Origin of the sequence: Rhodoferax saidenbachensis, assembly GCF_001955715.1 — a bacterium.
GTDB lineage: Bacteria > Pseudomonadota > Gammaproteobacteria > Burkholderiales > Burkholderiaceae_C > Allorhodoferax > Allorhodoferax saidenbachensis.
In genome coordinates, this window is sequence record NZ_CP019239.1 from 1,470,432 (window position 1) to 1,698,468 (window position 228,037).

General features: G+C 60.0%; 207 protein-coding genes, 5 tRNA genes, 1 other RNA gene and 3 pseudogenes (2 of these 216 only partly in view). 137 read left to right on the forward strand and 79 right to left on the reverse strand.

Translation table 11 applies throughout. The features are described from left to right. On the reverse strand, positions 1-1,533 hold the 5' portion of the coding sequence (locus tag RS694_RS07060; RefSeq protein ID WP_029705902.1) for an electron transfer flavoprotein-ubiquinone oxidoreductase. It extends 159 nt beyond the left edge of the window; only the first 1,533 of its 1,692 coding nucleotides appear in the window; the start codon lies at positions 1,531-1,533; its stop codon lies beyond the left edge, outside the window. A 102-nt stretch (positions 1,534-1,635) separates the two neighbouring features. Between RS694_RS07060 and RS694_RS07065 the strand changes: the two genes are divergently transcribed. Both RS694_RS07065 and RS694_RS07070 read left to right on the forward strand, forming a co-directional pair. Continuing rightward, positions 1,636-2,418 (forward strand): SDR family oxidoreductase, encoded by a 783-nt coding sequence (locus RS694_RS07065; protein ID WP_029705901.1) that lies wholly within the window; start codon positions 1,636-1,638, stop codon positions 2,416-2,418. Beyond that, positions 2,419-3,321 (forward strand): DMT family transporter, encoded by a 903-nt coding sequence (locus RS694_RS07070; protein ID WP_029705900.1) that lies wholly within the window; start codon positions 2,419-2,421, stop codon positions 3,319-3,321. Positions 3,322-3,487: 166 nt separating this feature from the next. On the opposite strand, the gene RS694_RS07075 is transcribed toward RS694_RS07070, so the two are convergent. Beyond that, on the reverse strand, positions 3,488-4,246 hold the full coding sequence (locus RS694_RS07075; protein ID WP_029705899.1) for a 3-hydroxyacyl-CoA dehydrogenase: 759 nt from the start codon (positions 4,244-4,246) through the stop codon (positions 3,488-3,490). Positions 4,247-4,383: 137 nt separating this feature from the next. Here RS694_RS07075 and RS694_RS07080 point away from each other — a divergent pair. From RS694_RS07080 to rimO, 3 genes are all read left to right on the forward strand, one after another. Further along, positions 4,384-4,460: transfer RNA gene (locus RS694_RS07080), tRNA-Val, on the forward strand. Positions 4,461-4,626: 166 nt separating this feature from the next. Next, entirely contained in the window at positions 4,627-5,073 is a 447-nt protein-coding gene (gene phaR / locus RS694_RS07085; RefSeq protein WP_029705898.1) for a polyhydroxyalkanoate synthesis repressor PhaR, read from the forward strand. 92 nt (positions 5,074-5,165) lie between these two features. Continuing rightward, positions 5,166-6,569 carry a 30S ribosomal protein S12 methylthiotransferase RimO gene (rimO, locus tag RS694_RS07090; protein ID WP_029705897.1) on the forward strand — a complete coding sequence of 468 codons (1,404 nt, stop codon included), beginning with the start codon at positions 5,166-5,168 and terminating at the stop codon, positions 6,567-6,569. 94 nt (positions 6,570-6,663) lie between these two features. Here rimO and RS694_RS07095 read toward each other — a convergent pair. Continuing rightward, positions 6,664-6,750: transfer RNA gene (locus RS694_RS07095), tRNA-Leu, on the reverse strand. A 269-nt stretch (positions 6,751-7,019) separates the two neighbouring features. Here RS694_RS07095 and rnr point away from each other — a divergent pair. Then, positions 7,020-9,281 (forward strand): ribonuclease R, encoded by a 2,262-nt coding sequence (gene rnr, locus RS694_RS07100; protein ID WP_051391672.1) that lies wholly within the window; start codon positions 7,020-7,022, stop codon positions 9,279-9,281. Positions 9,282-9,336: 55 nt separating this feature from the next. On the opposite strand, the gene RS694_RS07105 is transcribed toward rnr, so the two are convergent. The 4 genes from RS694_RS07105 to RS694_RS07120 form a co-directional block, all read right to left on the reverse strand. Further along, positions 9,337-10,797: a bifunctional ADP-dependent NAD(P)H-hydrate dehydratase/NAD(P)H-hydrate epimerase gene (locus RS694_RS07105; RefSeq protein ID WP_051391671.1), complete on the reverse strand. Its 1,461-nt coding sequence runs from the start codon at positions 10,795-10,797 to the stop codon at positions 9,337-9,339. Beyond that, complete coding sequence (locus RS694_RS07110; RefSeq protein WP_029705894.1) at positions 10,781-11,668, reverse strand: MBL fold metallo-hydrolase; 888 nt, start codon at positions 11,666-11,668, stop codon at positions 10,781-10,783. The genes RS694_RS07105 and RS694_RS07110 overlap by 17 nt, the downstream gene beginning before the upstream one ends. A gap of 10 nt (positions 11,669-11,678) precedes the next feature. Next, entirely contained in the window at positions 11,679-12,521 is an 843-nt protein-coding gene (locus tag RS694_RS07115) for an HDOD domain-containing protein (protein WP_029705893.1), read from the reverse strand. A gap of 62 nt (positions 12,522-12,583) precedes the next feature. Beyond that, positions 12,584-13,837, reverse strand: coding sequence for an FAD-dependent oxidoreductase (locus tag RS694_RS07120; RefSeq protein ID WP_029705892.1), 1,254 nt, complete (start codon positions 13,835-13,837; stop codon positions 12,584-12,586). A gap of 222 nt (positions 13,838-14,059) precedes the next feature. Here RS694_RS07120 and rpsB point away from each other — a divergent pair, with 222 nt between their 5' ends. The 21 genes from rpsB (at position 14,060) to RS694_RS07225 (ending at position 35,458) form a co-directional block, all read left to right on the forward strand. Beyond that, complete coding sequence (gene rpsB, locus RS694_RS07125; RefSeq protein WP_029705891.1) at positions 14,060-14,812, forward strand: 30S ribosomal protein S2; 753 nt, start codon at positions 14,060-14,062, stop codon at positions 14,810-14,812. Positions 14,813-14,898: 86 nt separating this feature from the next. Further along, positions 14,899-15,828 carry a translation elongation factor Ts gene (tsf, locus tag RS694_RS07130; RefSeq protein WP_029705890.1) on the forward strand — a complete coding sequence of 310 codons (930 nt, stop codon included), beginning with the start codon at positions 14,899-14,901 and terminating at the stop codon, positions 15,826-15,828. Positions 15,829-15,878: 50 nt separating this feature from the next. Next, the gene (gene pyrH / locus RS694_RS07135; RefSeq protein WP_029705889.1) at positions 15,879-16,601 is read left to right on the forward strand and encodes a UMP kinase; all 723 of its coding nucleotides are present in this window, start codon (positions 15,879-15,881) and stop codon (positions 16,599-16,601) included. Positions 16,602-16,651: 50 nt separating this feature from the next. After that, positions 16,652-17,212 (forward strand): ribosome recycling factor, encoded by a 561-nt coding sequence (frr, locus tag RS694_RS07140; RefSeq protein ID WP_029705888.1) that lies wholly within the window; start codon positions 16,652-16,654, stop codon positions 17,210-17,212. A gap of 5 nt (positions 17,213-17,217) precedes the next feature. Then, a complete protein-coding gene (gene uppS, locus RS694_RS07145) occupies positions 17,218-17,943 on the forward strand; it encodes a polyprenyl diphosphate synthase (RefSeq protein ID WP_029705887.1) in 726 nt (241 codons plus the stop codon). A 15-nt stretch (positions 17,944-17,958) separates the two neighbouring features. Further along, positions 17,959-18,804, forward strand: a complete 846-nt coding sequence (locus tag RS694_RS07150; protein WP_029705886.1) for a phosphatidate cytidylyltransferase — start codon at positions 17,959-17,961, stop codon at positions 18,802-18,804. Beyond that, entirely contained in the window at positions 18,801-20,000 is a 1,200-nt protein-coding gene (gene dxr / locus RS694_RS07155) for a 1-deoxy-D-xylulose-5-phosphate reductoisomerase (protein WP_029705885.1), read from the forward strand. Before RS694_RS07150 ends, dxr begins: the two co-directional genes overlap by 4 nt. A gap of 7 nt (positions 20,001-20,007) precedes the next feature. Further along, complete coding sequence (gene rseP, locus RS694_RS07160; RefSeq protein ID WP_029705884.1) at positions 20,008-21,372, forward strand: RIP metalloprotease RseP; 1,365 nt, start codon at positions 20,008-20,010, stop codon at positions 21,370-21,372. A 46-nt stretch (positions 21,373-21,418) separates the two neighbouring features. Further along, positions 21,419-23,731 carry an outer membrane protein assembly factor BamA gene (gene bamA, locus RS694_RS07165; RefSeq protein ID WP_051391670.1) on the forward strand — a complete coding sequence of 771 codons (2,313 nt, stop codon included), beginning with the start codon at positions 21,419-21,421 and terminating at the stop codon, positions 23,729-23,731. Then, the gene (locus tag RS694_RS07170) at positions 23,731-24,240 is read left to right on the forward strand and encodes an OmpH/Skp family outer membrane protein (protein ID WP_029705882.1); all 510 of its coding nucleotides are present in this window, start codon (positions 23,731-23,733) and stop codon (positions 24,238-24,240) included. The genes bamA and RS694_RS07170 overlap by 1 nt, the downstream gene beginning before the upstream one ends. 24 nt (positions 24,241-24,264) lie before the next feature. Then, the gene (gene lpxD, locus RS694_RS07175) at positions 24,265-25,239 is read left to right on the forward strand and encodes a UDP-3-O-(3-hydroxymyristoyl)glucosamine N-acyltransferase (protein WP_029705881.1); all 975 of its coding nucleotides are present in this window, start codon (positions 24,265-24,267) and stop codon (positions 25,237-25,239) included. Further along, positions 25,236-25,676, forward strand: coding sequence for a 3-hydroxyacyl-ACP dehydratase FabZ (gene fabZ / locus RS694_RS07180; RefSeq protein WP_029705880.1), 441 nt, complete (start codon positions 25,236-25,238; stop codon positions 25,674-25,676). The genes lpxD and fabZ overlap by 4 nt, the downstream gene beginning before the upstream one ends. Before the next feature lie 6 nt (positions 25,677-25,682). Continuing rightward, positions 25,683-26,486, forward strand: coding sequence for an acyl-ACP--UDP-N-acetylglucosamine O-acyltransferase (lpxA, locus tag RS694_RS07185; protein WP_029705879.1), 804 nt, complete (start codon positions 25,683-25,685; stop codon positions 26,484-26,486). Positions 26,487-26,495: 9 nt separating this feature from the next. Continuing rightward, positions 26,496-27,689: a lipid-A-disaccharide synthase gene (lpxB, locus tag RS694_RS07190; RefSeq protein WP_420805914.1), complete on the forward strand. Its 1,194-nt coding sequence runs from the start codon at positions 26,496-26,498 to the stop codon at positions 27,687-27,689. Continuing rightward, entirely contained in the window at positions 27,661-28,302 is a 642-nt protein-coding gene (gene rnhB / locus RS694_RS07195; RefSeq protein WP_029705877.1) for a ribonuclease HII, read from the forward strand. Before lpxB ends, rnhB begins: the two co-directional genes overlap by 29 nt. Beyond that, the gene (locus RS694_RS07200) at positions 28,299-29,069 is read left to right on the forward strand and encodes a TrmH family RNA methyltransferase (RefSeq protein WP_029705876.1); all 771 of its coding nucleotides are present in this window, start codon (positions 28,299-28,301) and stop codon (positions 29,067-29,069) included. The genes rnhB and RS694_RS07200 overlap by 4 nt, the downstream gene beginning before the upstream one ends. A 198-nt stretch (positions 29,070-29,267) precedes the next feature. Then, entirely contained in the window at positions 29,268-30,434 is a 1,167-nt protein-coding gene (gene carA / locus RS694_RS07205; RefSeq protein ID WP_029705875.1) for a glutamine-hydrolyzing carbamoyl-phosphate synthase small subunit, read from the forward strand. After that, entirely contained in the window at positions 30,431-31,087 is a 657-nt protein-coding gene (gene leuE / locus RS694_RS07210) for a leucine efflux protein LeuE (protein WP_029705874.1), read from the forward strand. Before carA ends, leuE begins: the two co-directional genes overlap by 4 nt. Before the next feature lie 25 nt (positions 31,088-31,112). After that, positions 31,113-34,367 (forward strand): carbamoyl-phosphate synthase large subunit, encoded by a 3,255-nt coding sequence (gene carB, locus RS694_RS07215; protein WP_029705873.1) that lies wholly within the window; start codon positions 31,113-31,115, stop codon positions 34,365-34,367. Between the two features lie 192 nt (positions 34,368-34,559). Next, on the forward strand, positions 34,560-35,036 hold the full coding sequence (greA, locus tag RS694_RS07220) for a transcription elongation factor GreA (protein WP_029705872.1): 477 nt from the start codon (positions 34,560-34,562) through the stop codon (positions 35,034-35,036). Continuing rightward, positions 35,036-35,458 carry a DUF4149 domain-containing protein gene (locus tag RS694_RS07225; RefSeq protein ID WP_029705871.1) on the forward strand — a complete coding sequence of 141 codons (423 nt, stop codon included), beginning with the start codon at positions 35,036-35,038 and terminating at the stop codon, positions 35,456-35,458. Before greA ends, RS694_RS07225 begins: the two co-directional genes overlap by 1 nt. Here the strand turns inward: RS694_RS07225 and RS694_RS07230 are convergent. Continuing rightward, positions 35,455-35,931 carry a YhbY family RNA-binding protein gene (locus RS694_RS07230; protein ID WP_029705870.1) on the reverse strand — a complete coding sequence of 159 codons (477 nt, stop codon included), beginning with the start codon at positions 35,929-35,931 and terminating at the stop codon, positions 35,455-35,457. The two genes, RS694_RS07225 and RS694_RS07230, sit on opposite strands and share 4 nt — an antisense overlap. Before the next feature lie 59 nt (positions 35,932-35,990). Here RS694_RS07230 and RS694_RS07235 point away from each other — a divergent pair, with 59 nt between their 5' ends. The 5 genes from RS694_RS07235 to RS694_RS07255 all read left to right on the forward strand — a co-directional run bounded on the left by RS694_RS07235 (position 35,991) and on the right by RS694_RS07255 (position 41,709). Then, positions 35,991-36,647, forward strand: a complete 657-nt coding sequence (locus RS694_RS07235; protein WP_029705869.1) for an RlmE family RNA methyltransferase — start codon at positions 35,991-35,993, stop codon at positions 36,645-36,647. A gap of 294 nt (positions 36,648-36,941) precedes the next feature. After that, complete coding sequence (ftsH, locus tag RS694_RS07240) at positions 36,942-38,870, forward strand: ATP-dependent zinc metalloprotease FtsH (protein WP_029705868.1); 1,929 nt, start codon at positions 36,942-36,944, stop codon at positions 38,868-38,870. A 96-nt stretch (positions 38,871-38,966) separates the two neighbouring features. After that, positions 38,967-39,836, forward strand: a complete 870-nt coding sequence (gene folP, locus RS694_RS07245) for a dihydropteroate synthase (RefSeq protein WP_029705867.1) — start codon at positions 38,967-38,969, stop codon at positions 39,834-39,836. Between the two features lie 38 nt (positions 39,837-39,874). Then, a complete protein-coding gene (gene glmM, locus RS694_RS07250; protein WP_029705866.1) occupies positions 39,875-41,206 on the forward strand; it encodes a phosphoglucosamine mutase in 1,332 nt (443 codons plus the stop codon). 2 nt (positions 41,207-41,208) lie between these two features. Further along, positions 41,209-41,709 (forward strand): GNAT family N-acetyltransferase, encoded by a 501-nt coding sequence (locus RS694_RS07255; protein ID WP_029705865.1) that lies wholly within the window; start codon positions 41,209-41,211, stop codon positions 41,707-41,709. A 57-nt stretch (positions 41,710-41,766) separates the two neighbouring features. Here RS694_RS07255 and arsA read toward each other — a convergent pair whose 3' ends face one another. The 5 genes from arsA to RS694_RS07280 all read right to left on the reverse strand — a co-directional run bounded on the left by arsA (position 41,767) and on the right by RS694_RS07280 (position 45,973). Beyond that, a complete protein-coding gene (arsA, locus tag RS694_RS07260) occupies positions 41,767-43,566 on the reverse strand; it encodes an arsenical pump-driving ATPase (RefSeq protein WP_037246410.1) in 1,800 nt (599 codons plus the stop codon). 215 nt (positions 43,567-43,781) lie between these two features. Further along, a complete protein-coding gene (gene arsH, locus RS694_RS07265) occupies positions 43,782-44,534 on the reverse strand; it encodes an arsenical resistance protein ArsH (protein ID WP_029705863.1) in 753 nt (250 codons plus the stop codon). Further along, a complete protein-coding gene (arsC, locus tag RS694_RS07270; RefSeq protein WP_029705862.1) occupies positions 44,512-44,934 on the reverse strand; it encodes an arsenate reductase (glutaredoxin) in 423 nt (140 codons plus the stop codon). Before arsC ends, arsH begins: the two co-directional genes overlap by 23 nt. After that, positions 44,931-45,617 carry an aquaporin gene (locus RS694_RS07275; protein ID WP_029705861.1) on the reverse strand — a complete coding sequence of 229 codons (687 nt, stop codon included), beginning with the start codon at positions 45,615-45,617 and terminating at the stop codon, positions 44,931-44,933. Before RS694_RS07275 ends, arsC begins: the two co-directional genes overlap by 4 nt. 11 nt (positions 45,618-45,628) lie before the next feature. Next, complete coding sequence (locus RS694_RS07280; protein WP_029705860.1) at positions 45,629-45,973, reverse strand: ArsR/SmtB family transcription factor; 345 nt, start codon at positions 45,971-45,973, stop codon at positions 45,629-45,631. Between the two features lie 110 nt (positions 45,974-46,083). Between RS694_RS07280 and RS694_RS07285 the strand changes: the two genes are divergently transcribed. Next, complete coding sequence (locus RS694_RS07285; protein ID WP_029705859.1) at positions 46,084-47,193, forward strand: patatin-like phospholipase family protein; 1,110 nt, start codon at positions 46,084-46,086, stop codon at positions 47,191-47,193. On the opposite strand, the gene RS694_RS20440 is transcribed toward RS694_RS07285, so the two are convergent. Then, the gene (locus RS694_RS20440; protein WP_156876170.1) at positions 47,157-47,303 is read right to left on the reverse strand and encodes a hypothetical protein; all 147 of its coding nucleotides are present in this window, start codon (positions 47,301-47,303) and stop codon (positions 47,157-47,159) included. The two genes, RS694_RS07285 and RS694_RS20440, sit on opposite strands and share 37 nt — an antisense overlap. Before the next feature lie 44 nt (positions 47,304-47,347). Beyond that, complete coding sequence (locus RS694_RS20995) at positions 47,348-47,476, reverse strand: hypothetical protein (RefSeq protein ID WP_276324421.1); 129 nt, start codon at positions 47,474-47,476, stop codon at positions 47,348-47,350. Positions 47,477-47,610: 134 nt separating this feature from the next. Between RS694_RS20995 and RS694_RS07290 the strand changes: the two genes are divergently transcribed. From RS694_RS07290 to RS694_RS07315, 6 genes are all read left to right on the forward strand, one after another. Continuing rightward, a complete protein-coding gene (locus RS694_RS07290) occupies positions 47,611-48,630 on the forward strand; it encodes a M14 family zinc carboxypeptidase (RefSeq protein ID WP_029705858.1) in 1,020 nt (339 codons plus the stop codon). 111 nt (positions 48,631-48,741) lie between these two features. After that, positions 48,742-49,557, forward strand: coding sequence for a GNAT family N-acetyltransferase (locus RS694_RS07295; protein WP_081708534.1), 816 nt, complete (start codon positions 48,742-48,744; stop codon positions 49,555-49,557). Beyond that, positions 49,557-50,417, forward strand: coding sequence for a UDP-2,3-diacylglucosamine diphosphatase (locus RS694_RS07300; RefSeq protein ID WP_037246406.1), 861 nt, complete (start codon positions 49,557-49,559; stop codon positions 50,415-50,417). The genes RS694_RS07295 and RS694_RS07300 overlap by 1 nt, the downstream gene beginning before the upstream one ends. Continuing rightward, positions 50,414-51,496, forward strand: coding sequence for a glycosyltransferase family 4 protein (locus tag RS694_RS07305; protein WP_029705855.1), 1,083 nt, complete (start codon positions 50,414-50,416; stop codon positions 51,494-51,496). The genes RS694_RS07300 and RS694_RS07305 overlap by 4 nt, the downstream gene beginning before the upstream one ends. A gap of 39 nt (positions 51,497-51,535) precedes the next feature. Beyond that, entirely contained in the window at positions 51,536-53,644 is a 2,109-nt protein-coding gene (ppk1, locus tag RS694_RS07310) for a polyphosphate kinase 1 (RefSeq protein ID WP_037246403.1), read from the forward strand. Positions 53,645-53,647: 3 nt separating this feature from the next. Beyond that, positions 53,648-54,109, forward strand: coding sequence for a SixA phosphatase family protein (locus RS694_RS07315; RefSeq protein ID WP_029705853.1), 462 nt, complete (start codon positions 53,648-53,650; stop codon positions 54,107-54,109). Positions 54,110-54,115: 6 nt separating this feature from the next. Here the strand turns inward: RS694_RS07315 and RS694_RS07320 are convergent, their stop codons facing one another. Then, positions 54,116-54,547: a hypothetical protein gene (locus RS694_RS07320; protein ID WP_029705852.1), complete on the reverse strand. Its 432-nt coding sequence runs from the start codon at positions 54,545-54,547 to the stop codon at positions 54,116-54,118. A 148-nt stretch (positions 54,548-54,695) separates the two neighbouring features. Between RS694_RS07320 and RS694_RS07325 the strand changes: the two genes are divergently transcribed. Beyond that, on the forward strand, positions 54,696-56,498 hold the full coding sequence (locus tag RS694_RS07325; RefSeq protein WP_037246401.1) for a GGDEF domain-containing protein: 1,803 nt from the start codon (positions 54,696-54,698) through the stop codon (positions 56,496-56,498). Positions 56,499-56,525: 27 nt separating this feature from the next. On the opposite strand, the gene RS694_RS07330 is transcribed toward RS694_RS07325, so the two are convergent. The 3 genes from RS694_RS07330 to RS694_RS07340 form a co-directional block, all read right to left on the reverse strand. Further along, a complete protein-coding gene (locus RS694_RS07330; RefSeq protein WP_029705850.1) occupies positions 56,526-58,034 on the reverse strand; it encodes a Ppx/GppA phosphatase family protein in 1,509 nt (502 codons plus the stop codon). A 70-nt stretch (positions 58,035-58,104) separates the two neighbouring features. Next, positions 58,105-59,250 (reverse strand): ABC transporter substrate-binding protein, encoded by a 1,146-nt coding sequence (locus tag RS694_RS07335; RefSeq protein WP_029705849.1) that lies wholly within the window; start codon positions 59,248-59,250, stop codon positions 58,105-58,107. A 131-nt stretch (positions 59,251-59,381) separates the two neighbouring features. Continuing rightward, positions 59,382-59,891, reverse strand: coding sequence for a fasciclin domain-containing protein (locus tag RS694_RS07340; RefSeq protein WP_051391668.1), 510 nt, complete (start codon positions 59,889-59,891; stop codon positions 59,382-59,384). Positions 59,892-60,075: 184 nt separating this feature from the next. On the opposite strand from RS694_RS07340, the gene pstS reads away from it, so the two are divergent. From pstS to phoR, 7 genes are all read left to right on the forward strand, one after another. After that, positions 60,076-61,122, forward strand: a complete 1,047-nt coding sequence (gene pstS / locus RS694_RS07345; protein ID WP_029705847.1) for a phosphate ABC transporter substrate-binding protein PstS — start codon at positions 60,076-60,078, stop codon at positions 61,120-61,122. A 39-nt stretch (positions 61,123-61,161) separates the two neighbouring features. Further along, on the forward strand, positions 61,162-62,193 hold the full coding sequence (gene pstC / locus RS694_RS07350; RefSeq protein ID WP_076069481.1) for a phosphate ABC transporter permease subunit PstC: 1,032 nt from the start codon (positions 61,162-61,164) through the stop codon (positions 62,191-62,193). Next, positions 62,190-63,053: a phosphate ABC transporter permease PstA gene (pstA, locus tag RS694_RS07355; protein ID WP_029705845.1), complete on the forward strand. Its 864-nt coding sequence runs from the start codon at positions 62,190-62,192 to the stop codon at positions 63,051-63,053. The genes pstC and pstA overlap by 4 nt, the downstream gene beginning before the upstream one ends. Before the next feature lie 37 nt (positions 63,054-63,090). Continuing rightward, entirely contained in the window at positions 63,091-63,891 is an 801-nt protein-coding gene (gene pstB, locus RS694_RS07360; protein ID WP_029705844.1) for a phosphate ABC transporter ATP-binding protein PstB, read from the forward strand. 17 nt (positions 63,892-63,908) lie between these two features. Continuing rightward, positions 63,909-64,610, forward strand: coding sequence for a phosphate signaling complex protein PhoU (phoU, locus tag RS694_RS07365; protein WP_029705843.1), 702 nt, complete (start codon positions 63,909-63,911; stop codon positions 64,608-64,610). Positions 64,611-64,695: 85 nt separating this feature from the next. Then, positions 64,696-65,421, forward strand: a complete 726-nt coding sequence (gene phoB / locus RS694_RS07370; RefSeq protein WP_029705842.1) for a phosphate regulon transcriptional regulator PhoB — start codon at positions 64,696-64,698, stop codon at positions 65,419-65,421. A 19-nt stretch (positions 65,422-65,440) separates the two neighbouring features. Next, the gene (phoR, locus tag RS694_RS07375) at positions 65,441-66,775 is read left to right on the forward strand and encodes a phosphate regulon sensor histidine kinase PhoR (RefSeq protein ID WP_037246398.1); all 1,335 of its coding nucleotides are present in this window, start codon (positions 65,441-65,443) and stop codon (positions 66,773-66,775) included. An 8-nt stretch (positions 66,776-66,783) separates the two neighbouring features. Here the strand turns inward: phoR and RS694_RS07380 are convergent, their stop codons facing one another. The 4 genes from RS694_RS07380 to trxA form a co-directional block, all read right to left on the reverse strand. Then, entirely contained in the window at positions 66,784-68,487 is a 1,704-nt protein-coding gene (locus RS694_RS07380; protein ID WP_029705840.1) for a membrane protein, read from the reverse strand. Between the two features lie 90 nt (positions 68,488-68,577). Next, entirely contained in the window at positions 68,578-68,847 is a 270-nt protein-coding gene (locus tag RS694_RS07385; protein ID WP_029705839.1) for a type B 50S ribosomal protein L31, read from the reverse strand. 196 nt (positions 68,848-69,043) lie between these two features. Continuing rightward, positions 69,044-70,306, reverse strand: coding sequence for a transcription termination factor Rho (gene rho, locus RS694_RS07390; RefSeq protein ID WP_029705838.1), 1,263 nt, complete (start codon positions 70,304-70,306; stop codon positions 69,044-69,046). A gap of 263 nt (positions 70,307-70,569) precedes the next feature. Then, positions 70,570-70,902, reverse strand: coding sequence for a thioredoxin TrxA (trxA, locus tag RS694_RS07395; protein ID WP_029705837.1), 333 nt, complete (start codon positions 70,900-70,902; stop codon positions 70,570-70,572). Positions 70,903-70,986: 84 nt separating this feature from the next. On the opposite strand from trxA, the gene RS694_RS07400 reads away from it, so the two are divergent. The 4 genes from RS694_RS07400 (at position 70,987) to RS694_RS07415 (ending at position 78,993) form a co-directional block, all read left to right on the forward strand. Then, positions 70,987-73,593, forward strand: a complete 2,607-nt coding sequence (locus tag RS694_RS07400) for a PD-(D/E)XK nuclease family protein (protein ID WP_241463837.1) — start codon at positions 70,987-70,989, stop codon at positions 73,591-73,593. 93 nt (positions 73,594-73,686) lie between these two features. After that, positions 73,687-77,031 carry a UvrD-helicase domain-containing protein gene (locus tag RS694_RS07405; protein WP_029705835.1) on the forward strand — a complete coding sequence of 1,115 codons (3,345 nt, stop codon included), beginning with the start codon at positions 73,687-73,689 and terminating at the stop codon, positions 77,029-77,031. Next, positions 77,028-78,320 (forward strand): TIGR03862 family flavoprotein, encoded by a 1,293-nt coding sequence (locus RS694_RS07410; protein ID WP_029705834.1) that lies wholly within the window; start codon positions 77,028-77,030, stop codon positions 78,318-78,320. The genes RS694_RS07405 and RS694_RS07410 overlap by 4 nt, the downstream gene beginning before the upstream one ends. 85 nt (positions 78,321-78,405) lie before the next feature. Next, complete coding sequence (locus RS694_RS07415) at positions 78,406-78,993, forward strand: hypothetical protein (RefSeq protein WP_037246388.1); 588 nt, start codon at positions 78,406-78,408, stop codon at positions 78,991-78,993. A 36-nt stretch (positions 78,994-79,029) separates the two neighbouring features. On the opposite strand, the gene ffs is transcribed toward RS694_RS07415, so the two are convergent. After that, positions 79,030-79,125: signal recognition particle sRNA small type (gene ffs, locus RS694_RS07420), an RNA gene on the reverse strand. Between the two features lie 29 nt (positions 79,126-79,154). Here ffs and RS694_RS07425 point away from each other — a divergent pair. The 5 genes from RS694_RS07425 (at position 79,155) to RS694_RS07445 (ending at position 84,305) form a co-directional block, all read left to right on the forward strand. After that, positions 79,155-80,558, forward strand: coding sequence for a tetratricopeptide repeat protein (locus RS694_RS07425; protein WP_244898411.1), 1,404 nt, complete (start codon positions 79,155-79,157; stop codon positions 80,556-80,558). A gap of 150 nt (positions 80,559-80,708) precedes the next feature. Beyond that, positions 80,709-82,664, forward strand: coding sequence for a DNA polymerase III subunit gamma/tau (gene dnaX, locus RS694_RS07430; protein ID WP_029705831.1), 1,956 nt, complete (start codon positions 80,709-80,711; stop codon positions 82,662-82,664). A 130-nt stretch (positions 82,665-82,794) separates the two neighbouring features. After that, complete coding sequence (locus RS694_RS07435; RefSeq protein ID WP_029705830.1) at positions 82,795-83,127, forward strand: YbaB/EbfC family nucleoid-associated protein; 333 nt, start codon at positions 82,795-82,797, stop codon at positions 83,125-83,127. A gap of 137 nt (positions 83,128-83,264) precedes the next feature. Beyond that, the gene (gene recR, locus RS694_RS07440) at positions 83,265-83,855 is read left to right on the forward strand and encodes a recombination mediator RecR (RefSeq protein WP_029705829.1); all 591 of its coding nucleotides are present in this window, start codon (positions 83,265-83,267) and stop codon (positions 83,853-83,855) included. Positions 83,856-83,891: 36 nt separating this feature from the next. Next, positions 83,892-84,305, forward strand: a complete 414-nt coding sequence (locus RS694_RS07445; protein ID WP_029705828.1) for an MAPEG family protein — start codon at positions 83,892-83,894, stop codon at positions 84,303-84,305. 10 nt (positions 84,306-84,315) lie between these two features. On the opposite strand, the gene RS694_RS07450 is transcribed toward RS694_RS07445, so the two are convergent. Further along, entirely contained in the window at positions 84,316-85,839 is a 1,524-nt protein-coding gene (locus RS694_RS07450; RefSeq protein ID WP_029705827.1) for a transglycosylase SLT domain-containing protein, read from the reverse strand. Beyond that, entirely contained in the window at positions 85,836-86,606 is a 771-nt protein-coding gene (gloB, locus tag RS694_RS07455; RefSeq protein WP_029705826.1) for a hydroxyacylglutathione hydrolase, read from the reverse strand. The genes RS694_RS07450 and gloB overlap by 4 nt, the downstream gene beginning before the upstream one ends. Between gloB and RS694_RS07460 the strand changes: the two genes are divergently transcribed. Together RS694_RS07460 and rnhA are read left to right on the forward strand one after the other, a co-directional pair. After that, positions 86,605-87,390, forward strand: a complete 786-nt coding sequence (locus RS694_RS07460) for a class I SAM-dependent methyltransferase (RefSeq protein WP_029705825.1) — start codon at positions 86,605-86,607, stop codon at positions 87,388-87,390. The genes gloB and RS694_RS07460 overlap by 2 nt on opposite strands. Before the next feature lie 2 nt (positions 87,391-87,392). Further along, entirely contained in the window at positions 87,393-87,845 is a 453-nt protein-coding gene (gene rnhA, locus RS694_RS07465; RefSeq protein ID WP_029705824.1) for a ribonuclease HI, read from the forward strand. A 15-nt stretch (positions 87,846-87,860) separates the two neighbouring features. On the opposite strand, the gene mobA is transcribed toward rnhA, so the two are convergent. Further along, positions 87,861-88,526, reverse strand: a complete 666-nt coding sequence (gene mobA, locus RS694_RS07470; protein ID WP_029705823.1) for a molybdenum cofactor guanylyltransferase MobA — start codon at positions 88,524-88,526, stop codon at positions 87,861-87,863. Next, positions 88,527-89,672 carry a GTP 3',8-cyclase MoaA gene (moaA, locus tag RS694_RS07475; protein WP_029705822.1) on the reverse strand — a complete coding sequence of 382 codons (1,146 nt, stop codon included), beginning with the start codon at positions 89,670-89,672 and terminating at the stop codon, positions 88,527-88,529. It abuts the gene before it with no gap. Positions 89,673-89,769: 97 nt separating this feature from the next. On the opposite strand from moaA, the gene RS694_RS07480 reads away from it, so the two are divergent. From RS694_RS07480 to RS694_RS07490, 3 genes are read left to right on the forward strand one after another with little or no spacing between them, the layout of a single operon-like run. After that, positions 89,770-91,731, forward strand: a complete 1,962-nt coding sequence (locus RS694_RS07480) for a TonB-dependent receptor plug domain-containing protein (protein WP_076069484.1) — start codon at positions 89,770-89,772, stop codon at positions 91,729-91,731. Between the two features lie 10 nt (positions 91,732-91,741). After that, the gene (locus RS694_RS07485; protein ID WP_037246384.1) at positions 91,742-92,677 is read left to right on the forward strand and encodes an ABC transporter substrate-binding protein; all 936 of its coding nucleotides are present in this window, start codon (positions 91,742-91,744) and stop codon (positions 92,675-92,677) included. Then, entirely contained in the window at positions 92,677-94,629 is a 1,953-nt protein-coding gene (locus RS694_RS07490; protein WP_029705819.1) for a hybrid sensor histidine kinase/response regulator, read from the forward strand. Before RS694_RS07485 ends, RS694_RS07490 begins: the two co-directional genes overlap by 1 nt. Here RS694_RS07490 and RS694_RS07495 read toward each other — a convergent pair. Continuing rightward, positions 94,626-95,264, reverse strand: coding sequence for a response regulator transcription factor (locus RS694_RS07495; protein WP_029705818.1), 639 nt, complete (start codon positions 95,262-95,264; stop codon positions 94,626-94,628). The two genes, RS694_RS07490 and RS694_RS07495, sit on opposite strands and share 4 nt — an antisense overlap. A gap of 81 nt (positions 95,265-95,345) precedes the next feature. After that, positions 95,346-97,409: a sodium-translocating pyrophosphatase gene (locus tag RS694_RS07500; RefSeq protein ID WP_029705817.1), complete on the reverse strand. Its 2,064-nt coding sequence runs from the start codon at positions 97,407-97,409 to the stop codon at positions 95,346-95,348. A gap of 232 nt (positions 97,410-97,641) precedes the next feature. Between RS694_RS07500 and ppa the strand changes: the two genes are divergently transcribed. Beyond that, positions 97,642-98,178: an inorganic diphosphatase gene (gene ppa / locus RS694_RS07505; RefSeq protein ID WP_029705816.1), complete on the forward strand. Its 537-nt coding sequence runs from the start codon at positions 97,642-97,644 to the stop codon at positions 98,176-98,178. Positions 98,179-98,322: 144 nt separating this feature from the next. Here ppa and RS694_RS07510 read toward each other — a convergent pair whose 3' ends face one another. After that, entirely contained in the window at positions 98,323-99,114 is a 792-nt protein-coding gene (locus RS694_RS07510) for an esterase/lipase family protein (RefSeq protein WP_029705815.1), read from the reverse strand. A gap of 245 nt (positions 99,115-99,359) precedes the next feature. Between RS694_RS07510 and RS694_RS07515 the strand changes: the two genes are divergently transcribed. Continuing rightward, positions 99,360-100,901: a methyl-accepting chemotaxis protein gene (locus RS694_RS07515; RefSeq protein ID WP_076069487.1), complete on the forward strand. Its 1,542-nt coding sequence runs from the start codon at positions 99,360-99,362 to the stop codon at positions 100,899-100,901. Positions 100,902-100,904: 3 nt separating this feature from the next. On the opposite strand, the gene RS694_RS07520 is transcribed toward RS694_RS07515, so the two are convergent. Beyond that, complete coding sequence (locus tag RS694_RS07520; RefSeq protein ID WP_029705813.1) at positions 100,905-102,173, reverse strand: GNAT family N-acetyltransferase; 1,269 nt, start codon at positions 102,171-102,173, stop codon at positions 100,905-100,907. A 62-nt stretch (positions 102,174-102,235) separates the two neighbouring features. Between RS694_RS07520 and RS694_RS07525 the strand changes: the two genes are divergently transcribed. Then, positions 102,236-103,912: an NAD+ synthase gene (locus tag RS694_RS07525; protein ID WP_029705812.1), complete on the forward strand. Its 1,677-nt coding sequence runs from the start codon at positions 102,236-102,238 to the stop codon at positions 103,910-103,912. A 57-nt stretch (positions 103,913-103,969) separates the two neighbouring features. Next, the gene (locus tag RS694_RS07530) at positions 103,970-104,308 is read left to right on the forward strand and encodes a P-II family nitrogen regulator (protein ID WP_029705811.1); all 339 of its coding nucleotides are present in this window, start codon (positions 103,970-103,972) and stop codon (positions 104,306-104,308) included. 27 nt (positions 104,309-104,335) lie between these two features. Here the strand turns inward: RS694_RS07530 and RS694_RS07535 are convergent, their stop codons facing one another. The 6 genes from RS694_RS07535 to RS694_RS07560 all read right to left on the reverse strand — a co-directional run bounded on the left by RS694_RS07535 (position 104,336) and on the right by RS694_RS07560 (position 107,643). Then, positions 104,336-104,923 carry an LOG family protein gene (locus tag RS694_RS07535; protein ID WP_029705810.1) on the reverse strand — a complete coding sequence of 196 codons (588 nt, stop codon included), beginning with the start codon at positions 104,921-104,923 and terminating at the stop codon, positions 104,336-104,338. After that, entirely contained in the window at positions 104,920-105,318 is a 399-nt protein-coding gene (locus RS694_RS07540) for a diacylglycerol kinase (protein WP_029705809.1), read from the reverse strand. Before RS694_RS07540 ends, RS694_RS07535 begins: the two co-directional genes overlap by 4 nt. An 11-nt stretch (positions 105,319-105,329) precedes the next feature. Next, positions 105,330-105,824 carry an RDD family protein gene (locus tag RS694_RS07545; protein WP_081708531.1) on the reverse strand — a complete coding sequence of 165 codons (495 nt, stop codon included), beginning with the start codon at positions 105,822-105,824 and terminating at the stop codon, positions 105,330-105,332. A 90-nt stretch (positions 105,825-105,914) separates the two neighbouring features. Continuing rightward, complete coding sequence (locus RS694_RS07550) at positions 105,915-106,619, reverse strand: DUF3106 domain-containing protein (RefSeq protein WP_076069489.1); 705 nt, start codon at positions 106,617-106,619, stop codon at positions 105,915-105,917. A gap of 26 nt (positions 106,620-106,645) precedes the next feature. After that, positions 106,646-107,080, reverse strand: coding sequence for a DUF3619 family protein (locus RS694_RS07555; RefSeq protein ID WP_029705806.1), 435 nt, complete (start codon positions 107,078-107,080; stop codon positions 106,646-106,648). Next, positions 107,077-107,643 (reverse strand): RNA polymerase sigma factor, encoded by a 567-nt coding sequence (locus RS694_RS07560; RefSeq protein ID WP_029705805.1) that lies wholly within the window; start codon positions 107,641-107,643, stop codon positions 107,077-107,079. The genes RS694_RS07555 and RS694_RS07560 overlap by 4 nt, the downstream gene beginning before the upstream one ends. A 291-nt stretch (positions 107,644-107,934) precedes the next feature. Here RS694_RS07560 and RS694_RS07565 point away from each other — a divergent pair, with 291 nt between their 5' ends. From RS694_RS07565 to RS694_RS07590, 6 genes are all read left to right on the forward strand, one after another. Beyond that, entirely contained in the window at positions 107,935-109,728 is a 1,794-nt protein-coding gene (locus tag RS694_RS07565) for an acetolactate synthase 3 catalytic subunit (protein WP_029705804.1), read from the forward strand. Between the two features lie 148 nt (positions 109,729-109,876). Further along, positions 109,877-110,368, forward strand: coding sequence for an acetolactate synthase small subunit (ilvN, locus tag RS694_RS07570; RefSeq protein WP_029705803.1), 492 nt, complete (start codon positions 109,877-109,879; stop codon positions 110,366-110,368). Between the two features lie 22 nt (positions 110,369-110,390). Further along, positions 110,391-111,407 carry a ketol-acid reductoisomerase gene (gene ilvC, locus RS694_RS07575; RefSeq protein WP_029705802.1) on the forward strand — a complete coding sequence of 339 codons (1,017 nt, stop codon included), beginning with the start codon at positions 110,391-110,393 and terminating at the stop codon, positions 111,405-111,407. A gap of 115 nt (positions 111,408-111,522) precedes the next feature. Then, positions 111,523-112,368, forward strand: a complete 846-nt coding sequence (gene pssA, locus RS694_RS07580) for a CDP-diacylglycerol--serine O-phosphatidyltransferase (RefSeq protein WP_029705801.1) — start codon at positions 111,523-111,525, stop codon at positions 112,366-112,368. Positions 112,369-112,389: 21 nt separating this feature from the next. Then, entirely contained in the window at positions 112,390-113,928 is a 1,539-nt protein-coding gene (locus RS694_RS07585) for a 2-isopropylmalate synthase (RefSeq protein WP_029705800.1), read from the forward strand. A gap of 176 nt (positions 113,929-114,104) precedes the next feature. Continuing rightward, positions 114,105-115,103 carry a serine hydrolase gene (locus tag RS694_RS07590; protein ID WP_241463835.1) on the forward strand — a complete coding sequence of 333 codons (999 nt, stop codon included), beginning with the start codon at positions 114,105-114,107 and terminating at the stop codon, positions 115,101-115,103. 21 nt (positions 115,104-115,124) lie between these two features. Here RS694_RS07590 and RS694_RS07595 read toward each other — a convergent pair whose 3' ends face one another. The 3 genes from RS694_RS07595 to aat are packed head-to-tail and all read right to left on the reverse strand — an operon-like array spanning position 115,125 to position 117,445. Next, entirely contained in the window at positions 115,125-115,913 is a 789-nt protein-coding gene (locus tag RS694_RS07595) for an IclR family transcriptional regulator (RefSeq protein ID WP_029705798.1), read from the reverse strand. Between the two features lie 22 nt (positions 115,914-115,935). Beyond that, positions 115,936-116,682 carry an arginyltransferase gene (locus RS694_RS07600; protein WP_029705797.1) on the reverse strand — a complete coding sequence of 249 codons (747 nt, stop codon included), beginning with the start codon at positions 116,680-116,682 and terminating at the stop codon, positions 115,936-115,938. A gap of 10 nt (positions 116,683-116,692) precedes the next feature. Continuing rightward, entirely contained in the window at positions 116,693-117,445 is a 753-nt protein-coding gene (gene aat, locus RS694_RS07605) for a leucyl/phenylalanyl-tRNA--protein transferase (protein WP_029705796.1), read from the reverse strand. An 86-nt stretch (positions 117,446-117,531) separates the two neighbouring features. Between aat and RS694_RS07610 the strand changes: the two genes are divergently transcribed. From RS694_RS07610 to RS694_RS07630, 5 genes are all read left to right on the forward strand, one after another. Then, positions 117,532-117,608: transfer RNA gene (locus RS694_RS07610), tRNA-Pro, on the forward strand. 179 nt (positions 117,609-117,787) lie between these two features. Further along, positions 117,788-118,378 carry a GbsR/MarR family transcriptional regulator gene (locus RS694_RS07615; protein WP_051391663.1) on the forward strand — a complete coding sequence of 197 codons (591 nt, stop codon included), beginning with the start codon at positions 117,788-117,790 and terminating at the stop codon, positions 118,376-118,378. Continuing rightward, on the forward strand, positions 118,365-119,699 hold the full coding sequence (locus RS694_RS07620; protein ID WP_051391662.1) for a cytochrome ubiquinol oxidase subunit I: 1,335 nt from the start codon (positions 118,365-118,367) through the stop codon (positions 119,697-119,699). The genes RS694_RS07615 and RS694_RS07620 overlap by 14 nt, the downstream gene beginning before the upstream one ends. Further along, the gene (locus RS694_RS07625; RefSeq protein ID WP_037246380.1) at positions 119,692-120,756 is read left to right on the forward strand and encodes a cytochrome d ubiquinol oxidase subunit II; all 1,065 of its coding nucleotides are present in this window, start codon (positions 119,692-119,694) and stop codon (positions 120,754-120,756) included. Before RS694_RS07620 ends, RS694_RS07625 begins: the two co-directional genes overlap by 8 nt. A gap of 164 nt (positions 120,757-120,920) precedes the next feature. After that, positions 120,921-120,994, forward strand: a tRNA-Arg gene (locus RS694_RS07630). Between the two features lie 313 nt (positions 120,995-121,307). On the opposite strand, the pseudogene RS694_RS20445 reads toward RS694_RS07630, so the two are convergent. Then, positions 121,308-121,412: pseudogene (locus tag RS694_RS20445) on the reverse strand (ATP-binding protein); the annotation flags it as partial. Further along, positions 121,412-121,669: pseudogene (locus tag RS694_RS20450) on the reverse strand (IS21 family transposase); the annotation flags it as partial. The pseudogenes RS694_RS20445 and RS694_RS20450, both read right to left, overlap by 1 nt. Positions 121,670-121,905: 236 nt before the next feature. On the opposite strand from RS694_RS20450, the gene RS694_RS21075 reads away from it, so the two are divergent. After that, entirely contained in the window at positions 121,906-122,136 is a 231-nt protein-coding gene (locus RS694_RS21075) for a helix-turn-helix domain-containing protein (RefSeq protein ID WP_076069492.1), read from the forward strand. A gap of 335 nt (positions 122,137-122,471) precedes the next feature. Here RS694_RS21075 and RS694_RS07645 read toward each other — a convergent pair whose 3' ends face one another. Together RS694_RS07645 and RS694_RS07650 are read right to left on the reverse strand one after the other, a co-directional pair. Beyond that, positions 122,472-123,203: a Crp/Fnr family transcriptional regulator gene (locus RS694_RS07645; protein WP_029705791.1), complete on the reverse strand. Its 732-nt coding sequence runs from the start codon at positions 123,201-123,203 to the stop codon at positions 122,472-122,474. A 146-nt stretch (positions 123,204-123,349) separates the two neighbouring features. Continuing rightward, a complete protein-coding gene (locus RS694_RS07650; protein WP_029705790.1) occupies positions 123,350-123,895 on the reverse strand; it encodes a ferritin-like domain-containing protein in 546 nt (181 codons plus the stop codon). 143 nt (positions 123,896-124,038) lie between these two features. Between RS694_RS07650 and RS694_RS07655 the strand changes: the two genes are divergently transcribed. Next, positions 124,039-124,692, forward strand: coding sequence for an SOS response-associated peptidase (locus RS694_RS07655; RefSeq protein WP_029705789.1), 654 nt, complete (start codon positions 124,039-124,041; stop codon positions 124,690-124,692). 183 nt (positions 124,693-124,875) lie between these two features. On the opposite strand, the gene RS694_RS07660 is transcribed toward RS694_RS07655, so the two are convergent. Continuing rightward, entirely contained in the window at positions 124,876-125,676 is an 801-nt protein-coding gene (locus tag RS694_RS07660) for a hypothetical protein (protein WP_029705788.1), read from the reverse strand. A gap of 23 nt (positions 125,677-125,699) precedes the next feature. Further along, positions 125,700-126,683: a sensor domain-containing diguanylate cyclase gene (locus RS694_RS07665; protein WP_081708529.1), complete on the reverse strand. Its 984-nt coding sequence runs from the start codon at positions 126,681-126,683 to the stop codon at positions 125,700-125,702. Positions 126,684-126,836: 153 nt separating this feature from the next. On the opposite strand from RS694_RS07665, the gene RS694_RS07670 reads away from it, so the two are divergent. Both RS694_RS07670 and RS694_RS07675 read left to right on the forward strand, forming a co-directional pair. Continuing rightward, positions 126,837-127,757: an AraC family transcriptional regulator gene (locus tag RS694_RS07670; protein WP_029705786.1), complete on the forward strand. Its 921-nt coding sequence runs from the start codon at positions 126,837-126,839 to the stop codon at positions 127,755-127,757. 68 nt (positions 127,758-127,825) lie between these two features. Further along, positions 127,826-128,278 carry a DUF4864 domain-containing protein gene (locus RS694_RS07675; RefSeq protein ID WP_161631551.1) on the forward strand — a complete coding sequence of 151 codons (453 nt, stop codon included), beginning with the start codon at positions 127,826-127,828 and terminating at the stop codon, positions 128,276-128,278. Between the two features lie 129 nt (positions 128,279-128,407). On the opposite strand, the gene murI is transcribed toward RS694_RS07675, so the two are convergent. Further along, positions 128,408-129,229, reverse strand: coding sequence for a glutamate racemase (gene murI, locus RS694_RS07680; RefSeq protein ID WP_029705784.1), 822 nt, complete (start codon positions 129,227-129,229; stop codon positions 128,408-128,410). Positions 129,230-129,233: 4 nt separating this feature from the next. Next, positions 129,234-130,784, reverse strand: a complete 1,551-nt coding sequence (locus RS694_RS07685) for a fumarate hydratase (RefSeq protein WP_029705783.1) — start codon at positions 130,782-130,784, stop codon at positions 129,234-129,236. A 112-nt stretch (positions 130,785-130,896) separates the two neighbouring features. Between RS694_RS07685 and fumC the strand changes: the two genes are divergently transcribed. The 3 genes from fumC to RS694_RS07700 all read left to right on the forward strand — a co-directional run bounded on the left by fumC (position 130,897) and on the right by RS694_RS07700 (position 138,776). Next, complete coding sequence (gene fumC / locus RS694_RS07690) at positions 130,897-132,312, forward strand: class II fumarate hydratase (protein ID WP_029705782.1); 1,416 nt, start codon at positions 130,897-130,899, stop codon at positions 132,310-132,312. A gap of 248 nt (positions 132,313-132,560) precedes the next feature. After that, on the forward strand, positions 132,561-134,558 hold the full coding sequence (gene acs / locus RS694_RS07695) for an acetate--CoA ligase (RefSeq protein ID WP_029705781.1): 1,998 nt from the start codon (positions 132,561-132,563) through the stop codon (positions 134,556-134,558). 324 nt (positions 134,559-134,882) lie between these two features. Next, positions 134,883-138,776 carry a response regulator gene (locus tag RS694_RS07700; RefSeq protein ID WP_051391660.1) on the forward strand — a complete coding sequence of 1,298 codons (3,894 nt, stop codon included), beginning with the start codon at positions 134,883-134,885 and terminating at the stop codon, positions 138,774-138,776. Between the two features lie 16 nt (positions 138,777-138,792). Here RS694_RS07700 and RS694_RS07705 read toward each other — a convergent pair whose 3' ends face one another. From RS694_RS07705 to RS694_RS07740, 8 genes are all read right to left on the reverse strand, one after another. Next, the gene (locus tag RS694_RS07705; RefSeq protein WP_029705779.1) at positions 138,793-139,488 is read right to left on the reverse strand and encodes a response regulator transcription factor; all 696 of its coding nucleotides are present in this window, start codon (positions 139,486-139,488) and stop codon (positions 138,793-138,795) included. A 137-nt stretch (positions 139,489-139,625) separates the two neighbouring features. Then, positions 139,626-140,603: a Csu type fimbrial protein gene (locus tag RS694_RS07710; RefSeq protein WP_051391659.1), complete on the reverse strand. Its 978-nt coding sequence runs from the start codon at positions 140,601-140,603 to the stop codon at positions 139,626-139,628. Continuing rightward, positions 140,600-142,924 carry a fimbria/pilus outer membrane usher protein gene (locus tag RS694_RS07715; protein WP_161631550.1) on the reverse strand — a complete coding sequence of 775 codons (2,325 nt, stop codon included), beginning with the start codon at positions 142,922-142,924 and terminating at the stop codon, positions 140,600-140,602. The genes RS694_RS07710 and RS694_RS07715 overlap by 4 nt, the downstream gene beginning before the upstream one ends. A 110-nt stretch (positions 142,925-143,034) precedes the next feature. After that, positions 143,035-143,742 carry a fimbrial biogenesis chaperone gene (locus tag RS694_RS07720; protein WP_051391657.1) on the reverse strand — a complete coding sequence of 236 codons (708 nt, stop codon included), beginning with the start codon at positions 143,740-143,742 and terminating at the stop codon, positions 143,035-143,037. A 118-nt stretch (positions 143,743-143,860) separates the two neighbouring features. Then, positions 143,861-144,388, reverse strand: coding sequence for a Csu type fimbrial protein (locus RS694_RS07725; protein WP_051391656.1), 528 nt, complete (start codon positions 144,386-144,388; stop codon positions 143,861-143,863). A 97-nt stretch (positions 144,389-144,485) separates the two neighbouring features. Continuing rightward, entirely contained in the window at positions 144,486-145,070 is a 585-nt protein-coding gene (locus RS694_RS07730) for a Csu type fimbrial protein (RefSeq protein ID WP_051391655.1), read from the reverse strand. A gap of 268 nt (positions 145,071-145,338) precedes the next feature. Then, positions 145,339-148,419 (reverse strand): response regulator, encoded by a 3,081-nt coding sequence (locus RS694_RS20595; protein WP_051391654.1) that lies wholly within the window; start codon positions 148,417-148,419, stop codon positions 145,339-145,341. Between the two features lie 300 nt (positions 148,420-148,719). Further along, on the reverse strand, positions 148,720-149,034 hold the full coding sequence (locus RS694_RS07740) for a c-type cytochrome (RefSeq protein WP_029705772.1): 315 nt from the start codon (positions 149,032-149,034) through the stop codon (positions 148,720-148,722). 103 nt (positions 149,035-149,137) lie between these two features. Between RS694_RS07740 and RS694_RS07745 the strand changes: the two genes are divergently transcribed. Beyond that, positions 149,138-149,383, forward strand: coding sequence for a TIGR04438 family Trp-rich protein (locus RS694_RS07745; protein WP_029705771.1), 246 nt, complete (start codon positions 149,138-149,140; stop codon positions 149,381-149,383). A gap of 27 nt (positions 149,384-149,410) precedes the next feature. Here RS694_RS07745 and ilvD read toward each other — a convergent pair whose 3' ends face one another. After that, a complete protein-coding gene (gene ilvD / locus RS694_RS07750; RefSeq protein ID WP_029705770.1) occupies positions 149,411-151,105 on the reverse strand; it encodes a dihydroxy-acid dehydratase in 1,695 nt (564 codons plus the stop codon). Positions 151,106-151,222: 117 nt separating this feature from the next. Here ilvD and RS694_RS07755 point away from each other — a divergent pair, with 117 nt between their 5' ends. From RS694_RS07755 to RS694_RS07785, 7 genes are all read left to right on the forward strand, one after another. Then, positions 151,223-152,176: a LysR family transcriptional regulator gene (locus RS694_RS07755; RefSeq protein ID WP_051391653.1), complete on the forward strand. Its 954-nt coding sequence runs from the start codon at positions 151,223-151,225 to the stop codon at positions 152,174-152,176. Next, positions 152,154-152,966: a prolipoprotein diacylglyceryl transferase gene (lgt, locus tag RS694_RS07760; protein WP_029705768.1), complete on the forward strand. Its 813-nt coding sequence runs from the start codon at positions 152,154-152,156 to the stop codon at positions 152,964-152,966. Before RS694_RS07755 ends, lgt begins: the two co-directional genes overlap by 23 nt. Before the next feature lie 134 nt (positions 152,967-153,100). Then, entirely contained in the window at positions 153,101-153,769 is a 669-nt protein-coding gene (locus RS694_RS07765; RefSeq protein ID WP_029705767.1) for a GntR family transcriptional regulator, read from the forward strand. Further along, entirely contained in the window at positions 153,766-155,265 is a 1,500-nt protein-coding gene (locus RS694_RS07770) for a malonyl-CoA decarboxylase domain-containing protein (protein WP_029705766.1), read from the forward strand. Before RS694_RS07765 ends, RS694_RS07770 begins: the two co-directional genes overlap by 4 nt. A gap of 42 nt (positions 155,266-155,307) precedes the next feature. Then, the gene (locus RS694_RS07775) at positions 155,308-156,315 is read left to right on the forward strand and encodes a Bug family tripartite tricarboxylate transporter substrate binding protein (protein ID WP_029705765.1); all 1,008 of its coding nucleotides are present in this window, start codon (positions 155,308-155,310) and stop codon (positions 156,313-156,315) included. A 25-nt stretch (positions 156,316-156,340) separates the two neighbouring features. Beyond that, positions 156,341-157,135 carry an enoyl-CoA hydratase/isomerase family protein gene (locus RS694_RS07780; RefSeq protein ID WP_152528751.1) on the forward strand — a complete coding sequence of 265 codons (795 nt, stop codon included), beginning with the start codon at positions 156,341-156,343 and terminating at the stop codon, positions 157,133-157,135. A gap of 108 nt (positions 157,136-157,243) precedes the next feature. Then, a complete protein-coding gene (locus RS694_RS07785; protein ID WP_029705763.1) occupies positions 157,244-158,776 on the forward strand; it encodes a malonate--CoA ligase in 1,533 nt (510 codons plus the stop codon). A gap of 23 nt (positions 158,777-158,799) precedes the next feature. Here the strand turns inward: RS694_RS07785 and RS694_RS07790 are convergent, their stop codons facing one another. Beyond that, entirely contained in the window at positions 158,800-159,243 is a 444-nt protein-coding gene (locus RS694_RS07790; protein ID WP_029705762.1) for a universal stress protein, read from the reverse strand. Positions 159,244-159,349: 106 nt separating this feature from the next. Here RS694_RS07790 and RS694_RS07795 point away from each other — a divergent pair, with 106 nt between their 5' ends. The 9 genes from RS694_RS07795 (at position 159,350) to RS694_RS07835 (ending at position 167,298) form a co-directional block, all read left to right on the forward strand. Beyond that, complete coding sequence (locus tag RS694_RS07795; RefSeq protein WP_051391652.1) at positions 159,350-161,725, forward strand: heavy metal translocating P-type ATPase; 2,376 nt, start codon at positions 159,350-159,352, stop codon at positions 161,723-161,725. 11 nt (positions 161,726-161,736) lie between these two features. Further along, positions 161,737-161,874 (forward strand): cbb3-type cytochrome oxidase assembly protein CcoS, encoded by a 138-nt coding sequence (gene ccoS / locus RS694_RS07800; RefSeq protein ID WP_029705760.1) that lies wholly within the window; start codon positions 161,737-161,739, stop codon positions 161,872-161,874. Positions 161,875-162,053: 179 nt separating this feature from the next. Beyond that, on the forward strand, positions 162,054-163,490 hold the full coding sequence (gene ccoN / locus RS694_RS07805; protein WP_029705759.1) for a cytochrome-c oxidase, cbb3-type subunit I: 1,437 nt from the start codon (positions 162,054-162,056) through the stop codon (positions 163,488-163,490). A gap of 12 nt (positions 163,491-163,502) precedes the next feature. Further along, positions 163,503-164,129 (forward strand): cytochrome-c oxidase, cbb3-type subunit II, encoded by a 627-nt coding sequence (ccoO, locus tag RS694_RS07810; protein ID WP_029705758.1) that lies wholly within the window; start codon positions 163,503-163,505, stop codon positions 164,127-164,129. A gap of 20 nt (positions 164,130-164,149) precedes the next feature. Beyond that, complete coding sequence (locus tag RS694_RS07815; RefSeq protein ID WP_029705757.1) at positions 164,150-164,287, forward strand: CcoQ/FixQ family Cbb3-type cytochrome c oxidase assembly chaperone; 138 nt, start codon at positions 164,150-164,152, stop codon at positions 164,285-164,287. 20 nt (positions 164,288-164,307) lie between these two features. Next, positions 164,308-165,219: a cytochrome-c oxidase, cbb3-type subunit III gene (gene ccoP, locus RS694_RS07820; RefSeq protein WP_029705756.1), complete on the forward strand. Its 912-nt coding sequence runs from the start codon at positions 164,308-164,310 to the stop codon at positions 165,217-165,219. A gap of 69 nt (positions 165,220-165,288) precedes the next feature. Continuing rightward, entirely contained in the window at positions 165,289-166,710 is a 1,422-nt protein-coding gene (gene ccoG / locus RS694_RS07825; RefSeq protein ID WP_420852655.1) for a cytochrome c oxidase accessory protein CcoG, read from the forward strand. Positions 166,711-166,719: 9 nt separating this feature from the next. Beyond that, the gene (locus RS694_RS07830) at positions 166,720-166,998 is read left to right on the forward strand and encodes a FixH family protein (protein WP_029705754.1); all 279 of its coding nucleotides are present in this window, start codon (positions 166,720-166,722) and stop codon (positions 166,996-166,998) included. A 36-nt stretch (positions 166,999-167,034) separates the two neighbouring features. Continuing rightward, positions 167,035-167,298 (forward strand): hypothetical protein, encoded by a 264-nt coding sequence (locus RS694_RS07835; RefSeq protein WP_029705753.1) that lies wholly within the window; start codon positions 167,035-167,037, stop codon positions 167,296-167,298. A 6-nt stretch (positions 167,299-167,304) separates the two neighbouring features. Here RS694_RS07835 and fnr read toward each other — a convergent pair whose 3' ends face one another. Next, positions 167,305-168,024 carry a fumarate/nitrate reduction transcriptional regulator Fnr gene (fnr, locus tag RS694_RS07840; protein ID WP_029705752.1) on the reverse strand — a complete coding sequence of 240 codons (720 nt, stop codon included), beginning with the start codon at positions 168,022-168,024 and terminating at the stop codon, positions 167,305-167,307. Between the two features lie 196 nt (positions 168,025-168,220). On the opposite strand from fnr, the gene hemN reads away from it, so the two are divergent. The 3 genes from hemN to RS694_RS07855 are packed head-to-tail and all read left to right on the forward strand — an operon-like array spanning position 168,221 to position 171,419. Continuing rightward, a complete protein-coding gene (hemN, locus tag RS694_RS07845) occupies positions 168,221-169,615 on the forward strand; it encodes an oxygen-independent coproporphyrinogen III oxidase (protein WP_029705751.1) in 1,395 nt (464 codons plus the stop codon). Positions 169,616-169,624: 9 nt separating this feature from the next. After that, entirely contained in the window at positions 169,625-170,314 is a 690-nt protein-coding gene (locus tag RS694_RS07850; protein ID WP_029705750.1) for a sulfite exporter TauE/SafE family protein, read from the forward strand. A gap of 34 nt (positions 170,315-170,348) precedes the next feature. Beyond that, positions 170,349-171,419 (forward strand): sensor domain-containing diguanylate cyclase, encoded by a 1,071-nt coding sequence (locus RS694_RS07855; protein ID WP_029705749.1) that lies wholly within the window; start codon positions 170,349-170,351, stop codon positions 171,417-171,419. A gap of 92 nt (positions 171,420-171,511) precedes the next feature. On the opposite strand, the gene RS694_RS07860 is transcribed toward RS694_RS07855, so the two are convergent. Next, on the reverse strand, positions 171,512-171,955 hold the full coding sequence (locus RS694_RS07860; RefSeq protein ID WP_029705748.1) for a universal stress protein: 444 nt from the start codon (positions 171,953-171,955) through the stop codon (positions 171,512-171,514). A 201-nt stretch (positions 171,956-172,156) separates the two neighbouring features. On the opposite strand from RS694_RS07860, the gene RS694_RS07865 reads away from it, so the two are divergent. From RS694_RS07865 to RS694_RS07880, 4 genes are all read left to right on the forward strand, one after another. Next, a complete protein-coding gene (locus RS694_RS07865; RefSeq protein ID WP_076069496.1) occupies positions 172,157-173,137 on the forward strand; it encodes a DUF2806 domain-containing protein in 981 nt (326 codons plus the stop codon). A gap of 119 nt (positions 173,138-173,256) precedes the next feature. Then, positions 173,257-174,240: a tRNA dihydrouridine(20/20a) synthase DusA gene (gene dusA / locus RS694_RS07870; RefSeq protein ID WP_029705747.1), complete on the forward strand. Its 984-nt coding sequence runs from the start codon at positions 173,257-173,259 to the stop codon at positions 174,238-174,240. Continuing rightward, positions 174,227-175,150, forward strand: a complete 924-nt coding sequence (locus RS694_RS07875; protein WP_029705746.1) for a DMT family transporter — start codon at positions 174,227-174,229, stop codon at positions 175,148-175,150. The genes dusA and RS694_RS07875 overlap by 14 nt, the downstream gene beginning before the upstream one ends. A gap of 240 nt (positions 175,151-175,390) precedes the next feature. Next, complete coding sequence (locus tag RS694_RS07880; RefSeq protein ID WP_241463833.1) at positions 175,391-176,209, forward strand: alpha/beta fold hydrolase; 819 nt, start codon at positions 175,391-175,393, stop codon at positions 176,207-176,209. Positions 176,210-176,292: 83 nt separating this feature from the next. Here the strand turns inward: RS694_RS07880 and RS694_RS07885 are convergent, their stop codons facing one another. Both RS694_RS07885 and RS694_RS07890 read right to left on the reverse strand, forming a co-directional pair. Continuing rightward, entirely contained in the window at positions 176,293-178,032 is a 1,740-nt protein-coding gene (locus RS694_RS07885; RefSeq protein WP_076069497.1) for a methyl-accepting chemotaxis protein, read from the reverse strand. 22 nt (positions 178,033-178,054) lie between these two features. Next, positions 178,055-178,579, reverse strand: coding sequence for a chemotaxis protein CheW (locus tag RS694_RS07890; RefSeq protein ID WP_161631548.1), 525 nt, complete (start codon positions 178,577-178,579; stop codon positions 178,055-178,057). 205 nt (positions 178,580-178,784) lie between these two features. Here RS694_RS07890 and RS694_RS07895 point away from each other — a divergent pair, with 205 nt between their 5' ends. The 3 genes from RS694_RS07895 to RS694_RS07905 all read left to right on the forward strand — a co-directional run bounded on the left by RS694_RS07895 (position 178,785) and on the right by RS694_RS07905 (position 180,569). Beyond that, the gene (locus RS694_RS07895) at positions 178,785-179,171 is read left to right on the forward strand and encodes a DUF488 domain-containing protein (RefSeq protein WP_029705742.1); all 387 of its coding nucleotides are present in this window, start codon (positions 178,785-178,787) and stop codon (positions 179,169-179,171) included. A gap of 269 nt (positions 179,172-179,440) precedes the next feature. After that, on the forward strand, positions 179,441-180,232 hold the full coding sequence (locus tag RS694_RS07900; RefSeq protein WP_029705741.1) for a bestrophin-like domain: 792 nt from the start codon (positions 179,441-179,443) through the stop codon (positions 180,230-180,232). 10 nt (positions 180,233-180,242) lie between these two features. Continuing rightward, entirely contained in the window at positions 180,243-180,569 is a 327-nt protein-coding gene (locus RS694_RS07905) for a hypothetical protein (protein WP_029705740.1), read from the forward strand. An 89-nt stretch (positions 180,570-180,658) separates the two neighbouring features. Here RS694_RS07905 and RS694_RS07910 read toward each other — a convergent pair whose 3' ends face one another. Further along, positions 180,659-180,868 (reverse strand): hypothetical protein, encoded by a 210-nt coding sequence (locus tag RS694_RS07910; RefSeq protein ID WP_029705739.1) that lies wholly within the window; start codon positions 180,866-180,868, stop codon positions 180,659-180,661. Between the two features lie 41 nt (positions 180,869-180,909). Next, positions 180,910-181,818, reverse strand: coding sequence for a LysR family transcriptional regulator (locus tag RS694_RS07915; RefSeq protein WP_076069500.1), 909 nt, complete (start codon positions 181,816-181,818; stop codon positions 180,910-180,912). Positions 181,819-181,954: 136 nt separating this feature from the next. Here RS694_RS07915 and RS694_RS07920 point away from each other — a divergent pair, with 136 nt between their 5' ends. After that, complete coding sequence (locus RS694_RS07920) at positions 181,955-182,704, forward strand: SDR family oxidoreductase (RefSeq protein ID WP_029708687.1); 750 nt, start codon at positions 181,955-181,957, stop codon at positions 182,702-182,704. Positions 182,705-182,720: 16 nt separating this feature from the next. Here the strand turns inward: RS694_RS07920 and RS694_RS07925 are convergent, their stop codons facing one another. Further along, a complete protein-coding gene (locus RS694_RS07925; protein WP_029708688.1) occupies positions 182,721-183,473 on the reverse strand; it encodes an SDR family oxidoreductase in 753 nt (250 codons plus the stop codon). Positions 183,474-184,132: 659 nt separating this feature from the next. On the opposite strand from RS694_RS07925, the gene RS694_RS07930 reads away from it, so the two are divergent. The 7 genes from RS694_RS07930 to RS694_RS21000 all read left to right on the forward strand — a co-directional run bounded on the left by RS694_RS07930 (position 184,133) and on the right by RS694_RS21000 (position 191,424). Next, entirely contained in the window at positions 184,133-184,750 is a 618-nt protein-coding gene (locus tag RS694_RS07930) for a class I SAM-dependent methyltransferase (protein ID WP_029708689.1), read from the forward strand. Between the two features lie 31 nt (positions 184,751-184,781). After that, positions 184,782-185,678 (forward strand): LysR family transcriptional regulator, encoded by an 897-nt coding sequence (locus tag RS694_RS07935; protein WP_029708690.1) that lies wholly within the window; start codon positions 184,782-184,784, stop codon positions 185,676-185,678. 122 nt (positions 185,679-185,800) lie between these two features. Next, positions 185,801-186,775 (forward strand): Bug family tripartite tricarboxylate transporter substrate binding protein, encoded by a 975-nt coding sequence (locus RS694_RS07940; RefSeq protein ID WP_029708691.1) that lies wholly within the window; start codon positions 185,801-185,803, stop codon positions 186,773-186,775. Beyond that, on the forward strand, positions 186,772-187,749 hold the full coding sequence (locus RS694_RS07945) for a M14 family metallopeptidase (RefSeq protein ID WP_029708692.1): 978 nt from the start codon (positions 186,772-186,774) through the stop codon (positions 187,747-187,749). Before RS694_RS07940 ends, RS694_RS07945 begins: the two co-directional genes overlap by 4 nt. 94 nt (positions 187,750-187,843) lie before the next feature. After that, positions 187,844-188,332, forward strand: a complete 489-nt coding sequence (locus RS694_RS07950; RefSeq protein WP_029708693.1) for a tripartite tricarboxylate transporter TctB family protein — start codon at positions 187,844-187,846, stop codon at positions 188,330-188,332. Between the two features lie 11 nt (positions 188,333-188,343). Then, entirely contained in the window at positions 188,344-189,855 is a 1,512-nt protein-coding gene (locus tag RS694_RS07955; protein ID WP_029708694.1) for a tripartite tricarboxylate transporter permease, read from the forward strand. Positions 189,856-189,966: 111 nt separating this feature from the next. Further along, the gene (locus RS694_RS21000) at positions 189,967-191,424 is read left to right on the forward strand and encodes a methyl-accepting chemotaxis protein (protein ID WP_029708695.1); all 1,458 of its coding nucleotides are present in this window, start codon (positions 189,967-189,969) and stop codon (positions 191,422-191,424) included. A 728-nt stretch (positions 191,425-192,152) separates the two neighbouring features. Here the strand turns inward: RS694_RS21000 and RS694_RS07965 are convergent. Continuing rightward, positions 192,153-192,374 carry a hypothetical protein gene (locus tag RS694_RS07965; RefSeq protein ID WP_029708696.1) on the reverse strand — a complete coding sequence of 74 codons (222 nt, stop codon included), beginning with the start codon at positions 192,372-192,374 and terminating at the stop codon, positions 192,153-192,155. Between the two features lie 217 nt (positions 192,375-192,591). On the opposite strand from RS694_RS07965, the gene RS694_RS20460 reads away from it, so the two are divergent. After that, positions 192,592-192,816 carry a hypothetical protein gene (locus RS694_RS20460; RefSeq protein ID WP_152528862.1) on the forward strand — a complete coding sequence of 75 codons (225 nt, stop codon included), beginning with the start codon at positions 192,592-192,594 and terminating at the stop codon, positions 192,814-192,816. 731 nt (positions 192,817-193,547) lie between these two features. Here the strand turns inward: RS694_RS20460 and RS694_RS07970 are convergent. Continuing rightward, entirely contained in the window at positions 193,548-195,158 is a 1,611-nt protein-coding gene (locus tag RS694_RS07970) for an EAL domain-containing protein (RefSeq protein ID WP_051391998.1), read from the reverse strand. Between the two features lie 49 nt (positions 195,159-195,207). Further along, positions 195,208-195,759 (reverse strand): hypothetical protein, encoded by a 552-nt coding sequence (locus tag RS694_RS07975; RefSeq protein ID WP_029708698.1) that lies wholly within the window; start codon positions 195,757-195,759, stop codon positions 195,208-195,210. Between the two features lie 222 nt (positions 195,760-195,981). Here RS694_RS07975 and RS694_RS07980 point away from each other — a divergent pair, with 222 nt between their 5' ends. The 10 genes from RS694_RS07980 to RS694_RS08025 all read left to right on the forward strand — a co-directional run bounded on the left by RS694_RS07980 (position 195,982) and on the right by RS694_RS08025 (position 205,607). Further along, positions 195,982-198,360 (forward strand): ATP-binding protein, encoded by a 2,379-nt coding sequence (locus RS694_RS07980; protein WP_037247811.1) that lies wholly within the window; start codon positions 195,982-195,984, stop codon positions 198,358-198,360. A gap of 17 nt (positions 198,361-198,377) precedes the next feature. Then, positions 198,378-199,097, forward strand: coding sequence for a methyl-accepting chemotaxis protein (locus RS694_RS21005; RefSeq protein WP_029708700.1), 720 nt, complete (start codon positions 198,378-198,380; stop codon positions 199,095-199,097). Positions 199,098-199,107: 10 nt separating this feature from the next. Further along, positions 199,108-199,671 carry a hypothetical protein gene (locus RS694_RS07990; RefSeq protein WP_029708701.1) on the forward strand — a complete coding sequence of 188 codons (564 nt, stop codon included), beginning with the start codon at positions 199,108-199,110 and terminating at the stop codon, positions 199,669-199,671. Positions 199,672-199,706: 35 nt separating this feature from the next. Then, positions 199,707-200,678, forward strand: a complete 972-nt coding sequence (locus RS694_RS07995) for a chemotaxis protein CheX (protein WP_029708702.1) — start codon at positions 199,707-199,709, stop codon at positions 200,676-200,678. Positions 200,679-200,695: 17 nt separating this feature from the next. Further along, positions 200,696-201,064, forward strand: coding sequence for a response regulator (locus RS694_RS08000; RefSeq protein WP_029708703.1), 369 nt, complete (start codon positions 200,696-200,698; stop codon positions 201,062-201,064). Between the two features lie 92 nt (positions 201,065-201,156). Next, entirely contained in the window at positions 201,157-202,251 is a 1,095-nt protein-coding gene (locus tag RS694_RS08005) for a GGDEF domain-containing protein (RefSeq protein WP_029708704.1), read from the forward strand. Continuing rightward, positions 202,248-202,904 carry a chalcone isomerase family protein gene (locus tag RS694_RS08010; protein ID WP_152528863.1) on the forward strand — a complete coding sequence of 219 codons (657 nt, stop codon included), beginning with the start codon at positions 202,248-202,250 and terminating at the stop codon, positions 202,902-202,904. Before RS694_RS08005 ends, RS694_RS08010 begins: the two co-directional genes overlap by 4 nt. A gap of 80 nt (positions 202,905-202,984) precedes the next feature. Further along, positions 202,985-203,899, forward strand: a complete 915-nt coding sequence (ppk2, locus tag RS694_RS08015; protein WP_152528864.1) for a polyphosphate kinase 2 — start codon at positions 202,985-202,987, stop codon at positions 203,897-203,899. A gap of 446 nt (positions 203,900-204,345) precedes the next feature. Continuing rightward, on the forward strand, positions 204,346-204,561 hold the full coding sequence (locus RS694_RS08020) for a hypothetical protein (RefSeq protein ID WP_029708707.1): 216 nt from the start codon (positions 204,346-204,348) through the stop codon (positions 204,559-204,561). Between the two features lie 584 nt (positions 204,562-205,145). Then, the gene (locus RS694_RS08025) at positions 205,146-205,607 is read left to right on the forward strand and encodes a YHS domain-containing (seleno)protein (RefSeq protein WP_029708708.1); all 462 of its coding nucleotides are present in this window, start codon (positions 205,146-205,148) and stop codon (positions 205,605-205,607) included. A gap of 39 nt (positions 205,608-205,646) precedes the next feature. On the opposite strand, the pseudogene RS694_RS21080 reads toward RS694_RS08025, so the two are convergent. Then, positions 205,647-205,775: pseudogene (locus tag RS694_RS21080) on the reverse strand (GNAT family N-acetyltransferase); the annotation flags it as partial. Between the two features lie 153 nt (positions 205,776-205,928). On the opposite strand from RS694_RS21080, the gene RS694_RS08035 reads away from it, so the two are divergent. Then, the gene (locus tag RS694_RS08035; RefSeq protein ID WP_037247857.1) at positions 205,929-206,507 is read left to right on the forward strand and encodes a TVP38/TMEM64 family protein; all 579 of its coding nucleotides are present in this window, start codon (positions 205,929-205,931) and stop codon (positions 206,505-206,507) included. A 630-nt stretch (positions 206,508-207,137) separates the two neighbouring features. Beyond that, on the forward strand, positions 207,138-207,896 hold the full coding sequence (locus RS694_RS08040) for a DUF1223 domain-containing protein (RefSeq protein WP_029708710.1): 759 nt from the start codon (positions 207,138-207,140) through the stop codon (positions 207,894-207,896). Positions 207,897-208,262: 366 nt separating this feature from the next. On the opposite strand, the gene RS694_RS08045 is transcribed toward RS694_RS08040, so the two are convergent. Then, positions 208,263-209,252, reverse strand: coding sequence for a hypothetical protein (locus RS694_RS08045; RefSeq protein WP_029708711.1), 990 nt, complete (start codon positions 209,250-209,252; stop codon positions 208,263-208,265). 20 nt (positions 209,253-209,272) lie between these two features. Between RS694_RS08045 and RS694_RS08050 the strand changes: the two genes are divergently transcribed. Continuing rightward, positions 209,273-210,361: a DMT family transporter gene (locus tag RS694_RS08050; RefSeq protein WP_029708712.1), complete on the forward strand. Its 1,089-nt coding sequence runs from the start codon at positions 209,273-209,275 to the stop codon at positions 210,359-210,361. A 157-nt stretch (positions 210,362-210,518) separates the two neighbouring features. On the opposite strand, the gene map is transcribed toward RS694_RS08050, so the two are convergent. From map to hemH, 3 genes are all read right to left on the reverse strand, one after another. Continuing rightward, on the reverse strand, positions 210,519-211,310 hold the full coding sequence (map, locus tag RS694_RS08055; RefSeq protein WP_029708713.1) for a type I methionyl aminopeptidase: 792 nt from the start codon (positions 211,308-211,310) through the stop codon (positions 210,519-210,521). Then, positions 211,310-211,564 (reverse strand): ParD-like family protein, encoded by a 255-nt coding sequence (locus tag RS694_RS08060; protein WP_029708714.1) that lies wholly within the window; start codon positions 211,562-211,564, stop codon positions 211,310-211,312. The genes map and RS694_RS08060 overlap by 1 nt, the downstream gene beginning before the upstream one ends. Before the next feature lie 96 nt (positions 211,565-211,660). After that, positions 211,661-212,752 carry a ferrochelatase gene (gene hemH, locus RS694_RS08065; RefSeq protein WP_029708715.1) on the reverse strand — a complete coding sequence of 364 codons (1,092 nt, stop codon included), beginning with the start codon at positions 212,750-212,752 and terminating at the stop codon, positions 211,661-211,663. A 69-nt stretch (positions 212,753-212,821) separates the two neighbouring features. Between hemH and RS694_RS08070 the strand changes: the two genes are divergently transcribed. Then, the gene (locus RS694_RS08070; protein WP_029708716.1) at positions 212,822-213,517 is read left to right on the forward strand and encodes an HAD family hydrolase; all 696 of its coding nucleotides are present in this window, start codon (positions 212,822-212,824) and stop codon (positions 213,515-213,517) included. Positions 213,518-213,647: 130 nt separating this feature from the next. On the opposite strand, the gene RS694_RS08075 is transcribed toward RS694_RS08070, so the two are convergent. From RS694_RS08075 to hpnC, 5 genes are all read right to left on the reverse strand, one after another. Further along, a complete protein-coding gene (locus RS694_RS08075; protein ID WP_276324437.1) occupies positions 213,648-216,056 on the reverse strand; it encodes a penicillin acylase family protein in 2,409 nt (802 codons plus the stop codon). Between the two features lie 173 nt (positions 216,057-216,229). Next, on the reverse strand, positions 216,230-218,626 hold the full coding sequence (locus RS694_RS08080) for a penicillin acylase family protein (RefSeq protein WP_076069503.1): 2,397 nt from the start codon (positions 218,624-218,626) through the stop codon (positions 216,230-216,232). Then, a complete protein-coding gene (gene hpnE, locus RS694_RS08085) occupies positions 218,623-219,945 on the reverse strand; it encodes a hydroxysqualene dehydroxylase HpnE (protein WP_029708719.1) in 1,323 nt (440 codons plus the stop codon). Before hpnE ends, RS694_RS08080 begins: the two co-directional genes overlap by 4 nt. A gap of 109 nt (positions 219,946-220,054) precedes the next feature. Further along, positions 220,055-220,894 carry a presqualene diphosphate synthase HpnD gene (gene hpnD / locus RS694_RS08090; RefSeq protein WP_029708720.1) on the reverse strand — a complete coding sequence of 280 codons (840 nt, stop codon included), beginning with the start codon at positions 220,892-220,894 and terminating at the stop codon, positions 220,055-220,057. A 304-nt stretch (positions 220,895-221,198) separates the two neighbouring features. Next, complete coding sequence (gene hpnC / locus RS694_RS08095) at positions 221,199-222,044, reverse strand: squalene synthase HpnC (protein ID WP_029708721.1); 846 nt, start codon at positions 222,042-222,044, stop codon at positions 221,199-221,201. A 182-nt stretch (positions 222,045-222,226) separates the two neighbouring features. On the opposite strand from hpnC, the gene RS694_RS08100 reads away from it, so the two are divergent. The 4 genes from RS694_RS08100 to tig form a co-directional block, all read left to right on the forward strand. Further along, entirely contained in the window at positions 222,227-223,399 is a 1,173-nt protein-coding gene (locus RS694_RS08100) for an efflux RND transporter periplasmic adaptor subunit (protein WP_029708722.1), read from the forward strand. 7 nt (positions 223,400-223,406) lie between these two features. After that, positions 223,407-226,562, forward strand: a complete 3,156-nt coding sequence (locus RS694_RS08105; protein WP_029708723.1) for an efflux RND transporter permease subunit — start codon at positions 223,407-223,409, stop codon at positions 226,560-226,562. Positions 226,563-226,796: 234 nt separating this feature from the next. Beyond that, positions 226,797-226,883 (forward strand) — tRNA-Leu (locus RS694_RS08110). A gap of 24 nt (positions 226,884-226,907) precedes the next feature. Then, positions 226,908-228,037, forward strand: partial view of a trigger factor gene (gene tig, locus RS694_RS08115; RefSeq protein ID WP_029708724.1) — the 5' portion only. Its footprint extends 181 nt past the window's final position; only the first 1,130 of its 1,311 coding nucleotides appear in the window; its start codon is at positions 226,908-226,910; its stop codon lies off the right edge, out of view.

Genomic DNA, 228,037 nt, shown 5'->3' on the forward strand with positions numbered 1-228,037 from the left:
GCCAGCGGGGCAGTAGCGCGCTTCCGGGCCAGCGTACTTGGCGAGGTTGATGGCCACGGGCACCGAAGCGTCTTTCAGCGTCAGGTGGGCCGGTTGCTGCTCTTCGTGGTTGGTGTTGCTGATGAACACGCTGGAGAGTTTGTCAAACGTGAGCTTGCCATCGGGCTTGGGGTAGACGATGGGCTTGCACTCGGCTGCGGGCTTGAGGTACGCGTAGTCGGGCTTGGTGCGGCGCAGCGTCCAGGGGATGTGGCCGCGCAGCACGAACTGCTCAAAGCCGTTCATCAGCGTGGCCACGGTTAGGCCGTACTTGAACCAGTTCTTGAAGTTGCGGTCTTTGTTGAGCTCGGTGTGCAGCCAGCTCTTCTCAAACGCTTCGGGGTAGGCGCTCAGTTCGTCGTGCTGGCGGCCGGCCACAACCGCGTCGTAGGCGGCTTCGGCGGCCTGCATGCCGGTCTTGATGGCGGCGTGGCTGCCCTTGATACGGCCCACGTTCAGGTAACCCGCGTTACAGCCGATCAGTGCGCCACCGGGGAACACGGTTTTGGGCAGGGCGTTGATGCCGCTGGCGTTGATGGCGCGTGCGCCGTAGCCCAAGCGTTTGGCGTTGACTTCACCCTTGGCGTTTTCAAAGTAGTAACGCACGTTGGGGTGGGTCTTCCAGCGCTGGAATTCTTCAAACGGGCTGAGGTACGGGTTGGAGTAACCCAGGCCGGTGACAAAACCGATGGCGACCTTATTGCCTTCGAGGTGGTACAGGAATGCGCCGCCATAGGTGTCGGACTCCATGGGCCAACCGGCGGTGTGCATGACAAAACCGGGTTGGTGGCGCGACGGGTCGATCTCCCATACTTCTTTGATGCCGATGCCCCAGCTTTGCGGGTCGCGGCCTTCGTCGAGCTTGAACTTGGAAATGAGTTGTTTGCCCAGGTGACCACGTGCGCCTTCGGCAAACACGGTGTACTTGCCCAGCAGCTCCATGCCGAGCTGGAAGCTCTCCATGGGTTCGCCGTCTTTGCCAATACCCAGATTGCCAGTGGCCACGCCTTTGACCGAACCGTCGTCGTTGTAGAGCACTTCGGCAGCACTGAAGCCGGGGAAAATTTCCACGCCCAGGGCTTCTGCCTGTTCGGCCATCCACTTGGTGACGGAGCCCAGGCTCACGATGTAGTTGCCGTCGTTGTGTGCGAAGGGGGGCAGGAACACGTTGGGCACGCGGAAGCCAGACTTTTCACCGAGGAACACATAGGCGTCATCGGTGACGGGCTGGTTCAGCGGGGCGCCGAGTTCTTTCCAGTTGGGAATCAGTTCGGTCAGGGCCTTGGGGTCCATGATGGCGCCCGAGAGGATGTGTGCGCCGGGCTCGGAGCCCTTCTCCAACACAACGACGGAGACGTCGGTGCCCTTCTCTGCGGCCAGTTGTTTGAGGCGGATGGCCGTTGCCAGGCCACCGGGGCCACCGCCCACGACGACGACGTCGTATTCCATGGATTCACGGGGGCCGAACTGGGCCAGAATTTCCTGGTTTGTCATGGGGAGTCTCGCTTAATAATGGGGTGCAGTTAGCGGCTGATTTTATTCGCTGAATGAAAGAAATCGAACGGTCGTTCTTTTTGATAAGTAGAGGCACTCTAAATGGCTTACAGCATCGATCTTTCTGGCCGTGTGGCTTTTATCACTGGCGCCAGCAGTGGTCTGGGGGCGCAGTTTGCACGCACGCTGGCTTCTGCAGGCGCAGCGGTGATTTTGGCGAGTCGCCGAGTGGACAGGCTGAAGGACCTGCGCGCGACGATTGAAGGTGAAGGCGGTGACGCGCATGTGATTGAACTGGATGTGCTGGACCATGACTCCATCAAGTCCGCCGTGGCCCACGCCGAGACCGAAGTGGGCTCCATCGACATCCTGGTCAACAACTCGGGCGTGAGTACCACGCAGCGCATTCAGGATGTGTCACCCGACGACTACGACTACATGTTTGACACCAACGTCAAAGGCGCATTCTTCGTGGCGCAAGAGGTCGGCAAACGCATGCTGGCCCGCGCCAAGGGCGCCGCGCCCGGCAACTACACGGGCGGGCGCATCATCAACATCGCATCGATGGCGGGGCTGCGCGTGCTGCCGCAGATCGGCGTGTACTGCATGAGCAAGGCGGCTGTGGTGCAGATGACCAAGGCCATGGCGCTGGAGTGGGGCAAATACGGTATCAACGTGAACGCCATTTGCCCGGGTTACATCGACACTGAAATCAACCACCGCCACTGGAAGACCGACGCCGGGCAAAAACTGGTGCAGATGCTGCCGCGCAAACGTGTGGGCCACCCCAAGGATCTGGATGCGCTGCTGGTCATGCTGTGCTCCGACCAGAGCCATTTCATCAATGGCGCAGTGATTGCGGCGGACGATGGATTTGGTGTTTAAGTGTTAGGTGGGATATTGGCCGGCCTGGGGGCCGGGGCCCTGTGGGGTCTGGTGTTCATCGCGCCGCAGTTGGCGCCGGGTCTGTCTGCGGTGGACCTGGTGGCCGGGCGTTATCTCTTTTACGGACTCACCTCGCTGCTGGTGATGGCGGTGCAGATGCGTTCGCGCCCGTTGCCCACCTGGCGCCAGGCTGGAGCCGCCGCAGGCCTGAGCGTGCTGGGCTTCTCTGGTTATTACCTGCTGCTGGTGCTGGCCATTCGTGATGCGGGGCCTGCACTGCCCACGCTGATGGTGGGCACCATTCCGCTGTGGGTGATGTTGCTGGGCAAACCCGAGCATCTGCAATGGCGGCAATTGCTGCCGGGCCTGCTGTTGACCGCGTTGGGGCTGGTGCTGATGGTGGAAGTCCCGCACGCCGCAGACGGGCAGGACGGCGGCGCGCAGGCCTGGACCTACTGGCGCGGTGTGGCCTACGCCGTCGCCGCGATGCTGAGCTGGACGTTCTTTGCGGTGCTGAATTCGGCGTGGCTCAAGACCCACCGCGACATTTCCACCACCGACTGGGCCAACTGGATGGGGGTGGCCGCCGGGGTTGCCGCGCTGGTGCTATGGGCTGCGGTAGGTTCAGAGCCAAAAGTGCTGCTAGCCCAGGCGGATATTGCGCAAGCAGCTATGGTTTGTATAGCAATTGGTGTCGGCTCAGGTTGGCTGGCCACGGTATTGTGGAACCGCGCCAGCCGCCGTTTGAGCGCCAGCCTGTGCGGTCAGCTCATCGTGAGCGAAACATTGTTTGGGCTCGCGTTCGCCTTCGCCGTGCTGGGCCAGCGCTTCACATTGGCGCAGATCGTGGCCAGTGTGTTGTTTGTGCTCGGTATCCTGGCGTCCATCCGAGCGCACAGATAGCCCCCACGCTTCGCCGCGACTCCTTGAAAGGAGTGCGTATTTATTCCCGTTCGGGCTGAGCCTGTCGAAGCCCCCTACAAGTGTTTGATTTGTAGGGGTGGCGTTTCGCCCATTCGACAAGCTCAGGACAGGCCAAGCTCAACGCGAACGGAATTTATTGGTGGGTTTAACGCGGTGCCAAGCGAATAGCGCCGTCCAGGCGGATCACTTCACCGTTGAGCATGTCGTTCTCAAAAATGTGCGTGGCCAGTTTGGCGTAGTCCAGCGGTGTACCCAGGCGCGAAGGGAAGGGCACAGCGGCGGCCAGCGAGTCTTGTACTTCTTGCGACATGCCAAACATCATGGGCGTGCCGAAGATACCGGGAGCGATGGTCATGTTGCGAATGCCGCTGCGGGCCAGATCACGCGCGATAGGCAGGGTCATGCCGACAATGCCGCCTTTGGACGCGCTGTAAGCGGCCTGGCCGATCTGGCCGTCGTAGGCCGCCACCGATGCGGTGGAAATCATCACGCCGCGCTCGCCGGTGGATTCAGGTTCGTTGGCCGACATGGCTTCGGCAGCCAGGCGGATCATGTTGAAGCTGCCCACCAGATTCACGGTGATGCACTTGGTAAATACGCCCAGATTGTGTGCACCGTTCTTGCCCACTGTTTTTTCCGCGGGCGCGATGCCAGCGCAGTTCACCAGGCCCATGAGCTTGCCCATGGAAACCGCCTTGGCGACCACGGCCTGGCCGTCGGCTTCATTGCTGACGTCGCACTTGACGAAAGCACCACCAATTTCCTTGGCGATGGCCTCACCCTTTTCGACCTGCATGTCGGCAATGACAACCTTGCCGCCCTTGGCGGTCAGCATGCGTGCCGTGCCTTCGCCCAAGCCCGATGCGCCACCGGTCACGATAAATACTTTGCCTGCGATGTCCATGAATAACTCCTAGAGTGAGGGTTGATTGACGTTTACGTTAACGTCAATTATGGCGTATGCGTGCGATGAATTGATCAAGCTTGTCGGTCGATGGCGGAGGGTGCTTCTTATGCTGCTATAATTTGAGGCTTCGATTTAGGCGCATAGCTCAGCTGGTTAGAGCACCACCTTGACATGGTGGGGGTCGTTGGTTCGAGTCCAATTGCGCCTACCAAATTCAAAGCCCTGTTTTCTTCTGGAAAACAGGGCTTTCTGTTTTTCGGGCCTGCCTGCGCCTGACGCCTAGGGTAAACCTAGGTTTTGGGTGGCTGGTCTCTACCTAGAATGTGCTGCACTGCAATACATTTTCGGCTTCTTCAGGGGGGCCGGTTCCGCTCGCTATGCAAAACAAAACATCCAAAGATGGCAAGCGCTCCCAGCGCATCATCAAGAAGTATCCCAATCGGCGCCTGTACGACACCGATACGTCCAGCTACATCACCCTGACAGAAATCAAGCAGTTGGTGATGGACAGCGAAGCGTTCGCCGTGCTGGACGCGAAAACCAGCGAAGACCTCACGCGCAGCATCCTTTTGCAGATCATTCTGGAAGAGGAAGCCAATGGCTCGCCCATGTTCACAGCCCCCGTGCTCTCCAACATCATTCGTTTCTATGGTCACGCCATGCAGGGGATGATGGGCGGGTACCTGGAGAAAAACATGCAGGCCCTGATGGACATGCAGGTTCCCATGCAGGGTGTCATGGGCAACAACATGTTCCAGCAAATGCAGGAGCAGATGCAGAAGCAAACCGAGCAGTTTTTGGGTACCTTTGGCCTTAAGCGCTGAGTTGGCTCTGTTTTCACCTCGTTCGCTCTCGGAAAATGCGGGTGAGCAGCCCCTAGGTTGGGCTCCCGGGGGAATGCTGGGACAATAGGGGTATGAGCGAAGTACTTTCCCCCCAAGCCCCCGTAAATGCCATCCCCAAAGTGGGCTTTGTCAGCCTGGGTTGTCCCAAGGCATTGACCGATTCTGAATTGATCCTCACGCAGCTGAGCGCTGAGGGTTACCAGACGTCCAAAACCTTCGAAGGTGCCGATCTGGTGATCGTGAACACATGCGGCTTCATTGACGATGCCGTCAAGGAGAGCCTGGACACGATTGGCGAAGCGCTGGCCGCCAACGGCCGCGTGATCGTGACCGGTTGCCTGGGCGCCAAAACCGGTGAAGACGGTGGCAACATGGTGCGCCAGATGCACCCCAAGGTGCTGGCCGTCACCGGCCCACACGCCACGCAGGAAGTCATGGATGCGGTGCATCTGAACCTGCCCAAGCCGCATGACCCGTTTACCGATTTGATCCCTGGCGCTTTTGGCGTAGCGGGCATCAAGCTGACGCCACGCCACTATGCGTATCTGAAGATTAGCGAAGGCTGTAACCACCGATGTACTTTCTGCATCATCCCCAGCATGCGTGGCGATCTGGTGTCGCGCCCGATTGGCGATGTGTTGAGTGAGGCAAAAGCCCTGTTTGAAGGCGGCGTGAAGGAACTGCTGGTGATCAGCCAGGACACGTCCGCCTACGGCGTGGATGTGAAATACCGCACGGGCTTCTGGGACGGCAAACCGGTCAAGACCCGCATGCTGGAGCTGGTGCAGACGCTGGGTGAAATTGCCGAGCCCTACGGCGCCTGGGTGCGCATGCACTATGTGTATCCGTATCCGAGTGTGGACGGCATCCTGCCGCTGATGGCGACTGGCAAGGTGTTGCCGTACTTAGACGTGCCTTTGCAGCACAGCCACCCCGATGTGTTGCGCCGCATGAAGCGCCCTGCGAGTGGCGAGAAAAATCTGGACCGCATCCAGCAATGGCGCGAGGCCTGCCCGGAGCTGGTGATTCGCAGCACCTTTATTGCCGGCTTCCCCGGAGAAACCGAAGAAGAGTTCCAGCACCTGCTGGATTTCATCCGCGAAGCACAGATTGACCGTGCCGGTTGTTTTGCCTACAGCCCCGTCAATGGCGCCGCCGCCAATGAATTGCCGGGCATGTTGCCCGCTGAACTGCGTGAAGAGCGTCGTGCACGGTTCATGGCGGTGGCGGAAGAAGTGTCGATACAGCGCCTGCAGCGCCGTGTCGGCTCCACCATGCAAGTGCTGGTGGATTCCGCGCCGGGCATGGGCAAGAAGGGGGGCGTGGGCCGCAGTTATGCCGATGCGCCCGAGATTGATGGTGTGGTGCGGCTGCTGCCGCCCGAGAAGATCAGCAAGACACTGAAAGTGGGCGAGTTCACCAAAGCACGCATTGTGAGTGTGCAGGGGCACGACCTGATCGCGCTGCCGATCTAAATGCAAGAGGGAAGGGGGATGCTGCGCATTCCCCAAAAGGGAATTTCAGGCAAAGAAAAAGGCCTGTGACTTGCGTCACAGGCCTTATCTGTTGTGGTGCCCAGGAGAAGACTCGAACTTCCACGGTCTTGCAACCGCTAGCACCTGAAGCTAGTGCGTCTACCAATTTCGCCACCTGGGCAAGTCTCAAATTATAGCACTGGTCTGAATGCTCTTTTGGCGGGCCTCGCAACTTTTTTGCTACCGATGCAAAATCGGTCTATAGACAGTGGGGCTGATGGCTGCACGGCGGGTGCTTCCACAAAACAACATTGCAGTTCGTTGGCTTCGGCGTGCTGTCAAATTCGCAACATTTCTAGCGCATACTTATAAGCGTCTATCCAACTCAGCCGTCACGGCACCTCGGGAAAGAGAGAGGGTTTTATCAAAAACATTAGCCATTCCAGCGGACTGCTGGACGAAGTTGAAGGCGTCGTGCAAGGCCACCGCGACGGGCACGGTTTCGTAGCCCGCGACGACGGTGCCCCCGACATCTATTTACCCCCCAATGAAATGCGCGCGGTGCTGCACAAGGACCGCGTCAAGGTACGCATTGTGCGCAGCGACCGCAAGGGCCGACCCGAGGGCCGCGTTGCCGAGATCATTGAGCGTTCCACGCAACCCATCATTGGGCGGCTGCTGCAGGAAAGCGGCGTATGGCTGGTTGCGCCCGAAGACAAGCGCTACGGCCAGGATGTGCTCATCCCTAAGGGGGCTACCAGCGTTGCGAAAGCAGGGCAGGTGGTGGTGGTGGAACTGGTGGAGCCGCCAGCCTTGTTTGGCCAGCCCGTGGGGCGCATCAAGGAAGTGCTGGGTGAGGTAGACGATCCCGGCATGGAGATTGAAATTGCCGTGCGCAAGTACAGCGTGCCGCACGAGTTCTCGGAAGCCTGTGTGGCCCTGGCGCGCACGCTGCCGGACAAAGTGCGGCCCGAGGACCGCAGCCACCGTGTGGATTTGACCGATGTGCCCTTGGTCACCATTGATGGTGAAGATGCGCGCGATTTTGACGATGCTGTGTATTGCGAACCGGCCACCAAAGGCCGCGGCAAGTCTGCCGTCAAAGGCTGGCGCCTGCTGGTGGCCATTGCCGATGTAAGCCACTATGTGGAAACCGGATCGGCCATCGACGTCGATGCCTACGACCGTGCCACCAGTGTGTATTTCCCGCGCCGGGTGATTCCCATGCTGCCGGAAAAACTCTCCAACGGCCTGTGTTCGCTGAACCCGGAAGTCGAACGCCTGTGCATGGTGTGCGACATGTTTGTTACGGCGGATGGCGAGGTCGAGGCGTACCAGTTTTACCCGGCGCTGATGTGGAGTCACGCACGGTTCACCTATACCGAGGTGGCCGCAATCCTGGGCAACACCCGTGGGCCGGAGGCGCAAAAACGCAAGGAACGTGTGGGTGACCTGCTGAATCTGCATGGTGTGTTCCAGGCCTTGCTGAAGTCACGCCAGAAGCGTGGCGCGGTGGACTTTGAAACCACTGAGACGCAGATCATTTGCGACGAGAACGGGCGTATTGAAAAGATCGTGCCCCGCACCCGCAATGTGGCCCACCGCGTGATTGAAGAGGCCATGCTGGCGGCCAACGTGTGCAGTGCAGACTTCATTGCCCAGAGCAAACATTTTGGCCTGTTCCGTGTGCACGAAGGGCCAACGCCCGAGAAGAAGGAAATCCTGCGCAACTACCTGAAGGCCAGTGGCGTGGGCATGACGATCAGCGACGATCCCGCGCCGGGTGAGTTCCAGGCCATTGCCAACGCCACCAAGGATCGCCCGGACGCGCAGCAAATCCACTCGATGTTGTTGCGCTCCATGCAGCAGGCGATTTACACGCCCATCAACAGCGGCCACTTTGGCTTGGCGTACGACGCGTATACCCACTTCACCAGCCCAATCCGGCGTTATCCGGATTTGCTGGTACACCGGGTGATCAAGGCGATTCTGGCCAAGACGCGTTACCAGTTGCCCACGTTGCCGACACCGGGTGAAGCCCATGCCAAGCTGGCGCGCCGGCTGGAAAAAGGTCTGGCGTCCAAGGTGGGCGAGCCGGGCATCAAGCCCAAAAAGACCAATGCCGAAGGCATGGCCTGGGCGGCAGCCGGCTTGCATTGCAGTGCCAATGAGCGCCGTGCCGACGAAGCCAGCCGTGACGTGGAAGCCTGGCTCAAGTGCAAGTACATGCGCGAGCATCTGGGTGAGGAATACGGCGGTGTGGTCACCTCGGCCACGACGTTTGGCTTGTTTGTCACGTTGGACGCCATGTATGTGGAAGGCCTGGTACACATCACCGAGTTGGGCGGTGAATACTTCCGCTTTGACGAGGCGCGCCAGGAACTGCGCGGTGAACGCACCGGCATCCGTTACGCCATCGGTACGCGGGTGAGGATTCAGGTGAGCCGTGTGGACCTGGACGGTCGCAAGATCGATTTCCGTCTGGTGCAGGAGGGGCAAAGCTTGCAACCGAGGCCTGGCCCTGACAAAGGGCCACAGCGCGAAGGCAAGGTCCGCGGCGAGTTTGCGGACCGAGCCGATGCGGAGATGCCCGGCAACACCAGCTACAAAAGCAAGGTGCGCCAGCACACCAGTGCCAAACCGGCACGTAACGCCAAGGCCGAACCCAAGACCAGTTCCGCGCCGAAGAAAGCAGCCAAAAAGCGACGCTAATTGCTATAAAAATAGCAGCTGCTTGCGCATATTCTGCGAGGGTTAGAGGCCATTTTCATATGTATTTGGCCAAGGCGGCGGCTGTCAGAGTGTGGGGCTGCTGCCAGTGGTCTGCCGCCTGCCCGTGGCGGTAGACGCCCAGGCAGGCGGCCTTCCAACCCGAGTGGCCTTGCGCCATCAGGCTGCCCACCAAGCCTGCCAATACATCGCCTGTGCCCGCCGTGGCCAGGCATGCATTGCCGGTGGGGTTGATGCGGGGGATTTGCCCCGGCGCGGCAATCACGCTGCCGGAGCCTTTTAAGACGACGGTGCAGCCAAACCGGTTCGCCAATACCTGCGCGCTGGCCAGGCGATCAGCTTGCACAGCGGCTGTTGTGGTGTCTAAAAGGCGGGCTGCTTCCAGAGGGTGGGGCGTCAGCACGGTGCTGCCGGGTTGGCGGCTTGCTACCAGCCCAATCCAGGCGGGCTGCGCTGCCAGTGCGTTCAGCGCATCGGCATCCAGCACCAGTTGCCTGGCGTGTTGGATCAGCTGCGGCAGGTGTGCGGCAATCTCTGCACCACCGCCGCAGCCCGCGACGATAGCCATGGTGCCCAAGTCCCACTGCGCCAGAGGCTTCACCATCAGCTCTGGCTGAAAAGCCAAGGCCAAGCCCGCCTGCGTAGCGTCCAACAGCCCCAGGTAGACCCGGCCCGCACCCGCATGCAAGGCCGCACTGGCCGCCAACAGGGCCGCACCCGCCATACCTGCTGTGCCACCTAGCACCGCGACATCGCCGAACGAACCTTTGTGGGACGCGTGGGCACGCGCGCTTGTTGCGCCGGGTGCATTGACCCAGGCATCGGGTGCGGTGGGTGGTGCAACGTCTAGCGTGTTGAGCCAGAGGTCGCCACAAGCATCGCGCCCCTGTGCGGTGAGCAGTCCTGGTTTGAGCGTGAGAAAGGACAAGGTGACATCTGCGTGCACGCATTCTCCCGGGGTATGCCCGGTGTCGGCTTGCAGCCCGCTGGGCAAGTCTGCGGCCACCACCAGGCCTGAGCCGGCGCGAATGGCGCGGATGTGTTGCAGCGTGGCGCCCGTTGGGGCTTGCCGCAGACCGATGCCTAACAGGGCGTCTATGCAGACATCCCATTGCGCCGGTGGTGCATCCGCCACCACAACGCCAGCTTGGCGGGCGCGCTCCAATGACTGGGCCGCATCGGCAGGCAAGTCAGTGGGGCCATCCAGTAACGTGACGATGGTTGTCTTGCCCCATTGCTGCAAGTGCATGGCGGCCTCCAGACCATCGCCACCGTTGTTGCCACGTCCACAGGCCACCCAAAAGGTGCGGGCGTGCGGCGCGTGGGCCAGAGTGAGTTGGGCAAGCGCCAAGCCGGCGCGTTGCATTAACGTGTGAGTCACCAGGCTGCTGGCAGCCTGGGTTTCAAGCAGCCGGGTGTGCTGTACGGTGCACAGCGGGTAGGCGTGGGATGCCACCGGGCCCAGGGGCCCTAGCACCTGCTCAGAATTCGTAGACATCACCTTCGCGGGCCAGGCGGATGTCCATGTCTTTGGTGAGTGCAGCGTTGGTGCTCAGTGCTTCGGCAAAGGCGGCTTCCAATGCATCGTCGCTGCGCGTGGGCTCATGGTGCGTGCAAAACAGCAGCTTGGCGCCTGCGCCATGTGCGCTGGCGATGCTGCTGCTGAAAGTGCCGTGGCCCCAGCCCTTTTTAGCGGGGTATTCTGCGTCGGTGTAGGAGCTGTCGGCAATGTAGACGTCCACGCCGCGGATGGCGTCCTGGATAGACTGTTCTTTCTCTTCCATGAACATTTGGTACTCGTCGTAGGCCTCGTCACCGGGCTCGTAGATGTTGTACGGAGGCTCATGGTCACCCGTAAAAAATACGGACTTGCCATTGCATTCAATGCGGTAGCCAAAGTTGATCACCGGATGGTTCAGCAGGCAGGGCGTCACCGTGGCAGAGCCTACCTGCACCGGCTGGTCCGGCATCAGGGTTACATATTCGATGCGGGCTTTCATCTCCGCCTCGCGCACGGGGAAGTAGCTGTACTGCAGTTGCACCGCCATCACCTGCTCAATGCCTTTGCCCGACACCGGGTCAAAACATCCATGCAGGCGCAAGGTATTGCCCGGAATGAAGTTGGGGATGAAGAAGGGCAGCCCCTGGATATGGTCCCAGTGCGAGTGGGTAATAAGTACATTGGCAGTGACGGGCAGCTCAGCCAGCAGGGTCTGGGACAGGGGAAAGATGCCGGTTCCTGCGTCCAGGATGATGAGTTCGTTGTTGTCGGTACGAATCTCAATGCAGGTGGTGTTGCCGCCGTACCGCACGGTTTTCGGGCCTGGAGAGGCTATCGATCCGCGTACGCCCCAAAATTTGACTTTCATGGAAGCCTCTCTAGAGTTTCGCGAAAATTTTGGCTTCTTCGAACAGGGGCGTCAAATCGCCCATGGCAGCAATCACCTGGTCCAGCGTGCCACCCAGTCGCTTCTGCACAGACGCAGGAAACTCGTCAATGCAGGGGTTGCCGCCAAAGCCGAACTCCAGTTTCTTGCTGATTTGGTTGGCCCCAAAAACACAGGCAATCATGTCGGTGTCCTTGAAGTCGGCAATGTGCTGGTGCCGGATGGTTTCAATCAAGCGGGGAGCAAAACGCCATTTCTCAACCAGCATGGCACCGACAACCACGTGGTCTGCACCAATCGTCTGCTGCAATGCCATATGCAGGGATGTCCCGGTGTTTTTGCTGATCAGCAAGGCGGCCTTGAACTCCTCCGGCATGAACTGGGCAAACACCACTTTGCCGAAGTCATGCAGCAGACCGGCAATGAAGCAATCCATAGGGTCTGCATCGTCTACCTTGCTTGCCAATTGCTTGGCCAGTGCTGCCGTGGCCAGTGAATGCAGCAAGTACTGCTGTACATCAAACTCAGCCGCATTGTCCTTGGGCAGCATGCCGATGGCTGCAATGCTCAGGGCCAGATTCTTGATGGTGTTGAACCCCAGGTACACCACGGAATGGCCAATGGACGTGATTTGTTTGGGCAGACTGTAGTACGCCGAATTGACGACCTTGAGTATCTTGACCGTGACCACCGGGTCCTTGTCAATCACGTCCACCAGATCCTTGGGGGTGCTGTTGACATCGCGGGTGAGTTCCAGAATTCGCTGCACGCTTTTGGGAAAGGCGGGCATGCCCTCAACGGCAGCGGCGAGTTTTTGAGAAATTTCTGGGCTCATACGCTTTGGGGACTACGGTAGTTGCATTGTGTCAGTACATGGCGCGTCGGAGAAGCTCTTTTTCAGGTCGCAAATCGTGCCGGGTTCAGGCGCGTGAGATCAATATCCGGTTGCTTGCGCTGTATCACGTCGGCGAGGACTCTGGCGGATCCGCAAGACATTCCCCAGCCGTTCGCGCCATGTCCCACATTCAGCCAGATTCCGGGAATCTGCGAAGCACCAATGAGAGGGAGTCCGTCCGTTGCAAGCGTTCTGGTGCCTTTCCAGACCTGGGTTCCCGAGGGATAACGCGCCGCACCGGGAAAGTACTGCTGCAGGGCGCGGTACAGGCTTTCCACTGTCTTGGTATTTTTGCTTCCCGCGTTGTCGCCCATCTCGGCGCCTCCGGACACGCGGATGCGGTTTCCCAATCGGGAGATGGAAATGCGCTTCTGCAGGTCCAGTACGGCGCTTCGCGGGGCGTTCAGTGGCTCACCGATAGCTGCGCTGATGGTGTATCCATAGGCGGAAATCAGGGGGAGTTTGACGCCTATTGGTGAGAGCAGTTTGTGCGAGAGTTGCCCGGCACACACCACGATACCGTCAAATGCCTGTGCCGCCACGCCGTCACGGGTACGTAGCGCGATATGCAGCGTCGCATCGATGGCTGTGACCTCGGTGTCGAAATGAAATTTCACGCCCAACTTCGTTGCTTCTGCCTTGAGGAGTAACGCAAATTGGCGGCAATTGCCGACTTCATCGTTTGGAAAATAAACCGCGGAATCGATGGGGGCTGATGCGCTGAGCGCAGGTTCGATTTTCCGGGCTTCTTCCGCGCTGAGGTCCTTGGCTGCTACGCCGGTTTCTTTGAGGTGCGTGAGCAGAGGTTGGATGGACTTGCGGTCGGCTTCCGAGTGGATCAACACCAGCTGGCCATCGCTGCGTTCGTATTCCAGCGAAGCACCCGCCGAAATTTCATGAATGCGCGCCTGGCTGTAGGTGATCAGGTTTTGCGTGCTTGCGAAGTTGGCCAAAAAGTCATCGTTCTTCAGCGAACGATTCCATTTCCATCGCCATTTGAGATCGCGGATGGTCGGCATGCCACGTATGTCCAGCCGACTTTGCCGCCTGAGTATCTGCATCATGGAAGTGGAGGGCCAAGCCGGGCTGGACAGCGGTATCAATTGGCTCGGCGCAATCAGCCCTGCATTGGCGAAACTGGCTTCTTCGGCCGCCATGGTGTTTTGCTCAAAAACACTGACCTCATGTCCGTCGTTTGCCAGCTCGTAAGCGGTAGTGATGCCGACAATCCCGGCACCTATGACAGCAATTTTCATGAAAATCTTGTGCCGTCGCTGAAAGTTAGCTTCCCGGGCCGGGCCGGGGAAGCGCAGAAATCACTCGCCATGCTATAATCTTTGGGTTTTGCTGACGGTGCATCCGGCTGCAATTCAAATCGCAAACCAGTCCCGCCAAGGTGTTGTCCGATCAGGAAATTCTAACTTCCTGCCCGGCAATGTACGGACTGGATTTAAGACCTAACCTTACTGGAGTAATTCATGGCTGTAACAATGCGCGAAATGCTGGAAGCCGGCGTCCATTTCGGACACCAAACCCGCTTCTGGAACCCCAAGATGGCTCCGTTCATCTTTGGCCATCGCAACAAAATTCACATCATCAACCTGGAAAAATCCCTGCCGATGTTCCAGGACGCGGCCAAGTTTGTCCGTCAGCTGTCCGCCAAGCGCGGCACCATCCTGATGGTGGGTACCAAGCGCCAAGCGCGCGAAACCGTGGCTGCCGAAGCGCAACGCGCTGGTGTTCCCTTCGTTGACCAACGCTGGTTGGGCGGCATGTTGACCAATTTCAAGACGGTCAAGACATCCATCAAGCGTTTGAAGGATATGAAGGTTCAGCAAGAAGCTGGCCTGGACGCCATGAGCAAGAAAGAACAGCTGATGTTCGCTCGCGAACTGGAAAAGCTGGAAAAAGACATCGGCGGTATCCAGGATATGGCTACTTTGCCTGACGCGATTTTCGTGATCGACGTGGGCTACCACAAGATCGCCATTGCCGAAGCCAAGAAGCTGGGCATTCCTCTGATCGGCGTGGTGGACTCCAACCACTCCCCCGAAGGTATCGATTACGTGATCCCTGGCAACGATGACTCCTCCAAGGCTGTCACTTTGTATGCCCGCGGCATTGCGGACGCCATTCTCGAAGGCCGTGCAAACGCCGTTGACGATGTGGTCAAGGCGGTTGCCGCTGAGAGCAACGATGAGTTTGTCGAGGTGAGCGAAGCTTCTGCCTGAAGTTTGCTGCACCCGAAAAAGGGGGCTTCGTTGCCCCTTTTTTTTAGCCCTTATTTAAACTGTTGAACTGATTTCGGAGAATACAAATGACTGCAATTACCGCAAGCATGGTGGCTGAACTGCGTGGCAAGACCGATGCCCCCATGATGGAATGCAAGAAGGCGCTGACAGAAGCGACTGGCGATATGGCCAAAGCTGAAGAGTTGCTCCGCGTCAAGCTGGGCAGCAAGGCCGGCAAGGCCGCAGCCCGTGTGACCGCGGAAGGCGTTATCACCACTGCCTTTGAAGGCAATGCTGGTGCAGTGCTGGAAACCAATTGCGAAACAGATTTCGTGACCAAGAACGACAGTTTCATGGCTTTGGCCAATGCTGCCGCCGCACTGGTTGCCAAGCACAATCCGGCCGATGTGGCTGCCCTGAGCGTTCTGGCCTACGAGCAAGACGGCTTTGGCCCGACACTGGAAGACGTGCGCAAGGGTCTGATCGGCAAGATCGGCGAGAACATGACATTCCGCCGCTTCAAGCGTTACGCTGGTACTAACAAGCTGGCGTCTTACCTGCACGGGACCCGCATCGGTGTTGTTGTTGAATTCACCGGTGATGAAGTCGCTGCCAAAGACGTGGCAATGCACGTGGCCGCGATGAAACCCGTATCGCTGACCAGTGCTGAGGTGCCAGCCGAACTGATCGAGCGTGAGCGTTCGGTTGCGACCGCTAAGGCTGCTGAAGATGCTGCCGTGGCCACCGCTGCAGGCAAACCCGTGCAATCTGCAGAAATCGTTGCCAAGCGCATCGAAGGCGGCGTTCAGAAGTACCTGAAAGAAGTCTCCTTGGTCGACCAGGTCTTCGTCAAGGCCGCTGATGGCAAACAAACCGTTGGCGCGATGCTGAAGGAGAAGGCCACTGACTTGAAGAGTTTCACGCTGTACGTGGTGGGTGAAGGCATTGAGAAGAAGGTTGACGACTTTGCAGCTGAAGTGGCTGCGCAGATTGCAGCTGCCAAGCAAACGGCCTGATTTCCAGCTTGCGCACCAGTCCACTAATCCATCACCCTCAGGAGCCCTCCATGCACAATGAAAAGCCCGCATACAAGCGAATTTTGCTGAAATTGTCTGGTGAGGCCCTGATGGGGGACGATCAATTTGGCATCAACCGCGACACCATCGTGCGGATGGTGGACGAAATCGCTGAAGTCACGCGCTTGGGCGTTGAGGTCGCCGTGGTCATCGGCGGCGGAAATATCTTCCGTGGTGTGGCGGGCGGTTCGGTCGGCATGGACCGCGCCACCGCCGATTACATGGGTATGCTGGCTACGGTGATGAACGCGTTGGCGTTGGGTGACACCATGAACAAGGCCGGATTGACGGCACGTGTCATGTCGGCCATTGGAATTGAGCAGGTCGTGGAGCCTTATGTGCGTCCCAAGGCCTTGCAGTATCTGGAAGAGGGCAAGGTTGTCATCTTTGCTGCGGGTACCGGTAACCCATTTTTCACAACTGACACGGCTGCAGCTTTGCGTGGTGCAGAAATCGGTGCGGAAATTGTGCTCAAGGCGACCAAGGTGGATGGCGTGTACTCTGCTGATCCCAAGAAGGATCCAAGTGCGACACGCTACTCCAAGATTACTTTTGATGCCGCCATGAACCAGAATCTGGGCATCATGGATGCTGCAGCATTCGCCTTGTGCCGCGACCAGAAGTTGCCCATCAAGGTATTTTCCATCTTCAAGCATGGCGCGCTCAAGCGTGTGGTCATGGGTGAAGACGAAGGTACGTTGGTACACGTTTAATGGGCAATTCGGCGAAGGCATGCCGACTTTGATCATGCGAGGAGGAAATCATGGCAATTGATGAAATCAAGACAAATCTTCAGAGCAAGATGGACCAGTCCATCGCTGCATTCCAGAACAATCTGACCAAAATCCGCACGGGCCGCGCCAATCCGGCTTTGCTGGATTCCATCCAGGTGGACTATTACGGCTCCATGTTGCCCATCAGCCAGGTGGCCAATCTCTCCCTGTTGGATTCCAGAACCATCAGCATCCAGCCCTGGGAAAAAGGCATGGGTGCAAAAATTGAAAAGGCCATTCGCGAGAGCGATCTGGGCTTAAATCCGGCCAGCATGGGTGACCTCATCCGCGTCCCTATGCCCATCATGACCGAAGAGCGTCGTCGTGAATTGACCAAGGTGGTGCGCGGAGAGGGCGAGAATGCCAAAGTGGCCATTCGCAATTTGCGCCGCGATGCCAATGAGGCCGTGAAAAAGCTGGTGAAAGACAAGTTGGCGTCTGAAGATGAGCAGAAACGCTCGGAAGCCGATATCCAGAAGGTTACCGACAAACATATCGGTGACGTGGATCGCCTGGTTGCCGCCAAAGAACAGGACATCATGGCGGTATAGCCGTTATGTCAGTCTCTATCGCTGTACCGCGCCACATCGCCATCGTGATGGATGGCAATGGACGTTGGGCATCGAAGCGATTTCTCCCCCGTATAGCCGGCCACAAGCAAGGTGTTGATGCACTGAAGCGGATGGTGCGCGCCTGTGCGCAGCGCCATATTGAGGTGCTGACCGTATTTGCCTTCTCTTCGGAAAACTGGAATCGCCCTGCTGATGAAGTTTCGGGTTTGATGGAGCTGTTGGCATTGGCCTTATCGCGTGAAGTGTCGCAACTGAAGCGGGATGGTGTGCAACTGCATTTTGTCGGCTCGCGTGAAGGATTGTCCGAGCGTGTTCGCAAAGGATTCGAAGAAGCGGAAGCCACAACCTCGGCGAATACGCGACTGGTGCTCAACGTATGTTTCAATTACGGCGGGCGCTGGGACATCGCAGACGCTGCGCAGCGGCTGGCCGCCTTGGGTGAGCGAATCTCCGAAGAGAGCCTGTCTCGGGCGATGGCCATGGCCCACTGCTCGGACCCCGATTTGGTGATCCGTACCGGTGGCGAAATGCGCATCAGCAACTTCCTGCTTTGGCAGTTAGCCTATTCCGAGCTCTACTTCAGTGAGTTGCTATGGCCTGACTTTGATGAGGCTGCGCTGGACGCAGCCCTCGCGGCGTATGCTTCACGGGAGCGCCGCTTTGGCAAAACGTCGGACCAGTTGGCTGACGGTTCGAGCGTTTCTGTCTAACCCTGGGTTTTCGATATGTTGAAGCAAAGAGTGATTACCGCGCTTGTGCTGCTGGGCATCCTTTTGCCAGCTGTCTTTTACCCACAGCCCGCCGCATTTGCGGTTGTGGCGCTGGTGTTGATTGCGGCTGGCGCATGGGAGTGGGCGCGCCTAAATCAGTATGGGGCTACTGTGGCCGTATCTATCGGCGTGTTGTGTGCCGCGATGTGTGCAGCCTCCTGGTACGGTGGTGTGTTGTACATGCAACTGAAACTGGTTTGGATAATTGCTGGCAGTGCATGGGTTTTGCTGGGGGCCTGGCTGTTGCGAGGCGGCAGCGGTACATGGCTTCGTGTGCCACGGGCGGTACGCCTCGTCGGTGGTGTTGTTGCATTGTGGGTTGCATGGCTCGCGGTCATCCAGGCGCGGATGGTGGGAATCAATTTTTTGTTCTCTGTCCTCGTGCTTGTCTGGATTGCAGATATTTTTGCCTACTTCGCTGGTCGGGCCATGGGCGGCCGGTTTTTCGTCAATAAGCTAGCGCCTTCCATTAGTCCCGGGAAAACCTGGGAGGGTGTATGCGGCGGCATGGTCGGTGTTGTGGTCTGTGCCTTTGTCTGGCGCGGATTGGAGGGCGCAGATATGGCGGGGCAAATCAGTTTGTATGGACGGCTGAGTTTGGTGTCCACGGTTTTTATGGTCTTGGCGGTGCTATTCCTAGCATCGATGAGTGTTGTCGGGGACTTGGTGGAATCACTCTTTAAGCGCAGCGCGGGCGTTAAAGACAGCAGCAATTTGCTGCCTGGGCACGGCGGAGTGCTCGATCGTGTGGATGCCTTGCTCCCGATCCTGCCACTTTCCATGATGTTGGCGACCTTATGAAGGGTGCCAAAAGCCGCGTAGTCGTACTCGGATCAACAGGATCCATTGGCGTCAACACGCTCAATGTGATTGACCTGCATCCGGAGATGTTTGAGGTTTTTGCGTTGACCGCCGCGACCAGCGTGGATGCCATGACGGCGCAGTGCGTCAAGTATCGACCGCGTTTCGCGGTCATGGCCAGTGAGGCGCATGGATTGCAGTTGGAGTCCGCTTGTCGCAGCCTTGGGCTTGCTACCAACGTGTTATGGGGAGCAAGCAACATCGCCATGGTGGCAGCGCATGAGTTGACCGACGTGGTGATGGCCGCGATTGTGGGTGCGGCTGGCCTGGAGTCCTGTCTTGCAGCCGCACACGCGGGGAAACGGCTGCTATTGGCCAACAAAGAGGCGCTGGTCGTTGGCGGACAGTTGTTTATGGATGCTGTCACCAAAGGAGGCGCGACCTTGTTGCCTATTGACAGCGAACATTCCGCTATTTTTCAGTCCTTGCCGGAAGATGCAGGTACCTGGGACGCGCGCGTTGACAAGATCATCCTGACCGCCTCGGGCGGGCCTTTTCGCACCCGTGCCCCGTCGACATTAAAAGATGTGACACCACAGGAAGCCTGCGCGCACCCCAACTGGGTGATGGGGCGAAAAATTTCTGTGGACTCTGCCACCATGATGAACAAGGCCTTGGAGGTCATTGAGGCTCGGTTTCTTTTTGGCTTGCATCCCGAAAAAATCCAGGTTCTGATCCACCCGCAGAGTGTGATTCACTCCATGGTGCAATACATAGACCATTCTGTGGTCGCGCAGTTGGGTACGCCTGACATGCGGGGGCCCATTGCCTATGGTTTGTCGTGGCCGGACCGCGTGCAATCGGGGGCCTCGGCCCTGGATTTTTCGACCTTGGCAGCCCTTACTTTTGAAACTTTTGACAGTGCAGAGCATCAGCTCCGTTTTCCCGGTTTGGGTTTGGCATGGGAGGTCTTGAATGCTGCGCCTGGGAGTCCTGCGGTACTGAACGCCGCGAATGAAATAGCGGTAGCGGCTTTTCTGGATGGGCGAATTCGTTATGACCAGATCCATCGTGTGAATGTTGAAACGCTGGGTGCGGTGTCTGCGCAGCCGCCGGCTTCACTGGAAGACTTGTTGGCGCTGGATCAGAATTCGCGTCGTGTGGCCGATAGCCTGATACAGCGGCTCACCAAGTAAGGCCAATATGCTGACCATCACCGCCTTTATTGTTGCCATAGGCATTCTCGTCGCGGTGCATGAGGCCGGGCACTACGCCATGGCAGTGGCCTGTGGCGTGAAAGTATTGCGGTTTTCTGTAGGTTTTGGTCCCCGTGTGTGGGGATGGAAGTCCGCGCATTCGGGTACCGAATTCGTCCTCAGCCTGCTGCCTCTGGGGGGCTACGTCAAGATGCTTGATGAGCGTGAGGCCGAAGTCCCTGCCGATGAAAAACACCGGGCCTTCAATACACAACCCCTGCGCAGTCGTGCGTTGATTGTTGCTGCGGGACCTGTGGCGAATCTCCTGCTGGCAATCTTGCTGTATGCGGGGGTGCACTGGGTGGGCTTGATGCAACCGCAACCTATCGTCGCACCTCCTGTGGCTGGGTCTGTTGCTGCCCAGGCTGGATTTTCAGGTGGAGAACGCATTTTGCGCGTTGGTTTCAATGCGGCGGGTGCAGATAGCGTCGTTCTTTCATTTGACGATTTTCGCTGGTGGCTGACACGGGCCGCCCTGGCGCATCGCAATCTGCAGGTGGAATTCACACGCTCGGGGAGTGCGGTGGTGGAGACGGCGGTACTCGAGCTGGAAGACCTCGATACCCGCCACGCAGATGCCCAGTTGTTTCGCAGTATCGGGTTTCTAGGCCCCCAGTCTCTGGCCCAGTTGGGAAGCGTAAGCCCTGATGGTGCGGCCATGCTGGCCGGATTGCAGTCTGGCGATGTTGTGTTGCGTGTGGACCAGACGGTCATTGTTGATGCCAGCCAACTCCGTGAATTGATACGAAATTCTGGAAAAGCCGATGTTGTGCATGCCCAGCAATGGCTGGTGGAGCGTGATGGCCTTGTGCGTACCGTGCAGGTGACTCCCAAAGTTGTGACGGAAAGCGATGTCGCCATTGGGCGCGTCGGTGCCATGATCGGTGCACCTCCCCGTTCGGTCGTGGTGCGTTATGGTCTTTGGGATGGAATGGCCAAGGCGTTTCTGCGGACTTGGGAAATATCCGGTTTGACGATCAACATGATGTGGCAAATCCTCACAGGTGAGGCATCTCTGAAAAACCTGAGTGGCCCTGTCACCATTGCTGACTACGCCGGGAAATCCGCATCCATGGGAGTGACGCCGTTTCTGCTCTTCCTGGCACTCATCAGCATCAGCTTGGGCGTCTTGAACTTGCTTCCTCTGCCGGTGCTGGATGGCGGGCACCTGATGTATTATCTTTGGGAGGCTATGACCGGCAAGCCCGTGTCCGATTCCTGGATGGAAGGGCTGCAGCGTGCGGGCTTGGCAATGCTTCTCGTCATGATGTCCGTCGCAGTCTATAACGATGTAGCGCGATTATTGGGCTGACCGTCCGGTTCGTACTGAATATTCCAGAACATTTCAATTGGCAAACATGCAACTTCAATCCAAATTTTTGCGCAAGACTTTGTTGGCGGTTGCCGTAGGCTTGGCCATGCAGTCCGCTTTGGCGATCGAGCCTTTCCCAGTTCGCGACATTCGCGTGGAAGGCCTGCAGCGGGTAGAGGCCGGGACCGTGTTTGCTTCCATGCCGGTGCGTGTGGGAGACACCTATAGCGACGACAAGGCCGCAGCCTCCATTCGCGCCTTGTTTGCGTTGGGACTCTTCAAGGATGTGCGCATTGAAGTGAACGCAGACGTTCTGGTTGTGATTGTCGAAGAACGTCCGTCCATCGCGGATGTCGACTTTTCTGGAACCAAGGAGTTTGACAAGGATGTTCTGAAGAAGGCCCTGCGTGACATTGGCCTGGCCGAGGGCCGTCCCTTTGACAAAGCACTGGTAGACCGGGCCGAGCAGGAGTTGAAGAACCAATACATCAGCCGCAGCATGTACGCCGCAGAGGTAGTGACAACTGTCACCCCAATCGAGCGCAACCGTGTGAATCTGAGCTTCTCCGTGATTGAGGGTGATACTGCCAAGATCAGTGAAATCCGGATCGTTGGTAACAAGGCATTTTCAGAGTCGGCGCTGCGTGGGCAGTTTGACCAGGATACTGGGAGCTGGCTGAGCTGGTACACCAAGTCCAACCGCTACTCCCGCACCAAACTCAATGCAGATATTGAGTCCTTGCGTTCTTATTATTTGACGCGAGGTTATCTTGAGTTTCGCGTGGACTCTACCCAGGTCGCCATTTCACCCAATAAGCAGGATGTGAGCATCACCATCAACGTGACCGAAGGTGAGCGCTTCGTGGTGTCAAAGATCCAGTTGCAGGGAAATTACTTGGGTAAGGAAGAAGAGTTTCAGTCACTCATCGCTATCAAGGCCGGCGAGGCATATAACGTCGATCAGGTGACGCAGACCACCAAAGCCTTTACGGATTATTTTGGAAACTTTGGGTACGCGTTTGCACGGACCCAGGTGCGTACGGAAATAGACCGCACAACCAATCGGGTAGACATCATTCTGCAGGCAGACCCCTCGCGCCGTGCGTATGTCCGACGGATCAACGTTGCAGGCAATGACCGGACCCGTGACGAAGTGATTCGCCGGGAATTCCGGCAGTTGGAAGCCGCTTGGTATGACGGTGAGAAGATTCGCCAGTCGCGCAACCGCGTAGACCGTTTGGGCTACTTCAAGGAAGTCTCACTGGAAACCCAGGAAGTTGCAGATGCGCCGGACCAAGTGGATTTGACGGTCAAAGTGGAGGAAAAACCCACAGGCAGCATCAGTTTGGGGGCGGGTCTGTCAAGCTCGGATGGTTTGGGGCTGCAATTCGGCTTCAAGCAGGAAAATGCGTTTGGATCAGGCAGTTCTCTCGGGATGGAAATAAACACCAGCAAGTACAACCGCACGCTTGTCTTAAGCACGACCAATCCGTACATCACGGAAGACGGGGTGTCACGTACCATCGATGTGTACCAGCGGACCTCGAAGCCCTACACCGACATTGATAGTTATTCTCTGGAAACAGCCGGCGCGAGCGTGCGGTTTGGCGTGCCCATCACGGACTCCGATACGATTTTCCTGGGCGGTGGGGTAGACCGGACGACGATCGTGACTGGAAGCTATTTGCCTGCGGTCTACCAGACCTTTGCCAATGAATATGGCTACACCGTGAATGCGTACCCTTTGACGGTGGGGTGGTCCCGTGATACACGAGACAGCGCGTTGGTGCCCAGCACGGGCAAAGTCATGCGTACCTCCGGTGAATGGAGTGTGGCAGGTGATCTGCGTTATGTACGGGGCACTGCCCAGTACCAACAATTCTTCCCGCTTTCCAAAAAGACCACCTTGGCATTCAACGGTGAAATTGCCTTGGGCGCTGGTACGACGAGCATGTCTTACCCAGTCTTCAAGAACTTTTACGCGGGTGGCCTGGGTTCTGTGCGCGGCTTTGAACAAGGCAGCTTGACAACGGCTGCACAGAGGGCAGCAGATCAAGCGACCACGGATGCACTGGCCACCGGCGGCGCCAAAAAGATCAACTTCAATGCAGAAATACTGACGCCTTTGCCGGGTGGCGGCAATGACCGTACCTTGCGCATGTACGGGTTTTTTGATGCAGGCGGCATTTACGGAACGAATGAATCCATTCAATTGGGTGACTTGCGCACCTCGGTGGGCATTGGGATCAGCTGGATCTCTCCGGTCGGGCCTTTACGGCTCGCATTTGCAAAACCGATCAACAAATTTGAAAACGATAAAATCCAGACCATGCAATTTCAAATTGGGACCTCTTTCTAATGAATACACTTAAAAGCAATTGGTTGCTGGGTCTCGTGCTGGCGGTTTCTGCCGCGGGCGCCGTGGCCCAAGACTCCAGAGTCGGCTACATCAATACCCAGCGCATCACCGCAGAATCGGCGCCAGCCAAAGCGGCGCAAGTCAAACTGGAGCAGGAGTTTTCCAAGCGCCAGAAAGACCTTGCGGATCTGCAACTTTCGCTGAAGTCTTACAGCGAAAAGTTTGAGCGTGACGCGCCTACTTTGACCGAGAGCCAGCGTGCGACTCGCCAGAAGGAATTTGCCGAGCAAAGCCGCGATTTCCAGCGCAAGCAGCGCGAATTCCAGGAAGACCTGAACGGTCGTCGCAATGAAGAGCTGCAGCAAGTGCTGGACAAGGCCAACAAGGCGGTCAAGCAAGTGGCTGAGGCTGAAAAATATGACTTGGTCATTCAGGAAGCCGTGTACAGCAATACCAAGCACGACATCACCGAAAAGGTTCTGAAGATCCTTAACGCTGGCGCCAAGTAAGTTTTGGGCGCTGGGGGCCAAGCTATGTCGGTTGACTTGGCCGCGGTGGTGCAGGCATTGGGTGGGGAGTTGCATGGCATTTCCACCACCACAATCAGCGGCTTGGCATCACTGGAAACAGCCGGGCCAAGCGAGCTGAGTTTTCTCAGCAATCCCCGCTACCGTCAACAATTATTGTCTTCCCGGGCGGGTTGCGTCATTGTTGCGCCGGACATGGAGGCCACCGCCAAGGAGCGCGGCGCCTGCATCGTTGCCGACCAGCCTTATCTGTACTTTGCGCGGCTGACACAGTGGTGGAAGGCGCAAACACGTCCCCAGGTAGACGCTGGCATTCATCCTAGTGCAGTGATTGATCCGACCGCAGAAATTCATCCTTCGGCAAGGATCGGTGCACTGTGTGTTGTGGAGCGTGGGGCACACATTGGCGCCAACACCGTGCTCAAAGCACGTGTCACGGTGGGGGAAGACTGTGTTGTCGGTGAGCGTTGCATGGTTCATTCTGGCGTGGTCATCGGTGCCGACGGTTTCGGTTTTGCGCCCAATGGCGATGCCTGGGAGAAAATTGAACAACTGGGTGCCGTGCGCATCGGCAACGATGTGGAGATTGGTGCCAACACCTGTATCGACCGGGGTGCCCTGCAGGACACGGTGATTGAAGATGGGGTCAAGCTGGACAACCTGATCCAGATTGGCCACAACGTGCGTATTGGGCGCAACACCGCCATGGCGGGTTGTGTGGGCGTAGCGGGCAGTGCCACCATTGGCGCGAACTGCACCGTGGGCGGTGGCGCCATTATTTTGGGACACCTTACTGTCGGTCCGAACGTGAATATCTCCGCGGCGACCGTGGTCAGCAAGTCCATTCTGAAGCCCGGTCATTACACTGGCGTGTTTCCCATCGATGACAACGCATCGTGGGAGCGCAATGCCGCTACGCTCAAGCAACTGCATAGCTTGCGCGACCGCATCAAAACATTGGAAAAAGAGACACAAAAATGATGGACATCCACCAAATTCTCAAGCAACTGCCACACCGCTACCCGTTCTTGCTGGTGGACCGCGTGATTTCCCTGGAAAAAGGCAAATCCATTCAGGCACTGAAAAACGTCACGATCAACGAGCCCTTTTTTAATGGCCACTTCCCGCACCGTCCGGTCATGCCGGGTGTGCTGATGCTCGAAGCCCTGGCCCAAGCCGCCGCCTTGTTGGCTTTTGACACGCTGGGTGTCACGCCCGACGATAAGACGGTGTACTACTTTGCCGGCATTGATGGTGCGCGTTTCAAGCGCCCCGTGGAGCCAGGGGATCAGCTGATCATGGACGTGACGCTGGATCGCATGAAGGCCGGTATTTTCAAATTTAAGGGCACCGTGCGCGTGGATGGCAATGTGGCGTGTGAAGCCGAGTTGATGTGCACTATGCGCACGATTGCCTAAGGCAGGATGGCACACGTGAGTCTGATTCACCCCACCGCCATCGTTGATCCTGCAGCCGAGCTGGACAGTTCGGTTTCAGTGGGGCCTTACACCGTCATTGGCCCCCATGTGAAGATTGCCGCGGGCACCACGGTTGGGCCGCATTGCGTCATTGAAGGTCACACCACGATTGGCAGCGACAACCGCATCTTCCAATTCAATTCGCTGGGTGCGATTCCGCAGGATAAAAAGTATGCGGGTGAGCCTTGCGAGCTGATCATTGGTGATCGCAATACCATCCGCGAGTTCTGCACCTTCAACATCGGTTCGCCGGGTGATATTGCCAAGACCGTTGTCGGCAATGACAACTGGATCATGGCCTATGTGCACCTGGCGCATGACTGCGTCGTGGGCAACAACACCATTTTTGCCAACAACGCGCAACTCGCCGGCCACGTGCGTGTGGACGACTGGGTGATTCTGGGCGGTTTTACTGTCGTCCACCAGTTTGTGCGCATTGGTGCACACGCGATGACGGCGATGTGTTCGCTGTTGTTCGCCGATGTGCCGCCTTACGTCATGTGCCAGGGCCAACCGGCTGCTGCGCGCTCCATGAACTTTGAAGGCCTGCGTCGCCGTGGCTTTGGCCCGGAGCGTATTGCGGGCGTCAAGGCCATGCACAAAGCGCTGTACCGTGATGACCTCACGCTCGAGCAGGCGCGTTCGCGTATGACCGAGCTGGCGACCAGCCAGCCCGAAACCGCTGCCGATGTGGCCATGATGCAGTCCTTCCTGGACAATGTCTCGCCCCAGCGCGGCATCGTTCGTTAAGGGCCGGTCATGCACACTGCGCTGCCCGGTCAAGCGGCTCCAGCGCCGCAGCCCAGCCCCACGGTCGCAATGGTGGCCGGTGAGGCCTCTGGCGATTTGCTGGCCGGTTTGTTGCTGTTGGGCATGCGCAGGCGCTGGCCTGCGCTGCAGAGCGGCGGCATAGGCGGGCCCAACATGGTGCATCAGGGTTTTGAGGCATGGTGGCCCCACCACAAGCTGTCTGTCCACGGATTTGGTTGGGAACTGGTGCGCCGCTACCGCGAAATCATTGGTATCCGCAGCCAGTTGCTGAAGCGTCTGGGCGAGAAACGTCCAGATATCTTCATTGGCGTAGATGCCCCCGACTTCAATCTGGACCTGGAACGCAATCTGCGCGGGCAGGGCATCAAGACCGTGCACTTCGTTTGTCCCTCGGTATGGGCCTGGCGGCCCGAGCGGCTGGAGAAAATCCGCGCCAGCGTGGACCATGTGTTGTGCATCTTTCCCTTCGAGCCTGAACTGCTGGCGCGCCACGGCATTGCGGCTACCTATGTGGGGCATCCGTTGGCCAATGTGATTCCCATCGAACCCGACCGCGCCGCCGCACGCGCTGCGCTGGGTCTGGGGGCGCATGACAAGGTCGTGGCGCTTTTGCCGGGCAGTCGCCAGTCCGAGATATCCCACCTGGCTTTGCGCTTCTTTCGGGCTGCAGCCCTTATCAGACGTGCACAACCAGCTATCAAATTCATAGTGCCCGCAGTGCCGGGGCTCAAGAGCCAGATCGAAGCGATTGCGCAGAAGGCTGGCCTGCAGGGTGATTTGCAGATCCTCAACGGGCAATCACACATTGCGCTGGCGGCTTGTGACGTCACCCTCATTGCCAGCGGCACTGCCACGCTGGAAGCTGCGCTGTACAAGCGCCCCATGGTCATTGCGTACCACATGGGTTGGCTCTCCTGGCAGATCATGCAGCGCAAGAAACTGCAACCCTGGGTGGGCCTGCCCAACATCCTGTGTCAGGACTTTGTGGTGCCCGAACTGCTGCAGGACGCTGCCACACCCGAAGCCTTGGCCCGTGAGGTGCTGGCCTGGATCGATGCCAAAGACTTTGCGCCTGCGAAAATACAGGCCCTGCAACAAAAATTCACCACACTGCACCGCACGCTGCAGCGCGACACCGCAACCCTGGCCACCGATGCGATCCAAAAAGTCCTACAAGGTTGAGCTGCTGTTGGCCCAGCAAGCCGCCTTCTCCTTTGACGCGCCCGGCCTGATTGCTGGGGTGGACGAGGCTGGGCGTGGCCCGCTGGCGGGGCCGGTGGTCGCCGCGGCGGTCATCCTGGACGATTTGAACCCTATCAAGGGCCTCAACGATTCCAAGAAACTCACGGCCAGGCAAAGGGAAAAGCTGTTTGATGAAATTCGCGCCAAAGCCCTGTGCTGTTCCATCGCACAGGCCACGGTGGAGGAGATTGACGAAATCAACATCCTGCAGGCCACGCTGCTGGCCATGCGCCGTGCGGTGGAGGGGTTGCGGCTCAAGCCGGCCAAAGTGCTGGTAGATGGCAACCGCCTGCCGGTGTTGGACGTACTGGCCGAGGCCATTGTGGGCGGGGATGCGCTGGTGCCGTCCATCTCCGCCGCCTCCATCCTTGCCAAAGTCACCCGCGACCGCTGGTGCGCTGAGCTGGACACGCAGTACCCGCAGTACGGCTTTGCCGGCCACAAGGGCTATGGCACGGCGGAGCATCTGGCTGCGCTGAAGGCACATGGCGCTTGCCCGCAACACCGCAAGACCTTTCGCCCGGTGACCGAGGTACTCGGGATGTTGGCATGAGCACACCCACTGCAGTCACATCGCGCGACAACCCTTTGCTCAAGGAGCTGCGCAAGACGGCCCATGACAACACCGCCTACCGCAAGGCCGGGCGTTTCTGGATTGAAGGCGACCACTTGTGCAGCGCAGCCCTGCAGCGCGGTGTTAAGCCCGCCATCGCTGTATTTTCAGAGTCTTTTTTGCCTCTAGCCCCTGTGGCATATGCGCAAGCAGCTATCAAAAGCATAGTAATTCCGGACGCGCTGTTCCACGAACTGAGCGGTCTGGAGTCGCCCGCCAAGGTGGGTTTTGTACTGGAATTGCCAGCAAATGCGGTACTGCAGCCACTGGCAGCCAGCGTCATCCTGGACCGGGTGCAGGATGCTGGCAATGTCGGATCCATCCTGCGCAGCGCGGGCGCTTTTGGTTTTCGGCAGGTGATTGCCCTGAGCGGTACTGCGGCGTTGTGGAGCCCCAAGGTGCTGCGCGCCGGCATGGGTGCGCATTTCGGGCTGCATCTGATCGAAGGCGCCTCGCTACAAGACCTGACCGCTTTGCAAGTCCCCATTGTGGTCACCAGCTCGCACCGAGGGGAACTGATCCAGAACCTCCAGCTTCCTCAACCCTGCGCCTGGGCTATGGGCCATGAAGGGCAGGGCGTTTGTCAGGAACTGATGGACCGTGCCAGCCATTTCGCCCGCATTGGGCAGCCGGGCGGAGAAGAGTCCCTGAATGTGGCCGCCGCCGCCGCGATTTGCCTGCACGCGAGTAGTTTGGGCAAGCTTTAGGTCCGAAAAATAGCGCCCCGAAGGCAGCTATCCAAATAGCGGCGGAGCGTGGGGCACCATGTGCTCGGCTATAATGGGCGGCTTTCCAGAAAACAGCCGTCCCAAGCGCCTTTTAAGCAATATCCCCTCTACAGAGCACCCGCCAAGAGCCATTCTTGAGCGCGTTTGGGCGTACCCGTAACCCATTCGGAGAAACCAGTGCTTTTGTCTCTCAAGGGAACCACCCCACCCGCCATCCTGGCGCTCGCAGACGGCACGGTCTATATCGGCAATTCCATCGGGGCCCCCGGCTCCACAGTCGGCGAAGTCGTGTTCAACACGTCCATGACCGGCTACCAGGAAATCCTCACGGATCCCAGCTATTGCCAGCAGATCGTCACGCTCACCTATCCCCACATCGGCAACTACGGCATCAACGCGGAAGACGTTGAATCGAACAAGGTTCACGCCGCAGGTCTGATCATCAAGGACCTGCCACTGGTGGCGTCTAACTTCCGATCCACACAGACGCTGACCGAATACTTGGTCGCCGAAGGTACGGTTGCGATTGCCAATATCGACACCCGCCAACTGACCCGTCAGTTGCGCACCCAGGGCGCGCAAAACGGCTGCATTCTGGCGCTGGCTTCCGGTGAGGCCGTGACGAAGGAAGCGATTGCCAAGGCGGTTGCGGCCGCGCAAGGCGCGCCTTCCATGTCCGGTTTGGACTTGGCCAAGGTGGTGTCGTCCAGCGAGAGCTACGCCTGGACCGAGTCCGAGTGGAAGCTTGGCTCCGGCTACGGCCAGCAAACCGCACCCAAGTTCCATGTGGTCGCCTACGACTTCGGCGTCAAGAAAAATATTCTGCGCATGTTGGCCGAGCGCGGCTGCAAGGTCACTGTGGTGCCTGCGCAAACGTCTGCTGCAGAAGTGCTGAAGCACAAGCCCAATGGCATCTTCCTGTCCAACGGTCCTGGCGATCCAGAGCCTTGTGACTATGCGATTACTGCAGTCAAAGAACTGATCGAAACCGGTACGCCGACTTTCGGCATTTGCCTGGGCCACCAGATCATGGCGCTGGCCTCTGGCGCCAAGACCTTCAAGATGAAGTTCGGTCACCATGGAGCCAACCATCCGGTGAAAGACCTGGATAACGGCCGCGTATCGATCACCAGCCAGAACCACGGTTTTGCGGTGGATGAAACGTCCTTGCCTGCCAATCTGCGCGCCACACACATCAGCTTGTTTGACAACACGCTGCAGGGCCTGGAGCGCACCGACAAGCCTGCGTTCTGTTTCCAGGGCCACCCCGAAGCATCGCCCGGCCCGCATGACATCGGCTACCTGTTCGACCGTTTCATCAAGGAAATGGAAACACGCGCATGAGCTTTTACGGCGTTACCGACATCTGGACTTACGTGATTGGCGCGTTGGGCATCATTTTGTTGCCCGGCCCCAACTCGTTGTTCGTACTGTCGGTCGCCACGGCGCGCGGTGTGAAGGCCGGGTACCAGGGCGCCTTGGGCGTGTTTGTGGGTGACACCATTTTGCTCATTTGCACAGCTTTGGGCGCTGCCGGATTGCTGCGCAGCAACCCGGCGTTGTTTATGGTGGTGAAGTATGCCGGTGCGGCTTACCTCACTTGGGTTGGCCTCCATCTGGTGTGGTCTGCGATCCAGAAGTGGCGCAGTACCGAAGCCCCCGTGGCGGCAGTGGCCGAGACGCCCGCCCATCTGGCGCACCCGTTCAAGCGCGCGCTGGTGATCAGCCTGTTGAACCCGAAGGCGATTTTGTTTTTGCTGTCGTTCTTTGTGCAGTTCATTGATCCGACGTACGAGACACCGGCCGTGCCGTTTCTGATTTTGAGCGCCATCGTGATGGCCTTCAGCGCGCTGTATTTGTCGGCGCTGATATTTGCCGGCGCGCGCCTCGCGCAGGCCTTTAGCCAGCGCAAGCGTTTGTCGGCCAGCCTGTCCAGCAGCGTGGGCGCGTTGTTTATGTGGTTCGGCGCCAAGTTGGCGACCGCAAGCCTGAATTGAGATTAAGAAGAGTAGAGAAGTAGAAATGCCAAAACGTACCGATATAAAAAGCATACTGATCATTGGCGCCGGCCCCATCATCATTGGCCAGGCCTGCGAGTTCGACTACTCCGGCGTGCAGGCCTGCAAGGCGCTGCGCGAAGAGGGCTACAAGGTCATTCTGATCAACAGCAACCCCGCGACCATCATGACTGACCCCGCCACGGCGGACGTCACCTACATCGAACCCATCACCTGGCAGACGGTGGAGAAGATCATCGCCAAGGAACGCCCCGATGCGATCCTGCCGACCATGGGTGGCCAGACCGCGCTGAACTGCGCGCTGGACCTGTGGCACAACGGCGTGCTGGACAAATACAAGGTGGAGCTGATTGGCGCCACGCCCGAAGCCATCGACAAGGCCGAAGACCGTTTGAAGTTCAAGGACGCGATGACCAAGATCGGTCTGGGCTCCGCGCGCTCGGGCATTGCGCACAGCATGGAAGAAGCCTGGGGCGTGCAAAAGACGCTGGGCTTCCCTACGGTCATTCGCCCCAGCTTCACGCTGGGCGGTACCGGTGGCGGCATTGCCTACAACGCAGAAGAATTCGAGACTATCTGCAAGCGCGGCCTGGAAGCCTCGCCCACCAACGAGCTGCTGATTGAAGAGTCGCTGCTCGGCTGGAAAGAGTATGAGATGGAAGTGGTACGCGACAAGGCGGACAACTGCATCATCGTTTGCTCCATTGAAAATCTGGACCCGATGGGCGTGCACACCGGTGACTCGATCACCGTGGCCCCGGCGCAGACGCTGACCGACAAGGAATACCAGATCTTGCGTAACGCGTCTCTGGCGGTGCTGCGCGAAATCGGCGTGGATACCGGGGGCTCCAACGTGCAATTCTCGATCAACCCGGTCGATGGCCGAATGGTGGTCATCGAGATGAATCCCCGCGTGTCGCGTTCTTCCGCGCTGGCTTCCAAGGCGACTGGTTTTCCGATTGCCAAAGTCGCGGCCAAGCTGGCGGTTGGCTTCACGCTGGACGAGTTGCGCAACGACATCACTGGTGGCGCGACGCCGGCTTCGTTCGAGCCCAGCATCGACTACGTGGTCACCAAGATCCCGCGTTTCGCATTCGAGAAATTCCCAGCAGCCGATAGCCGCCTGACCACACAGATGAAGTCTGTGGGCGAGGTGATGGCCATGGGCCGTACCTTCCAGGAATCGTTCCAGAAAGCCCTGCGCGGCCTCGAAGTCGGCGTGGACGGTATGAACGAGAAAACGCAGGACCGCGAAGTTCTCGAAAAAGAACTGGGCGAGCCCGGCCCCGAGCGCATTTGGTATGTGGGCGACGCCTTTGCGCAAGGCATGAGCGTGGATGAAGTGTTCGCGCTGACCAAGATCGACCCGTGGTTTCTCGTGCAGATCGAACAGATCGTCAAGCTGGAACTGGAAATCGAAAACCTGCCGCAGCCTGCGACTGGCAGCGCGCTGGACAACATCGACGCGGCCACTCTGCGCGCCCTGAAGCAAAAGGGTTTCTCGGACCGCCGCCTGGCCAAGCAATTCAAAACCACCGACACCGCCGTGCGCAACAAGCGCCGTGCCCTTGGTGTGCGCCCGGTCTACAAGCGTGTGGACACTTGCGCTGCAGAGTTCGCCACCAACACCGCGTACCTGTATTCGACCTACGAAGCCGAAGGCTCCGAGTGCGAAGCGGCGCCTACCAACAAGAAAAAGATCATGGTGCTGGGCGGTGGCCCGAACCGCATCGGCCAGGGCATTGAGTTCGATTACTGCTGCGTGCACGCCGCATTGGCGATGCGCGAAGACGGCTACGAGACCATCATGGTCAACTGCAACCCGGAGACCGTCTCTACCGACTACGACACCTCGGATCGCCTGTACTTCGAGCCGCTGACGCTGGAAGACGTGCTCGAAATCGTTGACAAGGAAAAACCGGTCGGCGTGATCGTGCAATACGGCGGCCAGACGCCTTTGAAGCTTGCGCTGGATCTCGAAGCGAATGGCGTGCCCATCATCGGCACATCGCCCGACATGATTGACGCCGCCGAAGACCGCGAGCGTTTCCAGAAACTGCTGCACGAACTGAAGCTTCGCCAACCACCGAACGCGACAGCGCGTACTGAACCTGAAGCGCTGGAAAAAGCGGCTGCCCTAGGCTATCCGCTGGTGGTGCGCCCCAGCTATGTGCTGGGCGGCCGTGCGATGGAAATCGTCCACGAGCAGCGCGACCTGGAGCGCTACATGCGCGAAGCGGTCAAGGTGAGCCACGATTCGCCGGTGCTCTTGGACCGCTTTCTGAACGACGCGATTGAGTGCGATGTCGATTGCATCCGCGACTCCGCGGGCGTGACCTTTATCGGTGGCGTGATGGAGCACATCGAACAAGCGGGCGTGCACAGCGGAGATTCCGCTTGCTCACTGCCGCCCTACAGCCTGAGCGCTGCGACGGTTACCGAAATCAAACGCCAGACCTCGGCGATGGCGCAAGCTCTGAACGTGGTCGGCTTGATGAACGTGCAGTTCGCGATCCAGACCGTGGATGGTCAGGACGTGATCTATGTATTAGAAGTGAACCCGCGCGCAAGCCGCACCGTGCCGTTTGTCTCCAAAGCTACTGGCATCCAGCTGGCCAAGGTCGCAGCGCGCTGCATGGCCGGCCAGACGCTGGCCAGCCAGGGTATTGGCAAGGAAGTCACTCCGCCGTACTTCAGCGTCAAGGAAGCCGTGTTCCCGTTTGTCAAGTTCCCGGGCGTGGACACCATCCTCGGCCCCGAGATGAAGTCCACCGGCGAAGTGATGGGCGTGGGTAAGACTTTCGGCGAAGCTTTTGTGAAATCGCAACTGGGCGCAGGCGCCAAGCTGCCGCGTTCGGGCAAGGCGTTTATCTCGGTCAAGCAAAGTGACAAGCCGCGTGCCGTAGAAGTGGCCCGCAAGCTCGCAGCGCAGGGCTTTGAACTGGTGGCCACCAAGGGCACGGCAGCCGCCATCAGCGCGGCGGGTGTGTCCTGCGCCGTGGTCAACAAGGTCACGGAAGGGCGCCCGCACATCGTGGACATGATCAAGAACGAGGAAATCGCCATGGTGGTCAACACCGTGGAAGAGCGCCGCAACGCGATTGCCGACTCGCGCCAGATCCGCACGTCGGCCCTGTTGGCCCGTGTCACCACCTACACCACCATTGCCGGTGCGGAGGCTGCGGTCGAGGGCATGAAGTACCTGGACCACCTCGATGTGATCTCGGTGCAGGAGATGCATGCCCAATTGCACGCTTAAGTGACGCGCCCGGCTTTACCGCCGGGCCGCCCCGAGGGAAACGAAGCTCTTTGGAGGCAATGCAGCACACGAAGTAACAAGCGTGGGGCTCCGAGAACCTTGGCATAATCTGCTTTTACTGCTTGGACAGTGCCGCGCGCAAGCGCCGCACTGTCCTTGTACTTTGAGGCCCGACAAAACACTATTGAGACCATGGCAACCTTTCCCATCACCAAACGCGGCGCAGAACTGCTCAAGGCCGAGCTGCACAAACTCAAGACCGTGGAGCGCCCCGGAGTGATCCAGGCGATTTCTGAAGCACGTGCACAGGGCGATCTGAGTGAAAACGCCGACTACGACGCGGCCAAAGAGCGCCAGGGCTTTATCGAAGGCCGCATCCAGGAAATTGAAGGCAAGATGTCCATCGCCCAGGTGATCGACCCCTCCGGCATTCAGGCCGATGGCCGTGTGGTGTTTGGTGCCACGGTAGAGCTGGAAGAGGAAGAGTCGGGCGACCGTGTGAAATACCAGATCGTCGGCGAAGACGAAGCCGATCTCAAGCACGGCCTCATCAACATCAGCTCTCCGATTGCCCGTGCCCTGATCGGCAAGGAGCAGGGCGACACCGCCGTGGTGCTGGCCCCCGGCGGCGAGAAAGTCTACGAAGTCGTCGCGGTTCACTACATCTGATGCGTACGCTACCGCTGTGGCTGGCAGCCGCCTGGGCGGGCAGCCTGACCACGCTGGGTTTCTTGGTGGTGCCCATGCTGTTTGTGCATTTGCCCACACCGGCTATCGCAGGCGGCATGGCGGCGAAACTCTTCAGCCTGCAAACCGGCGTTTCCACGGCATGTGCCTTGGGTCTGCTGCTGGTTTTTAGGTCAAATAGGCCTCTAGCCCCCGTGGATACTGCGCGAGCAGCTACACTTTTTGTAGTGGCTGGGGCCTTGTTGGCGCTCTTGGTGGAGTTTGGTGTGTCGCCCCACATCGTGGCGCGTGACAACCTGGCCCTGTGGCACCGGGTAGGCAGTGCCATGTATGTACTGCAGTGGGTGTGCGCGCTGGTGGTTTTTGGAAAACTCGCTGCAGCGCGCAGTGCGACGTCGACTTAAGTCTGGCTGCGTTTCTTGACGCTGACCGGTGGCTTCGGTTTGGCCCGCTTGACGTTCCCACCCGGCGTGAGGCGCTGGTTGCCCAACACACGCAGGGTTTTGACTTCGGGGCGTTGACCGGCGCGTTTGCTGTACTTCAACACCTTGAAGTCGCGCGGGCCGGGCATGCGGTTTTCGTCGACTGTTTTTTCCTTTTCCACCTTGGGGCGCCACAACACCAGCAGTTTGCCAATGTGCTGAATGGGGGCCGCGTTCAGGTCGTTGGCCAGGGTCTGGAACATTTCTTCCCGGGCGACACGGTCATCGGAGAAGACGCGTACCTTGATCAGGCCATGGGCGTTGAGGGCTGCGTCGATCTCGTTTTTGACGTTGGCAGTGAGGCCATCGCCACCCACCATGACGACGGGGTCCAGGTGGTGGGCGTCAGCGCGATGGTCTTTGCGCTGGGCGGGAGTCAGTTGAATTAAGGGCATATGGGTATTATCCCTGCAACGGTAACGGGGTGGTAGAGCTGCCCCCTCAGAAAGTAGTCATGTCTTCCATCAAGAAAAGCGGCACCAAGGTCAACAAGGCTTGGCTGCACGACCACATCAACGACCCTTACGTCAAATTGGCGGGCAGGGAAGGCTACCGCGCACGGGCGGCCTACAAACTCAAGGAAATTGACGAAACCCTGCACCTGATCAAACCCGGTCAGCTGGTGGTGGACTTGGGTTGCACCCCCGGCGCCTGGAGCCAGTACCTGCGCCGGCGCATGTCGCCCAACGGTGCCGCAGTGGGCGAAATGAACGGCACCATCATTGGGCTGGACCTGTTGCCCATGGACCCTATCGAGGGCGTGACCTTCATCCAGGGTGACTTTCGGGAGGCGGAGGTTCTGACCCAGCTCGAAGCCGCTTTGGCCGGCCGGCAGGCCGATGTGGTGGTGTCGGACATGGCACCCAACCTCTCTGGCATATCGTCCGCCGATGCGGCCCGTATCGAGTATTTGGTGGAACTGGCCATTGAATTTGCCCAAAACCACATGAAACCCCAGGGCGCGCTGGTGGCCAAGGTGTTCCATGGCGGCAGTTACAACGACGTGGTGAAACGCTTCAAGGAGGCGTTTCAAACGGTTAAGCCGCTCAAACCCAAGGCGTCGCGTGACCGCTCCTCTGAGACATTTTTGGTGGGTCTTGGCTTGCGATAGCCCCCACGCTCCGCCCATGCACGGCCCTTCGGCCGTGCCGGGCGTATTGCCACAATGTGAGCGCATCTGCGACAGCAGATGCGTGAGCGGGTCGCTGCCCCCCGAGGGGGCTAACCCGCCTTGGGGCGGCCCAGCGGCGGCTTGCCCGCTCTGGACAGGCCTGCTGCGCGTCGGCTTAAACCTTGTAGTTTCTGTGGATGAAAGCCCTAAAAAGCGCCTCCCTGTGTCTTGAAACGCCTAAAATGGGGCCCAAGTACGCATCGCATGTCTTAGTGCGTCCTCTTGGAGCTTCGCTTGAATAATCAGTGGTTTTCGAAAATTGCAGTGTGGTTGGTGATTGCCTTGGTGCTTTTCACCGTGTTCAAGCAATTCGATTCGCGCAGCGCGGGCAGCACGGGCTTGGTCGGCTATTCCGATTTCCTGGAGCAGGTGCGCAGCAAGCAGATCAAGAGCGCCATCATCCAGGAAGGCCAGGGCGGCACCGAGATTCTGGCCGTTACCACCGATGACCGCAAAGTCCGCACCACCGCCACTTACCTGGACCGTGGTCTGGTCGGCGACCTGATAGCCAACAACGTCAAGTTCGACGTCAAACCCCGCGAAGAAGGCTCCTTGCTCATGACCTTGCTGGTCAGCTGGGGCCCCATGCTGCTGTTGATCGGCGTGTGGGTGTACTTCATGCGCCAGATGCAGGGCGGCGGCAAGGGCGGCGCGTTCAGCTTTGGCAAGAGTAAGGCCCGTTTGCTCGACGAAAACACCAACACCGTGACCTTTGCCGACGTGGCCGGTTGCGACGAGGCCAAGGAAGAAGTCAAGGAAGTCGTGGACTTCCTGAAAGACCCCTCCAAGTTCCAGAAACTCGGCGGCCGTATTCCGCGTGGTTTGTTGCTGGTCGGCCCTCCTGGTACGGGTAAAACACTGCTGGCCAAGTCCATTGCGGGCGAAGCCAAGGTACCTTTCTTCAGCATCTCGGGTTCTGATTTCGTGGAAATGTTTGTCGGCGTGGGTGCATCCCGCGTGCGCGACATGTTCGAAAACGCCAAGAAAAACGCCCCTTGCATCATCTTCATCGATGAAATCGACGCCGTCGGTCGCCAGCGTGGCGCTGGTTTGGGCGGTGGCAATGACGAACGCGAACAGACCCTGAACCAGATGCTGGTCGAGATGGACGGTTTTGAGACCAACGTCGGTGTGATCGTGGTGGCTGCCACCAACCGCCCTGACATTCTGGATGCTGCACTGCTGCGCCCAGGTCGTTTTGACCGCCAGGTCTATGTCACCCTGCCCGATATTCGCGGTCGCGAGCAGATCCTTAACGTGCACATGCGCAAGGTCCCTTTGGGCCAGGACGTCAAGCCCAGCATCATCGCCCGCGGTACACCCGGCATGAGCGGTGCTGACTTGGCCAATCTGTGCAACGAAGCCGCCCTGATGGCCGCACGCCGCAATGCGCGCGTGGTCGAAATGCAGGATTTCGAGAAGGCCAAAGACAAGATTTACATGGGCCCCGAGCGTGTCTCCATGGTGATGACCGACGAGGAAAAGCGGGCTACCGCCTACCACGAGTCGGGCCATGCCGTGGTGGCAGAGTCGCTGCCCAATACCGACCCGGTGCACAAGGTCACCATCATGCCGCGTGGCCGGGCTTTGGGCCTGACATGGCAGTTGCCTGAGCGTGACCGCCTGAGCCGCTACCGCGACCAGATGCTGGCCGAGATCAGCATCCTGTTCGGTGGCCGTATTGCCGAAGACTTTTTCGTCAAGAAAATCTCCACCGGCGCATCGAACGACTACGAGCGTGCCACCAAGATCGCCCGCGACATGGTCACACGCTACGGCATGAGTGAATTGCTGGGCCCCATGGTCTACGCCGAGAATGAAGGCGAAGTGTTCTTGGGCCGCAGCGTGACCCAGACCACCAATATCTCCGAAGCCACCATGCTCAAGGTGGACCAGGAAATCCGCCGCATCCTGGACGAGCAATACGCTGTGGCCGAGAAAATTCTGCGTGAACAGGCCAGCAAGGTCGAGATGATGACCAAGGCGCTGATGGATTGGGAAACCATTGACCGTGACCAAGTGCTGGACATCATGGCCGGCAAAGAGCCACGTCCGTCCAAGGACTGGACGCCGCGTGCGCCCTACCCGGGTAGCAGCGGTGATGGCGGTGGTGGCGCGGATGCGGCACCCGCCGCTACCGACCCCGCACCGACTGCAGTCTAAGTAGTCTCAAAACAGGTCGCACAGTGATGTGCGGCCCACCCAAGGGGCCCTCCGGCCCCTTTTTTCTTGCTCACTCCAAGCGTTACAGTAGCTCCCATGTTTTGGCACACCACGCGTTACCCGATTGACCTGACCAAGCCGTTGGTCATGGGTATCGTCAATGTCACGCCCGATTCGTTTTCGGACGGTGGGCAGCACGCCTCCAGCGCTGCGGCCATGGCCCATTGCGACCAATTGCTCAAGGACGGCGCTGCCATTCTGGACATTGGTGGTGAGTCCACCCGCCCGGGCGCACTGACGCTGCCTGTGGATGAAGAACTGGCGCGTGTGTTGCCCGTGGTGCGCCACGCCGTGACGCTGGGTGTGCCGGTATCGGTGGACACCTACAAGCCACAGGTCATGCAGGCCGTGCTGGACATGGGCGCCGACATCATCAACGACATCTGGGCGCTGCGCTGGCGTGATCCATCCTTCCATGTCACGGGCCAGGAAGTCGTGGCCCGGCATGGCAGTTGCGGGGTGTGCCTGATGCACATGCACCGTGACCCGCAGACCATGCAGGTGGCGCCCATGGAGGGTGACGTGGTGCCGCAGGTGCTATCGTTTTTAGAGCGGCTTGCGCAGGATCTGCGAGGGCTGGGGGTTGAAAAGCCTCGTATTTGCATAGACCCCGGCATTGGTTTTGGCAAGACCGTGCCGCAGAACTTTGCACTGCTGGCACGCCAGCGCGAGCTGCTGGCGCTGGGCTATCCGCTCTTGGCGGGCTGGTCGCGCAAGTCGTCGCTGGCCGCGGTGACACAAACATCGTTGGCCGCAGTGGCCACGCTGGATGTGCACGAGCGCATGGTGCCTAGCGTAGCCGCTGCCGTGCTGGCGGTACAGAACGGCGCGAGCATCGTGCGCGTGCACGACGTGCGCGAGACGGTGCAGGCACTCAAAGTGTTGGCGGCCATGCAAGCCGCATAAACAGATTCATCACATTCAAAACAATAGAGGTAAGTGGTATGGGACGACAGTATTTCGGAACCGACGGCATTCGCGGCACGGTAGGGCAGGCACCCATCACGCCGGACTTTGTGCTGCGCCTGGCGCATGCCGTTGGCCATGTGCTCAAGCGGGCCGAGGCGCGCCCCACGGTGCTGATTGGCAAGGACACCCGTATCTCGGGCTACATGCTGGAGAGTGCGCTGGAGAGTGGTTTCAACTCTGCCGGTGTGGACGTGGTTCTGCTCGGGCCATTGCCGACACCAGGCGTGGCTTATCTGACCCGTGCGCAGCGTGCGTCGCTGGGCGTGGTCATCAGCGCCAGCCACAACCCGTTTGCTGACAACGGCATCAAGTTTTTCAGCGCGCAGGGCACCAAGCTGTCCGACGCGTGGGAGCTCGCGGTAGAGGCCGAACTGGCCAAGCCCCCGGAGTGGGCCGACTCTGCCAGCCTGGGCAAGTCGCGCCGCCTGGACGATGCGGCCGGGCGCTACATCGAGTTCTGCAAGAGCACGTTTGCCAATGATTTGACGCTCAAGGGCATGAAGATTGTGGTCGACGCGGCACACGGTGCGGCTTACCACATCGCCCCCAAGGTGTTCCACGAACTGGGCGCCGAGGTGATCGCCATTGGTTGCGCACCCGATGGCCTGAACATCAACAAGGACGTGGGCGCCACGCATCCTGCCGCGCTGGTGCAGGCCGTCAAGGAACACAAGGCGCATTTCGGTGTGGCACTCGACGGCGATGCCGACCGCCTGCAACTGGTGGACGCACAGGGCCGCCTGTACAACGGCGACGAGCTGCTGTACCTGATGGCCGATGACCGCCTGGGCCGCGACGAGCACGTGCCCGGCGTGGTGGGCACGTTGATGACCAATATGGCGGTGGAAGTGGCGCTCAAGAAGCGTGGCGTGCAGTTTGTGCGCGCCAAGGTGGGCGACCGCTATGTGCTCGAAGAGCTGGAGAAACACAAATGGATTCTGGGCGGCGAGGGCTCGGGCCACTTGCTGGCGCTGGACAAACACACCACGGGTGATGGATTGATTTCCGCGCTGCAGGTGCTGCAGGCCTGCGTGCGCAGCGGCAAGAGCATGGCTGATTTGTTGAAAAACGTGACGCTGTTCCCGCAAACCCTGATCAATGTGCGCCTGGCGCCGGGGCAGGATTGGAAATCGAACACGCAGATGGAAGCCGCTACCAAAGCGGTAGAAGCCGAGCTGGGCGATACCGGCCGTGTGTTGATCCGTGCCAGTGGCACCGAGCCGCTGGTGCGGGTGATGGTGGAAGCGCGCGATGCCACCCAGGCGCAAGCCAGCGCCCAGCGCATTGCCGACACCCTCAAAGTATGAATATGACCAACAACATCCGTATCAGCCGCGTGGACTACGCCAACCCATCCCATGCACAAGCGCTGGTCGCCATGCTAGACGCCTACGCACGCGATCCCATGGGCGGCGGCGAGGGCCTGAGCGACTTTGCCAAAACCAATGTGGTGGCGGGGCTGGCAGCGCGGCCCCACGCCTTCAGCTTCGTGGCGTTTGCGGGAGCGGGTGACGACCAGCCCGTGGGCCTGATCAATTGCATCGAAGGCTTCTCCACCTTTGCCAGCCAGCCGCTGGTGAATGTGCACGACCTCGCGGTGATGGACGGCCACCGCGGCCAGCACATCGGCGAACGCCTGCTGGCAGCCGCCGAAGACGAGGCCCGCGCCCGCGGCGCCTGCAAACTCACGCTGGAAGTGCTGTCCGGCAACCCCGGTGCGGCCCGGCTGTACAAGCGCGTGGGTTTTGCCCAGTACGAGCTGGACCCGGCTATGGGTCAGGCGCAGTTCATGCAGAAGTGGCTGGCCTGAGGCACCGAAAATCTAAGCATTTTTGGCCTCTGGTTCCCGTGGATATTGCGCAGCTAGCTACTCTTTTGATAGCGATGCCAATGCACTGAGTGCCGCAATGCCCACCGGCCGCTCGGCCAGCCACGGTACCAGGTAGGTGTTGCCGGACAGGCCGGTGGTGATCCGCTCCATTTGTTTTTGCTCTCCCGCCAGCCGCGCGGCTAAGAGCGGGTCGTGGGTGCCTGCAGTGGCCATACTTTTGTTGATGACCCAGGCAAAGGGTTCAATCTTCGCGCGGCGCAGGTCGTCCTGCAGTGCACTGGCTTGCGACACGGGCGTGACCTCGGGCAGTGTGACCAGCACGATGCGCGTGTGCTGTGGGTCTTGCAGGCGCATCAGCGGGGTGACCAGGTGGCCGGGGTTGGCGTCGCCGTATTCGCGCAGCATCTGTCGGTGGTAGGCGCCGGTGGCGTCCATCAGCAGCAGGCTGTGGCCGGTGGGCGCGGTGTCCAGCACCACAAAGGCGCTGCGCGCCTCACTCACGATGCGTGAAAACGCATGGAACACCGCCACCTCTTCGGTGCAGGGCGATTGCAGGTCTTCGCGCAGCAGCGCAATGCCTGCCGCATCTAGGCCTGGCGATTTGACGGCCATCACTTTGGCGATGTATTTCTCGGTCTCGGCCTTGGGGTCGATGCGGTCTACCTTCAGGCCGGGCAGACTGCCGTCCACCGTGACGCGCAGGTGGTCGGCCGGGTCGGTGGTGCTCAGGTGCACCGAGTGGCCGCGCTGCACCAGCCCGGCGGCAATGGCCGCCGCCACCGTGGTTTTGCCTACGCCGCCTTTGCCCATCACCATGATGAGCCCGCGCCCTGGTGCGGCCAAGGCATCGGTCAGCGCGGCGAGTGTATGCGTCGCGTCCACTGGCTGAGTGGTCGGCGTGGGAGTGGATGGTGGTGCAATGCCTTCCTGCGTTTGCAGCAGTGCGCGCAGCGCAGGCAAGCCCACCGTGTCAAATGCGCGCAGTGGAATCTGGTCTTGTGGCAGGGCCCGTAAATGCGCGGGCATGGCCGCCAGTGCCTGGGTGCCCAGGGCTTCAAATGCCGCAGCCACCGCATCGTTTGCCAAGCTGGCGTGGAACACGCCGTTGATCGCCAGGCGCTGGTTGTTCAGGCCCAGGTCTTGCAGCTCCAGCGAAGTGCGGGCCGCCTCGGCAATCGCGCCTGCATCCGGCCGGGTGACCAACACCACCGTGGTTTGGGCGGTATCGCTCAGCGTCTGCAAAGCCTGGACAAAGCGGGCTTCTTGCATCTTGAGTCCCGAGTGCGGCCCGAGACACGATGCGCCCCGGTCGTTGTCTGCCAGAAAACCAGTCCATGCTTTGGGCAGGCTCAGGAGTCGCAGCGTGTGCCCGGTGGGCGCGGTGTCAAACACCACGTGGTCAAAACCGTCAGCGTCGCCGCTGAGCAGGTTGGCGAACTCGTCAAACGCGGCAATCTCGGTGGTGCAGGCGCCCGATAACTGCTCCCGAACCTGGCTGCGGTCCGCCTCGGTGCTGGTCGGGTCCATCTGCGCCAGCACACGGGCGCGGTAGCTTTGGGCGGCGTTGTCGGGATCAATGTTGAGTACCGACAAGCCGGGCACACCGGGTACCGGCACCGGGGTGTTGGCCAAGGTGATGCCCAGCATCTCGTCCAGGTTGGAGGCCGCATCCGTGCTCACCAGCAGCACCTGTTTACCCCGGTCGGCCAGCGCAATCGCGCAGGCGGTGGACAGCGAGGTTTTGCCCACGCCGCCCTTGCCGGTGAAGAACAGGTGGCGGGTGGGGGCGGTCAACAAGCCCAAGGGCGCAGGGGCTTGTTCTTTTTCTGTGTGCATGCCGGGGATGTTCGCAGAATGAATCAGGTTTGTGCGTACCCCGCCGCACGCTGTAGCGCCGTTGTTTGCGCAAGGTCAAGCTTTCGCATCGTGTTGGCTGACGTGCCCTGTAGATTCCGTTGTGGACAGCATCTAGGGCGCAACCAGGGCTAAGTCAGTGTCTGCGCCGTGCCCCGTCAATACGGTGGACGTGGAGCCGCTCAACCCCATAGGACTTAAGTGGAGCGCTGGTTGACGCGCTTGGCCAGTTGCTCAGCCGATTCCTTGCGCTCGCTGTACCGGTCCACCAGATACGGCGCCACGTCGCGGGTCAGCAACGTGAACTTCATCAGCTCTTCCATCACATCCACCAAGCGCTCGTAATAGCTCGACGGTTTCATGCGGTCGTCGTCGCCAAACTCCATGAAGGCCTTGGCCACCGAGCTTTGGTTGGGGATGGTGAGCATCCGCATCCAGCGGCCCAACACACGCATCTGGTTCACGGCGTTGAAACTTTGCGAGCCGCCGCTGACCTGCATCACCGCCAGCGTCTTGCCCTGCGTGGGACGCACCGCGCCCAGGCTCAGCGGAATCCAGTCGATCTGCGATTTCATGATGCCCGTCATCGCACCATGCCGCTCGGGGGAAGTCCACACCATGCCCTCGGCCCAGGTGACCAATTCGCGCAACTCTTGCACTTTGGGATGGGTGTCGGGTGCATCGTCGGGCAATGGCAGGCCGGTGGGGTTGAAGACGCGCGTTTCCGCACCCATGGCCTGTAGCAGGCGGGCAGCTTCTTCGGTCAGCAGACGGCTGAACGAGCGCGGGCGTAGCGAACCGTAGAGCAGGGCGATGCGCGGCGCGTGGGTGCTGGGAGCGTGGGCTTGCAGATTCGCCATCTCAGGCACGCGAAAGTGCGTGGCCTCCAGTTGCGGGATGGGCGCATGGAGAAGGGCGATGTTGGGTTCAGACACGTTGGCCTTTGTCATTGATGACGACCTCGCCATCCTCTTTCGTGAATGCGCCCTGCTGAGTGTTGGGAAGAATGTCCAGCACCAGCTCGGACGGGCGGCACAAGCGTGTGCCCAGGGGCGTTTCCACGATGGGGCGGTTGATGAGGATCGGATGGGCCAGCATGACGTCCAGCAGTTCGTCGTCGCTCCACTTGGCGTTGGCCAGGTCCAGCTCGGCGTAAGGCGTGCCTTTTTCGCGCAGCAGGGCGCGTGGGGCTAAGCCGATGGCGGCAAGCAGTGCTTGCAGGCGTTCCTTGGTGGGCGGGGTCTTCAGGTACTCGATAACTTCGGGTTCCACGCCGCTGTTGCGGATCATGGCCAGCGTGTTGCGCGATGTGCCGCAGGCCGGGTTGTGAAAGATGGTGATCTGGGTCATGGTGTTTCCGGAGAAGTGGGATGGGTGTCCAGACGCTGGGCCAGTTGCAAGCCGCCCCAGGCGCCGACGCACTGCGCCAGCACGAAGCCCAGTGCGCTGGCGGGGGCGATGCCGGCAAAGCTGTCGCTCAGCATGCGGCCCAGCACGGCTGCGGGGTTGGCAAACGCGGTGCTGGCGGTGAACCAGTAGGCGGCGCCGATGTAGCAGGCCACCAGCGCGCTGGCCTTGCCCGGTGGGGCACGCAAGATCACAAACACCAGCCCGCAAGTTGCCACAGCTTCCGCCAGCCATTGGCCCCACCCGCCACGCACATGCTGACTCGCGTGCAGCAGGGGCAGGTCGAACATGGCGTTTGCCAAGGCGGCGCCAGCGACCGCGCCGAGCAGTTGAAATGCTATAAAAAACGTAGCTGCTTGCGCAGGTTCCGTGCGGGCCAGAGGCCCTTTTGACCACATAACCAGAGTGACCAGCGGGTTGAAGTGGGCGCCGCTCACCGGGCCCAGGGTTTCAATCAGCACATACAGCGCAAATACCGTGGCCAGCGTATTGGCCAATAGCGCCACACCGTCATTGCCGCCCCTGATGCGCTGGGCCATAAGCCCTGAGCCAATCACGGCGCACAGCAGCGAGGCTGTACCGAAGAACTCTGCGAGCAGGCGCTTTTTTAAGGGAACCGTGCGCATGGGACGCGGACCTAGCAGCAGGCGACGGAGGTATCGTCAACCGTGCAACCCGCACCCTGGCAGCAGTGCTCGGTCAGATAAGCCAGCAGACCATTCATCTGGCCAAAGTTGGCGCGGTAGATCAGGTTGCGTCCGCGCTGCTCAATGTCCACCAGGCCCGAGCGCGCCAGTTCCTTGAGGTGGAAGGACAGGGCGCTGGGCGAGCTCTCCAGTTGCTGGGCCAGCGTGCCGGGCGTCAGGCCTTCGGGGCCAGCCACCACCAGCGCCTTGAAAGTGCGCAGGCGCTGGGCCTGGGCCAGCGCGGTGAGGGCCGTCAGCGCACTGGCTTCGTTCAGGATGGTGTCTGTGCTTTTCATATTTCAATAATACTTGAATTATTGAAATAATAACCTTGTCATCAGAAAATCTAGGGAAAACCCTATACTGGCCCGAGCGCGCATCTTCGCGCGCACCGAAAGGTCCCTCCTTGATCGACAGCGGAACCTTCTTCAAACGCCCCGCCATCGCCACCCGCGCCGGGCGGGCCATGCTCAAGCGCCTGCTGCGTACCCACAAACCACGCGCCGCAAACGCTGAACCCCGGCTCAGCTTGGCCCTGCAGGGCGGCGGTGCCCACGGCGCGTTTACCTGGGGCGTGCTCGACGCCTTGCTGGAAGACCCACGCATCACCTTCGAAGGCATCAGCGGCAGCAGTGCCGGTGCCATGAATGCGGTGGTGCTGGCCCATGGCTGGATGCAGGGCGGCCGTGACGGTGCGCGCCAGGCGCTAACCGATTTTTGGACCGCGCTGGGACAACAAATGCCCTGGAACCTGATGACCCAGGGGGAAGGTGATGCCATCAGCCTGCTGCCTGCTGCACGGATGTTTGCCAGTTGGGCCGGGCAATTTGCGCCCACCCAACTCAATCCGCTGGCGCTCAACCCCTTGCGTACGTTGCTGAAGAAGCAGATCGACTTTGAAGCCCTGCGTGCGCACAGCCCCTTCAAGCTGTTTGTCGGCGCCACGCAGGTCAATACCGGCAAGCTGCGCGTGTTTCGTGAAAACGAGCTCACAGTGGACATGCTGCTGGCCTCGGCCTGCCTGCCCAAGATCCACCACGCGGTGGAAATTGAGGGTGAGTTGTACTGGGATGGCGGCTTTTCGGCCAACCCGGCGGTGTTCCCCCTGTTTTACGACTGCGCGGCCTGCGATGTGCTGCTGGTGCTGTTGAGCCCGCTGGTGCACAAGGGCACGCCGCAGACTATGGAGGAAATCCAGATTCGCACGGAAGAGCTGGGTTTCAAGGCCCACTTCATGCGCGAGATGCAGATGTTTGCGCGGACCACCGCGTTTTCCAATACCTCAGCCGTGGGGGCGGGTCCGCTGGAGCACCGCTTGCGCGAAATGCGCTTTCACATGGTCGACACCAGCACGACTGATAGCTTGCGTCGTGCGGAAACCAAGATGCTGGCCCATGGCCCTTTTCTCGAGACACTGAACAAGCAGGGCCGGGTGTGTGGTGCGCAATGGCTGGCGCAAAGCGCCAGCGCAGTGGGGCGTCACTCCAGCATCGATGTCACAAGCCTGTTCGCCTGAACGCTATAAACCGCCTGCAGGTTGGGGCGGGACGATAGGCTGAGCGTCACCCAGCCGTCGTCAAACAGGGCATCGAGCTTTTTCTGCAGACCCAGAAGTTTCCAGAGCATGGTGTCACCTTGTGGCGGAGTGGAACTGGTTGAAGCGTACGAATTTACTGTGACAGTTTTGCGTCGCCGCGCTGGACGGTGTGGGCGCGTTGCAACGCCACAAACTCCACCACACCCCAGACGATGCAGGCGGGCAGGGCGATCCAGCGGATGAAGGTGTTTCTGTGCAGCATGTTGGCTCCCTTGTTCGAATGAATGGGGTCCAACATAGCCCTGCTGCATGACAGTTTCATGTCACTGTGCCGGGCAAACTACAAGCACCAAAAGATAGTCACGAGGCACAGCGCGCGCCCTAAGCTGTTGCGCCATGCCCCATTCCACCGTTGACCTGCCCGAACTGGCCGCGCTGGAGCGCATCATGGAACTCGGTGCCGGCCAACTGAAATGCCAGGTGGCCGACCACGTGCCCGGTCCTGCGGGCCGCAGCTATCCGCTGTACACCATTGCCCTCGGCAACCCTTCGCGCGATGTGCCGGCCGTGGGCTACTTCGGCGGTGTGCACGGCCTGGAGCGGATTGGCGCCGAGGTGGTGATTGCCTACCTGCACAGCCTGGTGATGCGCCTGCAGTGGGACAGCACGCTGCACCGGCAACTCGAATCCGTGCGTCTGGTTTTCATGCCCATCGTCAACCCGGGTGGCATGGCACTGGGCACGCGCGCCAATCCGCGCGGCGTGGATTTGATGCGCAACGCGCCGGTCGAGGCCAGCGAGCCTGTGCCTTTTCTGGTCGGTGGCCAGCGCATCAGCGCGCGCCTGCCCTGGTACCGTGGCTTGGCGGGCCAGCCCATGGAGGCTGAAAACCAGGCCGTGTGCACGCTGGTGCAAGACGAGTTGTTGTCGCGCGCATTCAGCCTGGCGGTCGACTGCCACTCGGGCTTTGGCACGCGGGACCGCATCTGGTTTCCGTACGCACACACGCGCGCGCCGATAACGCATCTGGCCGAGGTGCAGGCACTGCGCAACATCTTTTTCCAGTCGCACAGCCACCACCGCTACATCTTTGAGCCGCAAAGCCAGCAGTACCTGGCGCACGGAGATCTGTGGGACCACCTGTACCAGCAGTCCTGCACGCAGGCGCAAGGACTGTTCTTGCCACTCACGCTGGAGATGGGTTCCTGGTTGTGGGTCAAGAAAAACCCGCGCCAGCTGTTCTCGCGCCACGGCATCTTCAACCCGCTCATAGAACACCGTCAGCAGCGTGTGCTGCGCCAGCACCAGTCGCTGCTGGACTTCCTTTCGCGTGCAGCTTGCGGGCATGCGTTGTGGCTGCCTACCGATGAAACCCGTGCGCCGATGCATGCGCAGGCGCTGCAGGCTTGGTACTAGATCACCAACGCACTGTCACCAAATCTTCATGGTTCTGCCATGCGCAGGTCACACAGGGTGCGCAGACTCCAAAGCCAGTGCAACGTTATGGGACCGGAAGGAGACACAAGAATGCAAAACCCGCTCAACACTCCCCCCGCACTGGCCACGCCAGCGCTACAGGGCGCCACCACCACACCACAGTCCAGTGCCGATGCGCGCCCCGGCATCGTCGTGTCCTGGGCCCGACACCTGGACGAAGTCCGCGCGGCCCAGCGCCTGCGTTTTGACGTGTTCGCCGGTGAAATGGGCGCGCGCCTGAATACACCGCTGGCAGGGCACGACATTGACCTGTTTGACAACTATTGCGAACACCTGCTGGTGCGCGACCAGGCCAGTGGCCAGGTGATTGGCACCTACCGCGTGCTGACGCCGGTACAGGCCAAACGTGTCGGCAGCACCTACAGCGACACCGAGTTTGATTTGACCCGCCTGCGCGGTTTGCGTGAACGCATGGTGGAGCTGGGCCGCAGCTGCGTGCATCCGGAGCACCGGCACGGCGGCGTGATCATGGCGCTGTGGGGTGCCCTCGCAGAGTTCATGGTGCGTAACCAGCTCGACACCATGATCGGCTGCGCCAGCGTACCCATGCTGCATGAAGGCATGGTCAGCGGCAATGCGGCGGCCAGCATCTGGCGCCAACTGCAGGCCACACACCTGGCGCCGATTGAATACCACGTGCGGCCGCGTTTGCCGCTGCCCATCGAGCAGCTCGACAGCTCACTGGAAGTGGACCCACCGGCCCTCATCAAAGGCTATTTGCGCCTGGGTGCCAAGGTGCTGGGCGCACCGGCCTGGGACCCGGATTTCAACTCGGCGGACCTGCCCATGCTGATGCGTATTGCCGACTTGCCGTCGCGCTACCGCAAACACTTTCTGGGGGCCTGATGCGCGCCGCCTTCGAAGCCTTTGGCAACGACGGGCAGGGCATGGCACCCGACAACGACGACGCAGTCGGTGCGCGCCGCTACCGCGCGGTATTTATCTCCGACATCCACCTGGGCACCGCCGGCTGTCAGGCACAGGCCTTGCTGGATTTCCTCAAACACCACCCCAGTGACAGTCTGTACTTGGTCGGCGACATCGTGGACGGCTGGCAACTGCGCCGCCGCTGGTTCTGGCCACAGGCACACAACGACGTGGTGCAAAAGCTGCTGCGTCGCGCGCGCAAGGGCTGCAAGGTGGTGTTTATCCCGGGCAACCACGACGAGTTTGCACGCGCGTTTGTGGGCCACCAGTTTGGTGGCATTGAAGTGCATGAGGACACCGTGCACACCACCGCCGATGGCCGCACCCTGTGGGTCACGCATGGCGACTACTTTGACGGTGTGATCCAGTGCGCCAAGTGGCTGGCCTATCTGGGGGACAACGCCTACGAGTTCACGCTGCGGTTGAACCGCCACCTCAACAGCCTGCGCGCCCGCATGGGCCTGCCGTACTGGTCGCTGTCGGCCTATCTGAAGCAGAAGGTGAAGACGGCACTCAACTACGTGACCGATTTTGAAAAAGCCGTGGCCCACGAGGCACGCCAGCGCGGACACGACGGCGTGGTCTGCGGCCACATCCATCGCGCCGAGATGCGCGAGATCGACGGCACGCTGTACTGCAACGACGGTGACTGGGTGGAAAGCCGCAGCGCACTGGTCGAACACATGGATGGCCAACTGGAGTTGGTCTTCTGGGCTGGCGAGCCACCGCAGACCCAGCGTCTTTCTCCCATCGAAACCCTGCAGGAGCTCCCGGTATGAAACTGGCTTTGGTGACAGATGCCTGGTTACCCCAGGTCAATGGCGTGGTGACCACGCTGGTGGAATTGGTGCGCGAGATGGAGGCCCTGGGCCACCAGGTCACGGTAATCCACCCCAGCCTGTTCAAGACACGGCCGTGCCCGGGTTACGACGGCATTGACCTGGCGGTGCGCCCGGCCAAGCAACTGGCAGAGCAACTTGACGCGCTGGCGCCCGATGCCATCCACCTGGCCACCGAAGGCCCGCTGGGCTGGGCTGCGCGGCGCTACTGCCTGCGCCGCAGGTTGGCGTTCACTACGGCGTTTCACACACGTTTCCCCGAGATTCTGAAAGCCGCACTCAAAGTGCCTTTGTGGCTAGGTTACGCGCTGTTCCGGCATTTCCACAAACCGTCTGCGGGTGTGCTGGTGCCTACGCCCAGCGTGCTGCGCATGCTGGATGCGCGGGGCTTCCGCCATTTGCGCAGCTGGACACACGGGGTGGACATGCAGTTGTTCACCTACCAGGAATCGCCGCAGACCTGTGCGGCGCTGGGTACCTTGGCCCGGCCTGTGTCGCTGTTTGTCGGGCGCGTGTCGTACGAAAAGAATATCGATGCCTTCCTGAAGCTGGATGTCCCAGGTACCAAGGTGGTGTGTGGCGTGGGCCCGCTGGAGACCACGCTGCGCGAGCGTCACCCGCATGTGCGCTGGTTGGGCGTCCTGCCGCGTGACGAGCTGGCGCAGGTGTATGCGGCGGCCGATGTGTTTGTCATGCCCAGCCAGTCCGAAACCTTTGGCCTGGTGATGCTGGAGTCCATGGCCTGCGGCACACCGGTGGCGGCTTACCCGGTGGAGGGTCCACTGGAGGTTTTGGGGACACCTGCCCAGGGCGGCGCACTGAACCATGACCTGACCACGGCCTGGTACCGCGCCGTAACCCTGCCGCGCCATGAAGCGCGGGCCAGGGCGCTGGATTTCACCTGGGCCCATGCCACGCAGTTGTTTGCGAGTTATCTGGTGCCCGCCCGCAAAGGTGACGTTCTCCAGCGCACCGACCCGGTTACGGGGTTTGTCACAAGACTGTCATCAAACTTGTAAACAATTAGGCATCGCTTTGTCATAGTTGGGCCCGTATCCATGTTGTCGCTTCTTCGCAAGTCTTCCCCTGCTTCGTCCAAAACGGCAACACCGGATTTGCTGGACCGGGACCACAGCCTTATCGCTTTCAACGAGCGGGTGTTCGACTGGGCGGTGCGCGACGACGTGCCCCTGATGGAGCGCCTGCGTTACCTGTGTATCGTGTCCAGCAATCTGGACGAGTTTTTTGAAGTCCGTGCCGAGCCGCATTTGACGGCCAACCGGGCCAACGACCACAAGGGTGTGTACACCGTGGAGTCGTTTGAGCGGCTGGCTACCTCCCTGCATGACCTGGTGGGGCGCCAGTACGCGCTGTACAACGAAAAATTGATGCCGGCTTTCGAGAAACAAGGCATCAAGATTGTTTCGCACGGTGACCGCAATGCCGCACAGCGGCTATGGGTCAAGCAGTATTTCGAGCGCGAAGTGCGTCCGCTGCTGATCCCGGTGGGATTGGACCCCTCCCACCCGTTTCCGCAGGTGGCCAACAAGTCGCTCAACTTCATCGTGCGTCTGGGTGGCAAGGATGCGTTCGGGCGCGAAAACGAAATCGCTATCGTCAAGGTGCCGCGCGTACTGCCGCGCCTGATTCGCATGCCTGAAAAGGTGGCCGGTGGGCGTACGTTGCTGGTGTCGCTGTCCAGCGTGATCCGCGCGCATCTGGGTGAGTTGTTTGCGGGGCGCAGCGTCGGCCAGTTTTCCCAGTTCCGCGTAACGCGCCACTCCGACCTCGCGGTGGACGAAGACGACGTAAAGAACCTGCGCACTGCGCTGCGCCAGGGCCTGCAACACCGCCACTATGGCCAGGCCGTGCGGTTGGAAGTGTCGGCGGGTTGCTCGGAATACCTGGCGGACTTTTTGCTGCAGCAGTTTGAGTTGCCGCCCAAGGCGCTGTACCGCGTGCATGGGCCCGTCAACCTAGTGCGCCTGACACAGCTGATCGATTTGGTGGAGCGCCCCGATCTGTGTTTTACGCCTTACAAGGCGTCGTTTCCCTTCCAACTGAACCCTGCACATTCTATTTTTGAGCAGCTCAAGCAGCGCGATATTCTGATTCACCAGCCGTTCGAGAGTTTTGATGGTGTGCTGGACTTTCTGCGCCAGGCCGTGCACGACCCGCAGGTGCTGGCTATCAAGCAGACCATCTACCGCACCGGGCCGGACTCGGCGTTGATGGACCTGTTGCGCGAAGCGGTGCGCCGCGGCAAGGAAGTGACCGTGGTGGTGGAGCTCAAGGCGCGTTTTGACGAAGAGGCCAATATCAACTGGGCCGAGATGCTGGAGTCCATTGGTGCGCAGGTGGTTTACGGCGTGGTGGGGCTGAAGACCCACGCCAAGATGATGCTGGTGACCCGGCGCGAGGGCAAGGCACTCAAGCGCTACGGCCATTTGTCCACTGGCAACTACAACCCGCGTACCGCACGCCTGTACACCGACCTGAGCCACATCACGGCAGACACGGCTCTCACGACGGATATGGAGCAGGTCTTTGTGCACCTGGCCAGCCAGAGCAAGCTGCCGCCCTTGCGCAAGCTGTGGATGGCACCGTTCCATCTGCAACGCAACCTGATTGCCAAGATTGACGCTCTGGGCGCTGCGGCGGCCCAGGGGCGCTCAGCCCGCATTGTGGCCAAGATGAATGCGCTGACTGATGAAGCCCTGATCCGCAGCCTGATGCGGGCCGGGCGCCAGGGCGTGAAGATCGACCTGATCGTGCGGGGTGCCTGCATGCTGCCGGCCCAGGTGGAGGGGCATACTGACAACATCCGTGTGCGCTCGGTGATTGGCCGCTTTCTGGAGCATTCGCGGGTGTTCTATTTCCGCGATGGCGAGACTGAAGAGTTGTACCTGTCGAGTGCCGACTGGATGAACCGCAACATGGTGCGCCGTATTGAGCTGGCCTGGCCGGTGACCGATGTACAGCAGCGCCAGCGTATTGTGGACGAGTGCCTGGTGGCCTATTTGCACGACGGTGTGGATGCCTGGGATCTGGGGGCCGATGGCCGCTACACCCGCAGCATGCCGCAGGGCGACAAGGTTGCGCATGGTGCACAGGCAGCGCTCATGGCGCGTTATGCCCGCAACGAAGGCACACAAGGCGGTAACTGAGCCATGGACCTGATTTTGTGGCGGCATGCCGAGGCCATTGATCTGGAGCTGGTCGGTGACGACATGCTGCGCAGCCTGACGCCGCGCGGGGAAAAGCAGGCCGCGCGTATGGCCGAATGGCTGGACCGGCAAATGCCCGGCGGCGCCAAGATATGGGCCAGCCCCGCGTTGCGCACCGAACAGACCGCACGCGCGTTGGGGCGCAAGTTCAAGACGTCTCCCGCCCTGGCACCCCTGGCCACCGTAGACCAGTTGCTGGAACTCACCCAATGGCCGCAGGCCAAAGGGTGTGTGCTGGTGGTCGGGCATCAGCCTGTGTTGGGGCAGGCCATTGCCAGACTGCTGGGTTTGCACGACAGCGACTGCGCGGTCAAAAAAGGTGCAGTCTGGTGGCTGCGCCACCGCGAGCGTGAGAACGGTGCCCAGACGGTGGTGGTGACCGTGCAGTCACCCGAAGTGCTCTAGCCCAAATTATTTGGACTTGGCAGGGCGCCCGGTCTTGAGGTTGGGCACCGCTTTGATGGCAGCCAAGAAGGCTGCGTCGGACATCGCAGCCAGGGCCTTGATGCCAGCCCGGATCAGCTCGGTCTTCTTGGTCGGGTGGGCGAGTTTGGAGGCACGTGCCTTCAGCACATCGAGCACCGCAAATTCTGGCTTGGGCATGGTGAAGCTGTCCCGAACCATCTTGGGTTTCTTGACCTTGGCAGTTTTGACCGGTGCAGGCTTGGCAGTTGGTTTGGCTTTTGCAACGGGCTTGGCCTTGGTAGCCACTTTGACCGGAGCTGCGGGTTTTTTCGCCGGGGTCGGAGCTTTCGCGGAGGTCTTGGCTAGCGGCGTCTTGGCAGTTGCGGTTGCGGTCGCGGTTTTTGTAGTCGTTGTGGTCTTGGGTGCTGCAGTAGTCACAAAAAAATCCTTGGGTTAAACGGTATATACAGTTTATATCGTTTACTTCATAACGCCAAAACGCCCTGGCGACTTCATGAAACTGTCACCAAGTTGTCATGTGCAAGGCCTAAACTTTTTCACTGCATCACCATCGAGAGTTCACCTCATGCAATCTCTGCAGCGGCACCCGTCCGCTCCTCTCTCCGTCATATCAGGTGGTCAGGGCCCGCTGGAGAAACTGCTCCAGGAGCGCCGTCTCTACCCGGTGTTTCAACCCATCGTCAATCTGGAAGGCGCGGCGGTGTATGCCCATGAGGCTTTGATACGTGGGCCGCAGGGTACCGCCCTGCACACGCCCGATGCGCTCTTGCGGGCTGCTGCCGAAGAAGACCTGGGCAACAAGTTTGAGTACGCCTGCGTGGTGGCCGCGATGCAGGCCTGGGGCCAGTTGAAGGCGCCAGGCCGCCTGTTTGTGAATATCAGTGCCAACGCCTTGACCGAGCTGCACGCCCAACATGGGCAGTCCAATCTGTCCCGGTTGATTTCCAGCTTTGGCATCCTGCCGCGCATGCTGGTGCTGGAGATTACCGAACATGAACGCGTGGCCGACATGGACCATCTGGCTGTGGTGGTGCAACAGGCGCGCGCAGCCGGCGTGTCGCTGGCGCTGGACGACTTTGGTGACGGCCGTTCCAGCTTGCGGCTGTGGTCGCAGTTGAAACCCGAGATTGTGAAGATCGACAAGTACTTCACCAAAGACATCAGTGCCCATGGCGACAAGCTCAAGACCATCCAGGCCCTGCAACAGATTGCTTCGGTGTTTGGCAGCGAGCTGGTGGCCGAAGGCATAGAGACGGCGGACGACCTGCGTGTGTTGCGTGATCTGGGCATCCATTACGGGCAGGGGTACTTCCTGGGCCACCCGGATCGCCAGCCCATCAAGTACCTGGGTGTGGATGCCTTGCGGGTGCTGCGCGAGCGCCAGGTCGTGGTGTTCCCGGAGCTCAGTCGTTCATCGCAGGGTGGGCACTTGCGCCATGTGGCCTTGTTGCCCGCCCCTTCGGTCACCGAAACAACCACCAATGACGAACTGGCCACTCTCTTTTTGGCCCACGAAGAATTGCATGCGGTGGCATTGCTCGAAGGTGAGCGCCCACTGGGCATCATCAACCGCGCACACTTCATGAACGAATACACCAAGCTGTATTACCGCGAAGTTTGGGGTCGCAAGTCGTGTGCGATTCACGCCAACCGCGAGCCGCGTGTGATCGAGCGTGATCACAGCGTGGACGAACTCGTTGGCATCCTGACCTCACAGGACCAGCGTTACCTGAGTGATGGTTTCATCGTCACCGAAAACGGGCGATACAGAGGTCTGGGTACTGGGGACCAACTGGTGCGTTCGGTCACCGAGACGCGCATTGAAGCTGCACGCCACGCCAACCCGCTGACGTTTCTTCCCGGCAACATCCCCATCAGCCAGCACATGGAACGCCTGCTCAAGAAAGAAGTGCGGTTTGTTGCCTGTTATGCGGACCTGAACAATTTCAAGCCCTTCAACGACCACTATGGTTACTGGCGTGGTGATGAGATGCTGCGTTTGTTGGCGCGCATTGCGATGGAGCAGTGTGACCCGCAGCGGGACTTTCTGGGGCACGTGGGCGGGGACGATTTCATCCTGCTGTTCCAGAGCACCGACTGGCGCGTCCGCTGTGAAAAATTGGTGGCTGAATTTGCACAGCGCGCACAGACCATGTACGACGACGAAGCCCGCAGTGCGGGTGGCATTGAGGCGGAAGACCGGCATGGTGTGATGCGTTTCTTTCCGTGCACCACGCTGTCCATCGGTGCGGTGGCCATTGATGCCAGCCGGTATTCGCGGGCGGAAGAGGTGGCCAATATGGCGGCACTGGCCAAGCATGCGGCCAAGCAGGCCGGTGCCGGGCTCTACGAAAGTCCGTCGTCGTAGCCAGCCCGTATGGGGCGCCGTTGCCGTTTAAAGGCCTGTGACTTCGAGTGTCCAGGCTGTCTTTTGCCAGGCTTGGACTTCTTCACGCAGCAGGTGGGCTGATTGCGGGTAGCTGGTGGCCCAGCCGGCACGGCAGCGCAGGCGGATATGGCGGGCCGGTGCATCCACCTGCGTGATTTGCAGGCCGTCCAGATCGGGGTCACGCCGGGCGTGGCACAGGAGTACGGCCAGCCGCAGGCTCATGAGTTGCAAGGTCAGGCTGTCGTCTGCCAGCTCGGTTTCCAGCTTGCGCAGCTTGCCACGGTGGCCTAGCACCAAGAGGCTCAGGCGGTGCATTTCCGACAGCGAGAAGCCTACCGTGTCAGCGTTGTCCAGGATATAGGCGCCGTGTTTGTGGTAATCGCTGTGCGAGATATGGCTGCCAATCTCATGCAGCTGCGCGGCCCACAGCAGCTTGCGCTGCAGCCGGTCGGGCGGCAGGCCACTGGCATCGCTGTGCGCTGCCAGCAGGGGGGCGAACAGATGAAGCGCGACCTTGCCGACGCGTTCGCCATGGACCCGGTCGATCTGGAATTTGGTGGCCAGTCGCTCTACGCTTTTGACACGCAGGTCGCCGGCTTTTTCGGAGGTGCCCAGCAGGTCACACAACAAACCGTGGCGCAGGCCACCGGCGGCCATTTCCATGCGCTCAATACCCAGCAGATGGAACACCGAGCGCATCACGCTGACGCCACCGCCAATAATGGCCTTGCGGTCTTCGCGCATGCCAGGCAGGCGTAGCTTGTCTGCGCTTTGCGCGGCAATCAGTTTCTCCAGCAGCCAGTCCAGGCCTTCCTGGGTGATGTTGCCAGCGGGCCAGCCGGCGGCCACCAGTACGTCACCAATCGCGCCCACGGTACCGGCGGAACCATAGGCGGTGTCCCAGTTGTCGGGGCGGTAGGCGTCAAAGGCTTCGTCCAGCACGGCGGTGGCTGCAATTTCGGCGATTTCGAACGATTTTTTGGTGAACTGGCCGTCGGCAAAATAACGTTTGGACCAGGCAATGCTGCCCACGCGGAAGGATTCCATGACGCGGGGGACCAGCCCCTGGCCCAGAATCAGTTCGGTGGAGCGCCCGCCAATGTCGATCACCAGACGCCGCTCGTCGGACGGGGGCAGCATATGCGCCACGCCCTGGTAGATCAGGCGGGCTTCTTCACGGCCGGAGATCACGTCGATGGGGAACCCCAGCACGGTATTGGCACGTTGCAGGAAGACGTCGCGGTTGCGCGCTTCGCGCAGGGTTTGGGTGGCGACCGCGCGTACTTCGTGGGGTTTGAAGCCGGCCAGACGTTCACCAAAACGGGCCAGGCAGTCCCAGCCGGCCTGCATGGCCTGGGGCGTGAGATTGCGCTCTTCGTCCAGGCCGCCGCCCTGGCGTACGGTTTCCTTGAGGTATTCGATGCGGTGAAAGTCACCGTGTTCGACGCGCCCGATTTCGAGGCGAAAACTGTTGGAGCCCAGATCCACGGCGGCCAGACGTTGTCCCGTTTGCATTAACTTCCGATTCTTCAGGGTGTTTGACGCAGCGGAGCATAGCACCGGGCCATGGGTTCCGCGTGCCGTGTTAGCCAACCAGCCGTCCGTCGCTGGAAATCATGCTTTGAGTGACAAAGGCGCTGTTCTTGCGGCGCGGGTCGGGGTCAATGCGGTAACCACCTACGTCGACCACGGCGCGGCGCGCAAAGGCCTGCAATACGCTGGCACGGCTGGGGCTGGCCTCCAGGCCCAACAGCACTTCATAGCTGTAGCGCGCGGCAATAAAACCGGCCAGGCTTTGCGGTGTGGGCGGTTCGTCAAACAGACGGGCCAGGGTGTCGCGGTAGGCCTTGACCACCGGAGCAGGGGAGTTGACCAGCGGTACCACCTGCGTGGCGATCACCGGGGCGTGGCGCGACAGGCCCATTTGCTGCAGGGCCTGCAGGTTCACGTCGGACATGGCGATGATGTAACGCTGGGCTGCCTGTTTGTCGATGCCTTGGGTGAACTGCAGCAGCTCGGGCGTGCCGCCCAGAAAAATCAGGATGCGCGGGCTGTCTGGGCTCAGCGTGCGGCCCAGTTGCTGCAGGTCGGCCACCGGGCCGTACGAGCGCAGGCGCAGCTTGAGGGAGGCTGCCGTTTTTTCTACATCGTCGCGGTAGGTGGCGTATTCCGCCGGGGAGGCGTAGACGGCGCCCAGCTCTGCCACGCCCATGACGGACAGTGAGCGCACCGCGTGGGTGATCTGTTCCTGGCGCGAGGCGAAGATGGCAAAGGTGTTTCCATCACCGCTGGAGGACGTGTTTTGCAGCCAGGGCGCGACGTGGGCCATGTCAGGCAGGTCGCGGCGCAACAGGTCTGTCACCTGGGCTGCGGCACGGTCCCCCACGGTGCCCAGCAGTGCCAGCACCCGGGGCTGGTTGCGGACGCTGTCCACCGCCTGGCGCAGGCTGGCGGCGCTGCCGTCCACTTCCAGGGTCAGGTGCTGGATGGGGCGGCCGCGCAGGCCGCCTTTGGCGTTGATGTCCTGCCAGGCGGCGCGGGCGCCGACCAAAAAATCTTTACTCACATCGATCTGCCCGGCGGACATGTCGGCAATTTGCACCAGAGCCAGTGGCGGTGCGCCGGTGGTCAGTTTGGGGCCTTGCGCCCAGGCGGGGGCCGCGCTGGCGGCGGCGAGGCTGGCGAGGGAGCCCAGAAAGAGGCGGCGGCCGGGGTGGGTGATCAACGACATTTTTTTTGGGAGGCTCGGGTGGGTGGTGAAAACGCTATTAAATAAATAGCTGCTTGCGCACTATCCATGAGGGCTAGAGCCCTATTTCATTCAAAATCCAGCCGCCATTGCGGCGGCTGGGGTCCGCGGCTTTATTTCTTCGCTGGCGGCAGCAGGACGGTGTCGATGATGTGCACCACGCCGTTGGTGGCCTGGATGTCGGCCTGGGTGACCATGGCGTTTTCCACGGTCACGATGTCGCCGGCCTTGGCCAGGGCGAGTTCGGCGCCGTTCACGGTCTTGGCATTGCTGTTTTTCACCTGGGCGGCCAGGGTTTTGCCGGGCAGCACGTGGTAGGTCAGCAGGTCCTTGAGCTTTTCGGGGTGTTTGGCCAGGTCGTCCATGGTCTTGGCGGGGACGGCCTTGAAGGCGTCGTTGTTGGGGGCAAACACGGTGAAGGGGCCGCTGCCCTTGAGCGTGTTGGTCAGGCCCGCAGAGGCGACCAGGCCGTTGAGTGTGCTCAGGGACGGCGTGTTGGCCAGGGTGTCTGCCACGCTGACAGGGGTGGACACGGTGGCGCAGCCGGTCATCAGGGCCAGCAGGGCAGTGGCCAGCAGGGCGCGGCGGCCGGAAGACAGAGTGAAGGAAGAGGGGGTGTTCATGGCAATTCTCCGGTTGAAAAACCATGAGCGTAGGAAGCTTGTATGACAGCAATGTGACAGCGGCTTGAAGCAGCGGTGACAGCCTGGGTACGCATTTTTTTGGATTCTTTTTCGTATGTCACATAGATGTCATAAATCCTTCTTAGAGTCACCGTATTCCTTAACCAACCTGCAGAGGATTTTGATGAAGACATTGTTCCAACAACCGATTCTGGCGATCGCCGTCGCTGCTTCCCTGAGTTTTGCCGGTGTGAGTGCCAGCGCCCAGGAAATTACCGGTGCGGGTGCTTCTTTCCCCGCCCCCATCTATGCCAAGTGGGCGTCTGACTACAACAAAGCCACCGGCGTCAAGGTGAACTACCAATCCATCGGCTCCGGCGGCGGCATCAAACAGATTGATTCCAAGACCGTGGACTTCGGCGCATCCGATGCCCCTCTGACCGACGACGTGCTCAAGACCAAGGGCCAGATGCAGTTCCCCACCGTGTTGGGCGGCGTGGTTCCCGTGATCAACGTCAAGGGTATTGAACCCGGCCAACTGAAGCTGACCGGCCAAGTGCTGGGCGATATTTACCTGGGCAAGATTTCCAAGTGGAACGACCCCGCCATCAAGGCGCTGAACCCCACACTGGCACTGCCTGACGCTGCCATTGCCCAAGTGCGCCGCGCTGATGGCTCCGGCACCACCTTCATCTTCACCAACTACCTGAGCAAGGTCAACGCTGAGTGGAAGTCCAAAGTGGGCGAGGGCACGGCCGTGAACTGGCCTGTGGGCGCCGGTGGCAAGGGCAATGAAGGCGTGGCCGCATTTGTGGGTCGCCTGCCCAATTCCCTGGGTTATGTGGAATATTCCTACGTCAAGCAGAACAAGCTGAACTACGCGATCATGCAAAACTCTGCTGGCAACTTTGTCAAGCCCGATGACGAAGCCTTCAAGGCCGCAGCCGCTGGTGCGGACTGGAGCAAGTCCTTCTACCAAATCCTGACCAATCAGCCTGGCAAAGATGCATGGCCCATCAGCGGCGCGACCTTTATCCTGATGCACCTGAAGCAGGACAAGCCCGCCAACGCGACGGAAACGCTGAAGTTCTTCAACTGGGCTTACGCCAACGGCGCCAAAGCAGCGGCTGATCTGGACTATGTGCCTATGCCTCCTGCGGTGATCGCTGCCATCCAGAAATCCTGGGGCGAGATCAAGGACGGCGCTGGCAAGCCAGTCGCTTTCAAGTAATTCCACTGTCTTTTGTTGGCAATTGCCAGGGAGTACCCCATGTCGTCTACCATCCTGCATGGGGATTCCCCGGCACTTTTTCCTGTAAACCAGCCCATACGCGCCATGACACAGCCTCCACCCGTGAAGAAGGCCCGCTCCGGCCCCATGCTTGACCGCATTTTTGGCTGGGTGGCCAAAGGCGCGGCCCTGCTGACCCTGGGTCTGCTGTTTGCGATTCTTCTGTCCTTGACCATCAGTGCCTGGCCTGCCATCAGCAAGTACGGTCTGGGTTTTCTGACCAGTACCACCTGGGACCCCGTGCAAGAGGAGTTTGGCGGCCTGGTGATGATTTACGGCACCCTGGCCACATCGCTGATCGCGTTGATCATTGCGGTGCCGGTGAGCTTCGGCATTGCGCTGTTCCTGACCGAGCTCTCTCCCGCCTGGCTCAAGCGCCCACTGGGTACCGCGATTGAACTGCTGGCTGCCGTGCCCTCCATCGTGTACGGCATGTGGGGTCTGCTGGTGTTTGGCCCCGTGCTGGCCACCTATGTGCAGCAGCCGCTGCAGGCCTTGCTGACCGGCGTGCCGTATTTGGGTGCCTTTGTATCGGGCCCGCCCGTAGGCATCGGCATTTTGTCCGCCGGCATCATTCTGGCGATCATGATCATTCCCTTCATCTCAGCCGTCATGCGCGACGTGTTTGAAGTGACGCCCCCGCTGCTCAAGGAGTCAGCCTACGGCCTGGGTGCTACCACCTGGGAAGTGGTTTACAAGGTGGTGCTGCCCTATACCAAGACCGGTGTGATCGGCGGCGTCATGCTGGGCCTGGGGCGCGCCATTGGCGAGACCATGGCCGTGACCTTTGTCATCGGCAATTTCAACCAGCTCGACAGCTTAAGCCTGTTCCAGGCAGCCAATAGCATTACCTCTGCATTGGCGAATGAGTTTGCCGAGGCGGGCGAAGGCCTGCACCAGGCCTCGCTGATGTATCTGGGGCTGGTACTTTTCTTTATCACCTTTGTGATTCTGTCGCTGTCCAAAATGCTGCTGTCGCAGTTGCGCAAGAGCGAAGGAGCAAAAACATGAGTAATGCTGCAACCCACCAGGCGCGTGTCGCCAAGTTCGCACAGCGCAAACGGGTCAACACCGTCGCCACAGCCCTCGCGCTGGCGGCCATGGCCTTTGGCCTGTTCTGGCTGTTCTGGATACTCTGGGAAACCATCCGTCTGGGTTTTGAAGGTCTGACCTTCGCCACGCTGACCCAGATGACGCCGCCACCGAACGAAGAGGGGGGCCTTGCGAATGCCATTTACGGCTCGTTCCTGATGGTGGCGCTGGCTACCTGTGTGGGCACGCCCATCGGTGTGATGGCAGGTATCTACCTGGCCGAGTTCGATACCAAGAGCTGGCTGGCGGCCACCACGCGGTTTGTGAACGACATCCTGTTGTCGGCACCCAGCATTGTGGTCGGCTTGTTTGTTTATTCGGTGGTCGTGTCGCGCTTCAAGTCCTTCTCGGGTTACGCCGGCATTCTGGCGCTGTCGCTGATCGTGATTCCGGTGGTGATCCGCACCACCGAAAACATGCTGCAACTGGTCCCTGCCGGTTTGCGGGAAGCGGCCTACGCACTGGGTGCACCCAAGTGGAGGGTGATTTTGAGCATCACCCTCAAGGCGGCACGCGCTGGTGTCATCACCGGTGTGCTGTTGGCCGTGGCCCGTATCGCTGGGGAAACTGCGCCTTTGTTGTTCACGGCGTTGAGCAATCAGTTCTGGACTTCGTCCTTGAGCGAACCCATGGCCAGCCTGCCAGTCACGATCTTCAAGTTCGCCATGAGCCCTTATGAGAACTGGCAAAAATTGGCCTGGGCAGGTGTATTCCTGATCACCTTGGCTGTGCTGGTGCTGAACATCCTCGCCCGGGTACTGACCCGCAACAAGATTTGATGGGCCCTAAAGCCTCCTTATTGAAAAAGACAACCCCATGATCACTACCTCTGCAGTCGGCAACGGCACCGCCCTTGCCAAGGAAAAGACCAAGATATCGGTCAAGGACCTGAACTTCTATTACGGCAAGTTCCATGCGCTCAAGGGCATCAACCTGGAAATTCCCGAGAAGAAGGTCACTGCCTTTATCGGCCCCTCGGGCTGCGGCAAGTCCACACTGCTGCGCATTTTCAACCGCATGTTTGAGCTCTACCCGGAGCAACGTGCCGAAGGCCAGGTGCTGCTGGATGGCGAGAACCTGCTGACCAGCAAGGACGACGTAGCTTTGCTGCGCGCCAAGGTCGGCATGGTGTTCCAGAAACCTACGCCGTTCCCCATGTCCATCTTCGACAACATCGCGTTTGGCGTGAAGCTGTTTGAGTCGCTCAACGCCACCGACATGGAAGAGCGCGTTGAATGGGCGCTGCGCAAATCGGCTTTGTGGTCGGAGGTAAAAGACAAGCTGCACCAAAGCGGCTCCAGCCTCTCGGGCGGACAGCAACAACGCCTGTGTATTGCACGCGGCATTGCCATCAAGCCCGAAGTGCTGCTGCTGGACGAACCTTGCTCGGCACTGGACCCGATTTCCACCGCCAAGGTGGAAGAGTTGATCGTCGAGCTGAAGAACGACTACACCGTGGTCATCGTGACCCACAACATGCAGCAGGCTGCGCGCTGCAGCGATTACACCGCCTATATGTACCTGGGCGACCTAGTGGAGTTTGGTGCCACAGAACAGATGTTCTTCAAGCCCAGCCGCAAGGAAACCGAAGACTACATCACTGGCCGTTTCGGCTGAACGTCAGAGAGAAAACCATGTCCGATAAACATTTGTCTACCCAGTTCGACAGCGAACTCACCTCCGTCTCGGCCCAGGTCATGGAGCTGGGTGGTCTGGTGGAATCCCAGATCCGTCAGGCCATCTACGCGCTGTCGCAGTTCAGTGTGGAAGTGGCCAACGAGGTTACAACCCGCGAAGCCCGCGTGAATGCAATGGAACTGGAGATCGACCGTGATCTCTCCAGCATCATCGCCCGCCGCCAGCCTACCGCGCGTGACCTGCGCCTGCTGATCGCCATCTCCAAGACCACGGCCAATCTGGAGCGTGTGGGTGACGAGGCTGAAAAAATTGCGCGCATGGTGCGCTCCATCATCCAGAGTGGCGCGCCACGCTCGCTGCCGTCGCTGGAGTTGCGCGTTGCGGCCGATCTGGCCTCCGGTCTGCTCAACAAGGCGCTGGATGCGTTTGCCCGACTCGATGTGAATGCCGCGGTCACCATTCTCAAAGAGGACGACCTGATTGACCAGGAGTTTGATGGTTTTGTGCGCAAGCTGATCACGTACATGATGGAAGATCCACGCATGATCTCGCCGAGCCTGGACCTGCTGTTCCTGGCCAAGGCCATTGAGCGTATCGGTGACCACGCGAAGAACATTGCAGAATTCATCATCTACGTGGTCAAGGGCGAAGATATTCGCCACTCCAGCATGGAGAAAATCGAATCGGTGGTTAAGTAATGTGCCCCCACGTTCCACCGCTGCGCGGGTCACTGCCCCCCATGGGGTCGCAGCCCTCCCTTGGGGCGGCCCGGCGGGAGGTCTTATGAGAAACATGCCCGCAGTACTGATTGTTGAAGATGAACCGGCGATTGCCGAGCTCATCGCCGTCAATCTGCGGCACAACGGCTTTCGCACCACCTGGGCGCTGGACAGCGCCTCGGCCCAGCGCGAGCTGGATGCGGCCTTGCCAGACCTGATTCTGCTGGACTGGATGTTGCCTGGCGAAAGCGGTCTGGTGCTGGCCAAGCGCTGGCGTGCCCATCCGCGTACCAAGGCCATCCCCATCATCATGCTGACCGCGCGTGGCGATGAGGCTGACCGCGTGGCGGGCCTGGATGCCGGTGCAGATGACTACATTGCTAAACCGTTCTCCACCAAAGAATTGCTGGCCCGCGTGCGCGCTGTGCTGCGCCGCCGTGCCCCGGAGCAGGCAGGTGAGGCCATGACGGTAGGCGCGTTGGTGCTGGACCCTTCCACACACCGAGTGTCGTTTGAAGAGCAACCCCTGAAGCTCGGACCTACAGAATTCAAGCTGCTGCAATTCCTGATGGCAAGCCCCGAGCGGGTGCACAGCCGCGGGCAACTGCTGGACAAGGTGTGGGGCGACCACGTCTATATCGAAGAGCGGACGGTCGATGTGCACGTGAAGCGTCTGCGCGAATCCTTGAACCAGGCCGGTGCCATGGTGGAAACCGTGCGTGGTGCGGGCTACCGGCTGACGGCCAAACCCGCTCCCGCCGCAGTGCCGGCTGAAAAGACCAGCGCCTGAGTCGCACGACGTACCACACATGTTTTGGCGGTTTTTCTCCTTTGTGCTGTGCCAGGCACTGCCCGCGCTGGTCGCGTGGAGCTTTGTTGCACCGCCGTACCAGCTTCTTTCAACGTTCATGGCGGCATTGCTGGGCAGTTATGTCTGGCTGTTGTTGGACGTTTTGCGCGGAGCGCGCTTGCTGGAGTGGCTCAAGGCCGGTGACACCGCCGACACGCCCTTGGGTGGCGGACTGTGGGGTGAGGTGTTTGACCGTGTGCGCAAGCTGGTGCGCACACGTGACCGCGCTAACATCGAAAGTGAAGCACGCCTGCAGGATTTTCTTGCCGCGTTGCAGGCCTCGCCCAATGGGGTTGTCCTGCTGGATGCCGGCGGGCGCATAGAGTGGTTTAACCAGACAGCGGCCACGCATTTTGGCTTTGATGCACGGCGCGACATGCTGCAGCATTTCGGCAATCTGGTGCGTGACCCCGGTTTTGCCAGTTATTACGCAGCGCACGATTTCCGACACGATGTGATCATGCCGGGGCGCGAAAGCACCAGTTCCAAACCGGTCAAACTTTCGGTCCATCTGCACCCCTATGGGGAAGGGCGCAGCCTGTTGCTGTCGCGTGATATCACCGCGGTGGAGCAGGCCGAGGCCATGCGGCGTGATTTTGTGGCCAACGTGTCCCATGAAATTCGCACACCACTAACGGTGTTATCAGGTTTTGTGGAAACGCTGCAGTCCCTGCCACTCGAAGTACAAGAGCGCCAGCGTTACCTGGACCTGATGGCGCAGCAGGCCCTGCGTATGCAAACACTGGTCAATGATTTGCTGACGTTGTCGCGCCTGGAAGGCAGCCCACTGCCGACCACGCAGGATTGGGTGTCTGTGCAGACGCTGATGGCGCAGTGCGAACAGGACGCGCGTGACCTGTCGGGACTGTTGTGGACACGGCCCCAGGCATTGCGGTTTGAGCAGGATGCAGATTCGCAAATCGCCGGGTCCTCCACCGAGTTACACAGCGCCATGTCGAACCTGATTGGCAATGCCATCCGCTATACCCCTGCGGACAAGAGCATTGACGTGCGATGGCAGGTCTTGCCCGATGGTGGAGCGGTGTTCAGTGTGAAGGACCAGGGCCCCGGCATTGCACCGGAACACATTCCGCGGCTGACCGAACGTTTTTACCGCGTGGACCGCAGCCGTTCCCGCGAGACCGGGGGCACAGGGCTAGGCTTGGCCATCGTCAAACATGTGGCCCAGCGTCATGGGGCGGAACTGGGCATAGAAAGCCTGCCCGGAAATGGCTCCCGCTTCTCCATCACCTTCCCCGCACAACGCGTGCGCGAGAACGTGGTTCGTCACTGAGCAGGCTGTTAGCGCCGTCGGAATATCAGCACGGATTCATTGCCGTCGGCAGGGTGGTGCTGTACCGCATGTTGAACCCAGTGGGTTTGGTCCAGCGTAAGGGGAGGGGCCATATCGGGCCCGGGCTCCACCAACAACCAGTTGCATACGGGCTCGATTTGCATGGGCATGATTTTGAGCTTGCCGTAGACCTGGAAGGCCGCAATTTGCCCTTGGCTCTGGCCGAACACTTCCACACAGTCCGTAGGGCCGAGTTGCTTCACAGTGCGAGTGACCAGTGTGTTGTAGCTCAGCGAGTAATTGAGCAGGGGCATCCACAAGGTCATTAACAGCAGCCAGCACAGTGCTGCGCCGCAGCCGGGTAGTACCAGGCTTTTCCAGATGGCTGCGCGGTGGCGTCCCACACGCCATTTCACGAGCCATGCCCAGGCGATAGTAGCCAGAACGGCAATCGCGAATGCCAGCGTAGAAAAACGGGCTTCAAATCCAGGCGCCAGGCGGGCCACGTTGGCCGCCGGTTGGGTCGGGAAGCCGGTTTGCATGGCTAGCCACACCACCCAGATGATGAACCCGCAGCCCGAGAAGAACAGCAGGGTGAACCAGTCGATCAGTGCCGCCACCTGGCGTTTGAGCGTGGGCAGGGCAAATGCAGCCAGCGCAGCCAGGGCGGGCAGGGCCAGCAGCAGACTGCGGTCGGAAGAGCCCGTGCTGAGGGTTGCGGCGACGGTCACGGCGACAAACCAGACCGGCAGCGCCAGGTGGCGGCTGGTCCGTACGCGAAACAGCTGATGGCGCCAGCGCCATACGGTCCACAAGGCCAAGGGGCCTGCGGGCCAGGTAAACCACAACAGCAACTGCGCGTAACCATTCCAGTCGGACCATTGGGCATGGGGCAGCGTAATCTTCCAGCTCCATAGATCCAGGGCCGTGGAGGCCATGCCTACACATACCGTGAGCAGTACCAGGCCGGTACTTTCGAGCAGGATGCGGTCGTTGCTAGAACCACTGTCTGTATCGTCGGGGCGGTCCAGTGCATGGACTAGGCTGCTTCCCAGACCAAACAACACGGCCATGGCGGGTGCGCCTGACAGCGCCAGACCCAACAGGCCCAGCACAGCCCCCAAAGCCGGTACAACACGCCGGTAGGGGAGTGCCGCCATGGCGTAGAAGAACAGTGCTGTGAAGCCCAATTGCGCCAAGGCTGGCGTGGTTTCGTGAGAGAGCTGGGCCAGGCCCAGGCAGGCAATCAGGGCCAACAGGCCGCCGTCGGCCATGGCGCGCGCGTAATCGGCAGGCAGGGCCTCACCACCAAACGCAAAGGCCACCGGCTGTGCCTGGGGCCTGCGCGCCAAATAGTAGGTGCCGTACCAGCAGCCCAAAAAGGTCAGCGCGAGCAAAAGCCCAAAAGGAATGCGGGCCGCAAAGTCTGCGGGGATCCAGGCCGGCGCGACCTGTATGGCCCAGGCACCCAACCAGTAGGGCAGCAGCCCTGGAGTCTCGGCAGACATGCCAGCCAACGTAGGCTTCAGCCATTGCGCAGAACCGTGTGCCAGGGCATCCATGAAACCGAGTGCCGCCATGTCCGCACTTTTCCAAGCTTCGCGCCCGATAAAACCCGACAGTACATAGGCCACGCAAAACAGCAGCAACGCGAAACGCGGCAGGCGTCTGACGGCAGCTTGGGCAACGATGGCGGGGTTGGGATGGTTCACGGTGTTCCGGGTATTTTCAGGCGAAAAAAAAGCAGCGCGGAAAGCCGGGCTGCTTTTTGGTGCGATTCAGGTGTAACCCTGAAAACTCGCTTATGCTGCTTCGGTCTTGACAGCAGTCTTGCCGAAACGGTTGCGGAATTTCTCCACGCGGCCACCCATGTTGTCCACGGATTTTTGTGTGCCAGTGTAGAAAGGGTGCGATTCGCTGGTCGTATCAAGCTTGTACAGCGGCAGTTCGCGGCCGTCTTCCATCTTGATCATTTCCTTGGTGTTGGCGCAAGAACGTGTCACAAACTTGAAGTTGTTGGACATGTCCTGGAAGCAAACTTCGCGGTAATTGGGGTGAATGCCTTCTTTCATATTCTTTCCTTGGTCGTATGCGGGAGCCGTGCCAGACCATCTGGCGTACTTTCCGCTGAGCTCGCGATTATACAACTAAATCAACGACTTGCACTACTTTGAGAAGGGCAATCCGGCGCCGGGCCGCCCCAAGCCGGGTTAGCTCCCTTGGGGGGCAGAAAGCTACACGCAGTGAGCGAACGTGGGGGCCACGTCTTCAGCCACCCCGACGCATCATGTCGAAGAATTCGTTGTTGGTTTTGGTCGCCCGCATTTGCTTGAGCACCATTTCCATGGCTTCCACTTCATCCATGTTGTAGAGGAATTGGCGCAGGATGCGGGTCTTTTGCAGGATTTCGGGTTGCAGCAGCAACTCTTCACGGCGGGTACCGCTGCGGTTGAGCTGGATCGACGGGAACACGCGTTTTTCGTACAGGCGGCGGTCCAGGTGGATTTCGGAGTTGCCGGTGCCCTTGAATTCTTCAAAAATCACTTCGTCCATGCGGCTGCCGGTGTCGACCAGTGCCGTGGCGATGATGGTCAGGGAACCGCCTTCTTCCACATTGCGGGCCGCGCCCAGGAAACGCTTGGGGCGTTGCAGTGCGTTGGAGTCCACACCACCGGTCAACACCTTGCCGGAGGAGGGCACGACGTTGTTGTAGGCGCGGGCCAGGCGGGTGATCGAGTCCAACAGGATCACCACGTCTTTTTTCAGTTCGACTAGGCGCTTGGCGCGCTCGATCACCATTTCGGCGACGTGCACGTGGCGTGCGGCGGGTTCATCAAAGGTGGAGGCAATCACCTCGCCCTTGACGGTGCGCTGCATTTCGGTCACTTCTTCCGGGCGCTCGTCGATCAGCAACACCATGAGGTAACTGTCAGGGTAGTTGGCCGAAATGGCGTGCGCGATGTGCTGCATCATCACGGTCTTGCCGCTCTTGGGCTGTGCCACGATCAGTGCGCGCTGGCCCTTGCCGATAGGGGCAATGATGTCGATCACGCGACCGGTGATGTTTTCTTCGCCCTTGATGTCCTGTTCCAGTTTCATCTGGACTTTGGGGAACAAGGGGGTCAAGTTTTCGAACATGACCTTGTGTTTGTTGCTCTCGGGCAGGTCGCCGTTGACCTTGTCCAGTTTGTTCAGTGCAAAGTAGCGTTCGCCATCCTTGGGGGTGCGCACTTCGCCTTCGATCATGTCGCCGGTGTGCAGATTGAAGCGGCGCACCTGGCTGGGGCTGATGTAGATGTCGTCAGTCGAAGCCGTATAGCTGGTATCGGGGCTGCGCAGGAAGCCAAAACCATCGGGCAGAATTTCCAGCACGCCGTCCGCAATGATCTGCTCGCCGGTGCGGGCGCGCTTCTTGATGATGGCGAACATCAGCTCCTGCTTGCGCATGCGGCCGGTGTTTTCGATCTCAAGCTCTTCGGCCTGCTTCAGGACTTCTGACACGTGCAGTGCCTTGAGTTCGTTTAAGTGCATGGAATGTGTCCCGTGGGGGGAGTTGACCGATATGTCGGTAAATGGCAAAAAATCAGGGGAGGGGATTTGAGGCAAGACCAGTGGTTTGGCCTCGGCGTTCTTAACCAGGGAATTGGAACCAGCCCTTTTTGGGTTGCTGGTGAACGGATTTAATTATGACAGGAAAATATTCGATCCTGGAATATTCCTAAGAGGTCCGTTGCGAGCCTCTTAATGTGCAGGGACAGAGCGGTGTTTTACACACCGGTCTGTCCCGCAGGGACTCAGGCCAATTGCTGGTCGATAAAGGCCGTCAACTGGGCCTTGCTCATGGCGCCGACTTTGGTGGCTGCCAGTTGGCCGTCCTTGAACAGCATCAATGTGGGGATGCCACGGATGCCGAACTTGGCCGGGATGTCGCGGTTCTCGTCCACGTTCATCTTGGCGACCTTGAGCTTGCCTTCGTAAGTACTGGACACTTCGTCCAGGATAGGGGCAATCATTTTGCAGGGGCCGCACCATTCAGCCCAGTAGTCCACCAGAATGGGCTGTTTTGATCCGAGCACATCGGCTTCGAAAGTGGCGTCGGTCACGTGTTTAATGAGTTCGCTGGCCATGAAGGTTCCTTTGGGAGTTTGCGATACGGCTAAAGTTGCGGCATTGTGACAGAAACCAAGCCCCACGACCCCGACGCCCTCGCTATGAACGACATAGCGAAAAACGATGCCCCAGAGGCGCTGCGGGCGTTCAGTTATGGGCCGGATCACCCGGCCATGGCGCTATGGGTTCACCCCCAAACCGGTCTGTTGGCACGCATCGCGGATGCCATGCAGGGATTGGGCGCGCATCCAGCGCGCACGCTGGTCTTGTTGCCTTATGCCCAATTGCTCCCTCTGGCCAATCGCCTGTGGGGCAAGACCTTTGCAGATGGTTTTGCCCCCCGCTTTGAAACGACCCAGAACTGGGTGGTTTCCGTGGGTGGCCACAACTCTGCGGCCACAGATATTTCCTTCGATACCGCGCTGGACACCCTGACCGCGCAAGCACTGCTGTCGCACAGCGGACTCCCCGAGCAGGATGGCCTGGCGACATTGTTGGTGCAAGCCGCGCACCAATTGGCCCCCCTCGCCGCGGCGGCAGGGCCCGAGGGGCGCGCCCGTTGGGCTGCAGATGCGCGACGCGATGCAGTGTTGGGAATGGACGGTGCAGCGCTGGCCTGGGAGGCGCAAGTGGCGCGTGTGGCGGTGGAATGGGCGGCCATTTCCGGTTATGCGAGCGACGCCTTGTTTGATGCCGATGTGCTGCAGTCGCTGGACTGTCTGGTGGTGGTGCAAGGGCTGGCTGCAGATCCCTTGGCCGCGGGGCTGCAATCCGTGTGGGGTGACAAGCTGGTGGTGTTGCCACTGTCACCGGTTGATGCAACAGAGCCGCTTGCAGCAAATCATCTGAGTCTGCACGCCTGTTTGGATGCAGAGGACGAAGCCCAGCGCACTGCAGCATGTGCGCTGCGCCATATTGCGGCCAACCGGTATCCCGTGGCGCTGGTGTCGTCGGATCGTGCATTGACGCGCCGTGTGCGTGCCATGCTGGAGAGTGCCGGTGTGCAGATGCGCGATGAAAACGGCTGGAAGCTCTCGACCAGCCACGCCGCTGCTGCCGTGATGGCCTTGCTGCGCGCCGCAGTGTGGAATGCCTCTGCGGATGCCGTGCTGGCGTTGGTCAAGCGGGCCCCCGCCTTGCAGCACACGGGGGATGCACTGGAAGCCGCTTTGCGCCGAGACCAGGTGCGCGACTGGCGCCATGCGACTGCCGCTCCTTCCATGAAGAAGGATGCGCTTTTGGCCGCATGCGCCGCCGTGGACCAGGTGCGCGGATTGCTCACTGGACGTCGCCCGGTATCCGCATGGCTCACGGCATTGCAAGAGGCTTTGCAGAGCACGGGTCTGTGGGATGGATTGTTGGAGGACGGCGCAGGCACCAAGGTGTTGGGCGCGCTGCGCCTTGCACCTGCGGACCCTGGCGCATGGAAGGCTTTGCTAGGCAGTGCGCTCTGGGCCCAGCGCCGCCTGGATCTGACAGAGTTCACGGCCTGGGTGAACCAGGCGCTGGAGAGCGCCAGTTTTCAACCGGATTACCCCGCAGAAGAAGAGCTGGTGATCCTGCCCATGAGCCAGATGCTGGGGCGCCCCTTTGCGGCCGTGGTGTTGGCTGGGTGTGACGAGGTGCGCCTGAACCCCTCACCCGAGCCCGCAGGCCAGTGGACGCCCGCGCAACGCGCTGCGTTGGGTCTGCCTGCGCGCGAAGCGCTGGATGCGCAGTTGCGTGCTGCCTGGCAACACGCGCTGCAGTCGCCGCAGTGTGATGTGCTGTGGCGCACCAGCGATGACAGCGGCGAAACCTTGTTGCCCAGCAGCCTGGTGCAATTGCTGCAGCTGGCACACGAAGATGTGCCGCTGGCTAAAGATCCGCGCGATGTGCGCACGCTTCCGGCAGCCCCAACGTTGCCACCCATGCCCACGGGTGAGCAACTGCCGGTGAAACATCTGTCTGCCAGCGCCTATGAAGATTTGCGCCAGTGCCCCTACCGGTTCTTTGCATTGCGTCAGTTGGGCCTGAAGACCGTGGACGAGCTGGAGTCGGAAGTCGACAAACGCGACTTTGGTGTCTGGTTACACGCGGTGCTGCAACATTTTCACGACGCATTGGCCGCCCAGCCCATTGCAGACCGGGCCGGTCGCAGCCGTCTGCTGAACCTTGCGAGTGAAGAAGCCACGGCCTCCATGGGTTTGCCCGAGGGCGAATTTTTGCCGTTTGCGGCCGCCTGGCCTGCGGTGCGCGAGGGGTATCTGGACTGGCTGGAGAAACACGAACTGGAGGGCGCCGTCTTTGCCAGTGGTGAGACTTCACATAGCCAGCCAATTGGTGATTTGAAACTGGTGGGGCGTATCGACCGCATGGACACTCTGCCCGACGGTACGGTGATGGTGCTCGACTACAAGACCGAGCCGGGTGCCAAAACCAAACAACGCGTCAAAGACCCGTTGGAAGACACGCAGATCGCTTTTTATGCGGCGCTGTTACCCAACGACACGCTGCGTGCCGCTTACGTGAATGTGGGCGAGCGCGAAGGTACCGTGATGAGCGAACAGCCCGAAGTGGTGCACGCCCGCGACGCGCTGATTGCGGGCATCCTGGAGGACATGCAGCGCATTGCGGACGGTGTTGCGTTACCAGCGCTGGGCGAAGGCCCTGCTTGTGACTACTGCCAGGCCCGAGGCTTGTGCCGCAAGGATTTCTGGAATGTCTAGTGACGAATTTCAAACGCATGACACCGTTCGGGCTGAGCTTGCCGAAGCCCTGCCCTTCGACAGGCTCAGGGCGAACGGTTGTGAGGTGCTGAGATGAATGCCGCAATATCCCATGGCAGCGCAGCCTTCGAACACAACGGCCAGCTGGTCGCGCGCCAGCGTTTCTACGAGATTGCTTGTGACCCGCGGCGCAGCGTGGCGGTGGAGGCCTGTGCCGGTGCCGGCAAGACCTGGATGCTGGTCTCGCGTATGGTGCGGGCGCTACTCGAAGGCGCTGCGCCGCAGGAAATCCTGGCCATCACGTTCACCAAAAAGGCCGCTGGCGAAATGCGCCAGCGCCTGCAGGAATGGCTGCACAGTTATGCGCAGGCCGATGACGCGACGCTGCGTGAAGCCCTGCTGCAACGCGGCCTCCTGACGGAACCCACCGCTGAACAATTGCAGACCCTGCGTGGCCTGCATGCGCAACTGTTGAACAGTGGCCGCCCGGTGCAGATACGCACCTTCCACAGCTGGTTTGCCGCCTTGTTGCGCAGTGCGCCGCTGGCTGTATTGCATGAGCTGGGCCTGCCCACGCAGTACGAGCTGTTGGAGAACGATGCCCAGGCTGTGGCGCAGGTGTGGCGGCGTTTCCAGACCCGTGTGGTGCAGGACGCCGCCGCGAAAGCCGACTACCTGGACGCGGTGACCGCCTTTGGTCGCCACCAGACGCACAAGGCGCTGGAAGCAGCGTTGTCCAAGCGCACCGAATTTGCGCTGGCCGATGCCCATGGCGTGGTGGCTACATCGGTGCGTCATTTTGCCGAGCAGTTCCCGGCCTTTAAGGGTTTGCAGGCGCCACTGGACCGGCTGGCCCAACCCGCGGTGCAGCAACTCCTGTGGGACAGCGCGCGTGCGTTGGGCACGTGCACGGGTAAGACATGCCTGACAGCCGCCAGTACGCTGGAGCGCGCGCTGACGGATGGCAATGTGACGGGGAGCATGGACGCCTTGCTCACCAAGTCGGGCACCGCACGCAAGCTGACCGACAAGCTGGTGGATTTGGGCAGCGTACAAGCCGCGCAGGCGCTGCTGCTGGAGGTGCAGCAGGCACAGGACCAGCACCAGGCCTGGCTGCACCAGCAGCGCATGGCACGGCTCGCGCGTGGCCTGCTGGATGACTACGCGGCCCTGAAGCGCGAGCGCGGCTGGATCGACATGGGCGATCTGGAGCGCGCCGCGCTGGCGCTGATGTCGGACACGGAACTCAGCGGTTGGGTGCAGGAGCGGCTCGACGCGCGTGTGCGCCATTTGCTGATTGATGAGTTCCAGGACACCAACCCGCTGCAGTGGCAGGCGCTGAGCAGTTGGCTTGCGTCCTACGCGGGGGCTGGCAATGCACCCAGCGTTTTTATCGTGGGTGACCCCAAGCAAAGTATTTACCGCTTCCGCCGTGCCGAGCCGCAGGTGTTCCGCGCCGCCAAAGCCTTTGTGGTCGATGGTTTAGGCGGCGATGTGTTGAGCTGCGACCATACGCGCCGCAATGCGCCGCCCATCATCGACCTGGTCAACACCGTAATGCTGCAGGCGCAGGAGGCCAAAGAGTTTGAGGACTTCCGCGCCCACAGCACTGAATCTTTGGAGCCAGGCCAGGTGCTCAAGCTGCCGCGCATCACGCGCGAGGCCAAGGTGGATGTATTGGACGCGGAGCCCGCGTGGCGTGACTCGCTCAGCACGCCGCGCCATGTGGTGGAAGACACCCGTAAAACGCTGGAGTGTCGTCAGGCCGCGCATTGGCTGGCGCAGCAGCTTGGGCAGGGCAGTGTCAAGCCGCAGGGCATCATGGTGTTGGCCCGCCGACGCGCGCACCTAGGTCTGATGCAGGAGGAACTGGCGAAGCTGCACATTCCCGCACAGCAGCCCGAGAAAAATGAGCTGGGCGAATGCCCCGAAGTGCAGGACCTGATTGCCTTGATGGACGCACTGGTGTCGCCGCGCCACGACTTGTCGCTGGCACGCGCGCTCAAGTCGCCTCTGTTTGGTGTGCAGGACAGCGACCTGGTGGCGCTGGTATTGCAGCAGCGCGCCCTGCAGGCTTCTGCGCCGGTATCTGACGATGTGCCCACAGTTGTGACCTGGCTGCAGGTGTTGCAAGAAGCTGCTGGTCTGCCACCTGCATTGGCCCCGATAGGCGCCACGCTCACACGCTGGCAACAATGGCTGGCCACGCTGCCACCGCACGATGCGCTGAGTGCCATCTATGAAGACGGCGACGTGTTGGCCCGTTATGCCGTCGCCTCTCCGCCGGTACTGCGTGCCAGCGTGTTGGCCAATTTGCGTGCATTGCTGGGCGCTGCCTTGCAGGTGGACGGCGGGCGCTACAGCACCGCGTATGGCCTGGTGCGCGCGCTGCGTACGGGCGGCATTGCGGCGCCGGTACGGGACCAGGCCAATGCGGTGCGCCTGCTGACCATCCACGGTGCCAAGGGGCTGGAGGCGCCGCTGGTGCTGGTGCTCGACACCGATGGCGAGGCACCCAAGTCCGAAACCATGGGGGTACTGGTGGACTGGCCGGGCGAGGCCGCGCACCCGCGCCGTTTTGTGTTTCTGGCCAGCGAATCCAACCCACCCGCCTGCGTGGTCGACACGCTGGCGCTGGAGCAGGCCGCCCGCAGCCGCGAAGAACTCAACGCACTCTACGTGGCGCTCACGCGCACCCAGCAGACGTTGGTGGTCTCCAGCATGGAACCGCACCGTGAGAACCCCGGCAGCTGGTGGCAGCGCCTGCATGCCCATGCGCAGGATGCGGTTTGGCCCTTGGGGCGTGATGAGGATTCCGTTCCCCCCGGGCCTGTTGAGAAGCAGAGTGGCCATGAGGCCATCACCCTGAAAATAGTGCCAAAACGGGCTCTAGCCCCTGTGGATATTGCGCAAGCAGCTACTGATTCAATAGCAAAAACAAGCGGTGCTCTGGCCGTTGCAGTGCCCGACAGCCTGGATTCCCGGATTGGCCAGGCCATGCACCGCCTGCTGGAATGTGTGCAACCCGCTTCCGTGGTGAGCACAGCGCCCTGGTCGGCCGCGCAGATGGCCCGTGTGGCGCAAACCTTTGCGCTGGACGAAAGCCAGACCCGGCAAGCTGCCCAGATGGCGCAGGCCATTCTGCAAGGCGAGGGCGCCTGGGTGTGGGATGTGGGCCAGCTCGCCTGGCACGCCAACGAGGTGCCGCTGGCGCAGGGCGGACGTTTGCTGCGCATGGACCGCCTGGTGCAGCACCGCGAAAGCGGCGATTGGTGGGTGCTGGACTACAAATCCACCGCCAGCCCGCAGGACCAGCCCGACTTGTGTGGTCAACTCCACGCCTACCGCGCAGCGGTGGCCCTGGCTTATCCAGGGCAAACCGTGCGCGCCGCGTTTTTGACGCCGCAAGGCCGACTGATTGAATTGACTGCTGAATGACTTCTGAACTCTCCCCATCCCACACCGCCGCGACGGCCCTTTTGCAGGCCGACGTGGTGATCGTCGGTGGCGGCCCTGCGGGGCTGATGGCCGCGCAGGTGCTTGCGGACGCCGGGCGCACTGTGCACCTGTTTGACGCCATGCCCTCGGTGGGACGTAAATTTCTGCTGGCCGGCAAGGGCGGGCTCAACCTCACCCATTCCGACAGCGCCGATGTCTTCGCCGAGCGTTATGGTGCACGCCGCAAAGACATTGAGGCACTTTTGGCCGACTTTGGCCCGCAAACCCTGCGCGACTGGGCGCAGGGCCTGGGCATTGAAACCTTTGTGGGCTCGTCGGGCCGCGTTTTCCCCAAGGACCTGAAGGCTGCGCCGCTCCTGCGCGCGTGGCTGCAGCGTCTGCGCCGCCCGGCCAGCGGCACAGGCGTGCAGTTCCACATGCGGCACCGCTGGACCGGCTGGACCGAGCAGGGCGCGTTGACGTTCGATACGCTCCAAGGCCCTGTGCAGGTCACGGCGCGCGCTGTCGTGCTGGCGCTCGGCGGTGGAAGTTGGGGGCGCCTGGGCTCCAACGGCGCCTGGGTGCCACTGCTGGCGCAAAAAGGCGTGGCCGTGGCACCGCTGTTGCCGGCCAACTGCGGCTTTGATGTGCAAAAGGGCTGGAGCGAATTTTTCTCAAGCCGTTACGCGGGCCAGCCGTTCAAGTCGGTTGCCGTGTCCCTGACCACCAGCATGGGCCAGACCTTGCGCCGCAAGGGCGAGTTCGTGGCCACGGCCACCGGTGTGGAGGGCAGCCTGGTCTACGCCGTCTCCAGCTTGCTGCGCGACGAAATCATCCGCACCGGCAGCGCCACCTTCCATCTGGATTTGCTGCCCGATATGGCGCCCGAGCGCGTGCTGGCCGAGGTGAGCCACCCGCGTGGTTCGCGTTCGCTTTCCAGCCACCTCAAAAGCCGTTTGCACCTGGAAGGCATCAAGTCCGCCATCCTGCACGAGCTGCTGCCCAAAGCCGTGTTCGAGTCGCCTGCGGAGCTGGCAAAAGCCATCAAGGCCCTGCCCATCACGCTGCAGGCCGCCCGCCCGATCGACGAGGCCATCAGCAGCGCCGGTGGTGTGCTGTTTGAAGTGCTGACCCCCGCCCTCATGCTGGAACAGTTGCCCGGCGTCTTCTGTGCCGGTGAAATGCTCGATTGGGAGGCCCCAACCGGCGGTTACCTGCTGCAGGCCTGCTTTGCCAGCGGGCGCCAGGCCGGGTTGGGCGCGTTGGCCCATTTGAACGCCCAGGCCTGAAGCGCAGGATTTGCGGGCTTTTCCCGCGGAAGTTACTGGTTTAAAACGGCTGCGCAGTGGAACGCATAGTGGAACAATGGGGGGCATGAAGACCCTCGTCCACAAGCACTGCGTTGCTCTCGCCCTCATGGGGTTGCTGACGCTGCCCGCCTGGGCCCAATTGCCGAAGCGTGACCTGACCGTAGAACTGCGCCAGGTCGAGGACACTGACACCAGTGGCTACAGCGCCAGCACCCAACCCAGCCGCCCGGGCCTGGTGCCCCAGCAGGTACTGGTGCGCAATGGGGAAAAAGCCAGCCTGCGCATCAGCCAGTCTTTGCCCCTGCAGTGGGTGCAATCCGTGCAGTCCGGCGGTGCAAACAGTGGCGCCGGTGTCACCAACGCCCTGATCTGGATGGACGCGGGCCAAAACATCACCCTCACCCCGCGCTGGCCCGGCGGCAAGTCGCCCGTCACGGTGGAGGTGGAAGTGCAGACCTCCGACGTGGAAGACCGCAAGGGAAGTGATTTGCCCGCCCAGTCGCGCAGCCAGGTGGCCACCACAGTGACCGCGCCATTGGAATATTGGGTGGTGATTGCAACGTCAGGCCAAAGCCCGGTGGCGGGCAGCTACAGCAGTGCGCCCAGCCGTGCGGCGCGGCGCCTGCTACAGATTCGGGTCTCTGCCGATTGAAGGCGAGCCCGACAGCAGAATGCGCAAAGAATGGGGGTTGACGAGCCTTACCCCGGCACTAAGTCCACAGTTAGGGCTGCTTGGTTCCCCACCTGACCCGGTTGGCCGCTTCCTCATGCGAGGAGGCCCGTCAGCCGTTATTGTAGTGGCTTCAAAGTCCCTTGCCTGAACAGATGCCCGCGCTGAATACACTTTCTGTGGAGGCGCTCTTTGACCAGGGCAACCAGGCCATGGCCGAGGGCGACAACGCGCTGGCAGAGGCCTGTTTTCGCACCGCGCTGCAGTTGGCGCCCGATACTGCAGAGATACACGCCAATCTGGCATTTTTGCTGGATGCTTCTGGCGATGTGGCGCAGGCCGAAGCCTGTTACCAGCGTGCCATTGCCTGCAACCCGGACATTGCGCAAATCCATCTGAACCTGGGCAGTTTGCTGACCGTGCAAAAGCGGCTGATGGAGGCGGAGGCCGCTTTCACCCGCGCCATCACGCTGGAGCCGGATGTGGCCGGGGGCTGGTCCAACCTGGGTGGTCTGTATTCGGGCATGCAACGCAACGCTGAGGCCGAGCTTTGCTGTCGGCAGGCCTTGTTACGTGACCCGCAGCATGCCAAGGCGCGTTTCAACCTGGCCTGTGTGTTGCTGCGCCAGGGTCGGCTGGAAGAGGGCTGGGTCTGCCTTGAGGCTCGGGACTGGTATGCACCACTGCAGGCGCATCTGGATATTCCGCGCTGGCAGGGCGAGCCACTGACGGGCAAATCCATCCTGATCGGTCTGGAGGCCGGGCAGGGGGACATGATCCAGTTCGCCCGTTATGCCGCACTGCTCAAAAGCCGTGGTGCCGCGCGGGTCACGCTGTTGTGCCACGCCTCGCTCAAGACGCTGTTTACCAGTTTGCAAGGGGTGGATGAGGTTCTGGCGTTTGACGAGGCCATTCCCCGCACGGGCTGGGATTGCTGGACGCCGGCGATCAGCATTCCGCTGCACTGCGCCACACGGATAGATGCGATTCCTGCATCACTTCCGTATCTCCATGCAGCACCAGAATTGATGGCCCAGTGGCGGGCGCGGTTGCCTGCACAGGGTTTGCGCGTGGGGCTGGTGTGGAAGGGCAACCCGAGGTTTGAAAATGACTTCGACCGTTCGCTGCAAGGTCTGCATATGTTGGCGCCGCTGACGCAGGTGGAGGGGGTGTCTTTCATCAGCCTGCAAAAAGGGCAGGGCGAAGAAGAGGCGCTGTGCCCTCCTACTGGTTTTGATGTATTGCCGCTGGGTTCGCAGTTGGCCGATTTTGCAGACACGGCGGCCGTTGTCGCGCAACTGGACCTGGTGATATCCGTGGACACGGCCGTGGCGCATCTGGCGGGGGCCTTGAACAAACCGGTGTGGCTGCTGCTGCCGTACTACAAGACCGACTGGCGCTGGCTGCAAGATCGCACGGATTCGCTCTGGTACCCAGGCTGCATGCGGCTGTTTCGTCAGTCTGCTAGTGAAAACTGGGCTCCGGTGGTGGAAGAGGTACGAGTGGCACTTCAGGCAACGCTGAACAGGCCCCTCCGTTCGGGCTGAGCCTGTCGAAGCCTTCTATAAGTCCTTGATTTGTGCGTGGGGCGTTTCGCCCTTCGACACGCTCAGGACAGGCCAAGCTCAACGCGAACGGACTTAATCAGCAGAGCCTTAAGGAATCCAGCAACACTCCAGCACCGTAGAATCAGAGCCATGTCTTACCTCGTGCTCGCCCGCAAGTACCGTCCGCGCAATTTCACCGAAATGGTGGGGCAGGACCATGTGGTGCAAGCCCTCTCCAACGCGCTGACCACCCAGCGCCTGCACCATGCCTACCTGTTCACCGGGACGCGCGGCGTGGGCAAGACCACGGTGTCGCGTATTTTGGCCAAGTCGCTCAACTGCCAGGGTGTCGATGGCAATGGTGGAATCACCGCTACCCCTTGTGGTGTATGCCAGGCCTGCTCTGATATTGATAGCGGTCGCTTTGTCGACTACACCGAGCTGGATGCCGCATCGAACCGCGGCGTGGACGAAGTGCAGGCGCTCTTGGAGCAGGCGGTCTACAAGCCGGTGCAGGGGCGTTTCAAGGTCTTCATGATCGACGAGGTGCACATGCTCACCAACACGGCGTTCAACGCCATGTTGAAAACGCTGGAAGAGCCGCCCGAGTATTTGAAATTTGTGTTGGCCACGACCGATCCGCAAAAGGTGCCGGTCACCGTTTTGAGCCGTTGCCTGCAGTTCAACCTGCGGCCCATGGCGCCCGAGACCATCCGTGAACACCTGACCAAGGTGCTGGAGGTGGAAAACGTGCAGGCGGAAACCCAGGCGCTGCGCCTGCTGGCCCGTGCGGCGCGCGGTTCCATGCGTGATGCCTTGAGTCTCACCGACCAGGCCATCGCCTTTGGCTCCGGCCAGTTGCAGGAGGCCACGGTGCGCCAGATGCTGGGCAGTGTGGACCGCTCCTACGTGTTCCGCCTGATCGAAGCGCTGGCTACGGGTGATGGAAAAACCGTAGTGGAAACCTGCGAAACGCTGCGCCTCAATGGCCTGAGCGCTGCGTCCACACTGGAAGAAATGTCCACGGTGTTGCAGCGCATGGCGGTGATTCAAACCCTGGCGCAAAGTGCCAGTGCCCAGACCACTGCGGCGGCCGACGACGATACCGACCCGGAAGCGGCCGACACCGCCCGCCTGGCCGCGCTGTTGCCCGTGGACGAAACCCAGTTGCTCTACAGCATCTGCCTGCACGGCCGCGGTGACCTGGGCCTGGCGCCCGACGAGTACGCCGCGCTGACCATGGTGCTGCTGCGTTTGCTGGCCTTCAAACCCCAGGGCCCATCGGCCTCGGCGGAAAAAAAAACTCTAATTAGTCCTGCGGCGCCCGCGCCGGCACCTGTCAAGCTGCCCACTGTCGCGCCGCCCGCAGCAATACCGGCGCGTGCCACAGTGCCAACGGCGCCGCCTGTCGCTGCCGTACCCGTGGTGCGCGCTCCTGTGGCTGCTCCGCCTGTGCCAGCCCAGCCCGCCGCAGTACAGCCCTGGGACGATGCTCCCGTGCTTGCCGTTCCGGCCGCCACAGACCTGCCACCGGGCCACATGCTGCCAGTGCGTGACAGTGCCACGCATGCAGAGCCCGACGAGGATTATGAAGAAAATATGCCTCCAGCCCGCATGGAGATTGCGCAAGCAGCTACTAAAGTTGTAGCGGTTCCGGTGCGCACGCAACCCGAGAACCGTGCGGACGCGAGCGTTGCGCAGGCGGCTCCGGTACTGATTCCCACCGAAGAGGGCGACTTCTGGCACGCCACCGTGCAGCAATTGATACAGGCTGAAGCCATCAATGCCATGGTGCGTGAACTGGCCCTGCAGTCGCAGTTGATCGCGCGCGATACCGACCAGTGGATACTGCGCGTGGAGCGCGAGTCGCTTAACCAGCCCGGCACCCGCGACCGGCTCACCACGGCCCTGCAGGCGGCGGGTTTTGGCGTGAAGCTGGTGGTGGAGATTGGCCGTGTGACCGACAGCCCGGGGCGGCGCAACAATGCGGCTTCGGCTGAAAAGCAGGCGGCCGCCGAGAAGATTATTTTTGACGATCCGTTTGTGCAGTCCATGATGCGTGACTTTGGCGCGAAAATCGTGCCCGGAACCATCAAACCCATTTAGTCAGTTGGGGTCAGAGCACATCGCTTGCGCGAGTGATCTGCCCCGCAAGTCTTAGTTCGTTGGGGTCAGAGCACATTTGCTACGCAAAGTGGTCTGACCCGCAAAGTTTCATAACCTTAGAAGGAAACCCATGTTCAACAAAGGACAACTCGCAGGCCTCATGAAACAGGCGCAGGCGATGCAGGACAACATGAAAAAGGCCCAGGACGAACTGGGCAACATCGAAGTCAGCGGTGAGTCCGGCTCCGGCCTGGTCAAGGTCACCATGACCTGCAAACACGAGGTGCGCCGTGTCACCATCGACCCCAGCCTGCTGGCCGATGACAAGGACATGCTGGAAGACCTGGTGGCCGCCGCTTTCAACGCCGCATTGCGCGTCGCCGAAGAAACATCCAACGCCAAGATGAGCAAGATCTCTGCAGGCATGCCCGGTCTCCCCGGTGGCATGAAACTCCCTTTCTGATGGGCTACTGTGCAAGCGTGATGCGGCGTTACGGGGCCCGTCGGGAAATCCTCACGTACCGAAAGTACGTTCCGGTTCCCCGCCACCCGCGCCTTGCCTGACGCTTGCTCGCGACGCCCCACGAAGCTTACTTGTTCATGTCTGATACCCACTCGCTTGATGCCCTGGTCCAGGCCCTCAAACGCCTGCCTGGCGTGGGGGTGAAGTCGGCGCAGCGCATGGCCTTTCACCTGCTGCAGCACGACCGGCCCGCCGCGCAGGCTTTGGCGCGCGCGTTGCAGCAAGCCACCGAGCATGTGCACCACTGCGAGCGTTGCCACACCTTCACTGAAGCGCAAATTTGCGCCACTTGCCTGGACGAGCGGCGTGACCACAGCCAGTTGTGTGTGGTCGAGACCCCGGCGGACCAGTCCGCTCTGGAGCGCACCGGCGCCTACCGTGGCCTGTACTTTGTGCTGATGGGCAAGCTCAGCCCGCTGGACGGCATTGGCCCGAATGATCTGGGTTTCAAGAAGCTGTTTGACCGCGCCTGTGATGGCGTGGTGCAAGAAGTCATCCTGGCCACCAATTTCACCGCCGAGGGCGAAGCCACGGCCCATGTCATCAGCGAAGGCCTCAAGGCGCGCGGCCTCAAGCCCACGCGGCTGGCGCGCGGCGTGCCGGTGGGCAGCGAGCTGGAGTACGTGGACCTGGGCACCATTGCGCACGCACTGGTGGACCGCCGCTAAAACCGATTTTTCCCATACCTAGAAAGCTGTTTTCGTATGCCTTATGCCCATTTCACCCTGGCCTACTGGTGTGTGCTCGTGGCCGCTTTGTTGCCGATTGCCTGCGCCGGGCTTGCCAAGTACGGCATGTTTGGCAAGCCGCGCCGTGAGGGCGGCTTTGACAATGCCAACCCGCGCGGCTGGCTGGCCCGGCAGACCGACTGGCGCGCCCGCGCCAACGCGGCACAGGCCAACAGCTTTGAGGCGCTGCCATTTTTTATCGGTGCGGTGATCATTGCGCATCAGTTGGGTGCGCACCAGGCGCGGCTGGACATTCTGGCCTTCCTGTTTGTCGTGCTGCGCATGATGTACATCATGATGTACGTCGCCGGCCTGCCCACGGTGCGCACCGCCCTGTGGTCGCTGGCGCTGCTGGTGAACGTGGGTATTCTTTTCGTCGGTTACCGCTGACCTGACGGCTCTAGCGTTTGGCCACACGCGTCGGCGCGGCGCGTTTGCCTTTTGCCATAGCGGATTTGGCGCCTGCCGCCTTGGCTGGCAGGAATAGCACCACCTGCTGACCTGGTTTGAAGTTGGCCGCGGTGCCCACCTTGTTCCACTGCGCCACATTGGCGGCCGTGGTCTTGTATTTGCGGGCCACGCTGGCGACGCTGTCAGACTTGCCCGCCTTGACCACGGTGCGTTTGAGCACCACCTCAGGTGCCAGCGAAATCTGCCCGTTGTCCGCCACTTTTTCGGTGACATCGTGTTCCATGTGCGCACTGCGCGGCACCAGCAGGTTGGAGCCAGCACGGATCACCACACGCGGCGGAATATTATTGACGCTGCGCAGCTCGGCTTCACTCATGCCCACGCGTTTGGCGGCGTCTGCTGGGCGCATGGTGGCCGGTGCAATCCACACCGTCCAACTGGCCAGTCGTCCGCCGCTGTAGCCTTCCAGATTGCTCTGGAAGATGGCCGCGTTGTCCCAGGGCAGCAGGATTTGGGGTGTGCCGGCCGCCATGATGACGGGCTTGTTGATGGAGGGGTTCAGGGCCTTGAAATCGTCCAGTTGTACCTCGGCCAGCTTGGCAGCCAGCGTGACATCGATGTCGCGCCGGATGGTGACGGTCTGGAAGTAAGGGTGGTTCTCGATCAGCGGGAGTTTGGAGTTGAAGGCATCCGGTGCAGCCACGATGTTTTTGACGGCCTGCAGCTTGGGCACGTAAAACCGGGTCTCCATGGGCATGTTCAGGTCGGTGTACCCGGCGTCGAGCCCAGCGCGTTTGTTCTTGGCAATGGCGCGGCCCACGCTGCCTTCACCCCAGTTGTAGGCGGCCAGTGCCAGGTGCCAGTCGCCAAACATGCCGTAGAGCTTTTGCAGGTAGTCCAGCGCGGCACGGGTGGAAGCCAGCACATCGCGGCGGTCATCCCGGAAGGCGTTTTGCTTCAGTTCAAAGTACTTGCCGGTGGCCGGCATGAACTGCCACATGCCCGCTGCCTTGGCACCCGACACGGCCTGCGGATTGAAGGCGCTCTCGATGAAGGGCAGCAAGGCCAGTTCGGTGGGCATGCCACGCAGTTCCAGTTCTTCAACGATGTGGAACAGGTATTTCTTGGACCGTTCGGTCATGCGGAAGATGTAGTCCGGGCGTGTGGTGTACCACTGCTCGCGGTCACGCACGAGATCGCTGTCCAGATCGGGCATGGCATAACCACGGCGAATACGCTCCCACAAATCGGCAGGTGGTGCCATGGCCACCACCGTGCGTGACGAGGTCTGCTGGCTTGCAATCGGGGTCAGTGGGGTGCGCGCGTCTGTAGCGGATTGCTCCACAATAGGTCGGGCTGCTGCTGCGGACGCCGTCGGTGCGATTTCGCGGCTGGACTGAAGGCGCAGGCCGTCAGGGGCTGTTGCGCCCCCTTGGTCGTTGTTGACAGCGGTGGTGGCGCAACCGGTGAGCCATAACAGGCTGGCGAGGCAACTGACTTTGAGAAGATTCATCGGTACTGGTTTTTCCATTGGCGCAGTGTGGCAAACACCCCATGCTGGTCCACACCGGCCGCGTCAAATCTGCGGGCCGAGGCCATGATGGTGGGTTGCTGGCTGCGTAAAAAAGGGTTGATCTGTTGCTCCAGCCGGATGCTGGAGGGCAGGGTGACCTGGCCGTCGGCACGCAAGGTCTGGCAGCGCGTGTTGTGCGCGACCAATGCTGCATTATCGGGCTCGACTTCCAGCGCGAATTTCAGGTTGCTCAGCGTGTACTCGTGGGTGCAACACACGCGGGTGTCACCGGGCAGGGCGGCCAGCGATTCCAGAGACGCCAGCATCTGCGCGGGTGTGCCCTCAAACAGGCGGCCACAGCCCGCGCTGAAGAGCGTGTCGCCGCAAAACAGCAGTGGTGTTTCTCCAGTCTCCGCGCAGAAATAGGCAATGTGTCCTGCGGTATGACCAGGCACATCGAGGATTTGAAACGTCCATCCCAAGGCAGACACGGTGTCGCCTTGCTGAAGGCGTTGCAGGGGCTCCGGAATGGTTTCGCGCGCCGGGCCATAGACCTGGGCGCCGGTCGCCTCGCGCAATGCATCAACGCCACCCGTGTGATCCGCATGGTGGTGGGTGACTAGAATGGTCTGCAGTTGCACGCCCTCGCGCGATAGCGCGGCCAACACCGGCGCGGCATCTCCGGGGTCCACCACCAGCGCGTTTTTCCCGTCGTGCAGCATCCAGATGTAGTTGTCGGCAAAAGCGGGTAGCGGTATTAACGTCATGAGCGATCAAATTATAGATTTGCACCAATGGTTCCAGACTCCGGCCGGGCAGTACCTGCTGGACTGGGAGCGCGCCCATGTGGATGCGGCAGTCGCCGATATTTTTGGCTACCACGCCCTGCAACTGGGGGTGCCCGAGCTGGATGGCTTGCAGGCCAACCGCATGCCGCACCAGTGGCTCGCTACCGAGCATACGCCGCCGTCCACGGACTTGGCCGGGCGTCCCCAAGCTTTACACACCGATTTCGCGGCTTTACCTTTTCCTGCGAGCAGCCTGGACCTGGTGCTGTTGCCGCATACCCTGGAGTTCAGTTCTGACCCGCACGCCACATTGCGCGAAGTGGAGCGTGTGCTGGTGCCCGATGGGCGCGTGGTGATTTGCGGACTCAACCCCACCAGTTTGTGGGGCTTGCGCCAAAGCCGTGGACGGCTGTGCCAGAGGCTGGGCTTCGGTAGCCTCTTTTTGCCGGACAGCGGTGATTTCATTGGTTACTGGCGTCTGCGCGACTGGCTGCGTTTGCTCGGCTTCGAGGTCGAAGTGGGGCAACTGGGCTGTTATCGTCCTGCGGTGCGTAGCGACAAATGGTTGCAGCGCATGGAGTGGATGGACGGCGCGGGTGCGCGCTGGTGGCCCATTTTTGGCGCCGCGTATTTTCTGGTGGCCGTCAAACGGGTGCGCGGCATGCGCCTGCTGGGCCCGGCCTGGAAGACCGCACCTGCGCGTGCAGGCAAACCGGTGTCCATTGCCAACCATGTCAGTGATTTTGAAAATGGGGAGAAATGAGTTTGAACGAGGTTGTGATTTACACCGATGGGGCCTGCAAGGGCAACCCCGGCCCTGGTGGTTGGGGTGTGCTGCTGCGCTCCGGTGACGGTACAGAGAAAGAACTGTTTGGCGGTGAGCTGGGTACGACCAACAACCGCATGGAAATGATGGCTGTGATCCAGGCGCTGACTGTGCTCAAGCGGCCTTGCAAGGTAACCCTGCATCTGGACAGCCAATACGTGCTCAAGGGCATTACGGAATGGCTGGCGGGCTGGAAAGCCAAGGGCTGGAAGACCGCTGCCAAACAACCCGTGAAGAACGTGGACTTGTGGCAGCAACTGGATCACTTGGTGGCAAACGGAGGCCATGCCATTGATTGGCGCTGGGTCAAGGGCCACGCCGGTGATCCTGGCAACGAGCGTGCCGACGCGCTGGCCAACATGGGCGTGGAGCGGGCACTGGGCCGCGCCTGAAACGGACTCTGCTCGTTACGGCTGTTCCAACTGACGGAGTTGCTCCAGCGTATTGGCATTGGCGAAAGCGTGTGGGTCGTCCTCTGCGCGGTTGAAAGGCACTTCCACCGTGTGGTGCTGGTTGATCCACGCATTGACCTTGCGCCCGCCGGTCGCCATATACGTGTCCAGACTCGCCACGAGTTGTGTCTGCATGAGGCAAAACACCGGCTGTGAACGCAATAACAGTTGTCCACTCTGTGTTGGCTCGGGCGCCACAGCCACTGCTATCTCTCCCCCGTTGTGCATCAGCGCCTGCGCCATGTGTTCCAGCAAGTCCAAAGGGAACAAGGGCACATCACAGGGCACGGTGAGCAGGTAATCAAAGGCGGGGGTGTCTTGCGTGCAATGCCGCAGGGCAGACAGAAATCCCGCCAGCGGGCCCGCGTAATCGGCGCTGGCATCGGGCCAGACCGGGTGGCCCCAAGCTGCGTATTCGCGCAGGTTGCGGTTGGCATTGATGGCGATCTGGGCAGGGCTGCCTGTGGTTTGCCCAGACAGGCGCTGTACCGCATTCAGGGCCAGTGCCTGGCCCCGGAAGGTCTGCAGGCCTTTGTCCACACCGCCCATGCGTGAACCCTGCCCGCCAGACAGGACTACAGCACACACATTTTGCGCAGGGATGTTGGAAGAGGGAGGCATTCAGCCGCCGATGTAACTCATTTCAATACGGCGTGCGCCGGTACCCACGTCACTCGCACGGGAGCCGCGCAGTTCCGAGTATCGGTCGCTGCGGCCTTGCCAGATATCCTGTAGGCGACCCGCAATGTCGGCATCGGATGCGTCAGCGCGCAGCAGGCTGCGCAGATCATGCCCCTGGCTGGCAAAAAGGCAGAGATAGAGCTGGCCCTCGGTGGACAGGCGGGCGCGGTTGCAGTCGCCGCAGAACGCTTGGGTCACACTGCTGATCACACCGATTTCTCCGACGCTCGGGTCGTGCGCTCCACTGGCATCTGCAAACCCCCAGCGCTGGGCGGTCTCTCCCGGGGTCGAGGGATCGAGCGCGATCAGGGGGAACTCTTGCTGAATGCGCTGAATGACCTCGGACGATGGCAGAACTTCGTCCATGCGCCAGCCATTGGTGGCGCCCACATCCATGTATTCGATGAAACGCAGCACCGTGCCGCTGCCCTTGAAATGGCGCACCATGGGAAGGATTTCATGGTCATTGGTACCGCGCTTGACCACCATGTTGACCTTGATGGGGCCCAATCCGGCCTCTTGTGCTGCCTGCAGGCCTTCCAGCACATCGGCCACCGGAAAGTCCACATCGTTCATTTGCCGGAAGACGGCGTCATCCAGTCCATCCAGACTGACCGTGACGCGTTGCAACCCTGCGGCTTTCAGGGCCCGGGCTTTGCGTGCCAGTAGCGAACCATTGGTGGTCAGCGTCAGGTCCAGCGGTTTGCCCTCGATGGTGCGCAGAGCGGCCAGTTGTTCAATCAACACTTCGATGTTCTTGCGCAGCAGGGGCTCTCCACCTGTCAGTCGGATTTTCTGCACACCGAGTGCCACAAACTGCCGGCTTATGCGGGTGATTTCTTCAAATGACAACAACGACGCGTGGGGAAGGTAGGGGTAGTCCTTGCCAAACACTTCCTTGGGCATGCAGTAGCTGCAGCGGAAATTGCAGCGGTCGGTCACGCTGATGCGCAGGTCACGCAACGGGCGCCCCAAGGCGTCACCCACTACCTCTGTCCCACCTAGGGGCCTTGGGACACTGGGCGGTATGGCGGCCGTACGTTGGTCTTGCAGCGGGAATATGCGGAATGGGGCGCGTTCGGTCATGGACGCTATTGTCCACCGGCTGTGGTTAATTCGCTACGCGGCTCAGTGCAAAATTGCGGCATCTTCATGAGAGCCCACCTCGCTTGGAGAGCAAGCCATGTATAAAAAGTATCTCGTCGGTTTACTGCTGGTGTATGGGAGTCTGGCCGGTGCGCAAGCACAGGGCAGCGCATCTGCGCTTTCAGAGCAGGATTTCCTCAATGAGATGCCGATTGTGTTGTCGGTTTCCCACCTTGCCCAACGGCTGGATGAGATTCCTGGCGCCGTGACCATCTTGGACCGCGATTTCATCCGAAAAACTGGTGCCAGAGACGTTACAGACGTACTCCGGTTTGTTCCTGGCTTTCAGACAACGCAGTCATTCGAGGAAGAAGCGCCCCTGGCGACTTACCACGGACGAAGTGATGCTTGGGCCAACAGAATCCAGGTGCTCGTGGACGGTCGCTCGGTGTATTCCGGGCACCTCTTCGGTTCTGCGGGGCTGGGGCTTCAAACCCTTGCGATAGACGATATCGAGCGAATAGAGGTACTGCGCGGCACAAACTCTGCGGCTTACGGTGCGCGGGCGTTTCTGGGGGTGGTCAACATCGTGTCGCGTGACACGCGCACAACCGCGGGTGCGGCCTATTCGATTGCGAAGGGCGAGAACGGGATTGACGATATCGGGCTGCGCGTAGGTTGGGGTGAAAGCGCGTCAATGTATCGCATCAGCGCAGATTCTCGCGAAGACAATGGTTTGCGGGGTGCCTTCGGCAAGAACCGGATAGGCCGCTTCAATTTCGTTACGGATGGCAGCCTGGATCCGGGATTGGTTTACAGCTTCAAAATGGGGGGGCTGGAGGTCGCTGCTGGTCGCGGAACGGTCGATGATCCGGGTGGCGGCAACTTGGCACGTTTCCGCTTCATGGACACCGCGTTTGTGCAATTGGACGTGACCAAGAGCGTCGGAGAAGGCGAAGACTATGCGTTCGGGATATCTCGAACCCTGATCAACAACAATGACCACTTCCCATACCAGCCAGCTGGTGGCGGTGGGGCCTTTAAGAATGCTTTGATCGACTTTGGCGCGCAGGAAACCAATGATGTGGTGTCGCTGCGGCGCACACTTCAGCACTCCGCAACACTGCGCTCGGTGATGGGCACCGAACTGCGCAGGGAACTGATAGTCTCGCGCTCAAGTTTTGATACCTTGGGATCGGTTACTTCGGATTTTGTGCGTTTGTTTGGCAATGCAGAGTGGCGCTTCGCGCCCTCGTGGCTGCTCAATGCAGGGGCTCTGGCTGAACGCAGTTCTTTGGGCGGGTTCAACATGGCTCCGCGGCTGATGCTGAATTGGCAAGCCATGGAAGGGCATACCTTGCGCGCGGGCACATCAAGCGGCTTCCGTCCACCCAGTGCCTACGAAAAATTTGGCGCCCGCCGCTACTACGACGTTACGGGTGCTTTGGCAACCACTTACTACACGCTGGCTTCTGGAGACCTGGTGCCAGAACGCATAGTGGCGCGAGAACTGGGGTATTTGGGGGAACTAAAAAGCATGCGGACGTCGCTGGACATACGCCTTTTTGACGAACAGATCAGCGATGGTATCCAGTCGTCCACGGGAACGCCGACTGACTATGGAAATTTTGAGAGAAGCACGATCACGGGGGGCGAGTACCAATTGACCTGGCGCCCCTCTCCCGGAACCGAGTTGTTTGTATCCCAAACCATCACCACCATCGATGTGCAGTCATCGGCTGGGGCGGATGCCCGGGTGCGGGCCATCCATGGCTCGCCCCTGTCGTCCAGCTCTATGGCACTGTTGCACCAGTTTTCGGGGGGTATTCATGTCGCATTGACGTACCAGAACGCGGATGTTTATGCCCTTACCTCTGATAACGGCGGTTTATATTCCCGACAGCGCGTTGACGTGCGTCTGGCGCGGCAATTCAGGGTCGGGCGCAGCAAGGCGGAACTCGCCTGGACTCTGCAAAATATCGATTCTCCTTACCTAGATAGCGACAAGAAGTTCTACTTTGAACCGCGCAGTTTCGTGACGCTCAGGATTGAGAACTGAGGCGCACCGAGTGACCCGCGCAATAGTCAGAACATTGCTCTGCATGGCGTGCCTCTGGATTGGGGCTGGCCGGGCCTATGCTGTTACTGTGCTGGTCGTTGCGGGAGAGCACAGCGCAGCCTCCATCGAGGTAACCGAGGCCATGTTCGGCGTCTTGGAGCGGACCGGTATGGCGAAAGCAGAATTGGCACAGATTAGCGTGGATGAAGTGGCAGGCATTGACCTGGTAGGCCCGTCGGCGCCCAAGATACTGGTTACTTTGGGGACCAATGCGTTGCAGAAAGTGCTGGCCCGCGAATCACGCCTTCCCGTCTTGGCAGCCTTGATTCCGCGGGGCAGCTTTGAGCGTGTTGTCCGGGACAGCGGGAAGAGGAGCTCCGTCACTCTCGCCGCGCTGTATCTGGACCAGCCATGGGACCGTCAACTGGATATGGTCCGTCTGGCACTGCCAGACGCACACCGAGTTGGCATTTTATTTGGCGCGGAGTCTGTCATTCGAAAGCCTGCATTGGCTTCCGCGCTTCAGGAGCGGGGGTTGGAGATGGTCAGCAGTGTTGCCCCTGACGGAAGTTCGTTTCCACCGCTCGGCGTGGTGCTGGAGTCTGCAGATGTGCTACTTGCGGTACCGGATACCCAGGTGTTCAACAGCTCATCCATATCCAATCTGTTGTTGTCCACCTATCGGGCTCACATCCCCATGGTGGCGTTTTCCCCAGCATATGTAAAAGCCGGCGCCTTGCTTTCATTGCATTCCACCCCTAGCCAGATTGGGGTGCAGTCAGCGGGGATAGCGCGCAGCCTTTTGGCGGGAGCAGTTGTTGCGCCAGCGCAGTACCCTTTGGAGTTCACGGTCACTGTCAACGAACAGGTAGCTCGCTCCCTCGGGCTCCAGATCAACGCCGCCGCTCTGTCAGAGCGTTTGCGCAGAATGGAGAGGAAGCCCTGATGCTGCGCACCATCCGCTCACGCATGTTGCTCGCGGCCTTACTTCCGGTCACGCTGGTGGTGGTTGCTGTTGTTGGTGCTTTCTGGGCCAGCCGCCTGGGAGACCTGGATGAGGCACACCAGCAACGCGCAAAACTACTGGTCCGGCAGGTGGCGCTGGCCAGTGAGTACGGGGTGTTTTCCGGCAACACTGCCAGCTTGCAAGCCGTGGTCAACGCGGTCTTGCGCGAGCCAGACGTACGTGCTGTGGCAGTCTTTGACGCCAATGGCGCCATGCTGGCGAGTGCGGGAACGCCGGCATTTACCAGCTACGGCTCGTTGCAGGACTCGGTCTATATTGCACAACAGCACAACCGTGGCGTGGACACCCTGACGGAATCCATCAATCTGAGCAATGTGCAACTCGATGACCTGTTTGCCAACCAGGGCACCGATAAATTCTCGCCGTCGACCCATTTGGGGCATGCGGTACTGGAAATTTCCAGAGGGGGGCTGGCCGCGCGAGAGCGGGACCTGCTTTCCATTGCCCTGCTGGTGGGGCTGCTCGGTTTGTCCCTGGGAGGTTTTCTGGCACTGCGCCTGGGGGAGGGGGTGGTCCATCCCATATTGCAGGTCTCCAAAACCATTGGCCGTATTGGCCGGGGCAGCTTTTCTCCGCATCGCCCGCTGAATCCCAAGGATCCGCTGTTTGAGCTGCAAGCCGGTTTGCGGCAAATGGCGATCCGCCTCGCGTGGGGGCGCGACGAGCTGGAGCAACAAGTGACCGCGGTGACCCAGGAGTTGCGCCTGAAAAAGGAAGAGGCCGAAAACGCGACACTGGCCAAGTCCCGCTTTCTGGCCGCAGCGAGCCACGATCTGCGCCAGCCCACCCACGCGCTGGGCATGTTTGTGGCTCGGCTGGAGCAACTCACATTGGACGCCCAGACCCGCGAGCTGGTGGGCAATCTGCAGGCCTCGGTGCAGTCCATGCAGGACTTGCTGGATGGTTTGCTGGACTTGTCGCGGCTGGAGTCTGGCGCAGTCCAGGTGCAACTCGCCCGGATATCCATTGGCTCCCTGTTCAATGGTTTACAGGCTGCGCTGGCACCGATTGCCGCAGACAAGAATTTGCGCCTGCACATTCGGCCGAGCGACGCGTGGGCGCACACGGACGCGATTTTGTTGCAACGCATTGTGATGAACCTGGCGCAGAACGCATTGCGTTACACCGAAGCGGGCACCGTTCTGATTTCTTGCCGGCGGGTGGATGCGGGGCAGAACCTGCGCATTGAGGTGTGGGACAGCGGCATCGGCATTTCGCCCGAACACCAGACTGAAATTTTCAAAGAGTTTTACCAGGTTGGGAATTCCGCACGGGGGCGTGCGTATGGTCTGGGCTTGGGACTCAACATTGTGGAGCGCAGCGCCCAGTTGCTCGGGCATACCGTATGCATACGTTCGGGGCTGGGTTGTGGCACGCGGATTTCGGTGACCCTGCCCATGGCGGAGCCGCCCGACACCATGACCACGGTGCTCCCCGAGGTGATTGCCGTGCAAGATAACCGGGGCTTGCGGGTTCTCGTGTTGGAGGACGACGATTTTGCCCGGGAGGCCGTGCAGGAGCTATTGGCTACGTGGGGTTACGGCGTGCGGGCCGTGGCATCGGTGGGCCAAGCCATGGATTTGGTGCGCGAGGGGTTTGTGCCCGACATCATCGTCAGTGATTACCGTCTGGGCGATGGTGAGAATGGCCTGATGGCCATTCACGGCTTGCGGGCCTTGGCGCAATCCGAAATACCGGCCTGCCTGATGAGTGGAGACACCGATGGGGTGCTGATGCAGGCCGCCAAAGATGCCAATTTGACACTGCTGCACAAGCCGGTGCGCCCTGCCAAATTGCGCAGCTTGCTCAGGCGTCTGGCGCCGTTGACCGAGTCAGAGGCCGGAGCAGCCGCACCACAGCAAGACGCTTAGCTGGTTTCCCGGGGTTTGTAACCTTTGCGTGCCGCGGCCACCACGGCCTGGGTACGGTTTTGTACCTCGAAGTGCCGCAGTATCGATGTGACGTGGGTTTTGATGGTTTCTTCCGACAGACTCAGCGACTTGCCAATTTCGCGATTGGATTGACCATCCAGCAGCCCTTGCAACACCAGCTCCTGCCGTTGCGTCAGCGTGGATTTGGGATTGGGGTTTTCATTCGGTACCGTGAGGGGGCCTTGCTGCCGGTCTTCGGGCCAATAGACATTGCCGTCCAGTACCTGCCGCACGGCACGCAGCAGTTCATCGCTCAAGCTGGATTTGTTGATAAAACCTGCAGCGCCGGACTTCAACACCTGCTGCATGATCTGGTAGTTGGCGGAGCCTGACAACATCACGATAGGCAACTCGGGATGGCGTTCGGCAAATATGTCCAGCGCCTGCAAGCCTGTCATGTCCGGCAGGTGGTAGTCCAGCAGCGCCAGATCCAGATCAAGGTGGGACTGGGCCAATGCGAATGCCTGTTCGCAGGTTCCCGCCTGCAGCACATCCACGTTTTCGTCGAGTCCCTTGAGGACCTGTCGCAGGCCTTCACGCACCAGCGCGTGGTCGTCGATCACAAGAATTTTCAAATCGGCACCCGAAGTAACTACGTAATGGCTAGCGTACGCGAAAAAAAGCCCGCTTGCGCGGGCTTTTTAGCTCGGGGCTACTCAACCGCCGTGGATTTTCATCATCAATGGCACGATCAGCAGTGCCACGATGTTGATGATCTTGATCAACGGGTTGATGGCCGGGCCGGCCGTGTCCTTGTACGGATCACCGACCGTGTCACCCGTCACTGCGGCCTTGTGGGTTTCGGAGCCCTTGCCGCCATGGTGGCCGTCTTCGATGTACTTCTTGGCGTTGTCCCAAGCACCGCCGCCGGTACACATGGAGATCGCCACAAACAGGCCGGTCACAATCGTGCCCATCAGCAAACCACCCAATGCCGCTGGACCGAGTGCCAGACCGACCACGATGGGCACGATCACCGGCAGCAGCGACGGGATCATCATTTCCTTGATCGCAGCCGTGGTCAGCATGTCCACTGCCGTGTCGTACTCGGGCTTGCCCGTGCCGTCCATGATGCCCTTGATCTCCTTGAACTGGCGGCGTACTTCCACCACCACCGCACCGGCGGCGCGGCCCACGGCCTCCATCGCCATGGCGCCAAACAGGTAGGGAATCAAACCACCGATGAACAGGCCGATGATGACCATCGGGTCGCTCAAATCGAACGTGATGTGCTTGCCAAACGCGTCCAGCTTGTGGGTGTAGTCGGCAAACAGCACCAGCGCGGCTAGCCCTGCGGAGCCAATCGCGTAACCCTTGGTCACGGCCTTGGTGGTGTTGCCCACGGCGTCCAGCGGGTCGGTGATGTCGCGCACACTGGCGGGCAGCTCGGCCATTTCGGCAATGCCACCGGCGTTGTCGGTAATGGGGCCGTAGGCGTCCAACGCCACCACAATGCCGGCCATGCTCAGCATGGAGGTGGCTGCGATGGCGATGCCGTACAGGCCACCCAGGCTGAAGGCGCTGTAGATGGCGGCGCAGACAAAAATTACGGGCCAGGCGGTGGAGCGCATGGAGACACCCAGACCGGCAATGATGTTGGTGCCGTGGCCCGTGGTCGATGCCTGTGCGATGTGCTGCACCGGCGCGTACTGGGTACCGGTGTAGTACTCGGTGATCCACACCAGCGCGCCGGTCAGGACCAGGCCCACGACGCAGGCGCCGAACAGCTTGCCCGCGGTGATCACGTGGCCGTCGGTCAGCGTGATGGCCGCCGGGAACAGCGATTGCGTGACGAAGTAGAAAGCGATGAGCGATAACACGCCGGCAATCGCCAGGCCCTTGTACAGCGCAGGCATCACGTTCTTCATGCCGGGCGATGCCTTGACGAAGAAGCAACCGATGATGGAGGCCACAATCGACACCGCACCCAGTGCCAGGGGATACAAAACGGCTGTAGCCCCCGCTGCACTTGCGAGAAGTGCTCCTAAAACCATAGTGGCGATGAGCGTCACCGCATAGGTTTCAAACAGGTCGGCGGCCATGCCGGCGCAGTCACCCACGTTGTCGCCCACGTTGTCGGCGATCACGGCCGGGTTGCGCGGGTCGTCTTCGGGGATGCCGGCTTCGACCTTGCCCACCAGATCGGCGCCTACGTCAGCGCCCTTGGTGAAGATGCCGCCGCCCAGACGGGCGAAGATGGAAATCAGCGACGAGCCGAAGGCAAAACCGATCAGCGGGTTGAGCTTGGCAACCGTGACCATGCCGTCCGGTACCAGGTACCAGTAGAAGCCAGTCACGCCCAGCAGGCCCAAGCCCACCACCAGCATGCCGGTGATGGCGCCGCCGCGGAAAGCCACGTCCAGTGCCGGGCCAATGCCCTTGGTGGCGGCCTGCGCCGTGCGCACGTTGGCGCGCACCGACACGTTCATGCCGATGAAGCCGCAGGCGCCGGAGAGCACTGCGCCCACGACAAAGCCCACGGCGCTCAGGGGATCGAGAAAAATACCGATCAGGATGGTCAACACCACGCCCACGATGGCGATGGTCTTGTACTGCCGAGAAAGGTAGGCCGCGGCACCGGTCTGGATGGCGGCTGCAATCTCTTGCATGCGCGCATTGCCGGCGTCCTGGGAAAGAATCCAGCTGCGGGCCCAAACACCGTACACCACGGCAATCAGTCCACAGCCAAGCGCCAGAAACAGCGCTGAGTTGCCCGTCATAGAAATACTCCTCTATGGTTGTTTCGCAAAGATGGGAGCAACGCTAGCGAGGCCCCCGCTGCGTTGCTTCCTCGATGCTCCAACCCCACAAAGCAAGGGGAGATGATTGGCCAACCGGCCGAATGTAGCGTGCTTTGATGACGGTCTTGGGTAAACGCAAGTGCCAAGTCAGTAAAATCCGGGTTAATCCCTAGGTTTTTCGTTTCTTACTTTCAACATCAAGAGAACAAGCATGTCCCTCGACAAAGTCACCCCCGGCAGCAAAGTCCCCGACGCGTTCAACGTCATCATCGAAATCCCCATGAATGCCGATCCGGTGAAGTACGAAGTGGACAAGGACTCGGGCGCCATTTTTGTGGACCGCTTCATGAGCACCGCCATGCACTACCCGACCAACTACGGTTATGTGCCCAAGACCATCTCCGGTGACGGCGACCCGGTGGACGTGCTGGTGATCACCCCCGTGCCCCTGATCCCCGGTGTGGTGGTGACCTGCCGCGCCATTGGTATCCTGAAGATGACCGACGAAGCCGGCGAAGACGGCAAGGTGCTGGCCGTGCCCGTGGACAAGATTTTGTCGCTGTACAGCCAGTGGCAAAAGCCCGAAGACCTGAACCCCTTCCGCCTGAAGACCATTGCCCACTTCTTTGAACACTACAAGGATCTGGAAGAAGGCAAGTGGGTCAAGGTGCAAGGCTGGGAAGGCCCAGAGTCCGCCCAGAAAGAAATCATGGACGGCATCGCCAACTACAACAAACAACAGGCGTAATACGTCCTGCGGCGGGTTTTAGGGGTTAAAAAGGCCTCTAGCCCGCATGGATAGTGCGCAAGCAGCTATCAAAAAAAGAGCGTTTCCCTGCGAAGGGTAACGCTCTTTTTATTGGGGCCCCGTGCTGGGCCGGGCCAACGGGCCTTAGCGTGTCGGGTCGGGGAACACCCACTGCTGCAGCCGGCCGGCGCGCTCAAACGGCTTCCAGGTGCCCGGCGTCTGCGCCAGCCGGTCGGCCACGACCCACCAGGCCGTGGGGTTGAGCCCCAAGCCAATGTGGCTGGCAAACACTTCCACGTTTTCGGTGTTCGGGTTGGCGCGGCTGGTGGCTTGCAGGCTGGCGCTCCACGCCACCACACCGTCGGTGCGTGAGTAGATCGAGGTGGTGGGTACGGGCGGTGCGGTTGGCAGGTCGAAGTTTTCCACCTCCTGGGTGATGCTGCGCCCGCTGGTCAGCTCGTACAGGCGCCAGGCATTGGTGCTTTTGTGCGAGCCGGAAAAGGGTGTGCCCAGGGTGATGACGCTGCGTACGCACTGGGGCAATTCCTTGGCCAGCTCGCGGGCGTACACGCCGCCCAGGCTCCAGCCGACTAGGCTGACCGGTTCACCCGCTGCTTCGCAGGTGTCCAGCACCTGGCGTTTGGCGGTTTCCAGGATGCCGGCCCGCGGGCCGAAGTTGTAGCCCTGGTTCCAGCCCGATACGTCGTAACCCAGGTTTTGCAGGTAGCCGCGCAGGGGCAACGTGGAGCCATCGCTGGCAGACAGGCCGGGGAAAACAATCACCGGATGGCCATCGCCCACCGGGGCACGCATCAGGGCGGGCCAGCTCGGCAGCAAAGACCAAAACTCCCAGGGTGCACGAAATTCCAGTGCCATCAGCAGCGCGTTGGGTGCGGGGGCGTGTTCACTCGGGGTTGCCTTGGATGCTTTCGCCATCGTCTTCGGGGTGCACGGCGTGTGTTACGCCGTAGCGGTTGTTGGTACTGCGTTCGACGGTAGCAGCTTTTGGCGGGGGGCTGGCTGACGCAGGCGTTGTTTTGTCGGGGAAAATCGGGGTTTTCGTCACTTAGGTGACTGTGGCTGGGCGGTACGTCCGGTCCGGATCTTGCGTAAGTCGCAATAGGTGCTGTGAAGCATTTCCTGCATCTTCTCGCTTCTGCGCCAGTTATTGCCCCAAAGATATGAACAAATTGAAAATTTCCTCCCGTCTGGTTCTGCTGGTTGGTGTCATGAGTGCGTTATTGCTGCTAGTAGGGGGTATCGGCCTGTACGGCATGGGCAAAAGCAACGAAGCGCTGGACGCGGTGTATTCCGACCGCACGGTCCCCATTCAGCAGCTCAGCGACATCCGGTATCTGCAACTGCGTAATCTGATGTCCATCGCCGATGCCCAAACACAGCCCAACGAGGCCAACATCACCAAATCGGCCTCTGACGTGAAGACGCAACTGGCGCAAATTGATGTGCTGTGGGCTGCGTATATGGCCACCCAACTGACGCCGGAAGAGGCGCAATTGGCGGCTGCGGTTGCAGCCCTCAACAAGAAGCTTGTCAGCGAAGGCCTGCAACCTACCTTGGCGGCCCAGGCCGCCAATGACATGTATGTGGCCACACTGGCGGTGGACGAGAAACTGCGCCCGCTGTTTGCACAGGCGCGGGACAAGCTCGGTGAGTTGATCAAACTGCAGGTGGCGCTGGCCCAAAACGAGTTCGATACCTCGACCCAAAGAGCGCAAACCATCCGCGGTGTCTCCATTGCCTCCATGGTGCTGGGGCTGGGCTTTGCCATCGTCTTTGGCTGGGTACTGGCGCAGAGCATTACCAAGCCGCTGGTGCGGGCGGTGGAAATTTCCAACGCCGTAGCGCACGGTGATTTGAGCGCCCCTATTCCGACACAAGGCTCCGACGAAATTGCCGCGTTGATGCGCGCTTTGTCAGAGATGCAAGCCGGTTTGGTCACCGTGGTCACCCAGGTGCGCCACGGATCGGAGAGTGTGGCGACCGCCAGCTCGGAGATCGCCCAAGGTAACCATGACCTTTCCGCCCGCACCGAAAGCCAGGCCAGCGCCCTCGAAGAAACGGCCGCTTCGATGGAAGAACTCGGCGCCAACGTGAAACACAACGCCGACAACGCGCGTCAGGCGAATCAACTGGCCATGCGTGCGTCCACCGTGGCGGTGCAGGGCGGTGAAGTCGTGGCCCAGGTGGTGGACACCATGAAGGGCATCAACGACAGCTCACGCAGGATTTCCGACATCATCAGCGTGATCGATGGCATCGCGTTTCAGACCAACATCCTGGCGCTGAACGCGGCGGTAGAAGCCGCGCGTGCTGGTGAACAGGGCCGTGGCTTTGCCGTGGTGGCCAGCGAAGTGCGCAGCCTGGCGGGGCGCTCTGCAGAAGCCGCCAAGGAAATCAAGATGCTGATTGGCGACAGCGTCACCCGGGTCGAACAGGGCACGGCGCTGGTAGACCGCGCCGGTACCACCATGACAGAAGTGGTCAGCAGCATCCAACGCGTGACTGAGATCATGGGCGAGATCAGCGCGGCCAGCAACGAACAGTCCCTGGGTGTGGCCCAGGTCGGTGAAGCCGTCACACAGATGGACCAGGCGACGCAGCAAAACGCGGCGCTGGTGGAAGAGATGGCCGCCGCCGCCAGCAGTCTGAAATCTCAGGCCAACGAGCTGGTGCAGGCCGTGGCGGTGTTCAAGCTGGCCTGAGATTCATGAAGGCTTGCGCAACGGGCTGCGCTGGCCCAGGTCTTCCAGGTAGTCGCCAATGCCTTCACCCTCACGCTCCAGAAAACGGGCTACGGCATCGGCAAAGGCCGGGTGCGCCAGCCAGTGGGCGCTGGTGGTCTTAACCGGCAGCAGGGCGCGGGCCATCTTGTGTTCACCCTGGGCACCACCTTCAAAGCGCTGGTAACCGTTGGCGATGCACCACTGAAGCGGTTGGTAGTAGCAGGCCTCAAAGTGCAGGCAGTCCACACGCTCCAGCGCGCCCCAGTAGCGGCCATAGGCTACTTTTGAATCATTTAGGCCTGTAGCCCCCGTGGAATGTGCGCCAATAGCTATCAAACTGCTAGCAATCGGGCGACCATCGCGCTCGGCAATGAACAGCAGCCAGTTCTGCGGCATGGTGTCGGCCATGCGCTGGAAGAAGTCGCGGTTCAGGTAAGGCGCATTGCCGTGTTCCAGATAAGTGCGCTCGTAGCAGCAGTAGAAAAAGTCCCAGTCGGCAGGCGTGATGGCGTGGCCTTCGGCGTGCCGGAAGGTGACCCCGGCCTCGGCCACCTTGCGCCGCTCCTGGCGGATTTTTTTGCGCTTGTCTTGCGCGAGTGAAGCCAGAAAAGCGTCGAAGTCTGTGTAGCCGGGAGCGTTTTTTCCGCTGGGCCGCCCCAAGGAAAAATGCGCCCCCTCGGGGGGCAGCGAGGACACGTCAGTGCCGAGCGTGGGGGCCACATTGGTCCAGTGGAACTGCACCGTGTGGCGCAGCATCAGGCCGGCGTCCGTGCAGGCTTGCACATCGTCATCTGCTGCAAACAGCAAATGCAGGGACGACAGGCCCTGCGCTTCGCACCACTGCACCACGGCCCGCACTAGCGCAGCGCGTGCTTGCGCGTTGCATGCCAACAGGCGTGCACCCGGCACGGGCGTGAACGGCACGGCCACCACGGCCTTGGGGTAGTAGGGCACACGGTGCTGCTGGTAGGCGTTGGCCCAGGCCCAGTCGAACACGTATTCGCCATACGAGTGGTCCTTGAGGTAGAGCGCGCAGGCGGCCACCATCTGGCCACCGCTTTCCAGCGTGATGAAGTGCGGCGCCCAGCCCGTGGCGGGGCAGGCGCTGCCACTGGCGTGCATAGCCGCCAGATAGGCATGTTGCATGAAGGGGCTGGTCAGGCCCTGCTGCTGCAACAGCGCGTCCCAGGCCTGCGCGTCCACCTCCAGCGGCGAGGTGAATACCCGGGTGACATAATCAGTTTCAGCCACAGCGTACCCGCTGTGTGAGGGGGTCACCGTCAGTGATTCCGCTAACCCAATTTTGCTGGTTCATGACTCTCCAACTGTGCATCGCGCAACTCAATTTCCATGTAGGTGACCTGGACGGCAACGCCCAGAAAATCGTGACGGCCGCGCAGCAAGCCTACGCGGACGGTGCCCGCCTGCTGCTGACCCCCGAATTGTCCATTTGTGGCTACGCCGCTGAGGACTTGTTTCTGCGCCCCGCCTTTATCCAAGCCTGCGATGATGCCGTGAAAGCCGTAGCCCAGGCGTTGGCCGGGTTAAAAGGCATGTCCGTGGTGGTTGGCCACCCCACCGGGGGCGACAGCCGAACGCGTTCCACCGCAGTGCAACAGCGCTATAACGCCGCAAGCGTGCTGCGCGAAGGCCAGGTAGTTGCGACCTACGCCAAGCGCGAGTTGCCCAACTACCAGGTGTTTGACGAGCGCCGCTACTTCACACCGGGCGACGGTGTGTGTGTGTTTGAAGCCGGGGAGGGCGCGGATGCCCTGCGTGTGGGTCTGCTGATCTGCGAAGACGCCTGGTTTGAAGAGCCTGCGCGGCTGGCCAAAGAGGCCGGGGCGCAAATCCTGGCCGTCATCAACGCCTCGCCCTTCCACGTGGGCAAGGGTTACGAGCGCGAAGCCACCATGGGTGAACGCGCGCGCGCCACCGGTCTGCCGCTGGTCTACGCGCATCTGGTGGGCGGGCAGGACGAAGTGGTGTTTGAAGGGCATTCGTTTGTCCTCAACGCTGATGGCACCGTGGCCGGTCGTGCCCCCAGTTTCAAGGAAAATCTGTTTGTAGCCCGCGTGGAACATGCGCAATCAGCTATCAATATCGTAGCGAATGTGGAGCCGGTACGCACCCCTGAGGCCGACCTGTGGGATGCGCTGGTGCTGGGCGTGCGCGACTACATTGGCAAGAACGGCTTCCCCGGCGTGTTGCTGGGCCTGTCGGGGGGTATCGACTCGGCGCTGGTGCTGGCGATTGCGGTGGATGCGCTGGGACCGGACAAGGTGCGCACGGTGATGATGCCTTCGCCCTACACGGCCGACATCAGTTGGATAGACGCGCGCGAGATGGCCGCGCGGGTGGGTGTGCGTTACGACGAAATCTCCATCGTGCCGGAATTCGAAGCTTTCAAGGCCTCTCTGGCCCCGCACTTTGTGGGCCGGGCCGAGGACACGACCGAAGAAAACATCCAGGCCCGCATCCGCGGCACGCTGCTCATGGCCATGAGCAACAAGTTCGGCAGCATCGTGTTGACCACCGGCAACAAGTCCGAAATGGCCACCGGCTACTGCACGCTGTATGGCGATATGGCCGGCGGTTTTGCCGTGATCAAGGACCTGGCCAAGACGCTGGTGTTCAAGCTGGCGCGCTGGCGCAATGCGCACGATCCGTACAGCACGGGCAGCAACCCGATCCCTGAGCGCATCATCATCCGCCCACCGAGCGCCGAACTGCGCCCCGACCAGACCGACCAGGACAGCCTGCCGCCCTACGAGGTGCTGGACGCGATCCTGGAGCGCTATATGGAGAACGACCAGAGCATGGAAGCCATCGTGGCCGCTGGCTTTGCGCGGGCCGATGTGGAGAAGGTCACGCGCCTGATCAAGATCAACGAGTACAAGCGCCGCCAGGCGCCCGTGGGCATTCGGGTTACCCACCGCAGCTTCGGCAAGGATTGGCGTTATCCTATTACCAGCCGCTTTCGTGCATGAAGGGTGCGTGACAGGCGTCTTCGCCTGCGCTACTTCGACCTTTAATCTGGAATCCTGATGAAACAAATTACCGCCATCGTCAAACCGTTCAAACTCGAAGAAGTCCGTGAAGCACTGGCAGACTGTGGCGTGACAGGCCTGACCGTGACCGAAGTCAAGGGTTTTGGCCGCCAGAAGGGCCACACCGAGCTGTACCGCGGTGCCGAATACGTGGTGGATTTCTTGCCCAAGGTGAAGGTCGAAGTGGTCGTCAAGACCGACGACGTGGACCGCTGCGTGGATGCCATCGTCAAGGCGGCACACACCGGCAAGATCGGTGACGGCAAGATTTTCGTGACCAGCGTGGAGCGCGTGGTGCGCATCCGCACCGGTGAGCAGGACGAGTCGGCGGTCTGAGCCGCCCGGGCCACGCGTTGGGAGCGTTTAGATCTGGTCCAGACGGGTGGCAGGCGCAAAGCCTGCTGCCTGCACCAGGTCCTGCAACAGGGTAGGTACCTGGTCAGACACCTGCACCAGGCCCATCTGCCAATCCCCCAGGAAGCCTTGCTTCACGGACGTGGCCAGGAAATCCATCATCCCCTGGTAGTAGCCTGCGGTATTGAGAATGCCGATGGGCTTGTCATGGTAGGCCAGCTGGCGCCAAGTCCAGACTTCAAACAGCTCTTCAAATGTGCCGATGCCGCCGGGTAATGCCAAAAAGGCATCGGCCCGCTCGGCCATCATGCGTTTGCGCTCGTGCATGTTTTCCACGATGTGCAGCTCCGTGCAGCTACGGTTGGCCCATTCGCGTTCCACCAGTGCCTTGGGGATGATGCCGACCACGCGCCCACCGGCTTCCAGCACCGCGTCTGCGACCGTGCCCATGAGCCCGTTGTTGCCGCCACCGTAGACCAGTTGGCCGCCGCGCTCGGCAATCCAGGTGCCGACCTCACGCGCCGTTTGGGTGAAAGCCGGGTCTGCTCCGGGGCGCGAGCCACAGTAGACGCAAAGGGAGAAAGCAGGTTGGGTCATACAAATCGTTGGTAAAGCGCTGCAGCCCAGATACCCAGGCACAGCAACAGGCTCAGCAGCACGGCGGCGCTGCCCATGTCTTTGGCCCGTTTGGACAGGTCATGCCATTCGGGGCCTACGCGGTCGATGGCGGTTTCTACCGCGGTGTTGAGCAGTTCCACCACCATCACCAGAACCACACTGCCAGCCAGTAGCGCGGTTTCGACCCAGTTGCCACCGAGCCAGAGCGACACGGGGATCAGCACCATGGCGGCCAGGCTTTCCTGGCGAAAGGCGGTCTCGCCCCAGCCTGCGCGCAGCCCGGCCATGGAGTAACCGGTGGCATGCCACATGCGGGAGAAGCCCTTGCGGTCCTTTTGCGGATTGACGGTTGCGGAGCGGAGGTTCGAATGCATGGGGGGATGTATCAGCGGCTCAACGGGAGCGAATGCACCAACCGGGTACCGGCCCAGACGTCGTGCCAGAACTGGCCTTGCGGATGAAAGCGGGCGAGCAGCGCCCAGACGGCGACCCAGCCGATCAGGATCACCGCCGTTTCTGGACCGCTCAACTGGAAGGGTGCAATGGCGACGAGGGGAGGCAGAAGCCAGAGCCAGCTCAGGATGTAGCGGCCCAGGGCGCGTTTTTGGGTGATGGGCATGCCGTGGCGGTCCACTACGCGGATATTCCAGGTTTTCATGGCCAGGGTCTGTCCTTTGGCCCAGAACCAGACAAAGTAGATACCAAAGACGACAAACAGAAAGGCCTGCAGGGCGTGCCGGTTGTCCATGGCGTTGCGGGTCTGGCTCAGGGTGCCGAAGAGGTAGCCGGCAATAAAAACCACGCCAAAAAGGAGCAGGCCTTCATACATCCAGGAGGCCATGCGGCGCCACAAACTCGGGGTGATCAATTCGTTCTGCATTGCGTGGGGCTCGGGCCCCGGTTTAGGCCGGTTTTCGGCGACCACGCATTGTAGGGGACGCCTCTGGCGCTATCTCCGACCAGTGAAGGGCTAATTGGCAGGCTCGACGTCGTTTGTCGGTGCAGGCAGAACGGCCGCTGTCTGGGGGCGCTGGGGCAGTAAGGTGTTGCGATCCACACCTTGTTTGGAAGTGGCCAAGGCGCGTTCGGTCTCCGGCGTGTGGCGGGTGACAGGCACCTTGGCCAGTTTGCTGGCGGATACGGGTTTGACCGCCACGGCGGCACCCACAGGCTTCTTGGCGCTGCCTTCTGCCAGTTTTTTCTTTTCTTCCGGGCTCAGGGCTTGGTAAGCCTCCCAGTTGGCTGCGCGGTCGGACGGGGCAATTTTCTTGGTCTGTGCGAAATTCAGGCGCGCCATTTCCCGGTCTTTGGGTTTCAGCGCAGCCCATTCGGCCATGCGGCTGTGCAGCTTCTCTTTATCGGGCGCGGCCATCACGGGGTAGTTTTGGGCCAACGCAATCCATTTGCGCCGCTGCCCTGCACCCAGACTGTCCCAGTTGCTTGCCAAAGGAGCCAAAGACTGGCGCTGGGCACCCGACAACTCAGCCCATGTGGGGGCGGAGGGCCCTGTGCCTGGCAGTACGGTTGGCGCGGTTGCGGTGGCAGGTGTGGCCTTGGTTTGTGCCCACAACGCACCTTGCATGGCGAACAGGCAGGCCACGCCAATCAGCAGACCGCGCAGTGGCAGGGCCTGTGTGAGAGTGGGGGCTACCCTGGAAGTCGCAAGAGTTGGCATGCAGATGGTCGAAATGCGAGAGGCAGTCAGTTGCTCTGGTTCAGGCGCAGGAATTGTGCAAACCCAGGGTCTGTGTAGGCCGCAGGAGGGAGATCACCGGTCAAAAGCTCAACATCTACGTCCGCCAGCTCTTGCGCGCGGCTGTTTTCTTCAAACACGGCAATCGCCAGGAGTCCGCCCACCAGTGCCAGCAGAGGAATAACAGACGCGAACCAGGCCTTGAAGCCGGAAAATCCGCCGCCCAAGCCCAGCGTGGCCGAACCATTGCCCATGACGACGGTGGAACTGGCCGCCTGGAGTTTGACGACCTTGCGCTTGGCCAGGGCCTGCATGCGTGCAGCCTTCAGTCGCTCGGAAATATCGTGGGGCAGGTTGTCCGTGGATGCCGACAGGCGGGCGGCAATATTACGCCCCAGCGAGTCCTGGTAGCCATTGCTTTGGGGTGTTTGCGCGTTTGTCATAGTCGTATTCCCTTTGCCGTCAGTGCTTTTGCGAGGGCGTGCACCGCTCTGGAGCAGTGCGTTTTGACGCTGCCCTGTGAGCAGCCCATTGCCGCAGCGGTCTCGGCAACATCCATCTCTTCCCAATAACGCATCAGAAAGGCTTCGCGTTGACGTGCTGGAAGCTGTCCAATCTCTGTTTCGATCTCCCGCAAGGTCTGTGCCCGCTCTGTGTGCGTTTCTGCGCTCTCATTTTGCTCTGGATTGTTGGAGGCGTGTACCGCCTCCAACAAATCAAAATCGCCATCGTCATTGGCATTTTCAAAGTCCCCCATGTTGGAGAACAGGGCATTTTGCGTTTTTTGCCGGCGAAACCAGTCCAGCGTGCAGTTGGACAGGATGCGCTGGAACAGCATGGGCAGCTCTTCGACCGATTTGTGGCCATAGTGTTCGGCCAGCTTCATCATGCTGTCCTGAACGATGTCCAATGCCGCCTCGTCGTTGCGAACGTGGTAGACCGAGCGCTTGAAAGCGCGTCGTTCGACACTTTTCAGGAATTCGGAGAGTTCGCGTTCGGATGCCAAGTGGGGTCAGCCAGGGTCGTGATCGGTATGCACAGTGCCCAAAAGGAGGCGCTGTGCCTGCCATGGGGTGTCGGATTATGGCATTGGTGCCTGCATTTTCCGGATGCTGCAGCGCAAAACGGGCCAGACCAGTGCGATAATGCGCTTTGCACATCAAAAGGCAAACGGGTCATGACTCGGCGCAGCATTCAATGCGCTTATGGTTTTGGTCTTAAGTCCTGACGCGGCCCCACAAGGGTTTGTGAAGGGGCACCCAAGGTTTTTCGTTAGAGAAATTCACAAAGGTTCATCATGGAAATTTCAAAAGCCGAAATCGCTTCGGCGCATGCTGCCAGCAGCAAACAACACGCGTCAACGTCTGTTCCCCTCGAATTGCGCGGGGCGGAAGTTCTCATCAAGGCCCTTCAGGCCGAAAACGTCAAGTACGTCTGGGGTTATCCCGGCGGTGCGGTACTGCACATTTACGACGCTTTCTACAAACAAGACACGATTCAGCACGTATTGGTGCGCCATGAGCAGGCTGCGGTCCACGCGGCCGACGGTTATGCCCGTGCTACCGGCGATGTGGGTGTTGCGCTTGTCACTTCCGGCCCCGGTCTGACCAATGCGGTCACCGGTATTGCCACGGCGTACATGGACAGCATTCCCATGGTGATCATCAGTGGGCAGGTGCCCACCCACGCCATCGGCCTGGATGCCTTCCAGGAATGCGACACCGTGGGTATCACCCGCCCCATCGTGAAACACAACTTCCTGGTCAAGGACGCCAAGGACATGGCCGAGGTCATGAAAAAAGCGTTCCACATTGCGCGCACCGGCCGCCCCGGCCCTGTGGTGGTGGATATCCCCAAGGACGTGTCCTTCAAGAAGGTTCCGTACCACGGCTACCCCGAAACGGTGGAAATGCGCTCCTACAACCCGGTGCGCAAAGGCCACGGCGGGCAGATCCGCAAGGCCCTGCAGCTGCTGTTGGCGGCCAAGCGCCCCTATATCTACACCGGCGGTGGTGTGCTGCTGAGCAATGCCTCTGCAGAGCTGCGCACCCTGGTGGACATGTTGGGTTACCCCTGCACCAACACCCTGATGGGCTTGGGCGCTTACCCCGCCAGCGACCGCAAGTTCCTGGGCATGCTGGGCATGCACGGCACGGTGGAAGCCAACAACGCGATGCAGAACTGCGACGTGTTGCTGGCCGTTGGCGCCCGTTTTGACGACCGCGTGATTGGCAACCCCAAACACTTTGCGCAGAACGAACGCAAGATCATCCATATCGACATTGACCCGTCGAGCATTTCCAAGCGCGTCAAGGTCGACATTCCGATCGTGGGCGACGTCAAAGACGTGCTGCTCGAGATGATCGCCATGATCCGCGAAGGCAGCGTCAAACCCGATGCCAACGCCTTGGGCGCCTGGTGGGACACCATCGAAGGCTGGCGCAGTCGCGATTGCATGAAGTACGGCATGGGCAAGGGCGACGTGATCAAGCCCCAGTACGTGGTGGAAACACTGTGGAACATGACCAAGGACGTGGACACCTACATCACGTCGGACGTGGGCCAGCACCAGATGTGGGCCGCGCAGTACTACAAGTTTGACGAGCCACGCCGCTGGATCAACTCCGGTGGTCTGGGCACCATGGGCGTGGGCATTCCCTACGCCATGGGCATCAAGCTCGCCAAGCCGGACAGCGAAGTGTTCTGTATCACCGGCGAAGGCTCGGTGCAGATGAACATCCAGGAGCTCTCGACCTGCCTGCAGTACAACACGCCGATCAAGATCTGCTCGTTGAACAACCGCTACCTCGGTATGGTGCGCCAGTGGCAAGAGGTGGAGTACGAAGGCCGCTATAGCCACAGCTACATGGACGCGCTGCCCAACTTCGTCAAGTTGGCCGAGGCTTACGGTCACGTCGGCATGCTGATCGAAAAGCCGGGCGATGTGGAGCCCGCATTGCGCGAAGCCCGCAAACTCAAGGACCGCACGGTATTCATGGACTTCCGGACCGACCCCACGGAGAACGTGTTCCCCATGGTGCAGGCCGGCAAGGGCATTACCGAAATGCTGCTGGGGAGTGAGGATCTTTAATAAAAAAGGCCTCTAGCCCGCGTGGAATATGCGCAACCAGCTATTGAAAATATAGCATTCCTTCACTTTAACTTTTGACGAATCTATTGTTTGCCAAGCCCTGTGGTTACCGCCACAGGGGGAGGGCAACGAAAAGAGGAATCTATCCATGAAACACATCATTGCAGTTTTGCTGGAAAACGAGCCTGGGGCTCTTTCCCGCGTTGTGGGCCTTTTTTCAGCCCGTGGTTACAACATTGAATCCCTGACGGTGGCTCCCACCGAAGACCCCACCCTGTCGCGCATGACGATTCAGACCTCCGGGTCGGATGACGTCATTGAACAAATCACCAAGCACCTGAACCGCCTGATCGAAGTGGTCAAGGTGGTGGACCTGACCGAAGGCGCTTACATCGAGCGCGAGCTCATGATGGTCAAGGTGCGTGCGGTGGGCAAGGAGCGCGAAGAGATGAAGCGCATGGCAGATATATTCCGGGGTCGCATCATCGATGTCACGGAGAAGAGCTACACGATTGAGTTGACGGGCGACCAATCGAAGAACGACGCGTTTCTGGAGGCCATTGAACGCGCCGCGATTCTGGAAACCGTACGCACGGGTTCCAGCGGCGTGGGCCGCGGTGAACGGATTTTGAGAGTTTAATTTTTTACAACGGAGAGAGAAAATGAAGGTTTTTTACGACAAGGACTGCGATCTGAGCCTGATCAAGGGCAAGACCGTTGCGATCATTGGTTACGGCAGCCAGGGCCATGCCCATGCACAGAATCTGAACGACAGCGGCGTGAAGGTCGTGGTTGGTCTGCGCAAAGGTGGCGCCTCCTGGGACAAGGTTGGCAAGGCCGGCCTGAACGTGCTGGAAGTCAACGACGCGGTCAAGGCTGCTGACGTGGTCATGATCCTGTTGCCCGATGAAGACATCGCTGGCGTGTACAAGAACAACGTCGAACCCAACATCAAGCAAGGCGCTTCGCTGGCCTTCGCCCACGGTTTTAACGTGCACTACAACCAGGTCGTGCCACGTGCCGATCTGGACGTGTGGATGGTCGCTCCCAAGGCGCCTGGCCACACCGTGCGCAATACCTACACCCAAGGTGGCGGCGTGCCCCACCTGGTGGCAGTGCACCAGGACAAGACCGGCAAGGCCCGTGACCTGGCCCTGTCCTACGCGATGGCCAACGGTGGCGGCAAGGCCGGCATCATTGAAACCAACTTCAAGGAAGAAACCGAAACCGACTTGTTCGGCGAACAAGCCGTCCTGTGCGGTGGTGCCGTTGAGCTGATCAAGATGGGTTACGAAACCCTGGTGGAAGCCGGCTACGCCCCTGAAATGGCTTACTTCGAATGCCTGCACGAGCTCAAGCTCATCGTTGACCTGATCTACGAAGGCGGCATTGCCAACATGAACTACTCCATCTCCAACAACGCGGAGTATGGTGAGTACGTGACCGGCCCTGAAGTGATCAACGCCGAATCCCGCGTTGCCATGCGCAACGCCCTGAAGCGCATCCAGACTGGCGAATACGCGAAGATGTTCATTCTGGAAGGCCGCACCGGCTACCCCAGCATGACCGCGCGCCGCCGTCTGACTTCTGAACACTCCATCGAAGTTGTGGGCGCCAAGCTGCGCGCCATGATGCCCTGGATTGCGAAGAACAAGCTGGTTGACCAGACCCGCAACTAATACGCCTACGGCGTGTTGACAAGGGCCACTTCGGTGGCCCTTGTTGTTGCTGGCGCTTAGTCAATATATGGTGGCGGCTGACTTACACTGGCAGCTGTAAGCGCAAGGAGAATTTATGCACGATGGATCTGAATCAATGCCAACGCCACAAGAGGGTGAGGTGCTGCGAAAACGTCGCAAAGGCATCTATGTGTTGCCGAATCTGTTCACGCTTGCAGCCCTGTTTGGTGGGTTTTACGCAATCGTTATGGCCATCAATGGTCGCTTTGATCAGGCTGCCGTAGGCATTTTTTGCGCGATGGTACTGGACAGCCTGGATGGCCGTGTTGCACGTATGACCAATACGCAAAGTGCATTTGGCGAGCAAATGGATTCGCTGTCTGACATGGTGTCTTTCGGTGCAGCGCCAGCCATCATTTCCTATGTGTGGGCGTTACAGGGCCTGGGTCGCTGGGGCTGGATTGCTTCCTTTGTGTACTGCGCCTGTGCAGCGCTGCGCCTTGCGCGCTTCAATGTGAATACGACGGTGGTGGACAAGCGCTACTTCCAGGGTTTGCCGTCACCCGCCGCTGCGGCCTTGGTCGCCGGCTTCATCTGGTTGCTCACAGAAAGTGGTCTGAAGGGAACCGGCGTGTTGGAGTTTGGAGTCTTTGCGCTGTCCGTGCCATGGGTGATGTTTGCGCTCGCCTTGTATGCGGGGCTGACCATGGTTACCAACGTGCCGTTCTACAGCTTCAAGGACGTGAGCATGAAGAAGAGCGTGCCCTTTGCCGTGATCGTGCTGATTGCGCTGGGCATTGCTGTCATCAACATCGATCCGCCGACCGTAATGTTTGGCGTGTTTGTTGTGTACGGCCTGAGTGGTTATGTGGTGTACGTGGTACGCCGGGCGCGCGGGGTGCGCACCAGCGTGATCAGCACGTCAACGGATGAGCCCGAAGAGCGCGGCTTGCACATGTGATTGGAAGACAGGAGAACTGGTATGGCTGACAAACTGATTATTTTTGACACCACGTTGCGTGATGGAGAGCAGTCTCCTGGCGCCTCCATGACCCGTGACGAAAAGCTGCGCATTGCACGCCAGTTGGAGCGTCTGAAAGTGGACGTCATTGAAGCAGGATTTGCGGCCAGTTCCAACGGGGATTTTGAGGCGGTGCAGTTGATCGCCAACACTATCAAGGACTCCACCATTTGCTCGCTGTCGCGGGCCAATGACCGTGATATTTCGCGCGCAGCAGAAGCGCTCAAGGGCGCTAACAATGCACGCATCCACACCTTCATCGCGACCTCTGCCTTGCATATGGAAAAGAAGCTGCGCATGACACCCGACCAGGTGTTTGAGCAGGCCAAGCAGTCGGTGCGTTTTGCGCGCAATCTGGTGGCAGATATCGAGTTCAGTCCCGAAGACGGATACCGCAGCGACCCTGATTTCTTGTGTCGTGTACTGGAGGCGGTGATCAACGAAGGTGCCACCACCATCAATGTGCCCGACACCGTGGGTTATGCCATCCCCGAGCTGTATGGCGAATTCATCAAGACTTTGCGTGAACGCATCCCCAATTCGGACAAGGCCATCTGGTCGGTGCATTGCCACAATGACCTGGGCATGGCGGTTGCCAACTCGCTGGCGGGTGTAAAGATCGGCGGCGCACGCCAGGTGGAGTGCACCATCAATGGCCTGGGCGAACGGGCCGGCAATTGCAGCCTTGAAGAAATCGTCATGGCGGTCAAAACCCGCAAGGACTATTTCGGATTGGAACTTGGCATTGATGCCAAGCACATCCTCGCCGCCAGCCGCATGGTGAGCCAGACCACCGGCTTTGTCGTGCAGCCCAATAAGGCGGTGGTGGGGGCGAATGCCTTTGCGCACGCGTCCGGCATTCACCAAGACGGCGTGCTCAAGGCGCGTGACACCTACGAAATCATGCGTGCCGAAGACGTGGGCTGGACGGCCAACAAAATCGTGCTGGGCAAGCTCAGTGGTCGCAACGCGTTCAAGCAGCGCTTGCAGGAGTTGGGTGTGCAGCTGGAGAGTGAAACGGAAGTCAATGCCGCGTTCGCCCGGTTCAAGGAGTTGGCAGACCGCAAAAGCGAAATTTTTGACGAAGACATTCTGGCCTTGGTCAGTGACGAAAGTGTGTCCGACGACAAAGAGCAGTTTGGTTTCGTGTCTTTGTCGCAGCACAGTGAAACCGGTGAGCGCCCACAGGCGGCCATCGTGTTCACCATGGACGGCAAGGAAGTCAAAAGCAGCTCGGAAGGTAACGGCCCGGTGGATGCCTCTCTCAAGGCCATCGAAGCCCATGTCAAAAGCGGCGCGGAGATGGTGTTGTATTCTGTCAACGCTATCAGCGGGTCCACGGAAAGCCAGGGTGAGGTGACGGTACGGTTGCAAAACAGTGGTCGCGTGGTCAATGGTGTGGGGGCAGATCCAGACATCGTTGTCGCCTCAGCCAAGGCATACCTGAGCGCGCTCAACAAGTTACAGAGCAAAGCTGATCGCGTAGCCGCGCAAGGCTAGGGTTTATACCTATCAGCAATAAATTTGTTGAACTTTACCGCGCAAGTAGTTGATCTTGCGCGGTTTTTTTGTTTAAACTCTGCCCATTAGGCTTGGATTGCGCCGATATTGCAGGCCTCCTTCCCGTCAAACCGTTGGGATTCGATTTGAAAAAAGCTACTTTTCTTTGCTGGGTTGTGGGTATTGCAAGCTTGCTGGCCTTGGCGCCTGTAAATGCTGCCACCGCGAAACGCCAGTCCGCCAGCGCAAGCAAGGCGTCCGTCAAACGGGCACCGCCCGCCAAGAAAGTCAAAGTCGCTGTCCGCAAGCGCGCCTCTATCCGCATGGTGAGCGCACCTGCAAAACTTTCTTTTGGTCAGATGGCTGGATTGCATGGCGCACACGACGCCCTCGACCTCAAGTCCAGCGTGGCTCTGGTGATGGACCAGGACACCCATGAAGTGCTTTTCAGCAAGAACGAATCGGCGGTATTGCCCATCGCTTCGATTACCAAACTGATGACAGGTGTGCTTATCAGTGAGGCGAAGCTCCCGATGGATGAAGTCATTGCCGTCTCGCAGGCTGATGTTGATACGGAAAAGGGCAGTAGTTCTCGTTTGAGCGTAGGCACTGAGTTGAGCCGCGGCGAGCTGCTGCACCTCGCGTTGATGGCCAGCGAAAACCGTGCGGCCCATGCCTTGGGTCGTACGTATCCGGGCGGCTTGGCGACGTTTGTCAGCCTCATGAATGCCAAGGCCAAGATGCTGGGCATGCATGACACCCGTTATGTGGAGCCCACCGGGCTCTCCAGCAAAAACCAGTCCAGCGCACGGGATCTTGCCACTCTGGTGAACTATGCCTATGGTGACGCTACGTTGCGTGAGTACTCCACTTCCACCGGGTACCAAGTCGCAGTGGGCCGCCGGACCTTGCAGTACAACAACACCAATCGCCTGGTGAAGAACCCTGCGTGGGAGATTGGTCTGCAGAAAACTGGTTATATCTCCGAAGCAGGCCAATGCCTCGTGATGCAAGCCAAGGTGGCTGGTCGCAAGATCATCATGGTTTTCCTGGATTCAGCAGGCAAGTTCAGTCGCTTGGGCGATGCCGAGCGTGTTCGGCGCTGGGTGGAGTCCATCCCGGTGGCGCCCAAAGTGTCTCCGCTGGCCAGCAACGAAGCTGCCCCGAAGGTCTAGACGAACCGAATTTCCGGGGTGCTAGCGATTGGCACCCGGTTTGTGCCCCAGCGTCTCGGAGATCTGACGCGCGGTCTCCTTCAACTTGGGCAGCCACTCGTCTTCCAGGCGTCCTGACGGCGCCGAAATCGACAGCCCGGCGACCAGTTTGGACTGGTCATCGTAAATGCCTGCAGCCATGCAGCGCACCCCCAGCTCCAGCTCCTCGTTATCACTGGCTTGCCCGTACTGGCGCACCTTGGACAACTCACGTTCCAGATGGTCCAGCGAGGTAATGCTGTTTTTTGTGTGTCCTTGCAAGCCCGTGCGTGTGGCATAGGCGCGGATGCGTTGCGGGTCATCTGCCGCGAGGAACAGTTTCCCCACGGATGTCAGATGCAAAGGCGCACGGCCACCAATGGCACGCACCACCTGCATGCCGGAGCGCTCGCTGTAGGCGCGCTCCACATAGATGATTTCGTCGCCCTGGCGCATGCTCAGGTTGACCGGCTGCTGGATCAGTCGGTGCAGTTCGCGCATCGGGGCCAGCGCAGCGTCACGCACATTGAGTCGGCCCTTGACCATATTGCCCAATTCCAGCAGACGCATGCCCAGACGGTATGTGCCGGCCTGAGGACGGTCCACAAACCGGCCGGTAGCCAGGTCGTTGAGGATGCGGTGCGCCGTAGAGGGGTGTAGCCCGGCTTTTTCGCTGATTTCCTTGAGGCTGATGGCCTCTTCGCGCGACGCCAGCACATCCATCAGCGTGAACATGCGCTCGATGACTTGAACGGTAGGTGTGTTGGGGGCGTCTGGATCTTTTTTGGTCATGGTGGCAATCTTCGGGTGTATCTTAGCTTGCGCGGCCCGGAGCGCTCCACTGTCCGTGGGTCAGTATCTGCATGGGGGTGAAGCCCGCCTTGTAACTCATCTTGGGACTGTCTTCTATCCAGTAGCCCAGGTACACATAGGCCAACCCCAATTGGCGCGCCTGGTGAATTTGCCACAGCACATTGAAAGTGCCATAGCTGGCCTTTTCATCGGGTTCGAAAAACGTATAAACCGCGGAGATGCCGTCGTCCAGAACGTCCAGGATGGAGACCATCTTGAGCGGACCTTCCGAGCCATCGGCTGTGGTTTCGCGAAACTCCACCAGGCGGGAATTGACCCGGCTTTGCAGCAGGAACTGCGTGTACTGGTCCACGCTGTCTTCATCCATGCCGCCGCCGGCGTGGCGGCTGTTCTGGTAGCGCAGGTACAGCGCATAGTGCTCTGCGACAAAGCCCAGTTTGAGCACCCGAACGGTCAGTCCACCATGGCGGCTCCAGGCGCGGCGTTGGCTGCGGGTCGGTGTGAACCCAGCGGCTTCCACCCGCAACGGGGTGCAGGCCTGGCAGCCATCGCAATACGGGCGGTAGGTGAACATGCCGCTGCGGCGAAACCCTTTGGCAACGAGCTCTGAATAGGCCGAGTTGTTGATCAGATGGCTGGGCGTCGCGACCTGCGAGCGGGCCTGACGGTTGGGCAGATAGCTGCACTCGTACGGCGCTGTGGCGTAAAACTGCAGTGTTTGCAGCGGTAGGTCTTTGAGGTCTGTCATGGAGGACGCTTCAGGCAGACAAAACAGGTTTCCAGTATAGGGGGTCAAAGTGCCACTGGGGGGCGGGTTCCTTCAGGGCCTGCTGTACCGCCTCCACAAAAACACTGCGCGGCATTTCTGCGGCGCCCAGTGAGGCCAGATGCCGGGTGTTTTGCTGGCAGTCAATCCGTGCAATGCCGTGGTGTCGGCAAAACGCCACCAGCGCGGCGAGCGCTATCTTGGAGGCATCTGGCACCCGTGTGAACATCGACTCGCCAAACACGGCGCGTCCCAGAGAGACACAATACAGCCCGCCGACCAACTCACCCCCAATCCAGGCTTCCACGCTGTGGGCGTGGCCCGCCGCGTGCAGGTCGGTATAGGCCTGCACCATGTCCGGCACGATCCAGGTACCGGGTGCGCCTTTGCGTTGTGTGCCGGCACACGCCGCGATGACCTGTGCAAAGGCCGAGTCAATGCGGATTTCACACTGCACGTCGTCACGAAAGCGCAGCAGCTTTTTGCGCAGGGAGCGGTGCAGCTTGAAATCGGCAACCGTGAGCACCATGCGCGGATCGGGGCTCCACCAAAGAATCGGTTGCCCATCGCTGAACCAGGGAAAGATGCCCTGTGCATATGCTTTGCACAGCGTGGATACTTCCAGATCTCCGCCTGCGGCCAGTAGACCGGGCGCGTCCGACTCTACATTCCACGCACGGTCGGGCGGCGGAAACGGGTGGCCGGGCTCCATCCAGGGAAGGTAAAGACCTTGGGAAGATGACATGGAGGAGGATTGCGAGAAGGGTGAAATTGCAAAAAATTTTGCGGACCCCGAAAGAGCCCATTTGGAGAGGTTAGAATACCAGCTGTCGGGGCGTAGCGCAGCCTGGTAGCGCATCTGCTTTGGGAGCAGAGGGTCGTGAGTTCGAATCCCACCGCCCCGACCATTTTTTTGCCAATGCACCGTCATTGGCATTTCTTTTTGTGCCTTTGGATTCCAAAGGCTTGCCTTTTAGCAACTTCCTACACAAGCAATAACCCTTGATCTGGATCAGGGATCATTTATTGGCTGGCGAAGTTTCCTGTAATTTCAGAAAATACTGAAACTACAGGAAATGGAGTCGCCATGAACTTACCACCGCTCACCCAGCGCTTTGTGCTGCACTTTGGCGAAATGGGCAGCCGCTGGGGTATCAACCGCACGGTGGGGCAGATTTACGCACTGCTCTATGTGTCGGCCAAACCCCTCAATGCGGATGAGATCGGGGAGGCGCTGGCGTTTTCCCGCTCCAACGTGAGCATGGGGCTCAAGGAGCTTCAGTCGTGGAATCTGGTGCGACTGATTCACCAGCCCAACGACCGGCGCGAGTACTTTCAGGCCCCCGAAGACGTGTGGGCCATCTTCCGCACGCTGGCCAATGAGCGGCGCAAGCGGGAAATTGATCCCACTCTGTCGATGCTGCGCGACGCACTGATGGAGCAACCCAGCGTGGCCGAAGACATCCATGCACAGGCGCGCATGAAACAGATGCACGCCTTCATTGAGCTGATGACCGACTGGCTGGACGATGTGCAGAAGATGGACTCGGAAACACTGGCCAGCCTGATGCAGATGGGGGCTAAAGTGCAAAAACTGCTCGAGATGAAAGACCGGGTGAAGAGTGTGTTCACCCCCGCCAAGCCCAGTACCGAAGGAGCCGACCATGGACAGCTTTGACCCCATCGTGCTGGCCCGCATCCAGTTTGCGGCCAACATGACGTTCCACATCCTGTTTCCCACCATCAGCATTGCCATGGGCTGGGTACTGCTGTTCTTCAAGACACGTTTCACGGCTACCGGCCAGCAACATTGGATGGACGCCTACCAGTTCTGGGTCAAGGTGTTTGCGTTGACCTTTGCGTTGGGCGTGGTCAGCGGCATCACCATGAGTTTTCAGTTTGGCACCAACTGGCCGGGCTTCATGAACACCGTTGGCAATGTCGCCGGGCCGCTGCTGGCGTATGAGGTGCTGACGGCATTCTTCCTGGAAGCCACGATGCTGGGCATCATGCTGTTTGGCCGCGGGCGCGTGAGCGAACGGGTGCACACCATGGCCACGTTTCTCGTAGCGTTTGGCACCACCATGTCGGCTTTCTGGATTCTGGCGCTCAACTCCTGGATGCACACGCCCACCGGTTTTGTGATGATCGACGGCAAGGCGCATGTGACAAGCTGGCTGGAAGTGATCTTCAACCCGTCGTTCCCGTACCGCCTGACACACATGCTGATTGCCTCGGGTCTTACCGTGGCCTTTCTGCTTGCGGGCCTGTCGGCCTACCGCTGGCTCAAAGGCGACAGAGGCAAGGCCGTGCAGGCCTCGCTGCGCACGGGGCTGTATGTGGCGGCTGTATTGATTCCGCTGCAAATCGTGGTGGGTGACCTCCATGGCCTGAATACCTTGCACCACCAGCCTGCCAAGATTGCCGCCATGGAAGGCATTTGGGAAACGCAAAAAGGCGCGCCCGCCGTGTTATTGGCATGGCCTGACAAGGCCACCCAGACAAACAAGTACGAGATTGCCATACCCAAGCTCGCGTCGTTTTATCTGACGCATGACATCAACGGTGAGATCAAAGGCATTAAGGAATTCGGTGACCAGCACCCGCCGGTGGCACCCGTTTTCTTCGCCTTTCGCACCATGGTGGGCGTGGGCCTGCTGATGTTGGCGGTAAGTTGGTTGGGCGCGTGGCAAGTGCGCAAAGGCGCGGTCAGCACCTGGCTGTTGCGCGTGCTGGTGGGCATGACCTTTGCCGGCTGGGTGGCACTGATTGCTGGCTGGTATGTGACCGAGATTGGCCGCCAGCCCTGGCTGGTGCAAGGCGTGCTGACGGCTGCGCAAGCGGCTTCCAAGATACCCGCGGGCAACATCGCTTTCACGCTGGTGATGTACCTGAGCCTGTACGCCGTATTGCTCACGTCCTATGTGAGTGTGCTGTTTTATCTGGCGCGCAAGGCCAGCGTTCCACAACCCATATTGCCGGAGGTGGCCCATGCTTGATGCAACCAACACACTTGCAGCGAACCTGCTCGTAATCCCCGACCTGACCCAGCCCGCTGGCTGGCTGCCACTGGTGTTCGCACTGGTGATGGCGCTGGCCATGCTGGCCTATGTGATTCTGGATGGCTACGACCTGGGCGTGGGCGTGTTGCTGCGCCGGGCCGACAACGCCGAACAAAAGGACACCATGATCGCCAGCATTGGCCCGTTTTGGGATGCCAATGAGACCTGGTTGGTGCTGGGCGTGGGCGTGTTGCTGGTGGCCTTCCCGATGGCGCATGGCGAGATTTTGGGTGCGCTCTACTTGCCCGTGGCGCTGATGCTGGTGGCGCTCACGCTGCGCGGTGTGGCGTTTGACTTTCGCGTAAAGGCGCGTGACAAACACAAACCCTTGTGGGACCGCGCGTTTTACGCGGGCTCACTGTTGGCCGGTTGGTCGCAGGGCTTCATGCTCGGTGCCCTCGTTACGGGCTTCGCCCGTGACTGGGGCAGCCAGTTGTTCAATGCGCTGATCGGCCTGTGCCTGGTGGCCGCCTACTGTCTGCTGGGCGCGGGCTGGCTCATCATGAAGACGGAAGGCGCGCTGCAACTCAAGGCCGTGCGCTGGGCGCAGGCCAGCCTGTGGCTCACTGCTGCGGGTGTGACGGCGATTTCGCTGGCCACACCGTGGGTCAGCCAGCGCATTTTTGACAAATGGTTCAGTTTTCCCAATGTGGTGATGTTGCTGCCCATTCCTGCCATGACAGTGGCACTGTTTGTGGTGATTGCGCGCAGCCTGAAGCGCTTGCCCACGCGTCTGGCGCAAAACAACCAGTACGGCGCCGCCGTGCCGTTTGCCTGCACCGTGGGCATTTTTCTGCTGGCGTTTTATGGTCTGGCCTACAGCCTGTTTCCATGGCTGGTGGTGGACAAGCTGACGGTCTGGAACGCAGCCAGTGCACCCGAGGCCTTGATGGTGATTTTCTACGGCACGGTGGTCGTGCTGCCGGTCATCATTGGTTACACGGTGTTTGCGTACCGGGTGTTTTGGGGCAAATCCACCGCGCTGAAGTACTGAGCCGCCCCGAGGGGGCGGTATCATTCAGCCTGCGCCACAGCCAGTAGCTCATCCGGATAGAGCACGAACCTTCTAAGTTCGGGGTAGGGGGTTCTTTTTACAGGTCATTCCAGTTGCGTATTTAATTTCGTTGGAAATTAAGTGCTGTAACATTTGTTTTTTAGGCGGGGGTAGCTCAACCGGATAGAGCAATGGCCTTCTAAGCCATAGGTTATGAGTTCGATTCTCATCCCTCGCACATAGCGCGCTTCATTTGCAGCTTTCCGTGACACTTGGTACAGTGCATTCAGTTGCATATTTACCAAGCTGAATGTTAAAAAACGTCACGCTGCTTCGGGAACTGAAAAACGGTCGGAGCACTTGGAAGCTTCTGGGGCCAACTGGGGTTCCGAATGAGCCTTTCGCTGCATTCGTGAAAGCTTATTCGCGCAAGCCCAAAAACACCCTTGAGCTCTACAGCCGGTATCTTGCCCAGTTTGTTGAATTGCGCTGAACCCTGACCCAACCTTTCCATCAAATCTTGACCCACACGATTTGTGTGCACAAGGTGCTCACGTTGTGGATAAGTTCTTGATCTCCTTCTTCTTGGGTTGAGTTTTTGCAGTACTGTTTTTGAACCGATAACTGTCGTTTCCGGTTTCAAGGATATGGCTGTGTAGATCTGCTTCAAATTGCGCCGCTGTTTCCGCGATTTAGTTGCCTCCATTCCGAGCCAGATGGCCAGCTTCTCGGCAAATGGATCGAGCTTGCTTGAGCTCACCCGCTTTGCGTAGGTGGGCTCAGTCTCATCTGATCGCAGGTACTTCTTTACGGTGTTGCGAGCCATGCCTGTACGCCTGGAAATCTCGCGGATGGACATGTTTTCTCGCAATGCCCAACGCCTGATGACATTCAATGTCGCCACGTTTATCACTCCTAAATTCCCCCCGCTTTAAAAACTAGCAGGGTAGGTCCTACGTGGGTCAGTTTTGAATGGAAATTACTGTCCTAAGTGGGTCAGATTTCGACGGAATTCAACAGTCACCCAGTAAAAGGACTCCGAGGTCGGTTTTTTCATAAAAAGTTTGCAGAATACGCATTGAGTGGGAACTATACTTCCCACTTTGGTTTTTGTATAGCTCAATATTGCGGCTCCACTTTGGTGCCAGCATGCAAATTGATGAGGCCTTTGGAAGGCTATTACGAAAACACCGGTTAGACCGAGACTTGACTGCAACTGCACTTGCGACAAATTCAGGAATCACCCGTCGCTACCTCCGAATGCTTGAGTTAGGCCAGGCGAGCCCTACGTTGGCCGTAATAGTTCGCCTTGCGGACTCTTTGGGCTTGGAAATAAATGAGCTCGTAAAGCAAGCTGTAGAGCTAACAGCCGAGAAGTAACTTTCAATCAGGCCAATGGATTCGGCCTTACCAATACTGCACCAAGCGGCAATCGCGGGCTCTTAACACTTCATTTGGTAGCCGTTGGTGGTCCCTGGCGTGTGTTTGTCTGCCCAGGAGCCCGTGCTAATTGCATCCCCTCAAAGGGGCAATAGGTCGGCCTCTGGTTTGGCGTTGAGAGTGCAGATGTCCAGTATAGTGAGTAAATGCGCAACCAGTTGCGTATTTATTAGAGGTAACTTTTGCCAGTGGATTCTGCAATTCCATCGAATCTTCACAGGATTGACCCGGAACAAGGGTTCGAGTCCCTCCTGGCTGGCCAGCTCACTTTACGCTCACGCCACCATGGCAACGGGCTGTAGCCGACGGTATTCCTTTTGGGAAGCGGCGTAACACTCGCAAGTCTTTTCTTCCAGGCGCTCGCGGTCCAGAACGACAATATGGCCGCGACTGTAGCGGATCAGTCCGGCCTCCTGCAGCTTGTGTGCCGCCATGCTCACGCCTTCACGGCGCACACCCAGCAGGTTAGCGGCCAGTTCGTGGGTCATGTCCAGTTCATCAGACGACAAACGGTCCAGCCCGGTCAACAGACGACGGCACAGCTGCTGGTCGATGGAGTGGTAACGATTGCACACGGCGGTCTGGGCTATTTGTCCCAGCACGGACTGGGCATAACGCATCACCACTTTCATGACGCCGTAAGAGTGCTCGATTTCATTTTTGACAAACTCCGCACTGATGCGAAACGCGCGTCCTGCGCTCTGCACCACGGCATCCGTGGCGGCGTAATCCGCGCCCAGCAACCATGAGACACCGACCACGCCGTCGTTGCCCACTACGGCGACTTCGGCCGAGGCGCCGTCCCGTGTGGTGGACATCAGTGAAACGATGGCGGTGGTGGGGAAATACACATATTCAGGCGCCCGGACGGTGGAGTACAGCACCTGGTTGAGCGACAACTCCACCAGTTCCATACGGCAGTGCCAGCGGTCCCTGTCCTCTGTGGGCAGAGCTGCCAGCAACTGGTTTTGTTGTGCGGCAATCAGGGGAATGTGGACTGTATGCATGGGACCTCTCCTCGAAACAATGGAAGCCCTATGTTCTCCAATTCCCCATGATCGCCCTATCGGCGCACGCCGCAATCGCGTGTCGGCCTCCTCCTACAGGCGGGCCTGAGCGCATCCCCAACGGGATGCTGCGGGAGTGCGTCTGCTTACGCCTTCTCTGGCAGTCCTTCCAGCAGGTCGGCCAGCTCCTCGGCATGCTCCTCTTCTACCGCCAGAATCTCCTTGAGCAGGGTGCTGGTGGTCGGGTCGTCGTGGCCCAGGAAGGTGATCATGTCCCGGTAGCTGTCGATGGCAATGCGCTCCGCAACCAGGTCTTCCAGGATCATGTCGTTGAGCGTATCGCCTTCTACATATTCAGCATGGCTGCGTCCGGCAAGTCCGTCGGGTGCGAAGTCCGGGGCTCCACCGAGTTGCACGATGCGGGCAGCGATGCGGTCCGCATGCGCTTGTTCTTCATTGGAGTGCGCCAGAAACTCTGCGGCAACACTCTTGGCGTGGATGCCTTTGGCCATGAAATAGTGGCGGCGATACCGCAGTACACATAGGAGCTCGGTGGCTAGCGCCTCGTTCAGTTGTTTGATGACTTCTGTGCGGTCAGCCGTGTAACCGTCGGTCACCGCACCTCGCTCCAGGTGTTTGCGCGCATGCATCCGAAGTGTCTTGACGGGTGTAAGGGCGGGTTTTGGGGTCATGGGGGGCTCCGGTGGGATGGATGCCTGAGAGTGGCGCAAAAAGAGAGAACCATCCGTGCGTCCGCACACACAACCGGGAAAATGCATGCAAGCTCGCATGGTCCCCGCGGCGGATGGCTGCCTGTCCGGCTAGGATGTCACCCATGTGTGTTCAGTACCATGCCCTCCAATCCGCGAAGGACTACCAGCGCTTCTTTGGGGTGGACCAGCCCCCAGAGCCGGGCAAGCAGGACCTGTGGCCGGGTTACGAAGGCAGTTTCATCCGGCGCCAGCCGCGCGATGCTGCTGCCCTGGAGGCGTGCAACGGCCTGTTTGGCCTGGTGCCCCACTGGGCGACCCACACCCAGATGGCGCGCAACAACTACAACGCGCGTTCCGAAACCGTGGGCGAGAAGCCCAGCTACCGCGACGCCTGGATGTCAGCCCAACATTGCATCATTCCCGCGCAGGCCATTTTTGAACCCGACTGGCGCAGCGGGCGTGCTGTCTCCACGCGCATTGAACGCACCGACGGCCAGCCCATGGGTATTGCCGGTATCTGGTCGTGCTGGAAGTCGCCGCAGGGGGATGTGTTCAGTTATTCCATGCTCACCATCAACGCCGATGCACACCCGCTGATGCGGCATTTCCATCGGCCTGAGGAGGAGAAACGCATGGTGGTGGTCTTGCCGGAGGACCGTTATGCCGACTGGTTACATGCCCCGGTGCGGGACAGCATGGATTTTTTGCTGCCTTACCCGGCAGAGGCGTTGCGCGCCACTGCGCCGCCGCAGCCCCAAGCCAGTTTGTTTGGCTAGTCAGTCGATCTGCAGGGCTTTGACCGGGGCGTCACCTTTCAGCAAATTCGCCGCTCCAGAATTTAAGCACAATATGCCCATAGCCCGCTTCTAGTCTGCGCAAGCAGCTTCTGTTTTGATAGCATCTTCACGCTCGATGCTGGCGATGGGCAGGCCGGTCTGCGTGGTCCTGGCGCCACGCCGTCATGGCTCCAGCGATGCCGTGATTGCCTTGCGATTTTTGGCGGTGGAAATTCGGGCTGCCTCCGTCCATACCGCTTTGGTGTACGCGGGCTCTGCGCGCTCGAACTCGCGGTTAAAGCCTAAAAAGGTGATGTCCGACGTCAGAGGCAATTGCAGCATTTCCAGAGAGTTGCGGAACGCTTCAGACTTCAGCGCCACTTCAATAATGCCCACGGGCAACACTGCGAGCTCGCCGCGCCCCAGTGCCAGTTTTTGCAAGAGCGATTCTGCGCGTATCGACTCTGCATCTTGTGGCACACCCAGTGCCTGCAATTTGTCTCTGGCGTTCATTTGCCCGGGGAGCACCATCACCGGCGAGGTGAGCTTCGAAAAGCCGACACCGTCCCAAGTAATCGGGCTACCAATACGGCGCACGACGCCTATCGTCAGGTTGCCCACGCTACGGGTTCGGTCGATGTCCCCATTCTTCAAAGGAAGCGAAAAGTCCGTCAGATTGCTCTGCGTGGCCGCAAAAGGCATGGCGGCAAGATAAATGCCGGCTTTGACGCCAAGCCGACACCGCATCCAGGGTGCCACCACAAAACTGACGCTGTCGCCCTGGTGCTCTACGGCCCGCCGGACAGCGGTTTGCGCCTCGCTTTCCCGATCGGGGTAGGTCAATGGGGGCACCGGGTTTTGGGAGACACAGATGGTCAAGATGCGTGCGGAGCACAGGGCAGACAGGCAGAGCAGGCCCAAGCCCACGGCGAGGCGGCGGATTCTCACCGCAGTTGGCTTTTCAAGCGGTTCAGAGTGCGACATACATAGTCCTGTGCTTCTCGGAATCACGCCGCAAGCGGTTCGGCTTCAGTGATCTGGTTACGCCCCGCTGCCTTGGACCGGTACAGGGCCTTGTCTGCAAGCCGTAGCGCCTCATCCAGCGGAGTGTCACCGCCCAACTCGGAAATGCCGGCGCTGAACGTCACAGGAATGGCAATGTCCCCATACGCCACCGGATCACGGCTGACGCGCAGCTGCAGTTGCCGCATGAGCTCCATTGCGGTGTCCTGGCTGGTAAACGGCAGGGCAATGGCGAATTCCTCGCCCCCGATCCGGCCGATCCGGTCGGTAGAACGCAGCTTGGAGCGCAACCGGCGGGCTACCTCTTTCAATACCGCGTCGCCCGCCGCATGGCCGTGTTTGTCGTTCACCTTTTTGAAATGGTCCAGGTCAACCACCACGACGCTGAGCGCACCACCCTGGCGGACGGCCAGTTTGCGCAGGTTTTCGGCCTCTTCAAAGAAAGCGCGGCGGTTTAAAAAACCGGTCAGATCATCGGTGGTGGCCAGCCGCGTCATTCGGGCCAGTGCGTCGGTCAGTTCGCGTTGGGTGTTGCGCAGCGACAGCAAACTCATGACCTGTTTGGCCAAACCGCGCAGCAGCCTGATTTGCTCCTCAGTCAACGTGCGCTGCACGTGGTCTGTGACGCACAGGGTTCCGACTTTGGTGCCGTCTTCGGTCTTCAGCAAAGCACCGGCGTAGGTCACGATGGCGGCATCCTGGCGTCGGGCTGCAATCGCACTGGTGCGCGTGTCTTTGCGGACATCCTCGATGACCAGGATGTCATCTTCTTTCAGTGCGGCGGAGCAATAGCTCTCATCGCACAACCGGTTTTGATGGGGATCCACCAGCGTGATGAAAGCATTGGGAGCCCCCGTGACCAGTGACGCGACCCGTATCAGGATGTCAAAGTCTTCGGCCTCCATGCCGTATTCCATATGGTTTGCGGATGTTGCGGGGTGTTGAATCACTGCAGCTGAGGACGTCATCTTCCATTCTCCTGATAAGGGGCCGACCCATTTCCGATGCCTGCGGGGTGTTGCATTGCATCGCGGTCATGGCTTCATATTAGGTCCTCGGGGTATTTATCGAGCATACTATCGTCTATGTTTCTTGCTTCATAGTCTCTTTTTGGGGCGCTTATGGACAATCTGAGCAATCTGGTTCGGGTGCTGGCACCCCAAGGCATGTTGGAGCTTCATTGCCGGTTTGCAGGGGGGTGGCTTGCTGACCATGGCCCAGCACCACCGGGCCATATGCCGTACCACGTGGTACTGGCTGGTTGTGGCCGGGTACGCACGGGCAGCCAGGAGCTGGATTTAGCCTCTGGCGACATCGTGGTGTTTCCCCATGGAGCGGCACACATCCTGCAAAGCCTGGGGCCGGGTGGTTGTGAGCTGCCGCCGCCTCAAGTTCCTTTGGAAAGTCAATTCAACGGTGCAGTGACCGAGGTTTTCCACGCCAGCGCGGATGAAAAAATGGACATCCTGTGTGGGAATTTTGTGCTGGACGCCCCTGGCGGCTTTTTGTTGCGCAACCTTCCTGAAGTGGTCTGCATCCACACCGCAGGGAGAGAAGATTGCGTCTGGCTCAACCATCTCACCAGCATGATGCGTACGGAGGTCGAGCTCGTGCGCCCGGGCAGTGCAGCCATCATCGGGCAGTTGTCGACGGCACTCTTCACGGTGCTGCTGCGCAAGCTGATGGCGGACCGCACCATCACCCAAGGATTCCTGGCATTGATGGCGGACGCGCGCCTTTCGGCCGTGGTGGATGCCGTGCTGGTGGAACCAGCCAAGCCGTGGACGGTTGCCACCTTGGCCGAGCATTGCCATATGTCACGGGCCAACTTTGCCAAGCGTTTCTCGCGAGTGAGCGGTCTTACGCCTTTGGAGGTCGTGACCAGCTTGCGCATGGAGCTGGCGGCCCGCATGCTGGTTCAAACCAATGCCACGGCTGGTATGGTGGGGGAGCGGTGCGGTTATGCGTCCGAGGCCGCCTTCGGGCGGGCCTTCAAATTGCACTTTGACAAAACCCCGCGGGCTTACCGTTTGGCGGCGTGATGCGTAATGCGTGAGGGCGGGTGAAAAAGCACACAATGCAAGCAAGTGCTTTTGTGCAGGAGGTTTCCATGAACAAGCGATCCATCGGTTGGCCCAGGCAGTTTTTCGCACTGCTGCTAATGATCGTATTGCCGGTTGCAGCCTCATTCGCACATGCCGAAGGGTTGCCCCCCAAGGACGAGAAGCAGATTCTCCGTGTGGTGCGCAGCCAACTGGATGCGTTCGCCCACGGTGATGCCGCCAAAGCGTTTTCTTACGCAGCACCGAACATCCGGCGCCAGGTGGGGACGGCAGAGCAGTTCATGGAGATGGTCCGCACCCAATACGAAGTGGTCTACCGGCCGGCATCTGCCACATTCCTGAGGCCCAGCGGGCAAGCCGGGGAGGCAGTACTCCATGTGCAGTTGACCGACGAGGACGGTGACCTCTGGACTGCCGTCTATACGCTGCAGAAACAGAAAAACAAATCCTGGCGCATTACGGGTTGCGCGCTGAGTCCAAACGCCGTGACGATGGTTTGATTGCCATAGAGACCGTGAACAGACAATCTTGCGCTTGCGCGCTTGTAGGTTCACCACCAATCCGGCCTGCTCCCGACTGGCGACGATGCGGTTGCGGCACCGGAGTCGCGCAATGGTCTGTTGGGCCAATCAGGCAATCTGCAGCGCGCTGACCGGTCTTTCCAGTTGCAGCCAGCGCCGCACCGCGTTGGCCAGGATATCGGCCTTGCCGGTGGTGAAAAACGTCACGTCCTCTTCGACCGCGGAGGTGGCAGCCAGCAGGTTTTTCTCGGCCAGCAGGCGCCGGGTCTGGCGTGCCACCGGGGCGCCGCCTTCCAGCAGCACCACTTGGTCACCGATGGTACGCCGAAGTTCGGCCTCCACAAAAGGGTAGTGGGTGCAGCCCAGCACCAGGGTGTCCATCTCCTCAGAATTTAAGCCAAATTGGCCCATAGCCCGCGCGTAGCCTGCGCAAGCAGCTTCAGTTTTGATAGCATCTTCGCGCTCAATGGCGTCCACCAGACCGTCGCAGGGCTGCAGCACAAAGGTCGCCTGGCCGTGCAGCGTGGCTAGCAGGGCGAGGAATTTCTCGCTCTGCAGCGTGCTGCGCGTGGCCATCACGCCCACCACACCGGTCTTGCTGCTGGCGGCGGCCGGTTTCAGCGCCGGTTCGATGCCGACGATGGGCAGGTCCGCATGGTCCTGGCGCAGTAGCCGGATGGCGGCGGCGGTGGCGGTGTTGCAGGCCACGACCATGGCCTTGATCTGGTGCTGCTCCCGCAGGTGCTGCGTGATGGCGTGCGAACGCGCGATGACGTGGGTGTCATCGCGCTCACCGTAGGGCGCGTGGCCGCTGTCGGACACGTAGACAAAGCGCTCGTGGGGCAGCTCGGCGCGCAGCGCGCGCAACACGCTCAGGCCGCCCAGGCCGCTGTCAAAGACCCCGATGGGGCTGGATGCGGAGATGGTCAAAGGCTTAACGCGAGGTGACTGGAATGCTCTTGAACTCGCCCGTGGCAATCTTCTTTTGCCATTCGGCCGGGCCGGTGATGTGGGCGCTGGTGCCGCCCGAATCGACCGCCACGGTGACGGGCATGTCGACCACGTCGAATTCGTAAATCGCTTCCATGCCCAGGTCGGCAAAGCCCACGACCTTGGCCGCCTTGATCGCTTTGGAGACCAGATAGGCTGCACCGCCCACGGCCATCAGGTACGCGCTCTTGTGTTTCTTGATGGCTTCAATGGCAACCGGGCCACGCTCGGCCTTGCCGACCATGGAGATCAAGCCAGTCTGCGCCAGCATCATTTCGGTGAAGCCATCCATCCGGGTAGCGGTGGTGGGGCCGGCGGGGCCGACGGCTTCGCCCTTGATCGGGTCGACCGGGCCGACGTAATAAATGACGCGGTTGGTGAAGTCCACGGGCAGTTTTTCCCCTTTGGCCAACATTTGCTGGATGCGTTTGTGGGCCGCGTCGCGGCCGGTCAGCATTTTGCCGTTCAAGAGCAGGGTCTGGCCGGGCTTCCAGCTCGCCACTTCGGCGGGGGTCAGCGTGTTCAGGTCGACCTTTTTGCTTTGCTGGTAGTCGGGTGTCCAGTTGACGTTGGGCCACAGGTCCAGCGACGGCGGGGTCAGGTAAACGGGGCCGCTGCCGTCCATCACAAAGTGCGCGTGGCGCGTGGCCGCGCAGTTCGGGATCATGGCGATGGGCTTGCTGGCCGCGTGGGTCGGGTACATCTTGATCTTGACGTCCAGCACCGTGGTCAGGCCGCCCAGGCCCTGCGCACCAATGCCCAGAGCATTGACCTTTTCAAACAACTCCAGACGGAGTTTCTCGACGTTGTCCAGTGTTGCACCGGAGGCCTGCTTGGCCTGCAGTTCATACATGTCCAGGTCGTCCATCAGGCTTTCCTTGGCCATCAGCACCGCTTTTTCGGCCGTACCGCCAATGCCGATGCCCAGCATGCCGGGCGGACACCAGCCCGCGCCCATGGTGGGCACCGTCTTCAAAACCCAGTCGACCACGCTGTCGCCGGGGTTGAGCATGTACATCTTGCTTTTGTTCTCGGAGCCACCGCCCTTGGCGGCCACGGTTACTTCCACGGTGTCGCCGGGCACCAGTTCGGTAAAGATCACTGCGGGCGTGTTGTCCTTGGTGTTCTTGCGCAGGAATTCGGGGTCGGCGACCACAGACGCACGCAGCGTGTTGTCCGGGTGGTTGTAACCCTGGCGCACGCCTTCGTTGATGGCGTCGTCCAGGCTGCCGGTGAAACCTTCCCAGCGCACATTCATGCCGACCTTCAGGAATACGTTGACGATGCCAGTGTCCTGGCAGATGGGGCGGTGGCCGGTGGCGCTCATCTTGCTGTTGGTCAGGATCTGCGCAATGGCGTCTTTGGCCGCGGGGCTTTGCTCGCGGTCGTAAGCGCGGGCCAGGTGGGCGATGTAGTCGGCGGGGTGGTAGTAGCTGATGTACTGCAGCGCGGCAGAGACGGATTCGATCAGGTCAGCTTGGCGGATAGTGGTCATGGCTGTTGGCGGGTGAGGGCAATCTCCCTGAGCGGGACATTGCTTTGATTGAGGGCTATGCTGAAAATCTTCCAACCGCTATTTTGACAGGTCCACCCCTGCCCAGCCTTCCATGTCTCTTACAAGCCCCACCCGCACCGAACGCGACACTTTTGGCCCCGTTGAAGTCCCTGCCGACAAGCTGTGGGGCGCCCAGACCCAGCGCTCTTTGCAAAACTTCGACATTTCGGGTGAGCGGCAGCCGGTAGAGATCATCCGTGCGCTGGCCCAGACCAAACGCAGCGCGGCGCGCGTGAACCATGCGCTGGGCCTGCAGGACGCAAAAAAGACCGAGGCGATCGTGGCCGCGGCGGACGAGGTGATTGCCGGCCAACACCCGGACGAATTCCCGCTGGTGGTCTGGCAAACCGGCTCCGGCACGCAGACCAATATGAACGTCAACGAGGTGATTGCCAACCGCGCCAGCGAGCTGCTGGGCGGCCAGCGCGGGGAAGGGCGCCTGGTGCACCCGAATGACGACGTGAACCGCAGCCAGTCCAGCAACGATGTCTACCCCACGGCCATGCATGTGGCGGCGGTGACGGCGATTCGCGAACGGCTGTTGCCTGCGCTGGGGTTGCTCAAGACCACGCTGGCGCACAAGTCGCGCGACTTCCATGACATCGTGAAGATTGGCCGTACCCATCTGCAGGACGCGACGCCACTGACGCTGGGCCAGGAGTTCTCGGGCTACGCCGCGCAACTGGCGCACGGCGAAAAGCACATAGAGGCCGCACTCCCGCACCTGTACGAGCTGGCTCTGGGCGGTACGGCAGTGGGTACGGGCCTCAACGCGCCGACCGGCTATGCGCACGACGTTGCGGCCGAGCTGGCGCGCCTGACCGGCCACCCCTTTGTCACCGCACCCAGCAAGTTCGAGGCGATGGCGAGTTGCGACGGCCTGGTGCACGCCCACGGCGCGCTCAAGACGCTGGCCGCCAGTCTGATGAAGGTTGCCAACGATGTGCGCTGGCTCGCCAGCGGCCCGCGCAGTGGAATAGGGGAACTGAGCATCCCAGAGAACGAACCGGGCTCCTCCATCATGCCGGGCAAGGTGAACCCGACCCAAAGCGAGGCGCTGACGATGCTGTGCGCGCAAGTGATGGGCAACGACGTGGCGATCAATATCGGCGGCGCGTCTGGCAACTTCGAGCTCAATGTGTTCCGGCCCATGGTGGCGCACAACTTCCTGCAGAGCGTGCGCCTGCTGGCCGATGGCATGAAAAGCTTCAACGACCACTGCGCCGTAGGAATTGAACCCAACCGCGAACGCATTGCCGAACTGGTGGACCGTTCGCTGATGCTGGTGACCGCGCTGAACCCCCATATCGGTTACGACAAAGCGGCCTTCATTGCCAAGAAAGCACACAAGGAGCGCTCCAGTCTGCGCGAGGCGGCGATCGCCAGCGGCCATTTGACGGCGGAGCAATTTGACCAGTGGGTCGTTCCGGGGGATATGACAGGCCGCAAGATGCTATCTAATTCATAGCTGGTTGCGCATATTTCATAAGGGCTGTAGGCCGATTTGGCTTGAAATTCAGGCCTGACTGGCCGACCGGCACTTTGCGCACCTATTTGTAAGCTTGCCGCCAGTCAGTGGCTTGTAAGTGCAGGCTACGACAGTGCGGGCAGTTTTGATTGGTTTGTCTGCCCCCAGACCAGCCATGCGGCTGGCCCCCCGAGGGGGTGCAAGTCCACTTGGGGCGGCCCTGCGTTTACTTGAGAGGAGACAAAAATATGAGTACATCCACATCGGCCATGGAATCCCTGTTGGTTGAAAACCGCGTTTTCCCACCCAGCGAGGCCATGGTCAAGGCCGCCCGCGTGTCCGGCATGGAGGGCTACAACGCCCTTTGCGCTGAGGCGGAAAAAGACTTCGAAGGCTTCTGGGCCCGCCTGGCGCGCGAAAACGTGGTCTGGAACAAACCCTTCACGCGCACGCTGGATGAATCCAACGCGCCGTTCTACCAATGGTTTGACGACGGTGAACTCAACGCCTCCGCCAACTGCCTGGACAAACACATCGGCACGCCCACCGAAAACAAGGTGGCGGTGATCTTTGAAGCCGACGACGGCACGGTCACCAAGACTACTTACAAAGAGTTGCTGGCCCGCGTGAGCCAGTTTGCCAATGCATTGAAGGCTGACGGCGTGAAGAAGGGCGACCGCGTGCTGGTCTACATGCCCATGACGCTCGAAGGCGTGATCGCCATGCAGGCCTGCGCGCGCATTGGCGCAACCCACAGCGTGGTGTTTGGTGGTTTCTCTGCCAAGGCGCTGCAGGAGCGCATCATCGACGCCGGCGCGGTGGCGGTGATTACTGCCAACTACCAGATGCGTGGTGGCAAGGAACTGCCACTCAAGGCCATCGTGGACGAAGGTTTGGGCTTGGGCGGCTGCGACACCATTAAAAACGTGTACGTCTACCAGCGCACCAAGACCGCCTGCAATATGGTGGCCGGCCGGGACAAGACCTTTGACGAAGCGTTGGCCGGCAAGAGCACCGATTGCGCACCGGTTCCCGTGGGCGCAGAGCACCCGCTGTTTATCCTCTACACCTCCGGCTCCACCGGCAAACCCAAGGGCGTGCAGCACTCCACGGGCGGCTATCTGCTGTGGGCCAAGCTGACGATGGACTGGACCTTCGATTTGAAGCCCGCCGATGTGTTCTGGTGCACCGCCGACATTGGCTGGATCACCGGCCACACCTATGTGGCCTACGGTCCGCTGGCCGCGGGCGCCACGCAGATCATCTTTGAAGGTATCCCCACCTTCCCGAACGCGGGCCGCTTCTGGCAGATGATCGAACGCCACAAGTGCACGATTTTCTACACGGCGCCCACGGCCATCCGTTCGTTGATCAAGGCTGCTGAAGGCGATGCGGCGGTGCACCCGGACCGCAGCGATCTGTCGTCTTTGCGCATCCTCGGTTCGGTGGGCGAACCCATCAACCCCGAAGCCTGGATGTGGTACTACAAGAACGTGGGCCACGAGAAGTGCCCCATCGTCGACACCTTCTGGCAAACCGAAACCGGCGGCCACATGATGACGCCGCTGCCCGGCGCCACACCGCTGGTGCCCGGTAGCTGCACGCTGCCGCTGCCCGGCATCATGGCCGCCATCGTGGACGAGGTGGGCAAGGACATTCCCAACGGCACCGGCGGCATCCTGGTCGTCAAGCGCCCCTGGCCGTCGATGATCCGCACTATCTGGAACGACCCCGAGCGTTTCAAGAAAGCCTACTTCCCCGAGGAAATGGGCGGCACGATGTACCTCGCCGGCGACGGTGCGGTGCGCAGCGCAGACCGCGGCTACTTCCGTATCACCGGACGCATCGACGACGTGCTGAATGTGTCCGGCCACCGCATGGGCACGATGGAAATCGAATCGGCGCTGGTCTCCAAAACCGATCTGGTGGCCGAAGCCGCCGTGGTGGGCCGTCCGGACGATCTGACGGGCGAAGCGATTTGCGCGTTTGTGGTCCTGAAGCGCCCCATGCCCAAAGGCGACGAAGCCAAGGCGATTGCCAAAGAGCTGCGCGACTGGGTGGCCAAGGAAATCGGGCCGATTGCCAAGCCCAAGGACATCCGCTTCGGCGAAAACCTGCCCAAGACCCGTTCCGGCAAGATCATGCGCCGCCTGCTGCGCTCGCTGGCCAAGGGCGAAGCCGTCACGCAAGACACGTCTACGTTGGAGAATCCGGCGATTCTTGATCAACTAGGCCAGGCCTATTGATCAAGTCAGCGCGTTAGCGCTGCGCACCAGCGGTGCGTAGCCGGATTCGGGGGATCACTCATATTGCGTAGCAATGTGATGTGATCACCAAAACCCCGCCATCCTGGATCAACTAGGCCAAGCCTATTGAAGTTCCCGCTTCCCTGAAAAAAGCCCGCGCAAGCGGGCTTTTTTGTGGGCGCATGCATCGTGTCACAGTCTTGCCACACTTTTCCTTAAACCCCATGGCTGAATCAAAAGTGGCATTTGCCTGTCATCGGAGGTAGCATGGCTGAAGAAAAAAAAGCGCAGCATAGCGCCCCATGGACTGACAGGGAGCAGGGGATGGAATACAAAATCTGGAACCGCAATTCACGCCGGGCCCGTCTGGCGCCGGTGTTGACCTTGGCGGCTTGCGCCCTGATTTTGCTGGCCATGGCGGCACTGGATCGGTTCCACGCCTACCAGTTTGAGCAGTCCATGATGCTGGTGCGCAACTTTGAGCAAACCCGCAATAACCTGCTTTCCAGCTTTCAGCGCATGAGCACCGACTGGGACTCTACCGGTGCATCGGAGATGGAGATGGAGCGTCAGTCCCTGTTGCAGGAACTGCGGCGCCTGCAGATGAATGCTGGTGCCATCAGCAGCGGAACAGAGAGCCTGCCCAACACCCTGGACGCTAACGTGAGCGCTCTGCAAGCGCGTCTGTCGGCGGGTACACCGCCCCCTTTCACGGTGGAGCATACGGAGTTGCAAGAGGCATTTCTGGCGCTCAATTCCGAGATGGTGCGGCTGGAAGCCATTACCGCAGAGCGCCTGGACGACCTGCTGAAGCGTCAGCAGATGCGTTACGCCATCGGCTGGCTGCTGGCACTCACCGCGATGACATTGCTGGGCTTTGGCGTGGCCAGGAACAACCGCGAATTGCGCGCCGCACAGACTGCCCTGCACGAAAACGATGCCCAGTTCCAGCGCATGCTGGACATGCTGCCGCAACTGGTCTGGACCTGTGATGCACAGGCGCGAATTGGCTACTACAACCAGCGCTGGGTGGAGTACACCGGCATCTCCCTGCAGGACTTGCTGGACAAAGGGTGGGGAGAAGTGATGCACCCGGACGATGTGGCACCCATCGTGGCCCAATGGGCCAACGTAGTCAATCAGGGGGCAACTTCACTGCCCGAGTTCCGCATGCGTCGCCGTGATGGGGTGTACCGCTGGTTCAATGCCCATTTCGGCGTCAGCCACAATGAGCAAGGCCAGCCCGTGCGCTGGTTTGGCAGCAGTGTGGATGTGGAGGATGTTCGCAGTGCACGTGCAGCGCTGGAGCTCAGCGAGCAATTTCACCGCGAGACCCTTACTGCGCTGAATGAAGGGGTTCTCACCTTCGAAGTCAGTGGCCGCGTTACGGGCTGCAACCCTTCGGCCGAACGGGTTCTGGGTGTACCGCGCACGGTACTGCTGGGCGTGCCTTCGCGGTTGTGGGAGCTGTCGCTCAAAGACGACGAGGGCCGCGACCTTGCCTGGGAGAACACACCGGTGTCCAAGGTGCTGGCTACCGGGGAGGCCTGCCGTGATGTGCTGATTGAGGCCACGGGACGCAGCGGGGAGGCACATTGGCTGCTGGTCAACGCCGAGCCTGTACGCAATGCCGACGGCCAGTTGACCGCAGTGGTTTCGTCATTTCGCGATGTCACCGAACGCAGGCGTGCGCAGTTGGAGTTGCGTTTGCACCAGGAGCGCCTGGAAGTCACGGTCAGCGAGCGCACCCGTGAGCTCACCACGGAGATCAAGGCCCGTGCCCAGGTGGAGCGGCAAATGCAGGCGCTGAATGTGCAGTTGCTGGAAACCGAGCGCTTCAACCGCCTGGTGGCCGATAACATTCCCGGACGTATCGCCTACTGGGACAAGGACGTGCGCTGTCGTTTTATCAACCAGACCTACTGCGAGTGGTTTGACAGCGAGCCCCTGGAGATCATTGGCCGCACCATGCGCGAGTCGCGTGGCGACGCATATTATGAAAGTCTGGAGCCTTACATCACGGCGGCCTTGCGCGGTGAGCCACAGGAATTCGAACGCAGTGAAACCGGCCGCCATGGCCGGTTGGTGGTGTCGCATGCGCATTACGTGCCGGATCTGCGTGATGGCGAAGTGCAAGGATTTTTTGTACTGGCGACCGATGTCACGCAGCAAAAGAAGTCGGAACAACTGCTGCAGCAGATCAACGGGCAACTGGCCGAGGCGCGGGACCGGGCCACGTCGGCCAGCCAGGCCAAGAGTGCCTTTTTGGCCAATATGAGCCATGAAATCCGCACACCCATGAATGCCATCATCGGCTTCACCTACATGCTGCGCCGTGAGATTCAGGACCCGTTGCAGCAGCAGCGTCTCGCAAAAATAGGGACTGCCTCCAACCACCTGCTGCAGGTCATCAATGACATCCTCGATCTGTCCAAAATCGAGGCTGGCAAACTGGTTTTGGAGCGTGTGGACTTTTCGCTGGATGCCCTGTTGACCCGCACCTGTTCGATGGTGGTGGAGCTGGCCCGTGACAAAGGGCTTGAGCTGGTGGTCAACATTGCGCCTTTGCCAGACCGATTGCATGGCGACCCCACGCGGTTGATGCAGGCATTGCTTAACCTGCTGAGCAATGCGGTGAAGTTCACCGAAAGCGGTTCCGTATCGTTGCGTGTGGTCCTGCTGGAGCAGGACACGGAGACTCTGCTGATACGGTTTGAGGTGGTGGACACCGGCATTGGCATTGCAAAGGCCGAGTTCGCACGGCTGTTCAATCCGTTTGCCCAGGCGGAAGGTAGCAGCACCCGGTTGCACATGGGCACCGGCCTGGGGCTGGCCATTACCCGGCACATCGCGGAGCAAATGGGCGGGCAGGCCGGGGGGGAGAGCGAGCCGGGGCAGGGCAGTCGCTTCTGGTTCACGGCACGCCTGGGTAGCGTGGCGCAGCAGGAGGTTGTACCCACACCGGATTTGCGTGGCCTGCGGGCGCTGGTGGCTGACGATCTGCCGGAGGCGCGCAAAGCCCTGAGTGCCATGCTGGAGGGGCTGGGCCTGCGGGTGGACAGCGTTGCCAACGGAACGCTGGCGCTGGAGGCTGTTGCCCATGCGCATGCCCAGAACGATCCCTACCGGGTGGCGCTGCTGGACTGGGCGATGCCGGGTCTGGATGGCCTGGAGACCGGTGTGCGCCTGAGCGACACCCTCAACCCACCCCAGGTGATGGTGTTGGTGTCCACGCGCGACCATATCTCCATGCACCAGTTGGCCCGTGATGCCGGCTTTGGCGCGGTGTTGCTCAAACCGGTGACGCCCTCCCTGTTGCTGGATTGCCTGATGCGTTTGCTGAAAAGTGGGCCTGCGCTCCACATACCTGTAGACGCCTCCCTGCCGGTGGACTACCGTTTGCCCGAAAGCCACCTGGGCGCTGAAATATTGCTGGTGGAAGACAATCCGGTGAATCAGGAAGTTGCCACCCAACTGCTGCTGTCCGCGGGGGTGAGGGTGGATGTGGCGGGGGATGGCCAGCAAGCCGTGCAAATGGTGCGCAACAAAACCTACGATCTGGTGTTGATGGACGTACAGATGCCCCGCATGGACGGGCTGCAGGCGACCCGATTGTTGCGACAGGACCCGGCGCTGTCGCAGTTACCCATCATTGCCATGACGGCCAATGCATTGCAGGAAGACCGGCACGCCTGCATGGACGCTGGTATGAACGACCATCTGGCCAAGCCTGTGGATCCACGCCTCTTGCATCAGGCCCTGGTGCGCTGGTTGCCACCCCAGCGATTGCTGGCGTCGCCTGGCTCCCAAACCCTGGAGGCACTGCCGGAAACGGTGCCACTGATGCACAGCCCCAAGAGCAAACTGGCCAACATGGGCCAACTGGTCGATCTGGACCAAGCCTATGAATACTGCGCCGGGCAAGCCAGCATCCTGATGGGGGTGATGCAGAAGTTCACCGCGCATTACCGGGATGCGGGAGCTAACCTGGTGCAACAACTGCAGTCTGGCCAAACCGAGGAGGCGGCCCGCCTGCTGCACTCGCTGCGTGGTGTCAGTGCCACCATCGGTGCGACAGAAATTCTGGGCATGACCAAACAACTGGAGCACGCTGTCGCGCAGAACACGGTGTTGCCAGAACTGCTGTCTCAGGCCCTGGCATTACGCAGCGCACTGGACACGCTGATCGCCGCCATTGACGGGCACCTGCAGGATTAAATGCCTGCCCCTGGGGTTAGGTGGGTTCCGCCAGATCCACCCGTTCAAAGCGGTAACCAAAGCCATAGATCGGCACCAATTTCCAACCACGGCTGCCATCAATGGAGAGCTTGCGGCGCACGCGACTGACATGGGTGTCTACCGTGCGTACGTCCACATCGGCCGAAATGCCCCAGACCTTGTTGAGCAGGTAGTCGCGGGAGAGCAGCTTGCCCAGGTTCTGGAACAGGCAGACCGAGAGGTCAAACTCCTTTTGTGTGAGCTCAATGACCTTGCCGCCAATCGACAGGCGCTGGCGTTCAATGTCGATTTCGTAGTCGCCGGCACGTATTACCGGCAGGCTCCCCGGGCGCGCGCGCCGCGAGGCGGCACTGACCCGGGCCAGCAGCTCCAGCGGTTTGGCGGGCTTGACGATGTAGTCGTCCGCCCCTGCTTCCAGCGCAGCCACGACGGTGGGTTCTTCATCGCGTGCGGTGATGACGATGCTGGGCAGTTGCCAGCCTATGTTTTTGCGGATCCAGCGCAGCACTTCACCCCCGTTGCCATCGGGCAAGACCCAGTCGATGAGGGTCAGGTCGAAGCTTTCCAGCTTCAGCGCCTCCAGGAAACTGGCTGCCGACTCAAAAGAGCGGCAGGTGTGCTGACCCTGTCGCACCAGCGTTTCGAGCAACTCGCGTTGCACTGGGTCATCTTCGAGTATTCCAATGTGCATTCTTTCTCCCTGATTACTTTGGTGCCAGCCTGTACCGGTTGGTCAGAAAAATAATAGAACCATGCGGCTGAACGTGCCGCAGGCCGATCCGTTCATGGTACGAACAACGCTCTTTTTTGCAAGCGGATTTTCCCCGTTCAGAAACTGACATCTACCACCACGCTGTCTGCAAAGCTGCCTACCGGGGGTGTCGCCTGGTCCTGGTAGACCCTGGCGGTGTAGCCAATGGTTTGCAAGCTGACGCCATCCGCCATGGCCGGACCATTGGCCCGCGCCGAGCCTATGTTGCCCCAGACGGTGCTGTCTGTTTTGAAAATATCGTACTCAAGCCGGTTGGCGCCGGAGGCCATGCGGCGGCGGCCATTGGCAGGGTAGGCCCCGGTGCTCAGGCCCACGGTGTAGGTCATGCCCTTGCTGCACAGCAGGCTGATGCTTTGTGACACTGTGCCAAAGCCGCTGACAAGGGGGGCAGAGCCGAAGTTCACCGCAGGCGCGTTGATCGTGCAGTCGTTGGTGACGGTCAGGCTGATCGTCATGTTGCGTACGGTTGTGCCGTTGTTGGCCACACCCACGCAGATGCCCAGTGCGCCGAGCAGGCCTTCGCAGATGTTGTGGTACTCCCAGGTCACCTGGACTGTGTCGGTATAGGTTCCTGCCGGTACGTTGGCACCGGGTGTTGTCGCGATGTAGATCGGCAGCGTGTTGCCCACACCGGCGTTGAGAACCCCGAGCAGCGTAGTGCCCGACAGGTTGATCACAATCGCCCCGCCGACGTAGGGCGTGCTGACGCCAGCGTTGCTGTAGATCTGGTACCCGATGGTATTGGCACCGTTTTTGAGCGTCAAACCGGAAACCGAGGGTTGCAGCGTGGCTTTGAGCGTGGGTGTGCCCAGTACCGACAGCACGGTGGAACCGCAGTTGAACGCGAAAGTGCCAGAGCCGGTGATGGTAGGGCCGCCAGAAACGCGTTGTGAGGATGCCGGCGTGAGAGTGCCACCGGTTTCAGATGCAGTGCAGGCGTTGGCGGCTTGTGTGCTGGCTGCCGCAAGCACCAGCCCCAGTAGCAGAGGCCAGCATTGCCGCCGGACGATCTGTAAAAATTGAAAGTCTTTCATGGCGTGTCTCCTGCTGCCACGGGAAGGGGGTCAAGAATGTCCTGGAATACGTCTGCACGGCTTACAAAGTCTGATTCGGTGTCTGACCACTCCAGGCCGGCAAACGATGCTTGGGGGCGGCATACCAGGGGTCCGAGTCGCAGTACCGTGGGCGCACTGGCCGGCACCAAAAAACGCACACGGCATGTCGGCAGATTGGCGCCGCGGACTACCAGTTCGTTTTCCAGACCCAGGCCCTCCAGATAGACCTGTCCGTCCCAGCCCAGCACGGCGGTCTGTCCGCTGCCTACATGCTGGACCTGCATGCCCATTGGCAGTGGTTGTCCCCGTTCGTCCACCAGGGTCAGGCTGGCGGCCACAATTTGAGAAATCTCAAATCGGAGTACGGCACCACTGCCCGAACGCAACACGATGCGCTGCTCGGTCTGTGGCACCCGCATGAAGTCAGGCAGTTCCAGCGTGTCAATCTCGAAGCGCGAGGGGTAGTAGGCGTTGACGCCGGTGACCAGCAGGTGTCCGTCTTCGTCGGTCTGGCCTACCAACTGGTTTTCAAAGCGCACGGGCACCCCCGGCACTCCCGATGTGGAAACCAGGGCAAATGCGTCATTGATGCGGTTGGAAGGGAATATGCCCCCATCCATGACAACCAAGGAGCCGGTAGCACCGGCCCAACTTGCGCTCTGGCGTCCCTGTGCGTAGACACCCGCCTGAATCTGGGTTGAGGCAGCGCGCCAGGTTGCGCTGGCCTGGCGGTATTCGTCTTGACCACCGGTGGATGCATGCGACAGATTCCAGCCCAGGCCACCGGAGGGCGGCGGGCTGCGGCTGTATTGGACCTGGCTGCCTTCAGCCTGGCGGTTGCGCGTGCCGGTGACGCTGACACTGCCCAGGCTGTCCAGCAGCAAGGTCCATTGCAGTTGCAGGTTGTATTCATGGGTGAGCAGCGCATGGCTCAGGTTGACCGAAAAGAAGTTGCTGCTGTTGACGGCCTTGGTGAAATTCAGTGTGGCTATTTGGGTATGTTGCCCGTCTGCAGCCTCAAGATCAAAGTAGGCTAGCGAGATGGAGCCGACGGGGCCCAATGAACCACTGAGATTGAGCTGGGTAGTGCCCAGGCTCAACGCTGCAGCACCCGAGCCCATGGCACCCAGGCTGGCAAAGCCCGAGTTGCGTTGTGTATGTTGTGCGCCGAAACCAAAACGCTGGGCATTGTATTGGTAGCCGTAACTCCACTGTTGCCCCTGTTCATCGCTGTGGTGGCTGTCTGTGAGCGACACATTAACAACGCCAAAACGGCCCAGCGCCGCAACACTACCTATGCCGACTGCTGCCAGTCCATCTGTCAACTCCGCACGGCCTTCCAGTGTCCATGCGTCCCCCATGCCACGTCGGTAAGACCCGGAGGTGGCCATCTGCCCATAGGAAAAATTCTTGATGCCGTAGTCTTGGCGCAAGGCCCCCAGCGCGAGCGAGTAGTCAGTGGTGTCGGTCTTTAGCAAGGTGTTGGACACGTAAAACGGAACTGTCGTGAGCACCTGGCGCCCCAGGGCATCGGTGGTTACCACGGACGCCTCGCCCGCTCCATTGATGAAGGGCATGGTGTTCAGGGTGAACGGACCCGGTTGCACTACCTCGCTGCTCGCTTTGTAGCCATTGATGAACAGGTCCACGGCGGAAGGTACGGTAGCCTGACCGGAAAAGCGGGGCAACGGGTAGGGGACCAGATCAGGGCGCACAGCAAAATTGCGGGCAATCTGGATGCCGCCCATCCGCACCGCATTGCCCCACGGAAGGGTGCCGGTAATCAAATCACCGACCGTCAGGGTGCGTACGGTGGCGGGATCGGAGTAGGTCCAACGCGTGTCGTAACGCAGGTAGTCGCTGTAGCCCCCGTCCAGTGCGGTTCGGTAGACGCCCGTGTTGGACGCCACCCCCCAGCTGCCAAAGAGACGTTGCTCGCTCCATATGGAGGCATAAGCCCCGGGGCGCGCGAGATCGCTTGCATAGAGGTCATAGTTGAGCAGGAAGCCTTGACCGCCGGTTGCGGAACCGGGGAATTGGGCCGGCTCGGCGCCCAGTTGTTGTTCCGGCAGCCAGTCGGGGGGCAGCATCAGTTCCAGTCGCTGGGCCGTACTGTCATATTCCACGGTCACGCCTGCGATCTGGTCCACTGCGACCATGCCGTCAGGTGTTGGAGGCGTCCGCACGTGCAACTCTTGGAGTACATCGGCTTCGACGTAAAAGTGTCCACCGCGCACTTGTACCGGTACGACCTGGCCACTGGCCTGTCCGTTAATCACCAGTTCAAGATAGAGGGTCATGGTGGCGGGGGCTTGGGCAGGTGCATTGGGCAAGCCGGTCGCAGACAGGGCGGTTTCTGCTCCCATGAGCAGCCCCATGCAAAACAATGGACTGCACCATGTTTGGCCCTTCATTGCGTGGCAAGTTCTACAGGCTTATCGCTGGCATTGACACGGACTTGAGGGACAAAACCCATGGGAGGCGGTCGTTCCAGCCGCCATCGCATCTGTGTGTTGGCCAGCACGTACCCCAGCAAGCCGGGGTTGATGGGCTGGGTTTCGTTCCCCCGTACCCATTGCACGGCAGTCAGGCGGGCATGGGCGTTGCCAGTGTTGCGTATCACCAGATAGTTGTCTGGCCCCTCTCGCAGGGTGCGCCAGCTCAGCACGGGCTGCGCTGCCGTGGCCGGCTCCCTCTTACGGTCCGCGCGGGGTTTCATCCAATGCCCTTTGCCGCTGACGAACAGGGGGACTGAATAGCGGATCTGCAGTTTGATGCCCATGGAGTTGCCTGCGGCAGCGCCATTGGATTCGTCCTGGCCCGCTGCTGCGGCGGCGGAGGGAAGTTCGTCCACGAGTATGCGATAGGCCAGCTCCTTGGCATCGGGGATAGCGGAGGCTTTCATCAGGCGCACCAGTTGTCGCTGGCCTGGCTGGATCACGGCAGATGGCGGGCTGGGAATGATGCCATCTTGGTTGTCATAACTTTCTTCGCCATTGGCCTGTGTCCAGGCGAGCACGCGTATTTGCAGCGATACGGTTTGTGCCCCCCGGTTCTCCAGCCACATGGCAGCAGCCCGCTGGTCTTCTTCGATCACCGGATCCAGTGGCCAGATCATCACAGACGTTTGTGCCCGCACCGCTGAAGCGCAGGTGCCGGCGAGTACCAGAGCGCAAAGCCACGTGTGTATGTGTTGTGAGCGGATATGCATGCCGGGTACTCCTTGAATCAGCTACTTACCAACTGAACAGAACCTGCACGGTGTCGCTGTATTGGCCTGCAGGCAGACCGGACCCAGGCGGACTGGCGATTCCCCATACGGGTAGTGTCATGACTCCGTTGGTGGTGTTGATCGTGACACCGACGCCTGGCGCGATGGCAGAGTTGCCGCTGGCAGATGCCTGTAGCGAGTAAGGGATGTAGTAGTTAGGAGCCATCTTCATACGGCGCTGTGTACCGGAGGCGTTCTGCCCACCGTCCAGCGTCATCGTGACCGCAACACCCGAGGTGCATTGCATTTGCGCCATGCTGCCCCCGCTCAGGCCCATGCTGGTGTTGATGTTGGTGTTCGTTACTGCGGAGTGGGTGCCGAAATCCAACATGCCAAAACCGACGCCTGTGGTTTGGGAAGGGTTGCCGACAACCATGCAACCCGCCACCACCGTTGCGTTGACCGCAAAGGTGGCCGTGGTAGGCACTGGTGTGGCCGCGTGTGCACAGCCAAACCACAGTCCCATGGTAGTCGTCGCTACCTGCAGGTACATGGATACTTTCCCCCCTTGCTGTCTCTTCGATTTCATTGTGAATCGCGTATCAAAAATTTGCAAGTCCGGGCCGGAGGGGGAAACCCGGGGGCAGGTCTTACCAACTCAGTGTGACTTGCAGAACATCGGTATAGGTGCCCGATGGCATGGCGTTGACACTGGTCTTGTTGATACGGCCGAAGATGGGCAATGGGAAGGGAGCACCGGTACCAGGCAGCACTACACCAACGGAGGACGCTGCGGTGGGGTAGGGCGTGGTCAGGGCAGAGTCGCTGTAGACGTCATACGGCAGGTAAGTGGACGTGCCCAGCTTCATGGCACGTGCGCCGGTGCCCACTGCGGCGCCCTGCCCGACGTTGTTACCTCCGCTGACGCTCACGTTCAGTGCAGTGATGTCCGTAGAGCAGGTGATCTGTGTTGCACCTGCGCCGCCTGCACCACCGTTGGCGGCTGCAGTCAACACACCGGTGAAGGTGCTGGGGTGGCTGCCAAAGTCCAGCGTGCCGAAGTTCACACCGGAGCTACCCGCACCTGGCGCACCGGAAATGATGCAACCGGCTTGCAGCACCATTTGGGCGTTCAACTGTCCGGTCATGGTGCCGGCTGCGGATGCACTCAGTGCAGTCAGGCCAAGGCCGATGCTGGTGGTGAGAGCCAGAACAATGTTGCGAGTCTTTGTCATGATCATTCCTTCGGTGTGCGGTGTTGGGTGAAGCGGGTTCGTGTTTCGCTGTTGACGGAATGAATTCTGAAACTGAACGTCCAAAAGATCGTGACAGGACTGTGAACTCCAGCCCATTTACGCGTCACACTTTGATCACACTGTGCAAGCCCATTAGGGGCGTGCCCAACCCTTGAGTCGCGATTCGGAGGGGTGGGTTGTGAGCGGTGGAGGAAGCCGGGCTTATGCTGACCGCTACGCGGATCGAGTCAATCCGCGCGCCACCAAGTCAGTGTCGGGTTTCGTTTTTCGCGGTTTCCAGCCAACGCAGCAGCGTGGTGTACAGGTCCTGCGGAATGACGGGTTTGCTGACAAAGTCATTCATGCCGGCGGCGAGGCACGCACGCTTGTCTTCTTCAAATGCGTTGGCTGTCATGGCCAGAATGGGCAGAGATGGTGAGGTGGGTAACTGGCGTATGGCGCGGGTCGCCTGTAACCCGTCCATGACGGGCATTTGGACGTCCATCAGAATGAGGTCGTAGGCATGGGCCTGCACCATCTCCAGCGCCACCAGGCCATTTTCGGCAGTGTCGACCGCCAACCCCAAGCGACGTAGCAGTTCGGTCGCAACCTCACGGTTCACCGGGTTGTCTTCAACCAGCAGCAGGCGTGCACCTTCGTGGCGTTGCCTCAATTCTGTTGCGGAATCGGTCCACTTTTTGAGAGGGTCTTTCGTCGCCGGGCCATGGCCGGGTTGCAGACACGCGGTGAACCAGAAGGTGCTTCCGTGGCCTTCCTGGCTTTCGCAACCTGCATCGCCGCCCATGAGCTGGGCCAGGTGTCTGGTGATGGACAAGCCCAAACCCGTCCCCCCAAAGTTGCGACTGGTGGTGACATCTGCCTGGGCAAAAGCATTGAAGAGGGAAGGCAAATCTTTTGGGGCAATACCGATTCCCGTGTCCTGCACTTCGAAGCGAATCATGATGCCTCGCGGGCTTTCCTGTTCCACTCTGCAGCGCAACCACACGGTTCCCTGTGACGTGAACTTGACTGCATTGGCAGCGAAATTCAGCAGGGACTGGCGCAACCGTGTGGGGTCTCCGCATAGCCAGAGAGGCAGATCATCCCCTTCGACTTCTATCGTCAGTCCTTTGGCATGTGCCTGGTTCATGATCATGGAGCGCACATTGTCAAGAACACTGCCCAATGCAAAGTCCGTCCGCTCAAGCTCAAGCTTCCCGGCTTCTATCTTGGACAGATCCAGAATATTGTTGATGATGGACAGCAGGTGGCGCGCTGCATTGTCTATTTTTTCCAGACGACCGGCCTGCTCCGGCGTGGGAGTGTCATTGCGCAACAGCCATGTCAGTCCGATGATGGCGTTCATCGGTGTGCGGATCTCATGGCTCATGTTGGCAAGAAACGCACTTTTTGCCTGATTCGCCGTATCGGCTTCAGCCCGCGCTTCCTGCAATTCGTTTGTACTCTGGGTAATCAGTTCCTGCAGGTGGTAGCGGTGCTTTTCCAGCTCCTGGTTAAGCAGCTTCTTCTCAGTGACGTCCTGCTTCACCGCCACAAAATGGGTAATGCGGTTGTCTTCCTGACGTAAGGGGCTGATGACTGCAAACTCGGTGTAGGCGCTGCCGTCCTTTCGACGGCTGTTGAGCTCTCCTTTCCAGACTTCTCCGCGCATCAGCATCGCCCGCAGTCCGCTGCCCGCACCCGAAGGCAAGGAGCTGGCCAGTGCGGGAATGGCACTGTGTCCCAACAATTCTTCGCGGGTGTATCCGCTGGTACTCAGGTAGGCGGCATTCACATACTCCAGGGTGCCATCCAAGGTGCTGATGGCGATACTCTCGGCGCTTTGCTCGACGGCCATTGAAAGCTCACGCAGTGAGGCGTTGGCCGATTCCGCACGGGCGCGGGCGGCCACAGCTTCATTCATCAACAACAGGGTTTTTTCATGTGCCTGGCGCTGCTTCTCGAGCGCCGCCGCCTGACTGGCCTGCAGGGCCAGTTCGGTTGATTTGCGTTCGGTAACGTCCATGCTGAAAACGGCAATGCCCTCTGTCACGGGTACCACATTGATGTGAAACCAGCCCACGGTGCCATCGGGGAAGTCGAACTGGTTTTCGCCGAACTGTGCGGTCCGCTCCTCCATGCAGCGCTTCAGCATGGCGAACGTGGCACTGTGCTCAATGCCGGGGTAGGCCTGCATCATCGTGCGCCCAATCAGACCTTCCACAGTCTGGTGACCCTGGCGTGCACTCGCAGCGTTGAGGTATCGGTAGCGCCACTGAAAGTCGATGATCTGGCAGCCTTCCAGCATGTTGTCCAGCGTGTGCTGGTAAAGCGCCGCACTGTCCCGCAATGCCGCTTCGGCGAGGGCCCGCTTGTGTGCGGTCTGGTCCAGCAGTTCACGCACGGCAGAAATTTCTTGGATATCGAGTATTTGCGCATCCTGTGCTGATGGAAGGGCCAGCGAGGCGACCGATTCGCCCAGACGGCGACTGGCAAGAAGCCCGCCGATCACCCCCACCAAGGTTGCTCCAGCGATGGCAATGGCCAGACGAATTCCTGCTTCCAGCATGGGGGCACGAAAAATATGGGGTGGCACCTCCAACACCACCGTCCAGGCCGACATGCTGCTGGCAGCCACGAAACGTTGGTCCTGGATATCAGCATTGGCCATACGGGCGCGTTGCGGGCCACGGCGTGCAATCTCCTCGCCCTTGCTGTCCACTATGGAAAGTGTCCAGCCATCGGGCAGCGGTTGCACGGCAAGGCGACTATCGAACTGCCGTGTTTCAAATGTGCTGATCAGCAATCCTTGGGGGTTGCCATCGCGCATGATCGGCATGGCGACGGCAATCAGGGGCTCGCGTGCGATGGTACCCATGAAGGCGTCTCCTACCGCGGGTTTTCCTGTTTTCAGTGCGAGAGGTACAGCCGCACGACCTTTGGGTTGGGGTAGCTTGGGCAGTGACGCCCCGAACGGCTCTCGCGTGTTGAAGAGCATTTGCGTATCAAGACTGGCCAGCACCACGTGCCCACCAAAGCTCTTGCGAAACGCCTGCGCCTGATGGTAGAGCCCCGATAGGCGTGAAGGTTCGCCTACTGGCGTGGTGTCGGCCAGCATTTGCAGTGCGTTGATGCGGGCGCGAAGGTAACTGTCGACGACATCGCGCATATTGGTCGTCAGCCGGATCGCGTCTTCGTTGCGGGCCTTATTGACGTCGTTGACGTCATCGATCGCCAGAAAAGCAGCAACCAACACCATGGGCGTCACGCATAGCCATATCACCTGCGCCAGGAAAGTGTGCAGGGAGCGCCCTTTGGCCTGATGCGATTGCGCTTTTGACGGAATCATGATTCAAGCAGTCATCACGATTGCGTCACTGCAACGTGTGGTCTTCCGCCGTGCAGGACGGGATACGCCTCGCAAGCTGAAATGCTGCTTGAGAAAGACTGCGCAACGTGATTCTCCATTCGCTCATGTTCCGCCATCCGCGCACATGCGCCATGGAGACAGTTTGAAATGGTCAAAGTTTAGGCACCGTGCTAGTGCAAGTCCATCCCCCATATGGGTGAATTTCAAGGCGATAAACGTTTGGACGAAAAAAAGCCCGCATAAGCGGGCTTTTTTCATGACGCAGGCGATGCCTGCCGATTACTTCTGGCTCAGAACCCAGGCCACGAGTTTTTTGGACTCGGCTTCGCTCACTTGGGGGTTCGCTGGCATAGGGACGGCACCCCAAGCACCGCTACCGCCCTTGATGACCTTGGCGGCTAGCCTGTCGGCGGCAGTCTTATCGGTCTTGTACTTGGCGGCGACGTCCTTGAAAGCGGGGCCGACCAATTTCTTGTCCACTGCATGGCAGGCCATGCAGTTCTTGGATGTGGCCAAAGCCAGATCGGCAAATGCCGGCGCAGACGACAGAATTGCGGTGACGCTGAGGGCTGCGGTGATCAGAATGCGTTTCATGGTTTGCCTTTGGAGGTTGGGTTACAGTTGCTCAACGCTATTGTAATAAGGGCGGTTGACAGGCGTTGCCCCTTTGGTAACGGTAGAGTCGGCGGAGACGTTTATGTATTTTTTGGGTTTGGGTTTGATTCTTCTGGTCATGAAATACCTGGAGATGGGCCCGGTGGCTGCCTGGTCCTGGCCGATCGTGCTGGCCCCCTTTGGTCTGGCAGTCGCCTGGTGGGCGTGGGCAGATGCTTCAGGCTATACCAAGAAAAAAGCCATGCAAAAAGATGAAGCGCGCCGCCAGGCACGCATCGACCGCAACCGTGCGGCGGTCGGCACGCTGAACTCCAAAAAACGCCGCTAGGGCAGTGGCGTTTCTACACATATTGCTTTAGTAGTTGTCCAGCACGGCGCCCTTGCTGGCGCTGGATGCATTGAACGCAAACTTGGCTTGCACACCGCGGTTGTAGCGCGGCTTGGGTGCTGTCCACGCCGCACGGCGCTTGGCAATCTCGGCCTCGGGCACATTCAGTTCCAGAATCAGCTGGCGTGAATCGATGGTGATGGAGTCACCTTCCTGCACCAGCGCGATCACGCCACCGGCGGCGGCCTCGGGCGCCACGTGGCCCACCACCATGCCCCAGGTGCCGCCAGAGAAACGGCCATCGGTGATCAGGCCCACGCTTTCGCCCAGACCCTGACCGATCAACGCGCCTGTGGGCGCCAACATTTCCGGCATGCCGGGGCCCCCCTTGGGGCCCAGGTAGCGCAGCACCATCACATCGCCGGGAACAATCTTGTTGTCCAGGATGGCCTTGAGTGCGGACTGCTCGTCTTCAAACACACGGGCCGGGCCGGTCATCACCGGGTTTTTCAGGCCAGTGATCTTGGCGACCGCGCCTTCAGGGCTCAGGTTGCCCTTCAGGATGGCCAAGTGGCCTTGCTTGTACATAGGGTTGTCGATCGGGCGGATCACATCCTGATCGGCACGTGGCACATCGGGAATGTCCTTCAGCACTTCGGCGACGGTCTGGCCAGTGATGGTGATGCAGTCGCCATGCAAAAGACCTGCCGCCAACAACGTCTTCATCACTTGCGGAATACCGCCTGCGCGGTGCAGGTCCACGGCCAGGTATTTGCCGGAGGGTTTCAGATCGCACAACACGGGGGTCTTCACACGCACGCGCTCAAAGTCATCAATGGTCCACTCCACGCCCGCTGCGTGGGCAATCGCCAGGAAGTGCAGCACGGCATTGGTGGAGCCACCGGTGGCCATGATCACGGCCACGGCGTTTTCGATGGATTTCTTGGTCACGATGTCGCGCGGCTTCAGGTCCTTCTTGATCGCTTCCACCAACACCTTGGCGGACTCTTTGGCCGAGTTCATTTTCTCGTCGTGCGGGTTGGCCATGGTGCTGGAGTAAATCAGCGAAATGCCCAGCGCTTCAAACGCCGAAGACATGGTGTTGGCCGTGTACATGCCGCCGCAGGAGCCGGTGCCAGGAATGGCACGGCGCTCGATCTGCAACAGGTCTTCGTCGCTCATGCGGCCCGCGGCGTTTTCGCCCACGGCTTCAAATACGCTCACGATGTTCAGGTCTTTTCCCTTGTAGGTGCCCGGCAGGATCGTGCCGCCGTAGACATAGATGGCGGGCACATTGGCACGCAGCATGCCCATCAGGCCACCGGGCATATTCTTGTCGCAGCCCCCGACCACGACTACGCCGTCCATCCACTGGCCCTGCACGCAGGTCTCAATACAGTCGCTGATGACTTCGCGCGATACCAGCGAATACTTCATGCCTTCGGTGCCCATGGCCATGCCGTCGGAGATCGTGGGCGTGCCGAACACCTGCGCGTTGCCGCCGGCTTCTTCAATGCCGGCAATTGCTGCGTCGGCCAGTTTTTGCAAGCCGCTGTTGCAGGGCGTGATGGTGCTGTGCCCGTTGGCGACGCCGACCATGGGCTTCTTGAAGTCGCCTTCTTCGTAGCCCATCGCGTAATACATGGAGCGATTCGGCGCGCGGCTCTTGCCTTCGGTGATGTTCTTGCTGCGGGGGTTCAGGACGATGGGTTTGGTGGTCATGGTTGTCTCTCGCTGGGTGGTGCCAAGGGTGGCGTATTCAAAAAGCTGGCCGCAGTATGCCTGCTGTCGGTGATTGGTTCCAATCCATTTTTTAAGGTGTATTAATATGTTTTGCATATGAGTAAGCCCATCCCGCAACTGCCCTGGATAGAGCTGCGCCTGTGGCGCCAGTTCGTCACCGTGGCCGAAGAACTTCATTTTGGCCGCGCGGCCCTGCGCCTGCACATGACGCAGCCGCCGCTGACCCAGGCCATTGCCCAGCTGGAGCGCAGCCTGGGGTTGCCGCTGTTCGCGCGCACCAAGCGCAGCGTGCAGCTCACGCCGCAGGGTCTGGCGCTGCTGCCGCAAGCGCAGGAGCTGTTGCAGCGCGCCCAGGGTCTGGTGGTGCAGGCACGCGCGCTGGCGGTGGGCGAGTCGGGGCGGTTGCGGTTGGCCTTTGTGTCCACCGTCGGCTTCTCGCTGCTGCCGCAGTGGGTGATGGCGTTCCGCCAGGAGTTTCCGGGCGTACAGCTCGATCTGGTGGAAGCCACGGGCGATGTGCAGCTGCAGCTGCTCAAGTCGGATGAGGTGGACGCCGGTTTTGTGTTGCACGCCAGTGGTTTTGCCACCGAAGGCCTGCAGCGCCTGACCGTGGCGCAGGAGCCTTTGGTGCTGGCGCTGCCCGAATCGCACCCCTTGGCCAAACGCAAGACGCTGCGCCTGCAGGATGTCTGGGCGCAGCCGCTGGTGACCTTTCCGCGGCGCATCGTGCCCTCGCTGTTTGACGCCATCTTTGGGATGTACCACGACGCGGGCAAGCTGCCGGTGGTGGCGCAGGAGGCGATACAGATGCAGACCATTGTGAATTTGGTGTCGGCCGGGCTGGGCGTGGCCTGGGTGCCGGCCAGCGTGCAGCAGTTTCAGCGGCCTGGCGTGGTCTACCGCAGCGTAGTGGGAGCCGTGCCGGGCTGCGAGACCAGCCTGGTGTGGCAACGCAGCAGTCCGGCCCTGGAGCGTTTCATGGCCTTTCACGACATTGCCCATGCCGCCAACGGGCACAATGCGGGCCATGCTGATCCATCCCCAAATTGACCCCATCGCCCTGCAAGTGGGCCCCCTGGCCGTGCACTGGTATGGCCTGACCTACCTCGCAGCCTTTGCGCTGTTCATGTTTCTGGGCTACCGCCGGTTGCGCCATGCGCCGTTCAATGCACTGACCGGCCCGCAGGCCTGGGCCTTCAAGGATGTCGAAGACATCTTGTTTCTCGGCGTCATGGGCGTGGTGTTGGGCGGGCGTATTGGTTATTGCCTGTTTTACAAGCCCGGTTATTACGCAACCCACCCGCTGGAGGTGTTTTATGTCTGGCAGGGCGGCATGAGTTTTCATGGCGGCATGCTGGGTGTGATTGCCTCCATGGCCTGGTTTGCGCGCTCGCGCGGTCGGTCGTTCTGGCAGGTCGCCGACTTTGTGGCGCCGTGTGTGCCTACCGGTTTGGCCGCTGGGCGCGTCGGCAACTTCATCAATGGCGAGCTCTGGGGCCGTCTGGCCGATCCCGCGTTGCCTTGGGGCATGGTGTTTCGTGACGGCGGCCCGCTGCCGCGCCATCCTTCGCAGATTTACCAGTTTCTGATGGAGGGACTGCTGCTGTTTGTGCTGCTGTGGTGGTACGCCAGCAAGCCACGCAAGCAGGGGCAGGTGGCTGCGGCCTTCCTGTTTGGCTATGGCGTGTTCCGTTTCATTGCCGAATTCTTCCGCGAACCCGATGCCCACCTGCTGTGGCTGCAGCAGCAGTCCGGCATGAGCATGGGCCAGTGGCTCTGCCTGCCCATGATTGTGGGTGGCGCCGTGTTGTGGCGCTGGGCCAGCACCCGTACCGCGTAATCCTGAATCTGATAGGGCCTGTTCGCACTCGGAAAATTAGTGTGAACAGGCCCTAGGGTAAACACCGGCCTGCCAAGGCTTGACCGGTGTGCGACATTGACTTGTAATTATCCGTAATTACAGAAAATTACGTGATGCGCCTGATCCACAACTCCCTGCACGACGAAGTCGCCGACGGCCTGCGTGCGCGGATTTTTGATGGTGTGTTGGCGCCAGGCAGTTTTATTGACGAGGCGGCGTTGTGTGCCGATCTGGCCATCTCGCGCACACCGCTGCGCGAGGCGCTGAAGGTGCTGGCGGCCGAAGGCCTGGTGCGCCACGAGCCGCGGCGCGGCAGCTTTGTGAGCCAGGTGACCGAGCAGGACCTGGACGAGATATTCCCGGTCATTGCGCTGCTCGAAGGCCGCTGCGCGCTGGAGGCCACGCGCAACGCGACAGACGCCGACATTGCCGCGCTGGAGACCCTGCACGCCAGCTTGCAGCAACACGCCGCAGCCAAACGCATTACCGACTACTACGCGGTCAACTTCACGATCCACGAGGCCATCATCACCCTGGCCAACAACCGCTGGCTGGCGCAAAGCATTGCCGACCTGCGCAAGATCCTGAAGCTGGCGCGCCTGCAGCAGTTGCACGCGCCGGGCCGGCTGGAGCAAAGCCTGAGCGAACACCTGGCCGTGTTTGCTGCCATCAAGGCACGCGATGGCGAGGCCGCCGACGCCGCCATGCGCACCCATTTGCTGCGCCAGCGCGAGGCCTTGCGCGAGCTGGCCCGTACCCAGAAAAGCAGGTTGCTCGCATGAACCAAGATTCGTGGATCAACCGCAATGTGGCACGGCTCATGCCCGGGAATTCCAAGCCGAAAGAGGCTGTAGCCAGCGTGGAGTCTGCGCAAGCAGCTCCTAAAAAAGTAGCAAATGGAGCTGCCGGTGCGGTGGCCGACAAAGCCCCCGGGGGGCAGCGCAGCACCCGCACACGCTTGCAGGCCACGCTGCGCCACGCCGGTGAGGCCTTGTCCCCGCGCATGCTGCGCCGCACGCTGAATGAGCTGCAGGCCGTGATCGACGACCGCGTGAGCGAGGTCGAAGGCGGGCGCCGCGCGGCGGCGCTGATGGACTGGTACGCCGGGGCCACACCGGAGCGCCGCCAGGATATGTGGCTGTTGATGAGCGAAATGTTCGTGGCCGATGCGCAGAAGGTGAAGGCCGCACAGGCACAGTTTGCCGCCGCGCTGGGCACGCCCGACGAGGCCGCCGCCGAGGTGCACTACCGGCGCGCCACGGTGTCGCCGCGTCGGCGTGTGCTGCAGCGCTTCAGTGCGGACGCCGCAGGCATCCGTTTTCTGGTGAATCTGCGTGCCGAGATGCAGCCTGCACTCAAAGGCGACAAACGCCTGCAGGCGCTGGACGTGGAGATGGAGTACATGTTCTCCACCTGGTTTGATGTGGGCTTTCTGGAACTGCGCCGCATCAGTTGGGACTCGCCGGCTTCGCTGGTGGAAAAGCTGATCCGTTACGAGGCCGTGCACGACATCAAGAGCTGGGCCGACGTGAAGAACCGGCTCGACTCGGACCGCCGTTGTTACGGTTTTTTCCATCCGCACCTGCCGGACGAGCCGCTGATCTTTGTGGAGGTGGCACTGATGGATGCGCTGGCCGACAGCATCACGCCGCTGCTGGACGAATCGGCCGACGCGTCGGACCTGAAAGCGGCCACCACCGCCATTTTTTACTCCATCAGCAACACACAGGATGGCCTGCGTGGTGTGAGTTTTGGCGACTCGCTGATCAAGCGTGTGGTGGAAACGCTCAAGGCTGAATTTCCCAAACTCAAGATTTTTGCCACGTTGTCACCGATCCCCGGTTTCAGGTCCTGGTTGGGCAAAAACGTAACGGGTTTGCTGGAGCGGTTGGATGCCAAGAGCCGCGAGGAGCTGGGTCGGGCGGTGGGTTTTGAGCCGGTCACAGCCGCGCATTTTCTGGCCGCAGCCGAGTCGCCACTGGTGCTGAAAGCGGCATCGCCTGTGCGGCAGATGCTGCTGCGCAGTGCCGCGCAGTACCTGGGGCAGGAGACGGTGCAAGGCCGGCCCCTCGATGCGGTGGCGCGTTTTCACCTGGGCAATGGCGCACGCGTGGAGCGGCTGAACTGGGCCAGTGATCCGTCGCCCAAAGGGCTCAAACAATCGTATGGGTTGATGGTCAATTACCTCTACGACCTCAAGCGCCTGGACAAACACCGCGAGGTGTTGTCCCAGGGCAAGATTCCGGTGGCACCGGCCATCCAGGAGCTGTTTTTCTAGTGTGTGGTTCAGCGTTTTATATATAACAAGCAGGAGACAAACATGACCCGATTCCCAAACTTTGGCGGCACCAGCCGTCGCAGCCTTTTGGCCACCGGTGCCGCCGCGGCCACTGCCTGGGCGCTTTCGCCCCTGGCCGCACTGGCCCAGGGCCGCTGGCCGGCCAAGCCGGTCACGCTGGTGGTGCCGTTCCCGGCTGGCGGTGGCACCGACGCGTTTGCACGTCCCATGTCGGCCCAGTTCGCCAAACTCACCGGTACCCAACTGGTGATCGACAACCGCGGCGGTGCCGGCGGCACGCTGGGCGCCAGCATTGCAGCCAGGGCCCAGCCCGATGGTTACACGCTGTTCATGGGCGCGGTGCACCATGCGATTGCCCCCAGCATGTACCCCAAGCTGGACTACGATATCCAGAAAGACTTCATCCCGCTGGCACTGGTGGCCAACGTGCCCCAGGTGCTGGTGGTCAACCCGAAAAACGTGCCCGGTGACTTCAAGGCCTTCCTGGCCCAGGTCAAGGCCAACCCCGGCAAGATGAACTACGGCTCGGCGGGCGGTGGTACATCGCATCACCTGGCGGGCGAGTTGTTCAAGCAGCAGACCAACACCTTCATCACCCACATTCCCTACCGGGGTGCCGGTCCTGCGCTGCAGGACCTGATGGCGGGCAGCGTAGACATGATGTTTGATGGTCTGGGTTCTTCGGCGGCCCATATCAAGGGCGGGCGCATCAAGGCGTTGATGGTGTCGGGCAGCAAGCGCAATCCGGCGTTTCCGGATGTGCCTTGCGCGGCGGAGCTCGGCCTGCCCGACTACACGGTGACCACCTGGTACGGCCTGTGGGCACCCAAGGGCACACCGGCGGATGTGCAGGCGCGTATCGTCGAAGAAATCAACCGGCTCGCGGCGGCTGACGAGATCAAGGCCAGTTGGGCCAGCAACGGTGCCGAGTTTGGCAAACTCACGCCTGTACAGTTTGGCGCCTTTGTGGATGCTGAGGTCAAGCGCTGGTCTGCGGTGGTGAAAGCCTCCGGCGCCAAGCTGGATTAAATAGACGGGCCCTAGTGGAGGTTGGATGGAGATTCAAGGCAGCGTGCAGGTGCGCCGTGACAGGCAGGTGGTCTGGGTCACGCTGGACCATGACCGCAAGTACAACGCCATGTCGCGCGCGATGTGGCGGTCACTCAAAACCGTGTTTGAGGAGATCCAGCAGGACGCTCAGGTGCGCTGCGTGGTGGTGCGTGGCGCACGCGGGCACTTTTGCGCGGGGGGCGATATTGCCGAGTACCCATCGTTCCGCTTCGATGCGGCCGAGCTGGAAACATTCCACGAGGAAGAAGTGTGGGGCGGCCTGCAGGCCATGCTGGACTGTGACGTGCCCATCGTCGCCCAGATCGAAGGTTTCTGCATGGGCGCGGGGGTGGAGATAGCGAGCTGCTGCGATATCCGCATTGCCAGCAGCGCGGCCCGGTTTGGCGCACCCATTGCACGCCTGGGTTTCCCTATGGCGCCCAAAGAGGCGGCCCTGGTGGCGCAGGCGGTCGGTGCCAGCACGGCCCGGGCCATGCTGCTGGCGGCTGAGATCTTTGACGCAGACTACATGCAGCGGCGCAATTTTCTGATGCAGATATTCAGCGAAGAGGAAATTGCCACCCAGGCGCTGCAGCTCACCATCCGTATGGCGGCGCTGGCGCCCCAGGCTGCACGTTTGAATAAACAGACATTTAGAGCATTAAATCGGCCTCCAGCCCTTATGGATACTGCGCAAGCAGCTATTGAATCAGGAGCAAATCCGTACGCCTACGCCAACAGCGCCGAGCACCGCGAGGGGGTCATGGCCTTCACGGAAAAGCGCAAACCCCAGTTCTAGACCCTAACCGCCGTGCGCCGCCGACCCTGTTCGTTCGCCCAGAGCCTGTCGCAGGGAAGGGCTTCGACAGGCTCAGCCCGAACGGTGTAATTTTTTGGAAACACTTGCATGCCTGCTTCTGACAACGCCAATCTTTTCGCCGCCCTGCGCGCCGCCTTTCCCAGCGACCTTGCTGCCTGTGCGGTGGAGACCGATAGCGGCTTGCAATACACATGGGGCGACCTGGAGCACGCCACCGCCATGGTGGCCAACCTGCTCGAATCTCTGGATTTACCCGAAGGTGCGCGCATCGCCGTGCAGGTGGAAAAATCGGTGGAGGCACTGGTGCTGTACCTGGCCACGCTGCGCGCCGGGCTGGTGTACCTGCCGCTGAACACCGCCTACCAAAGCGCCGAGATGGCGTACTTCATCGAAGACGCGCAGCCCGCCGTGGTGGTGTGCAGTGGGCGCAACTTTGGCTGGGTCAGCAAGATGGCCTTCTTGGCCGGCACCGCCTATGTGTTCACCCTGAACGACGACCGCACCGGCTCGCTGCTGGAGCGCGCAGCGCAATTCCCCAGGACACACACCATTGCCCAGCGCCAGAGCGATGATCTGGCCGCCATCATCTACACCAGCGGCACCACCGGGCGCAGCAAGGGTGCGATGCTGTCACACGGAAACCTGCTGTCCAACGCGCGGGTACTGCAAACCTACTGGGACTGGAAGCCCGGCGATGTGCTGATCCATGCGCTGCCCATCTTCCACGTGCACGGCCTGTTTGTCGCCATCCATGGCGCGTTGATCAATGGCAGCAAGATGGTGTGGTGCGCCAAGTTCGACCCCAAGGTGGTCCTGCAGCATTTCCCGCGTGCCACCGTGTTCATGGGCGTGCCCACGCTGTACGTCCGTCTGCTGGCCGAGCCCGGATTGAATGCCCAGGCCGTCCAGAACATGCGTCTGTTTGTTTCCGGGTCGGCGCCCATGCTGGTGGATACGCACCACCAATGGCAGCAGCGCACCGGCCATACGATTCTGGAGCGTTACGGCATGTCCGAGACGGTGATGCTGACCTCCAACCCCGGCCGTGCGTCGGACGGCGAACGCGTGGTGGGAACAGTGGGACAGCCGTTGCCTGGCGTGTTACTGCGGGTGCGTGATGAGGCGGGTAAAGACTTGCCCGTGGGTGAAACCGGCGGCATCGAGGTGCGCGGACCCAATGTGTTCCAGGGTTACTGGCAAATGCCTGAGAAAACCGCGCAGGAGTTCACCGTTGACGGTTTTTTCAAGACCGGTGATGTGGGGCACGTGGATGCACAGGGTTACGTCACCATCGTGGGCCGCAGCAAGGACCTGATCATCAGCGGGGGATACAACGTCTATCCCGCAGAGATCGAGGGCTATATCAACAACCTGCCTGGCGTGGCCGAGAGCGCCGTGGTGGCGGTGCCGGATGCCGATTTTGGCGAGGTGGGCGTCGCTGTCATCGTGCCACTGGCAGGCGCAAGGGTAGACCCCGTGCAGGTGATCGCCACGCTGAAGGCCACGCTGGCCAACTTCAAGGTGCCCAAGCGCTGCGAAGTGGTTGCCGAGCTACCGCGCAATGCCATGGGCAAGGTACAAAAGAACCTGCTGCGGGCCCAGTACCAAACCGGCACCTGAGCCGCAGGACACGCCCGGTAGGGCTACTTCAGTATCAGTACCGGAACGGTGGCGTGCGTCAACACGTGCTGGGTTTCACTGCCCAGCAGCAGGCGCTTGATGCCCTTGCGGCCATGGGAGGCCATCACGATCAAATCACAGCGGTGTTTTTTGGCGGCCGCAATGATGGCGTCAGACACCAGGTCTGATTTCACGGTCACGGCTTTGGTTTTCACACCCTTGGCCAGCGCCGCCTTTTGTACGGCATCCACCACGGCCTGACCGTCTTCGGCCCATTGGCGTTCGATCTTCTGGATGTAGGCAGGGTCCATCGCCACGCCGCCTTCGAAATAACTCTGCGGGTAACGGGGTACCACCTTGACGGCCACCAGATCGGCGCCGCTGAGCGCTGCCAGTTCTATGGCGCTGCGAACCGCCGTCTGGGAGAGTTTGGACCCATCGGTGGCGACCAGGATGCGTTTGTACATGGAAGACTCCTTGCTGGTTGAGAGTCCACAGCGTACCCCTTATGTGTCTTTGGGCCTTGATCTGTATCAAGGGATGCAGCACACTTGTCCTGCACACTGTCACACCATGCCCAGCGCCAGCATCCTGCCCCCCCTTGTCACGCCTGTGAGCGGCCTTGCCACGGGTGTCGGGCTGTTGCATAGCGACGCCCACTTGGGGCTGCTCGATGACCCGCAGGAGTGGGGCGCGTTCAGCCGCGCCAGCGCCCATGATCCATCGCAGTGGGAGTCCAGTGTGGTGATCGAGGGCATGCACTGCGCGGCCTGCTCGTTAACAGTGGAAGATGCATTGCGCCGGGTACCCGGTGTTATCAGCGCCCAGGTGAGTGCCGCGAGCCACAGGGCACAGGTGGTGTGGTCGGCCACGCAGGTTCAGCCGTCGCGCTGGATGCAGGCAGTGCAGGGCGCAGGCTACCGCGCGATTCCTGCCAACGACATGTTTGCCAGCGAACGCCGCAAGCAGGAAACCCGCAAGGCGCTTTGGCGCTGGCTGGTGGCCGGGCTGTGCATGATGCAGGTGATGATGTATGCCTACCCGGCCTACATCGCCCAGCCGGGTGACCTGACCGGCGAGATGGAACAACTGCTGCGCTGGGCCTCCTGGGTGCTCACGCTGCCGGTCATGCTGTTTTCCTGCGGCCCCTTCTTTCGCAACGCCCTGCGCGATCTGCTGCAGGCGCGCATCAGCATGGATTTGCCGGTCACGCTGGGCATCCTGATCACCTTTGTGGCCAGTACCGCAGGCACGTTTGAACCCCAGGGCATCTGGGGGCGCGAAGTGTATTTCGACTCGCTCACCATGTTCGTCTTTTTCCTGCTGACCGGGCGCTGGCTGGAGCTGCGGCTGCGTGACCGCACAGCGGGTGCGCTGGAAGCGCTGATGAACCGCCTGCCCGACAGCGTGGAGCGCTTGGGCAGCGATGGCCAGTTTGCGCGTGTGGCGGCGAGGCGCTTGGCCGTGGGCGATCTCATGCGCGTGCACCCCGGCGAGACCTTTGCTGCCGATGGGGTGGTGGAGCAGGGGACGACCCAGGTGGATGAGGCTCTGCTCACGGGCGAATCGCGGCCCGTAGAGCGTGGCCCGGGCGAGACCGTGGTGGCTGGTAGCCACAACCTCAGTACCAGCGTGCAGGTGCGTGTGCACCAGGTGGGCAGTGACACTCGGTTTTCCCAGATGGTTGCGCTCATGGAAAGTGCCTCCGCCAGCAAGCCGCAGATGGCCCTGTTGGCAGACCGCCTGGCCAAGCCGTTTTTGATGGCGGTGCTGCTCGCCGCAGCGGCCGCCTGCGCCTGGTGGTGGCCGCACGACCCGGCGCATGCCCTGATGGTGGCCGTGGCGGTGCTGGTGGTGACCTGCCCCTGCGCACTTTCATTGGCGACGCCGGCGGCCATGCTGGCCGCTGCGGGCGCATTGGCGCGGGGTGGCGTGCTGGTGCGCAATCTGCAGGCGCTGGAATCGCTGGCGGTGGTGGATACCGTGGTTTTTGACAAAACCGGTACCCTGACCCAGGATGCGCTGGTACTTGACCGCGTGGAGGTGCGCGCTGGCACCACGGCTGCGCAGGCCTTGTCCATGGCGGCGGCATTGGCGCAGCACTCGCTGCACCCGGTGTCGCGCTCCTTGTGGCGCGCCGCCCAGATGCCCGGTGCAGCTCCTCAGGCTTCATGGGTCTGTGAAGCGGTGACAGAAGTGGCCGGGCAGGGCGTTTCAGGCACCGCGCAGGCCAGCAATGTCCCGGGAACACAAGCGCAAAAAGCTTTGCGACTGGGCTCGGCGGCCTGGTGTGGTGTGCAAGTGCCGCCCCTGGATGCGGTGGGCGTACACCTTAGCGATGCGCATGGCTGGCTGGCCAGCTTCACCTTTCAGGAGGCGCTGCGCCCGCAGGCGATGGCATTGGTCGGTGCCTTGCAATTGCAAGGGGTGGACGTGCACCTGTTTTCGGGGGACCGTGCCGCATCGGTAGTGCGTATCGCTCGGCAGGCAGGCATTGCCCAGGCCCATGCCTTTGGGGACTGCTCCGCTGCGGACAAACTCGCCCGTGTGCGCGCGCTGCAAAAGCAGGGCCGCACGGTGGCCATGGTGGGGGACGGGCTCAACGACGGCCCGGTCATGGCGGGTGCCCATGTGTCTTTTGCGCTGGGGCAGGGTGTGCCACTGGCGCAGGCCCGGGCGGACTATGTGGTGCAGGGCGACCGTCTGGAGGCCGTGGCACAGGCGCTGCAACTGTCCCGCCGCACGCTGCGGGTGGTGCGGCAAAACCTCTGGTGGGCCCTGTTGTACAACGCCGCCTGTGTACCGCTGGCGGTTGCTGGCTGGCTGCCGGCATGGCTGGCGGGCTTGGGCATGGCCACCAGTTCCCTGGTGGTGGTGCTCAATGCACTGCGGCTGGCCCGCGGCATGCCGCCGTTGGCCCCGGTGGCGGAGGCGACGGCTGCGGCCTGAAAGACATTGCCATGGACATCTTGTATTTGCTCATTCCCCTGTCGGTTGTGCTGGTGTTTTTCATCCTGGGGGGGCTCTGGTGGGCCATAGACCGCGGGCAGTTTGAAGACATTGAGGCTGAGGGCGAGCGCATTTTGCGCGACCCCTGAATAGGGTGTGGCCCCCGCGCTCCACCGCTGCGCGGGTCGCTGCCCCCCGAGGAGGTGCGTTTCTGCTTGGGGCGGCCCGGCGTTGAAACCAGTTTTTTTTACCCGCGTTTGACATGGGTCAAGCAGGCACAGCGCAATGCGCGGGAAACTTCATGCAGTTATCCAAAGAAGAGGACCCTATGGCATTTCCAAACCAGCAGGCAACGACCTACAACGACACCGTTGTGCGCCAGTTCGCCATCATGACCGTGGTATGGGGCGTAGTGGGCATGTTGGTGGGGGTGATCATCGCTGCCCAGCTCGCATGGCCGGAGCTCAATTTCGGCATTCCCTGGCTCAGTTACGGCCGACTGCGCCCCCTGCACACCAATGCAGTGATCTTCGCGTTCGGTGGTTGCGGCCTGTTTGCGGCGGCCTATTACGTGGTGCAGCGCACCTGCCAGGTCCGCCTGTTTGGTGACAAGCTGGCGTCCTTCACGTTTTGGGGTTGGCAACTGGTGATTCTGGCGGCAGCCATTTCCTTGCCGCTGGGTTACACCTCTGGCAAGGAATACGCAGAACTCGAATGGCCCATCGATATCCTGATCACGCTGGTATGGGTGTCTTTTGCCATCGTATTTTTTGGCACGGTGGGTACCCGCAAGGTGAAGCACATCTATGTGGCCAACTGGTTCTTTGGGGCCTTCATTCTGGCCGTGGCCATCCTGCACCTGGTCAACAGCGCCGCCATTCCCGTGGGCTGGATGAAATCCTACTCGGCGTATGCGGGCGTGCAGGATGCCATGGTGCAGTGGTGGTACGGCCACAATGCGGTGGGCTTCTTCCTGACCGCTGGCTTCCTGGGCATGATGTATTACTTCATCCCCAAGCAGGCCGGTCGCCCGGTCTACAGCTACCGCCTGTCCATCGTCCACTTCTGGGCGCTGATCTTCACCTACATGTGGGCAGGCCCCCACCACCTGCACTACACCGCATTGCCAGACTGGACACAGTCCGTGGGCATGGTGTTCTCCCTCATCCTGCTGGCCCCCAGTTGGGGCGGCATGATCAACGGCATCATGACCCTGAGCGGCGCCTGGCACAAGCTGCGTGACGACCCCATCCTGCGTTTCCTGATCGTGTCGCTGTCCTTCTACGGCATGAGCACGTTTGAAGGTCCCATGATGTCCATCAAGACTGTAAATGCGCTCTCCCATTACACCGACTGGACCATTGGCCATGTGCACTCTGGTGCCCTGGGCTGGGTGGGTTTGGTGACCATGGGCTCCATGTATTACCTGATTCCACGCCTGTTTGGCCAGAAGCAGATGTACAGCGTCAAGGCCATTGAGGTGCATTTCTGGACGGCCACCATCGGTATCGTGATCTATATCGCTGCTATGTGGATTGCCGGTGTGATGCAGGGCCTGATGTGGCGCGCCATCAACCCCGATGGCACGCTGACCTACACCTTTGTCGAATCGGTGAAAGCGACCTACCCCTTCTATGTGCTGCGCCTGCTGGGTGGCCTGCTCTACCTGGGCGGCATGCTGATCATGTTGTGGAACACCCTGAAAACGGCTACAGCCGGGCGTGCCAGTACCGTGACCATTCCTGCCACTGCGGCGCACGCCTGAGGAGAACCAAAAATGGCCAATGAATCCAAAAACTCCGGTTTGTCGCACGAGAAGATCGAGACCAACAACTTTCTGATGATTGTGCTGATCCTGCTGGTCTTGCTGGTGGGCGGCATGGTGGAAATTGTTCCGCTGTTCTTCCAGAAGTCCACCACTGAGCCGATCAAGGGCATCCAGCCTTACACCGCATTGCAATTGGCTGGGCGCGACGTCTATGTGCGCGAAGGTTGCTACAACTGCCATTCGCAGATGATCCGACCCTTCCGCGCCGAAACACTGCGGTATGGTCATTACTCGGTGGCGGGTGAGTCGGTGTATGACCACCCCTTCCAGTGGGGCAGCAAACGCACCGGACCTGACTTGGCCCGTGTGGGTAGCAAGTACAGCGACGAATGGCACCGCATTCACTTGAACAACCCGCGTGATGTGGTCCCCGAGTCCAACATGCCGGCCTACCCCTGGCTTGAAAAGACACCGGTGGATGCTGCAGCCTTGCCCGCCCATATGCGTGGACTGCGCACCGTGGGTGTGCCGTACACCGACGAGCAGATCGCCAAATCCGTGGAAGACGTCAAGGGCAAAACCGAGCTGGAGGCCACCATCGCCTACCTGCAGGTTCTGGGCCTGGCGCTCAAATAACCCCCCAAGGAGTGCACAACATGGACATCAATACCCTTCGCTCCCTGGCCACCGTGGTCAGCTTCGTCACCTTCATCGGCATCGTCTGGTGGGCTTGGTCCAAGCGCCGTGCCGATGATTTTTCGGAAGCTGCACAACTGCCCTTCGAGCAGGACTGAACCCCGAACAAGGAATTCCCATGAGCGACTTCACCAGCAATTTCTGGCCCGTATTTATTTCGGTCATCACCCTGGTCGGCATCCTGGCCTGCCTGCTGCTGCTCTGGTTCAGTGGCAAGGCCCGGGCCATGACAGCGCATGACAACACCACCGGCCACGTCTGGGATGGTGACCTGCGTGAGATGAACAACCCCTTGCCGCGCTGGTGGGTGTGGCTGTTTGTCATCACGGTGGTATTTGCGCTGGTGTACCTGGCGCTTTACCCGGGTCTGGGCAATTTTGCAGGCCAGTTGAAATGGTCGCAGGAAGACCAGTACAGCCGCGAAATTGCCAAAGGCAACGCGGAAGTGGCACCTCTGTATGCCAAGTTCACGGCCATGTCGGTGGAAGATACGTCCAAAGATCCGCAGGCCCAAGCCATTGGTGAGCGCCTGTTCATGAACAACTGCGCGCAGTGCCACGGCTCGGACGCCCGCGGGAGCAAGGGTTTCCCCAACCTGGCGGACGCTGACTGGTTGCACGGCGGAACGCCTGACAAGATTGTCGAGTCCATCACCAAGGGCCGCATCGGCCAGATGCCTCCCATGGCGGCAGCAGTCGGCACGGCCGACGATGTGAAAAACGTCGCCAACTATGTGCTCAGCCTCTCGGGCAGTCCGCATGATTCGGTGCGCGCAGCGCTGGGCAAATCCAAGTTTGCGGCCTGTGCGGCCTGCCACGGCATGGATGGCAAGGGCAACACGGCCCTGGGTGCGCCCAACCTGGCAGACGACATCTGGCTGCATGGTTATGGTGAAAACGCCATCATTGCCATGGTCACCAATGGCAAAGTCAACCAGATGCCTGCGCAGGGCGAGAAGCTGACCGAACCCCAGATCCACGTGCTGGCCTCTTATGTGTGGGGTTTGTCCAACCGCTCGCAGGCCAAGTAGGAACCTATACACCGAGACCTTGCTTTGGTATCCCACGACGCTTCTCCCCGAACAGTGATTCCCATCGCCGTGTCACCCGACCGGGGGCCGATTGAGCCACCAGAAGGGGCTGATGCGGAGATGGTGTCGCTGTACGAGGCGCACAAGAAGATCTACCCGCGCAGCGTGTCGGGGCGTTTCACGCGCTGGCGCTGGATCTTCGTATTTCTGACCCAGATCGTGTTTTATGGCTTGCCCTGGCTGGAGTGGGGCCAGCGCCAAGCTGTGCTGTTTGACCTGGGCGCGCGGCGCTTCTACATCTTCAATCTGGTTCTGTACCCGCAGGACTTCATCTACCTCACCGGGTTGTTGGTCATCTCGGCTTTCTCGCTGTTCCTGTTCACGGCGGTGGCGGGACGCCTGTGGTGTGGTTATGCCTGTCCGCAGACCGTCTATACCGAGATATTTCTCTGGCTGGAGAAACAGACCGAAGGGGACCGCTCCGCACGCATGCGACTGGACGCGGGTCCCTGGAACTGGAACAAGGTGTGGCGTAAGAGCGCCAAACAGTTTCTCTGGATTGCTGTCGCGCTATGGACTGGCTTTACCTTTGTGGGTTACTTCACGCCCATCCACGCCCTGGGCCTGGAAGTGGTCCAGCGCAATATGGGATCGTGGGAAGTTTTCTGGACCTTGTTCTACGGTTTCGCCACCTACGGCAACGCAGGTTACATGCGCGAGCAGGTGTGCAAACACATGTGCCCGTATGCGCGCTTCCAGAGTGCGATGTTCGACAAGGACACCCTGATCGTGACCTACGACGAGGCGCGCGGCGAGCCACGCGGTGCCCGTTCGCGCAAGGCCGATCCGGTCTCGCTGAATCTGGGGGCCTGTGTGAACTGCAGCCTGTGTGTGCAGGTGTGCCCCACGGGGATCGATATTCGGGATGGGTTGCAGTACGAATGTATCGGCTGTGGTGCGTGTGCCGATGTATGCGACACCGTCATGGACAAGATGGGCTATGCGCCAGGATTGATCAAGTACTCCACCCAGAACGCAGTGGACCAGAAGTGGACGGGCAAACAGGTGCTGCGCCATGTGCTGCGGCCGCGGATATTGATTTACACCGCCATATTGGGCGCCATCGTGGTGGCCATGCTGGTGAGCCTGGCACTGCGCACGCCTTTCAAGGTGGACGTGGTGCGTGACCGCGGATCTTTGGCCCGTATCGCTGCGGGTGGGCGTATCGAGAACGTGTACCGCCTGCAGATCATGAATGCGACCGAGGCCTCTCAAACCTTCCACATTGCGGCGGGTGGTGTGCCCGGCTTGCAGGTGGCGTCCGAGCAGGATGTGACCGTGGAGTCCACCCAGTCGCGCTGGGTAGCCGTGCGATTGCAGGCACCTTTCGATGCTGCATCACCCGGCTCCCACACCATTCAGTTTGAAGTGCAGGCGCAGTCCGGTACTGCGACCGTGTCCGAAAAATCGGTCTTTATTGTTCCCCGTTAAGGAGTCGCCATGTCTGCATCCCCCCATTCCGAAGTCCGGCCTGCACCTTGGTGGAAATTCGGCCACGTCTGGCTGGTGGTGGCCGGGCCCGCGATTGTGGTGGTGGCGAGTTTCATCACCCTCTATCTGGCGATAACCCGCCCGGACCCGGTCATGGATGAGGACTACTACCGCAAAGGCGTGGAAATCAACAAGGAACTCAGCGCCGACCCGGCCAGCCTGGCGCCCGCCATGCAGGGGCGCAACCATGCCGCCACGGGTGTGCCCCGGCCGACAGATGCGCCATGAATGCCGCCACTGTCGTTTGAACAGAAAGGCGCACCTATGCTGTACAAGCGTCTGATGTGGATCATCTGGCCCGCTTTCTTGATGGCGGGCGTGATGGAAGTATTGGTGTTCAGTCTGGCTGATCCCCAAGAGCTTTCCTGGTTTGGACAACAGTTGGAGCTGTCACGCCAGACGGTCTACACCGTGTCGTTTTTCGTGTTCTGGCTGGTACTGGGCCTCGGCGGAGCCCTGACGCTGCTGCTGTCCTTGTCCGCCAAAGAAATCAACGACGTGGAGGCAGCGAAGACACCGTCTTCTTGAGGTGCGCTAGTCACAAACCTTGGGATTCACGATGTCCTTAAGGCTCTCAGCGTTGAGGATGCGCACGTGGCGCTGTTTGACTTCCACAATGCCATCGTCCACAAATTTTGAAAAGGTGCGGCTCACCGTCTCGAGTTTCAGCCCCAGGTAGCTGCCAATCTCTTCGCGCGTCATGCGCAATACCAGCTCCGACTGCGAGAAGCCGCGCGCGTGCAGCCGCTGCACCAGGTTGAGCAAAAAGGCGGCAAGCCGCTCTTCAGCACGCATGCTACCCAGCAACAGCATGACGCCGTTTTCGCGCACGATCTCGCGGCTCATGATCTTGTGCACATGGCGTTGCAATGAATTGATCTCGCGCGACAGTTCTTCGATGCGGTCAAACGGCATCACACAGACTTCGGCGTCTTCTAGTGCCACGGCGTCGCAGGTGTGGTAGTCGTTCACGATGCCATCCAGCCCCATGACTTCGCCGGCCATTTGGAAGCCCGTGACTTGGTCGCGCCCGTCCTCGGACGCTACACAGGTCTTGAAAAAGCCGGTGCGAATCGCGTAGAGGCTGGTGAACTTTTCGCCATTGCGAAACAGGATGCCGCCGCGTTTGACCTTGCGGCGGCTGGCCACCACATCGTCGATGCGGTCCAGCTCGGCATCACTGAGCCCCATGGGCATGCACAGCTCACGCAGATTGCAGTTGGAGCAGGCGACCTTGATGGTCAAGGGAGTGATAGCGATCACCTTGCCAGTCGTCTCGACTTGCGCAGATTTTGGCGCGGCCGCTACAGAGCTAGGTTTGGCGTTTTCAAGCATGGGGTCCCCTGAGTACAAACCCGATTATGTGCTTCTTAACCTTAAGGTTCCTTGACACACGTCAATGGCATTTCGGACCGCCTGCGGCACAGTGGCTGCTCGTAGAGGAAATACCATGCAGCCCACCGTAGAACGCATACCCGATGACCTGTTGCGCCGCTTTGATGTGGCAGGGCCGCGCTATACCTCGTACCCCACCGCAGACCGGTTTGTCGAAGCTTTTGGCGCCGACGACTACGCCCAGGCACTTGCCCAGCGGCGCAGCGGTGCAGCGGCGCTGGCTTTGCCCTTGTCGTTGTACGTGCACATACCGTTCTGTGAATCACTGTGCTACTACTGCGCCTGCAACAAGATCATCACCAAACACCATGACCGTGCCACCGCCTATTTGCGGTACCTGAGCCGCGAGGTGGACCTGCACACCGCACTGATAGGGCGCGGGCAAACGGTGAGCCAGTTGCACCTGGGCGGCGGTACCCCCACGTTTTTGAACGACGGGGAACTGCGGGAGCTCATGGACATGCTGCGCCGCAGTTTCAACTTTGCGCCAGGTGGTGAGTACTCCATTGAGGTAGACCCCCGCACCATTGACGTGAAGCGGCTGGACACGCTGGCTGAGTTGGGCTTCAACCGCCTGAGCTTTGGGGTGCAGGACTTTGACCCGGCAGTGCAAAAGGCGGTGCACCGCGTGCAGCCGGCCGAGCAGGTGTTTGCGCTGGTGGAGGCGGCACGTGTGCGCGGCTTCGAGTCCATCAACGTGGACCTGATTTACGGCTTGCCGCAGCAAAGCCCCGAGTCGTTTGATCGCACGCTGGCCCAGGTGAACCAGTTGCGCCCCGACCGCATCGCCCTGTACGCCTATGCCCATTTGCCAGAGCGCTTCAAGCCCCAGCGCCGCATTGCCACCGTCGAGCTGCCCAATGCCGCAGCCAAGGTGTCCATGCAGTCGCGTTCGCTGGCGGCATTTTTGTCGGCCGGTTATGTGTACGTGGGTATGGACCACTTTGCCTTGCCCGATGACGCACTGGCCGTGGCCAAACGCCAGGGGCGCCTGCACCGCAATTTCCAAGGCTACAGCACACAGCCAGACTGCGACCTGATCGGTCTGGGCGTGTCGTCCATAGGGCGCATTGGCGCCACCTACAGCCAGAACGCCAAAACCCTGGACGAGTATTACGATTTTCTGGACCAGGGCCGTTTTCCCGTGGTGCGTGGTTTGGCGTTGACCCGCGATGACATCCTGCGCCGCGCCGTCATCATGGCGCTGATGTGCCAGGGCCAACTGCTCTACGAATCGATAGAACTCGCGCACCTGGTGGACTTCAAGTCCTACTTCGCTGCCGAACTGGGAACTCTGCGCGAGATGGCGCAGCAAGGCATGGTGGTGCTGGACGACGCGGGCATCCAGGTCACGGCGCAAGGCTGGTTCTTTGTGCGCGCGCTGGCCATGGTGTTTGACCGCCATTTGCAAACCGACCGTACCCGCGCCCGGTTTTCCAAGATCATTTAGCATGCATCCATGCAATCTTCACTGGCGCTGACTGCACTGCTGATGGGCTTGGTCGGCGGCCCCCATTGTGTGGCCATGTGTGGCGCCGCCTGTGCAGGCATCGGTCAAGCTGCGGGTCCGCGCAAAAATTCCGCACTGCTGACCTTCCAGGCCGGGCGGGTGCTGGGCTATTCCGCTTTGGGCGGACTTGCCGCTGCTTCCATGCAAGGCTTGGGTTGGCTCACCGTGCAATCTGCGGCCTTGCGCCCGGTGTGGTCGTTATTCCACGTGGCTGCCATGGTGCTCGGTTTGGTCTTGTTGTGGCAGGCACGCCAACCGGTATGGCTGGAAGCCACGGGCCGCAGCATCTGGGCCAAGGCACGCGCTTTGGGCAATGGCTGGGGCCGCGGTGCGCCGCTGTTGCTGGGCGGCCTGTGGGCACTCTTGCCTTGTGGGCTGTTGTATTCAGCGCTACTGGTGGCGGCCATGGCCGGTAGCGTGCTGGACGGCATGGCCGTGATGGCCCTGTTTGCACTGGGCACCAGCGTCACCATGACGGCGGGCCCCTGGCTCTGGCTGCGCCTGCGTGGCAACGTTGCGGGGCAGGGCAGCGGTGCCTGGGGGGTGCGCCTGGCCGGTGCCGCCCTGGCGGTCAGCTCGGCATGGGCTTTGTGGATGGGGCTGGTGCACAATCAAGCTCCCTGGTGCGTACCCCAGTGAACGCCCCATTCACTCTTCGAGGACAGTTCCTGACATGGATAGTTCTGTACTTGCGTCGGAAGCCTTGCGACTGTTGGAGTTGCAGTCGCTGGGCATCCTGGATACCCCCGCGGAGCAGGCTTACGACGATTTGGTGAGCCTGGCCGCCTACATCTGTGACACCCCGATTGCGCTGATTTCCCTGATTGATGAAGACCGCCAGTGGTTCAAGGCCCGCGTTGGTCTGAACGATATGGAGACCCCGCGAGGCATGGCCTTTTGCGCCCACGCCATCATTGACCCCGAACATGTGATGGAGGTGCCCAACGCGCTGGAAGACCCGCGGTTTGTGGACAACCCGCTGGTCACTGGTAATCCGGATATCCGCTTCTACGCGGGTGCGCCTCTGGTCACTGCTTCCGGTTCGGCCTTGGGCACGATCTGCGTGATTGATACGGTACCGCGCAAACTGACCGAGGCGCAAAACAAGGCGCTGAAGGCGTTATCGCGTCAGGTGGCGCAACTGCTGGCCTTGCACCGCGCCAACACCGAACTGCAACTACTGACGCGCCTCCAAAGGACACGCCAGCAGGAGCTGGAAGAACATGAAAAGCAGTTGCAGGAAGAAAACCATGCGCTGGCCCAGCAGACTGTGATGGATGCGCTGACCGGCCTCAAAAACCGCCGTGCGTTTGACCGCATTCTGGCCAACGAGTACGCACGTTCCATGCGTGCGCGCTCTGGCATGGCGTTGCTGATGGTGGATGTGGACCACTTCAAGGCCTACAACGACCAGTATGGCCACCAGGCCGGTGACAAGGCGCTGCAAGCGGTGGCTGCAGCGATCCAGTCCCAGGCGCGCGCCTATGACCACGTGACGCGTTACGGCGGTGAAGAGTTTGGCGTTGTGCTGCCCGACACCCACCTGGCCGACATGCGTGCCGTGGCCGAACGTATCCGGCTGGCCGTGCAGTCGCTGACGGGCCTGCACCGCCCGGTGACGGTGAGTGTGGGGGCCGCCCTGTCGGATCCGATGGCCTCGCCAGCTTCGCTGGTGGAGCGGGCCGATCAAGCGCTCTATCAGGCCAAGCTGAATGGTCGCAACCGGGTGCAAATTGCACTGTAGGTGTGCTTGGTGTGGGCCATGTGGATGGGCCGGTGCACCAACAGGCTTCGTGCGGCAAGCCGCTCTGCGTCACAGTTTTTAGCCGTGTGCGCTTACCGCAGTACCAGCACCGCAATGGTGGTGTGTGTCAACACATGCTGGGTTTCACTGCCCAGCAGCAGGCGTTTGATGCCCTTGCGGCCATGGGATGCCATCACGATCAGGTCACAGCGGTGCTTTTTGGCCGCCGCGATGATGGAGTCGGAAACAATGTCGGATTTGATGGTCACTGCCTTGGCCTTCACGCCTTTGGACAGGGATAGCTTTTTGACGGCATCCACCACCGCCTGGCCTTTGTCGACCCACAGCTTTTCCACGCGGCTGACGTCTATCGCGTCCACGGCAATACCCCCGTCGAAGTAACTCATGGGGTAGCGCGGCACCACATTCAAAGCCACCAGCTCTGCGCCATTGAGCGCTGCCAGCGCGACGGCGCTGTTGACGGCCTTTTTGGACAAGGTGGTTCCATCGGTTGCAACCAGAATACGTTTGAACATGAGAGGCTCCTTTTCAGGCGAATGCCTGTGTGGATTCAGTGTGACCGCAAGGCCTACTTCTGTCAGTGTGTTACCACACATAGGCACGAGCTCCTTCAGCGCCGAACCAGCGTATGACTCGCGCTTTTGAGTGCTGCTAGATTTTTTAGCTAGTTGATATAGTCCGCTCGATAGAACTTTCAAGTCAACAGGGAGGACCGAATGGTGTTTGAGATCAAAGATCTGACGGGTCTAGGTAAGCCGCTCACAAAATTGATGGATGTCGCATCCAAAGGGTTGGGGGTTTTATGGCGTCCACAGGCAATTCGTCGGGAAGCTGATGCGAGGGCCTACGAAATTCAGACGATTGCAAAAGCTCAAGCGAACGCGGAAGTTACTCGAAGAAACATTGATATTGATGCTTCACTGTCGCGGATTCAAGAAATTTCGACTGTAAATCCCGAACTTGCAGAGCGCGCAAGACAGCGTTTACTAATTCGTGAAGTTGAAGGTCAAAAGAATCTCGAAGCAGTAGTCGAACAGGCTTATGTCGCCTTACCTTTGTCAGTGTCTGAAGCCCCAGTAAATGAAACCTGGAGGCGAAAATTTTTTCAAGAAGCCGAAAATGTGTGTGATGAGGATATGCAGCTTTTGTGGGGGAAAATTCTCGCTGGTGAAGTCAGTTCACCTGGGACATATAGTCTTCGTACGCTGAGTGTGCTTCGTGAGTTGAGCGCACATGAGGCAGAAACATTTAGGACTGCTTGTTCAATTGCAATGTCGGATGGTTCTATTGCAATACCTGGGGACGATTTGAATTCTGCGTTAGTTCCTTTTGGGATTGCGTATGGAGATTTGATTCGGCTGCGTGATGCCGGTCTAATGACCAGTGGCGACTCTCTCAAAAGAACATATAAGTCGCCTTCTTTAGATGATTCTGACGGGCCGAAATTTGCTTTCCTCTCAAACAATGGCATCTCTATTCAATTGAGTGTTCCGCCTGGCGGCTTAATTCAATTTCCTACTGTTCTTTTCACCTCCGTTGGACGTGAGCTACAAAGGCTAATGAGTATTTCGCCAAACCAAGCGTATTTCAGCGCCCTGGGTAATTTTTGGCGCATTAGGTCAATCAATGCAAAGCGCAGTAGTGAACTCACTCAGAGTGAGGGAGTCGTGGCCCAGACTTTTGAGCAAGATTTGTAAACTAATTCGGTGGCCAGCGCATGAATGTTGAGGCACCGCAGAGTAGGGTGTTGAATGAACTGTTGGTGGGGGGTAGCGTTCATCTGCGAAAATCAGGTAACCGTTTGATTTCAAAGAAAATGTTCGCACACACCCCCTGGCGCCTCTCTGTGGCACCCATGATGGACTGGACGGACAGGCATTGCCGTTACCTGCACCGCCTGCTGACCCGCCACACGCTGCTCTATACCGAGATGGTGACCACTGGCGCGCTGATCCATGGCGATGTGCCGCGGCATCTGCGTTTCAACGCCGAAGAGCATCCGCTGGCCCTGCAACTGGGGGGCAGCGAGCCGGCCGATCTGGCGCAGTGCGCCAAGCTGGGCCAGGACTGGGGTTACGACGAAATCAACATCAACTGCGGCTGCCCCAGCGAACGGGTACAGCGCGGCGCCTTTGGTGCCTGCCTGATGAACGAGGCGCCGCTGGTGGCCGATTGTGTGAAGGCCATGGTCGATGTGGTGGATGTACCGGTGACAGTGAAGCACCGCATTGGCATCGACAAAAATGAGAGCTACGACTTTGTGCGCGACTTCATTGGCACGGTCAGCGAAGCCGGTTGCAATGTGTTCATCGTGCATGCGCGCAATGCCTGGCTCAAAGGCCTTTCTCCTAAGGAAAACCGCGAAATCCCACCGCTGCGTTATGCGCTGGTGCACCAGCTCAAACGGGAATTTCCGCACCTCACCATTGCCATCAACGGCGGCCTGACCACCAGCGCCCAGATCACCGAGCAACTGCAGCATGTCGACGGCGTGATGCTGGGCCGCGAGGCCTACCACAACCCTTGGTGGCTGGCCGAATGGGATGCGGCGTTTTACGGTGCCAGCCCCACGGAGCTCAGCCGCGACATCGTGGAAGAACAAATGGTGGCTTACATGGAGCGTGAGGCAGCCGAGCACGGTACCTCCTGGTACGCCATTGCGCGCCACATGCTGGGGCTGCGCCACGGCATGCCCGGCGCACGCCGCTGGCGCCAGGTGTGGAGCGACCACCGCCTCAAGGGTCTGCCAGCGCGCGAAGTGATGGCCCAGGCCCGCGGAGTCGAACTTGCCGCAGCCTGAGACTGCGCTACAGACTGCGGCAGCTACGGCGCGCACAGAACGGCTCGCCCGCCTGGCGCTGTGGGGCGTGCCCTCGTTGTGGGCGGTGAACGTCATCGTTGCGCGGCGTGCGCCGGGTGTGGTGGAGCCTTACACCCTGGCGCTGGGGCGTTGGGCCGTGGCAGGCCTGCTACTGGGACTGATGGCGCGGCACGAGTTGTGGGCGCAGCGCCAGGCCATTGCCCGGGTCTGGCACCAGTACGTGGTGCTGGGTTTTTGCGGCATGTTGGTGTGCGGCGCCTGGGTGTATGTGGGTGCCAAAACCACAACGGCCATGAACATTGCGTTGATTTACTCCGCCGCTCCCGTGCTGATTGCCGTGGGGGCCGTGCTGTGGCTGGGTGAGCGCTTTCGCTGGCAGCAGGCTGTGGGCGTGGTGGTGGCCATGGTCGGTGTGGTGCATGTGATTGTCAAAGGCCAGTGGACCGCGCTGGCCCAGGTGCAATGGGTCGTGGGGGACGCCTGGATCGTGGCGGCCATGGTGTCTTGGGCGCTTTATGCACTGCTGCAAAAAGTCTGGTCCAGTACCTTGAGCGCCACGGCGCGGCTGGCGGCCATCTGCGCCGGTGGTGTGGTCGTGCTGCTGCCGTGTGCGGCCTGGGAATGGGGACAACCCAGCACACCGGCCTTTGGCACCGAAGCGTTGGGCCTGGTGCTCGTTGCCGCGTTGGCGCCGGGGCTGGTGGCCTACTGGATTTACGGCTGGGCGCAGAAGGTGCTGGGCGCCAGCCGCGTGGCGGTCACGCTGTACCTCGGGCCGTTGTACGCGGCGGTGGCGGCGTATGGGGTGCTGGGCGAGCCGCTGGGCTGGCACCACGTGGCTGGGGCGGCGCTGATCCTGCCTGGCGTGTACTGGGTGTCGCGGCGCTAACACCTCCGGATGTTGCGCTTGCATGTAAAAAGTGGCTCTAGCCCTCATGTAGATTGCGCGAGCAGCTCCTGAATTTGTAGCAATTTAGGTGTGCGCGTAGCACCATGCGGCGTGTTTTTCGCCCATGGCTGCCCCGTGCACGGAGCGGTGTGGTCCGTAAATTCACCCGTTTGGGGGATTGGCAGATCGTTTCCATATGCTGAAAATTGCACCAACAAACCATTCTTGGGAGCAACGCCTGTGTCAGCCAAAGCCCATCTGGACCCCCTGATCAAGAACCACGTGACCGTCCTCGGGCCTGCCGACGCCGAGCGGACCATGGTGTTCGTGCACGGCTTCGGGACGGACCAGACGGCATGGCGGGAGGTGCAGGCGGCGTTCACCGCCGGTTGTCGGATCGTGCTGTTGGACAACGTGGGCGGAGGCAGCACACCGCCAGAGGCTTTTGTTCAGCACCACTACCTGAATCTGCACCGTTATGCAGCGGATTTGCTGGACGTTTGCGAGGCTTTGCAAATCAGGAATGCGGTGTTGGTGGGGCATTCGGTGGGAGCCATGATCAGCGTGCTGGCAAGCCTGCGCCAGCCGGAGCGGTTTTCGCGCCTGGTACTGATCGGCGCATCGCCCCGGTACCTGAACGACACGGACTACCACGGAGGCTTTTCCAAGGAAGACCTGAACGGGCTCTACAGTGCCATGGAGACTTCGTACGCCGAGTGGGCAGACCAATTTGCCCCCGCCGTCATGCGCAACGCAGACCGGCCTGGACTGAGCCAGCACTTCGCAGCGAGCATCAAGTCCATCCCGCAGGAGCGTGCGCTGACCGTGTTGTATTCCATCTTCCAGTCCGACCACCGCGCCGATGTCAAAAAGGTCCGCCACCCGACCTTGTTGATCCATGCCAACGAGGACCTGGCGGTGCCTCTGGGTGTCGCCCATTACCTGCACCAGTCCATTGCGGGGAGTCAGCTGGCCGTGGTGGATGCCACCGGCCATCTGCCCCATATCAGCGCCCCCGCAGCGGTGGTGCAGGCGATGCAGGGCTTTGTGGCGGCGTAGACAAAAAAAGGGAGCGTTGCTGTCACAACGCTCCCCAGTTCCAACGACGCCCTTCTAGTTGTTGCGCCCGGGTACAGGCGTGCTTAAAAAGTTTCCCAGTCGTGGGTGCCGGTGCGCAGACCTGCGGTTGCGGTCACTGCGAGTGGCTTGGCTGCGGCCTTGGCGGTGGGCTGCAGGCGGGTGACATTGCTGGCGCGGTCTACGCTGCGGCGCTCTGGGCCGATGTAGGGCACTGCGGATTCGGAGCGCACCGCCAGCGCCTGCTGTGCGAAGCGGAACACGGCCACGGCCTGCACCAGTTGTTCGGCTTGCATCTGCAGGCTGGTGGCGGCAGCGGCGCTTTCTTCCACCAAAGCGGCGTTTTGTTGGGTGGCGTGGTCCATCTGGCTCACGGCGTCACCGACCTGGCCGACACCGGTGCTTTGCTCGGCGCTGGCGGCGCTGATCTCTCCCATGATGTCGGACACGCGTTTGACCGAGTCCACGATTTCCTGCATGGTGCTGCCGGCCTGGTCGACCAGGGTCGTGCCTTGCTCCACACGTTGCACGCTGGCGGTGATCAGGGTTTTGATTTCCTTGGCGGCTTCGGCGCTGCGTTGCGCTAGGTTGCGCACTTCAGCGGCTACCACCGAGAAGCCCCGGCCCTGCTCGCCGGCACGGGCGGCTTCCACGGCGGCGTTCAACGCCAGGATGTTGGTCTGGAAGGCAATGCCGTCAATCGTGCTGATGATTTCGGAAATCTGGCGTGAGCTGTCGTTGATGCCCTTCATGGTCTGCACCACCTGGCCCACCACGTCACCACCCTTGAGGGCGACATTGGAGGCTGCGGCAGCCAGTTGGCCGGCTTGGCGGGCGTTGTCGGCGTTGTTGCGCACGGTGCCGCCGAGTTGTTCCATCGACGCTGCGGTTTGTTGCAGGGCGGACGCCTGCTCTTCGGTGCGCTGGCTCAGGTGGTTGTTGCCCTGGGCGATCTGGGCGCTGGCCAGGGACACGCTTTCTGCATTGCCACGCACGGTGCTTACGGTGTCGACCAGGCTTTGCTGCATGCGTTGCAGGCTGCCCAGCAGGCGACCGGTTTCGTCGGTGGAGTTGACGCTGATAGCAGCGTCCAGATCACCGGCGGCGATGCGGTCGGCGGCTTCCACGGCCTGGTTCAGCGGGCCGGTAATGCTGCGGGTGATCAGCCAGCCCGCGATGACGGCCACGACCACGGCCAGCAGGCACAGTGCCGCCAAGGTGTTGCGCTGCAAGGCATAGTCCGCGATTGCAGCCTGTTCCAGGTCGCGGGTGCGGCCCAGGGTGAACTGCTCGTATTCGTTGGTGGCTTTGATCAGCGCGGCCAGCAGGGGGCGGCATTCGTCGTTCATGCGGGTGATGGCCTGCTCACGTTTGTTGTTGAGCACCAGATCCACAATCGCCAACGCCAACGGGCCGTAGGACTGCTCCACCTTGTCTATCTCGGCTACCAGTTTTCGGCCCTGCGCGGACACATCCGTGCCGCTGTTAATCATCTTGTTGAGCCGCGCCAGGCTGTCCTGCACCTCCTGGTGGGCGCGCGCCACGGCGGCTTTTTCAATGGCCAGGTCGGCTTCCTTGGTGACCAGCACCAGGTTGCGTGCGGCAATGGCGCGGTCGTCCACTGCGGCGCGCACATGGGCGGCCATGCCAGCACGGGCGTTCAGCCCGCTGGTGTAACTGGTGAAGCGGGTATTGGCGTCGGCTAGCGCTGTGAGCGCCAGCGCGGCTACCGCCATCACCATGACGGCCAGCCCGCCGAAAGCCAGGCTCAGCCTGGTACGAATGCTCATGTTGCGGAATGTCATGGTGCTCTCCTCGTGTGTGTGGTTAGCGTGCGGTGATGGACTGGACCGTGTCGCGCGGCAGCAGGTCCTGGAAATTGAGGATCACCAGCGTGCGCTCGGTGTCCCCCTGGTGGCTGCAACCCATGCTTTCAAACAGGCGGGCATCGGGCGAATCGTTGAGTCCGGGCATGGGCTGGATCTCGTCGGGTCGCAGTTCCAGCACGTCAGATACCGCGTCCACCACCACACCCACGGTGCCGGAGGACAGGTTCAGCACCACGATGACGGTGCGGCTGTTGAATGTGGTGGGCAGGCCCAGGCGGATGCGCAGATCCACAATCGGAACGATAGTGCTGCGCAGGTTGAGCACACCCGACAGGAAGACCGGCGCACGCAGGATGCGGTTGGGCCGCTCGTAGCTGCGGATTTCCTGCACCTGCTGGATGCCAACGCCGTATTCCTGAGAGCCCAGACGAAACGCCAGGTACTCGTTGGAATCGGTGTCTACGGGCTGCCCGCCCAGCATGTACAGGCTGGCCGGTTGGGTGACTTGGTTGTGAACGTCCATGAAATACTCCCTGAAAGTGGTCGTTGGAAAAAACGGTGGCATCCGGCTTTGGCCCCTGCCAACAGCGCTGTGATTGCGATGGAGTGAATGTAGTAATTCGGCCCAATTAGTTGTTACAGGACTGTGTACGGGCCTGCGGGTCGTCCCCCTTTGCCGAGGTGTTTGGCTTGGCTAAACTGGGTTTTTTGAGCGGATGGAGGCGGTTATGGTGGTTCGGGTAGTACGTTTGGGATCGGCACGTGCGGCAGACGAGGGCACCCGCATTGGCACAGTGCGCCGCCCGCCGCGGGGCGTGCCCAAGGCCGAATTTGCAACGCAGAACTGGTACGACGTTTGGTACCCCAACCTCGCGCCGAGTGCCGAAACCATGAAGCAGGGGCAAGAGGCGACCACGCCCGCGCAGTGGGCCGCCTTTGTCAAAAAGTACCGCAGCGAGATGAACACACCCGAGGCCAGTCGCACGCTGGAGGTGCTGGCGGCCTTGTCACAACACAGCAATTTCTCGGTCGGTTGTTATTGCGAAGACGAGAACCACTGCCACCGCGCCACCTTGCGCGCGCTGCTGCAGGAAAAGGGCGCCAGGCTGGTCTGAGCCGGGCCGTCAGGGCGTAATTTTGGATAAAAAGTGCCTGCAGCCCTTATGGGGTATGCGCAAGCAGCTATTCATTTAGTAGTGGTTACGTGCTACCACGCCCGCACAACGGGCTCAGACTCTGCCCAGCGGAGCGCTGGCGCGATTGCTCGGCACCCGCATCTGCGGCCAGTGCGGGTTGTGCAAAGGTCCAATCCCACAGAACCGGGAGAAACCCCGCTTCCTTTTGCGGTCTAATTTGCGCACTATTTTTGTGTTGCGGGAGCCCCATGAACGAATTTTTTTATGACATCAACAGCACCCTGATCGCGGCTGCGCTGCTGGTGTCCCTGGGGCTGGTCATCGAGTTGGGCTACCGCGTCGGGCGCGCCCGCCAGGACCGTGTGGACGACGCCTCGCGTGCCCACATCAACGGGCTGCAGTCGTCCATCCTGGGCATTCTCGCGTTGCTGCTGGGGTTTACCTTCTCGCTGGCGTTGCAGCGTTTTGACAGCCGCAGCGAAGCCGTGGTGCAGGAGGCCAATGCCATTGGCACAGCCTACCTGCGGGCCCAGTTGTTGCCGGCGGCGTTCCGCAGTGACGCGCAGGCCCTGCTGCACCGCTACGTCGACGTGCGGGTGCAGACCGGCGCCCACCACCTGGCTGATCGGGCCGAGCTTGATGCCTTGCTGGCGCAGGCCACGCAGCTGCAGACAGCGCTGTGGCAGCAGGCCCGGCGCGTTGCCGAACTGGAGCCCGACGCCCTGGCACCGTTCCTGTACATCGAATCGCTCAACACGCTGATCGACAACTTCAGCACGCGCGACGCAGCGCTCAGCCGGCATGTGCCCGAGGTGGTGCTGTTCCTGCTGTACGGCACGCTTTTGATGGCGGGCGTAATTGTCGGGTTTGCCTGTGGTGTGGCCGGCCACCGGCCTTCCATGGCGAGCTACGTGATGGTGGCGCTGATCGTCGTGCTGGTCTTCATCATTCTGGATCTGGACCGCCCGCGCCGGGGCCTGATCCAGGTCAGCCAGAAGAGCCTGGTCGATCTGCAGACGTCCGTCCGCGCGGACAAGTAAAACGCCGGGTATGGGCAAACGCGGCCATCACCATGTGTATGTGATCGAGCTGTCGCCCGACGTGCGGTACGAGGCCCGCTTCATGCGCGCCAACCCGGACTACATCCCCGGCAAACCTTGCGTCTACGTGGGCATGACCGGGCTGGACCCGGACATCCGGTTTGACAAACACAAGGCCGGTATCCAGGCCAACCGCTACGCGCAGAAGTTTGGCCTGCGCCTGCTGCCCGACCTGTATGAGGCTTACAACCCCCTGTCGTACGAGGCTGCGCGCGACATGGAGGTCGAGCTGGGCATCAGCCTGCGCGAGGCGGGGTTTGGGGTCTGGCAGGCGTGAGGGCTGCGGGATGACAAGCCAAATCGGCCTCTAGTCCGCATGGAGTATGCGCAGCCAGCTATTCATTCAATAGCATCTAGGTGCCGCAATCAATCCTTGAGGCTGACACCCAGCGCACTGAGTTTCTTCGCAAACGAATCCCTGCGTTTGGCTGCCTTGGCCGCTGTCTCCACCGCTGCCTGAATGGCCTTGGGCCCCTTGTTGGCAACGACTTTGATCAATCCGAACTTGTGTGCAGCGTCCGCTTCCGCTCTCCTGAAAGCGGCGATAAGTTCGGCATGGGCAACGGATGTGTTCACAAGGACCTTTTTGTCTAAAGCACTATTTTCTACGCGAAACTTCAGTAGTTGTGGTGCAACAGCGGTGGCACCAGGCGCGGATCGCGCAGCTTCTCCACCCACCACTGCAAGGCGGGCCCGGCACGGTGGGAATGCCAGCCGACAAACAAAAGATTGGGTTCGCGTGGGTCTTGCGTGGTCAGCGCTACCAGTTCGCCCTTCTTCAAATGGTGTCGCACTTTCTCCAATGGCAACCAGCCCACGCCCAGGCCCGCTACCTGGGCGGCGATCTTCGCGCGCATGCTCGGCATGGCCAGGCGCTCCTGGTGCGTCTGCACACCGTAGCTGCGGGCAATCGCCAGGCGCGAGGTGTCGGCCACCACGACCGAGCGGTGCGCGGTGATCGCCTCCATCGACAGGGGCTGTTTCTCTTGCGCCAGCGGGTGCCGCGGTGATACGGCGAATACCCATTCCAACTGCGTCAACTCAAACCATTGCAAATGCGCCATGGCCGGCGGCTCGTTGGTCGCGGCTACGACCAGGTCGGCGCGCTGGTCCAGCAGCGCCTCCCAGGTGCCGCCCAACACTTCGTGGGCAAAGCGCAGGCGCACGCCGCTGTTGAGTGCGTCAAAGTCGCTCACCAGCGGCAGCAGCGCTTCGATGTTCGCCAGCTCGTCGGTCACGATGCGCAGCTCGGACTCCCAGCCGCGTGCTACCTGCTTCACGCGCTCGGTCAGGCGCCGCGCCTGCGCGTGCAGTTGTGCGCCTTGCTCGACCAGCAGCAGGCCAGCGGGCGTGAGCGCAATACGGTAACCGGCGCGGTCGAACAGCAGCGCATCGAGTCTCTCTTCGAGCTGGCGCGCGGCATAGGACACGGTGGACGCGGCCTTGCCCAGACGCTCCGCCGCGCGCGACAGGCTGCCGGTGGCGCGCACCGCTTCCAGCAGCTGAAGATCTTCCAAACTCAACATATTCGATATTTTCGCATGAGTTCATCGAAATCATGGTGTCTGTAGCCCAGCCAAACGCCAGACACTTGCTTCATCAGCCCTGCAGTGGGGGTTGAAAACCTCGTAAATCATCAACGAAACAATTGAAGGAAACATCATGAACCGCTTTGAAGGAAAGAACATTTTTGTCACCGGTGGCAGCAGTGGGATTGGCGCCGCCGCCGCCATCGCTTTTGCCCGCGAAGGCGCCCGTGTGGCCATCACCGGCCGTGACGCCGAAGGCCTAGCCCGTGTGGCCGCCGAGCTGGGCCCACAGGGGCTGACCCTGGTGAGCGACGCGGGCGATACGGCGGCCCAGGCCGCTTTGGTCGCAACGCTGAAAACGCAGATGGGCGTGATCGACGGCGTCTTCATCAACGCTGGCGTGGCCAAGTTCGGCCCACTGGCGCAGATCGACGAAGCGCTGTGGGACAGCAGCTTTGACACCAATGTCAAAGGCCCGTACTTCCTGATCCAGCGCCTGGCCGCGCTGATGACGCGCGGTGGCTCCATCGTGCTGAACGGTTCGATCAACGCGCACATCGGCATGCCCAATTCCAGTGTTTACGCCGCGAGCAAGGCCGCGCTGATTTCGCTGGCCAAGACCTTGTCGGCCGAGCTGCTGCCTCAGGGCGTACGCGTGAATGTGGTGAGCCCCGGCCCGGTGACCACGCCGCTGTACGGAAAACTGGGCATGACTTCTGACCAGTTGCAGGCGATGGCCGCCAGCATCCAGACGCAGATTCCGCTGGGCCGCTTTGGCACCCCCGAAGAAATCGCCGCCACCGTGCTGCACCTGGTGTCCAAGGAGTCTGGCTTTATCGTCGGCACCGAGATCATTGCCGACGGCGGCATGAGCCAGATGTGAGGTAGATGCTCTGCGGCTAACCGCGCCCGACAAACGGCATGTTGGTCGCCATGATGGTCATGAACTGCACATTGGTGGAGAGCGGCAATTTCGCCATGTGCAGCACGGCGTCCGCCACTTCCTGCACGTCCATCATGGGTTCTACGGCGATCTCGCCGTGGGCCTGCAGCACACCCTTGGTCATGCGCGCGGACAGCTCGGTCAATGCGTTGCCAATGTCGATCTGACCGCAGGCAATGTTGTACTTGCGGCAGTCCAGTGAAATCGACTTGGTCAAACCGGTGATGGCGTGTTTGGTCGATGTGTAGGGCCCAGAGTTCGGACGTGGTGCGTGCGCGGAGATTGAGCCATTGTTGATGATGCGTCCCCCTTGTGGGGTCTGGTTCTTCATGATCCGGATGGCGCCCTGCGCACAGAGGAAAGAACCCGTCAGGTTCACATTCACCACGTCTTGCCATTGGGCAAATGTGATGTCTTCGATGTTGACCTTGGGAGCGCCGAGGCCTGCGTTGTTGAACAGCAGGTCCAGCCGGCCAAACTTGTCTTTGATCATGGCAAACAGTTGGTCCACCGATTCCGGCTGGCTGACATCCGCGCAAAACGGGTGGGCGCGCCCGCTACCGTCTGCCTGGGCCACCGCGTTCAAGGGCTCGGCCCGCCGCCCGACCAGCACAACGCTATAGCCGTCTTGCAGTAGCGCCTGGGCCACGGCCCGCCCAATACCGGTACCGGCGCCTGTGACCAGTGCTACTTTGGAGTTGGGAGTCATGTCGGGTCTTTCAAAAGAGAGGGATTCAGAATGGCTTGGAGGCCACGGATGGATTCACGCGGACTGCATGGTCTTGCGCGTTATTTTCTGCGCTTTTCGGCCCCATAACCGTTGACGGTGCTGTGATGCTGTGATGCTGTTTGCTTGCGCATGCCATGAGAAGGGCATGGGGCATCCGCCTGCGCGAGGCCGTGTTTGGGAGTTCGTAGGCGTGAGGGGCGGAAGTTACGAGCAAAATCTGCCCCTGGCCCTCGTGGAATATGCGCAATATGCTACTAATTCAATAGCGGGTTTTGGGGGGTGAAGTATTGTGCCGCTCCGCTCCACTGTGGTTGGCTTCGCTGAAGAGAACAGGGCGGGCTTACGGTTTGCGGCGTTACGTCCGTAGAGGGCCAGGAGCGGATCCAGGGGAATGTATGCTTTTGGGTGGTGGATTCGACCTTCTGCAAGATGGCGGAAGCCGAGTTAGAAGTTTCACCCGAATGATGTTGAATTCACGAGCCATGGCAAGGAGTGCCGCTGCTCCAGCACTATTGCCGAATAGCTGCCATTCCGGCCGTATGTTCTTGGCGAGTACGATGAACTACCGTAATCGGCGACTGGACACAGTCGTACCTCACCCGTTTTAAGTACAGTTTCTCCCCATCCATCTCTAGCTTATGACCACTGAAGTTCCCGGCACCATCGGCTATGGTACGAATGCATCCGCTCTCGCATCCCAGTATGAAAGCATTACGTTTGCTGAGGTGTACTGCGATCTGGTTCACTTGCTTCCCTTGTCACCCATCACAGTACTCGACATCGGGGCGGGGTCTGGGCGTGACGCAGCTGCGCTGGCACGCAGAGGTCATAAAGTCGTTGCAGTAGAGCCCACCGACGAACTACGCCACGAAGGCCAACGTCTACACGGTGCAATGCCCATCGAGTGGATAAACGACCATCTTCCAGATCTGAGCGTGCTGCGGCAAGCGCAGCGCAAATTCGATCTGGTCTTACTCACCGCTGTGTGGATGCACTTGGACTTGTCCGAGCGCGAAGCGGCCATGACCGCCGTCGCCGATTTGGTGGCAGATGGCGGTCAAGTCTTCATATCGCTGCGACATGGACCGATTCCAGAAGGCAGAAGAATGTTTGATGTCTCTGCGGACGAAACAACAAGGTTGGCTGCCCAGCATGAGTTGCACTGCCACGCTCACTGTGAGCGCGAGGATATGCTCGGCCGCGACGACGTGAGATGGAGTTTTCTTGCACTGCGTCGGCCATCCCAGGGTCTATAAAGACTGATCAACATATAAGCGCGCATTGACAATGCAACTCAAGTGGCTTGAAGACTTCATGGTGCTGGCGCAGGAGCGCAGCTTTACCCGCGCGGCCGAGCTGCGGCATGTGACGCACCCGGCCTTTGGGCGGCGCATTCGCGCACTGGAGGCCTGGGCGGGTACACCGCTGGTGCAGCGTGGTGGTGGACCCGTTACCCTGACGCCAGCGGGCCAGAGTTTTCTGGAGACTGCGGGGCAGATGACACGCAGCCTAGGCCAATCGCACGAAGAGCTGCAAAGCCTGGCTGGCCGCCAGGCCCGCACGGTAACGATGGCCACGGGCCGCACGCTGGCGCGCACCGTGGTAGCCGACTGGCTGGTGCGGCTGCAACCGGTGTTGAAAGGCGGGGAGCTGTGCATTCGCACCCGCTCACTGGCCGACACCGTGGCCATGCTGGAGCGCAATGAAGCCGATTTTTCACTGGTGTACCACCACCCCGCGCTGGCGATCCGGCTGGACGCGCGGCAGTTCACCCACATGAACGTGGCGTCCGACCGGCTGGTGCCGGTGTCGCGCGCTACCCCGCAGGGCGTGGCCTTGCACCGGTTTACGGCGGGTGCTGCGCCTGTGCCCTACCTGGCTTACGCCCCACAACTGGCACTGGGCCGGTTGGTGGAGGACCACCTGAGCAACAACCCCCAAGCGCCACGGCTACAGCGCGTGGTGGAGTGCGACTCGGCCGACGCGCACTACGAGTACGTGCAAAAGGGTTTGGGCGTGGCCTGGTTGCCCTGGTCCATGGTGCATGCGGATTGCAAGTCCAAGCGCCTGGCGCTGGCGGGCAACGCGAGCATGGACGTGCGCTTTGATGTGCGCCTGTACCGGCCCAAGCGGCGGCTGGGCCCGCTGGCCGAAGCACTGTGGAAGGCGCTGGCGCAGCGCTGAACCCATTTTGGTCACTTTGGCCACTGCTCCGAATTGGCAGGAGTTGGTGCCGTTTCGGCACCAACGACAGGAGGTGAACTTTTCACAATGAAGCTTCCAAGTTCTTCCACAAGGTTTTTTCCATGCACACCCCCCGCCCCCTGCGCCGCACTGCGCTGCTCTGTACCCTGGCTCTGATGAGCGCCCCCTTGCTGGCGCAAGAGGCGTACCCCTCCAAGCCGATTACCGTGGTGGTGGGCTACCCGCCGGGCGGCAGCACCGACCTGACCGCGCGCACCGTGGCTACTGAACTGAGCAACAAGCTGGGTGTGCCGGTGGTGATCGAGAACATTGGTGGCGCCGGTGGTTCCATTGGCGCGCAAAAGGTGGCCAGTGCGGCGGCCGATGGTTACACCCTGCTGGTGGGTGCCAGCAATGAGCTGGCCATCAACAAGCTGGTGACCAAGAAGGTGAAGTACGAGATGAAGGACTTCACGCCCATTGGTCTGATTGCGTCGCAGCCACTGGTGCTGGTCGCATCCAGCGGCGCGGGTGTGAAGAATGTGGCGGAATTTACGCAAAAAGTGGCGCAAAACCCCGGCAAGTACAGCTACGGCAGTTCCGGTGTGGGTACATCCTTGCACCTGGCAGGAGAAATGGTCAAGGAGCAGGGCAAGCTGTTCATGACACACATTCCCTACCGTGGTGTGGCACCGCTGAGCAGCGACCTGATGGGCAACAACATCGAGTACGGCATGTTTGTGCTGTCCAGCGCGCTGCCCCACATCAAGAGCGGCAAGCTGATTGCGCTGGGGACCACCGAGGCCAAGCGCTCGGCCATCACACCCGACATTCCGGCGCTGGCCGAGTCGCCCCAGTTCAAGAACGTGGACATTGGGGTGTGGTTTGCGCTGCTGGCACCTGCCAACCTGCCCAAGCCGGTGTTTGACAAGGTGAAGAAGGCACTCAATGACATCCTGCAGTCACCCGACTTTCGCAAGAAGCTGGAGGCCAGTGGCTCCATCGTGGCATCACCTAGCGTGAACTTGGGCCAGTACTGGGGCGCCGAAGCAGCCAAGTACAAAAAGATTGTTGAATTCGCCAAGATTGAAGAATGAGCACGGCACCGGCACTGACATTTGCGCTGCCGGCTCCGGACCTGAGCACCTGGCGCACGGGCAACACGGGCACGGAAGGCGTATGGCACTTTGACTCTGGCGTGCCCGGGCGGCACGTCATGGTGAGCGCGCTGGTCCACGGCAACGAAGTCTGCGGGGCCTGGGCACTGCTGGGGCTGTTGGAGGCGGGCGTGCGGCCGGAGGTGGGCACGCTCACGCTGGCGTTTTGCAATCTGGAGGCGTTTGACCGTTTTGACGCCAATAACCATGACGCATCGCGCTTTACCGACGAGGACTTGAACCGCCAGTGGAGCGATGCACGCATTGACACCGGCAACACACTCGAACGCCGCCGCGCCGCCGCACTGCGACCCTTTGTGGCGCGGGCAGACTGGCTGCTGGACCTGCATTCCATGCATGAACCCTCGGCACCGCTGCTACTGACCGGCATACAACCACGTAACCTGGCGCTGGCACGCGCCATGCGCTCGCCCGAGCACGTGGTGGTGGATGCGGGGCACCAAGACGGCGTGCGCATGCGCGACTACGGTCGCTTTGGTTGGGCGGACGAAGCGGGGGGCGACACGCGCTCGCTGCTGGTCGAATGCGGATTTCATGGCGACCCGGCCAGCCGCGATGTGGCACGCGACCAGTGTGTGCGGTTCCTGGAGCAGTCGGGCGCGGTCAGTGCCCAGGTGCTGTCCCTGTTGTTGCCGCATTGGCGACTACCCGATGCGCCGCGCCAATGGGCGCTGGAAGTTACCGGCCCGGTGGTGGCGCGCAGCAGTGCCTTCCGCTTTGCAGCGCCGTACACAGGGTTGGAGCTGTTTGAAACGGCTGGCACGGTGATTGGCGACAACGACGGCGAGCCCGTGCGCACACCGTACGACAACTGCGTGCTGGTGATGCCATCCACACGCCAGGCTCGCACTGGCGTGACGGTGGTGCGCTTCGCGCGGCGCAGTCTTCTCTAACTTTTTTCCACATGTCCGCTGCATGCAGTCAACCGACTGCACAGAGGCCATTTCGGCTGTGACACACAACAGCAACTGGGGCAAGCAATTGACTATTCGGATTCAAAGTCAAAAAGACTTTTATGCAGGCTTGATGTTCACCGTGGCGGGCGGCGGCTTTGCCGCAGGGGCCAGCCAGTACAGCCTGGGCAATGGGGCAAAAATGGGCCCAGGCTACTTCCCTCTCATTCTGGGCCTGCTGCTAGCCGTCCTGGGCTGTGCCATTTCCCTTAAAAGCTTGGCCACCCCTACGGCTGACGGCGACAAGATCGGCAAGATTGCGTGGAAGCCGCTGTTCTTCATCATTACAGCGAACCTGGTGTTCGGTGCGTCTATCGGTGGCCTGCCGGTCATCGGCCTGAAACCTCTGGGTTTGATCGTGGGCATCTGCCTGCTTACTTACATCGCCAGCCACGCAGGTGATGAGCACAACTTCAAGGAGGTGGCCGTGCTCGCTGTCGTCCTGGCGGCCTTGAGTTATGTGGCCTTCATCCTGCTGCTCAAGTTGCAGTTCCCCGTCTGGCCCGACTTGTTCGCTGCGTGAGGACACTGCACATGGATCTCTTTAACAACCTCGCCCTCGGTTTTGGCGTCGCCTTCACCGTTCAGAATCTGATTTACGCCTTCATTGGCTGCCTTTTGGGCACCCTCATTGGTGTGCTCCCAGGCATCGGTCCTTTGGCCACCATTGCCATGCTGCTGCCTGCTACCTACGCACTGCCCCCGGTGGCTGCGCTGATCATGCTGGCCGGTATTTATTACGGCGCCCAGTACGGTGGTTCCACCACGGCCATCCTGGTGAACTTGCCTGGAGAGTCGTCGTCCGTGGTCACCGTCATTGACGGCTACCAGATGGCGCGCAACGGCCGCGCCGGTCCTGCACTGGCGGCCGCCGGCCTGGGTTCTTTCTTTGCCGGCTGCGTGGGCACCCTCATCCTGGCGGCTTTTGCGGCACCCCTGACCGAACTGGCCTTCAAGTTCGGCCCGGCCGAGTATTTCAGCCTCATGGTCCTGGGCCTCATTGGTGCGGTGGTGCTGGCTTCTGGCTCCTTGCTCAAGGCCATCGCCATGATCGTGTTGGGCCTTTTGCTGGGCATGGTGGGCACCGACGTGAACTCGGGCGTGGCCCGCTTCAGTTTTGACATCCCCGAACTGACCGACGGCATTGGCTTCATCGTCATCGCCATGGGTGTGTTTGGTTACGGTGAGATCATCAGCAACCTGTCCAAGAGCGAGAGTGAGCGGGAAGTCTTTACCGCTTCGGTATCGGGCCTGATGCCCACCAAGCAAGACTTCAAGGACATGTTCCCCGCCGTGCTGCGCGGGACCGCTCTGGGCTCAGCGCTAGGCATCTTGCCTGGTGGCGGTGCCGTGATGGCAGCCTTTGCGGCCTACACGCTGGAGAAGAAGACCAAACTGCGTCCTGGTGAAGTGCCCTTTGGCAAAGGCAATATCCGCGGGGTGGCCTCGCCTGAGGCCGCCAACAATGCCGGCTCGCAAACCTCCTTCATCCCGCTGCTTACGCTGGGCATTCCGCCCAATGCGGTGATGGCGCTGATGGTGGGTGCCATGACCATACACAACATTCAGCCCGGGCCACAGGTTATGACGTCCAACCCCGAGTTGTTCTGGGGCCTGATTGCCTCCATGTGGATTGGCAATCTGATGTTGGTCATCCTGAATCTTCCGCTGATAGGCATCTGGATCAAGCTGCTCTCGGTTCCCTACCGATGGCTTTTTCCCTCCATCGTGTTGTTCTGCGCCATTGGCGTGTACTCGACCAACAACAACACGTGGGACATCTGGATGGTGGGCCTGTTTGGCGTCATTGGTTACATCTTCATCAAGCTGGGCACTGAACCTGCGCCGCTCTTGTTGGGTTTCATCTTGGGGCCGATGATGGAAGAGTATCTGCGCCGGGCCCTGCTGCTCAGTCGCGGTGACTGGAGCGTGTTCCTAACACGCCCGTTGTCGGCGGGTCTATTGGCTGCCGCCGTGTTGTTGCTGGTCATCGTGCTCTTGCCCTCGGTCAAGTCCAAACGGGAAGAGGCATTTGTCGAGGATTGAGCATGCCCGGACCCATTCTTTCCCCATCCAAGGCACAAAACATTCGGTGGCTAAGTGCCTGCATGGGGAACTATCGCAACGCCCCAGGGCATTTGCAAACGAACGGTAGCCATGAAATTTGACAATCTGCGCGTGGCGCACAAACTGTGGCTGGTGATCTTGGGGCTCTGGCTTCTCATGATGGCGGTGACTGTGTGGACGCAGGTGCGTTTGCTCCAGGTGACTGAAGAGGCGGAGGAGCAGACCCAAAAGTACGAAAAAATCAGCGATCTGACAGCACGCTGGCATGGGCTGGCGCAATTGGCAGGAGCCATGGCCACAGCCAGCACTTCGTCAACGGATGAAGCATTGGTCACGGATTTTGACGACCGCGTGAAAAGTCTGCTCGTCAAGATCGAAACACTTCAGCGGGAGATTTCCCAATTCGCCAATACGTCAGATGAGAAGTCCGCGCTGGGAAAAGCGACTGCCAACAAGCTGCCCAGAGTACCTGCGTACTTTCTCAATATTGAGGAATACATCCGCTGGCAACGAACGCAGCGGGATAGCGCCATACAGTTAGCACACCAGGCACGCAACGACGTGGCAACGGTGGCGTTTATAAGTGTCGCTTTGGTGCTGGTCTTGAGTGGCGGCGTGATCGTGCTGCTGATGCGCTCTATCACACGGCCGCTGGCGCGTGCGGTGGCAATGGCCCAAGTCATTACTGCGGGGGATCTGACACAGGATATTCAGGACGAACGTCGCGATGAGTTTGGCGAGTTGATGCGCGCGCTTTCCAAGATGGTGACCACGCTCCGGGGTGTGGTCACCCAGGTGCGCACCGGTGTGGAGTCCATGTCCACTGCATCCAGTGAAATTGCCAATGGCAACCAGGATCTTTCGATGCGCACCGAGCAAACCGCATCCAACCTGCAACAAACCGCCGTCAGCATGGAAGCGTTGACCAATACGGTCAACCAGTCTGCGGACACGGCGCGCCAGGCAAACCAGCTATCCACTACGGCAGTCCTTGCGGCCACCCGTGGCGGTGAAGTGGTTGGGCAGGTGATTCACAGCATGAAGCACATCTCCGAGTCATCCCGCAAGATCGTGGACATCATCAGCACCATTGATGGCATCGCCTTCCAGACAAACATCCTGGCTTTGAATGCAGCCGTAGAGGCAGCGCGTGCAGGAGAGCAGGGCCGGGGTTTTGCCGTTGTGGCCTCCGAGGTGCGGTCTCTGGCGGGGCGTTCGGCGGCTGCGGCCAAAGAGATCAAAACACTGATCGGCCTGTCGGTGGAGACGGTGGAGTCAGGTGCCAAGCAGGTAGCACAGGCCGGACACAGCATGGAGGAAATCGTGCGGAGTGTGCAATCTGTCACCGATTTGATAGGGGAAATCACGGCATCCAGCACCGAGCAGCGCGAAGGCATTGGTCAAGTCAACCAAGCGGTCTCCCGGCTGGATCAAATGACCCAGCAAAACGCTGCACTGGTGGAGCAATCTGCCGCGGCCGCGTCTGCCATGCACGATCAAGCCCAACGGCTGGCCCAGGTCGTTGCGGTATTTCGCGTGTCTGGCTAAAACAGGAGATGCAATCAGTTTGTAGGCGTCATGTCTGAATCAGCCCCACATATCGGCTGTTCATCGTACGGGCCTAGTGCGCCAGTCCTGAACGCCCGCTTTCCGGCCATGAAACGGGATTGAGCGAAGACCGCTTTGGGTCGTACGCTGATATTTGGCCCAAAAATCTTGGAGTAAGGATTGGCATGCGCTTACCTTCCCCACTTGCCAATCGCACTAATCCAGACGAATATCGCTACCTAAACTACCTCGGCTGCGTTTGGAAAGTCCAGGGGGGCAACTGGTTCGGGTTAACTGAGTTCGCTCATCTTGTTGTGCTTTTCCAGTCAGGACTTGCCCATCTAGCAAACGTTTAGCCATTCCTCCGCGCATGCATCCTGGGCCAAGATTCGCACCATAGGCACCCGAGCGAGCTTTCCACTGTGCGCTATCGAAAGGCTCACCACTGGTATCTGGACTGTACGAATAGGAAAAAACAAGCCAAACCACTGCGACGCGTGGCAACAGTGGGATACCAACAAGAGCGCGGCGAAATGCTCGCAGATCCTTTATCGCTGAAGTTATTCGACGCGTTTCAGTACGCATACGACTTCCCAAAAATGAAAACTTGGTTATTGAAAATGAGACCTGTGTGCGTAATTACCAGGTACCCATTTCACAGAAATGACAGTGAACCCGCGGGACCGCAGATACGATTTTCATCTTCAAGCAAGGGAAGCCGAGACACATTAATGAGTGAGATCCGACATGGAAGCGAAATACAACTGTTTTGCCGGCGTCTGGAACATGAGCTCCTGAGCTTTGTAAGCCCGCCTTTCTGGACGAGCAACCTCCAGGGACTCAAGAACTTTCAGTTCCAATCCAAGGCGTAAAACATCTTGATCCTCTGCTCCATAACGATCAGATAGTTTCGCCACTACGCGGCGGAGTTTTTCGGTTTTCTTACCCATTTTGATTCTCCAAATTTCGACAGTTGCGGAGGCTATGTGACACAGATATTGGTGACATCACTCGGCAGGTGATTTGCCCAGTTCTCAATTCATCCTAGTAGATATGCTGCAAAGCAGCAATAGTGGCAATTTCCCCAGCACTGCTTGTTCGTCCAGCGAAGAAAATAAACCCACGTACATTTTTGGATTGGTTCGACTCTATCGTTAACCGTACTCCGTGAAGACTGATTTTGGGATTGCTAAAACAGCGATAGCGGCAATGGTGCGCTATCCAGCGGATACGGAAGTTAAACCTAATCGAGTTAGCTTGCTGCAGTATGCGCGGCCGTTTTTCGGAAAAGAACTTCACCAGTTGAAACAAGAACCACCCGAATTTCCCGTCCATACGGAATGGTCACGCTTTTTGCGGCGACAGCTATTGCCAATCCGCGATCATGAATAAGTATGTTTGTGATGCCAGATCCAGGCAGAAGTGGCCCCACCATAGGGGCTGAACTTTCAATTCGGTAATTCAGCGTCTCCACATCAACCTCCTGACCCAAAGGATGTTCGGGGGGAAGCGAATACTAGGCATCGCCTGTTACAGCATCGTGTCAACGTTGGAATGTCTGACGCATGAGTTCTTGTCAGAGGTGATCGTTGGCAAAAGACTGCTTCCAGATGTCGATTGACACAGGGTGTTGCGCGGTCAGCGTACTTTTTATATGTGGGCCAAATCGCGCAAATCGTGCAGTAAGTCCGATCGATTTGCGATCATGGAATGAAGCTCTACGAAAAGTTCTAGTCTGCGCCGCAATGAGTGCAACATCTGTATGACCGCAATACCCGCGGCCCTAATGCTGGCTGGCAAGGGCTGGTAGTCCCAAAGGGTCGTTGCTGGTTGACCCGGCCAATGGGGCTGTTCAGCTCTTGCATCGCAATCCCGTGGTGCTGATCCCCGCAGTGTTCAGTGTCAGTAATGCCCAGTGGTTAGGGTTTGCTTTGTAAAAGTTGGATGGCCACAGGAGAACGCTCGAAATTTTCCTTCCCCGATGTGATCTAAACAGGCCTCTGCCAATAGACTTCTTGTGGAGTTGCTTTTTGAAACGAACAACACATGACTTAAATGCTTAGACATACAGAAAACGTTTCTCCCAATTTTCTCAATCGTTGGTTGGCGACGCAACATATCTTTTACGCGTATGTGTTCTCTGCAGCTTTCATCAGGTCATGCAACTCCCCAACACTCATCGGTTTTGCGAAAAAATAACCTTGTCCAAACTCCACGCCTAACTTCAGCAACATTTGGCGTTGTGCATCGTTTTCAATTCCTTCTGCAATGACCGCCGCTCCAACAGCTCGCGCAATTCCAATGATTTCCGGAATCAACGAGGAACGGATGGTGGAGTCTTCCATGTCAAAAACAAAGGATTTGTCTATCTTCAAAAAATTGGGAGATAGAGACTTGATGCTTCCCAGATTGGAAAATCCAGTTCCGAAATCGTCGACCGAAATCTGATACCCGGCTTCCTTGAGTTGCGCAATCTCTGTGAACAACGAACTTTGGTAAGCCTGTTCAATCACCTCAAGGTTGAACTGGAAATTGTGACGCCCAGATTTAGGTAGTTCACTCTCGATGAGATCCCTTATTTCCGCGTACCGAATATCCTTCGGAAAAAGATTGAAGGCAACCTTGAAGCCCTGACACGGGGGCAATCCATTGAACAATTCATGGATGGCCTTGCGAACAACTGTCTGATCCAGCCGCCATGTGAGATTGCGCGCAATGATGATGGGTAATACTTGGTCGGGGTAAATAACTACACCGCCCTTGTCGTGAAGGCGCATGAGTACCTCACATCCCACTATTGCATTTGTCCTGAGATCTACGATGGGCTGGTACATGCACACCACATGCTCTATCGTCAGCAATGCCTCAATCCTGTGCTCCAAGTCATTCCAACGTTGAAAAGTTGGTTTTATGAGGAAGTAGACAACACAACCCAGGATCAAAGACAGCAACATTAGCTTCGTCAAGATCGCCACGTGCATCCTGAGAAACTCACCAAGCGGAGTCACTTTCTGGATGACAAATCGCGTTTCTGTCACTTTCTCCGACGCAATGAATGCCATGTAGGTCCAGCTAAAGTAATGCATCGACTCCTCTTGCATTTCCTTAGTGCTCAGAAGATTGATCCATCGTGTGGAGAGCGCCGGATTCGCGTATATGGGAAAAGAGCCTCCTTCGGGCAGAACGAAGCGAATGACATCCTGGTCTTGGGGAAACAAGGTCCCTAGTATTCTGGGATTTACAACCGCATTGAATCGTCCTATTCGGACCACCGTGGTTTTGTAACGCCCGCCGCCAATGACTACCGAAACTTGGTTGTTGATTTCAACTTTGTGCCCTTGGTACTCATGCACCGTATCTGGGGGAGTCGCTTCAAACGGAACCGGCAATACTCCGAGTAACGATGAACAAAGCAGCCGTCCTTTTTCGTCAAAAATGCCAATGTCGCTTTGGTAGGCGGTTCCAAATGCCTCCATCCGTAATGCTCTTAAATTTTGTTCAAAGCACTCAGGCGTGTAGGTCTTATTTAGGCGCAGCAGCAGATCGATAGTTTCGGCCGCAACGACTTGGGTGGTAGTCGCCATGGTCAATTGCACCTCTCGCATTTTCTGCAAGTAGTTTTCCGCGACATACAAAGTGAATAGGGCTGCACTCACTATGACAGCCAGCACACCTACCAAGAGGGCATAAAGCCTTGCGAAGGTTCGCGCACGGTCTTTGGGGGGCTTCGTCATCACTGGCATTGAAAGAAATAACCTGCGCAAGCTGCTGCACACGAATACATCAAAAGCTCGCTTCAGTAACAACGTCATCTGGAAGCAGCAGGCTGATGCGTTCCGAGATTGAATTGGCGCGATCTTGTCCTGCGATTTTTTCAATCTCCAGAATCATTGCTCGCCCCACAGCCAGCATGGATTCCCTGTCGCGTGCATTGCGCAATGCTTCGCGGAAGGATTCAGCCTGCTCGGGAGAACGCTTCACAAACATGCGTTCACACATATCAAACAAGAACATGCGTGTGGTAGCCAGAGAGCGTTTGCCGTTGAATTGATCTGCAGAGACCGGGGGCTGTAGGGCTTGTTGAGGTCTTGTACCGACAGGACCGTGATCTGGACTCACCGAAAGTCGCGTTTCGGAAAGCTGGACTTCGAGCAGGTACCCATCGCGTATCAGTTGCAAGGCGAGCATCTGAATATCGTCCTGGAAAAACTTGGCCAGGTCGGTGAGTGTCTTTTCACCGTCAATCAGGAGAAGAAGCGCTCGCTCACGCTGTCCAAGTGTTCTGACACCTGGCTTCAGCTCATCCTTGGCTTTGGCGGTCTTCGCTAACCTCATGTGCTGCGCCCAAATCTCTATTGGCGCAGTTCAATGTGTCAAAGGTATTAAATTTTGACCTTTGTTCAGACGGTAAAAGTGGCATGAGATGGTTACGCCCTCGGCGCTTTCACGCGGCGGTCACACTGGATTGCAACAATTCATCACCTCCAAGCAACCACTTCGGGCGTCCCGAAGCTCCTTCGTTGCAATTCTCGTATTTTTCACAAGTGGCCAACTGTTATGAACATTCGTGAACGTCTTACTCTTCTCATTGCACTAACTTTCATTGCGCTTGTTTTCATTGGAGGTTTCGCTGTCTATCAGTCACGCGAGAGTACAGGTCAGGTCAAAGGCGTGACCATGGGTGTCGTGCCAAGTGCACTGGCGTCTGTGGAGCTCATGAGTCAACTCAAAGACGTTCAAATTACTACATTGGATATGGTCGCCGCCAAAGATGCGGACCAAATTAAACGCATTCAGGAAGTGTTGAATGGAAAGAAAGTGGCTCTTGAAAACGCATTAACGCAGCAGTTGGCTCAGGCTGATAGCGATGCACAACGCGGGTTAATCAAGCAGGCCCAAGAGAGTTTGGTGAATTATTTTTCCGCGATTGACGATACCGCAAAATTCAAATTGGCAGGCCAGGCAGAAATGGCGCAGGCCAATCTTGAAGCCACGGTGGACCAGTATCTGCGGGAGCAGGTTTCCATCATTGAAACAGTCCAAGTTGAAAAGCGGCGTAGCAAAGACGAGGCTATCAGCAGTCTCAATGACAGTTTGACGCGCACCTCTACAACGCTGATGTTGGTCACCATCTTTGCCATTCTGGCGTTGACCGCTATAGGAATCTTTCTGTATCGCCAAATTACGGTCCCTATGCGCGATATGCAGAAGAAGATGACTGAGATTGCCACCACCCAGGACTTCACGCACCGCGTTCCTGTAACACGACAGGATGAGATTGGTCGTTCCATCGAAGCCTTCAATGCAATGATTGGAAAGATCCAGGAGGGGGCTGAACTTATCAAGCAAAAAAATGCAGACATCCACGCCATGCTTCACAACATTCCGCAAGGAATTTTGACTATCGTGAATGGCGGTTCAATCCACCCGGAATATTCGAAGTACCTGGAAGACATCCTTGAGACCCGGGACATCGGTGGTCGCAATGTCATGGAGCTCCTGTTCAGCAATACCCATTGCGGTGCAGATACTCTGTCTCAAGTGGATGCAACCATCGCGGCCTGCATTGGTGAAGACAGCATGAATTTCGAATTCAACTCACATCTTCTGGTGACTGAAATCGAGAAAGAAATGCCGGATGGGCGCATCAAGATTCTGGAACTGAGCTGGTCTCCGATGGCTGATGACGCTGGCACGGTGGTGCGCCTCATGTTGTGCGTTTGGGATGCCACCGCATTGCGCGAACTGGAATTCCAGGCCAAGAAGCAGAAGCGCGAAATGGCGATGATTGGTGAAATCTTGGCGGTGAGCCAGGAGAAGTTTCACGGCTTTGTAGAGAGCTCCAAACAGTTTTTCACGGAAAACCTGGCGTTGCTGGACAAGGTTGGGGAGGGGGCATCGGCCGCACAGCATGCGGACACCATTGCATTGCTGTTTCGTAACATGCATACCGTCAAGGGAAATGCGCGCACCTATGGCTTGCTGCATCTCACCAACAAGGTGCATGAGGCCGAGCAGACTTACGATGACCTGCGCGCAGTACCCCAGACTATCTGGGATGTATCTCACATGCGGGGGCAATTGGTTGAAGTGGCCACCGTACTCGCGGAATACGAAAAACTGAATGAAGGAAAACTCGGGCGCAAGGGACCGGGACGCCGCGGAGACGCCGAAAAATATTTGATGGTTGAGAAGTCCCGCATTGATGCCGCCTTGATTGAAATTGACGCGATTGATCGCACCAACACGAGAGCTATGTCCATGCAGTTGGACTTCTTACGGCATGCCATGGACTTGCTAGGCACAGAAGAGGTTTCGGACACTCTCGCGGGAATACTGGATTCACTACCGTCGCTAGCCGCCGAGCTGGGCAAGGAAGTCCCCTTGGTGCTCATCGAGGACCATGGAATTGTGGTGCGCCGCCAGGCATCCGACTTGTTAAAGAACGTGTTTATGCACCTACTGCGCAATGCCGTTGACCATGGCATCGAAAAGCCTGAGGTGCGAGTCGCAAGCGGAAAGACGGGTAAAGGTTCGATCCGAATCTCGATGAACCTGGACAAGCATCATCTCCTGATGCGTATTGCAGACGATGGGCGTGGATTGGCTGTCGATTCCATCAAAAAACGCGCGATGGATGCCGGTCTGATCGGTGTAGACCAAGTCTTGGAAGACTCGGACGTCGCAGAGATGGTATTTGCATCCGGCTTTTCCACTGCAGAGCAAGTAACCGAAGTGTCGGGGCGTGGCGTGGGTATGGATGCAGTCCGCGGATTCATTACATCTGAAGGCGGAAGCATTGCACTGCACTTTACGACGGAAGCCGCCGGTGCGGCGTTTCGGCCTTTTGAGACAGTAATCACCCTGCCAGCCAAACTCGCGGTCCAATCCAGGCCCGTCGATGCCCTTGCGAAGCCACATCTGGTTTTAGTCTGACCTGGGTGGATTCCTTCATGTTGGAGCTGGTTTCGCATTTGCTGATAGGTGTCGCACTTGGCTTGGTGTTGCCGATGTTGCACATACGCAAGCTCAGAAGACTGCAGGACGTTCTCACCGAAGAAAAAGCATCCAGTCAAGGCATCCGTGCGCAACAGCAGAGTGTCATCGATGAATTGAAAAAGAGCAGCGAAAGCGCACGCGAAGCCCTGGAAGAAGGGCTGAAGCGTGCACATGCAGATCACGACAAAAAGGCCGCTACCACCCTGATCCTACAAAGGGCAGAAGAGCAATCCATCGCATTGAAATCGAAGGTTTTGGTGAATACCACCGAACTGGCGGCGGAGATTGATGCACTCTTGGGGCTCGTCAAGACCTTCGAGCGCTGGCATGCCGACATGAGTCTCTTGGTGACGCATAACCGGGCCTTGCATGCCAGGAACGATGACCTGGCGTCCATCGTTAAGCAGGTCGTTATCGTAGCGCTCAACGCTTCCATTGAGGCCGCCCGCGCCGGTGAGCAAGGGCGTGGCTTTGCAGTGGTCGCCAATGAAATGCGCACGCTTGCCAATCGTGCAGACGGTCTTGCCAAGGACTACCGCAAGAGCCTTTTTGAAAGCGACTTGGTCACCACCGCAACTTTCCAGGATTTGCAGGCTGGTGGAAAGATGATCACGGGCGCCGTGATTGGCTTGAGCCGGATCAACAAAAAATCCCACGATATGGCTACTGTCTGAGGTTCTGACAATGATCAGTCAACGCGCCAAAAACGGATTGAACCAATGGTTTTCAAAGGCACTGAAAGGCGCTTTGTCCGGAAGTCAGGGAGATCTGTGCAGCGTCGAAGCGGTTGAGCAGAACGCAGACTTTTTCGAAAGCAGATTTGTGATGTTGACCTCTTCATCCTACCTGTTCCGGGCGTTCACTTTGATTCACTTTGAACTCAACGCAGCCACACGAGAACATTTGGCAAAACTGAGCCGTTCTGATGCGGAGAGTATGAGCGAGAAAGAGTTCATGGATGCCATCTGTGAATGCGCAAATATGTGTGGTGGTGCTCTCAATCGGGAATTTGGATCCGTTTTTAACCACGTCGGGTTGTCCACCCCAAATATTCTGGGAGCAGAGAGTGCTCACTGCTTGCAATCGCTGCGCCATGGGCACAGCCAGCATTTCCGAGTGGATTTCAACAGGGCGCATATGTTCCACGCCAGTCTCTATGTTTGTGAATTTGAAGACCTGGATTTTGATGGGCCGCAGTGGGCTTCGGACCACGCCGATATTGGCGGCGGTGAATTGGAACTGTTTTGATTGAAATAGAAACTGTCCGCGACAGGAGAATAACAATGGAAGAGAAAGCAGCATTGGTCAGCAAGGTACTCGTACTCGATGACAACAAGCAGTGCCTGGTAAAAATCAAGAACTTTTGCGAGGCCAATAGCCTCGTCGGTGTAAAGGCTCAACCCCATACAGTTCAGTCAGTTCTGAACTCCAACATAGACCTTGGGTGCGTCTTCCTTGCGGAAGACTTCGACGGTAGCCCTGGCGCTGGATTGGAATTGGGTCGCATGGTCCATGCAATGCGCCCCGATTTGCCAATCTTTCTGCGTCGTGAGTCGAATAACTTGAGTGGACTGGAGGACAAGGACCAGAAGGTATTTTTTAGGGCCTTCAGCATCGATGAAATGGATGCGTTAGCCTGTGCCATTCAGGACTGCATATTCAGCCTGTCGTACCCCAGCAAGCTCATCCGCGGTATCGCGGAGATGTCAAAAATTGCCATCGACAGCCAATTCAAGGGCTTGGTTTCCGAAATTGAAACGCCTTACACCGTGCGCGACAGACTGATTTTTGGGGAGATTTACACGCTGATCCCCATTGAGGGAAGTTGGTGCCGCGGCTACATGATGCTTCAGGTGGCTGAAGAGCCATTGATGAAATTGGTACGCTCCAATAGAACGCCCGTGGCTCCGCAGGACATTGGAGACTTTAGAAACCTCAATAGCCTGCTGGGCGAAATCACCAATTTGATCTGGGGTTCTTTCAAAAACCGCTATATCGCCACTGACACGAACAGCAATTACGTTGGACAGGTTCCCATCGTGATCAACCACAGCCATCGCTACATATCGTTTGGTTCAGAAAACCCGCAACTGTGCTTTAAGTACACCTTGGTAGATCAGGAAAACGCGGGATTACAGCATCTGACGATCTACCAACGATTCGTTTTCAATCTGAACTGGTCACCTGAAGACTATTCGGAGAACGAAGTATCGGTCCATGAGTTCATCGACTCCGGCGAGCTCGAATTATTTTGATTTTTGAGGATATAAAAATGGCACAAGTACTGGTCGTTGATGATTCGAGCACCGTCCGCAATGAAGTCGGCGACTTTCTGAAGGCTGCCGGACTCAACGTCGCCTTGGCGGTGGATGGACGAGATGGCCTGGAGAAACTCCAAGCTGATCCGGCAATCAAGTTGGTGATCTGCGATGTGAACATGCCTAACATGGATGGGCTGACGATGGCGGAAAAAGTGCGCAGCGATCTGAACAACGCTGCCGTCAACATCATTATGTTGACCACCGAAAACTCACCAGCCATGAAAGAACGAGGAAAGGCTGCGGGTATCAAAGGCTGGATCGTCAAGCCATTCAAGGGTGACGTTGTGATCGCCACCTTTAAGAAGCTCGTCGGCGTTTGACGGTTCCGGAAACTATTGGCTCCATCGGCTGCAACACCCGAATCTGGAATGGCACTAATGTGCATCGCGGGACTATGGGAGCTTAAAGAGACATGACAGATCATACGAGCGTCAAGAATTTCCATTTGATCGATCAATTGGCTACCCTGACAGACCATCGGGAACGGGATGGCCTGAACATGCATTTGGCGCAAATGTTGATGGACGTCATCAAGCCGTTGAGCATCTCTGTCAGTCTGGTAATGAGCGACCGAAATGATTACCGCTGGATTCCTGTGTTGCATTTGAGGCCTGACGCCTCAATCCAGTTGCGGGACCCTCTGCATGCAGATTTTTTGTCTCTGGATCAAGTCAGGGAGGGAACGCCGCGGTTTCGATGCCTTGAGATGAATTTGCCCGTGGCAGTAGATGCTGCAGAAAGCGGCGCGACTCATTTGACTATCCTGCCTCTCTTTGTGGGTGGAGCCAAGGCCGACAGTGGGATCATCGAGATCGCATCAAGCAATCGTCTGCCATTGCACGAGCTCGCGATCGTTGATCGCATGCTGCATGTGTATCGAAACATGCACAGCATGTTTCTCTATAGTGAACGTGATGTTCTTACGGGGCTTGCCAATCGCAAGTCATTCGAAGAAACTTTTTATAAATCCTTGCACGAGAATCCCAATTTCTATGCATCCTGGGCTAAAGGCATTGCTCCAGACAAAAATATTGACCGCCGAAGCAGCGAGACAAATGAACACTTCTGGCTTGCCATGGTTGACGTGGATCACTTCAAGCAAGTAAATGACAAATATGGCCATCAAATTGGGGATGAGGTACTGATCCTGATTGCAAGGATTATGAAAAACACTTTCCGTGGCTATGACCGTGTATATCGCTTTGGCGGAGAGGAGTTTGTTATTTTGATGCGGAGCGCTTGGCACGATACAGCGATGGCCACTCTCGAGCGTTTTAGAAAAAACATGGAAGAGTATTTATTTCCGCAAGTTGGCTGTATTACCGTGAGCATTGGCATGAACATCATCAATGGCGGAGATCCACCAGATGTTGTGTGCAACAAAGCAGATCAGGCTGTGTACTATGCCAAGCGCCATGGCCGGAATCAAGTGTGCAGCTACATGAGTCTTGTTGAAAATGGTCTGATTGAAACCGATGTTAAAGACGGTGGAATCGAATTGTTTTGAATGTTATTGGCGACAGAAAAGTCAACTCAAGAAGGAAAGTTTTCAGGCCCATGGCATTGCAAATGACACGCTGGTTTTTGCCAACAAGAATTCTTATCATTTTGCTGATCTGGACGCTATCCATCAGTGCCATTCATGCATCCACGCTGACAGGCTCGCCGTTTGAAAGCCGTGTGTACCTGGCAAACCAGGAACTGCGGCTTAACGGCATGGGGATGCGCAAGTTGTTGTTCATCGACGTGTATGCTGCCGGGCTTTATCTAGCCGGCAAGACGGACACACCCGGAGGTGTGGCAGCACTGGGGGGGCCCAAACGTCTTCAACTGCGCATGTTGCACAGTGCCAGTCCGGACGATTTCATTGAAGCGCTGCTGCCCGGCATACGCCGCAATACCAGTCCGGTACAACAGGCGGCACTCGTGGAGCGCCTTGCTCAACTGGAGCGCAACATCCGTGTCATTGGACGTACGGCGGCAGGCGATGTCATTGATTTCGACTACCTGCCTGAAGTAGGCACGGTTCTGTCGGTCAATGGCCAAGTCAGAGGAGCAGCTATCGTTGGCGTTGATTTCTATGCTGCCGTGCTGAGCATCTTTGTGGGTGAGCGTCCAGTGGATGCGGGTTTGAAGAAGGGATTGTTGGGCCTGCCGTGAGTGCCCGCAAACTGTCACCGTATTGACTTCTTTTCGGCCTACAGTGAACTTCACATTTGTTGAAGTTTCGAGAGGCCATTGTGAAAACCCTGGATGATGATTTGCTGGATCGCATTCACCGCGACTTGCGCGACAGTCTGGACGAAGAGCTGGAACTGGAGCTGGAAGACCACCAGCGCAATGTGCCAAGCACCGGCGGGATACCTGTTACGAATGACGAGCACGACGCACGCAAGCGTTACTTCCGTGAGTTGTTCCGTCTGCAAGCAGAACTGGTGAAACTCCAGGACTGGGTGGTCGCCAGCAAGCACAAAGTGGTCATCCTCTTCGAAGGACGCGACGCAGCTGGCAAGGGCGGCGTCATCAAACGCATCACGCAACGGCTCAACCCCCGCGTTTGCCGTGTCGCGGCGTTGCCGGCACCGAATGATCGTGAGCGCACTCAATGGTATTTCCAGCGCTATGTGGCGCACTTGCCAGCGGCGGGCGAAATCGTGCTGTTTGACCGCAGTTGGTACAACCGCGCTGGCGTGGAGCGCGTCATGGGTTTTTGCACCGACGCGCAGTACGAAGAGTTTTTCCGTTCTGTTCCTGAGTTCGAACGCATGCTGGCGCGGTCCGGCATTCAGGTACTGAAATACTGGTTCTCCATCTCCGATGAAGAGCAGCAGATGCGTTTTCTAGGGCGCATCCATGATCCATTAAAACAGTGGAAGCTCAGCCCCATGGATCTGGAGTCACGCCGCCGCTGGGAGGAGTACACAAAAGCCAAGGAAGTGATGCTGGAACGCACTCACATACCGGAAGCGCCATGGTGGGTCGTGCATGCTGACGATAAGAAGCGTGCGCGACTGAACTGCATACACCACCTACTGGGGCAGATGCCATATGAAGAAGTGGCACACCCCACGATAGAACTGCCCGACCGCGAACGTCACGGCGACTATGCCCGCCAAACACTGCCAGAAGGCATATTCATCCCCGAAATTTTCTGATCGACCTGCGGCGTCGCCGTTTCACTTTGGAACTTCGACCCTCACGCGCGCCCAATAGTAGTCTTCGAGCAGTGGGTGGGCGCGCTGCTACATATCTGCGCTACTTTTTGGTCGAATTAGCTGCCCCAGCAAGAAAGATCCGCTCAACTATCGTAGGCTTGCAGGAAGGTCCGCTATTGAGCAATCCGTCTATCGGCGTCATCTTGCGCTTCGGGTCGTACGCTGATATTTGGCCCAAAAATCTTGGAGTAGGGATTGGCATGCGCTTACCTTCCTCACTTGCCAATCGCACTAATCCAGACGAATATCGCTACCTAAACTACCTTGGCTGCGTTTGGAAAGTCCAGGGGTGCAACTGGTTCGGGTTAACTGAGTTCGCTCAGGTATGCCCAAACACCGGCGTTTCCGCCATTCACTTCAACTTCCAAATCACTTAAGGATTGACCATGAAGAAACTGACTCCAACTCTTCTCTTTGCAAGTATGTTGTTGGCCGGCTCCGCCGCAATGTCACAGCCCCAAGATAAAAATGTAACATTGATGGCCTGCATGAAGAAAGACCCCACGAGTAAGGAATGCGAAAAAAATGGTGAGTTGAAGAAAAATGCCACGGCAAAAAACGAGAAGAAAGAGCCTATGAAGAAGGCTGCTGCGAAACCTTAGGGCAGTCTCTGTGTTAAGCATGATGAGTGCGCCCGAAGTGTTCGAACGACATCTCATACGAGAGCTGTTTTCCAACGGATCATCGGAACAATGAATTTCTCTGAAGAATCATTACAGCCTAGGGCGTATCTCACTTGAGGGCAACTGTCGCTACGGGGCAAGTGTTGCCTTTCGCGAATGACCGCTTTGTGGATGGCAAGCTGTAAACACTGCACTGCCTGATGCGCATCCGCACCTGGGCTGTTCTCAGGGCCTGGGCTTGTACGCCTTCGGCGCCCGCCGTTGGAGCCCGCTGGTTCGCACCCACACTAGCCAGTTCGAATCGGGTCGCTTTAATGCCAGACGTGGGCTATCGACACCCGTGAGCTTTGAAGCATGCGAACCGAACGGCCTGACCCCAAGCAGAGATCGATCAAAAGCAGCTATGGGCATCGCTCACACTCCAACCTGCACGCTCAGAACCCGGCTTATCGGTGGGCCTCACACTTTTCTCTCATCCCTGTAAGAAACAACGCGCTTGCCCGACTTACGCTCATACCGGCAATCACCGGCCTGTGGTTTGAGGTATCTACAAGGAGCAACATATGGCGGCGGCATTTCGCGCACTGGTGTTGTCGGTTTCGTGTCTTTTGAGCGTGGCATGCCTGCCTGCACAAGCCAAAGAGGCTGCCGTCTACACAGCATTCTTGAGCAAGACCGCACTTGGCGGCTACGACCCCGTAGCCTATTTCACTGAACAAAAACCGGTCAAAGGAGCAGCACAGTTTGCCGCGTCCTACAAAGGCGTCGAATGGCGCTTCTCTAGCGTGGAGAACCGCAATAAATTTTTGGCGGATCCGGAGCACTTCGCGCCCCAATACGGTGGCTACTGCGCATGGGCTGTGGCCCAGGGCTACACCGCCTCGGGTGACCCGCAGCGTTGGAAAATTGTCGATAACAAGCTCTACCTGAACTACGACGCTGAAGTGCAGAAGAAGTGGGAAAAGAACATTCCCGAGTTCGTCAAGTCTGCAGACAAAAACTGGCCTACTGCTTTGGATAAATGAACCACACTCATATGGTTCAAACACGGTCAAATTAAACTCTTGTGCGCTGTAGCAGCCAAGATTGCACTTTGCAGCCATGCCGGTTTGCATGCGGTAGGTGCCCACGACTTGGTTGTTACGCAAGTCCCTGACTACAAAGTGATCGCAAATACTGTAAAAAGCGTCCACATCTCGTTGCTGTTCGTCGGAAGGGGACTAGCCTTCACCCAATTCACGGTGGAACACCTCGTATCGCAACGCCTGCGCGAGCGCGACGTCACGATGGCGAGTTACGCTAGACCGTTTGCCTGTCTAGCAGCAAGGTTCTTGCCACTGAAACACATGCCTATCCAAATCACCCCCAAACTTCAACGTAATGCCCGGTTGCTGGCAGTTGTACTGTTCCTTGTCGCATTGCTGGTGGTTGCGCAGTTGTCTGGCCTCCGCGCACATTTCACGCTGGTGTTTTTACGTGAGACTCTCGCGACCAATCCGGTTACTGGCGTCACAGTGTTTGTGCTGCTGTTCGGTTTGGGCAATCTGATTCAAATTCCGGGGTGGATCTTTCTGGCTGCTGCGGTCTTGGCTTTCGGCGAGGTCGCCGGAGGATTTATCACCTACCTAGCTGCCACCATCTCCTGCTCGGTAACTTTTTTGACGATCCGTTTGTTGGGCGGAAACGCTTTGCAATCGCTCAGAAATCGCTTTGCGTTGCGTGTCATGCAGCGGCTCCACGCGCATCCTGTTCAAAGTGTGGTGCTACTGCGAACCGTTTTTCAAACACTGCCAGCGCTGAACTTCGCCTTGGCAATGTCGGGTATCAGCTTCAAAAGGTACCTGGTCGGCACGTTATGCGGCTTGCCTTTGCCGATTGCCCTTTATTGCCAATTTTTCGACTTTCTTTTGCATCTGAAGACATGATGATTTTTCAGCGCCATGTCTCTTTTGGGTTCATCGGTTCATTGCCAGGAAGTGGCACGTTTGATTGCGCCAGAAGACGGCCTTGCAATCTCTTGCACCGTCATCGACAAAGTGTTTGCCTGGGCGGGATCCACGTTTAACCTGAATGCGTCCCTTTTTTTTCGAAACGTTGGTGCTGCCGTCATGGGGCTATTCGGCCAAGGCTCCTGTCTGGCAACCTGCCGCAGCGTTTGTCCAGCGGCATGTTCGTATTCGTTGTCTGTAAGAATTTTGCCTACCGTCCGACAAACCGGCATTGATACCCATCAAATGTCCGGAAGGAGCCTTACGTGGCAGCATCCATTTTCATGACCGACAGATCGGCGTCTGTTGATCCCATCCGGGGTGCCAGTTCCGTCGCATTGCAAGATCAGCTGGCGCGATGCAATCGCCAGCTGGGCGATTGGGTTGCATGTCCTTCCGGCAAAACGCCTGAGGGTAAAAAAATAATTGCCAATCTGCGCGCCCAGATTGGGAGTATTGAGTCTCGAATGGGCACAAATTCCTCAAACAATTCAGCCCCATCACTGGTCCCGGCACCCGCCACATCCGTGGCGCCGATATCAACATTGGGTTCTTTGGTAAGCGTTTATGCCTGACGCCCGCTTGCGTAACGATTTCGCCTTCCGCACCCAGGTAATTTTGGTCTTTGCCGTCGCTCTGGCCGGTGGTGCAATGGCTCAGCCCCGGTGTTCTGCAGAGTCTGGCGCCCTACGCACCCCCGTGATTGAGTTGTATACCTCCGAGGGATGTAGCTCTTGCCCACCCGCGGACCGTTGGCTAAGTACCCTCAAAGACAAATCACTGGTGGTGCAAGCCTTTCATGTGAGCTATTGGGATTACATGGGCTGGACAGATCGCTTCTCCAGTCCAGCGTTCAATGCTAGGCACCGTGAACTGGCGAAGCAGCAGGGCGCGCGTTTTGTATACACCCCCCAAATCGTGCGTGACGGCAAGGACTGGCGTGACTATGCAGGACAGGTACCAGAGGCTGGTGAACGTGCGAGAGTACAGATCGCCCTGCAACGGGTTGGTGTGAGCGACATGTACGAGGCGCGTGTAAACCCATTGCCGGGTGTTGCTAGATGGAGTGCATACTGGACTATCACCGAGCACGGCCATGTCTCGAAAGTCAAAGCCGGAGAAAACAACGGCTCTTATTTGAAGCACGATTTTGTGGTTCGTCAGTTCGTACCAATGGGGACGTTTGATGGACCGCAACTCTTAAAGCTTGACGCTGTTCCCGGCCAACCCGAACATCCTAGACAGATTAACCTCGTGGTCACAAATGCCAAGACCAGTGCTCCGTTGCAGGCGCTCAGTTTGCAGTGTCTTGCCAAAAGCTCTTGAAGTGTATATCTCAGGATATTGGGACTGCAGGTCGCTGAAGCCAATGAAGTACCAATGGGCGTAACCAACATTGTGGTGAACTGCCCGACAGATCCGATCTGTGGATGGCCTTGGAATTTGTGTCGTCGACAAACCGGTCAGACACTAAGGTATGAGTCGGCGCCTCTTGCCTCACTGGTGCTTGCGAATTCCTTTGAAAAGACCAAGCAGAGAAGTTTAGGAGTGTCCGCTTTTGGGTAACTCGATATAACACATAGATTTCCGTTATGGATCGAATGCGAGCTCGCAAATTGAACTTGGCCCCCTACGCACCATTGTCCGAACGCTCGCATCGACACGCTGTGCCGTCCTCCATCCGCAGCCGGATCAGGCCCAGGTGATCTGATAGTCGAGGGAATGCCCAATACGCTCCGAGAAGCGGGCAACCGACTTGGCCGCCATCTTTTCGCTGACGCTGACTGGGATCAAGGTGGTGAGCCATTCGCCCAGGCCCTGCGATTCACCCTCCGGCTTGCGCGGGCCTGCGCTGGGTGTGTAGCCTACGTTCGCCTCTCTCTTGCCGGCCTTCTCCAGCAGGTCGTACAGATCACGGAACAGGATGAATGACGTGTCGTTCTGGTGCATGGGCCAGTTCACGGCTGGCAAGAAGTCCACCAGGTGGATGAGCTGGTAGTTCAGCGCGATCCAGAGGTCTGCTCCGCTCATGGTGATCGGCGCGTTGTCGATCACCCGGTGAAAGCGGATCGAGGCAATGGCATCGGCACGATGGGCGTTTTCGCGCAGCTCCTGGCGCAGCGGGCCGGCGTAGAGCAGCCGCAACACCGACGGGAAGGCCTCGACCTGGTTCCACTCCCAGGGTGTCATCAGCGGGCGCAGCGCCGGGATTTTGTCGGCGGTCATTGCAAAGGTGTTGGTGCCGGTTCCGAGGATGGAATGCAGCAGCATCACCAGTGCGGAGTGCTGGGGGTAGTGCTGCACGCTGTATTCGAAGCAGAAGTACAGGTGGTCGAGGAACGAGCCGTCGGCGTGCTCCACATTGAAGTCGCATTCGGTGACCAGAAAGTTCATCAGTTCCGGGCTCACGGCGGGCAGTGCGTGCGCCGCGCGTGCGGCCGCGTATTCGGCCTGCACGGACTGGGCGGTGGCGGCGTCCCAGTGTGCTCCCTTGCCCACGCGGGTGGTCATCACGAAGCGTGCCGCTTTGCCCTCCAGGGTCTTGAATATGGTGCGATCGAGGTCGAAGTTCGGAATCGGCTTGATCTGCACCTTGCCGGTGTGCTCAAGCGCGGCGCCACGGGCGATGGCAGCCTTGCGTTGGGTCGTTGGGTCTGGACGTTCGGTGGCGGATTGCTTCATTCGGAACCTCGATAAAAGTAATGACCCGACTGCCGTATTCGGAGTCGCTGGGCCTTGTCTATTTTCTTCATTTTTTTGACCTGCGAAGCAGGTACCAGGTCAGATGTCTGCCCGGATGCACTTTGTACACCAAATCGAATGCCGGTTTTGTCTCCACCGCGGCTTTGGGCCGGGAGCGAGTCTTTCAAAACATCGAGGCTCGCCAATGGCATGATCAAGCTATGCACGCAGCCAGACGCCACCACACAAAAATATTGATCCTCGTTGCACTTCTCACTTTGGTTTGGGGTACCAACTGGGTACTCTTTCCACTGGCCGTTGCAGAGGTCTCTGTATGGACTTTCCGCAGCATCAGTCTTCTGGGTGCTGGCGCCTTGGTGCTTCTGATTGCACGTGCACGCGGGCTTTCGTTGTCCGTGCCATCCCATGAGCGTTTGCCACTTGCCTTGGCTGGCCTGACCTATCTGTTTGTGTGGAATGTGGCGAGCACCTATGCAGCCGTTTTATTGCCATCGGGCCAGGCGGCTGTGCTCGGATTCACCATGCCCATCTGGGCCACTGTGCTGTCGTGGATATTTCTGCACCAGAGGCCTTCTGCGAGACTTCTTTTGAGCCTCGTTCTTGCAAGTTGTGGCGTGGGATTGCTTGCATTTGCGGCCCGCTCCGCATTCGCATCGGCGCCACTTGGATTTATCGCCGGTCTTTCCGCAGGGCTGGGGTGGGCCGTTGGAACACTGATGCTCAAGCGTGCGCAACTGACCGTGCCGGTCATTGTTTCGACGGGATGGCAATTGCTGATCGCTGGTGTACCGATTACGCTGGTTGCCCTCCTATTGGGCACGCGAGAGTTTTTTATCCCATCGTGGACAACCCTGCTGGTCATCGCATACATAACCATCATGCCTATGTCGCTGGGTAACGTGACCTGGTTTTCTATTGCCAACAGTCTTCCCACCAGCGTCTCGGGGCTGTCCACGGTGATGGTGCCAATGGTCGCCATGCTGACCGGTGCCATCATCCGGTCTGAACCACTGGGTCCACTGGAGATTTCCGCAATGATTTGCTGCGCCGCAGCCATGGCTTTGGTGCTGCTCAAGCGCAGTCGATAACTCGGTTCAAACGCGTTCGAGAGTGGTGGCAGGCAGGCTTGTGAGAGGAAGTTGCAAGCAAAATTGGCCCCTAGCCCCCGTGGATTTTGCGCAAGAAGCTATTAATTCAATAGCGTTTTTGCTTTGCAAACGTGTTGTGGTAACGAACAGGTGACCGTCAAACCGGCGCGTAGTTTCCGGTGCCGCCCGGCCAGGCTGTCAGCACTTCATACCCTGAGGGCGTGACCGCCACCATGTGTTCCCACTGGGCGGACAGGGACCGGTCCTTGGTCACCACGGTCCAGCCGTCGGGCAGTTGCCGGGTTTCGCGTTTGCCTGCGTTGAGCATGGGTTCGATGGTGAAGACCATGCCGGCTTCCAGCGTGAGCCCCTGGCCGCGCTGGCCGTAGTGCAGCACTTGCGGTTCATCGTGGTAAATCTGGCCAATGCCGTGGCCACAGTATTCGCGCACCACGCTGAAGTTCTCGCGGTGGGCGACCGATTGGATGGCATGGCCCACGTCACCCAGCGTCGCGCCAGGCTTGACCTGCTGGATGCCGGCGCGCAGTGCTTCGTAGGTTGTCTCTACCAGGCGCCGTGCCAACACGCCGGGTTCGCCCACAAAGAACATGCGGCTGGTGTCACCAAACCAGCCATCTTTGTTGACGGCCACATCGATGTTGACGATGTCACCTTTCTTCAGAATCTTGTCGGGGGAGGGGATGCCGTGGCATACCACCTGGTTGACAGAGGTGAGGATGGTCTTGGGATAGCCCTGGTAGCCCACATTGGCAGGGATGGCGCCTTGCACATTGACGATGTAGTCGTGGCAGATCTGGTCCAGCTTCTCGGTGCTCACGCCCGGCACCACGTGGGGCTCGATCATGGCCAGTACCTCGGCCGCCAGTTGTGCGGCCCGCCGTGACAGGGCCAGTTCTTCGGCGGACTTGATGGGGACGTCGTGCAGCATCAGTGTTTGCCTACCTCAGATACACCGGGCTTGCCCAACTGGGCGTTCGCCGCCCCGACGATGTCCAGCCCTCCTGCCAATTCAGCGCGTATCAGGAGCTGGCAGATTTCCCGGTGGTTCAGCTCCGGGTACATCTCGGTCAGCATGCCGACGCGCATCCAGTGCTCCGCCTGCGCATTGATAGACCGGCTCAGGGCGTTGCCCGCCACGCGCAGGTTCTCATGCATCTGATCCGAAATTTTGACAATACCCATGAATAACCTCTATACGAAACGTATATGAATTATATATGTTTCGTATGGTCTGACGTTATCCAGGGTTATGCCCGCATCAGGGCAGCGATCTCCGGCTTAGCGTGGCGCACCCTTGGCCAGCGCGGCTGTGCGGCTCGCTTCCAGCGCTTGGGTATCGGGCGCGGTTTGTGTGGGCCAGCCCGACAGGTGCTGCTCGGCCACCTGGCACAGCGCGGTGATCCATTCGGGGTCGTCGTTGAGGCAGGGGATGTAGTGGAAGGCCTTGCCACCGGCGTTCAGGAACGCGTGACGCGCTTCCATGTTGATTTCTTCCAGCGTCTCCAGGCAGTCGCTGGTAAAGCCGGGGCACACCACGTCCACCCGCTGCACACCGGCCTTGCCCATGGCGATCAGCGTGGGCTCGGTGTAGGGCTCCAGCCACTTGGCACGGCCCAGGCGCGACTGGAAGGTGAGGGTGTATTGGTCTTTGGTGAGGCCCAGTTGTTCCGCCAGCAGGCGGCCGGTTTTCAAACACTCGCAGTGGTACGGGTCGCCCAGGTGCAGCGTGCGCTCGGGCACGCCGTGAAAGCTCATGACCAATTGGTCTGGTCGGCCGTGGTCTTTCCAGTGGCGGCGCACGCTGGATGCCAGCGCGGCGATGTAGCCCGGATGGTCGTGGTAGCGGTTGACAAAGCGCAGCTCGGGCACGGCGCGGGTTTGCGCGGCCCAGGTGTAGACAGCGTCCAGCACGCTGGCGGTGCTGGTGCCCGAATACTGCGGGTACAGCGGCAGCACCAGCACGCGGGTCACGCCGTCGGCCTTCAGTGCGTCGAGTTGCGAAGCGATGGACGTGCTGCCGTAACGCATGGCCCAACGGACCTTGACCTGGTGGTTGCGCTGGCCCAGCCAGCCCTGCAACAGCTTGGCCTGTTTCTCGGTCCATAGCTTGAGCGGAGAGCCCTCGGGTGTCCAGATGCTGGCGTATTTGGCTGCCGACTGCGCAGGGCGAAAGCGCAGGATGATGCCGTGCAGGATGAACCACCAGATGAAGCGCGGAATTTCTATGACGCGGCGGTCCCACAAAAACTCGGCCAGATAACGGCGCACCGCTTGGGGCGTGGGCTCGTCGGGCGTACCCAGGTTGCACAGCAGAATGGCCGTGCGCTGCGGCTGGCCATGGGAATGGGTGGGTTCTGGCGAGAAGGGCATGCGCTATTCTCCCCTAGACGCATTTAACTTCGTTCGCACTCGGAAAATGGGTGTGAACAGCTCCTTGCCATGCTGGATATTTCAAAAATCAGGGCCATTACCCTGGACCTGGACGATACGCTGTGGCCGATCTGGCCCACCATTGCCCGGGCCGAAGAGCAGTTGCGCGCGTGGCTGCAAGCGCATGCGCCCGCCACCGCACAACTGGTAGCCAGCCCGCACGCGCGCCGCGAGCTGCGTGACGCGACCGAGGCGCAGTGGCCCGCGTTGGCGCACGACCTGAGTGCCATGCGCCGCGAATCGATCCGCCTGGCACTGCAACGGGCCGGGGACGATCCGGCGTTGGCCGAGCCGGCCTTTGAGGTGTTTTTTGCCGCGCGTATGCAGGTGGAGTTGTTTGAAGACGCCCGTCCCGGGCTGGCCTGGCTGGCGGCGCGTTACCCCATCGTTGCGGTCTCCAACGGCAATGCCGATGTAGGGCGCGTGGGCATTGGTGAATTTTTCGCTGCCAGCGTGAGCGCACGCGATGTGGGTGTGGGCAAGCCCGACGCACGTATCTTCCACGCGGCTGCCGAGGTGCTGAAAGTGGCCCCGGCGGAAGTGCTGCATGTGGGTGACGACGCCGCGCTTGATGTGCTCGGCGCACTGGGTGTGGGCATGCAGACGGTGTGGGTCAACCGCACCGAACAACTCTGGAGCCAGAGCCAACACCCACACGCCACGGTGGCCAGCATGACGGAGTTGTGTGATCTGCTGAAGGGCTGAAGACGTATTTCCGTTCGGGCTGAGCCTGTCGAAGCCTTTCGCAAGTCCTTGGTGTATCGAGACTGCGTTTCGCCCTTCGGCAAGCTCAGGACAGGCCAAGCGCAACGTGAACAGACTTTTTAGCGCTGCCTCAGTGCGCAGGCCGCAGGCGCAGCGTGCTCTCGGCGTGTTTCTTCACGTCGTCGGCGTCCAGGTACTGCGGCACGTAAATACCTTCGGCGTAGCGCTCGGCCTGGTCGTCGTAGTGTTTGTCGAATAGCACACCGCTCTGGCCCACCGGGTTGATGCCTAGCGCCTTGGTGGGTTCGGCGAAGTCAATCACGCGCCGGGTGGACGGGCCATAGGTCACGGCCCAGGGGGCCGGGCCAATCGGGCCGGAGAGGTTGTTGGGGGTCTCACGCCCGCCGGGCACTGGGAAGGGCCCCACGTTAAAGAGTTTGTCCAGCGGCTTTTGCATGCCCAGCGGATGGCCGTGGGTGAGGGTGTGTGTCTTGCCCCAGGACCATTCGAGCAGGCTGTTGCCATACAAACCTTGCAGGTGTTTGAGCGTGTTGACCCAGGCGATGCGCACGGTCTCAAAGCGGCTTTCCTTGGCCTTGGTGTCCACGTTGTCCCACCACGGTGAATCGGCATTGGCCACCAGCAGAGGCAGGGCGGCGTCCAGTGCGCGGGTGCGCAGCAAGTTCTTGAACTGCACCTCACCCATTTCATCTTCCATCGCGGCCTTGGCCAGTTCGTAGGTGAACTGGGTGAACAGCGTGGCAGCAATGCTGTCGCGGGTGTAGGCACCGTCCCATTTGGCCAGTGGTTCCAGGAAGGATTTTTCGTTGGGGTCGGTCACCACGGAATACAAAACTGGCATCACTTCTTGCAGGATGCGCGCGGCGTAGCCGTTGTTCACATCGAGTTGCAGTGCCTGCGCCGCAGCACTGTCCCACAGGCGGTCGGGCGCACGCAGCACGTTGTCCAGACGCTGCGCCCGGTCCACCAGGTTGTAGTAGCCCGGCACCGGTACACCGCTCCTGGGCAGGGGCTGGTGGTTGGCCGACATGATGTAGCCGCGCGATGGGTTTTCTTCCTGCGGGTTGTCGGCAAAGCGATAGAAGCCCAGCTTGTCGGCCTCACCCTTGCTGCCGTCCAGGATGAAGGTGGGGTTCACGCCCTCGGGGCGTATCGGCAGCCTGCCCGCAGCCCACCAGCCGATGTCGCCTTTGGCATTGGCCCAGACCACATTGAGGCCGGGGGCGTGGATTTTTTCGGCCGCATTGCGGGCCTTCTCGCGGGTGTCGGCGCGGTTGAGTTCGTAGAAGGCGTCGAGGATGGGGTTCTCGGTTTCCAGAAACGCCCACCACATGGCGATTGGCTTGCCTTCATCAAAGGTGTCCTTGAACGCATCGCTGATGATGGGGCCGTGTGGCGAGCGGTTGAGCACCAGTTTGACGGGGCTCTTGCCCTTGACCTGGATCACCTCGGTGCGGCTGGTCATGTCGACCCATTGGTTGTGGTACCAGACCTGCTTGGGGTTGGCCGGGTTGACCTTCTCGGCGATCAGGTCCACATCGTCGTTCTGGAACATCGTCAGGCTCCAGCCGAACTGCGTGTTGTGGCCCAGCAGCGCTACCGGATTCAGCGCCTGGTAGTGGCCGTACAACTCAAAGCCCGGGCTGCTCAGGTGCGCCTCGTACCAGACGGCGGGGGCCGAGAACGCAATGTGGGGGTCACCGGCCAGCAGCGGCTTGCCGCTGGCGGTGCGTTTGCCGGAGATGGCCCAGGCATTGCTGCCCTCGAACATGGGCACGCCAGCGGCTTCCATGGCCTCCTGGCTGGCCTGGGCCAGACGGTTCAGGCCTTCCCAATCTTTTTTGCCCAGTGCCAGTGCAGGGGCGGCGCTCAGCACACCTTCGGGGTGCCATTCGATATCAAAGTCTTTCAGGTACTGGGGGCCCAATGTGTCGCGGATATAGGTCAGCGCGGGTTCGGTCCGGAAGGCCGCCGCAAAACTGTAGGCCAGGTAACCGGTTACGGCCACGGTGTCTTGCGGCGTGAAGGGCTGCTGGGGGATGCCCAGGATGTCGAATTCGATGGGCGCGCGGTGCGTGTCCTGGTACTGGTTGATGCCGTCCAGGTAGGCCAGCAGGGCTTTGCTTGCCGGGCTTTCCATGTCCATCTTGGCCACGTATTCCTGCGCGCGCTGGCGGATGCCCAGGGTACGGAACAGCTTGTCGGTGTCCAGCAGTTTGGGGCCGAGGATTTCGGCCAGTTCCCCTTTGGCCAGCCGGCGCACCATCTCCATCTGGAACAGGCGGTCCTGTGCATGCACATAGCCCAGCGCGCGGTACATGTCGGCCTCGTTCTCGGTGCGGATGTGCGGCACACCGCGTTCGTCGTACTGCACGCTGACCGGCGCCGTGAGTTTGAAGAGATCCACTGTACCGCTGCGCACCGGTTGTTTGACGTTCAGGTACCAGGTGGCTGCGCCGCCCACTGCGAGCACCAGAACGAGCAGCAGGCCCAGCAGGATTTTCAAAGCGATGCGCATGCGGTGGTGTCTCCGGATTTTTTGTGGATTTATGGACTCAACCCGTTCGCGTTGAGCTTGTCGAAACGCAGCCCCTGCAAATCAAGGGCCTGTTGAAGGCTTCGACAGGCTCAGCCCGAACGGGGGTATATGTTGTTCATTGTCTTGGACGTCTATGGTATTCGCCAGAGCATTCACCGCGCGGGTTGCAGTGTCAGCGTGCTTTGTGTGGCGGCGGCCACATCGGACTCCTGCAGATACTGGGGCACATAACCACCGGCCACATAGGTCGCGGCCTGGTCGGCGTAGTGTTTGTCAAACAACACGCCGCTTTGTCCCACGGGGTTGATGCCCAGCGCGGCGGCCGGGTTGGCAAAGTCGATGAGTCGGCGGGTGGAGGGGCCGTCCGTCACGGCCCAGGGCGCAGGGCCGATGTTGGTGGACAGGTTGTTGGGCACTTCATGCCCGCCCGGTGCGGCGAAGGGCCCCACGTTGAAAAGTTTGTCCAACGGCTTTTGCATGCCCAGCGGGTGGCCATGGGTCAGCGTGTGGGCGCGGCCCCAGGTCCACTGCGCGGTGTTGGTGCCAAACTCTTTGCGCAGGTGGGCCAGCGTGGCGGTCCAGGCGGTTTTCACCGTGTCGGCGCGGCTTTCTTTTTGTGTGGTGGCGCGGTTGTCCCACCAGGGCGATGCGGGTGTGGCGGCCAGGCGCTCCAGCGCGTAGTCCAGCGCATAGGTTTGTCGCAGTGCGCCGAAACGTTCTTCGCCCAGCTCGTCAGCAAATGCGCTGTGCGCCACCGCATACAGCAACTGGAAGTAAAGCGTGGGCGCCACGGCGTCCACACGGTAGTCGCCATCCCAGGTGGCGAGTTGTTGCAGCAGGGCTTTGTCGGCACTGTCCGTCACCACCTCCTGCAGCACCGGCAGCAGGGATTGCAGGATGCGCGGGCCGTAGTTGGTGTGTACGTCGAGTTGCAGGGCCTGGCTGTTTTTGGTGTCCCATTTCACACCGGGTTGTTGCAGCAACTGGTCCAGGCGCTGTACGCGGTCCGGCGGCAGGTAGTAGCCGGGAATGGCAATGCCGGTGGGCGACAGTGGCTGGTGGTTGGCCGAGACGATGTAACCGCGTGTGGGGTTTTCTTCCTGCGGGTTGTCGCTGAAGGGGAAGAAGCCGGGCTTGTCGGATTCGGGCTTGCTACCGTCCAGAATGAAAGCTGGGTTTACTCCGGCAGGGCGGTGCGGAATCTTGGCCGCAGCCCACCAGCCAATGTCGCCGGCGGCGTTGGCCCACACGATGTTGAGGCCTGGCGCATGGATCTGGCTGGACGCCATGCGTGCCTTGGACAGGGTGTCGGCGCGGTGCAGCGCATAGAACGCATCAAGGATGGGGTTGGGTGTTTCCAGGAAGGCCCACCACATGGCGATGGGCGCAGTGCCTGCGCTTTCTTTGCCCAGCGCGTCATTGATGATGGGGCCGTGCGGCGAGCGGCGCAGCAAAAGCTTCACCGGCTCTGCGCCCTTGACCAGAATGGTGTCTTCCTGCGTCTGCAGATCAACCCAACCGCCATGCACCCAGACTTGGTTGGGGTTGGCCGGGTTGACCTTTTCGGCGACCAGATCAATGTCGTCGTTTTCGAACATGGTCAGGCTCCAACCAAACTGGCTGTTGTGGCCCAGCAGCGCGACCGGTGTGAGCGGCTGGTGGTGGCCGTACAGCTCAAAGCCGGGTGCGCTCAGGTGCGCCTCGTACCAGACGGCGGGCGCGGAGAAGCCGATGTGCGGATCACCGGCCAGCAGCGGTTTGCCGCTGGCGGTGCGGCTGCCGGAGATGGCCCACGCGTTGCTGCCCATGAACTGCGGCGTGCCCAGCAGGTCGGTGGCGCGCTGGCTCAGTGCGGCCAGTTTGCCCAGGCCTTGCCAGTCCTGCTGGTTCAGCGCCAGCGGCAGCATGCCCTTGGGGTGCCAGTCCACGTCGAAGGTCTTGAGGTAGTCGGCGCCCAGCGTGTCGCGCACATAGGTCAGCAGCGGTTCGGTCTTGAAGGCGGCGGCGAAGCTGTAGGCCAGGTAGCCGGACACGGCAAAGGTGTCCTCGGCCGTGAAGGGGCGCTTCGGGATGCCCAGAATGTCGAACTCCAGCGGCGCGGGGTGGCTGTCCTGGAAAGTGTTGACGCCTTCCAGATAAGCCTTGAGCGCCTGGCTGGTGTGGCTGCTGGTGTCCATGGCGGCGGCGGTCTTGCGCGCGTGTGCATCGATGCCCAACGTGCGGAACAGGCGGTCCACTTCCAGCAGGTCGGGGCCCAGAATTTCGGCGAGCTGGCCACGTGCCAGGCGGCGGATCATCTCCATTTGGAACAGGCGGTCCTGCGCCTGCACATAACCCAGCGCGCGGTACATGTCGGCTTCGTTTTGCGCCTGGATGTGGGGCACACCGCGCTCGTCATACCGCACGGTCACCTCAGCCAACATGCCGGGAATCTGCACGCTGCCGCTGCGTTGTGGCTGTTTGCCATGCAGGTACCAGCCCCCTGCAGCGACGGCCAACAAGCCCACGGTCAGCAGCACAGTCGCCGCAGTCTTCAACACACGTTTCATGGAGTCTCCAGGAGGGAAATGGCGTGGGTGCTGCTGCGCACAGCACCTTCCAGGGTCGCGGGGTAGGGCCCGTCTATGTAGTCGCCACAGGCCAGTAGGCCGGGGGCAATGGTGGATGTGGGCCGTTGCAGGCCGGGCGTGCAGGCAAAGGTGGCGCGTTTCTCCACCACGGTTTGCACCACCTGCAGGGTCTGGCCACCCAAATGGGGCGCCAGTTGGGTGTGGGCTTGTGCCAGCACTTGGGCTTGCAGCGCCTCGCGCTCGCCCGTACTGGCGCTGACCACCAGGGCCAGCAGGCCGGCCGGGCCGCCGAGCTGACCGCGGTCAAACACAAACTGCGCAGGGGCCTGCAGCGGATCGGTGCGCAACGCGTACATGGGTTGGGGCAGGCGCACGCCAGGGGCGTGGGCATAGACCGTGGTGATGGCTTCAAACTGCAACGCTTGCGCGGTGGCAGCCCAGTGGCGCATGCCATTTGCTATGGTTTCAGGAGCTACTTGCGCAGACTCCGTAAGGGCTTGGGCCGCAAAAGACGATGAGGTGGCCCAGACCACGGCGTCAAATGTCTGGCCCTGAATCTGCCAGGCGGGCTGCGCATCGGTGCCCGCAAACTGCAGCATGTCCACGCGCTGGCCCAGGTGCACCACGCCACCCTTGGCCTGCAGCCACGACACGGCTGCTTGCGGGAACATGGCACCCAGGTCGATGCGCGGCAACAGCAGGTTGGAGCTGCCCGTACCACCAAACAGCGAGTCACGCAGCACCGTCAAAAACACCTGGCCGCTGGCGCGGTCTGCGGGCGTGTTGAGGGCGGAGACACACAGCGGGTCTATCAGGGTGTGCAGCACGGTAGGTGTCAAACCGCGGCACAGATCGGCCACCGAGGTGGTGTGCTCGCAGGCAAAACCTTTCAACTGCCAGCCGGTGGCGGCTTGGAGCAGAGACCATTTGTCCGCCCAGCTCCAGCCACGTGCGCGCAGGATGCCGGCGAGCGCGTCCAGCGGGCTGGGCCAGTGGGGCAGGGCCAAACCTTCGCCATCGGGAAACTGCAAAGTCAGTGGCAGGCGTTGCAGCGCGGACTCGGGCGCTACGCCCACGGTGCGCATGTACTGCAGCGATTCGGAGTACGCACCAATCAGGATGTGCTGGCCGTTGTCCAACACCACCGGTGTGCCGTCAGGTAAGGTGCCATTCAGGGCTCTGGCCCGCCCCCCGACTGCGCGAGCTGCTTCAAAAACCGTAGCATGGTGACCCGCCTGGGTGGCCGCCACGGCGGCAGCCATGCCTGCCCAACCGGCGCCAACGATGGCGATTTTCATGGTGCCTTGGACCCGGCCCCGTTCGGGCTGAGCTTGTCGAAGCCCTGCCAGCCCTTCGACAAGCTCAGGGCGAACGGAATGTGATGAATCGCCTCGAACGCGGCCATGCTTAGAGGCGCCCGAGCGCCTGGACTTTCCACGCCAGCCACAGCTTGCGCAGCGGTGTGAGTGCGATGCGCTGGTGCAGCACCTGGAAGTTGTCGCGCTCGATCTCGCGCAACAGGGCGCGATAGATGCTGGCCATCATCAGGCCGGGCTTCTGGGCGCGGCGGTCGGCGGCGGGCAGCAAGGCGAGTGCTTCGTCGTACAGGCCCTGGGCACGTTGCGCCTGGAATTGCATCAGCGCGGTGAAGCGGTCTGAATAAGTACGTTTGAGAATCTCGTGCGCCTTCACATCGAACTGCTGCAGTTCGTTGACGGGCAGGTAGATGCGGCCACGCAGGGAGTCTTCGCCCACGTCGCGGATGATGTTGGTGAGCTGCAGGGCCTGGCCCAGCTTGTGGGCGTAGGCGGTGGTTTGCGGGTCGGTCTGGCCAAAGATACCGGCCGCCACTTCGCCCACTACGCCGGCCACCAGGTGGCAGTAGCGCTGCAGGTTGGGGTAGTCCAGGTAACGGGTCTGCTCCAGGTCCATCTTGCAGCCATCAATGACGGCCTGCAGGTGGCGTGCCTCGATGCCATAGGGCACGGTGTAGGGCATCAGCGCCAGCATCACCGGGTGGCTGGCGTGGCCGGCGAAGGACTGAGCCACTTCACTTTGCCACCAGGCCAGTTTGGTGGCGGCGACACCGGGGTCCACCATCTCGTCGACCACGTCGTCCACCTCGCGGCAGAACGCATAAAAAGCAGTGATAGCGGCGCGCCGTGGCGCGGGCAGAAACAGGAAGGCGTAGTAAAAACTGCTGCCCGAGGCTGCGGCTTTTTCTTGTACGTATTGCGCGGGGGTCATGGGGCTATTGTCACTCAGCGGTAAGCCCGTTTGAGGCATGGGCTTTACTTCGGCATCAGTAGGCCTGCACGTTTTGCTCCGTGTCCCCCGGCCGCTTTGCGGCCTCCTCCTTTTACCTGCGCAAAACGCACAGCCCGACTGATGCTGCGCGCAGTTTTGGTGTTCTTGCAGAAATAACCAGACCTCCAGCGACGGGTATGGGGTAGGTGTTCTGCGTAGGTAAAAGGAGGAGGCCGAAGGCCGGGGGACACGGAGCAGAGCGCCTGCCCCATGCCCGTTGCGGGCCAGCGAAGCAGTCGGCCGTTTACATCCAGACCGCGCGCCACAGCATCACGGGAAAATCCCACCACTTCAAGGTAGGCCGGGTTTGCAGGGTTGCAAAGTTCAGCGCCTCGATCTTGTCCAGAATGCGTAGCCCGCCTTGCACCACCAAGCGCAACTCCCAGCCTGCACGGCCGGGCACGGCGTGGACCAATTCAGTGCCTTTTAGCATCTCAGCTCTTGCGGTACTTGCGCAAGCAGCTATCAATTGTGTAGCGGATTGATTCTGCTCGCGGGCCCACAACGCATCGGGATGCACGCCAAAACGCGCGCACAGGTCTGACGGGAAATACAGACGCCCCCGGGGCAGGTCCACGCTGGGGTCCTGCCAGAAGTTGATCAGTTGCAGGGCGGTGCAGATGGCGTCGCTCTGGGCGAGTGATGCTGCGTCGGTCACGCCATAAAGATGCAGCAGCAGGCGCCCGACCGGGTTGGCGGAGCGGCGGCAGTAGTCCCACAGTTCGGCTTCGTCGCGGTAGCCGGCGCGGTCGCGGGTCTTTTCTACGTCCTGGACAAAGGCGTCCAGCAGGTCGTGCAGCAACGGGTGGGGCAGGGCGTGGGCCTGAATGGCCCACTGCAGGTGCGCAAACACCGGCGTCCAGCGCGGGCTGAAGTCCGGGCTGGCGGTGCAGGCGGCCTGCAGATCGGCGCGGTAGGCAGCCAGATCTGCCAGGCGCTGGGCGGGCAAGGCGTCGCCTTCGTCGGCCAGATCGTCGGCGGTGCGGGCAAAGTGGTAGATCGCGGCGATGGGCACGCGCAAATGGGCCGGGCACAGGAACGAGGCGACAGGAAAATTTTCGTAATGCGCGATGGCGGGGGGGCTCTGCATGGTGGCCCGATTCTGCCCGCAACTGAATTTGTGCCTGCCGAGGTTTTTTGGCTTGACAGGCATTGGTAATTACCCTAAATTACTAACCAATTGGTCAGTAGCGATGTTTTTCCGGCTACTAACCAAGGCAAATTCCCCTCTCCCGGCCCACGCATTCCAGACGTATTTTGCGACCAATCACCATGAACTTCCAATCCATTTCCACGGGGGCGACGCTGCTGGCAGCGGCGCTTGTGCTTACCGCATGCTCCAAAACAGCCCCGCCCGAGGAGCCTATCCGTGCGGTCAAGGTTATTACCGTGGGGGTGGACAGCATCCACTCTGGCGCCGAATACGCGGGTGAAGTGCGGGCCCGCGTGGAATCGCGCCTGGGCTTTCGGGTGGCAGGCAAGATCGTGCGCCGCCAGGCCGAACTGGGCCAGCGCGTGAAGGCCGGTGAGGTGCTGGCCCAGTTGGACCCGCAGGACTACAAGCTGGCCGCCGAAGCCGGCCGGGCGCAGGTGGCTGCTGCCGCCACCAACCGCGACCTGGCCGCTGCGGATTTCAAGCGCTACAAGGAACTGCGCGACCAGAATTTCATCAGCGGCGCCGAACTGGAGCGCCGCGAGACCACGCTGAAAGCCGCCCAGGCCCAGTTGGACCAGGCGCAGGCCCAGTTGTCCAGCCAGGGCAACCAGGCGGCCTACACCACGCTGGTGGCCGATGTGTCGGGTGTGGTGACCTCGGTGGACGCCGAACCTGGTCAGGTGGTGGCTGCCGGCACGCCGGTGGTGCGCATTGCACAGGACGGCCCACGCGATGTGTTGTTCTCGGTACCTGAAGACAAGGTAGCGCTCATCAAAGCCGGTTCTGGCGTGGACGTGAAGGTTTGGGCGGCCAACACTGTGTTCAAAGGTGTGGTGCGCGAAGTGGCGGCCAGTGCCGACCCGGTGACACGCACTTTTGGTGTGAAGGTGTCGCTGGAATCGAAGGATGCGGTGGCGCTGGGCACCACGGTGTCGGTCGTGCCGCAGGCTTTCGACCGCGGTGGTGTGCAGGTCATCAAGCTGCCTACCAGCGCGTTGGTGCAAAGCGGCAAGTCCACGGCGGTGTGGGTGCTGGACAGTGCCAACATGACCGTGAAGTTGCAACCTATCGCTGTGGCTACGGCCGATGGCAATGAGGCGGTGGTGGCTGATGGCCTGCAGCCCGGCGTGCAGGTGGTGATTGCGGGTGTGCATGTGTTGTCACCCGGCCAGAAGGTCACCGTTTATAAGGCAAAAGGGCCTGTAGCCCCCGCGGATGCTGCGCAAGCAGCTCCTGAAACCGTAGCGCCTGCGGTGGCCAAGGCTGCCAGCGAAACCGCTGCGAAGTGAGGTGCGTATGAACCTCGACGAACCGAAACCAGGTTTCAACCTCTCCAAATGGGCGCTGGACCACCCCGCGCTCACGCGCTACCTGATGATCGTGCTGTTGTTGCTGGGAGTAGCCTCCTACTTCCAGTTAGGGCAGGACGAAGACCCGCCGTTCACCTTCCGCGCCATGGTGGTACGCACCTACTGGCCGGGTGCCACGGCGCAGCAAGTGGCCGAGCAAGTCACCGACAAGATCGAGCGCACCCTGCAAGAGGTGCCCTATGCCGACAAGATCCGCAGCTATTCCAAGCCCGGTGAGTCGCAAATCATTTTCCAGATCAAGGACTCCAGCAAACCTGCGGATGTGGCCAACGTCTGGTACAGCGTGCGCAAGAAGGTGGGCGACATCCGCGGCACCTTGCCGGGTGGCGTGGTGGGCCCCTTCTTCAACGACGATTTTGGTGATGTGTATGGCGTGATCTACGCGCTGGAGGCCGATGGCTTCAACTACGCAGAGCTCAAAACCTTTGCCGACGATGTGCGCCAGCGCCTGCTGCGTGTGCCTGATGTGGCCAAGGTGGAGCTGTTCGGTGCGCAGGACGAGAAGCTGTACATCGAAATCTCGCAAAAACGCCTGTCCCAGCTCGGGCTGGATATGAACCAGGTGTTGGCCCAACTGGGTCAGCAAAACGCGGTGGAGTCGGCCGGCGCCGTGCAAACCCCGCTGGACGTGGTGCAGGTGCGCGTGGGTGGCCAGTTCAACCGCGTGGAAGAGTTGCAGGCCATGCCTATCCGTGGTGCCTCGGGCAACCAGTTGCAGCTCAAGGACATTGCCACCATCGCCAAGGGGTATGTGGACCCACCTTCTGTGAAGGTGCACCACCAGGGCAAGGAAGTGATTGCCCTGGGCGTCTCCATGACCAAGGGCGGCGACATCATTGCGCTGGGCCATTCGCTGGAGTCCGTCTTCAAGGGCATAGAGAAAGACCTGCCGGCCGGCATCAAGCTGGTGCAGCTGCAGGATCAGCCCAAGTCCGTATCCACCTCGGTGGGCGAGTTTGTGCGGGTGCTGATCGAGGCCGTGGTCATCGTGCTGGCGGTGAGCTTTATTGCGCTGGGCCTGCACAAGCGCCCTGGCAACAATCCGCTGTGGAAGCGCTGGATACTGGACATCCGTCCTGGTTTGGTGGTGGGCATCACCATTCCGCTGGTGCTGGCCGTGACCTTCCTCGGTATGTATTACTGGGGCATTGGCCTGCACAAGATATCGCTGGGCTCGCTCATCATCGCGTTGGGCCTGTTGGTGGATGACGCCATCATTGCGGTGGAAATGATGGTGCGCAAGATGGAGGAGGGTTACGACAAGGTACGCGCAGCCACCTTTGCCTACGAAGTGACTGCCATGCCCATGCTGACCGGCACGCTGATTACGGCCGTGGGCTTCTTGCCCATCGGACTGGCCAAGTCCACCACGGGTGAGTACACCTACGCCATCTTCGCGGTGACGGTGCTGGCATTGATTTTGAGCTGGTTTGTGTCGGTGTACTTTGTGCCTTACCTGGGCACGCTGCTGCTCAAGGAACACAAACACCATGCGGGCGAAGAATCGGTTCACACCGAGCACTTTGACACGCCGTTTTACAACATCTTCCGCAAAACGGTGAACTGGTGCGTGCAGCACCGCTGGCTCACTATTGGCGCCACCATTCTGGTGTTTGCCCTGGGCATCGTCGGCATGGGTAAGGTGCAGCAGCAGTTTTTTCCGGACTCCAGCCGCCCCGAAGTGTTGGTGGACATCTGGTTCCCCGAAGGCACGTCGTTTGCGGCCAACCAGGAAGTCACACAACGTGTCGAGAAGCGCTTGATGCAGGAAGAGGGTGTCAACACCGTCAGCACCTGGATTGGCTCGGGCGTGCCGCGCTTCTACCTGCCGCTGGACCAGGTGTTCCCGCAGACCAACGTATCGCAGTTCATCATCATCCCCAAGGATTTGAAGGTGCGTGAATCGCTGCGCGTGAAACTGCCCGCGCTGTTGGCCACCGAATTCCCCGAGGTGCGTGGCCGCGTGAAGCTGCTGCCCAACGGCCCGCCCGTGCCCTACCCGGTGCAGTTCCGCGTGGTCGGCCCTGATCCGATCGCGCTGCGGGAGCGCGCTGATGAGGTCAAGGCGGTCATGCGCGCCAGCTCCAACACGCGCGGCGTGAATGACAATTGGAACGAGTCGATCAAGGTGCTGCGTCTGGATGTGGACCAGGCCAAGGCACGTGCTTTGGGCGTCAGCAGTCAGTCCATCGCCCAGGCCTCCAAGACGATTCTGTCCGGCACCACGGTGGGCCAGTACCGCGAAGGTGACAAACTCATCGACATCGTGCTGCGTCAGCCGCTGGACGAGCGCAATGCCATCACCGACATTGCCAACGCCTACCTGCCTACGGCCAGCGGCAAGTCGATCCCGCTCACACAGATCGCCAAGCCGGTGTTCACCTGGGAGCCTGGTGTGATGTGGCGCGAGAACCGTGACTACGCCATCACCGTGCAAGGCGACATCGTGGAAGGCCTGCAGGGCGCCACCGTGACTGCAGAACTGCAACCCAAGCTCAAAGCCTTGGAAGCGCAGTGGCACAAGGCGGGTTACCAGGGTTACGCCATCCAGGTGGCGGGTGCTGTGGAGGAAAGCTCCAAAGGCTCAGCCTCCATCGTGGCGGGTATTCCCATCATGCTGTTCCTGACATTCACGTTGCTGATGCTGCAGTTGCATAGCTTCAGCCGGGCGCTGCTGGTGTTCATCACCGGACCGCTGGGTATTGCCGGTGTGGCAGGTGCGCTGATCCTGCTGGGTCGTCCGTTTGGTTTCGTGGCGCTGCTGGGTGTCATTGCCCTGATGGGCATGATCCAGCGCAACTCGGTGATCCTGATCGACCAGATTGAGCAGGACCGTGCCAATGGCATCCCGGCCTGGGACGCGATCGTGGAGTCGGCCGTGCGGCGTCTGCGCCCCATTGTGCTGACGGCCGCGGCCGCGGTGCTGGCCATGATTCCGCTGTCCCGCTCGGTCTTCTGGGGCCCTATGGCGGTCGCCATCATGGGTGGCCTGATCGTTGCCACGGTGCTGACATTGCTGGCGCTGCCGGCGATGTATGCCGCATGGTTTCGCGTGAAGCGCGAAACACCGGCATCTGCATAAAGTCCGCACTGCGGGTCAGCGCGCAGCGCCAGACCCGTCTGGTTTCGTGTGAAGCGCGAAACACCGGCGTCTTCATAAAATCCGCCCGGCCGGTCAGCGCGTAGCGCCAGACCGGCTTGGTTCAGGGTAAAGAAAGAGGCGCCCGCAGCAGGTTAAAATAGCGGGTTGACCAATTTCTGATGGGTGGTCAGGCACTGGATTCCAATCCATGCCCGCCACCCATTTTGTTTTTTTGCGCGGGTGGCGAAATTGGTAGACGCACCAGGTTTAGGTCCTGACGGTGGCAACACTGTGGGGGTTCGAGTCCCCCCCCGCGCACCACGTATTTGTATTTAGGAGACGCATATGTCCGTTACCGTTGAAACTCTGGAAAAGCTGGAGCGAAAAATCACTTTGACCCTGCCCGTGGGCGTTATCCAGACGGAAGTGGACTCGCGTCTGCGCAAGCTGGCCCGCACCGTGAAGATGGACGGTTTCCGTCCCGGCAAGGTGCCCATGAACGTTGTGGCCCAGCGCTACGGCTATTCCGTGCACTACGAAGTGATGAACGACAAGGTCGGCGAAGCTTTCGCTACCGCCGCCAACGAAGCCAAGCTGCGCGTGGCCGGCCAGCCCCGTATCACCGAGAGCGAAGCCTCTCCCGAAGGCCAGATGGCTTTCGACGCCGTGTTTGAAGTGTTCCCCGAAGTCAAGATTGCCGATCTGGCGACTGCCGAAGTCGAAAAGCTGGCCACCGAAGTGACCGATGCTGCGATCGACAAGACCGTTGAAATCCTGCGCAAGCAGCGCCGTACCTTCGCCCAGCGTGCTCAAGACGCCGCTGCGCAAGACACCGACCGCGTGACCGTGGACTTCGAAGGCAAGATCGACGGTGAACCGTTCGAAGGTGGCAAGGCCTCTGACTTCCAGTTCATCCTGGGCGACGGCCAGATGCTGAAAGAATTTGAAGACGCGACCCGTGGCATGAAGTCCGGCGAAAGCAAGACTTTCCCCCTGGCATTCCCCGCCGAATACCACGGCAAGGACGTTGCCGGCAAGACTGCCGACTTCCTGGTGACCCTGAAGAAGATCGAAGCTGCGCATCTGCCCGAAGTGGACGGCGCCCTGGCCAAGGCCCTGGGTATTGCGGAAGCCACCGTAGAAGGCCTGCGCGCCGACATCCGCAAGAACCTGGACCGCGAAGTCAAATACCGCCTGCTGGCCCGCAACAAACAAGGTGTCATGGACGCCCTGATTGCCAAGGCCGAACTCGACCTGCCCAAGTCCAGCGTGCAAGCCGAACTGGACCGCATGATCGAAAGCGCGCGCGCCGACCTGAAGCAGCGTGGCATCAAGGACGCCGACAAGGCGCCGATTCCTGATGACATCTTCCGTCCCCAAGCCGAGCGCCGCGTGCGTCTGGGCCTGGTGGTGGCCGAACTGGTGCGTGCCAACAACCTGCAAGCCAAGCCCGAGCAGATCAAGGCCCACATCGA

Excerpts from the sequence above, each read along its gene's own strand:
- RS694_RS08020 (WP_029708707.1), top strand. The coding sequence starts at position 204,346 with ATGAAGAAACTGACTCCAACTCTTCTCTTTGCAAGTATGTTGTTGGCC.
- RS694_RS21075 (WP_076069492.1), top strand. The coding sequence starts at position 121,906 with ATGCAAATTGATGAGGCCTTTGGAAGGCTATTACGAAAACACCGGTTA.
- acs (WP_029705781.1), top strand. The coding sequence starts at position 132,561 with ATGAGTACATCCACATCGGCCATGGAATCCCTGTTGGTTGAAAACCGC.
- pssA (WP_029705801.1), top strand. The coding sequence starts at position 111,523 with ATGCACGATGGATCTGAATCAATGCCAACGCCACAAGAGGGTGAGGTG.
- RS694_RS07815 (WP_029705757.1), top strand. The coding sequence starts at position 164,150 with ATGGACATCAATACCCTTCGCTCCCTGGCCACCGTGGTCAGCTTCGTC.
- RS694_RS07280 (WP_029705860.1), bottom strand. The coding sequence starts at position 45,973 with ATGAAAAGCACAGACACCATCCTGAACGAAGCCAGTGCGCTGACGGCC.
- RS694_RS08035 (WP_037247857.1), top strand. The coding sequence starts at position 205,929 with ATGCCTATCCAAATCACCCCCAAACTTCAACGTAATGCCCGGTTGCTG.
- RS694_RS08040 (WP_029708710.1), top strand. The coding sequence starts at position 207,138 with ATGCCTGACGCCCGCTTGCGTAACGATTTCGCCTTCCGCACCCAGGTA.
- RS694_RS07500 (WP_029705817.1), bottom strand. The coding sequence starts at position 97,409 with ATGACGGGCAACTCAGCGCTGTTTCTGGCGCTTGGCTGTGGACTGATT.
- RS694_RS07980 (WP_037247811.1), top strand. The coding sequence starts at position 195,982 with ATGAACATTCGTGAACGTCTTACTCTTCTCATTGCACTAACTTTCATT.
- RS694_RS07550 (WP_076069489.1), bottom strand. The coding sequence starts at position 106,619 with ATGCCAACTCTTGCGACTTCCAGGGTAGCCCCCACTCTCACACAGGCC.
- RS694_RS07585 (WP_029705800.1), top strand. The coding sequence starts at position 112,390 with ATGGCTGACAAACTGATTATTTTTGACACCACGTTGCGTGATGGAGAG.
- RS694_RS07905 (WP_029705740.1), top strand. The coding sequence starts at position 180,243 with ATGGGCAAACGCGGCCATCACCATGTGTATGTGATCGAGCTGTCGCCC.
- RS694_RS07920 (WP_029708687.1), top strand. The coding sequence starts at position 181,955 with ATGAACCGCTTTGAAGGAAAGAACATTTTTGTCACCGGTGGCAGCAGT.
- lgt (WP_029705768.1), top strand. The coding sequence starts at position 152,154 with ATGCTGATCCATCCCCAAATTGACCCCATCGCCCTGCAAGTGGGCCCC.
- RS694_RS07275 (WP_029705861.1), bottom strand. The coding sequence starts at position 45,617 with ATGCGCACGGTTCCCTTAAAAAAGCGCCTGCTCGCAGAGTTCTTCGGT.
- moaA (WP_029705822.1), bottom strand. The coding sequence starts at position 89,672 with ATGACCGAACGCGCCCCATTCCGCATATTCCCGCTGCAAGACCAACGT.
- lpxA (WP_029705879.1), top strand. The coding sequence starts at position 25,683 with ATGGCACACGTGAGTCTGATTCACCCCACCGCCATCGTTGATCCTGCA.
- dnaX (WP_029705831.1), top strand. The coding sequence starts at position 80,709 with ATGTCTTACCTCGTGCTCGCCCGCAAGTACCGTCCGCGCAATTTCACC.
- RS694_RS07230 (WP_029705870.1), bottom strand. The coding sequence starts at position 35,931 with ATGCCCTTAATTCAACTGACTCCCGCCCAGCGCAAAGACCATCGCGCT.
- greA (WP_029705872.1), top strand. The coding sequence starts at position 34,560 with ATGGCAACCTTTCCCATCACCAAACGCGGCGCAGAACTGCTCAAGGCC.
- rnhB (WP_029705877.1), top strand. The coding sequence starts at position 27,661 with ATGCGATCCAAAAAGTCCTACAAGGTTGAGCTGCTGTTGGCCCAGCAA.
- RS694_RS07620 (WP_051391662.1), top strand. The coding sequence starts at position 118,365 with ATGGACAGCTTTGACCCCATCGTGCTGGCCCGCATCCAGTTTGCGGCC.
- RS694_RS07775 (WP_029705765.1), top strand. The coding sequence starts at position 155,308 with ATGACCCGATTCCCAAACTTTGGCGGCACCAGCCGTCGCAGCCTTTTG.
- RS694_RS07340 (WP_051391668.1), bottom strand. The coding sequence starts at position 59,891 with ATGAACACCCCCTCTTCCTTCACTCTGTCTTCCGGCCGCCGCGCCCTG.
- mobA (WP_029705823.1), bottom strand. The coding sequence starts at position 88,526 with ATGCCTCCCTCTTCCAACATCCCTGCGCAAAATGTGTGTGCTGTAGTC.
- RS694_RS07965 (WP_029708696.1), bottom strand. The coding sequence starts at position 192,374 with ATGGGTAAGAAAACCGAAAAACTCCGCCGCGTAGTGGCGAAACTATCT.
- RS694_RS07490 (WP_029705819.1), top strand. The coding sequence starts at position 92,677 with ATGCTGCGCACCATCCGCTCACGCATGTTGCTCGCGGCCTTACTTCCG.
- map (WP_029708713.1), bottom strand. The coding sequence starts at position 211,310 with ATGCTGCACGACGTCCCCATCAAGTCCGCCGAAGAACTGGCCCTGTCA.
- ilvD (WP_029705770.1), bottom strand. The coding sequence starts at position 151,105 with ATGACCACCAAACCCATCGTCCTGAACCCCCGCAGCAAGAACATCACC.
- RS694_RS07970 (WP_051391998.1), bottom strand. The coding sequence starts at position 195,158 with ATGACGAAGCCCCCCAAAGACCGTGCGCGAACCTTCGCAAGGCTTTAT.
- ccoP (WP_029705756.1), top strand. The coding sequence starts at position 164,308 with ATGAGCGACTTCACCAGCAATTTCTGGCCCGTATTTATTTCGGTCATC.
- recR (WP_029705829.1), top strand. The coding sequence starts at position 83,265 with ATGTCTGATACCCACTCGCTTGATGCCCTGGTCCAGGCCCTCAAACGC.
- rseP (WP_029705884.1), top strand. The coding sequence starts at position 20,008 with ATGCTGACCATCACCGCCTTTATTGTTGCCATAGGCATTCTCGTCGCG.
- RS694_RS07625 (WP_037246380.1), top strand. The coding sequence starts at position 119,692 with ATGCTTGATGCAACCAACACACTTGCAGCGAACCTGCTCGTAATCCCC.
- RS694_RS08005 (WP_029708704.1), top strand. The coding sequence starts at position 201,157 with ATGACAGATCATACGAGCGTCAAGAATTTCCATTTGATCGATCAATTG.
- RS694_RS07765 (WP_029705767.1), top strand. The coding sequence starts at position 153,101 with ATGCGCCTGATCCACAACTCCCTGCACGACGAAGTCGCCGACGGCCTG.
- ccoN (WP_029705759.1), top strand. The coding sequence starts at position 162,054 with ATGGCATTTCCAAACCAGCAGGCAACGACCTACAACGACACCGTTGTG.
- frr (WP_029705888.1), top strand. The coding sequence starts at position 16,652 with ATGGCAATTGATGAAATCAAGACAAATCTTCAGAGCAAGATGGACCAG.
- RS694_RS07405 (WP_029705835.1), top strand. The coding sequence starts at position 73,687 with ATGAATGCCGCAATATCCCATGGCAGCGCAGCCTTCGAACACAACGGC.
- RS694_RS07785 (WP_029705763.1), top strand. The coding sequence starts at position 157,244 with ATGCCTGCTTCTGACAACGCCAATCTTTTCGCCGCCCTGCGCGCCGCC.
- RS694_RS07115 (WP_029705893.1), bottom strand. The coding sequence starts at position 12,521 with ATGAGCCCAGAAATTTCTCAAAAACTCGCCGCTGCCGTTGAGGGCATG.
- RS694_RS07075 (WP_029705899.1), bottom strand. The coding sequence starts at position 4,246 with ATGGACATCGCAGGCAAAGTATTTATCGTGACCGGTGGCGCATCGGGC.
- RS694_RS07865 (WP_076069496.1), top strand. The coding sequence starts at position 172,157 with ATGGTGTTTGAGATCAAAGATCTGACGGGTCTAGGTAAGCCGCTCACA.
- pstB (WP_029705844.1), top strand. The coding sequence starts at position 63,091 with ATGATCACTACCTCTGCAGTCGGCAACGGCACCGCCCTTGCCAAGGAA.
- RS694_RS07660 (WP_029705788.1), bottom strand. The coding sequence starts at position 125,676 with ATGTCGCACTCTGAACCGCTTGAAAAGCCAACTGCGGTGAGAATCCGC.
- uppS (WP_029705887.1), top strand. The coding sequence starts at position 17,218 with ATGTCAGTCTCTATCGCTGTACCGCGCCACATCGCCATCGTGATGGAT.
- RS694_RS07790 (WP_029705762.1), bottom strand. The coding sequence starts at position 159,243 with ATGTACAAACGCATCCTGGTCGCCACCGATGGGTCCAAACTCTCCCAG.
- RS694_RS07615 (WP_051391663.1), top strand. The coding sequence starts at position 117,788 with ATGAACTTACCACCGCTCACCCAGCGCTTTGTGCTGCACTTTGGCGAA.
- RS694_RS07170 (WP_029705882.1), top strand. The coding sequence starts at position 23,731 with ATGAATACACTTAAAAGCAATTGGTTGCTGGGTCTCGTGCTGGCGGTT.
- lpxB (WP_420805914.1), top strand. The coding sequence starts at position 26,496 with ATGCACACTGCGCTGCCCGGTCAAGCGGCTCCAGCGCCGCAGCCCAGC.
- carB (WP_029705873.1), top strand. The coding sequence starts at position 31,113 with ATGCCAAAACGTACCGATATAAAAAGCATACTGATCATTGGCGCCGGC.
- RS694_RS07110 (WP_029705894.1), bottom strand. The coding sequence starts at position 11,668 with ATGAAAGTCAAATTTTGGGGCGTACGCGGATCGATAGCCTCTCCAGGC.
- RS694_RS07935 (WP_029708690.1), top strand. The coding sequence starts at position 184,782 with ATGCAACTCAAGTGGCTTGAAGACTTCATGGTGCTGGCGCAGGAGCGC.
- RS694_RS07740 (WP_029705772.1), bottom strand. The coding sequence starts at position 149,034 with ATGAAACGCATTCTGATCACCGCAGCCCTCAGCGTCACCGCAATTCTG.
- RS694_RS07890 (WP_161631548.1), bottom strand. The coding sequence starts at position 178,579 with ATGGACGTTCACAACCAAGTCACCCAACCGGCCAGCCTGTACATGCTG.
- aat (WP_029705796.1), bottom strand. The coding sequence starts at position 117,445 with ATGTCATCTTCCCAAGGTCTTTACCTTCCCTGGATGGAGCCCGGCCAC.
- ccoO (WP_029705758.1), top strand. The coding sequence starts at position 163,503 with ATGGCCAATGAATCCAAAAACTCCGGTTTGTCGCACGAGAAGATCGAG.
- tsf (WP_029705890.1), top strand. The coding sequence starts at position 14,899 with ATGACTGCAATTACCGCAAGCATGGTGGCTGAACTGCGTGGCAAGACC.
- RS694_RS07540 (WP_029705809.1), bottom strand. The coding sequence starts at position 105,318 with ATGCATTCGAACCTCCGCTCCGCAACCGTCAATCCGCAAAAGGACCGC.
- RS694_RS07445 (WP_029705828.1), top strand. The coding sequence starts at position 83,892 with ATGCCTTATGCCCATTTCACCCTGGCCTACTGGTGTGTGCTCGTGGCC.
- RS694_RS07705 (WP_029705779.1), bottom strand. The coding sequence starts at position 139,488 with ATGCACATTGGAATACTCGAAGATGACCCAGTGCAACGCGAGTTGCTC.
- RS694_RS07330 (WP_029705850.1), bottom strand. The coding sequence starts at position 58,034 with ATGCAAACGGGACAACGTCTGGCCGCCGTGGATCTGGGCTCCAACAGT.
- phoU (WP_029705843.1), top strand. The coding sequence starts at position 63,909 with ATGTCCGATAAACATTTGTCTACCCAGTTCGACAGCGAACTCACCTCC.
- RS694_RS07675 (WP_161631551.1), top strand. The coding sequence starts at position 127,826 with ATGAACAAGCGATCCATCGGTTGGCCCAGGCAGTTTTTCGCACTGCTG.
- phoB (WP_029705842.1), top strand. The coding sequence starts at position 64,696 with ATGAGAAACATGCCCGCAGTACTGATTGTTGAAGATGAACCGGCGATT.
- RS694_RS07795 (WP_051391652.1), top strand. The coding sequence starts at position 159,350 with ATGCCCAGCGCCAGCATCCTGCCCCCCCTTGTCACGCCTGTGAGCGGC.
- arsC (WP_029705862.1), bottom strand. The coding sequence starts at position 44,934 with ATGACCCAGATCACCATCTTTCACAACCCGGCCTGCGGCACATCGCGC.
- RS694_RS07295 (WP_081708534.1), top strand. The coding sequence starts at position 48,742 with ATGCAAAACCCGCTCAACACTCCCCCCGCACTGGCCACGCCAGCGCTA.
- hpnE (WP_029708719.1), bottom strand. The coding sequence starts at position 219,945 with ATGAAAATCGCCATCGTTGGCGCCGGTTGGGCAGGCATGGCTGCCGCC.
- RS694_RS07715 (WP_161631550.1), bottom strand. The coding sequence starts at position 142,924 with ATGACCCTCTATCTTGAACTGGTGATTAACGGACAGGCCAGTGGCCAG.
- RS694_RS07525 (WP_029705812.1), top strand. The coding sequence starts at position 102,236 with ATGACTCTCCAACTGTGCATCGCGCAACTCAATTTCCATGTAGGTGAC.
- RS694_RS08050 (WP_029708712.1), top strand. The coding sequence starts at position 209,273 with ATGACCCGACTGCCGTATTCGGAGTCGCTGGGCCTTGTCTATTTTCTT.
- ilvN (WP_029705803.1), top strand. The coding sequence starts at position 109,877 with ATGAAACACATCATTGCAGTTTTGCTGGAAAACGAGCCTGGGGCTCTT.
- RS694_RS07325 (WP_037246401.1), top strand. The coding sequence starts at position 54,696 with ATGCAATCTCTGCAGCGGCACCCGTCCGCTCCTCTCTCCGTCATATCA.
- RS694_RS07745 (WP_029705771.1), top strand. The coding sequence starts at position 149,138 with ATGTATTTTTTGGGTTTGGGTTTGATTCTTCTGGTCATGAAATACCTG.
- RS694_RS07955 (WP_029708694.1), top strand. The coding sequence starts at position 188,344 with ATGGATCTCTTTAACAACCTCGCCCTCGGTTTTGGCGTCGCCTTCACC.
- RS694_RS07480 (WP_076069484.1), top strand. The coding sequence starts at position 89,770 with ATGTATAAAAAGTATCTCGTCGGTTTACTGCTGGTGTATGGGAGTCTG.
- RS694_RS07235 (WP_029705869.1), top strand. The coding sequence starts at position 35,991 with ATGTCTTCCATCAAGAAAAGCGGCACCAAGGTCAACAAGGCTTGGCTG.
- RS694_RS07990 (WP_029708701.1), top strand. The coding sequence starts at position 199,108 with ATGATCAGTCAACGCGCCAAAAACGGATTGAACCAATGGTTTTCAAAG.
- RS694_RS08100 (WP_029708722.1), top strand. The coding sequence starts at position 222,227 with ATGAACTTCCAATCCATTTCCACGGGGGCGACGCTGCTGGCAGCGGCG.
- RS694_RS07830 (WP_029705754.1), top strand. The coding sequence starts at position 166,720 with ATGTCTGCATCCCCCCATTCCGAAGTCCGGCCTGCACCTTGGTGGAAA.
- lpxD (WP_029705881.1), top strand. The coding sequence starts at position 24,265 with ATGTCGGTTGACTTGGCCGCGGTGGTGCAGGCATTGGGTGGGGAGTTG.
- RS694_RS07685 (WP_029705783.1), bottom strand. The coding sequence starts at position 130,784 with ATGACCACTATCCGCCAAGCTGACCTGATCGAATCCGTCTCTGCCGCG.
- RS694_RS07565 (WP_029705804.1), top strand. The coding sequence starts at position 107,935 with ATGGAAATTTCAAAAGCCGAAATCGCTTCGGCGCATGCTGCCAGCAGC.
- rho (WP_029705838.1), bottom strand. The coding sequence starts at position 70,306 with ATGCACTTAAACGAACTCAAGGCACTGCACGTGTCAGAAGTCCTGAAG.
- RS694_RS07855 (WP_029705749.1), top strand. The coding sequence starts at position 170,349 with ATGGATAGTTCTGTACTTGCGTCGGAAGCCTTGCGACTGTTGGAGTTG.
- RS694_RS07945 (WP_029708692.1), top strand. The coding sequence starts at position 186,772 with ATGAGCACGGCACCGGCACTGACATTTGCGCTGCCGGCTCCGGACCTG.
- RS694_RS07535 (WP_029705810.1), bottom strand. The coding sequence starts at position 104,923 with ATGACCCAACCTGCTTTCTCCCTTTGCGTCTACTGTGGCTCGCGCCCC.
- RS694_RS07730 (WP_051391655.1), bottom strand. The coding sequence starts at position 145,070 with ATGACAAAGACTCGCAACATTGTTCTGGCTCTCACCACCAGCATCGGC.
- fabZ (WP_029705880.1), top strand. The coding sequence starts at position 25,236 with ATGATGGACATCCACCAAATTCTCAAGCAACTGCCACACCGCTACCCG.
- RS694_RS07400 (WP_241463837.1), top strand. The coding sequence starts at position 70,987 with ATGAACGACATAGCGAAAAACGATGCCCCAGAGGCGCTGCGGGCGTTC.
- RS694_RS07255 (WP_029705865.1), top strand. The coding sequence starts at position 41,209 with ATGACCAACAACATCCGTATCAGCCGCGTGGACTACGCCAACCCATCC.
- ppk1 (WP_037246403.1), top strand. The coding sequence starts at position 51,536 with ATGTTGTCGCTTCTTCGCAAGTCTTCCCCTGCTTCGTCCAAAACGGCA.
- RS694_RS07120 (WP_029705892.1), bottom strand. The coding sequence starts at position 13,837 with ATGAAAATTGCTGTCATAGGTGCCGGGATTGTCGGCATCACTACCGCT.
- RS694_RS07835 (WP_029705753.1), top strand. The coding sequence starts at position 167,035 with ATGCTGTACAAGCGTCTGATGTGGATCATCTGGCCCGCTTTCTTGATG.
- RS694_RS07510 (WP_029705815.1), bottom strand. The coding sequence starts at position 99,114 with ATGGCGAAAGCATCCAAGGCAACCCCGAGTGAACACGCCCCCGCACCC.
- RS694_RS07150 (WP_029705886.1), top strand. The coding sequence starts at position 17,959 with ATGTTGAAGCAAAGAGTGATTACCGCGCTTGTGCTGCTGGGCATCCTT.
- RS694_RS20595 (WP_051391654.1), bottom strand. The coding sequence starts at position 148,419 with ATGATTCCGTCAAAAGCGCAATCGCATCAGGCCAAAGGGCGCTCCCTG.
- RS694_RS07710 (WP_051391659.1), bottom strand. The coding sequence starts at position 140,603 with ATGAAAGACTTTCAATTTTTACAGATCGTCCGGCGGCAATGCTGGCCT.
- pstS (WP_029705847.1), top strand. The coding sequence starts at position 60,076 with ATGAAGACATTGTTCCAACAACCGATTCTGGCGATCGCCGTCGCTGCT.
- RS694_RS07670 (WP_029705786.1), top strand. The coding sequence starts at position 126,837 with ATGGACAATCTGAGCAATCTGGTTCGGGTGCTGGCACCCCAAGGCATG.
- RS694_RS07415 (WP_037246388.1), top strand. The coding sequence starts at position 78,406 with ATGAAGACCCTCGTCCACAAGCACTGCGTTGCTCTCGCCCTCATGGGG.
- RS694_RS08000 (WP_029708703.1), top strand. The coding sequence starts at position 200,696 with ATGGCACAAGTACTGGTCGTTGATGATTCGAGCACCGTCCGCAATGAA.
- RS694_RS07720 (WP_051391657.1), bottom strand. The coding sequence starts at position 143,742 with ATGATCTGGCCACTGGATCCGGTGATCGAAGAAGACCAGCGGGCTGCT.
- RS694_RS07650 (WP_029705790.1), bottom strand. The coding sequence starts at position 123,895 with ATGACCCCAAAACCCGCCCTTACACCCGTCAAGACACTTCGGATGCAT.
- RS694_RS07315 (WP_029705853.1), top strand. The coding sequence starts at position 53,648 with ATGGACCTGATTTTGTGGCGGCATGCCGAGGCCATTGATCTGGAGCTG.
- ppa (WP_029705816.1), top strand. The coding sequence starts at position 97,642 with ATGTCCCTCGACAAAGTCACCCCCGGCAGCAAAGTCCCCGACGCGTTC.
- RS694_RS07940 (WP_029708691.1), top strand. The coding sequence starts at position 185,801 with ATGCACACCCCCCGCCCCCTGCGCCGCACTGCGCTGCTCTGTACCCTG.
- hpnD (WP_029708720.1), bottom strand. The coding sequence starts at position 220,894 with ATGACCCCCGCGCAATACGTACAAGAAAAAGCCGCAGCCTCGGGCAGC.
- RS694_RS07305 (WP_029705855.1), top strand. The coding sequence starts at position 50,414 with ATGAAACTGGCTTTGGTGACAGATGCCTGGTTACCCCAGGTCAATGGC.
- RS694_RS07335 (WP_029705849.1), bottom strand. The coding sequence starts at position 59,250 with ATGTCGTTGATCACCCACCCCGGCCGCCGCCTCTTTCTGGGCTCCCTC.
- RS694_RS08105 (WP_029708723.1), top strand. The coding sequence starts at position 223,407 with ATGAACCTCGACGAACCGAAACCAGGTTTCAACCTCTCCAAATGGGCG.
- RS694_RS08075 (WP_276324437.1), bottom strand. The coding sequence starts at position 216,056 with ATGCGCATCGCTTTGAAAATCCTGCTGGGCCTGCTGCTCGTTCTGGTG.
- RS694_RS07930 (WP_029708689.1), top strand. The coding sequence starts at position 184,133 with ATGACCACTGAAGTTCCCGGCACCATCGGCTATGGTACGAATGCATCC.
- bamA (WP_051391670.1), top strand. The coding sequence starts at position 21,419 with ATGCAACTTCAATCCAAATTTTTGCGCAAGACTTTGTTGGCGGTTGCC.
- RS694_RS08025 (WP_029708708.1), top strand. The coding sequence starts at position 205,146 with ATGGCGGCGGCATTTCGCGCACTGGTGTTGTCGGTTTCGTGTCTTTTG.
- RS694_RS07300 (WP_037246406.1), top strand. The coding sequence starts at position 49,557 with ATGCGCGCCGCCTTCGAAGCCTTTGGCAACGACGGGCAGGGCATGGCA.
- pyrH (WP_029705889.1), top strand. The coding sequence starts at position 15,879 with ATGCACAATGAAAAGCCCGCATACAAGCGAATTTTGCTGAAATTGTCT.
- RS694_RS07450 (WP_029705827.1), bottom strand. The coding sequence starts at position 85,839 with ATGAATCTTCTCAAAGTCAGTTGCCTCGCCAGCCTGTTATGGCTCACC.
- RS694_RS07900 (WP_029705741.1), top strand. The coding sequence starts at position 179,441 with ATGAACGAATTTTTTTATGACATCAACAGCACCCTGATCGCGGCTGCG.
- RS694_RS07755 (WP_051391653.1), top strand. The coding sequence starts at position 151,223 with ATGAGTAAGCCCATCCCGCAACTGCCCTGGATAGAGCTGCGCCTGTGG.
- trxA (WP_029705837.1), bottom strand. The coding sequence starts at position 70,902 with ATGGCCAGCGAACTCATTAAACACGTGACCGACGCCACTTTCGAAGCC.
- RS694_RS07655 (WP_029705789.1), top strand. The coding sequence starts at position 124,039 with ATGTGTGTTCAGTACCATGCCCTCCAATCCGCGAAGGACTACCAGCGC.
- RS694_RS07700 (WP_051391660.1), top strand. The coding sequence starts at position 134,883 with ATGGAATACAAAATCTGGAACCGCAATTCACGCCGGGCCCGTCTGGCG.
- RS694_RS21000 (WP_029708695.1), top strand. The coding sequence starts at position 189,967 with ATGAAATTTGACAATCTGCGCGTGGCGCACAAACTGTGGCTGGTGATC.
- ccoS (WP_029705760.1), top strand. The coding sequence starts at position 161,737 with ATGGACATCTTGTATTTGCTCATTCCCCTGTCGGTTGTGCTGGTGTTT.
- RS694_RS07600 (WP_029705797.1), bottom strand. The coding sequence starts at position 116,682 with ATGACAGACCTCAAAGACCTACCGCTGCAAACACTGCAGTTTTACGCC.
- RS694_RS07665 (WP_081708529.1), bottom strand. The coding sequence starts at position 126,683 with ATGACGTCCTCAGCTGCAGTGATTCAACACCCCGCAACATCCGCAAAC.
- rpsB (WP_029705891.1), top strand. The coding sequence starts at position 14,060 with ATGGCTGTAACAATGCGCGAAATGCTGGAAGCCGGCGTCCATTTCGGA.
- ilvC (WP_029705802.1), top strand. The coding sequence starts at position 110,391 with ATGAAGGTTTTTTACGACAAGGACTGCGATCTGAGCCTGATCAAGGGC.
- RS694_RS07460 (WP_029705825.1), top strand. The coding sequence starts at position 86,605 with ATGAGCGATCAAATTATAGATTTGCACCAATGGTTCCAGACTCCGGCC.
- pstC (WP_076069481.1), top strand. The coding sequence starts at position 61,162 with ATGTCGTCTACCATCCTGCATGGGGATTCCCCGGCACTTTTTCCTGTA.
- RS694_RS08060 (WP_029708714.1), bottom strand. The coding sequence starts at position 211,564 with ATGGGTATTGTCAAAATTTCGGATCAGATGCATGAGAACCTGCGCGTG.
- RS694_RS07410 (WP_029705834.1), top strand. The coding sequence starts at position 77,028 with ATGACTTCTGAACTCTCCCCATCCCACACCGCCGCGACGGCCCTTTTG.
- RS694_RS07770 (WP_029705766.1), top strand. The coding sequence starts at position 153,766 with ATGAACCAAGATTCGTGGATCAACCGCAATGTGGCACGGCTCATGCCC.
- hemN (WP_029705751.1), top strand. The coding sequence starts at position 168,221 with ATGCAGCCCACCGTAGAACGCATACCCGATGACCTGTTGCGCCGCTTT.
- hemH (WP_029708715.1), bottom strand. The coding sequence starts at position 212,752 with ATGCCCTTCTCGCCAGAACCCACCCATTCCCATGGCCAGCCGCAGCGC.
- RS694_RS07925 (WP_029708688.1), bottom strand. The coding sequence starts at position 183,473 with ATGACTCCCAACTCCAAAGTAGCACTGGTCACAGGCGCCGGTACCGGT.
- RS694_RS08045 (WP_029708711.1), bottom strand. The coding sequence starts at position 209,252 with ATGAAGCAATCCGCCACCGAACGTCCAGACCCAACGACCCAACGCAAG.
- RS694_RS07915 (WP_076069500.1), bottom strand. The coding sequence starts at position 181,818 with ATGTTGAGTTTGGAAGATCTTCAGCTGCTGGAAGCGGTGCGCGCCACC.
- folP (WP_029705867.1), top strand. The coding sequence starts at position 38,967 with ATGTTTTGGCACACCACGCGTTACCCGATTGACCTGACCAAGCCGTTG.
- RS694_RS07515 (WP_076069487.1), top strand. The coding sequence starts at position 99,360 with ATGAACAAATTGAAAATTTCCTCCCGTCTGGTTCTGCTGGTTGGTGTC.
- RS694_RS07065 (WP_029705901.1), top strand. The coding sequence starts at position 1,636 with ATGGCTTACAGCATCGATCTTTCTGGCCGTGTGGCTTTTATCACTGGC.
- phoR (WP_037246398.1), top strand. The coding sequence starts at position 65,441 with ATGTTTTGGCGGTTTTTCTCCTTTGTGCTGTGCCAGGCACTGCCCGCG.
- RS694_RS07435 (WP_029705830.1), top strand. The coding sequence starts at position 82,795 with ATGTTCAACAAAGGACAACTCGCAGGCCTCATGAAACAGGCGCAGGCG.
- hpnC (WP_029708721.1), bottom strand. The coding sequence starts at position 222,044 with ATGCAGAGCCCCCCCGCCATCGCGCATTACGAAAATTTTCCTGTCGCC.
- RS694_RS07885 (WP_076069497.1), bottom strand. The coding sequence starts at position 178,032 with ATGACATTCCGCAACATGAGCATTCGTACCAGGCTGAGCCTGGCTTTC.
- arsH (WP_029705863.1), bottom strand. The coding sequence starts at position 44,534 with ATGACAAAGGCCAACGTGTCTGAACCCAACATCGCCCTTCTCCATGCG.
- rimO (WP_029705897.1), top strand. The coding sequence starts at position 5,166 with ATGAGCGAAGTACTTTCCCCCCAAGCCCCCGTAAATGCCATCCCCAAA.
- fumC (WP_029705782.1), top strand. The coding sequence starts at position 130,897 with ATGTCTCTTACAAGCCCCACCCGCACCGAACGCGACACTTTTGGCCCC.
- RS694_RS07595 (WP_029705798.1), bottom strand. The coding sequence starts at position 115,913 with ATGACCAAAAAAGATCCAGACGCCCCCAACACACCTACCGTTCAAGTC.
- RS694_RS07850 (WP_029705750.1), top strand. The coding sequence starts at position 169,625 with ATGCAATCTTCACTGGCGCTGACTGCACTGCTGATGGGCTTGGTCGGC.
- dusA (WP_029705747.1), top strand. The coding sequence starts at position 173,257 with ATGTTCGCACACACCCCCTGGCGCCTCTCTGTGGCACCCATGATGGAC.
- arsA (WP_037246410.1), bottom strand. The coding sequence starts at position 43,566 with ATGCACACAGAAAAAGAACAAGCCCCTGCGCCCTTGGGCTTGTTGACC.
- leuE (WP_029705874.1), top strand. The coding sequence starts at position 30,431 with ATGAGCTTTTACGGCGTTACCGACATCTGGACTTACGTGATTGGCGCG.
- RS694_RS07645 (WP_029705791.1), bottom strand. The coding sequence starts at position 123,203 with ATGCATACAGTCCACATTCCCCTGATTGCCGCACAACAAAACCAGTTG.
- RS694_RS07385 (WP_029705839.1), bottom strand. The coding sequence starts at position 68,847 with ATGAAAGAAGGCATTCACCCCAATTACCGCGAAGTTTGCTTCCAGGAC.
- RS694_RS07555 (WP_029705806.1), bottom strand. The coding sequence starts at position 107,080 with ATGACAAACGCGCAAACACCCCAAAGCAATGGCTACCAGGACTCGCTG.
- gloB (WP_029705826.1), bottom strand. The coding sequence starts at position 86,606 with ATGACGTTAATACCGCTACCCGCTTTTGCCGACAACTACATCTGGATG.
- RS694_RS07725 (WP_051391656.1), bottom strand. The coding sequence starts at position 144,388 with ATGTACCTGCAGGTAGCGACGACTACCATGGGACTGTGGTTTGGCTGT.
- RS694_RS21005 (WP_029708700.1), top strand. The coding sequence starts at position 198,378 with ATGTTGGAGCTGGTTTCGCATTTGCTGATAGGTGTCGCACTTGGCTTG.
- RS694_RS08070 (WP_029708716.1), top strand. The coding sequence starts at position 212,822 with ATGCTGGATATTTCAAAAATCAGGGCCATTACCCTGGACCTGGACGAT.
- RS694_RS07225 (WP_029705871.1), top strand. The coding sequence starts at position 35,036 with ATGCGTACGCTACCGCTGTGGCTGGCAGCCGCCTGGGCGGGCAGCCTG.
- RS694_RS08080 (WP_076069503.1), bottom strand. The coding sequence starts at position 218,626 with ATGAAACGTGTGTTGAAGACTGCGGCGACTGTGCTGCTGACCGTGGGC.
- RS694_RS20440 (WP_156876170.1), bottom strand. The coding sequence starts at position 47,303 with ATGCTCTGGAAACTTCTGGGTCTGCAGAAAAAGCTCGATGCCCTGTTT.
- RS694_RS07545 (WP_081708531.1), bottom strand. The coding sequence starts at position 105,824 with ATGCAGAACGAATTGATCACCCCGAGTTTGTGGCGCCGCATGGCCTCC.
- dxr (WP_029705885.1), top strand. The coding sequence starts at position 18,801 with ATGAAGGGTGCCAAAAGCCGCGTAGTCGTACTCGGATCAACAGGATCC.
- RS694_RS07995 (WP_029708702.1), top strand. The coding sequence starts at position 199,707 with ATGGAAGAGAAAGCAGCATTGGTCAGCAAGGTACTCGTACTCGATGAC.
- RS694_RS20995 (WP_276324421.1), bottom strand. The coding sequence starts at position 47,476 with ATGCTGCACAGAAACACCTTCATCCGCTGGATCGCCCTGCCCGCCTGC.
- phaR (WP_029705898.1), top strand. The coding sequence starts at position 4,627 with ATGCAAAACAAAACATCCAAAGATGGCAAGCGCTCCCAGCGCATCATC.
- RS694_RS07895 (WP_029705742.1), top strand. The coding sequence starts at position 178,785 with ATGGTGGTTCGGGTAGTACGTTTGGGATCGGCACGTGCGGCAGACGAG.
- RS694_RS07200 (WP_029705876.1), top strand. The coding sequence starts at position 28,299 with ATGAGCACACCCACTGCAGTCACATCGCGCGACAACCCTTTGCTCAAG.
- RS694_RS07290 (WP_029705858.1), top strand. The coding sequence starts at position 47,611 with ATGCCCCATTCCACCGTTGACCTGCCCGAACTGGCCGCGCTGGAGCGC.
- RS694_RS07860 (WP_029705748.1), bottom strand. The coding sequence starts at position 171,955 with ATGTTCAAACGTATTCTGGTTGCAACCGATGGAACCACCTTGTCCAAA.
- RS694_RS07975 (WP_029708698.1), bottom strand. The coding sequence starts at position 195,759 with ATGAGGTTAGCGAAGACCGCCAAAGCCAAGGATGAGCTGAAGCCAGGT.
- glmM (WP_029705866.1), top strand. The coding sequence starts at position 39,875 with ATGGGACGACAGTATTTCGGAACCGACGGCATTCGCGGCACGGTAGGG.
- pstA (WP_029705845.1), top strand. The coding sequence starts at position 62,190 with ATGAGTAATGCTGCAACCCACCAGGCGCGTGTCGCCAAGTTCGCACAG.
- RS694_RS07105 (WP_051391671.1), bottom strand. The coding sequence starts at position 10,797 with ATGTCTACGAATTCTGAGCAGGTGCTAGGGCCCCTGGGCCCGGTGGCA.
- RS694_RS07530 (WP_029705811.1), top strand. The coding sequence starts at position 103,970 with ATGAAACAAATTACCGCCATCGTCAAACCGTTCAAACTCGAAGAAGTC.
- RS694_RS07780 (WP_152528751.1), top strand. The coding sequence starts at position 156,341 with ATGGAGATTCAAGGCAGCGTGCAGGTGCGCCGTGACAGGCAGGTGGTC.